This is a genomic window from Fictibacillus gelatini DSM 15865 (assembly GCF_000430745.1).
Classification (GTDB): Bacteria; Bacillota; Bacilli; order Bacillales; family Fictibacillaceae; genus Fictibacillus_A; species Fictibacillus_A gelatini.
In genome coordinates this window covers 146,302-373,648 of sequence record NZ_AUMP01000003.1, presented here as the reverse complement: position 1 = coordinate 373,648, position 227,347 = coordinate 146,302, and the positions used below count along the sequence as shown (strand labels likewise).

Here is a 227,347-nt window from a genome sequence, read left to right as displayed (position 1 = left end):
TCCGTATTTTTGACGGTTATTTCTCCCCAGTCGACCTGAGCCTGTTGACCCATTGGCAGTTCCTCCACAGCTTCGTGATCACGGACCCTTACTGCTTTTGGGATATGATAGAGTTCCCTCAGCTCTTTTACGAACAGCCTGACTGTGCTCCCTCCAATATTGATACCAGAATGGTTTTCCTTCAACCAGTCCTCAATCTGGGAAGAAGAGAGGTCAGGGTGTTCCTTTAGCCAACTCAAGATCTGATCCTGGTAGGGATCAAGTTTCTTTGTCCTGTTGCTTAGAGTGTTAACCCAATTAGTCGCCTCCTCGAATGTCATGTCCAGATACTTGTAAACTGTATTCCTCGAAATCTCTAATTTTTTTGCGATAGCTGCCACCTTGAATCCTTGTTCTTTCAGTTGATGAACCTGCAAATACACTATTAATTTTTCCACCTTTCAAATCCCCCAAATAAGCCATGTTGAAAAGACTATCATAACTTATCTGGATTATAATTGGGGAAAAAGTGTTCATTTCTATTTAGCAGAAACTGTTGATTTTAGTTTAGCAGTTACAGCAAGCCAGCTTTTTCCAAAGTTTCTTTAAATATTTTATGTAGACCTCGTGGGTTCAACTGGTCGCCATTCTTATTAATAAATACAGGTTGTGAAGGATGTAACAGGTACTCAGGTAAGCTATTCTTATAGTCCACAATAAGAGGGACTATCATCGGGTGAAGAGGGAGTAGGCGTTCTTTTTTGCCTTTACCATGGATACGAATAGTGTTGTTAAATAGGTCAAGCTGCTCCCATGTTATGTCAACTAATTCAGATCTGCGCATACCAGTCGTTGCAAGTAATTTAAACATCAAATGGTTCCTAATGGCAAACCGACCTGTATCATTTTCAAGATATCGAAAGAGTTTTTGCAACTCCTGCAAGGTCATATATACAGGTAGTTTATTATCAATCTTCGGGGTTTCGATACCAACCATGAAATCATTCATCAACAGGTTTTCGCGTGTACAGTACTTCGTAAACGATTTTAAACAAGAGATTTTTCGGTGAATCGTTCTAGGTTTCATATTTTCTTTTGTAATTTGTTCTTGGATAAAACGTCGCACGAGAGTCTTATGAATGTCATTCAATTCAAGGGAACGATGATGCTTTAACAAAAAATCTTCAAATGTCCTAAGATCAAAAGAATAACCAGCAACAGTGTTTTTCGAATAGTTTTTTTCGATTTCTAGATACAGTAAAAATTCATCAATAGCTTCTTGCAGCAACATCTAAAATAACACCTCCAGTGATAATAAACGATTATTGATAACAAGTTCAAAAGATGATGATTATCGTCTAAAAAATAGATAATTCGTTTAACAAAAAACTGGCGAAAAATTATGAGGAACTTAGAAGAGGAAGTGCCTAATAATTGATCTTATAGGAACTTGAAGGGAAGAACCCCTAACATTACGAAAAAATAATTTAGTTTACATAATATATATTCTCGGAAGCAATGTGGGAACAAGCACGATCAGTCTCATAATATAAGAATACTTAAGATAGTGAGACAGAATTGAAATTTTTAAAAGCAATCTGAAACCTAATAAGTATTTTAGTATGTAGTTAAAAAATAGCTACATCTCAATTTGAAATGTAGCTATCGTTTCAATATTAATCTTAACTGCTGATTTTATCTTTCAATGTTTCGAGGATCGGATAAAGCTGCTCTAAATGGCTGATTTCATAGTCTGGGATTACTTCATTTCGCTCTTTATCATGGCGGTTGATCCAAACGGATTTGATGCCTGTCCTGGATGCTCCGAGAATGTCAGTCATTAAGTTATCGCCAACCATAATGACTTCATCCGCCTTGAGTGACATGAGTGTTAATGCATGTTCAAATATAGACGGATCAGGCTTCCCTCTTCCAAAGTCTCCGGAAATAACGATGTGATCAAAGTATGGGACAAGTTCTGGAGTTAACTCAAGCTTCGTATTTTGCAAATCCGGAGAACCGTTCGTTAACAGCAGGAGACTGTACTTCCCTTTTAATTCATCGAGCACTCTGAGCGTTTCCTCATAGACAAATGGATGATTTCGACGTTCTAATGGAAAACGTTCGGCTAATTCGTGTCCAAATTCAGGATCATCAACTCCTAGTGCCCTAAGCCCTCTTGTCCATGCTTCTTTCCGATAAGATGGAGCAATATCTTTCATTTTGCGGAAATTATCTTCATCATCCAAAAAGTTTCCCCAAAGTCCTTCAAATGGGTTGATTCCAATCAGTTGAGTGAATTCATACGTTTCATAAGATGAGTAAAGATCCCGAGCTTCTTTTCGTACTGCTTCTTCAAGCTTTTCCGGATCAATATCATTATATTTATCCCACGCCGCTTTACATGTTGCTCTAAAGGCTTCCTTCACGCTTTTCTGATCCCAGAGCAGCGTGTCATCAAGATCAAAAAAAATAGCTTTAATCATCGTGTACCCTCATCTCTTTCTAGTTGTTTACTAGAATGTTACTATATTTACGCCACTTAAGGAAGTTCATTTTTGAAAATTTTCCGTTCAATCTGAAAATGATGATTTATTAAGCGAGAACATGATAAAATTCCCTTTCTAAAAATAGTTAAGTGGATCGTGATATTTGAATTTCGGGCGATTCTTAATCTTACTCCTTTATTTTCCGTGTTTTCACGATAAACATGAGTACAAATGTTTGGAGAATCAACATGCCGATCAATGCTGCCCGGATGATGCTATTGTTAATGTAAACGATTGAGACGCCGACTGATACGTAAAGAAACAACAATATCTTAATTTTGTTTTTCATTGTAATCGAACGAGTTTCTTTAAACTCTTTTACATATTTTTCATAAAGAGTCGTAGACTTTAACCAACTATGAAACCTATCCGAGCTTTTCGAAAAGCAAAAAAGGGCCAGTAGCACTAAAGGTGTCGTTGGTAATAACGGTACATAAATGCCGATTACTCCAATCCCTAATGAAGTAAAGCCTATTAGTAATAGAACAGTTTTTTTAAACATAAATCTCTCCGTCTACCTTCCCTGAGACTATAAAAAACAGCGAACAGTATCTGACGCTGTTCGCTTAATTATAAGGCTCTATTTTTATGAAAACAATATGTTTTTGGAATGACTCCCGCTATTGTGATGTCATAAGGATCGCTTAAAACCTCATAGCGACAGCTAAACGTGACAGAACCACCAAGAGACATACCAGGAACAGATAACAGTTATGCTTTCTTCCCTTGCTCTATACTTTTTGCCATAATATAGAGTACAGTTAGTCCAGGTATGATAACCATGTAATTTAAATTAAAAGGAGTGAAATCAATTGTATCAAAGCGACATCCGAAAGAAAAATGAAGACCGCAAAAATGTGAATACGACGCTGAGTCAGCAGCTTTATGAAGAAATTAAACTATTGGCCAAACGCCTGAATCGTCCAGCCAATGACTTAATTGAAGAAGGCATGAGGCATGTTCTAGCGAAATATAAGGGAAAGAGGATGAAAGACTCCTGATTGTACATTTTTGCAAGGGAGGAAAAAAATCATTTAACGTACCTTGTTGTCCAATTGACCAAAGACTAAGTCATTTTTCCATGGTTTTCTCCTATGTCGGATTTATTATTTAGTGCTAAAGTTACCTCATTATTAAGTTCCTCTAAGTTTTTCCCTTTTGTTTCAGGAGCTAATATGATCGAAATCACCAGGCCTGCTAATCCGGCGATGACAAAAAGCCATAACGCTTTGCTGTTTCCCCAGGCCGCAACAAGCTGCGGAAAAACGAGTATTCCTAAAATTGACCCAATGCGGCTCACTGCGGTTGCCAACCCTGAAGCGCTTGCCCGTATACTCGTAGGGAATAATTCTGTCGGATAAACAAAGTTAAGAATTCCCCCGCCCATGTTCGCGAATAGCACAGCGAGGCTAAATAAAATAACTAAAAATGCCATCGTTGGACTCGGGTTAAGCGCTAAAATAATTAATGCCACTGATAATCCTGTAAATGACGTAATAATTAGTGGTCTTCTCCCTATCTTTTCTACAATATTCATGCCTATAATTGCTCCCAATAGCCCTAACACACTAACCGTTCCAGAGCCGATATACGCCATCATTTGCGATCCATGCGTTAACGGCTTCAAAATTGTTGGGGTGTACATCGAAATCCCATAATATGCTACCGCATAACAAAACCAGAATCCGCAAACAAAGAACGTTCGGCGAAATAAAGTTTTCGAAAACACATTACTTAATTTTTGCTTTTTATCCGTATTGGGGTTAATGATTACTTTTTGGCCGGTAATTTTCAGCATGATCGCTTCTGCTTCCTTCTCGCGGCCCCTGGATGCCAGCCATCTTGGAGATTCCGGAAGTGTCACCCTGAAATAGAAAACAATAAGAGCGAAAATAGCGCCTACTAAAAGCATGTATCTCCATGCGCTCGGTCCAAGCGGCGATAATAGTATTCCGCAAATATAAGCCACCACGGCTCCCACGAACCACATCGCCCCTAACGAAGTACTATGCTTCCCGCGGCTTTTCGTTGCGCTAAATTCGGAAACGAGTGTGGCTGAAATAGGATAATCAGCGCCAATGCCAATTCCCAGTAAGAATCGAAATAAAATAAGTTGCCATGGCGCCTGTGCAAATGCAGATAAAGCAGCAAACACGACAAAAGCTAATAAGTCAATCGCATACATGGCTTTCCGGCCAAATTTATCGGTCAAGCTTCCAAGCCATAAAGCCCCAATAAAGGAACCAATCACAGCAGATGCTGTAATAAGTCCTTGAACTCCAGGTCCAATATCCCACTGATTTAAAATTAAGGGCATCGCAACGGCAATTACTGTTAGATCAAATCCATCAAGAAAAGTGCCCGCAGCCGATAAAAGCGTAATCTTTCTTTGAAAGCGCTTTAAGTCTGGTGAATCTAAATGCTCAAAACTCATTAAAATCTCCCCTTTCCCTTTTTAACTGAGTGTGTGAATGTACAACAAAAGCCATAGCCAAAAAACATGAATCATGTTTTTAATGACTATGGCATCTCTTCATCTCCAGCCATGCAACTAGAAAGAATATGATATTTTGGTAATTTATTTATACACTATTCACACTAGTCTGTCAACCTTTGATACGGTTCTAATTGGACTACAATTTTGTTCTTTAAAGCGAAAGCACTTTTTCGCGGATACAATAGTACGTAACGACATTTTCAATGATCCTCATCCCGACATTGTCACGCGAGGTTAATATCGACTCAGGGTGAAATTGGACAGCGACTATAGGTAAATGTTTATGTTCCGCCGCCATGATCACATTGTCGTCTGACATAGCCGTTACTCTCATACTTTCCGGTAGTTGTTTTGCATATAATGAATGGTAGCGGCTAACCGCAAATGACTCAGGTAGCCCCTTCCACAAAAGACTGTCGTGCTTCACTTTTACATTGGATGATTTCCCGTGTTGTGGTTCCGTCAATAAGCCTAATTCCCCGCCAAAATATTCGACGATCCCTTGAAGTCCCAAACATACTCCAAAAATCGGCAATTGTCTGCTCAAACATAAATGAATCGTTTCATTCATATGAAAATCACCTGGACGACCCGGTCCTGGAGAAATGACCACTAGGTCAAACGTTTGCGAAGAATTTAACACTTCCCTTGCCCGGGGGGCGCGCAATGTTAATACTTCCGCTCCAGTCTGCTTAAGATAATTCCCGAGCGTATGGACGAAGGAATCTTCATGATCAATTAGTAAAATCCTTTTCCCCTGACCCGGATGTTTCGTTTCTTGTGCCGATTCACTCGGTTTCGTTTTGGGCGCCCGGATCGCTTTAATTAACGCCGCTGCTTTTGTCAGTGTTTCTTCTTCTTCAGCTTCTGGAATAGAATCGTATAACAATGTCGCGCCGACCCTGATCTCGGCCATCCCGTCTTTCATTTTAATGGTCCGCAATGTCAGCCCTGTATTCAAATCTCCGTTAAAATTATAGTAGCCGACCGCACCGCCATACCATTCCCTTGGCGAGCATTCATGGTCTTCAATCCAGCATATCGCCGCCCGTTTTGGAGCGCCGGTTATCGTAACGGCCCACATATGCGTCATAAAGGCATCTAGAGCATCATATTGCGGACTCAAGTAGCCTTCGACATGGTCAACCGTATGAATCAAGTGCGAATACATTTCGATTTGCCTTCTTCCGATCACTTTCACTGAACCCGGAACGCATATTCTCGATTTATCATTTCGGTCGACATCCGTACACATTGTCAATTCAGCTTCGTCTTTATAGGAGTTTAATAAATTACGGATATAATCCGCGTCTTCAATCGGATTATTGCCTCGTTTTGTCGTCCCTGAAATTGGGCATGTTTCCACTCTGTTTCCTTCTACTCGTACATACATTTCTGGCGATGAGCCGACAAGATGCTCATTGCCAAGGTTGATGATAAAACCATATGGACTCGGGTTTAATTCGGTTAATTCATTAAATACTTGAGAAGGCGTAGCATCATATTGTTCGTATAAAATTTGTGAAGGCACGACTTCAAATAAATTTCCTTTGCGAAATTCATCAAGCGCCTCTCTAACTAAGTTTGCATATTTTCCTGACTGGTATGTTAATCCGATTGAGGGCTTAATAGACCCCTTTTGTTCAACATAGACGCCATCTCTCAGTAGGCCTTCGGTCGAATCCTTGCCGAACTTAAATTCGTAAGAAAGCTGGTAAGCACATGATAATTGATGATCCACGATAATAAGTTCATCTGGAAGATATAAAACGAGATCATGTTTTTGGCTGTTTCTTTTATGCTTATATTGCAAAGACTCAAATTGAAATACGAGGTCATATCCAAATGCTCCATATAAGCCGAGAAAAGAGTCTTTAGTTGATGCAAATCGTTCCTTGATCGCTCTTAATGCAGTAAAAATAGAAGGCTGCAACGTTCGGCTTTCCTCGTTAAATATTTCGCCGGATGTCTCAATTGTGCCCGAAATTGCAAAACCGTCTTTAGTGACACTGATTGAAGCAATCGTTTGTAACTTTTCGAAAATAGAAGGGATTAGCAGTTCACCGCGGCTGTTTAACGCTATTATTTGAAATTGTCTGCCGGTAGCGCGGATTTCAAGCGGCGGGTTAATAAATCCAATGTCCCAGCGTGAATAACGCCCCGGATATTCATAACTGCTGGAAAACAACGCACCTTTTCGAAAATCGATTTCACGCAGGATGATGTCTGTAGCGCCTGCTTTGTCCAATCGCTTCGTGGTTCGGGTTATTTCGATGTTTTCTTCAGTTACATAAACTAACTTTTCCTCGGGATTTAATACTAGATGGGATAAAATGCTGCTCATTTTCTTTCCTCCTCTTTTTTCCAGAGGAGAACAGGAGCTCGATTGGGAGCAAATAAGGGGAACCACATATATAATTAACTTCAAATTCTCTACTAACCTAAGCTCTCCACTAAACTATCCTGTCTCTTCTCTGCTAAACTCTAATAATGACATTGTACTATCAATTATGAAGGCAAGCAATTAAAAAAATTCTAATTCAAAATATTTATCTCCGCCATTAGTTAACATAATATGTTTATTGTAATAAAAAAAGAGCGGCAATTTGCTGCTACTCTTTTTCATCTACAACTTGAATATCTTTCCAAACTTCTACGACTTCTCCCCAGTCATCGACATCGATGGCAAACGAACCGTTATTGTACCGATCCGCCGGCTTATAATCTCCGGAATTAATTTTGCCCCTCTGCCCTTTCGCCGTTTTTATGAAGTATTCCTCATTGTCAGTTGTAATCAGTTTTAGATCAACGACTTTATGCGGATTTTTCTTTAACTCGCGAAGCATGACCAGTCCTCGCTTAGCACGGGAAGTTTTATCAAATTCGGACAGCTTCATTTTTTTCACGGCGCCACGATGAGTCACTAATAAAAGTTCAACGTTTTCTTCTTCCGCAAGCGCAAAGCCGCTGACGACTACATCGCCATCTTTCAGATTAATGCCTTTAACTCCTGCCGCCCCTTTTCCGACAATGCTGATTTCATTTTCATTAAACCAGAGGCCATAGCCACTATGTGTTGCGATAAACACATCCTGTTTCCCATCTGTTAAGCTGACACCGACGACTTCATCATCACCTTTTAGTTTTAATGCCATAAGCGTTTTATTATATCGTTGTGCTTTATATTGAGTGATTTCGGTTTTCTTCACCATTCCATGTTTCGTAAAGAAAATAAGGTATAGGTCTTCTTTAAACTCTTTTACAGGTATGGCTTGAATCAACGTTTCATCTTTTTCGATGCCAACCATATTGGCGACATGCTGCCCCATGTCCTTCCAGCGAATATCGGGCATTTCGTAGATCGGCAAATAAATGTAATTCCCTTTGTTAGTGAATATCAAGAGCGTTTCCGTAGTATTTAACTGCCCGGAAGCTAAAAGACGATCTGTTTCTTTCATGCCCGGTGGTTCACCATTTGATGCAGAATAAGAACGAAGACTCGTCCGTTTCACATATCCGTCTTTTGTCACTGTAACCATGACATCTTCGGATGGAATCATCACTTCCATATCAATTTTTAGTTCTTGAATTTCATGTTCGATCGCCGTACGTCGTTCATCTGCATACCGTTTTTTTACATCGGCTAAATCTTTTTTGATTACATTCAAAAGCTTTTTCTCGCTGTTTAAAATGCTTGTAAGGTAGGTAATTTTCTTTTCAAGCTCTTTTGCTTCATTTTGCAAAGTGGTAATGTCCGTATTCGTCAACCGATAAAGCTGCAATGTGACGATCGCTTCTGCTTGCGGTTCGGTAAACTTGAACTTATTCATTAAATTATCTTTTGCATCGCGCTTATCTTTCGACGCCCGGATCGTCTCAATTACTTCATCCAAAATTGAAATGGCCTTAATCAGCCCTTCCACGACATGCTGGCGTTCTTTTGCCTTCGCAAGTTCATAATTGGAGCGGTTTGTAACGACTTCTTTTTGGTGCTCGATATAGGCCGATAGAATATGCTTTAATCCCATCAACTTTGGTGTCTTATTATGAATGGCCACCATGTTGTAATTGTACGAAATTTGCAAGTCTGTATTTTTAAACAGGTATGTCAAAACTCCTTCAGCATTACCGTCTTTTTTCAACTCGATAACAATGCGGAGGCCGGTACGATCCGTCTCATCACGAACTTCGGCAATCCCTTCGACTTTTTTATCAAGACGAAGCTCATCAATTCGTTTGACGAGGTTTGCTTTATTTACTTCATACGGAATTTCACTAATAACGATTTGCTGCCTTCCGCCTTTAATTTCCTCTATTTCGGTCTTCGCTCGTACAATAACACGTCCCTTGCCTGTTTCAAATGCTTTCTTAATCCCTTCAATCCCCTGGACAATCCCGCCTGTCGGGAAATCCGGCCCTTTAACGGCCGTCATTAATTCGTCAAGGCTCACATCAGGATTATCAATTTGCATAATGACGGCATCGATAACCTCACCTAGATTATGTGGAGGGATGTCTGTTGCGTACCCTGCTGAAATCCCGGTTGATCCATTTACGAGCAAGTTAGGATACATCGCCGGGAGAACGACCGGCTCTTCAATCGTATCGTCAAAATTCGGAACAAATTCTACCGTATGTTTATCGATATCACGCAAAAGTTCAGAAGCGATCGGGGAAAGCCGGGCCTCCGTATAACGCATGGCAGCAGCGGGATCGCCGTCAATGCTCCCATTGTTTCCGTGCATCTGAATGAGAACATTTCTTACTTTCCAATCCTGGCTCATCCGCACCATTGCTTCATAGACTGAAGAATCTCCATGCGGATGATAGTTTCCGATTACATTACCGACTGTTTTTGCCGATTTCCGAAACGGTTTATCTGCCGTATTCCCTTCTTGATGCATCGCATAAAGAATCCGGCGCTGAACGGGCTTTAACCCGTCACGGGCATCAGGGAGTGCCCGTTCCTGAATGATATATTTACTGTATCTGCCGAAGCGGTCCCCGATCACTTCTTCCAGCGGCAGATCCATAAAGCGTTCAAGTAATGACAATAGTGCACCCTCCTAAACTAAAACAGTGACAAATTTTCATTTTCAAGAATGTTCGGATCTTCATCAAGCCCAAAAGCAACATGCTCTTCAATCCATTTCCGGCGGGGCTCTACTTTATCGCCCATCAAAACGGACACCCGTTTTTCCGCACGGGCCGCATCATCAATTTTCACGCGAATCAACGTTCTCGTGTCAGGGTTCATTGTCGTTTCCCATAATTGGTCGGCATTCATTTCACCTAGACCTTTATAGCGTTGAATAACATAACCTCGCCCGACTTTTTTGATCGCTAGCTGCAATTCATTTTCATCCCACGCATATTCTATGACCTCTTTTTTCCCCACCCCTTTGCTTACTTTGTAAAGTGGAGGCAAGGCGATATAAACTTTCCCCGCTTCAATGAGCGGTTTCATATAGCGGTAGAAAAAGGTCAATAAAAGCACTTGAATGTGTGCGCCATCCGTATCAGCATCCGTCATGATGATAACCTTATCATAATTGGTATCTTCGACTGAAAAATCAGACCCGACCCCGGCCCCGATCGCATGAATAATCGTATTGATTTCCTCGTTTTTAAAAATGTCGGCAAGCTTCGCTTTTTCGGTATTGATGACTTTTCCGCGTAATGGAAGAATCGCTTGAAATCGTCGGTCCCGCCCTTGTTTCGCTGAACCTCCGGCTGAATCCCCTTCAACCAGATATAATTCATTTTTTGCCGGGTTTCGTGATGTCGCGGGAGTCAATTTCCCGCTTAAGATCGTTTCTTTCCGTTTATTCTTTTTGCCGTTTCGCGCATCTTCACGCGCTTTTCTAGCCGCTTCACGCGCCTGGGCCGCCTTTATTGCTTTTTTAATAAGCATTTCACTTGTTGACGGATTTTCTTCTAAAAAATAAGAAAGCTGGCCGCTAACCACGCTGTCTACACTGGAACGTGCATCGCTTGTCCCTAATTTGCTTTTCGTTTGGCCTTCAAATTGCAATTTTTCTTCTGGGATGCGTACGGAAACAATCGCTGTAAGCCCTTCGCGAATATCCGATCCATCAAGATTTTTATCTTTTTCCTTCAGCAGGGACACTTTCCGCGCGTAATCGTTCATCACACGGGTAATGGCTGTTTTCGCCCCGGATTCATGTGTCCCTCCGTCTTTCGTCCTGACATTGTTGACAAACGAGAGAACATTTTCCGCGTACCCATCATTATATTGAAAGGCAAATTCGACTTCAATATCATTATGCGTTCCTTCAAAACTAACCACTGAATGAAGTGTGTCTTTATCTTCATTTAAATACTCAACAAACGCCTCGATCCCCGATTCATAACAAAAGGATTCGCTTTGTCCGGTACGCTCATCCTTCAGCTCAATCGTCATTCCTTTTAACAAAAAAGCGGCTTCTCTCAAGCGCTCGCATAACGTTTCATAATTAAAGTTCGTCGTGCTAAACATTGTCCGATCCGGTTTAAAATGAATCGTCGTCCCTGTTTTTCTCGTTGTTCCTATTTTTTCAAGCGTCGTGACCGGTTTTCCGCCATCTTCAAATCGTTGTCGATACATCGTGCCATCTCGATGAATGGTTACTTCAAGCCACTCAGAAAGCGCATTGACGACCGATGCGCCAACACCATGAAGGCCACCGGATGTTTTATACCCTCCTTGCCCGAATTTACCCCCGGCATGAAGCACTGTAAAAATGACTTCCGGGGTTGGCTTTCCTAACTTATGGATTCCTGTCGGCATGCCCCGGCCTTCGTCTTTTACACTAATACTATTATCCTTATGTATTGTTACATTGATATGTTTACCGAAACCTGCAAGTGCTTCGTCTACGGCATTATCAACAATTTCATAAACAAGATGATGCAATCCGCGGGCGTCTGTGCTGCCGATATACATACCAGGACGTTTCCGTACAGCTTCAAGCCCTTCCAACACTTGAATGGCGTCATCGTTGTACTCTAAATGTTGTTTTTTAGCCAAACTCGTTTGCTCCTTTCAAAAAAACCTTCTAACTATTTATCATATCAGAACATTTGTTTCTAATCCAGTCTTCGAAAAATACAAGCCAGATTCTATTGTATCTTTTCTCCCCAAAAGGTGCAAAAACATTTAAAACAATTGCTAAAGCAATTTTGTTTAGAAAATAAACCATCCTTAAAGGATGGTTTATTTTCCTAGCAATGTATAATACTCAACTTTAATACATTTATCCATAATCGAAGTTACACCGTGCTCTTTTAAATATTTATAAGCTTCTTCGTTACTAAGACCAAGCTGTGCCCAGAAAACATCCGCGCCAATTTCAACTGTTTCTTTTGCTACCTCCAGAAGAAACTCGCTTCTGCGAAACACGTTGACAATATCAACATGCCCTTCAATATCCTTTAACGACTTCACCGCTTTTGCACCTAATATTTCGTCCGCATTAGGGTTGACCGGAATGATCTCATATCCAGCATCTTGCATGACAGAAGCTACCTGATACGAAGTACGGGCAGGATTATCCGAAAGGCCAACGACGGCAATACGTTTTTTCGTTTCCAAAATCTCTTTAATTTCTTCATTTGTCGGATTAATCAAGCGAATCTCTCCTTTTAGATATTCAATCGATAAATATCGGCATATTTTTCTTCAAAATAGCGGACTAAATGATCTGGATTTAAGCCCTCTCCCGTCACATCTTGCAAAATTTCAATCGGTTTTTTCATTTTGCCGAAACGATGGATTTTGTCCGTCAGCCATTGTCTGATTGGAGTTAAGTTTCCGCTTGCTATAAGTTCATCAAATTCTGGAAGATCTTTTTGCATCGCATGTTTGAATTGAGCTGCGTATAAGTAGCCGAGCGCATAAGATGGAAAATATCCAAAACTTCCACCTGACCAGTGAACATCCTGGAGGACGCCCTTGCTGTCATTCGGAGGGGTTACGCCAAGATACTCTTGCATCTTTTCATTCCAAATCCGCGGAAGATCCTTCACTTCAATCTCATCGTTAAAAAGACCTTTCTCAATTTCATAACGCACGATAACATGAAGCGGGTATGTCATTTCATCCGCTTCAATGCGAATGAGAGAAGGTTCAACAACATTGATGGCCCGGTAAAAATCATCGAGTTCGACTTCGTTAAATTGACCCCCGCTATACTCTTTCAATGCTTCATAATACTTTTTCCAAAACCCTTTATGATGTCCAATTATATTTTCCCAAAATAATGATTGCGATTCGTGAATTCCCATTGACGTTCCGGAGCATAACGGCGTTCCGATCAAATCTTTTGCTATATTTTGTTCGTATAACGCATGGCCGCCTTCGTGAATGGTGCCAAAAATCGCGGTTCTAAAATCATTTTCCGCATATCTGGTTGTGATCCGTACATCGTCCCGGTTGATCGTGATTTCAAACGGATGCACTGTCTCATCAAGCCGTCCGCCGTTAAAGTCATAACCCATTTCTTTAAGTACATGTATGCTGAATTCCCTCTGCTTTTCTTTCAGAAAATGATGGAATAAAAAGCCGGTCTCGGGCTTATCTTTAGATTCGGTCACTTTTTGAAGTAACGGAACGATTTTTTCTCTAAGCTTGCCGAAGACGTCATCCAGGATTGCGACTGTCATACCGGGCTCATACATATCAAGAAGGGTGTTATATTTGTTTCCTTCATAACCCCAGTAATCAATAAACCGTTTGTTAAACTCGACGAGTTTTTCTAAATATGGCTGGAACATGGCGAAATCTGATTTTTCCTTCGCTTCCTCCCAGACACTTTCGGCCTTTGATTGTAAAATGACATACTCTTTATACTCCTGGGGTGGAATCTTTGTATTCCGTTCATACTCTTTTTTGACTTCTTCTAGCGTCTTCTTCGTTATTTCCGATAAAGTGGCATAAACGTCACTTTTGGATAATTCATTAATAAATTCTTTCATTTCTGTTGAAGTCGACATCGCAAACACATCTGAGGAAAGCGTGCCAATGACTTCTGAACGCTGTTCAACACCATTTTTGGGTGCACCTGTCCGTAAATCCCAATACATTAAGCTAATCGCTTCATTCATATGCATCATTTTTTTAACATAGTTTAAAAAATCTTGCTCAATCGATTGTAACGTTTGTGTCATTATAATCTTCCTTTCATCGCAATTAATAAAAGCGCATACACATTGTTAAATTCGATTCTTAAACTAAAATTCCTGCGGCAAACTAAAAAACAGCTACGATCAGCTGTTTTTTAAAATATTGGTCGATGATTCTTTCAATGGTCTACCTTCTTTATAGTAAAGAGAAGGAGAAAGTAAAACAAAGAAGATATGAACATTCCCATACCCTCTATTCTTTAATAGATGATGAATAATGGAAGCCAAATCGTCATGTACTTCCTGATCTCTCGGAAACATGAAAATTTCAACAGAAGGGGGTGTATCCGTTATTCGTTCGACATTTAGCAATTCAATTTTCACTTTTTCTTTTGAAACATTTGCCGTATAAGAAAATTCTTCGACGAGCAAAGGAGAGATTTCTTTTAAAATGTCTCTTTCAATTCCTTTAAAACGTAAAAATGGCATTGTGCATTTCCTTTCTATCTATGCAACTTGTTTATCAACCATTATACACCTATATTTCTTATTCAGTAACTCATCCGCCTTCTTTCGCTAGTAAAGCAAACTATAATTTACTTAAGCATTTGTATAACAAAAGAAATACTACATACACTACTAAAGCAAAAATCTTGCAAATACTACATAGGAGTTGAAATTAGCATGCCGCAACAACAAAGTAGCAGACAGAATAATAGCAATGAAATTCTCATTCCTTATGCAGAAGCTGCCATTGAGCAAATGAAGCACGAAATTGCCCGTGAATTCGGCGTACAACTTGGACCTGATACAACGAGCCGGGCAAACGGATCTGTCGGTGGAGAAATCACAAAACGCCTTGTAGCAATGGCCGAGCAACAACTTGGCGGTGGAATGATTCATTAAGAGCAAAATTGTCGTTTTGTTGAATTTATTGGAATCGCGAAACGCCAATTCCACTTTATAGCAAAAAGAGGAGTTATTAAACTCCTCTTTTTGCGTGATTTATTTTTTAGGTGGCCGTTTTCCAAAGTATTGATAGTAATCACATTTAATATGGCCGTTATACAGTTTTCGTTTTTTTGTCGCCTGTTTTCCATATAATTTCTCAAAATTTTCATTGGATGTAATGACGTAAACCGACCATGTATCATGGGGAATGAAAACTTGTCCCATCTCTTTGTATAACTGTGCGACTTCTTCCCGCTCTCCTAACCGCTCGCCATACGGAGGATTTGTTACGACATAGCCATACTCCTTTTTTGTCGTAAAATCTTTTACTTGCATTTGCTTAAAATGTACCAGCCCCTCAAATCCGGCTTCCATTGCATTATTTTTCGAAAGCTCAATCATTTTATGATCAATGTCTGTTCCTAAAATATCAAGAGGCACATCATACTTTGCGAGATCATTTGCTTCTTCCACCGCCCGGTACCACGTTTTTTTATCGATCCAGGACCATCCTTCAGAAGCAAATTCCCGATTTAATCCTGGTGCAATATTCTGGCCGATCATCGCAGCCTCTATCGGAATCGTCCCTGAACCGCAAAACGGATCAACAAAAGGTTTATCCGGTGTCCAATTGGTCAGCATAATTAACGCGGACGCCATCGTTTCTTTTAAAGGTGCTTCACTATGTAACGCCCGGTATCCTCTTTTATGAAGCCCCGTGCCGCTTGTATCGATGGAGATGGTCGCAACATCCTTTAATAAAGCGACTTCAATGCGATATAATGCTCCGTTTTCAGGGAACCATGTTTCTCGTTTATAGGCATTTTTCATGCTTTCAACGACCGCTTTTTTCACAATGGCCTGGCAGTCCGATACACTAAAGAGCTTGGATTTAACCGATTTGCCGATAACGGGAAACTCTCCGTCTTCAGGAATGAAATCCGCCCATGGAAGTGCTTTCGTTTTTTCAAACAATTCATCAAACGACTCCGCTTTAAATTCACCAATCACAAGTTTCACGCGATCAGCTGTCCGAAGCCAGAGGTTTGCCTTGCAAACGGAAAGTTCATCTCCTTCAAAATATACTTTCCCGTTGTCAACAATTACATTTTCAAACCCCAGGTCACGAACCTCTTTGGCAACAAGCGCTTCAAGTCCCATAGCCGCCGTTGCAATTAACTTTAATTTTCTCATTCAAAGGGATCTCCTTTATTCGCTACATTTCATTCGCTTCTCTAAGTTATTATGTATAAATAAAAAAGCCCACATACGGGGCCCCTTGTGTTTTCGTTCACCAATAACGTTTTGTAAGCCATGTTCTGTTCCTCCGTACTGCAATCGGTTGAAACCTCGTACAAAGGTGGTAATCATCTATCTACAGACCGCATAAGGCGACCTGTTTTCCTTTGCGTTCATTTCCGCAAGAGGAAATTCCCCTACCATAATTTGGGTTTCTCACTCGTGGGGTTTACCGCGTTCCACTCTTTCTGTTTCCAGAAAGACTACGTCACTGTGGCACTTTAAAGGTAATATCACCATATCCAGAAGACTTAGGTGAGTTCCCTGCCGTTAGACCAGTCGAAACCAGTCTACCCTGGCTTATTTTTTCGCCAGGCACGAACACTACGGTCATCTCAGATCCGTGTGAGCATGGACTTTCCTCTACATCTGAAAAGATGCAGCGATTACCCAAACGTTATTAGTATTAAAATCGAAAAGCATTGTCCATTATAACAGGTATAAGAACAAAAAGCAAACAGGTATTTTTTAGGTTTTATTCATACAGTTTGCTTCCGAAAACATGCTTTTCCAAGTTCGATAGACGTTGAAGAATATCGGAGTTTAAATTCATCGATGCAGTTGGAACTCTTCTTGTCTGTTCGGAAGCGTTTTGCAGTTCTTTACGCAATCGATTATTTTCCTGCATGAGCTGCTCATACTCTTTTTGGAATTGCTCATAGTCTTTAATGATTAAATCTAAAAATTTATCCACTTCATCCTGGTCGTACCCGCGAAAACCTTGTTTAAAGTCTTTTTCAAGTATTTCTTTAGCCGTTAAATTTAATTTTTTATCGATCATTCACATTCACCTCAATGTTATACACTAAGATTTTATACTATATTGTTTCAAATGTCATTGTAAAAGTCAATAATTACTGCCTTGTTTTACCAATATTCACCTTTTGATTCCATCACTTCTTGATAAATGACTTCTAAATCATAAGGAGTAATCAAATGAATTTCATACGACGGATCGACTGATTGCTTTCGCTTCGCTTGTTCGATGTAAAAGTCAGGTGAACCTTGTTTTTCCTCATCATATAAAGCGAGAATGGCGTCCGTTTTTTCAACGAGATAACGATTTTTCATGCTTAACTGCTTCGGACTTTCATAAGGCTTTTTCGAAATCGCATCAACAAAATCGGCATTGGAAAGGAGTTCATAATATTGATTTTTGCGTTCCTCTTTCCAGTTCGCTTCTTGTTCTAAAAAAGGCAGCAAAACCGCTAATTGCAAATCGGGATAATCTTTTTTCAAGTCAATGACAACTTCACCGGCCCAGCATTCTACACCGAGTTGCCCGCTAATAACCACCCACTTAAGCCCTTCATCAATGAAGGATAAAAGCCGTTTTTCCACGGCTTTCTTAATATATACAATTCCTTCATGATTCTCTTTGAAAATTCCTAATTCATGCGATTTATAGCCTGTTACAAGAAGGTTTTTAATCATTTTTAAAATTCCCATCCGCAATTCATTACATTTATAAAAAAGAACCAATCTAAAACGATTAGTTCTCCATTTAAATTCCGTGGCTAAATTCATTAGCAACTAGCAATGTCAAACCTACAACAACAAAAAACATAAAAAGAATCCATTGCCGCATGACTTACCTCTCCACATCATTAATAAGATGAAAAAACATTTCCCTATTCTGCAATACAAAAGTTACAGAAAATTAGTTTATTCCACAAAAAACGACAACCATTTCAGATGTGTTATGACGATATAAGTCAATTTAAAGCTGATTTTGCGCTTGCCTGGGGAATAAATAGGGGAAATGAGGGACAACTTTATTTTCCTATCCCATCATACACAATAATCAGCAAAAAATAAATAGGACTTCCTTTATTTTTTCTTTAAAATCGGCACTTTTTTTCGATCCGCTCAATTCTTTTTTCAAATTCTCTCTGTTCCCTATTTGCTTTATGTTTTAAAAGTCTTTTTTTGCTTTTCCATACTGAAAAGCCTTCTTTTGCATAGTAAAGCGCTTTTTCATAATCTTTTTTATGATGTTCATACAGTTTCGCCAGTTCAATCCAGGGCCCTTCGTCTTTCAACCCGGGTTCACAAAGCTCTTCTAAAAGCTTCAAGGCTCGGTCATATTTTTTCATTTTTTTGTACAAAAAAGCTGCAGCCTTTTTGGCGCGTATGCTTTCCGTTGAATCATGCTGAATGATTTCTTCATATTTCGTTAACGCCATCTCTGTTTCTCCTAATGCCTCCAGCCAACGAGCCAGCTCAAAACATTCAGCAGTTGTTACAGGGAGATCATTTTGAATGATCTTAGACATATGGATATAAAGCGTAATAAGAGATAGAACATCCCATTCGTTATGCTTCATAACACCCTGGATAAGCTGTGGGTCTCCTTCGTTCAAAAATTGAAAATAGAGCATCGGAGCTAAATACCCCGGAACATCATTTTCACGGAAGACTCCAAGTATTTCTTTCTCGACGATCGATAATCGAACAGACGGGAGTACATGTTTCCATAATCGCCGTGCCCCGTGGAGCAAATCATAATGGCCAAACGCGGGAAGTGACGGCACATAATCACGGATGAGCGTATGCCTTGTCTTCACCTGAGGCCAATCAAACGATTTACCGTTATACGTTACCAGGTTTTTTAGCTCGTTTACCTGGGTTAAAAAATAATGGTATAAGGCAATTTCCGACCCTGGCTGAGGAAGAAAATATTGCTTTACTTTAACTTCGTCATTGTCAATTTTACTGCTTCCTAATAAAAAAATCGTATTGCCGGACCCGCCGCTCAAACCGGTTGTTTCTGTATCGAAAAAAAGCAAATCACCGGGATTTAACCCTTCTGACGCAAGAGGATGGTGAACCTTCATTTGTTGCCACCGCTCCATTACCTCATAAAGTTCCGAAAACCGATACTTTCCCCATAATTCGTCCAATGGATAAGCGACTTCTCGGATTAAGCAATAATCTTCCTCGAAATAATAAGGAGTCGTCTGAAAATCTTCCCAAATCTTCAGCTGAGGAACATGAACCCGGTGTGACGGTTTATCGATTGGCAGAGAAGCGGCATTTTTTTCCGGCACTAAATGTTTTTTAAACCGATTGAGCTTTGATTGGATAGACATCGTTATTTCTCCTTAAGCTATTCAATAAATAGAGTGCCTTTTTCTTTCCGTCCTTCCCTTCAGCGGCCATCTCCGTACAGGATGGGCACCCGCTTTCGCACGGACATCGCTCGATGAGAGCGGCCGCTTCATGAAGAATCGTATCCCATTCTTTGTAAACCGTTTCGCTTAAACCGACCCCTCCCGGATAACGATCATATAAAAAGATCGTTGGTTTTCCCGAATGAACGGCTTTCATTTGCGGAACGACATGAAGGTCTCCTTTATCACACATGACAAAAAGAGGAGCGATATGGCGCAAGACATTTGCAATGCCAATCAAACTTTGTTCAAGTTCGTTTGTAGAAAAATCGTTTGTGATCGGATCATTAAAAGAAATCCATGTTGCGGATGTATGGAGCTCTTCTTCCGGCAAATGAATGGGACCGGAGCCTATGTTTTGATGGGATTCAAATTGGATTTTCTTAAAAATCGTTGCCATAGCATTGACAGTCACTTCACCAAATGCCCGTTCATGTGAATGAAATGATGTCGATTGGTCGACTTCAAGCACTTTTAGTGAAACGGCCAGGTTCGCATCTGTAAAATAATCGACGTTCACTTCGCGGACATATGCCTTTTTCTCCTCATAATCAAGCTTTTCAACTTGATACTGAACGCCCTGATGAAGGTAAATCGCTTCTTCATGAAGCAGCGTCAATGAGCTGAACCGATCCATTTCTCCAATAACCTTTACATTTGCGATATTCGTTTGATCAATAATTACTACATTTTCCTGGGAGGCTGAGCGCAAACTAATGTTATGCGCCGGAAATGAGTCATTCATCCAAAAATATTGGTCGCCTTGATGATGCAACACTTGTTCGTCAGTCAAAAATTCCAAAATCTCTTCAATCTCAACGCCATCAAAACTTTCGCCTTTCTTAAAAGGCAATTCATAAGCCGCACATTTTAAATGGTCGACAAGAATGATTAAATTGTCTGGATTGATTCTTGCAGATTCAGGCGAGCGGTTAAAAAAGTACTCCGGATGCTGGATGATGTATTGGTCGAGCGGACTTGAACTTGCCACCATTATGACAACCGATTCATCCTGTCTTCGTCCCGCGCGTCCTGCCTGCTGCCAGCTGCTTGCGATCGAACCCGGATAACCAGTAAGGATGCATGCATGCAATTGGCCGATATCGACTCCAAGCTCAAGCGCGTTTGTACTGACGACACCCATAACCTCCCCGCTCCGCAGGCCACGCTCGATTTCACGCCTTTGTTTGGGCAAATAACCCCCACGATATCCCTGGATCGATTTAAACCCGAATTCTTGTTTCGCAAGTTCCTGTAAATATGTTAATAAAATTTCAACACGCACCCTGCTTCTGGCAAATACGATCGTTTGAATTTTATTTTGCAAAAATAATTTCGCTAAATTTCTTGCTTCTAGTGTGGCGCTTTTTCGAATATTAAGCGGTCTGTTGACGACGGGCGGATTGTAGAATAGAAAATGCTTTTTTCCCGACGGCGCCCCATTGTTATCAATTAATTCCACCTTGGCTCCGGTCAATTTTTCTGCCAATTCTTTTGGGTTGGCAATCGTTGCGGATGTGCAAATAAATAAAGGATCGCTGCCATAAAACCGGCAAATGCGTTTCAACCGGCGGATGACATTTGCCACATGGCTTCCAAAAACACCGCGGTATGTATGAAGTTCGTCAATTACAACAAACTTTAAGTTTTCAAATAAAGACACCCATTTCGTATGGTGAGGCAAAATTGCAGAATGCAGCATATCGGGATTTGTCAATACAACATTCCCCGCCTTGCGGACAACCTGGCGTATATTCGCTGCTGTATCTCCATCATACGTATAACTTTTCATGTCAAGGCCAATCGCTTCAATAAGCTCATTGATTTCCGCTTTTTGATCATGTGCCAGCGCTTTTGTCGGAAAAAGGTACAACGCACGTGTTCCAGGATTATTCGCAATTTCCTGTAATACCGGCAAGTTGTAGCAAAGCGTTTTCCCCGAAGCGGTCGGTGTGACAGCGACAAAACTTCTTCCTGAGTTGGCCGCCTTAAATGCCGATAGCTGGTGGGTATACAAAGCATCGATTCCGCGTTGTTGCAACGCTTTTACAATTGCTGGATGCAAGTCTGCCGGAAACGGTATCGTTTTAGCCTGTTTTTCTTCAATCGTTTTCCAATAGACGATATTTTCATTGATTTCGGTGTTCTTCTTTAAAAAATCAAGAAGTTCCCCCATTGATTTTTTTCCGTTCACATCTCTCACCTCGTTACCTTTATTGTAACGAATGAACGTTCGGAAATAAACAAAAAAGCAGCGAAAAATTCTGCTTTTTAATCAGAAATTTCCCGTTGACACAGATAATGATAATCATTATCATTAAGTGTCTATACATAACGATTGAATTGGGGGAAATAAATTGATATGAAACCACGCATTTTTATCCAAAAAATACATTTATGGCTCAGCATTGCCGGCGGTGTATTCATCTCTCTTATTGGGCTGACAGGAAGCTTGCTTGTCTTTGAGCCCGAACTGAACCAACTTTTGCACCCTCAATTGTACAAAGTAACTGAAGGGCAGCCTGTTTCTTATCAAAAAGCCTTGAATCATGTTCTGGCCGCACATCCGAACGGCATTGTGCAGCGCGTATACACACCTCGCGAGCCGAGTGCCCGGGGCGTATACTTGTTCAGGCTTCAAGAAGATGGCGAACAGCAAGAAGTGTTTGTAGATCCTGGAACCGGGCATATCAATGGGGAGCTTGGGAGCCATTCATTCTTTAATTTCGTAAAAGAGTTCCATGAACAATTATTGCTGAAAGATTTTAATGGTGAAAAAATTGTAGGCATCATTGGATTCATCTTCTTTTTCATCTCTTTATCCGGTCTCTATTTATGGTGGCCTGGAATTAAAAAATGGGCACGTGGATTCACGATGCGAAAAAGCAAAAATCAGTACGTCAGAAACTACGATTTACATAAAATGATCGGAGGTATTTTCGTTCCGTTTTTGCTGGTGGTGTCATTGACAGGCGCTCTTTTTGTTTTTGACGAGAATATTTTCCATTTGTTTGGAGCGGAAGCGAAAGTCATGCCTGCAAAAGAAAAAATAATGGTAGATCCCGTTCATAATGAACCAACTTCAATTGACAGCTGGATCAGCGCGGCTCAAAAAACGGTACAAGGTGGATCCGTTATGCAAGTCAGATTTCCTGCCCAGCCAAAACAAGGAACATTCAAAGAACCTATAGAAATCCGAGTAAGTCGTCCTTATGATCCGGGTTACGGAAACGTGAAGGTCTGGGTTGACCCTTATCATGGAAAAACACTTGCAAAGTTGGACCCAAAAATTAACCGCAGAATGACTTATCAAACTTGGCACTTCCCATTGCATACAGGACAGTTCGGAGGATGGCTTACCAAAATCTTATATGCTATAGGCGGGTGCACGCCTTCTGTACTGATGTTTACCGGGATATATATGTGGAGGTATAAGAAAAATAAACAGAAGCGGAAACTGCCATTAGTTGCTTAAAATTTTCACAGGCAGCTCATTATAGAGAGATTTCCAATTTGTGTTTTTGTTTATTATCATAAATTCGGTGCCTAAATTTAAACCAATTCTATAAATTAGAGCCTGTTTTTTGAAAAATCACTCATAAACAGGCTCTTTTATATGTGCATCATCAGATCAAACCTTTTTATTATGGTAAGCTTTTATCATTTTTGCACTGGCATTCCCTCTTCAATTTTGATATAATCCCGATAAATCTTTTCTCATTTATTTCTTAATGATTAAATATCTTACCAACTAAGATGTTTTCGTTATAAGAAAGGTGTGCTTAAATTGTCAACCCATTTTTCAAAACGCGATGAATTAATCCATGCTCTTACGGATCAGATGAGAATTTCAAGTACGGTAACTATTTTCTTTCATCAGGCGATCGCTGAACATTTAGGACTAAACCAAACAGATCACAAATGTTTGGAATTATTGCAACGAAAAGGAGCGATGACTGCAGGAGAGCTTGCCGAGGAAAGCAAGCTGACTACTGGAGCGATTACCGGAGTCATAGACAGATTGGAGAAAGCTGGATTCGCCCGTCGTGTTAAAGATCCGAATGATCGAAGGCGTTGGATTATCGAGATCGTGCAAGAAAACATAAAAATAATTGAAGATCTTTTCAAAACGTTCGCGCAGCAGACGATGCAGCTTTACGACAAATATACTGATGAAGAACTGGCTGTCATTCTTGATTATGTCTCCGAAAGTACGAATCTGACAGTAGAATGGACGAAAAAACTGAGGGAAAAACGTTGAATGGTTTTTATGAAAATCATCATTTTCCTGTTCTATATGTATAAAAGGAGCAATTCCCGCCGGAGAAATGCTCCTTTCCTTAAAATAGTTCATAAATCTTTAAAAATAGAATTGATACCCGTAATAAGCAATCAACAACGTTAAAACAGCAAGAAAACCATGTTCCAGCATTCCGCCTGTTTTTATATGGAAAGGGGCTCGCACGCGAATATGCAGCGGCCATAATAATTGAATGCCTTCTTTAGTTAATGCATCCAACAATAAATGGCTGAAAACCCCGACTAAAATCCCCCACTCCATATCTCCGGGGAATGATGTGTACATAAACAACAATGTTAACATTAACATAAAGATTAGACTATGCGTAAATGTCCGATGTCCAAACGTTTTATTTACTAGAAATGACAGAAACGATAATTTCCTGCCTATTATAGAATTTGGATGGCATATATCAGGCAACAAAGCACCCGCTATGCAGCTTGCAAAAAACAATCCTTCATGAGCGACATCGCCAGCTGCTGTAATATAAATTATCCCTGCCGCCAGGCCACCTACAATATGTGTTTTCCCTTCCAATTAAATTCCCCTCATCCTCTATTTTGAACCTTATAAAGCTTGTATTTCATTATATAATAAATAGCAGCCTTGTTCATTACTGGACTATTAGTATCAATCGGCATTTCTTCTGCCGACGTGCTCTTTTTAAGCATCATAAATTTAGTTTTGGCGTTTATTTATGTATTGATAGTACGGTAAATGAAATTTTAGTTGAAAAACATAGCCTTGAAACAGGTTCAAGGGCCACCCCTTCAAGACATCGCCCATTTTTAATGTATCATCCCCTTCTTGCCGCTTCGGTAATAATAACAATTTGTCTCTCGCTAAAAATGAGTTTTCCATCCGAGTCCTCCCCATATCGTTTCAGGACTAAAAAGCCCGTTACACCATTTGTTCCTTTTCTTTCAGAGTAATTACTCACTTCTACATAACAATATACTTCTTCACCGACGAGCAAAGGCCGTTTAAAATGGAACGTCTGCTCCCCATGGATTAAACCTTTGTCCGGAAGATTCATCCCATCAATCTCCCCATAATCAAAAACTCTCGGGAAGGTAGGAGGGGCAATATTCGTTTTGTATCTTGACCGTCTTCCCGCCTCTTCGTCGATAAAAATCGGACTGGCATCGCCGATGGCCTCGGCAAATTTTTTTACCGCGCCTCGTTCAACGATATTTTTCACCTTATTGGATCGCTTTCCAACAAACTCTTGTAACATCAGTCATCACCTCACAGTTACATAATAGTGCTAAAATAATGGAAAAACCAGTCAAAGGACTGGTTTTTCCTAATTTTATTTATTTTCTTTTTCATCTACAGGGATTTGAATGAGTGAATTTGTTCCCGTTGCTTTCGGCATTTTCCCGTCCCATTTTTGAATCCACATGTATTTGATCACTTCGGGCGACATTGACTTTCGAATTGTTTCATTATATTCAGCAATCGCCTTTGCTTCAATTTGTTTTTTCTGTGCCTCTGCTTTTGCGATTTTTAATTCCGTCTGTTTTCTTTCAAGTTCCTGCGCGGCTTCTACCCTTTTGTCGATTGCAGCCTGAGTCGATTTATCCGGTTTAGGCACGCCGAGCGTTAAATTATCGATGACGAATCCTAAGTCTTTCACATCATCCGCAAACAATTTTTGGACATTGACGGCAGCGTCTGACGACTTTTCGCCGTATGTATCAATAACAGAATATTTCGCAATTGCTTTACGGCTTGCATCCCAAAATCTCGTTTTCAAATACGTATTCTCGATTTCTTCAACGTCCACTGGGCCAAACTTATTGAAGACATCCACCACTTTATCCGGCTGGATGCTATAGTTATAAGCAAAATCCATCGTGATGTTTTTACCGTCGGAAGTTGCGACCTGAATATTGTTGTAGTTAACCGTTTGCATCCGGATCGGGTAAATTGTCACTTTATCGAATAGGCCAACTAAATGCCACCCCTGGCCAAGCGTTTTTTCTTGCACACCGCCGTTAGGACTGTATACCACGCCCACATAGCCGTTTGGAATTTTTTCAATAAAAAGCGAAACAATAAAAACTCCAAGTAAGAGTGCCGCTCCAACGATAATCCCGCCAACCAATCTACGGCCTTTTCCCCTTGTTTTCTTTTCCACGATCTTCATCATCCCCTAGAAAATTTTTTATTTTTTCAGCGGCGCCGCCGATTTTTTTGAAAGATGGAAAAAGAATGAGCCAGACTCCGAAACCGATTAATCCTACAACTAGTAAAGAACCTATGAATACTTTCATCTTATCCACCTCCAAAAGTCAATTTTTACATTATTTGCAGAAAAAGTCACCCCTTTTTGGAAAAATTGCAGAAAAACTTCTTACTACATAACATATTTATTTTTCCAAAAAATAAAAATCCCGCTTTTGCAGGATTTTTAAAGGTCGTCTTCAAGAATCGCAAACATAATATGGTCTTCCCATTTACCGTTTATTTTTACATTTTTTCTGGCAAGGCCTTCCCTTTGAAAACCCGCCTTTTCCAGTACTCTGGCCGACCCGGGATTCCTTGGGCTAACCCCGGCTGTAATCCGGTGCAATTTCAATTTTTCAAATGCAAATTTCACGACGAGGCGAACAGCTTCGGTCATCAACCCTTTGCCATTATATTGTTGATCTAAAGCATAACCGAGAATGCTGCTCTGGACGTGTTTCCTGACTACTTGTGCAAGCGTAATATCGCCGATTAACCGATCATTTTCCTTTAAGAAAATGCCGAACGTGTATCTCTTGTCTTCTTCCATTTCTTTTAGCTGCTCTTTAATTTTATTTTCCTGAAATTCCGAAGTATAAAAGGAATCCTCATACTGCATAGAAAATTGTTGGAAAAATTCTTTGTTCCGGATGTTCAGATCCACCAGTTCTTTCGCATCTTCAGGTGTATAATACCGAAGATAAATGCGTTCCCCTTCTAATCGCATCTTAATCGCCTCATTTTTCTTAATATTATACCCGATAGTATTCGACATTGATGAACAAAAACCTTTTCTGCTTTTGAAAAAGGGTTTTGTACGGTTAAACATTGAAAGAAATGTTTACCATTTGTTGTTCATTTTGAAGAAATGAATGAATTCGGCCGGCTGCTTGTTCAAGCCGTTCCGGTGGTTGAACGAGAGCAATTCGCACATATCCTTCGCCCCGACTTCCAAAAGCATCACCGGGAACGACGACTACACCCGTATTTTCAATTAATTCAAAAGCAAATTGCCTCGACGTCCAGCCCTCCGGTATTTTAGCCCAAATAAACATCGTAGCGGCGGATTTCTGAACATTCCAGCCGCTTTTGGCAAGACCGCTAATTAACGCATTACGGCGTGTTTCATACTCCTTCACTTGTTCAGAAAGGACAGAGAAATCTGAAGTAAGTGCGGCTATGGCTGCTTTTTGAATCGGATAAAAAATACCATAATCGATATGGGACTTTAAGGCAGCCAGTATGTTAATAGCTTGAGCGTTTCCTACAACATACCCGATTCGGCAGCCGGCCATATTGAAGGTTTTAGAAAGCGAATTGAATTCAATAGCCACTTCTTTTGCGCCAGGCACTGACATAAAACTAATCTGAGGATGATTATCGAAAATCAATTCGGAGTACGCGAAATCATGTACGATTAATATATTGTGGCGTTTGGCAAATTGAACGACTTCTTCAAAAAAAGTCCGGTCAGCCAGCGCAGTTACCGGATTTCCCGGATAGCTGAGCATCATCATTTTTGTTTTATTCACAATTTCAAGCGGAATCTCATCAAGTTTCGGCAAAAATTGATTTTCGGCAAGCAAAGGCATCGGGTGAATGGTTCCGCCAGCTAAAGTGACACTCGCTTCATAGATTGGATATCCCGGGTCAGGGACAAGTACATAGTCGCCAGGATTAATTAAGGCAGTCGCTAAATGAGCAAGTCCATCCTGAGAGCCCATAAGTTGAAGTACCTCCGTGTCAGCCTCAAGCTCCACTCCATAACGATTCTTATAAAAATAACAAACAGCGTCGTGAAATTCTGAAATTCCTCGCAGTGTATAACCGTAGTTGGTAGTGTCTTTTACATGTTTTACAAGCGCATCAACGACAAAAGAAGCTGGCGGCATATCCGGGCTCCCGACACTCAAATCAATCACGTCTATCCCTTTTTGATTGCTTCTTGTTTTCGATTGGCTAACTCTGTGAAAATACTTGTAGTCAATTTCTCCATTTTATCAGATCGTGCGAGATTCATAGGTCCTCTCCTTTTAATCTATAAAATTGTTTATGAACATTGCATAATATCAAACCATTTTGATTATTTTAACATAAATGAAGGGATTTTATTTGGGAAATCTCAGCTTGCAAAAGAAATAGCACACCACGATTGGGATGCGCTATGTCTGATGAAATTACTTTTTCAAAACCGGAATCCAAATTTCACTTTTGAAAGATGCCGAGGTTACATCTTTACTCTCATTCCACAAAATTTCCGGGCCCTCAATTTGTTCATAGTTTGAAGATGGAAACCATTCAGAATAAATGCGCCCCCATACTTCTTGAAGCGTATCAGGAAATGGTCCGATCGCTTCGAAAACAGCCCATGTCAAGGCGGGAACTTCAAGTGCTGAAAGTTGATCGGGGCATTCATTCGTTGTGGCCACGCCAATATAATGGTCAAGCTCCCCCTTCTCCTCCATTCTACCTTCTGAAAAGTTTGTTGATGCGCTAATAAGTCCAAGCGGAGCGACATTGGAAAGCGTTTTTAATTGAAGGATTAGCTCATCATCTAAACTTTTCCACATAGCGTCAATCTCCGGGTTAACTCCTTTAAAAATCAATGGAACCTTTTTCTTAATGCCTACGATCCGAAATTCCTTTTTTTCTTCAATACGATAGTTCATTTCATTTCCTCCCATAATGGATAATTGGAAGATCATCCGTGGAAAAGCTTTAAGTGAATGGCCATTTTTTCTCGCTTCTGACGGTGTTATGCCATGTAGCTTTTGAAAAGCTCTAGTAAAAGAATCGGGTGATTCATACCCATATTTCATCGCAATGTCAATAACTTTGACGTTTCTATCCTTAAGTTCAAATGCGGCTAGCGTAAGGCGTCTACGGCGGATGTATTCGGAAAGCGAAATGCCTGCAAGAAAGGAAAACATCCTTTTAAAATGATATTCAGAGCAGAAAGCAAGCCTTGCCACTTCTTTAAAGTCAATGTCATTTGCAAGGTTTTCTTCGATGTATGTTATCGCACCATTCATGTTCTTAAGCAAATCCATAATTTATGACCTCCTTCATCCATAGAATAACGGGATTTGAATGGATCCATCCGACATTTCGTGCACAATTAAGCAGGGTCTATTCTCATTCATAAGTTTAGTACGTAAACAGGCAACATAACAAATTCAGCGGCTCTTCACCGAAATTGGAGGTTTAAAAAAATATAGCTAATGAGGGGTACCACCAGCAAAACGCGAAAAAACCACACAAAGATTTGGATTATTCATAAAAGTCATTTCAAAAAGTACTTAAAAGAAATGATGTATGTAAAATTTCGCATATAATTTTAAGAAATAAAATAGCCAAATTCCCTTTTGTTTCTGGCAGTGAGAATTTGGCTATTGATGTTCTTAATCGCAAACAACATGGCTTGAATTTCTTTAGTTGAGGGTTAGAACAAACTCTTCAACATCTTTACCGCGCGCATTTGAATACCCGATGTCTTCGCCCGAAATTGTGAAGCCACATTTTTTTAAAACCTTAAGGGATCCAGCATTGTCTTTCGCGGCACGAGCATATAGTGGACGAATTGTAACCTGTTTTAGAAATTCTCGTAATGCATTGGTTGCGATTCCCCTACCCCAATATTCCTTTCCGATCCAATAGGTGACTTCTGGTTCTCCAAACTGCTCGAAATGTGCAATATGTCCAACTACAATGTTTTCAACAATAATCGTTTGGCTAATAATATCCCTATTTGTAAGTATTTTGTTCCAGTGTTCAACGAAGCCATTCCAATCATTAGGATCCTTGCTTGTAAAGGCAGCCATTTGATTTGCTTCACTATCCTGCTGATGCTTAAAAAAATAGGAAGGTCATCCTCAATCACATTCCGAAGCACTAAATTGCTCATTAAACTCCCCCTCTGTCGTTTATTTCATTTTAGCAAACATGTGTTCCTGTCACAACATATTTTTATCGTGTTTAACTACCTTGATATGCTACTATCATATATTAAAATTGACGAAAGTTTGCCAGGTTTCTATACTAATGAGAGTCAAAGAAATGAAGCCAGGGTGAATGAAATGGATTTTACAATTACGTATTTGTCATTTTTCGTCGTGCATGTAGAAGGAAAAGGCGAACAGGCGAATAAACATTATAAGCATTTTCAAACATTGAATAGTGAAACCTATGAATCTAGCGCATTAAAAGACTTTTTGGACGGTGAACTGACGAAAATTGTTAAGCGGAAAGTGGAACGGCATCCAAAAACTGAACAAGTGCCGACGAAGATTGGCCGGTTTATCGTCGAGCCCGGGCACGCACTCGATTCGAACCCGAATTATAATCTCTTTCACCGGGCTCGTTTTGCCGCGACAGAGGAAGATTTCAGGAAAATCAGTGAGCAGTTTGTTTCCTCCTATCTCGATACGAGCGCAGTGCGCGGCGGTGTATTCCTTGTCGCATCCGCAAAGCTACGGAAGTATTTCGACGATCCATTCGTCTTCATTATGAAATGTGACTTCGAGCCAAAAGTCGCTTCCATTGCAGATGAAACGTCCCTTATCCGCAATGTCGAAATGGCAATTACAACGAAAAACATGAAATCGATTCAATATCCGTACATGCCGGAAGAAGGAATGATCGAGGAAGGCGAACTAAAGATCCATCAAGCTTCTCATGCCCGCTATTTCGAGGACTTTTTAAAGTTCGTAGAGTACGAACAGTCGATGCCGGAAATCGTGAAAACACAGGTGATCGGCATGGTTCGCGAGCATATCGAGGAAACGTATGAAGAGAACAGTGAAGAGCGGGAACAGATGGAAGAAGCGATGGAAACGTGGGCGGCCAGTCCGAAGCGGGAAATACGCGAGCATTTTACAACAGAGCAGGTCGTCGAAGCGGCATCCCAAATTGTTGAGCATACACCGGAACTGGAATTAAAAATGAAAGCCGACCATATTTCCATTAAAGGGCTGTTGGCTGATTTCGGTGATCAAATCCACCTCGCCAAAGTGAACGGCCGTTATGTGACCATCATCGAATCGGATTCCATTTTGTTTGAAAAAGGATTTTCGCCAATTGAGTTTTTGAAGCCGGATGAGCTGGATGCAGTGATGGAGAGGATTAAAAGAAAAAGCGGACATTGAAGCCGGGTTTTATTGAACCCGGCTTTTATTCCCAATCTTTTTAAAGTTCGCCACGTACGGGTTGTCTTAACTTACATCATATTTAGATTCATTGATGATTATTTCAAACGTTAATTTCCAGTAAATAGATTGAGAGGAAAATAGGACTATTAGCCTATTTCAAAGTTGCAGGACATTATTTTGCGCTGCTAAAAAGCTAATATTTTTCTTCTTTTTCGATCTCTTTCCAAGTATTTCAGAATGGAAGGAACTAAAATGGAAACTACTAAATCTTTGGACAGCCAAAGAGTAGAACTAGAACCTGTTGCTTTTTTTGAGAAAATAGAACAGATGTCCGTAGAGTTAAAGTACCCTTTTTACGACAATTTTCCCAATTTCTTTTTATTCTTCTTTATGATACTATCAAATTAGCATTAAGGAAAAATAAGGAATAGGAGGGGATTTAATGGCTGTCCAGGCGATTAGCAAAGAACAGATGATGCAATTGTTGAATGAGTGGTATCAGGAAATTCGGTCACAAAATCTTATTAAATCAAGACAACTGAAAAATCAGATAGAGCAAAAGCTTCAGAGCATGGAACATGATCCAACCCAAACCCTATTTGTCTATTACTCTTTACTAGATTCCCGGTATCTAATGCTCATCAATGATTTAACTAGTGCGGAAAAAACATTGCAAAACATTGATTTGCCCCTAGCACAAACTGACGATTTTATCACTTATTACTATTACTTTTTTAAAGCGATTTTAACTACAAAAACAGGAAATTATAGTGATGCGCGTCAATATTACATAAAAGCTGAAAACTATTTAAAATATGTTGATGATGAGATAGAGAATGCGGAATTCAATTATAAAGTCGCAATTTTTTACTACCATATTGAGCAACCATTATTGGCAACTCATTATGCATCAAAAGCAAAGTCATTATTTGAGGAAAAGCCCGGATATGAGATCAGCGCTGCTGACTGTGAAAATATTTTAGGATTGGCATGTATCTCGTTAAAACAATTCGAGGAAGCTGAAGAACATTTTATTGCAGCATTGAGCATCGCAGAGGAAAAGAAGCATGAAAAATTATCATTAACCGTTCGATACAATCTTGGTCTCTTATATGCCGATCAAAATCTTTCTGCAGCAGCCATCAATCGCTTAAAATTTGTTTATGAAAAAGGAGTTAAGCTAGATAAAACAACATTTCTCTTAGCCCGTGAATACTACAAAATCGGAGAACCGGAAACAGCAGTAGCCTTTGTCGAGGAAGGATTAAAACATTGCGAAGAAGCCAATAACGAAGAATATCGTATCCATTTAAATATTCTTCACAAAATGAATCATTCGGTAGAAGATACTGAGTTAGAATCGGCTGTAAAAGAAGGAATTGACTACTTCAATAAAGAAGAATTATGGATATATGTTCAAGATTATGCCGAAAAGTTGGCCGTTCGTTTTTATAATAAAAATAAAGCAGAGAAAAGTAATTATTACTTTTATATTGCCTATGAGGCGAAACAAAAACTACTTGAAAGAGGGGCGTTGAAATGAAGAAATTCCTTTTTGTTTTAGGTTGTCTTGCCCTGGCATTTACCGTTTCAATTACTGAGTTAAGCTTAAAAAAGGAGGCAGGACACGGAGAAACGCTTTCAACCCACTATGTTGCTGCAAAATTTGTCCAAGAAGGGCACGGAGAAACACTCTAAGACCACTTAGTAATACGTGGTCTTTTTTTTATGTGAACTACTCAGCACCTTCGCTGAGAGGTGGGAGCTTCTCAGTTCCACGACGTCGGAACGTTCAATTGTCCTTTCTTATTTTTTGCCAAATTTCTCATCCTCTAAATATTAAATGTGTAGAATGATTAGGGTTCAACTTTATGTCAGTTTTTATGATAATTAAGTTTTAATTATTCTGTTGTTCTCATATACTGATTTAAAAAGTAGGGGGATCAAAGATGCCTAAAAATGAAGTTGAATTATTGATTGAGGCTTTTTTTGGTGATGAGATCAACAGTAACAGCAGCAAACAAGAAGAACACGCCAAAAATGATACTTGATTTAAGCATCGTATTTGGCGTACTTCCATTGCAATAAATCCCTTTAATCATTGCAATGCCCATGTTCTTGACTTCTAGGGCGTCAAAAATACCGTCCAGAAAAAAGTGCTTCATAGTGGTTATAGTGTCTTGTCAAGAATGGTTTCTGCCCTCTCTGGCATACTAATCAATACAGAAAAAAAGAAAGGAAGCGTATGAAATGCCAAAAAATGAAGTTCCGAAACTGATCAACGCCATTTTTGATGATTCCGAAATGAAAAACAAACAAGATACTGGACGTGCTAAAGAATTTGATACAAAAAATAAAAAAAGAAGCAAAACCACTGAAGGTGAGACGACATAAGCATGAAACTTTTCTGGAGATTTTCAACAAAGGACAGCAACCCCACTGGTTGCTGTCCTTTGTATTACGATTATTATTCTTTTTTTAAATTGGCTTGATCATCAACCGTTTTGTTTCTTGACGTCGTATTTCGCATGACATCAGCATTGGTATTATCAAGCGCTTCTTCTACATCACCTGTAAAGTTCATTTTATGCTCTGGCACTCGCTCATTTTTCATCCGTCGTCCCTCCCTTCTTTCGTCATTATTTCCTTTGCCATCTGGTCAATACATGAAATCGAACTCTTTCACGAAACTAAAGGAGACTATGATTACAACATAGTCTCCCCATTGTTACAACGATGCCCGGTAGATGGCCAGAACATCTTCTTTATTCAATTGTTTAAAGTGGCCGAATTCACCGTTGGCCATCGCTTTTTCAGCCATGACGTCCAACTTTTCCTCTCCAATTCCGTAGTCGGCGAGTCTTGATGGAGCGCCGATAGACGTCCAGAAACGTCTTAGCGCTTCTATTCCTTCCAGCGCAACTTCCCGGTCTGTTTTTCCTTCCGCATTGATAGAGAACACACGCTCCGCCATTTGCTTGAAGCGGGCGACATTTTCATCGAGCACATGCTTCATCCAGTTTGGAAAAAGAATAGCCAACCCACCGCCGTGAGGGATATCGTAAACGGCAGAAACAGCATGTTCGATGTTATGAGTTGCCCAGTCGCCGCGAACACCCATTGCGAGGGTTCCGTTTAACGCCATCGTTCCCGCATATAAAATCGTTTCTCTGTACTTATAGTTCTCAAGGTCATTAACAAGTTTCGGTGCCGTTTCAATGACTGTCCGTAAAATCGATTCACAATAACGGTCCTGGATCGGCGTGTTTGTACCATGATGGAAATATTGTTCGAATACGTGAGACATGATGTCAACCATGCCGTAAACGGTTTGATCCCGCGGCACTGTAAATGTATGGCGAGGATCCAATATGGAGAATTTCGGGAACGTGACCGGGCTTCCCCAGCCATACTTTTCGTTTGTTTCCCAATTCGTAATCACTGATCCGCTATTCATTTCAGACCCGGTCGCCGCCAATGTAAGAACCGTTCCAAACGGCAGGGCTTCCTGCGCAATCGCTTTCTTCGTAACCAGGTCCCAGACATCTCCTTCATACTTCGTCCCGGCGGCGATTGCTTTCGTGCAGTCAATGACACTTCCTCCACCAACCGCAAGAATGAAGTCAACACCGTTTTCCCGGCAAATGTTAATCCCTTTCCTTACAGTTGATACTCGCGGATTCGGCTCAACCCCGCTCAATTCTACAAATTCAACACCGATTTCATCCAATATTGATGTAATTTGATCGTAGATTCCATTTCGCTTAATGCTCCCTCCCCCATAGACGATCAACACTTTCTTACCGTACTGGGGAACTTCTATTTTTAATTGCTCTAACTGGCCCTGTCCAAAAATGAGTTTTGTTGGATTTTGAAATACAAAGTTTTGCATCTTTCCAATCCTTTCTAACTAGTATAGTAATGCGTTAATACCATACCATAAACTTCTTGATTTAAAAAACGTAATGCTTATTGTTTGCCCTCTGCAAACGAAAAAACGATCTTCTCTTCCTTTTCATTATAGATGAGAAATGCATCAAAGCTTTTATCTCCTTTTTTAAATCCTTTAATGAGACCGGATTTTCCGTCTTTTAGTACTTTTTTCACGTTCGCCTGCGAAATCGTCTTTCCTAATATTTTTTTTGAAACGGTAAACGTGCAGTTTTTCGTTTTGTAATTAGTACAACCATAAAATGTTCCCTTATTGATGATATCGCCATCGCATTTTTTGCATTTGCCCATTTTCGTGCCGATCCCCGTTCGTTTTTTCGATGGACTTTTCGTTTTGAATGCTTCTAGAGAATAACCTTCAAAATTCCATGTGACGCTCTTCTCTTTTGCTTCTTCAATCAAGCTGACGGCGAGCCTTTTCGCCTGTTCCATAAAAGCTTGCGCCTCCGCCTTCCCTTCCCCGATTTCATGAAGCCTTTTTTCCCATTTTGCCGTCATTTCGGGAGAAGCAAGAATGCTCGCTCCAACCGCTTCAATTAATAGCTTCCCTTTATCTGTCGCAAACACCTGGTTTTTCTTGATTTCAATATACTTTCGGTCTTTTAAGACGCCAATGATTCCTGCCCGTGTTGCTTCTGTCCCGAGGCCTTCCGTGCTGTTCAACACTTTGACGAGCTCTTTATCTTCTAAATGTTTTCCACATGTCTTCATCAATGTGATCAGCTGGCCTTCTGTATACCGTTTCGGCGGCTGCGTCTTCCCTTCTTTTACGTTTGCCTCTTCAACGTTTCCTTTCTCTTTTTCTTCTAAAGGAGGCAAATCTTGTTCCTCATCCCCTGCCTTTTCACTTTTATCATAAATGACTTTTCGCCATCCTTCCTGGATTTGTTCTTTTCCTTTAGAAATGAAGGAGGCTCTTTCATCCACTAATGTATGGACCGTCGTATAGTCAAAGATGGCATTGTCATAGTGGGCGGCAATGAGACGAAGAACGATCAAATTGTATATTTTTTGTTCTTCCGCTGACAGTTTCTCTGGATTGACGACTTGCTCAGTCGGTATAATCGCATAGTGATCGGTAACCTTTTTTTCATTTACATACCGTTTATTATTCGCAATCGATTGGAAGGGCAGCGGGAAGTACGATTGATATTGCTCGAAGTTGCTTAGTTTTTGAAGCGTTTCAGGAAATAGCGCTGCTTCTTCTTTTGTCACAAAACTGGAATCGCTTCGGGGATAAGAAATGATCCCTTTTACATATAATTTTTGTGCAATGTCGAGCGTCTTTTGTGGGGAAAATTTATACATTTTATTCGCTGTCGCTTGCAGGGAAGATAAATTGAACAGATAAGGCGGCTGCAGTTCCTTTCGTTCTTTTTCTACCGATTGGACCCTGGCCTCTTTTCCTCGGCAGAACTCAGCGATTTTATTAGCTAACTTTTGATCGGATAAGCGGGTTTCGCCTTCTTTATGCCATTTTCCTTCGTACCGCTTGCCGTTCATGTTAAAAATGGCATTCACTTCCCAAAAAGGCTCTGAGCGGAAGTTTTCAATTTCTTTTTCCCGTTTAACAATTAACGCTAGCGTCGGGGTCTGGACGCGTCCCGCTGAGAAAACGTCCGAAATGCCTTTTTGCCGGAGCAAAAGCGTATATGCGCGTGAAATATTGATGCCAACGAGCCAATCCGCACAGGCGCGGCTCAGCGCTTCATAGTAAATGTTTCTCGTCTCTTTTTCGTCAAGCAACTGTTGAAATCCTTTTACTACTGATTTCGGGGTTAACGAAGAAATCCATAACCGCTTCATTTTTTTGTTCGTTTTGCATAATTGCAAAATGATGCGGATAATCGCTTCTCCTTCCCGTTCTGCATCGCCTGCCATGATGATTTCCTCTATTTCTCTTTTATGCACCAATTCTTTGATGATTTGAAACTGCTTCCATTTTGATTTCATCACCCGATGCTTAAATTGCGAAGGAATGATTGGCAGTGTTGAAAGCGACCACTTTTTCCACCTTGCATCATATTCTTCCGGCGCGACCAATTCGCATAAATGGCCAATCGCCCATGTTAAGAGGGCGCCTTTGGGAAACAATTCATTTGGCGCGATTTCAATAAAGCCCGACTTTTTCTTATGGGGAAACGGAGCGGCAAGCTTTGCTCCCTGGTCTGGCTTTTCCGCAATAATAAGTTTCATTTCAAACTCCTTTAACCGTCTAAAATTTATCTCTAAACCTATTCTATCACGAGTTTATTCATCGATCTCTATGAATCTTAAAACTTATACCACGGTCGAAATTTTGATATAGTAAAAGGGAAGAAATAAGAAAGGAGAATAATAATGAGCGACTTGATCTTTAAGCAATTTGAAACGACAAGAGGCAATTTTTTAAAAAATGTTGAAGCAATTTCAAAGGAAACAGCCAATGTTCAACCTGAAGGGTTTAATAACACGATCCATTGGCATATCGGCCATGTATTGACAGTGACAGAACAATTTATGTTCGGCTTTCCGAAGAAATCAGCACATCTCCCGGAAAAATATATCGAACAATTCGGAAACGGGACTAAACCGGCAGATTGGAAAGATGATGTTCCACAAGTAAGTGAACTCATTTCACAATTGAAGGAACAATTAGAACGCATCAAGCAAATTCCTGCAGAACGATTTAATGAAAAACTTGAAAAGCCATTTTTAGGACAAGAAACATTCGGGGAATTAGCTGGTTTCAGCCTGATGCATGAGGCGATGCATTTAGGGCAAATTCAGGCAATGAAGCGTATCATTGAACAAGCGGGTATAAAAAGCTAATAAAAAAATCAGGAGTTATTCTTTAATGAATAGCTCCTCTTACATCAGCGCTCTTCAAAATACGAATTCACCAATTGTTCAATTTGTTCGGGATCAGGCTGGTTGCCTGAAAATGTGAACTCCAATTCTTTTAAAAATTCTCCATCCTTATAGACGTGGACACCGCCTTTTTGAAGAAGAATGCTGTACTCCACTTCAAACATATGGCCGTTTCTTTCAATGGCTCCCATATCGATACCTCCAAATATCACATGTCATAGCTCGGCGTAAAAAGATATAACGTTCCATCTAATGCAAAAGATGTTCTCCCGGTTTCTTCAGATACGACTAATATTAATGCATCGCTCATTTCGGATAGCCCGAGAGCCGCCCGGTGGCGCGTTCCAAGTTTTCGCTCGCCGTAAAACGATTGGGATAGAGGAAGAACATTAGCTGCTGAGACGATTTGGTTGCCCTGTACTAATACGGCTCCGTCATGAAGAGGGCTGCCAGGATAAAAAATCGACTCGATTAAGGAAAAGGATAATGCTCCCCCGATTGGCGTGCCGGGATGAATCAACGGATTTACCGGGTCGTTTCGTTCAACAACGATTAACGCCCCGTGCCTCTTACTGGATAGATGCTGAATAGCTGTTGTAATGACGATGTATGAATCCGTAAATGGGGATAAATAAGCTTTTAAATAATAAGAAGCCGCCGTTGATTGAATTTCAAATAACTTCTTTTGAATTTCCTCAAATTTACATAATGTGCATTCATCTCTTTGATCGAGCGACTCTAAAATATCATCCATCTTCCCCTTAATATGAATAATGTTTTCTTTCAATTGCTCTTTCATAGTGGAGGAAAATTCAAACTCGAACTGTCCCATCCTCATCACCCTGTTCGCTTTTACTATTCATGTTTTCCAAACATCGGCAAACTATGTATTTTTATGAGATAGATCTGGTCGAAAGATTTCCCCTAATTTTAAGATGTTTAATTGTTCGTTTGGAAGACGAAGCCGTTCCCACTCGGATTTCACCCGCTCTAAAGCTTCTTTGGGCGTATCGTCGGCTAATCGAAAGGCGCCATAATGCATCGGGATAAAGCATTTCGCCTTTACATCCAAAAATGCTCGCACCGCTTCTTCGGGATTGACATGTTGAGGAGACATAAACCATTCCGGTTCATACGCCCCGATCGGCATTAATGCATAATCAATCGAAAATCGTTTCCCGATTTCTTTAAATCCGCGAAAATACCCGCTGTCTCCGGCAAAATAAATCGTCTTTCCACCCTTTTGTTCAATGATCCAGCCGCCCCAGTGGGACGTGTTCGTATCCCAGAGCGTTCTTCTCGTCCAATGCTGGGCCGGAACAAACGTAAACGTTAGATTTTGGATAGTAAAGGAATCCCACCATGAAAATTCACGGACCTTCTTATAGCCTTTTCTTTTCATTAAACCGAGCAATCCATCAGGGACAAAGAATTGCGGCTCGCCGGAAATTCTTCTTAACGTATAAAAATCCAAATGATCGTAATGGCCATGTGAAATAAGAACCAGATCGATTGGGGGAAGATCAATGATCGGAATCCCGGGCCGGCTTAGCCTTTTATCAAATCCCATCCGATTCGCCCAGACCGGATCGGTTAAAATATTAAGACCATTCATTTGCAAAAGAAATGTTGAATGACCGATCCATGTAATCGTCATTTCTGTCCTATTATTTTGCAAAAAAGCGATGTCAATGTCTTCATCATGGGGAACGACGAATGACAGGTCCTTCGTTTTCCCTCTCCGCTCTTTCCGCCAGCGCAAAAGTTCTTTCGCTGATCGAATCGTATTGATTTGATCGAGATTTTCATAACGTTTTTGTGCCAAGATGATTCACCTTCTTACTTTTCATAAACGGGCAGAGTTATTTTTAACATCTTTTGAAATTTGCATTACCAGTTTAAAGTCTTTTAACAAAAGACATTAATCTAAAAACCGCTCTATAATTGAAGAATCGGGAACCATGCACGATTCTTTTTGGCCAAACCATTTGTAACGATTTTTCGCAATCCAATCATAAACCTTATCCCGAACCGACCGTGGGATAATGATCAATGGATAAAGCAACTTCCAACAACCTCCAAGATCTTTCACTACATGAAGCGCGGCTGTCGATTTTACATAATGTTCATTCTTTTTGACGTACACAAAACTATCGATTGGATGATCCTGTAAGTTAAACTTTTCAAGTAATACTTTTCCGACCTTCGATTGTAAAGGGGCAAATAAAAACTTCCCATCAGGATCTCGCTTAATAATGAATTGAACGATGCCGCTGCATAAGTTGCAAACCCCATCAAACAAAATAATCGGTTTAGTGTGCAGTTCATTCATCAAACATTCATCTCCCTTCAACATAGGGATTTATTTGCTCACCATTTCACATTATAGTTTACCATACAAATCTACTAAAATATAGTAATTATTTTCCCAACATTTTTATATTTGCACACAATAAAAAGGCCCATTAAATTGGACCTTTTGCACAACATTATTGAATGTGCTCTCGAACCTCTTCTCCCTTTTCTTTTCCCTTTTGTTTTTTCAAGTACCCAACCAATACAACAGCAGCTACTACTACAATTTCAAACCCGTATTTAATAAAAGGATTGTCAAAAAGATTTTTCATGAATTCAAATTGTTCTTTCACGATCATTTTTGAAGCCGTCCACGCCAGGATTCCGGCTCCAATTGTAATGATAATCGGAAAACGCTCCATCCATTTTAAAATGATTGTGCTTCCCCAGACGACAATCGGAACGGAAATCGCCAGTCCGATAATAACGAGAAGAAAGTTTCCGTGCGCCGCACCCGCAACAGCAAGAACATTGTCAAGCCCCATAACCGCATCGGCAATAATGATCGTGCGGATCGCAGCCCACGTATTTTTCCCGGCTTTAACCTCGTGATCTTTTTCTTCGGTTAATAGTTTATAGGCAATCCAGATTAAAATCAGTCCGCCTGCAAGAAGCAGCCCGGGGATTTCCAATAGCCATACGACAGCAATTGTTGCCGCAGCCCGAATGATGATGGCCCCAATCGTACCCCATATGATAACTTTTTTCTGCTGGTGTTTCGGTAAATTTCTTGCGGCTAATCCAATGACAATCGCATTGTCTCCGGCCAAAACTAAATCAATCATCACAATCGAAAGTAAAGCGATCAAAAATTCCATTTTCATTATCCCCTTCTCTCTTTAATTTTTCCCTTATTGGTCTAAAACCAATAAAAAACGCCTTTACCATATGTATTGGTAAAGGCGCAAAAAAAACCTTCACCAAACACTGGCAAAGGTCTCGCTAACAATCAACATTGCCAATAAAGCCGAGGACCCAAGTCCCGTAATGACGACTTTATTGCAAGAGCTACTCCCCTTTGGGAATCACTATTCATTTAATTATCTTGATCATAACGTAATCTTCCAAAATTGTCAATCGAATTTTCTTATGTATCAGCTATGAGATTGATCATTCTTTGACTGTGCTTCCTTTATTTTAGCCTCAAGTTCGCCTAATTTCGTCAATTCCTTTTGATGGTGCCATTTAAAAAAACGCCAGACAACCACCGCGAGAATAATGAAAACGATAAGAATGCCCACCGCCGGAATATATTCCGTTTTATCTTCTGGAAAGTAAAGTTCAAACAAAAGAAACACTTCCTTAAACGATGTTTTTTACCATTATAACAAAAATTACTGACAAACTTAATGTTTTGCATTTTGTACATCGTGCATGGTTGAATAGAGCGATTATTGTCCACAGTAAACAATGACTCGACCTCCCATATCTACTAAAATAAGCATAAAAAAGTAGATCGGTTAAAGATCAATCCACCTCTCAAAAAAGGAGAGGGTTTTATTTATTATAAGACAGATAAATAGGATAAGGAGAGGAATTGAGCATGTATAGAGATTTAAGTACTTCTTTGCGAACGATTATGACGCCCGGTCCTGTTGAAGCAGAGCCACGTGTCCTCAGGGCATTGTCTACTCCGATATTAGGGCAGTTTGATCCGGAGTTTACAAATATGATGAATGAAACGATGGAAATGCTCAGGAAATTGTTTCAAACGAATAATTATTGGGCCTTTCCTATCGACGGCACATCAAGAGCAGGAATCGAGGCTGTTTTATGTAGCATTATTGAACCCGGTGATCGAGTGCTTGTGCCAATCTATGGACGGTTCGGCCATCTCCTTACCGAAATCGCCGAGCGGTATGATGCCGAAGTCGTTACAATGGAAACGGAATGGGGAGAAGTTTTTCAGCCTCATGATGTAATTGAAGAAATTAAAAAGGTGAAACCAAAGATTGTAGCGATGGTACACGGTGAAACATCAACTGGACGCATGCAGCCTTTAAAAGAAATCGGGGAAGCTTGTAGAGATATGGACGTTCTTTTTGTTGTTGATGCAGTTGCCTCAATTGGCGGCACTGATGTAAAAGTAGATGAATGGAAAATCGATGCCTGCATAGGCGGCACGCAAAAATGTTTATCCGTCCCCTCTGGAATGGCTCCGATTACGTTTAATTCAAGAATTGAATCCATTTTATTGGAACGAAAGAAAATTGAAAGAGGCCTTGCTGACCGAGAAGAAGACAAAAAACGTCGGCGTCCCGTCATTCGCAGCAACTATTTTGACTTAAGCCAACTGATGGATTATTGGAGTCCGATCCGTTTAAACCACCATACCGAAGCGACTTCAATGTTATACGCTTTACGCGAAGGATTGCGCATTGTATTAGAAGAAGGACTTGAAGAAAGATTCTTAAGACATCAATTGCATGAAAAAGCACTCATCAAGGGAATTAAAGCGATGGGGCTAGAACTGTTCGGCAATGCCAAATATAAATTGCCCGTTGTTACATGCATAACGATTCCTGAAGGGATTGACGGAGAAGCCGTCCTTTCGATGCTGCTTGAAGACTTCGATATCGAAATCGCCAGCTCATTTGGTCCGCTCAAAGGAAAAATATGGAGAATAGGAACAATGGGCTTTAGCTGCAGGAAGAAAAACATTCTTCACGTTTTAGGCGCTCTAGAAGCAGTGCTGATTCGACATGGCCTGAAACTTCATGCCGGCCGTGCCGTCCAGGCTGCGTTAGATGTGTATGATAACGAGAAATGCGCGGTTGAAACGATATAAAAAACAACATTTTTATTGGGGGAGAAGAATTTGAAAAAAATCAAGATCAAAGTCAATGACTATCAATTAAATGGAGTACTCCATGACACTCCAGCGGGAGAAAAGATTTGGAACAGCCTCCCAATTTCATCACGCGGTAGCCTCTGGGGCGATGAAATTTATTTTTCGATCAATGCTGATGTTAAGCTTGAAAATGAACAAGAGGTGGTCAACGAAGGGGATCTTGCCTATTGGCCACCCGGATCCGCCTTTTGCATATTTTACGGCCCCACTCCAGTAAGCGCAAATGGCGAAATTCGACCAGCAAGCTCTGTCGAAGTATTTGGGAAAATTACAGACGATGCGAAAGTATTGAAGAAAATTAACCGCCTGCCAGATGTCTTAATTGAACGCGCGGATGCTTAAACTAAAAAGCAAAAGATGGAATTCCACAGTAGAATTCCATCTTTTTTTATCTCGTTAATTGATAACAGGCTCTCTATTTGTAATAATTTCCTGTTTTATTTCTGCGCACCGGCTCGGACTTGGAAATATTTTTCCCGGATTTAACAGATTATGAGGATTAAAAACGCTTCGTATATTCGTCTGTGCTTCGATTTCATCATCTGTAAAAATAAACCGCATCTCTTCCTTTTTCTCGATGCCGACGCCATGTTCCCCGGTGATCGATCCGCCGCTTTCGGCACATGCTCTCAAACATTCCGATCCGGCAGCGAGCGCCCGCTCCGTCTCACCTTCCTTTTTTGCATCAAACAAAATAAGCGGATGAAGATTGCCGTCCCCTGCGTGGAAAATGTTCGCGATCCTGAGACCCGATTTCTTGCTGATGTCGTTAATTTTTGCAAGGACTTCCGGGAGTTTTGTTCTTGGAATAACCCCGTCTTGGACGAGATAGTCAGGCGAGATGGCCCCCATTGCGCCGAAGCCTGTTTTTCTGTTCGCCCACCATTTCGCTCTTTCCGCCTCATCTTTAGCGACCTTGACTTCTCTTACGTTACGTCTTCGGCAAACCTCAACAATTTCATTAATCTCGTCTTCAATTCCAACCGTGATTCCATCTACTTCAATAAGGAGAAGCGCCGCAAGATCTTTCGGGTGGCCGACAGGAAAATTCGCCGCTTCCACCCCTTCAATTGCGGTTTTATCCATCATTTCCAGTGCGGCTGGAACAATCCCGACCGAAATAATGTCGGAGACGGCATAGCTGGCATCTTCTATGCGATCAAAATAAGCGAGCACCGTCTTCTTCCCTTCCGGATTTTTCAAAATTCTGACGGTAATCTTCGTAACGATCCCCATCGTCCCTTCCGAACCTGTTAGCAGTCCTAACAAGTCATATCCCGGGCGATCGGCAATCCCTTCCTCGCCAATTTCTACAATATCTCCGTTTGGCAGCACGACTTCCAGTCCAAGAACGTGATTCGTCGTTACACCATACTTCAAACAATGCGCCCCGCCAGCATTTTCTGCCACATTTCCGCCGATCGTGCAGGCATATTGGCTCGAAGGATCAGGTGCATAATAGTACCCTTTATGGGCGATCGAGTTCGTTAATTTTAAATTGACAAATCCCGGCTGGATAACAGCCTGCCGATTTTCATAGTCAATACGTAAAAGCTTTTTCATTCGAACAAGGCTAATAATGACTTCTCCTCCAAACGGAATCGCTCCCCCGCTTAAGCCCGTCCCCGCACCACGGGCGATAAATGGGATGTTACAATTGGATAAATAGTTCACTATTTGTGACACTTCTTCAGTAGTTTTCGGAAAAACAACGGCTTTTGGCATTCCTTTATAAAGCGTTAATCCATCACATTCATACGCAATTAAGTCCTCTTTCCGATAAAGGATATAATCGTCCCCGACAATGCGGGCTAATGATAAAATGGTCTCATCACCTTGCACTTTTCGTTTTTTCCTGAACATGGCCTTCACCTCCCTTTTCCCCATCTTCTTTTTGATAAGCCCAATCTAACAGTTGCATCGTATGGACTATCTTTTCGCTTCTTCCATGCCGCAGGACGCCCATTGCCATCTGAAGCATGCAGCCCGGGTTTCCCATTGAAATCATTTCAACATTTTCGGGCACATCGTTCATTTTTCGCTCCAACAGAACGCCCGCCATTTCCGGGTTCGTTAAATTGTAAATACCGGCACTGCCACAGCATCGGTCCGCATCCGGCAATTCAACCATTTCGATTCCTGGAATGCTCTTCAAAAGCTCGCGCGGTTCAAAGCGAATTCCCTGTCCGTGGGCAAGGTGGCACGCATCATGGTACGTAATCCTTGTCTTTAGTTCACCTTTCGGGTGTTCATAGCCCTCGGTATACAAAAACGTGGAGACGTCTTCTACTTTACGAGCAAATTCTTCTGCTTCTTTCTTCCATTCCGGTTCATTTCGGAACAGCTCAGGATATTCTTTTAACGCGCAACCGCATCCCGCCGCATTAACGACCACTTTTTCAACATTTTTAAACGCCTCGATATTTTGCTTCGCCAGCTTTTTGCCAGTTTCACGGTCGCCCGCATGAACATGCAGTGCGCCGCAACAGCGCTGTTCTTTCGGAAGCATTACTTCATATCCGTTTCTAGTCAGCACACGAATCGTCGCTTCGTTAATGTCGCTGAACATTACATCCATCACACACCCTGTTAGCATGGCCACTCGTTTCTTCGTTTTTCCTTTAGCAGGCACAACTTCATTAAATTTTTTTAAAGTTGGTTCATGGTCCAAAGTCGGTAAAACAGCTTCCATATCTTTCAAATGACCTGGCAATATATTTAACAGTCCTGTTTTTCTTATAGTGGTTTGCAAACCGCTTTTCTGATAAAATTTCATCAGGCTTCCTAACGCGTGCAACCTGTTGGGATGCGGGAATACCCCTTTTAAAAAGAATTTATTCACCGCCCCTTTAAAACCGGATAACGGCATCGCCTGGCGAATTTGCCCTCTTGCTTCTTCGATTAGGCCACCGACCTGAACATTGGCCGGACACGCCGTTTCACATGCCCGGCAGTCAAGGCATGTGAAAATCGGATGCGCAAATTGTTCATTTACTTCGATTTTCTGTTCAGCAACCGCTTTAATTAAATACACTCGTCCTCTTGGCGATTGATGCTCTTCACCCGTTTGTTGATAGGTTGGACATGCTTCAAGACACATACCGCAATGGACACAGTCAGTCCATTTGTTCTCATCCGGCGGATCATTCCATAGATAGTTTCCAAGACTCATTGACATGCAGGCAGGTGATTTCCCACTTGCACTAATACGTTCTTTTTCTTCTATACTCATTTTTACAAACCTCCGACGAATCGCTGCGTGTTCAGGACGTTATTTGGATCGATGGCTTTTTTAATCCCTTCAAGCAATGAAAAATAAGAAGGTGGATCTCCCCAAACATTAACGTGTTTTCTCAGTATATAAGGCGCATGCTCGACAATAGCGTACCCTCCTTTATTACACCCGGCAGACCTGATGTCCCTTACATACGATAATACAGCCTCTGTATTCCCTTTGACATACGCTTTCGTAATCCCATGCCCAATCCCACCATGAACCCGCACGTCGACATGTTTATTTAAGCTCATGAGATGGCACGCTTCTACTAGTTCAATGACATCGATATTTTTACTTCCAATTTTAATTCCTATTTCCAGATTACTTTCATCAATTTCTTTTATTCGTAGCGGATTCGGAGCTAATTTGGCAAATGTAGACCAGATCTTTTTTGCTTCATGTTGCTGCAAGATAATTAATTCCGTTTCTTTCGGTTGATGTTCCTTTATCCACATTTCTTGATAAAGGACCGATTTTTCAATACCTTCTAACCCGATGAATAGCGTGTAACCTTCTAACCCGGTCAGCTGATTGGATAACGTTGGATTGACCAGTTCAAGAGAAACCGGTTCCATCATCGAGTCTAGAAGTTGAATAACAAATGAACGGATTTCATGTAAATTTTTTTCAGAAAAAGATAGAAGGACGAGACTTTCATATTTAGGCAATGGCCTGAGCTTTACTGTTACTTCACTAATGACTCCGAGCGTTCCCATTGAACCAACAAATAGCTTGTTCATATCATAGCCGGCAACGTTTTTCACAACTTTACCGCCAGTGCGAATCACCTTGCCGTCCGGGTAAACGACCCTTAAACCGATGACAAAGTCCCGGGCTGAACCGTATTTCAGCCGCTTTGGTCCGCTGGAATTGGCAGCAATCACACCGCCAATCGTCGCAAATTCCGGCCACGCAGGATCAACGGAGAGACACTGACCAAACGGAGCCAGATATTCCCCAATTTCTTTTATCGTTGTTCCTGGACGAACAGTTATAGTAAGATCGCCTGCCGAATATTCGACAACACCTTTACAATGGCTCAAGGAAAGTAAAATATCGGCTTTTTCCAAAAGGCCGCCAAACCCTTTTTTCGTGCCGGAGCCTTCAACAAATACTTTCCTGCCATTTTTGGATGCGTAAGTTAAAATGGCCGAAATTTCTTCTTCTGTTTGCGGATAAACTGTACACTTTCCGAGGTTGCCGAACGGATCTTCATCTCCTGACTTTACGATTCGCTTTTCATCAACGATCTTCTCTAACTCAGTAACCACTATTTTAGACACCCCCCAGTTTGTTGCGTTATAAACAACAAAGTTCCCAAACAGTCGTAAAATATGGAGCTGATTTCAGACATAGCTTTGTTAAGATGAAGCTATTTTTCCTTTTGCTGATATAATAACCCAATTACACAATCACTTCAATTGCGAATTTTTTATAAATTCAAACAAAAAAGAAAACCATCCCTCCTATAAAAGGATGGTTTGCCTTTTTTAACAAACTGCCTGCTTTTCATTTGAAAACAGACGCACAAATCGCTGCATAGCTTTCTCCATTTTTTGCTGCATTACCCGGTTAATATTAGATAAATGAGGCATCGGATCATCTTTAAACTCATCATCAAATGCGGATTTCAAAAATGTTACAGCAGCCACTGAAATCTCTGTGTTTACGTTAATTTTGCAAATTCCATGATTGATCGTCTCCACTATTTTTTCATCAGGCGTTCCGGAACCGCCGTGCAATACTAATGGAATGTTGACAAGTTCATGAATTTGTTGAAGGCGTTCAAGATCAATGTTCGGCTCGCCTTGATACATTCCATGAACAGTCCCGATCGCTGCAGCCAAAAAATCAATATTCGTCGCTTTAACAAATTCGTTTGCTAATAATGGATCAGTTAACGTTCCATCTCCTTCTTCTTCATCCGAATAAGCCCCCTTCGCCATCGAGCCAATTTCTGCTTCAACGGATACACCCTCCATATGGGCAATATCTACAATTTCTTTCGTCCGCTTTATATTTTCTTTTAGCGGGTATTTTGATCCGTCATACATAACAGATGTAAATCCGTTTTTGATCGCACGAATGATCGAGTCCTTCTCATAGGCGTGATCCAGATGGAGAGCCACCGGAATTGCCGCCTTGTGCGCCATCGCTTTCACCATTGCTGCAAAGCCTTCAACATCAACCGTCGGGAAATACCGTTCGCCAAGCGCGATGATGACAGGCTGCTCTTCCTTTTCAGCGGAAGAAATTGCTGCTTGCACTGTCTCCAGGCTATACGTATTAAAGGCTGCAACTGCGCGTGTTTCTTCTTGCGCTTTCTTTAACATTTCTTTCGTACTGATTAGCATTTCAATCTCTCCTTTATTAGAAGAAAAGAATGTAATAAGCAGGAACCTGCTTATTACATTCTTTTCTATTTCACCAATTCCACGTTGCTTTTCTCTTTAAAAAACAAATAGTGTGCCGACATGTCATCATTTTGATAATCCGATTCTTTTGCGCTTTCAAGCATCTTGTTCACGAGTTCTCCTGCTGGCAATTTAATATTATTGTTTTCGGCCATTTGTTGCACTAATGACATATCTTTGTATAACAAATTAAGAGCAAAGCCCGGTTCATACTCGTTTTTGGAAATGTACTTAAAATGCCGTTCGAAAATGCGGCTCTGGGCATAGCTATTATTCAATATTTCAAACAAGTTTTCTAACTCGATCCCCATTTTTTCAGCTAAAAACAACGCTTCACTGACAGCCTGAGTATGAACGCTGACCATGTATTGATTAATGAGTTTAAAAATTGTCCCATTACCGACTTTCCCCGTATGGTAAATGTTTTTCCCGAGCACTTCGAAAATCGGGTAAACTTTATTAAAGACTTCCCTGTCACCGCCGACCATAATGCTTAACGTTCCTAATCTTGCCCCTTCATTTCCGCCGCTGATCGGCGCATCTAAAAAGCCGATTCCTTTTTTCTTTGCCGCTTCATATATTTTTTCATTTAAATCCGGAGAAACCGTGCTAAAATCGATTAACGTCAATCCTTCTTTACCATTTGGTAGAATACCGTCTTTGCTGAAATAGATGTTCTCTACATCATCAGGTAACGGAAGGCATGTCATGATGACATCCGCCTCTTTGGCAAGCTCGGCAACCGACTTGCCAATTTTTCCGCCATTTTCAGCGAAAGTCATTTCTTTTCCTTTGCTCCGGTTAATTCCAAATGTTTCATAGTTTGCTTTTACTAGATTGATCGCCATCGGAAGGCCCATGTTTCCTAATCCTATAAACCCCAGTTTCATCGCTTGTCCAACTCCTTAAGTTAAAGGACTTTATTGCAATAAATCATAAAGCGCTAAAGCAACGATTTTCGTTGATTTGAGCAAATCGTCAATTTTTACATGTTCGTCAGCACGGTGTCCGTTCGCTTCTAACAATGTTCGCGGACCGGCGCCAAACAAGACGATAGGTACACCTGCTTCGGCAAAAAGGCGGGCATCCGTATACAATGGCGAACCTTTAATTTCTAGTTCTTCATCCGTCTCCATCACTTCTTTCCAATTGGAAGCGACCGCTTTCACTAATGGAGAGTTAACAGGTGTTGGGCCAAAGCTGTTTGCTAATAGAATACGAGTGACTTCCGCTTGAATGCCTTCGTACTTCTCCACGGCAGTATCAATGATATTGCGAAGCTCTTTTTCAACCATTTCACCATCTTCTTCCGGAATCAATCGCCGGTCCATACGAATCACACACTCATCAGGGACGACATTTGTATTAATCCCGCCGGAAATTAATCCTACCGTAATATTCGGCGTATCAATGCCCGGAATTTTCGAATGGATCGAAGAGAGCGAATCCCGATAGTTATAAATCGCATTCAACACACCTGTCATCGCTTCTAACGCATCATGTCCGTGCTGAGGCTCAGCTGCATGAGCAGATTTCCCTTTTAATTTCACTTCAAGGTGAAGGCAACCGTTGTGAGCATTTACGAGAGAATAGGTGAAGCCCGGATAAATCGCCATATCAGGATTGACCAGCTTTCGATCCAGCAGCCATTTCGGTCCTACTAAGCCGCCTGTTTCTTCATCAAATGTAAATGCAAAGGAGATTTTCCCTTTCAATTTATCTTTAAATTGCCGTAAAGCTAATGCCGCAAACGTGTAAGAAGCAATGTCCGATTTAGAGACGGCTGCACCACGGCCGTATAATTTTCCGTCGACAATATTTCCGCCATACGGATCCTGTGTCCATCCAAGGCCCGGGGGTACGACATCCCCGTGAGAAGTTAACGTAATTTCTGGGCCTTCCCCGTTGCCAAACGTTTGAAAACCAACAACATTCGATACGCGAATCATCCCATGGGCTTTTACAAGTTCCTCTTCCACCTCATGAAGCTTTACGTTTTCAAATTCAAATTCATTTAAGCGTTTGCCAATATGTTCAGCAATCTCTTGCAAATCTCCAGGAGGATTATCCGATGGGATCGAAACAAGTTCCTGCAGGAAACCGATCAATTCATCTTTATGATCCTCAATATATTGGATAAGTTGTTGTTTCTCAGCACTTAACGTTTTTGTACTCAATTCAATTCGCTCCTTTGTTATGATTTGTATGAAAAACCAGAAAGCACAAAGTATTAGGAAAATTGATATTATGGAATCGTTTCATATTGCCCGGATGAAATGATTTGTCCATTTTCAAACACAATCTTCCCTTTGACAATCGTCGCCACATTTTTTCCTCTGAACGTTTTCCCGACATATGGCGAATGTGGATGACGGTAAAAAAGATCATTCTCGTTCAAACGGTAAAACTGAGTAAGATTCACGATCGCTAAGTCTGCATCGCTGCCGACAGCAATCGTCCCTTTTTGAGGGTATAGTCCGAACCTTTTTGCGGGGTTTGTTGACGTCGTTTCTACAATTCTTTCTAATGGGATATTCCGTTTCCAATACCCTTCTTCCAGCAGTACCGAAAGTGTCGATTGTGCACCCGAAATGCCTCCCCACGCTTTAAACATGTCACCATCTTCCGCTTGCTTCATCATTGGCGGAGCTGGCGAATGGTCAGAACCGATAATGTCAATTTCTCCATCGGCGAATGATTTCCATAACGCCTCCACTTCATCTTTACCTCTTAACGGCGGGGCGCATTTTGCAACAGGGCCGATTCTTGAAAAATCTTCTGTTGTTAAAGAAAGGTAATGCGGGCACGTTTCAACAGTAACATCAATACCTATTTGTTTTGCCCGTGTCACTAATGATACGACTTGACTGCTGCTTGCATGGACGATATGTAGCTTACAACCAGTTACTTGAGCGTACGATAAAATTCTTGCCACTGCTTCAATTTCAGATAAAATCGGCCGTGATTCACAAAAATCGATTGCTGCCGTTTTTCCTGCCTTGCGCTTTTCTTCAGCTAATTGATTCGTTATATCTGTGCTTTCCGCATGAACGGCTAAAACAGAATTCAATTGAGCAATTTTTTCCATCCCTTTATAAAGGATTTGATCATTTGCATTTTGAAATTCATTAATACCACTAGGAGACATAAAAGCTTTAAAACCGATGACGCCGCATTCATGCAATTCTTCTAAATACTCCAGATTTGAAGGAACCAATCCTCCCCACAGCCTGTAGTCAACAATCGCTTTCTGTTTTGCCAGTTTATCTTTCAATTCGAACGCGTGTTTCGTAATCGTTGGAGGATGGCTGTTTAACTGCATATCGAAAAAGGTCGTTGCTCCTCCTGCCGCCAGACTTCTGCTACCTGTTTGAAATCCTTCCCATTCCGTTCTTCCAGGTTCATTAAAATGAACGTGTGAATCAATTAATCCCGGAAATATATATAGATCGGTAGCATCAATCTCTCGAAGGCCTTCGCCTTCAAACGATTCATTCTCGACGATTTTTTCGATTTTTCCATCGTTAATAACGATATCGCCCCGTAAGACTGAATCAGACGTTACCATCGTCCCATTTCGTATAATAAGATCAAATGCGGACATGATTTTGTCACTTCCTCATTATTCAATTAACTGACCAAATTAAAAGTTGTTTCTGGCTTCTTTACATTCCGGACAAATGCCATGAATTTCAAAAAGATGGCAGGAAATTTGAAACCCGGAAAGTTTTTCAGCATACTCCTCAATTTCCTTTAGTTCGGGATAATTAAAATCGCGCATTTTCCCGCAACATCTACAAACGACATGATAATGGAAATTCTTTGCCCACTCGTAGCGGCTTGAAGCTTCTCCATATGTCCATTCTTTAATGAGCCCATATTTTTTAAAGCATTTTAAATTGTTATAAATCGTCGCATTTGTAATGTTTAACAGTCTGTTGGTTAAATATTTGTAAATCTCATCAGCGGTAGGATGGGAATCCGTAGTGGCTAAATATTCCAGAATGGCCATACGTTGTACGGTCATTCTTACCCCATTATTTTTTAATAGAGCAACCCCTTCCTTTAAACGATGTTGATTCATTTCAACACCTCTTTATTCGGTTTTTGCACTCCGTAGTAGAAAAGATCATCAAGTTGATGATCTTTTCTACTACTAATTAGAGTGTTAATTTGTCACAATTAAATGAGAATAATTTGAGAATAAATGAGATTGGAACGAATTTAAAACTTCTTTCTAAAAATATGAATCTCTTAAACTTCTTGCGGCACGGATAAGTCTAATTTGAGATCAAAACGGTCAGCGTTCATGACCTTAACCCATGCAGCTACGAAGTCACGTACAAACTTCTCTTTGTTATCGTCTTGAGCATAAACTTCTGCAATTGCGCGTAGAACTGAATTTGAACCGAACACCAGGTCAACTCTAGTTGCCGTACGCACTACTTCGCCTGTCTTCCGATCACGTCCTTCATATATACCACCGTCTACAGGCTTCCACTCAACTCCCATGTCAAGCAAATTAACAAAGAAGTCGTTAGTAAGTGTACCTACACGATCAGTGAATACGCCGTGCCCAGTATCACCGTAGTTCGTACCGAGAACACGCAAACCACCAATAAGTACAGTCATTTCTGGTGCTGTAAGGTTTAGGAGTTGTGCCTTATCTACTAAAAGCTCTTCTGGACTTACACTATATTGTTTCTTCTGATAGTTGCGGAAACCGTCAGCGATAGGTTCCAGAACTGCAAAGCTTTCACTATCCGTTTGCTCTTGTGTGGCATCGCCACGTCCAGGGGCAAAAGGTACAGTTACATCAAAGCCTGCATCTTTTGCAGCTTTTTCTACTGCAGCACAACCACCAAGAACAATCAAATCAGCAATGCTCACATTCTTATCCAGTTCGCTTTGAATCTCTTCATAAACAGAAAGCACTTTGGCAAGGTGCTCTGGCTCGTTTACTTCCCAATCCTTTTGAGGAGCAAGACGGATGCGAGCACCATTTGCACCGCCGCGATGATCTGAACCTCGATAAGTGCTGGCAGAAGCCCAGGCAGTTTTAACAAGTTCACTAACTGACAGTCCAGAGTCAAGGATTTTCGCTTTCAATTCTGCTATTTCAGCATCTGTTAAATCATAATTGCCAGCGGGTACAGGATCTTGCCAGATGAAATCTTCTTCTGGAACTTCCGGACCAAGGTATCTTGCTTTTGGACCCATGTCACGGTGTAAAAGTTTAAACCACGCGCGGGCAAATGCATCTGCAAACTCATCTGGATTTGCATGGAAACGACGTGAAATCTTCTCGTATATTGGATCATGACGCAATGCTAAATCAGTGGTAAACATAACTGTCGGAACTTTAACAGATGGATCTTCCGCATCTGGTGCAAGATGTTCCTCATCAGCATCTACTGCATGCCACTGCCATGCGCCCGCAGGACTCTTAGTGAGCCACCATTCATATCCAAATAACATATCAAAATAACCATTATCCCATTGGGTTGGATTAGGTGTCCACGCCCCTTCAAGACCACTCGTAATCGTGTCACGGCCTTTACCGGAACCATGTGAGCTTATCCAGCCTAATCCCTGTGCTTCAATAGGTGCTGCTTCAGGCTCTGGACCCACATGAGAGGCATCTCCTGCGCCGTGCGCCTTACCGAAAGTATGGCCGCCAGCAATTAGTGCAACAGTTTCTTCATCGTTCATACCCATACGTGCAAAGGTTTCACGAATATCGCGAGCCGCAGCAATCGGATCTGGTTTACCGTTTGGACCTTCCGGGTTAACATAAATAAGGCCCATTTGAACAGCAGCAAGAGGATTCTCAAGCTCACGATCGCCTGTATAACGATTATCGCCCAGCCATTCCGTTTCCTTACCCCAATAGATGTCTTCTTCCGGATGCCAAATGTCTTCACGGCCTGCTCCAAAACCTATTGTCGGTCCTCCCATCGATTCAATGGCAACATTTCCTGCCAAAACGAGCAAGTCGGCCCATGAGATCTTGTTGCCATACTTTTTCTTAATCGGCCATAGGAGCCGGCGCGCTTTATCAAGGCTAACGTTATCAGGCCAACTGTTCAGTGGCGCAAAACGCTGGTTGCCAGTGCCCCCGCCTCCCCGGCCATCACCATTCCGGTATGTACCGGCTGCGTGCCAGGACATACGGATAAAGAGAGGACCATAATGTCCATAGTCAGCAGGCCACCAATCTTGACTGGTTGTCATCAAATCGCGAAGATCCTGCTTAAGAGCATTGTAGTCCAACTTTTTAAACTCTTCCGCATAATTAAAGTCTTCTCCCATAGGATTCGATTTTCTGTCATGCTGACGGAGAATATTCAAGTTTAACGCGTTTGGCCACCAGTCCTGATTTGTCGTGCCACTAGATTTTAGACTCGTCATGGCGCCGTGGTTGAAAGGGCATTTTCCCCCGTTCGGAATTTCTTTATTGTCCATTTTTCATTCTCCTTTCTGTATACGTGAAAATGGCTTTTTTATTAAATTTATCACTTACAATGATAACACTTATCATAAAAAAATCAATACTAAATTATATTAATTTTAATTAAATAAAAATTGAAATAATAGTCTCTGGTTCTATCATGAATGGATCAAGATAACCTTTTCGTTTTCAAGTGTTCTCGCTTTTTTTGCAACAACGGACGCAAGTCCTTCAATAAAGATCGGATTCGTATTCGGCATCTTAGGCCGGTAATAGCGAACGCCTAATTCTTCTGTTACAGCTTTGCATTCAAAATCGTTGTCATATAAAACTTCAAGATGGTCAGCAACAAAGCCGACAGGACAATATATAAAAGAAGTGTATCCGTTTCGTTCATATAATTGGCGCGTAAGGTCTTGTACATCCGGACCAAGCCACGCTTCCCCTGTGTTACCCGCGCTCTGCCAGCCAACCGCATAATGTTTCACATTAGCTTTTTGTGCGATCATTTCAGCTGTTCGGATAAGCTGCTCCGGATACGGATCTTTATTTAAAATTATTTTTTCCGGAAGGCTATGTGCGGAAAAAATAACTACAACTTTCGACAAATCCTCAACCGATACCATCGTTTTTTTAATTTGTTTTGCCCAGAATGAAATAAACTTTGGCTCGTCATACCAGGAGTCAATCGGATAAATGATCGGACCGTTTATTTTTTCGGTGAAGATTTTCACCCGGTCATTGTAGGCCTTTAAGCTATAAATCGAGTAATGCGGCGCTAAAATAATGCTAATCGCTTCCTCTATTCCATCATCCTTCATCTGCTTGACTGCATCTTCAATAAATGGAGAAGCATGTTTAAAGCCGAGATACGAAACAAATTGTATGTCTTCAAACCATGAATTGAGTTTCAGCTCTAATTGTTTAGCCTGGCTTCTCGTAATTTTTGTTAATGGAGAAATGCCTCCTATCGCTTTATATCTTCTTTTTAAATCATCTAAAAGCTCTTCGGGCGGTTTTCTTCCATGCCGAATATGTGTGTAATAGGATTCTACTTCATCCATACTATTTGGTGTCCCATATGCCATGACAAGTAAGCCTAATTTTCTCTTCATAGACACCTCCCACCCGCTTACGAATAAACGGGGACTTTTTTCATCTTTGACTGCCTGCGGCTGGCCTCATACACATCTAAATAATTTTGCTTCGCCATTTCTTCTTCTAACGCAAACATTTTGATAAATAGGTTAAGAACCTCATCGCGATTACGATCACCAACCATTTCTTTCATTTTAATAACGGGGTGGTGCAGCATCTGATTCACAATCATTTTTGAATATTTGCGAATGATTTTTAGCTCTCTTTCCGTCAAATCAGGTAGTTTATTTTCAATATGGCGAACGGCCTCTTCCTGGATAAGAAAGGACTTTTCACGCAATGCGGAAATGACCGGAATGACCCCTAACGTGTTTAGCCACGATTGGAAAGCGTCAAGTTCGCGAGAGACCATTTCTTCGATTTTTTCCGCTTCTTGAGCGCGTGCCTGGAGATTTGTTTCAACAATGTCAACTAAATCGTCAATATCATAAAGGAATACATGGTCTAACTCATTAATGGCAGGATCGAGGTTTCTCGGAACGGCGATATCAATCATGAATAAAGGGCGATGATTTCTTTTCCTGGAAAGATGCTCAATCTCCTGTTTTGTTACAACATAACCTTCTTTTCCAATAGAGCTGATGATAATATCCGCCTCCATTAACGATTGTGAAAGTTGATCCATTGTCAACGCTTCGCCGTTAAATTTTTCGGCAATTGCTTTTGCCCGTTCAAATGTTCGATTAACGACGATAATTTTGTCGGCTCCATTTGTATAAAGATGCTTCGCCGTCAGTTCCCCCATTTCACCGGCACCAAGAATAACAACCGTCTTTTTTCGAAAAGCGCCAAAAATTTTCTTCCCTAGTTCAATAGCCGCATAACTGACGGAAACCGCATGTTTCCCAATTGCTGTTTCAGAATGGGCACGTTTTGCCAGAGTAATGGCTTGTTTAAACAGCCTGTTAAAAAGAGTGCCGGTCGATTTAAGATGTTGGGCTTGTAAAAAGGATTTTTTCACCTGTCCTAATATTTGTGTTTCTCCAAGAACCATTGAGTCAAGCCCACAGGCTACCCGCAACAAATGGCGAGCAGCTTCAAAATCTTCCTTAATATATAGACACACCTGAAAATCGGATAAATCGATTTCGAACCACTCTGAAAGGAACCCTTTAATATAGTGCCTTCCTGTATGAAGTTGATCGACAACGGCGTAAATTTCCGTTCGATTACATGTGCCAATAATGACGCTTTCTTGCACACTCTTTGTCCGCTTCAATCGTTCAATGGCTTTCGCTTTCGATTCATCCGTAAACGTAAAGCGCTCCCTAATTTCAACAGAGGCTGTATTATAATTTAAGCCAATTACTAAGATGTGCACATTTACCACCCCATTATTTCATATTCATCACCTGCTTATGTTTAAAGTAGCAGTCATTAAGATTGAAAATAAAACTAGCGTGCAGCTTTTGCCGCTTCTATTGCTGCTTCATAATTCGGATGTTGTGTTACTTCGGGAACGTATTCCGCATATGTTACGACATTATTTGAATCAACAACAAACAAAGCGCGGCATTCTAACCGATGTTCCTTCATATATGTTCCGTAAGCCTTTCCGAAAGACATATTGAAATGGTCGGAAAGCGTTTGTACGTTTTCGATACCGGCTGCACCGCACCATCTGCTTTGAGCAAATGGAAGGTCGGCGCTAATGGTCAAAACTACAATATTGTCCCCAAGCCGTGCTGCTTCTTCATTAAATCGTCTCGTTTGCTGGTCGCATACTGCAGTGTCTAACGACGGTACAACACTGATTAAACGTACTTTACCGTTTGTATCGCTAAGTGTTACCTTCGAACGGTCATTCGCCAAAACCTCAAAGTCAGGGGCATCATCACCTGCTTTAATTTCCGGTCCAATTAGCGTAACGGCGTTCCCCGCTAAAGTCGCAACACCTGTTCTTTCTTGCGTCATTAACGTCACCTCCTTATAATGGTTATATGGATTGGCAGTCCCGCCAATCTAGCTTTTATACTTTTGCTAAGAAAAACGCTTTAGCGTTTTTCTTAGCTCCCTCGATATGTGCTATAGCCGCCAGGGGCAACTAATAATGGAACGTGATAGTGAGCCTCTGGATCCGATATGCCAAAGCGGAGCGGAACTTTATTTAAAAATGGCGGATTAGACAGCTGAACGCCTTGCCTTTCAAAATAGTCCCCGACGTAAAATACAAGTTCATATTCACCGGTCTCTAGTTCATCACCGGAGAGCAATGGTGAATCGACCCGGCCGTCGCTATTCGTATGTGTTGTTCGGATTAATGTGCGAATATCCTTTTCTTTTAATTGCCAGAGTTCCACCTTCAGTTCTTTGGCAGGGATTCCATTCATTAAATCAAGAACATGAGTCGTTAAACGTCCGTTCATGCTTTTGTTGCATATGCAGCATTGCCAGCTGCTTTCCCTGATTTTTCAAGGTCCTCTTGAGTCACTACGAATCGTTGGAATCCATATGGCGGACGAGGCTCAGTGTATACTTGACCTTTGGATTCTGGAATTGAATCAACAACCGTTTCCCACGTACGGTTATTGGATTCAAATTCTACTTCTGCAAGCTGAGGGAACCGTTCGAGAACACGAAGTCCGATTTCCCAAATAAGGTGTTGAATGGAGCGGTTTTCAAGCTCATGGAATACCGATTGGGCGATATCGCGAACTTGTTCAGCCGCAACATAACGGGCAGGGTCGTTGCCCATTGCATCTTCTACATCGTTATATCTCCAGCTAATATTGAGATAGATGAATAGCGGACGGTCTTTTGCTTCAGGAAGTGTCGTATATTCGTCATGAATGTAGCCATAGAATGAGCTTCCGCTAACTTTAATAAGATGCAATTCAGAAACGCCGCTCGATTGTTTTACGATTTCCTTTCCTTTTTCCGTCCGGGCAACCTCTACAGTCGTCGTTGCAAACTCGTTTCGTGAAGAACGGTAAACAAGGTCGCTGTTAGCCAGCGCAGATCCATTTGGCACTTTGACACTGTCGAATGGAATTTCATCAGCTGAGATTTCAACAGCATCAAGGTGAGCGTAAGTATCTAGAAAGCGCTCACAAACGAAAGTGAGAAAACCTTCTAACGTTGCTCCTTCATATTGGGCTGCATGGCGAAGCATGAAGTTTTTCATTGAATCCGTTGCGATAACGAGGCTGTTGTCACCTTCAGTAAATGAAGTTAAGAAAGCCTGACCTTTAAGAGAAATTTTCGCATTCATTCCGAAAATCACGTTTTCTTTTTCAGAAAAATCAGATTCGGGAATTTGCTTTACTCCTTGCAGTGGCTTTGCATACGTACGGAAAACAAAAACATCACCTTTACCGTAATACATTGTTCTATCTTTAGCGCTCATCATCATTTCCTCCTATTCGATTATTAAATCTTCTAAGCGAAAGCGTGCAATTTTATAAATTTGCTGCAGGGCTTCCTCAAGCTCTTTCTCGGGTGATAATTGAAGTCGTTCCCTCATGGCCGCTCGAATGGTATCCTTGTTTTGCCCCTTCACTGCCATAATAAATGGAAACTGAAATTTGTCGAAGTAAGCTTGATTTAATTGTTGAAAATCTTCAAACTCCTCTTTTGAAAGTTGGTTTAAGCCTGCGCCGGACTGCTCCTCTACCGAAGCTTCAGCCATTCTTTGACGTGTGGCCAGGACAGGGTGGGCACGAACTAAAGCAAGCTTTTCTTCTGTTGTGCTTTCATTCACGATGTGTTTCATCACTTGATGAAGATCGGAAATGGAAGCAAACGGTTTCTTGCTCCATGTTCGTTCTGCAACCCACGGTGAATGTTCAAAGATCCAGCCGAGTGTCTCCGTAAAAGAATTTTTGTCCATCTGATTAATCGTTTCAATCTTTAGCTTTGTTGAAATCAATCGAATCCTTCCTTCCTTTCATTACTCACCTTCAATGTTCTAGACGATCAACCCCTTCCTAGAGGATGAAGATTGATTTAATTCTAATTCGAAATGCGAAATCGGTCATTAGACATCCGGGCCAATTCTGAAAGGAGCTCATTGTGCAGTTTGACTAATCTGAAAATTCGACATTTTTCACAGAAACGTATGGCTTATCTCACATGAAAGGTGTTCCGTTCGATCGTTTCAGCTATTTTTCTATCTTTTTTCCTCCAAACTTTTTCAAGGAGAATAACGATGATTGTTCCCACAAGCAGACCATTTCCAAAAACATATTGAACCACTGAAGGCATCCCCTGAAAAATCGAAGCTGGCAAAAACATCGCTCCAACTCCAAATAGAAGGGTTATTCCTAAAATTGTCAAACGGCGTTCGTCAAGTGTTTCTTTTGCGATGGACTGAAAAGCGACACCGACTGATTGGACAAATGTCGCTAGCATTGCCGCATTCGCGACAGCCGAAGGGAGCAATGATAGAAAATCGATCAGTGCCGGAATAAGAGAAATCACTGCTAAAAGAAGCGAGGCGATTAACAACGGGCGCATTTTGCTTTCTCCAGTCATCCGAACAAAACCAACTGAACTGTTTAATGGCACAATGCCAACAATCGAAAACAGTGAACAAACAATTTGTGATACTCCCCCAATAATCCCGCCACGGCTAAAGGCGTTTTGCCCGAACTCCTGGTTGGAAGTTGCATGGGCCATCGCAGATATATTCGCAACAAGATTCGAAACCATCATAAAGGCAAGAAGAATCGAAGATATTGTCATCCCCGCGTCAAAATAAGGCGTTCCCCAGGCAAAGACATGAGGTATGCTGATCAAAGCATGAGGAAGCGTGGGCATTATTCCTTTGCCAGCGAGATAAAAAACGATCCAGCCAATCGTAATCCCAATCAACAAGGCATAATTTCGCATCCAGCCACGACCCCATATCGATAAACCAATAATGAGAAGAAATACGATAAATGAAATGAAGAATGAGCTTTGATCAAGAGACGCCACTCACATTCATCATCCCTTTAATAAATACGCCGCTCAGCTGCAAAGACAGCAAAAGGAGAAAACAGCCTGTCACTAAAGGGGTAAAAAAAGAAAGAATATGTTTAATAACCCCGGCTATTCCTAAAACAATGAGCAACAATCCGGCGACAAACATTCCTCCCTCTAAAACCATTAACGTATCATCTAAACGCAGCCCTTTCTGGACAGCCATATCCGCCATAATAACGAAGACGCCGAGCCATGTGCCCGCCGGACCATCAATGATCGGCATGCGATGGCCAAAATACCCTTGCAAAAATGTAGAAATGCCTACGACAAAAAAAGTTCGTTGCATCAAGCTTGTAATATCATTCATTGGTAAATGAAAGATTTTTCCCACAACAATAGGAATCGCCACACCATTTGCCAATAAAAAAATAAGCCATTGAAAAACCTTTAATCCATCTCTTCCATAATTTTTAATGTTTTGCATTGACTACAACTCCCGCTTTTCTTTTAACATAGAATTCTTTGTAAACCAAAGTTGATAGGTTAATAAACTAAGAAGCATGCTCGTGATAGCTGGCGATGTTGCAAATAAAAACATGATTAATATTTGATAACGAACCGCTTCGAGCGGATTGGCACCGGCCACAATCATTCCCGTCATCACACCGGGAAGCATCACCAAGCCGACCGTTTTCATATTATCGATATTTGGTATCATACTCGCTTTTACCGCTCTAGCAATTACGTCCTGGATAGATTGCCTATTTGTCGCGCCTAACGATAATAACGTTTCAATTTCAGCTCTAGAAGCCTCTACTTCCCGTTTCATCTGGGCAAGAAACAAACTGCTTGCGATCATCGAATTGCCCGCAACCATGCCGCACATTGGAATGATCGATTGAGAAGCTGGCTCAATGATTTTAAACCCGAGCAACAAGGAAATAGTAACCAGTTCTGTAAACGCAATCGTAATTGCCGCTCTCCACCAGATGCCTTTTAATCCCTTTCCTCTTTGCGCCACATTCCAGGAGGCGACACTTACCATCATCATAACCATTAATAGAATGAGGAAAGGTTGTTCGGCGCGGAAAATATATTGCAGTACATAACCAATTAAAAACAATTGAACAGCCGATCTTGCCGTATTGACAGCTAGATCTTTTTCCAGGCCCAACTTTTGCCAAAAGGAGACTGCTATTGTTATAACAATGAAAACGAGTGTCGAAAACAGGGCTAAATTTGACATTAGACGAACACCCCTTCATTACCGTTTTTTTGGCTTGTCCGGCAACTAATAAATGACTTTGCTTCTTCTGTTTTCGGATGATGAAAAAAAGAGGGTGTGCATATATTTTCAAGCAGTCTCCCGTTCGCGAAAAACCAGACCCGATGCCCGATGTCTTTTGCCTGTTCGAGATCATGTGTCACCCAGATGACCGTTCCTCCTTCTTCTTGATGAAATCGTTTTATAAAGTTCTTGACCATCTGGCAAGAATTAATATCTAAAGAAGACGTTACTTCATCAACTAATAGAATCTCCGGTCGCATTAAAATGGTTCGTACTAACGCCACTCGTTGTTTTTCGCCTCCTGATAAAGCAAATGCAGGTTTATTCCAATCAAGATAAGAAAGTCCGACAAGCTCCAATAAATGTTTCACTTCATTGGGATCAAATGAAAGATGATGAAGGCGGCTGACAATACGGAGATTATCCTCAACTGTTCCAGGAAGCATGACCGGCAGTTGAGCACAATAAGCTACATGTCTCCTCCATTCGGCCGCCAGCCACTCCTTCGCTTGTTTTCCTCGATAATAGATTTGCCCTCTATCAGGATGGTCAAGCAATCCAAGAATGCGCAAAAAGGTGCTCTTTCCTGCACCTGAACCTCCTAAAATATGAATAATAGAAGGCTCTTCAACCGATACCGTGACATCTGAAATAATCGATTCATTTGCTGATGCACATTTTGAAAGCCGTTCTACATGAAGAATCTTCACTTTAGTATCCTCCTCTTACATAAAAGATTCTTTTAATCTTGCCTTTTTTACCGTAAAATAAAGGCAGCAAATTATTTATTTTCAGACTATAGCAATTTGATCTATCGGTCATTGTGCCTACCGACTAATTGTGTAAATGTTCCGTTGTGCACTTAGCCTAATTCTTATCTGAATAATCACCCGCTAATGTGTTCGAAAGGATTGTGATCTTGATTGAAAATAACTTTAGCCGAAGCGCTTGAAATTACGACGTTAAACCAATGCAATGTCGTTGCCGGAAAACAAAGTCTTGATCGGCCCATCCATTCTGTTAATAGCTTTGATGCTCCCGATGTACTCCCATGGCTAAAATCCGGAGAGCTAGTATTAACAACCGGGTATGTGTTCAAAAGTGACGAAATCGCCCAGGTAGAGTTAATCCACGAATTGGCAAAACGTCGGTGCGCAGGCCTTGGCATCCAAATGAAACATTTTATGCATGGATTGCCGGCCGCAATGTTGAAGGCTGCAGATGATTCGAACTTACCATTATTCGAAATTCCAAACCATCTCTCGATTTCCGATTTAATGCTATCGCTTTTACGAGAACTGCTCTCATATGAGAACAAGCAAAATGAACAAGAAAGGAAAAAAGTGTTTTTTTCCCGATTGCTTCAAGGACATTTACATGGAAAGGATGCCATTTTTGCAGAGGGGCGGGAATTTGGGCTTTTGCAAGGAGCCGGATATATTTGTTTGTCTATTTTAGAAAAATCATTAACTGGCGCAAGTAGCTTTAAAAACACTCCCGAAAGGCTTTCGCAAATTATTAGTACTACTACGAATATCAGCTTTTTATCCGCTAATCTTGAAGATACGGTGATCATCTTACAATCGGTAGATAAGGAAGAAATAAGCCGGTTGCATTCTGCCGCTTTTGAATTGGCCAACCATCTTGCGAATGAATTCCCGGGTGTCACAATCGGGATCGGAACATGCATAAATGACGTTCTCGAAATTAGCAAAAGCTACAAGCAGGCGAAACAAGCAATTACTCTTGGCACCCGTATTAAATCATTATCGAAGCAAAGTATTTATGATTATACCGATCTACAATCATATGACATTCTTCAACATGTTCCGGATAACTTTTTATCAGATTATATGTCTGAAGTGCTTGATCCTTTGCTTCAATATGATCGTGAAAACCAGGCGGATTTGCTCGAAACTCTGGAAGTTTACTTATCGTGCTGTGGGCGGTCGCTTGAAGCCGCACGGAATTTAGGTGTACACCGTAATACGATCAACTTTCGGATCACAAAGATAAAAGAGTTGTTAGGCGCTAACCTTGATGAAGGAGAAACGGTTTTCAGACTACAAATGGCTCTACGGATTTTACATTTATTACAACCAACAATTTACCCGATTTGAAACGGCAATAAAGGGTCCGGAATATCCGGACCCTTTATGGTTATACAGTTTGTTCAAGCGTATGGTTAGTTTGATCCATTTCTGGACGTTCTTCAGAGGCTGCCTTATTTACACCATTTAAAACGATGTTTAAAATAAAGGCCGCGAACGTACCGATAATAACTCCATTTTTAACTAACATCCCAACGGTTTTTGGCAATTCATCAAATGCATGTTCAACCGCATGTGTGCCGATTGCAAGACCAACGCCTACTGCTACAATCATTTGATTGGATGGCTTTGTAAAATCTACTTTAGCCATCATCCGCAATGCAGTAGAAATAAGCATCCCAAACATTGGAACCATTGCCCCGCCAAGTACCGCTTTCGGAATGATCACAGCTATTGCTGCAACTTTCGGAAACAACCGTAATACGATTAGTATAATACCGGCATTCATGATGACAAATCGATTGGTTATTCCAGTGATTGCAACAAGCCCGACGTTTTGCGCAAATGTCGAATGGTTAAAATTGTTAAAAACGCCACTAATCACTGCACCGATCCCTTCAGCCCTTAAACCTTTTTTAATATCATGGTCAGTTAATTTCCGATTCGACACTTCCCCAAGCGCAAAGAATGATCCCGTACTTTCAACCATGATGATGATCGCAACGATCGTCATTGTAATAATGGATGACCATTGGAAAGTCGGCATCCCGAAAAAGAAAGGTTGAACCATGTGAAACCATGACGCTTCTTTTACTTGAGTAAAGTCAACGACACCGAAAAAAGCTGCTACAACCGTTCCGACAATCATCGAAACCAATATAGAAATCGCTTTCAAATAACCTCTGGCGAGCGTATTTAAAATGATAAAGAAAACTAATGTAAACAAAGCCAAAGATAAATTGGTGATCGAGCCGAAGTCTTTCGAACCCGCTCCACCGGCAGCATTATTAATCGCAACAGGCATTAAGGATACTCCGATAATGAGAACGACGGATGCCGTGATGACAGGCGGAAAATATTTTAAAATTTTACTAAAGAATTGGGCCGCAATTGTAACGACAATACCAGAAACAAGGACTGCACCAATAACCCCCTGGATGCTGTAAATCGACCCGATCGCAATAACTGGCTGAACGACAACAAATGATACGCCCATGAGAGCTGGCAGCTTAATTCCAATATGTTTGCCCCCGGCAACTTGAAGTAAAGATGCTACCCCGCACGTAAACAAATCAAACGAGATAAGATAAACTAATTGCTGCTGGCTTAAGCCGATCGCAGAAGCGACGATTAATGGTACAGCAACCGCTCCGCCGTACATGACGCATACATGCTGAAACCCGAGCAAAAACATTTTCCATGCACTGATTTTTTCACTTTTCAAGGGAACCCCTCCTTGATTCATCATAAAGTTTTTTTTCAAAATCTCACATTATGATTCATCTTGCTCTAGTTGCAGTTTTCTAGCACGTATTTACTTGCAGCTAATTCTTTAGCCGTACCCCCTGTTACGTCACCCCCTTTGCGATCCTTGTCCAATCAAACTTAACCCTGGGTCCGTCTTTCTTGTTAATAAACCTAGTAATCTCGCTGCGCAAAGTCCGAGTTGAAGACGAAACGCAACCTCTCCATCATTCAAGTCCATCCCTAAGAGCTCTTCAATTCGGCTAATACGGAATTTGACGGTATTCCTGTGTACATAAAGAATACGTGCGGCTTCCCCGAGCTTTGCGCCACAATTTAAGTAAACTTCTAATGTATTGAGAAGATCCGAATTGTTTTGTTCGTCATATTTCACAAGAGTTCCCATCGTTGCAGTAAAATAACGTTTCAGAACGTGATCCGGTAAATGTTGCAGCAAGGCTTCGGGTTCGAGGGCCGTATATTCATAAATTGCGCATGTTCCCGAAGTCACCCGATGGCCTAAATAAATTGCCTCCTTCGCTTCCTGAAAACTTGAGTGAATTTCCCCGGCTATTGTCTTTTTTGTGCCAATTCCAACGGCGATCATCTCTTTTGAAACATGCTCAGTTAAATTACTTAAAATCCGTTCAGCTGCTTTTCTCGCAACCCTCTCAAACGGCTCTTTTAATCTACGGGCCTGTATAATAGCAACAAAATCCTCAAATTGGACACCAAGTAGATTTACGTTTACTGTCGCAGATACCCGATTAATCACCTGCTGAAAGGTTGTTACACTTATTAAAGGAGAATTATCTTGCTCTTTAATCGAAAAATATAAAACACCATACTCACATCCAGGCAATAAACCATATTCCTGACCCTGTGACAGGATCGAATCGCTTGTAGGAAATTCTCCCCCAAAAAGGGTTGAAAAGAAATGTTTTTTTCTAGTTTCTTCATTATAAAGACTTTCCCTGGCCAAAATTTCACGCGTCAATGCGATGAGCATATCTGATAGAACCAATTCATATGGAATTTCTAAAACCGGCAAGCCTAAACGATTTGCTTCCTGAAGCATAGGTTCGGGAATAGATGGAAGAAAACGTTTCACTTTAATGGCTAAACCTGCACACTCTCGCTCAGCTAAATCTTTAATTAACTTTATCTGGGCCTCTTGATCATCCTTAAAGACATAACCGGTAGTTAATAATAAATCTCCTCTCTTTAACCAGGACGTATCCGGACAATCCATGATGCTGACAGAACGGATACTGCGATTGAGTCCGCGGCTTCCTGCCACAACTTTGCATTGTTTGAGTGATTGAATCTTTAAAGCTTTTTCTACGGTGAATTTCATGGTAAGACCTCCCAAAAATTCTCTATCCCGAATCTTTCATGCTCAAGAATAAAAATCCCTAATAATCAGTCAATTATAAGCGGAACTTTTCCTTTTTTCCTTAAACCTCGGTTTTAGCCGCTACCTTACTATGGATGACTTGAAGAACAGTATCCAACAGAACTCTTGCGCCGATTTCCATATCTTCTAGGCTAGCATGTTCATCTGGATGATGACTAATCCCGTCCCGACAACGGACAAAAATCATGCCAACTTTCGTTAAATCAGCCATTGCCATCGCATCATGGCCCGCTCCACTAATAAGACGGACTGGATCCATCCCATTTTCACGAATCGATGATTCAATAATCGGGATGAGTTCTTCAGAACAAAGGACCGGACTGACTTCCATAACTTTTTCAAAATGAATTTTAAGCCCGCGGTGGCTTGCAATTTCTTCGCCACTTTGAAAAATGGCCTCAAGCACCTTCCTTTTACGTCTTTCATCCGTATCGCGAATGTCAATCGTTCCGGCAACTTCTCCCGCTATAACATTGCTACTTCCAGGTTTCACAGATAATTTTCCTACGGTCGCTACAATCGGAGCATTTTCTTTAGCTAAACGTTCAATTTCCAATACCAATTCAGCGCTACCCGCTAAAGCATCTTTACGTAGTGTATGAGGGACTGTGCCAGCGTGGCCAGCAAAACCTTCGATAGTAAATGAATATCTAGATGCACCCGCAATGCCTGTTACGACTCCACATGGAATTTCTTCTGCTTGCAGCACAGGCCCCTGCTCAATATGAAGTTCAATGTAAGCGAGCACTTCTTCAGGAACTCTTGCTGCTTCTTTATAGTTTAGTGGATCCAACCCGAGTTCTTTAATGGCATTGGCGAGTGTTATGCCTTCATCGTCCTTTACCTCTAACTCTTCTCGTTTTAGCGTTCCGGCGATCGCTTTACTGCCGAGAAAAGTAGAATGGAACCTCACTCCCTCTTCATCGCAAAATGCAATGACTTCAATCGGATTTTCAAGGATGATTCCTGTTTCAAATAGAACGGCCACTATTTCAATTCCCGTCACAATGCCGAGCATTCCATCGAACTTTCCGCCTTCAATAACCGTATCTAAATGTGAGCCAATCATTAAAACAGGAGCATTCGGATTGCTGCCCTCATACCGGCCAATAAGATTATTAAGGCTGTCTTTTCGCACCGTCATCCCGGCTTCAAGCATCCATTGTTCAACCATATTTTGCGCACATTGAAATTCTTTCGTAAATGATAATCTTGTGACTCCGATCGCAGGCTCGGAACAACGCGACAATTGATCGATTCTTTCCGCTATTCTCGCGCCATTTACTTTTTCTGTTAGTTTCTTCACGTTCTTCTTCCCCCTTCAATCTAGTAGCGAAAATAGTTTTAACTAAAAACTATTTTTCAAATAAGAATAAAACGTTTTCAATTAAAATGGTAATTCGAACAGTACTATGTATAGAGAATGACACCTAGCATGAATATTTCTAATTTAACAAAAATGGTTAAAAGATAAAAGAATTTTATCGATTGATTCCTTGCCCACAAAAGTGGACAAGGAACTTTTACTAGAATTTAAAGTTGGGGAGTTGCGATCTTAACGCGATTCCATGCTTCAATAAGTGTACGTTTTGATTGGGCAATAACGACATCAGAGCATTCATTGCCAACAGGCTTGACTTCAAATGCGACAACATTTTGAATGCCTTCACCGATATAGCCGATGTCAAGTAACACTCTTAAGTATTCGGCCAATTCTTCAACATCGTTTTCGCTTCCAGGATAGCCAAATCTTGGATGCTGGTCGCCGTAAGCGGGATCTTTCGGATCTTTAATGTAGCAGTTTCCAATGTGGGCATGATTAATGTAGTCTCGTGCTACCGTTAAGGCGTCTTTTGATGTTTCTCTTTGCATTGGCAGGTGGCTTAAATCAAGCATTAATCCGAATGTTGGATCGACTTTTCGCACTTCCTTTGCAACTTCAACCGCTAATCGATTAGAACCGATCAAACATTTTTTATCCGTTTCGTCATCAAATGTTTCTAATGAGAGGACGAGATCTCCTTTACTTTTCGCATATTGACATAGCTCTTTAATAGAGTCCGCCAGAAGCTGGAGGGCCTGGTCCTCATCTTTTTCCGGTTTTGGCCCGCTTAAAAAGCCCAGTTTACCGGCATTCACTTCATACGCCTGATCGATCGCGCCTTTTACGAGGTTGATCGCAGCCTGGCGTTCTTCGGGATTAAATGAGTTTAAATTCCCTTTATTGCCGAGCAAAATCGGTTGGGCTCCAAAGCCGACCGTCATCCGGCCAGATTCTACTATGTTTTTAACTTCCTGGCGTTCTTTTGGATCATTTACTCTCGTAATTTCGATCGCAGAAAAGAAGTCATCCGTTACGATTTTCTTTACCGACTCGGCGATTGCGCCTTCGCCTGAACTTGCCGCTGGATAAGCCATAAAATGTACAATTCCTACTTGCATATACTTATGAAGATCTGTCATAGTTTTCCGGATAAATCCGGTTCGCCTCCTTTTCATCGTTCAGAATGTCCATTTAATGTTGAAGAGGGGGCAGGCATGACGCGGTTCGCCATGACCTGCTTTACTTGATTAGTTTTGGGAATAATCGAATCCTGTTAATGTACCGTTGTTAGAGAATCCACAAACGGCAGCCGGATCGACAACAACTTCAATTAAATACGGTTTGCCGCTGTCAACAGCACGTTTTAACGCCGGCTTAATTTGGTTGTAATGGGTTACAAGCTCCCCGCGCACACCCATTCCTTCAGCCGTTTTGACAAAGTCAATGCCGCGTTCTTCATTGTCACAAAGTTCGTTTTTATAAATAAGGTCTGTATCAATGGCGCGCTCGCCATAGAACCAGTTTTGCTGCTGGCGAATCAAGCCTAAGAGTGAGTTATTCATACAGAACACGATGATCGGGATATTGTGCTTTGCAGCAGTCGCAAGATCTTGCAACGACATTCCTAACGAACCATCACCGAGAATGTTGACACATTGGCGCTCAGGGAAGGCTAGCTTCGACGCCATTGCTGCACCTAATCCCCATCCCATCGTTCCAGCACCGCCGGTAATTAAGAATGTTCGAGGTTCATACGTTTCAAATAATTGGTTTGACCAGATTTGACTAATTCCACAATCATGTGTTACAATAGCATCTCTATCTAAAAATTCTCTCAATTCTTTTAAGGCACGTTGCGGTTTGATTGGCAGATCTTCGAAATCTGTTTTCCGCGCGTGCTTCTTTCTTTCTTCTGTAAGGTCAATTTTTGCCGTGGCTTCCGCTGTAGCCGCCACATCAGCTCCAAGCTTTTTATAGCTTTCTGTTAATTTCACCATAAATGTCTTAACATCAGATACGACACCAAGTTCTGTCGGTACGACTTTGCCGATTTCTTTGTTATCGATATTTACGTGAATGATTTTTGCGTCACGTTTAAAGATTTTCACATCGCCGGTACTTCTGTCTGCGAAACGTCCGCCAAGGTTAATGATTAAGTCAGACTCCAGGATCGTTTTGTTTCCATATGGTGTATCAAGCATTGTTCCCATACGTCCGGCAAAAAGCGGATGGTCGTTAGGGAATGTATCGATCCCCATGCAAGTAGTTACAACAGGAATTTGCAAGGTTTCAGCCAATTCTTTCAATTCTTTTGTAGAATTTGAAAGAATTACACCACCACCGGAGACGAGAACCGGTTTTTTTGAATCTTTTAAAAACTCGAGCGCTTTTTCGATATCTTCATCTGTTGCTTGAGGCAATTGTTCTGGCTCGCTAGACGCAATCAATTCATCTAAATCTACCTCAATTTCGACTTTTTGCTGGTCTAAAGGAAGATCGATTAAAACTGGACCTTTTCTTCCTTTCGTTGCTGTTTCCCATGCTTCATGGATAAGTTCAGCAGCTTTTGCTCCATCAGTTAGCTGGTAGGCGGCTTTCGTTACCGGTTTTGCCATTTCAACGATAGGAGCTTCCTGGAATTGCATCGTTCCAATAAGCGTTGATTTTTGTTGGCCGGTTAAAGCGATCATCGGTACGGAATCCATCCATGCACCGTAAAGCCCAGTCAAGAAGTTCGTTCCCCCAGGACCAGAAGTCGCCGCACATACCCCAACTTCCCCGGTTGCCCTGGAATAACCATCTGCCATAAATGCACCGGTTTGTTCATGGCGAACGACATACGATTGAATCTTGCTTTTTTCACGGATTGCATCATAAACAGGTAAAATTGCGGCTCCCGGCACTCCGTAAATTTGTTTAACCCCTCTTTTTTCAAGATAGAACACAATTGCTTCTGCTGCGGTCATCTTTTGTTTTGCCACTCTTTATCTCCCCTTCAACTGATGTATTTTTCTAATAATCGATGTGATCGTATTTTCATCCCCGACATTTCCGGGAAAGACAATGTACGGGACATGTTTTAACCTCGCTTCTTCACCGGTTAAGAGTACAGGTACTCCTGCAGCCGCCTGGCCCAAAATCCTGGCCTTTTTAATTTCCAATCCTTGTGTCGCAACATCGCTTGACGTGATTCCACCTTTTGCCATAATGAAATTTGGCGTTACTTTTAATGAGCGGACGACTTCGACGAGCGTGGCGGAAATCGTCTGGCTGTACTTTAAATTTTCTTCCTTGCTTTTAGCCTTTATGACTTTACGGCTTGTATAAATGACCGTATCTTCTCCAGCCAGTATCGATTCTTCTAACAGATTGCAAACTCGTGCAAGCTCATCGTTTTTCTTAGTGGAATCCAGGATATGTTCAACTTTAATTTCAATCGGCCGGACATGAATTTCTTTAATTAAATCCGTAAATTGATCTGTCGTTTTCTTTGTATGCGAACCGACAACGAGCAATCCCCCGTATCTGTGATCACTAGTCTTTGCAATCATTTCACCTGCGTCTAAATATGGCTTTTGCCCGATTCCACCGATTGATTTGACAAATGATGCTGCCGTCCGAAATAAAAATCGCTTACCTTTGTCAATCGCTTTTAATACGGCAAAAGAAACGATATCTAAATCATTGTAGTTGGCTGCATTGACAACGATTGGAGCGTTTTTTTCTGCAGAAAGCAATCGTTCTAACACTTTATCGACACCGCCTTGCCTGATGTCAGTGATTGAAATCGTCAAAACGTCGTCAGCAGCTTTTTTCCCTTCTGTTTTTTCCGCCACCCATTTAGGGAGATGGGCTGTGGAAAATCCAAAAACGGAGTCATTCGCAAATTCGGTTTCATGAACTGGTACGAGCATTTTTCCATCGACAATATAGTGAGTATCATCGAACGTATATCGCTTCCCTTCAAAAAAAGCCGGGATGATAAGATGTCCCGCGATTTCCCACCCTGATCTTTCAGCTAATACTTCTTCAATAACGGAAATTTCTAACGGGTAATGGCCCCTTAATGTTGAGTCGCTTCTGCTAATAACGGAAAAGTCAACACCCAGTTCACCCGTCACATCGATTAAATTACAGATGATTTCTTGATTGATTTGTTTTGTCACTTCAGGAGTATAGCTTCTTGTATTCGTTAAAATGTAAAGAACATTTTTATCGTCTGAAAGCCCTTCCCTGAGCCATTCTTTTTCCCAGCTTGTAATGACATCTACATCATGAACCGTTTGCACACCGGTTGGATCATCGTCTAATATGATCAACTTATGGTTCGTTTGCTTGAGTTTCTCTGAAATCTTTTTGCGCAGCGGTGAATCTACATTTTCATTTGATATATTTTCCATGATTTCTTCGTACATGGATTGAAATGTAATGCTCATTCTTTCTACCCCCTTTCAAGTTGATTGCCTATTCGAACTTTCCTTATTTGACTAATGCGATATCGATTAATTCTTCTGCAGTTTTGGCGATTCTTGCCGCTCTTAATTCGAAGAAATCCAATAGTTCTGGCATTTTTCCCGAAACACCGAAACGGTCGTTTGTTCCAACGCGTTTAAGTGGAGTTGGTTGTTGCTCTGCTAAAACTTCGGCGACAGCGCTACCCAGCCCGCCAATAATCGAATGTTCTTCTACCGTAACTACCCGTTTCGTTTTCGCTGCGGATGTTGTAATCGCCTCTACATCGATTGGCTTGATGGTGTGTACATGAAGTACCTCGGCTTGAATGCCTTTTTGCTCAAGCTGTTCGGCCGCCTTGAACGTTTCATCTAACATAATGCCAGTACTTATAAGCGTGACATCGGATCCTTTGCGGTATTTAATTGCCTTTCCAATTTCAAAAGGATCGTCTTCATTTGTCACAATTGGAACAGGAAGTTTACCCACCCTTAAATAGACTGGACCTTCAAAGTGATAGGCTGCTTCGACCGCTTTTTCCATTTCTAATGAATCTGCTGGAACGATGACGGTCATTCTTGGCAAGGAACGCATAAGCGAGATATCTTCAAGCGGCAAGTGTGTCGCTCCTTCTTGCGCAGCAGATGTTCCTGCGTTATGTCCGACGATTTTCACATTATTGTTGGAGTAGCAAACCGAGATTCGCATCTGGTCAAATGCGCGTCCGGTCAGGAAGTTTGCGTACGCATTCGCAAAAGGTACTTTTCCTGCAATGGCAAGTCCTGCCGCTGTCCCAACTAAATCACATTCTGAAATTCCTATGTTAAAAAAGCGGTTTGGAAAATTGTCTTTATAGAAATTTGTCATATTGGATTTCGCACAATCGGCATCAAGTACGACTAAATCGTCATATTGTTTTCCTAAGCGAATAAGCGCTTCACTAAATCCTTCACGAGGTGCTTTTTGCACTGTCATTTAAACCAACTCCTTTAAAGCCAATTCTAATTCCTCATCATTTGGTGCCAATCCGTGCCACTTATGTGTATCCTCCATGAACGAAATGCCTTTGCCTTTTACGGTATGGGCGAGAATCGCTGTTGGCTTTCCTTTGATCCGCTTTGCTTCCCGAAATGCTTCATCAACTTCATCAAGGTCGTGCCCGTTAATTTCTACAACATGCCAGCCAAATGCCCTCCATTTTGCGGCAAAATCTTTCATTCCTTTTACGTTTTCAACGAAATCATCCAGCTGAATCTTGTTCCAATCGATGATGGCGCACACATTGTCTAAATTATAGTGGGCCGTTGTCATGGCGGCTTCCCAAACTTGCCCTTCTTGAGATTCGCCATCTCCGATCATGACATATGAGCGTCTTTCTTTTCCGTCAAGCTTCGCTGCCAGTGCGACACCATTTGCCACTGATAACCCCTGTCCGAGTGAACCCGAGGAAATGTCGACACCAGGAATATGCTCTGCACAAGGATGGCCATGCAATCGCCCGTCAACATCACGGAACGTCATAAGTTCTTCTACTGGAAAGAACCCTTTTTCTGCTAATACGGAATAATAAACCGGCGTGCAATGCCCTTTTGAAAGGAAGAAGCAATCGCGATCTTCCCAATCCGGGTTTTGCGGATCAACATTGATGTGATCAAAAAATAGAACCGTCATTAATTCGGTTGCAGATAATGAACCTCCCGGGTGTCCACTGCCTGCATGATGTGTCATTTTCACAATGTGCCGGCGAATTTGTTTTGTTAATTTCGTCAATTCTTCTTTTCTTTCTGAAGTTAACGCCATTTCATACTTCCTCCTTTGTTGCTTATTACAAAACGCCGTTTCTGTTATTTGCTTAAAAAAAGGAGCAACATATTCGTTAATTTTTCACAAATTATTTCTTGTTGCTTATTACAAAACAGCGTTTCTTATTAATCTTTAAAAAAATAATACCATTTGAAAATGATACTTTCAAGGGGTTTTTAAAAATTTTCTAATAATTAAAATCAAAAAGGCATGGATCCATGCCTTTTTGATTTTAATTATTGGTCTTATAGCCTAATCGCTCAGATACTTTTCTGCAAACATTCATGACTTGATCTTTTAAAGTATCAATGCGCTCTTCTGTCATTCTCATTGATGTTCCGGAAATACTGATTGCTCCAACAACAGTTCCCCGATGATTAAAGATGGGGGCAGCAATGCATGTTATGCCCAATTCGTTTTCTTCCCTTTCAATTCCGTAGCCGTTTCTTCTAATTTCATCGAGATTTTTAAACAGTTCATCAGGATTCGTTATCGTATTTTCCGTATGCCTTGGAAGACCTTTTTGTTCAATGATTTCCATCACTTCATTTTTAGGGAGATAGGCAAGAATCGTTTTCCCTGCACTTGTACAATGCATCGGAGCCCGTTTTCCAACTTGCGAGTGCATTCTTAACGTTTCACTGCCTTCCAATTTCTCAATATAGACTGCTTCTTTTTGCGAATAGATGACCAGATGAATGACTTCGTTTGAGATTTCTTCTAATTGCCTTAAATAAGGAGTTGCTTCCTTGCGAATATCAATGGAATCTAATAATTTCGCGCTCAATTCTAAATATTGATAGCCCAATCGGTATTTTTTCGTCTCTGCATCTTGCTCAATGAACCCGTGCGCGACTAACGTTGCCAAAATACGAAAAATCGAACTTTTATTTAATTCCAGCTGCTCAGCCAACTCGGTTACACCATAGCCGTCTTTTCTCGAACTTACTAATTTTATGATTGTTAATGCTCTGTCAATTGATTTAACCATACAAATCCCCTCGCTAACCCATCCAATCTATTTCTTTAATTACATCCATTATAGCTCATCCACCTTTATTAAACTAGAATAGTCTCGATATTCTTGAAAAATAAGGGATATGCCTTCAAAGCACATCCCTTTAAGCGATTACTTTCCTTCTTTTATTAATAGTTCGTAGCCGGAAATGGTTAAAAAGTCTTCAAATTCTTCATTTCTCGTCAACTCTTCAAACCATTGTCTCGCCTGATCAAATTTGCCTTGCTCAAACGTTTCAACTCCAATGGACTGTTTAATTTTTTCCAGTTCCTCATCGACATATTGGGAAAAGAGCTCAAATGTAATCTTTTGACCGTTTTCTAATACCCCTTTTGGATGCCGAATCCACTGCCACACCTGGGCTCTCGATATTTCAGCAGTCGCAGCATCTTCCATTAAATGATGAATAGGCACTGCTCCACTTCCTCTTAACCACGCTTCCATATACTGTATTCCGACATTAATATTTGTTCTTAATCCCTCTTCTGTGATTGGACCAGTTGGAATTTCCAATAAATCTTCTCTTGTAATTTCAATATCCGCCAATTGTTTGTCCACTTGATTTTGACCAGGCATAAATTCATCAAATACACTTTTTGCAACCGGAACAAGTGCCGGGTGGGCGACCCATGTTCCGTCATGGCCGTTCGTCGCTTCCCGTTTTTTATCTTCATACACCTTTTCAATCGCCTTTTGATTTGCTTCCTCATCATTTTTCACGGGAATTTGCGCCGCCATTCCGCCCATCGCATGAGCACCCCGCCTGTGGCACGTTTTTATCGTCAATAACGAATACGCCTTCATAAATGGACTTGTCATAGTCACGACCGAACGATCCGGCAGAATATAGTCTGGAAGATTGCGGAATTTTTTCAAATAGCTAAAAATATAATCCCATCTGCCACAGTTAAGGCCAACAATATGATCTCGCAATTCATAAAGAATTTCATCCATTTCAAAAGCAGCAAATATCGTTTCAATTAAAACGGTAGCTTTAATGGTCCCTATCGGGATTCCTAATTCCTCCTGCGCTTTGACAAATATTTCATTCCATAATCTTGCCTCTAAGTGGCTCTCTAGTTTCGGCAAATAAAAATAAGGACCGGATCCATTCTCAATCAATGTTTTTGCATTGTGGAAGAAATAAATGGCAAAGTCAAACAATCCTCCAGATACAGGCTCACCGTTGATAAGGAGATGTTTTTCCATCAAGTGCCAACCGCGTGGACGAACGATAAGAGTGGCCGTTTTATCATTTAATTCATATTTCTTTCCTTTTGCCGGATTGATGTAGCTGATCGTTTTATTCACAGCGTCCCGTAAATTGATCTGCCCCTGTACAATGTTTTCCCATGTTGGCGAAGTTGCATCCTCAAAATCGGCCATAAAGCCATTTGCTCCAGAGTTTAGGGCGTTAATGATCATTTTTCGATCTACAGGGCCGGTAATTTCTACTCTTCTGTCTTGAAGGTCTTTCGGTACCGAACTAATTTTCCAATTCCCTTTGCGAATGTGTTCTGTTTCCGGCAGAAATTCTGGTAGCTTTCCGCGGTTAGCTTCCGCCTGTCTTTCATCCCGAAGCTTCATTAGCTGCTGTCTTTCTTCTTCAAATTCAATCGCTAATTTCTTAACAAACTCCAGCGCTTCCACCGTTAATATTTCAGCAAAGCCCTGATCCATTTTCCCTTTAATTTCTACTCCCTGCAAACGATCAACATTGCTCGTTGTCATAAAAAAACTCCCTTCACTATTCTATCTTGAATTTCGTTGCTTATTATAGAACGTCGTTTCCTTTTATGATTGTACCAATATTTTTTAAAAAATTCAATTATTTCAGCCAAAAACACCTCATCTCTAAAGATGAGGTGTTTTCCGATCAATTAGACAACTGCTTTTTCTTTTACACGTGTAAACATTTGTTCATTTGTTATCTGGACCGGATAAACGGAAAATTCATGTCCAATACAAATTGATTCTAGATTTCCTTTCACTAAGACAAACGCGTTGCCATTTTCAATTTCGCCACTTGCATGTAGAAGGTCAACTGAAGATTCGATCTTTTTAACAATATCGCTAAATTCTTTCTCGTTTAAGACATTCTTAATAAAAAGGGCAAAGACGTTGCTTTCTTTAGATTCTTTTCGCTTCTCTTCCCTTTTTCCTGTCTTCACTTTTTCTTTATTTGTTGTTTTGTACACCGAAATTAAATCTTCAAGGATGGCACTTGCAGTTGGAAAAGCTCCGGCACCGGCTCCTTGCAACGTTAAATATCCGAGTAGATCCGTTTTTATTCGAACGGCATTGTCGACTCCTTCTACACCATAAAGCGGATGTTCTTGATCGACAAAGATCGGTGTTACTTGAACGTCAAGCGTTTCATTTATTGTAACGAGCTGTTTTAACCGCAATCCAGATTGTTCAGCAAGCAGCAGCTCTTCCGTTTGGACATCTTTAATTCCTTTTACCTGCACATGATCCCAATCTGGTTGCTCACCAAATACCCAATCACATAACACCATTGCTTTATAAAAAGCGTCGATTCCTTCAATATCATTCGTTGGATCCGCTTCAGCGTATCCTTGTTGCCTGGCAATTTCCAGTGCTTCATAAAAAGATGAACGATGATTTCTCATATAGCTTAAAATAAAATTCGTCGTTCCATTAAGAATCGCTTCAACCCTCTCGATTCGATTAACCTGGAGCAACTCTTTAATCGTTCGCAAAACAGGAATTCCACCGCCGACACTTGCTTCATACACAAAGCGGACACCATTTGACTGAGCGATTTGCAAAAGTTCTTTTCCAGAGCGAGCAATTAAGTCTTTGTTCGCCGATATGACATGACACCCTGACTCAAGAGATTGTCTGATAAAAGTAAATGCCGGTTCCTTTCCCCCGATGGCTTCAACAACAACATCCGGCTTGTCTTTTTGAAGGAGTTCCTGAAAATTTGTCGTTACAAAAACATCTTTCGGCAGTTCCCTATTCTTAGTTGGATCTTGAATGAGGATCCCGGTAATTTCAACTGCTTTCCCTAATAAAGAGCTAAAATGGCCTTTTTTCTCAACAAGCCCTGTAAATACCCCATATCCTACCGTTCCTAATCCCAGAAGCGCCACTTTAATGATTTGTTTTTCAATTCCCTTATTTTCTCCGTTTTTTTCATTCATTTTTATCCCTCCAGATAAGTATCAAGGTATAAAAAAACCCCTCTTCATAAGAAGAGGGGTTTTCGCTCGCCTCCTCTTATCAATCAGGAAATTTTTCCTGCAGGTATTAGCACCTTTTCAAACATTGTTTGAAGGTTGCCGGGCGTCATCGGGCCAGTCCCTCAGCCTCTCTGGATAAGAGTCCAATATATGTTATTTTTACTAGCATCTTAAATTAGTTAATAATGTAACACGGAGAATTTGAAAAAGTCAATGCCTTTTTCAGATTTTTAGTAAAAATCTTTTTTTAAATGGCATGTTCTTTTACATAACGATTCCACTTATGTTCGGCGCATTCTTTGCTGCAAGAGCGTTTATGCTCACGCTCGCATTCTTCGCACATAAGCAAATGTTTATTGCATTCAGGATTTCCGCACTTGACATAACGTTCTTCGGGCCTTCCGCAATGGTAGCATTTCCCGACTATCCTTTCTTCACCCGTGCGGTTAACAGGAACGGAGATTCTTTCATCAAAAACATAACATTTTCCATCCCAAAGGGCTCCTTTCACCTCTGGATCATATCCGTAAGTGATAATGCCCCCTTCTAACTGGGAAACATCCTTAAATCCTTCTTTGATTAAAAAGCCGGAAAACTTTTCACAGCGAATGCCGCCAGTACAATACGTTAAAACTTTTTTATCTTTAAATTGCTCGAAGTTTTCCCGAACCCATTTCGGCAGGTCACGGAAAGTTTCAATATCCGGACGAATCGCTCCGCGAAAATGGCCGAGATCGTACTCGTACGTATTTCTCGCATCTAAAATGACGACATCTTCTTGCTGCATCGCTTCATAAAACTCTTTAGGTGATAAATGTTTTCCCGTCAGTTCATTCGGGTTAATGTCTTCTTCAAGGCTTAAATTCACAATCTCTTTTTTCACTTTCACTTTCATCTTTTTAAAGGCATGCTGGTCAGCCTCTTCGATTTTAAAAACGATATCAGAAAAGCGCGGGTCTTTTCGGAGGTCAGCCATATAGCGATCGGTTTGCTCCACCGTCCCTGAAACCGTTCCGTTCAGCCCTTCGCTCGCCACAAGAATGCGTCCTTTTAATCCTAATTCTTTACAGTAATTCAAATGTTCATCCGCAAAGCTTTGAGGATCATCAATTGGTACATATTTATAATATAGCAATACTCTAAAATTCATGTTTCATTCCACCACCTGCTAAAATATCCTTCCCTATCATAACAAAAAACATCAAAAAAGAAAGCGTTCAAATGAGGAAACGTTTGAAAATGGAAAAAAATTTGTTGCAATCTCAAATCATCTGTTGTAAAGTTAAGAAAATTAAATGAAAACAACTCATTTCTTATCAAGAGAGGTAGAGGGACTGGCCCGATGACACCTCAGCAACCTTCAAGCCGCCGGCAAAACGCTTGAAAAGGTGCTAATTCCAACAAGTTCAGCTCTTATGGACTTGGAAGATAAGAAGAACGACTGTTATCGGTTTTAAAGTCTTCTTCTTATAGAAGGCTTTTTTTATTTTTCGTTACTACTTTAGAGGAGATGGGGAAATGTATAAAATCGAAACAAAACTCGCACAAATTGGAAACCGAAGTGAAAACGCTACTGGAACTGTAAATCCTCCAGTCTATTTTTCTACCGCTTACCGCCACGATGGGATCGGCCTATCAACAGGCTATGATTATTCACGCACGGGCAACCCTACACGTTGTCTTCTTGAAAAAACGATCGCCGACCTTGAAGGCGGGGAAGCAGGCTTTGCTTGCAGTTCAGGAATGGGTGCAATCCTTACCGTGCTCGCACTCTTTCAATCTGGTGACGAATTCATCGTTTCTAAAGATTTATACGGGGGCACGTACCGTTTATTTGAAGAAGGATTCCGTAAATGGGGATTAAATTGTATTTATGTCGATACTTCCTGTTGTGACGAAATCGAAGCAGCTATCTCAGAAAATACGAAAGCGGTTTTTCTTGAAACACCGACGAATCCATTAATGGAACAGGCCGATATTCGAAAAGTTGCGGAAATAACAAAGAGACACCAAATACTGCTCATAGTTGACAACACCTTTTACACACCGCTTCTCCAGCAACCGATTAAAGATGGAGCGGATATCGTCATTCATAGTGCAACGAAATATCTGGGAGGGCACAATGATGTACTAGCGGGTTTAATCGTTTCGAAAGGAAACGAGTTAAGTGAATTGCTCGCTAAGCATCATAATGCATCCGGAGCCGTTCTCGGTCCGTTCGATTCATGGCTTCTCATGAGAGGCATGAAAACATTGGCATTGCGCATGAAACAGCATGAAAAAAACGCGAAAACGATTGTCCAGTTTTTAGCGAATCACGAAGCGGTTACTGATGTTCTTTATCCCGGAAAAGGCGGAATGCTTTCATTCCGTTTGGTGAACGAGTCCTGGGTCGACCCGTTTTTGCGAGAATTGAAACTGATCACATTTGCTGAAAGTTTAGGAGGTACGGAAAGCTTTATTACGTATCCTGCGACACAGACACATGCCGATATTCCTGAAGAAATTCGGATAAAAACTGGCGTATGCAACAGACTGTTGCGCTTCTCTGTAGGTATTGAAGATGTAAATGATTTAATTAAAGATCTTGCACACAGTTTAAGCAAAGTAAGTCAGGGGGTATTACAATGAGCGATAGTCTAGACTATACCTTTCAAACCCGGTTGCTCCATAATTCCAATAAATATGATCCGGCAACAGGTGCGGTAAGTGTTCCTATTCAACATGCATCGACCTTTCATCAATCGGATGTTGACCATTTCGGCAAATACGACTACGCCCGTTCTTTAAACCCAACACGTGAAGTGTTGGAAGAGACAATCGCTCAATTGGAAGAAGGTACAAGAGGGTTCGCTTTTTCTTCAGGAATGGCCGCCATCTCAACGGCCTTTCTTCTATTATCACAAGGAGATCATGCCATATTGCCGGATGACGTCTATGGCGGAACATTCCGAATGGTCACGGAAGTTCTCTCGCGATTCGGAATTGATCACACTTTTGTTGACATGACGGATATCAATGCGGTAAGACAAGCGATTCGTCCAAATACAAAGCTTATTTATATTGAAACACCATCCAATCCGCTCTTAAAGGTTGCAGATATTCGGGCTCTGTCTTCCCTGGCAAAAAACATCGGGGCATTTACCTTTGTTGATAATACGTTTTTGACTCCTGCTTTGCAAAAACCACTTTCACTTGGCGCGGATGTCGTTTTGCATAGCGCGACAAAATTTTTGTCAGGACATAGCGACGTCGTTGCCGGTCTTGCGGTAACAAATGATGAAGAACTCGGGAATAGACTCGGCTTTTTGCAAAATTCGTTTGGCGCCATCCTTGGCGTTCAAGATGCCTGGCTTATTCTTAGAGGGCTAAAAACTCTCCATGTACGGCTGGAACAATCGGTAAAATCAGCAAAGCAGATCGCAAATTTTTTACAGGAGCATTCATTGATTAAACACGTTTATTATCCGGGACTTTCTTCCCACCCGGGATATGAAATTCAAAGCAGCCAGGCGAATAGTCCGGGCGCCGTCCTCTCTTTTGAGCTAGGGAACGAAGTTGATCTCCGTTCATTTTTAGAACAACTTCAATTGCCGGTATTCGCTGTTAGTTTAGGTGCCGTTGAGTCGATTCTGTCTTATCCGGCAAAAATGTCACATGCGGCCATGCCGAAACATGAACGTGAAAAAAGAGGAATATCCGACTCTCTATTAAGATTGTCGGTTGGACTTGAAAACCCTGAAGACCTTATGAAAGACCTCGATAAGGCACTTTTTGCATCTAAGAAAGTTTTTGCATGAAAGGAGAATAAGGATGGGACTACTGGATGAATTAAAAACGAACATATTAATAGGCGACGGAGCGATGGGCACCCTTCTTTATTCTTATGGAACGGATTGTTGCTTTGAAGAATTAAATCTATCTGAGCCGGATCAAATTGTAAATATTCATCGTGCCTATATTGAAGCTGGAGCGAATATCATTCAGACGAACACGTATGCCGCCAATTATTTTAAGCTCGAACGTTACGGGCTTGAGGATCAAGTAAAAGATATTAATAGTGCCGCCGTTCGCTTAGCGAAAAAAGCGGCAAGAGACAACGCGTATGTGCTCGGTACGATTGGCGGAATTCGTTCGATCAAGCCAAACTCGGTCACGGTGGAAGAAATTAAACGAAGCTTTCGCGAACAATTGTATTGTCTATTAATGGAAGAAGTAGATGGAGTTATTCTAGAAACCTATTATGATATCGAAGAACTAGAAACCGTCTTGCAAATCGCGCGAAAAGAAACGGATTTGCCGATCATTGCCCAGATTGCGCTTCAGGAAGTCGGCATCTTGCAAGATCGCACCCCTATACAAGAAGCATTATCAACACTAGAAGATCTTGGAGCAAATATTGTAGGGCTAAACTGCCGGTTAGGACCTTATCATATGCTGCAAACATTAGAAGAAGTATCGATTCCAAAACATGCTTATTTATCCGCTTATCCGAATGCAAGCCTCCCATCCTACAATGATGGCAAATTTCAGTACGAAGGGGACGCCGACTATTTTAATGAATGCGCAACGAAATTCCGCAACCAGGGAGTTCGTTTGCTTGGAGGATGTTGCGGCACGACACCTGAACATATCCGTGCCTTTTCAAACGTATTGAAAGGTGCTCGGCCGGTCACGGAAAAAACCGTTAAACAGAAGAAACAAAGAATCGTAGTGAGGGAAACGCCTGGCCAGAATATCACTCCACTTCACGATATTGTAAAAGAAAGACAATCGATTATCGTAGAATTAGACCCGCCAAGAAAACTGGATACGGCCCGTTTTTTCGAAGGGGCTAGAGCATTAAAGGAATCTGGGATTGACGCAATTACAATGGCTGATAATTCGCTTGCTTCCCCAAGAATCAGCAATAGCGCACTTGGTTCATTAGTAAAAACGGATATCGGTCTTCGTCCCCTTATTCACATTACGTGCCGGGATCATAATTTAATTGGATTGCAGTCTCACCTGATGGGACTTCATACACTCGGTTTGACCGATATTTTAGCCGTAACGGGAGACCCGACGAAGGTTGGCGATTTGCCGGGAGCGTCTTCCGTATATGATGTCACTTCATTTGAACTCATTCAAATGATCAAACAGTTCAATCAAGGGATCTCTCTCTCCGGAAAAGACCTCGGGCAAAAGGCTTCTTTTTCGGTCGCAGGAGCGTTTAATCCGAATGTTCGTTCGTTGGAAAAAGCGGTCAAGCGGCTTGAAAAGAAAATCGAGTGCGGTGCCGATTATTTCATTAGCCAGCCGGTTTTCTCTGAAGAGCGACTCCTGGAAGTCCATGATGCGGTCAAACATTTAGATAAACCTGTTTACATTGGCATTATGCCGCTTACTAGCAGTCAAAATGCCGATTTCTTACATCATGAAGTACCGGGAATTAAACTGTCGGATAGCGTCCGTGAGCGCATGTCGCGTTATAAGGATAATCCAGCCAAAGCGAGCCAGGAAGGACTCGCAATCGCAAAATCGCTATTAGATGCGGCAATGGAACTTTTCAACGGCATCTATTTGATTACACCGTTTCTGCGTTACGAATTAACGGTTGAACTCACAGACTATGCTAAGAGCAGAAGCTTTGCCCTAACAGCCAGGAGGTAAGAAAAATGTCTAAACCATCAGTAACAGAACAACTTAGAAAAAAAATACTCATTATGGACGGTGCGATGGGCACGATGCTTCAAGAAGCACAATTGACCGCAGATGATTTCGGCGGCGAGGAGTTCGAAGGCTGCAACGAATATTTAAATATTACTAAGCCTTCCGTTATCGAATCTATTCACATTAAATATTTACAAGCAGGTGCCGACATTATTGAAACAAATACGTTTGGCGGAACGAGCATTGTGCTTGATGAATACCATCTCGGTTCCAAAGCCTATGAAATTAATAAAATAGCGGCGGAAATTGCGAAAGAAGCGGCAGATCAAATTTCAACGAAGTCATGGCCGAGATTTGTCGCCGGTTCAATGGGACCAACGACGAAAACATTAAGCGTAACCGGTGGAACGACATTTGAAGCACTTGCTGGCGCATATGAAGAGCAAGCAAGAGGTCTTATTGACGGTGGCGTCGATCTTTTATTGCTTGAAACGAGCCAGGATATGCTCAATGTGAAAGCCGGCTTTATTGGCATACAAAACGCGTTCCGAAAAACAGGGAAAGAACTGCCACTCATCGTTTCCGGAACCATTGAACCGATGGGTACGACACTGGCCGGTCAATCGATAGAAGCCTTCTACATTTCCCTTGAGCATATGAATCCGATCGCTGTCGGATTAAACTGTGCAACAGGACCAGAATTTATGCAAGACCATATTCGGTCATTATCGGAACTCGCGACGACGGCGGTTAGCTGTTATCCAAATGCCGGTCTGCCTGATGAAGAAGGGCAATATCATGAAACGCCTGAATCGTTAGCGCTGAAACTTTCCGGCTTTGCAGAAAAAGGCTGGCTGAATATCGTTGGCGGATGCTGCGGAACGACTCCTGCCCACATTCAAGCGATTTCGGAAGCGATGAAAAAATATCAACCGAGATACATTCAAGAAAAACAAGTCCACACGGTTTCGGGTATCGAACCCTTCATTTACGATGATCCGACTTTACGCCCCATCATGGTGGGAGAACGGACTAATGTGATCGGTTCACGTAAGTTCAAACGATTGATAGCCGAAGGAAAATTCGAAGAAGCCGCTGAAGTCGCACGCGCTCAAGTGAAAAACGGCGCCCATGTCATCGATATTTGTTTGGCTGATCCGGATCGCGATGAGCTTAAGGACATGGAAAACTTCATTAAAGAAGCGGTCAAAAAAGTAAAAGTCCCGCTCGTCATCGATTCAACTGATGATCATGTCATCGAAAAAGCGTTGCAATATTCACAGGGAAAAGCGATCATCAACTCGATTAACCTGGAAGACGGTGAAGAACGATTCCAAAAGGTTGTTCCCCTCCTCCACCGCTATGGCGGTGCGGTTGTCGTTGGAACAATTGATGAAGAGGGTATGGGAGTATCAGCAGACCGAAAACTTGAAATTGCGAAACGATCCTACGATCTACTTGTTAACAAATACAATGTTTCTCCTACCGACATTATTTTTGACCCGCTCGTATTCCCTGTTGGTACGGGCGATGAACAATATATCGGTTCAGCGAAAGCAACCGTTGACGGCATTCGCTTAATTAAGGAACATTTTCCGGAATGTTTGACAATACTCGGAATTAGCAACGTCTCTTTCGGTCTCCCGCCTGTTGGACGAGAAATTTTAAATGCCGTGTTTCTATATCACTGCACGCAAGCGGGGCTCGATTATGCGATTGTCAATACAGAAAAATTAGAACGATTTGCGTCAATATCGCATGAAGAAGTAAAAATGGCAGAAACATTGCTTTTCGAAACAACGGAAGAAGCGTTAGCCGAATTTACGGCATTTTATCGGGGGAAAAAGAAAGAAGCGAAATCCACACTTCCTAATATGACGTTACAGGAACGGCTTGCTTACTACGTCGTTGAAGGAACAAAAGAAGGTCTGATCCCAGACCTCGAGCTGGCGCTAGATGAGTATAGTGCGCCTCTTGATATTATAAACGGGCCGCTAATGGACGGGATGGCGGAAGTCGGCCGCTTGTTTAATGACAATCAATTAATCGTGGCAGAAGTGCTCCAGAGCGCGGAAGTGATGAAAACGGCCGTAGCCTTTCTGGAACCATATATGGAAAAGAACGCTTCATCTTCTTCAAAAGGAAAAGTATTGCTCGCAACGGTTAAAGGAGACGTGCATGACATTGGTAAAAACCTGGTCGATATTATTTTAAGCAATAACGGCTACAACGTAATTGACCTTGGCATTAAAGTAACACCAGCCGAATTAATCGAAGCCGTCAAAAGGGAGAAGCCGAATATTGTCGGGCTCTCCGGACTTCTGGTGAAATCGGCCCAACAAATGGTTCTTACCGCCCAGGATATGCGGGAAGCCGGCATTTCTATTCCTATTTTAGTTGGAGGGGCCGCTCTCTCGCGCAAATTCACCGACACGAAAATTGCGAAAGAGTATGATGGGGTTGTACTGTACGCAAAAGATGCGATGAATGGATTGTCGCTGGCTAATCAGCTTCAATCGACTGAAGAATATGAACGTCTGCTGACAGAAACTGTGGAAAAGAAAGCGAAACTCGAGCCCGTAGCAAATGAAGAGTCTTCCGCTGTAGCTACTGCTGTTAAAGTTCGTTCTTCTGTATCAGCGGAGGCGCCTGTTTATATCCCGAAAGATACAAAGCGGCATTTGTTGAAAAGCTATTCGGTTTCTCATATTGAGCCGTATATTAATATGCAAATGCTCCTTGGCCATCATTTAGGTGTCAAAGGGAAAATTTCAAGATTGCTAGAAGAAAAAGATGAACGAACCTTAAAAGTAAAAGAAGTTGTCGACCAATTAATATACGAGGCGAAAGTAAATGATTGGATCAAACCTGCCGCTCTATATCAATTTTTCCCTGCCCAGTCAGATGGTGAAAAAATTTATATTTACGATCCAGAAGATCAAACGACCATTATTGAACAGTTTGAATTCCCAAGACAACCTGCAGCACCATATCTCTGCCTTGCGGATTACTTGAAATCGGTTGACAGTGGAATTATGGATTATGTCGGCTTTTTCTCAGTAACGGCTGGACGCGGCATACGTGAACGCGCCATGAAATTAAAAGATGAAGGCCGGTATTTGGAAAGCCATGCTCTTCAGGCACTGGCACTCGAAACAGCGGAAGGATTTGCGGAGCTTATCCATCAACAAATGCGCGACCGCTGGGGCTTCCCTGATCCTGTTGACTTCACGATGCGGGAACGTTTCTCAGCCCGTTACCAGGGGCAACGCTTCTCTTTTGGTTATCCGGCATGCCCTGAGCTGGAAGATCAAAAGAAATTGTTTAACCTCATACGTCCTGAGGACATTGGCATTGAATTAACAGACGGATGCATGATGGAGCCGGAAGCCTCTGTAACAGCAATTGTGTTTGCCCATCCTGAAGCCCGGTATTTTAATGTTTTAAATGGATAAAAAAGATGAGCCGAAACTTTCGGCTCATCTTTTTTTGTTATTTTTCCTTACAGGAGAATTACTTCTATTTTCTTTTATCAAGCTGCCCTTATATAAATAGGCTTTTTGCACGGTGATTTCAAGCTGTTTTGCCCATTTTAGAAGAATCCTCTCTTCTTTTTCCGTTACAAGTGAAATGACCGTTCCCTTCGCTCCCATTCTTCCCGTCCGGCCGGAACGATGGACAAACTGCTTATTTGACTCGGGTAAATCAAAGTGAATGACATGCGTAATTCCCTGAACGTCCAATCCTCTTGCCGCGATATCCGTTGATAGCAATATCGCGTGCTTACTTGCCCGGAATTCCCGAAGCACTTTCTCCCGTTCTTGTTTTGATGAACGGCCTGCCAGAATACCCAACGATATTCCTCTATACTCAAGCTTTGCTGCAAACTCATCCAATCGCATATTTTCGCTAATAAAGACGAGGGCCTTCATTTCATTATGATGCCTTATCAGTCTGCGGAGATTTTCAATCTTATCCCGTCTTTCACTGACCATGTACAAATGTTCAACATTCGTCTCGCCCGTTTTTTTGTTTTCGACTCGAACGAAAATCGGTTCTTTCATCCACTCGTTCGCGAGCTCTTTTGTTTTACTTGAAATGGTAGCGGAGACAAAAACAAGCTGCCGGTCTTTCGTTGTTGCCTTAATAATGGACTGAACACTGTCCATTAACCCCATATCGATCATAATATCCGCTTCATCAATTACAATTGTTTTCACTTCATGCATTTTTAATTTTTTCGCATTGATGAGCTCCAAAACTCTTCCTGGCGTCCCCACAATATAGTGCGGCTTTTTCTTTAATTTTTCTATTTGCCGCGAAATCGCCGCCCCTCCGATTAGTGCAGCGCCCGTGATCCCGCTGCCTTCGGAAAAGTTTTGCAACACGGCATGTATTTGCATGGCAAGCTCCCTTGTCGGCGCAAGAAGTATGGCCTGGGCATTTGCAATTGACGTATCCATTCGTTGTAAAGCAGGCAGTGCATACCCAAGCGTTTTCCCCGTTCCTGTTGCCGACTCAATCATAGCATCTTGATGTTCTAATAAAAAAGGAATCGCTTTTTCCTGAACCGAAGTAAATTGTTTAAACCCTGCTTTTTCCCAGGCTTTTTGAATAAATGGTTGAAAATGTTTTATATCCATTACTTGACTCCTTTTATCTTCTTGAAAAATTTTCAAACGTTATTATGACACGCTCGACGAGTGATGTGATTTTCTCGCTATTTTCCTCATTTATTTTATCAAAAATTTCTAAAGTGATCTCATTATCATAGCTTCCATGCGGCATTCCGTATGTATATGCAAGTCTTTGCGTAACGTTTAATGGCATGGCCCAGATCCGTTTAATCATTTTTTCGATCACCGGACATTCACTTTCAATATTTTGTACAGATAAATAAAACTTTACCGTAAAATGACAGCCAATGCTACTTATATGTTGCTGTTCCAAAATTTCTCCTGCAAGGTCTTGTAATTCTGTATGCAAGACAACTTCTGCTTCTAATGGGCGAAAACGGTTTTTCGTATCCCGCACGCGAATCGAATACATCCTTGACATTCTTGCAAGATCAACGAGATCCCTTCGGTTTGTTATCTCCAGCTTCCCGCTCAAGTCAAGGTCATAAACAATGCCTTCTAAAATGACTTTTAAATTTTCGTAAATGGTTGGATCAAACATGTTTTCCCTACTTCCTTTTTTTCAACCCGTTATCATAAAATTTCAACCTATTATACTTCATTTATTTTTAAATTACTAATACGGTACGTGAAATTTTATGATGATTCAACAAAAAAGACGGCTAATATGCCATCTTTTTTTCCAGGGATGCCCTTAAGTTATCGAGAACATAATCAATTGACTTGATCATCTCATTCAACCTTTTTTCTTTCGTATCGCTTTGAAAGGCAAGAACGGAAACAAGATTAATGTTGTCAAATGTCGTTTGAATTTGCAATGGGTATAAATATTTCGGCCTGTTGTCCATGACCCACTTTTCAGCAAGCTCAGCCCATTGTTTTGAAACATGAAGCACCCCATCGGCAAACGGTTTTACTTCCTTATAAAAATCTGCGGTATACCCTTCTTTAGTTTTGTTCACATATTGGGAAAAAGCTGTTCTGTTGAGCCTTTGCATTTCATTCGTTAATTCGAGTAATTGCCCCTCCATCGTTTCACTCCTTACAAATTTTAGCCTACCAAAAGTAAGGCTAAAATGCACGGAGTAAATGGATTAAAATGTGAACAAGCTGACTAGCCAATTCCGTTTCGGTTTCGCCGCCAGTTCCATTTCTCGTTCAGGAAGCTTCAGTAATTGGACTTCAAGATCCTCGATTTTTTCTTCAATTTTTACAAGTCGTTTCATCATTTCGTCCATTTCTGAGGCGTGCTGAAGAACCTGGTAAGATAACACATCGTCCGCTTTTTGCTCAATTTTCTTTTCCAGCCGATCCAATTGGTCAAGCAGATGATTAAACCGCTGGTCAAACGGTTTTTCCTCCTCTTTGTATCTCGCCTCCTGCGCCGTTCTAAGTTGAATATCATTCATTAGCAATCCGGCGTCCAGTTGTTCTTTAATTTGTTTTAATTGATGAACGTCGTGTTCAGTAAACAAATAATGGCCATGTTCATTTTTTTGACAGTCGATTTTGAAATGCTTGACCCAACGCTGTACTGTTGTCGGATTGACTCCCAATTGTTCCGAAACTGTTTTTGTTTTCATTACCATTTCCATCATTCGTTCCCCTCCCGTATTTCTTGTACTACACTTATTCTTTCTTTCCTTTCCTCTCCCTTCCCGCCTGACAAAACTAGTACTTATTCGGCAAAGAAAGTGGAATTCGTTTCAAACTCTTTCTTTTCGACAACAGCTTACGATCTTTGAATAAAACCACTTGTACATCTCACACTATCATAAGGAGGTGAACGAATAATGAATCCGAAAAATAAACAACAAAATCAGCCAAAAGAGCAAAAGCACGGAGCAAGAGAAGAGAGAAAAGACGGGTACGGCGACAAAAAATTAGAAGGTCCTAATTTCCCTGCAACTTAAAAATGATTGGCCGGCAAGACCAGCCGGCTCTTTACATAAATAATTCCTCAAGCAAAATCCCAACTTGCATTTGCTTTTGCTTTTTTTCATACCAATCCGTAAGTAAGACCTGTTCAGGAAGGGAGATCGGTTTGTAAAATTGCCCTAATTTCTTTTTCTTAAGGCTCCAATCCGGCAGCTTGCCACGTCCATGTTTGATGATGGGATAGGCCATTCTTAAAAAAGGGGTATCCTTCCTCTTCCATGGATAAATGTATTTTTCATAATCGAAACGAGAACCTGTATGATCGGTATGTGAAGCGAAATCCAAAAAATCATCCTTCCATTTCGATTGAAAAAGAAGCCAGCCAAGCCTTCTGCCAAGCAAAATCCTGTTCTCGACACTTCGAAACCCGTTTACCGATAACCCGTAAATCTCTCCATTTCTTGTCGGGAACAAAACGGTGCTGAAATGAAACCACTCTTGCATTTTAAATGGCAAAGATCGAAATACTTTCCGTTTTAAAAAAGGATGTTCAATAACCGGTTTTTGAATGACATGTTGTTCATTAATGATTAATGACGTCCAGAGCCGTTCCTCGTCTTTTACCATCCAAAAGACTTCCCACTCCCGCTTCATGAAACGTGACACATTTAAATATGGAAGCAAATGAAATAAAGGTTTTCCCGTACTTTTACTTTGCTCATAAAGCAAAAGCTGTGGATAAGCATCAGAAAAGATAAGCCAATTTGCGCGTTCATATGTATAAAAAAGCCAACTGCGTGTCTTCTCAGAAAGGACTCTTCCAACCCACTCTCCTTTTAAATCGCACATATTGTAACCGGCGTTCCGGGAAACCATGGCGGCTAGTAAGGACCATTTTATTTCTCGATGCCGCTTGTAAAATTTCTCATAAAATACGGTACGTGAAATATTATCCACGTTTCCTTTATCCGTTTCTTCCATGATCCATTGAAGCAAACATCGTTCTTCATTCGTCAACTCTTTCATATAGTAAACACTCCTTCATACCTCTTGTCCTTATAAAAATTATTTGTCACTTCACAAAAAAAGATGTAAACTTATTGAGGATAGAAATTACATTTTTTAAGGAGGCATTGCGGATGAAAAAAGTGATTATTTATACCCAGGAAACGTGTCCTCCCTGTTTTGCTGAAAAAGAATGGTTAAAAGCGAATCATATTCCTTATGAAGAACGTGACATCCGTAAAAATCCTGCCTATTTAAACGAGGTAATCGAACTTGGCGCCAGCTCTACTCCTGTAACCGTAATATTTGACGGGCGCTCTAAGGATGTTGTAATGGGATTTAACCAGGAATCGCTAAAAAAACACTTAAATATCTAATCGGCTATGCCCAATCCGCATAGCCTTTCTTTATTCTTAAGTAAGGAAGTGATTGCTATGGCGACGATCAATTATCCGAACGGAAAAAAACGGAGCGGCCTTCTACAGCCGTCAAAAAGTGATTCCCGTACGATTGAATATGGAAACCGTGGAATGACGCTCGAGGAAGATATTAACAAGAGCAATGAATATTATTTACTTCATAATAAGGCGGTCATCCACAAAAAGCCGACACCGGTGCAAATCGTATCCGTTGAATATCCGAGAAGATCCGCCGCCGTCATAAAAGAAGCTTATTTTAAACTCGCTTCAACAACGGACTACAATGGAATTTACAGAGGAAAATATATCGATTTTGAAGCAAAGGAAACAAAAAATAAACAATCGTTTCCGCTCCGTAATTTTCACGATCATCAAATTCAGCATATGATAGCGGTCGCTGAACACGGCGGAATCAGCTTTGTTTTGCTACGCTTTTCCCTGACAGACGAACTCTATATTCTTGATTCATCACATCTGGTCTCATTTTGGGAAGATCAGCAAAATGGCAGAAAATCCATCCCAAAACCATATATAGAAAAGCATGGTTATTCCCTACAGATCGGCTATAACCCGAGAATTGACTATTTGCAAATTATTGATAAAATGTACTTCGATGGGGAATAAATCAAATAAGCATTTCCAATTAAAGGGGTGTACTCAAAAAGAATGGTTGTATTTCGAATAATCATGTTGTAATAGAGAGGTTGAAAGGTTGGTATACAATGTCGAACCAATACAATAGCAGGCAAGAACGGCGCAAGGCAAATCATGCCGGTAAGCCACAAAAAAAGAAACGAAAGAAATTGGGCTTTCTTAAAATTATCGTATTAACGGTTATTACTTTGTTTGTAATCGGAGTTGCAACAGTCGGAGTTATTATTGCAAAAGCTCCTGACCTGGATCCAAAAAAATTGGAAACTCCGCAGTCTTCCCAACTGTTGGATAAAAATAATAAGCAAGTTTCCATGTTTTTCAGTGAGCAAAAACGAATAAAAACATCGATCAACGATGTCCCTGAAATCGTTCAAAATGCGTTCATCGCAACAGAAGATATCCGGTTCAGGAAACATCACGGAATTGACGTCCGAAGAATTTTCGGCGCGGCTTTGGCCAATGTGAAGGAAGGCTTCGGTTCTGAAGGAGCAAGTACGATTACCCAGCAAGTGATTAAACGGTCGTATTTAACCCCTCAGAAAACATTTACTCGCAAAATCCAGGAAGCTTATTTAGCGATTAAATTAGAACAGAAATATTCCAAAGACCAAATTTTAGAAATGTATTTAAACAAAGTATGGTTTGGTAACAATTCATCAGGTCTCGCTACTGCTGCCAAAACGTATTTTAATAAGGATGTGAAAGATTTAAATTTATCGGAAGGTGCCATTCTCGCCGCTCTTCCGAAAGCGCCGAGCTACTATGACCCTTTTAAACACCCTGAAGCGGCAGAGCAACGGCGAAATGTCGTTTTAAACCAGATGGCCAAATACCACTTCATTTCGAAAGAACAAGCGGAAAAAGCAAAAGCGATTCCGATCAAAAAAGAACTGCATCGCGGAAAAACGACCAATTCGATGCAGTATGCAGCTTACCAGGCACAAGTGCTTCAAGATTTAAAAAAGGTTGTCGGCGATGACGTTGATCCGTTTACTTCCGGGCTTAAAATTTACACGAATTTAGATACGAAAGCTCAAGAAATAACGGAAAAAGTACTCGAATCAAATGACCCTAACATTTGGACAGCGAATTCAAAAAATATTGAAGCGGGTGTTGCGATCATTGATCCGAAGACTGGTGCGATAAGAGCGATTGGAAGCGGACGGGAAGAAAATCAATTAAGCGCCCACTATGCTTCCGGCATCGAGCGCCAGCCCGGTTCAACGATTAAACCGATCCTTGACTATGGACCTGCGATTGACAACTTCCAATGGAGTACGGGGCATATTTTAAGCGATACGCCATTAACCGTAAATGGCCATGAATTCCGTAATGCCAATCGAAGCTATAGCGGGGATGTTTCGATGCGTTATGCTCTGGAATGGTCAAAAAACTTGCCAGCGATCCGGGCATACCAGGAAGTTGGACCTGAAAAAGCAAAAGACTTTGCAAGCAAATTAGGCATTAAATTAGATGAGATTTCACCTGCTTACGCCATTGGCGGCTTTAAAACAGGACTTTCTCCATTACAAATGGCCGGTGCCTATTCGGCATTTGCCAATAGTGGCGTCTATAATGAGCCGACAACGATTCGTAAAGTGGTTTTTCCTGATGGAAATGTCGTAACACCGGATAATAAACCGGTAGCGGCCATGCATGATTATACAGCTTATATGATTACCGACATGTTGAAAGACGTTGTTCAAAAAGGAACAGGAACGCTTGCAAATGTCCCTGACATTCATCTTGCCGGAAAAACCGGAACAACGAACTTCAGCGATGATTTCTTGCAAAAATACGGGCTTGGTGATGGCAGCTATGCTAACAAAGATTCGTGGATGGTTGGCTATTCCCCTTCCTATTCGACGGCCGTATGGGCAGGATATGATAATGATGTCAATAAAGGGCAGGCACAATTTTTAGACTCGCGTTCTGGACAGGATGGCATCCCGAAACGAATTTTCAAAGAAATAATGAGCCAGCTTGATCATTCGAGCGAAGACTTTAAGAAACCGAATTCGGTTGTTGAAGTTCCGCTTGAAAAAGGAACGGAAAAACGCGCAAGCGAATATACGCCTGAAGACAAAAAAACGTATGAATTATTCGTTCGCGGTCATGAACCGACAGAAGTTTCTACTAAATACGAAAAACCAGCCGGAATTGAAGGTCTAACGGCGACTTATAATAAAGACAAGAAACAAATTGAAGTAAAATGGAACTATAATGGAAAAGCTTCCTATAAATTGAGTGGAGGCATTGACGGCGCACCATTAACGGATCAAGGTACGATCAAAGACAAGCAATTCATCGTAAAAAATCCAACACCGGGCGCCAAATATACATTCCAGGTAGTAGCCGTTGATGAAAAAACCGGAAAAGAAAGCGAACCGGCACAAACATCAATAACCATACCGAAAGATGAGGACACACAGCCTGACGACAATAAAAATAATAATAATAATGGCGATAAGCAGCCTGGCCAGGGTGATCAAAACGGCCAAAATCCTCCTGATCAAGGCGGTGATAATGGCCAAACCCCACCAGATCAAGGCGACCAGGGCGGTGATCACGGGGGCGATAACGGTGATCAAGGAGGAGATCAGGGCGGCGGCAATGACCAAAATCCTGATCAGCCACCAGGAAATGGCGATCAAAATGGAGGCGATAACGGTGGAGCTTCACAACCTCCAGCAAAAGGTGATCACAGTGGCGACAAAACTAAGCCTGGTAAAGGAAATGGAGTCGATCAATTACTTCCTTAGAATAAACCCGAAGCGTTTGCTTCGGGTTTTTCTGCTTATAATAATTTCTACATCACATTTGTTTCAACATTTACTTCAATTTCCTCTTTTTTATTCGGATTGAATTCGTTTTCACTTTTTGCAATGACTATGGTTGCAATGCCATTTCCAATCATATTAATGATGGCACGTGCTTCCGACATAAACCTGTCCACTCCGAGAAGAAGCGCGAGACCTTCCATCGGGATGATCTTCATCGCACTTAAAGTTGAGGCGAGAACGATAAATCCCCCTCCAGTAACTGTTGCGGCTCCTTTTGAAGTAAGCATTAAAATGAATAGAATCGTTATTTCTTGCGTAAGGCTGAGGTCAACTCCGCTTACCTGGGCTAGAAAGACGACGGCCATTGTTAAATAGATGGAAGTTCCGTCTAAATTAAACGAATAGCCGGTCGGGAGAACTAGCCCTACTACTGACTTTGAACACCCGTACTTCTCCATTTTGTCCATCATACGAGGCAGGACAGATTCGGATGATGAAGTTCCAAGAACGATCAGCAACTCTTCTTTAATAAATTTTAAATAATTCCAGAGGCTGAACCCGTATAATTTACAAATTACATTTAACACGATAAAAACAAACAAGATCATCGTTATATAAACGGATATCATCAATTTTCCAAGCGGCAACATAGAAGATAAACCATAATTTCCGATGGTAAATGCAATCGCTCCGAAAGCCCCAACTGGCGCTACACGCATAATGATGCTGACGATCTTAAAAAACACTTTTGATATCCGATCAAACAGGTCTATAACTGGTTTTCCGAAGCTGCCAAGGGAAGCTAAAGCAAATCCGAATAAAATGGCAATAAACACGACTTGAAGAATTTCTCCCTTTGCAAAAGCATCTACCATGTTAGATGGAACGATATGGGTGACGAAATCGACGAAATTCATTTTTTCGCCTTCACTTGCAAATTGTGCGACCTGCTCTTTTCCTTTCGAAGTATCTAAATGGACACCTTCTCCAGGATTCATCAAATTTGCGATAATAAGTCCGATGGCAAGGGCAAAAGTAGTTACAATTTCAAAATAAAGAAGCGCTTTTCCTCCTACTCTTCCTACTTTTTTCATATCGCCCATTTTTCCGATCCCAAGAACGATCGTAAAAAAGATGATCGGCGCAATGATCATTTTTACCATGTTAATAAAGAGATCGCCGAGAGGCTTCATTGCTTTAGCTGCATCAGGCGCCAATAAGCCTAAAATGATTCCGACCGCAATCGCCGTCAAAACTTGAAACGTTAGATTTTTACATAGTTTTTTCAATTTGTTCTTCCTCCCTTACTGAATAAGAAATCGCTTTCAAATTCATTCCCCTTTCTGTTTTATTTATTACGTTAACTTATTTCGAATATTCCGTTAATTTTTTGTAAGTAAAAAAAGAGTTTTGTAACTAAAGTAAGCAAAAGGCGCCTTATTCAGGCACCTTTATATATCGTTCGAGCCTTTCCATATTCACTTCAATTAAACGATAGGTGGTGACTGGCCGCCCAATCGTTCCATAAGATACTTCAATCGCAACAAGTTCAATTTCTGTTAAAAATTTTAAATATTTACGGACCGATACCCGCGAAATTCCCACTTCATTGGCCAATTGTTCGGCAGAAAATCCCTTTGAGTTCATTTTCAAAATGTTGTTCACGACGAGGTGAAGCGTTTCTTTCGTCAAGCCTTTTGGCAGATTAAAAGAAATGGGTTCTTTATTTTTTTGGTAGATAAGCAGATTATCCAATTCTTCTTGACTTAATTGCTCCCGCTTGTTCATTGCTTCATATTCCTTTTGATAGATCGTCAAAGCCGATTCTAAACGTCGAAATTCAAATGGTTTAATTAAATAGTCAACCGCTCCAAGCCTCAATGCTTTTTTGACATTTTCAATATCGTTGGCAGCGGTAATGACGATGACATCGATTCCTTTTCCTTCCTTACGAATTTCTCTCAAAAGGTCCAGCCCGCTTTTTCCAGGCATAAAAACGTCCAACAATACGAGATCGATTGGATTCTGTTCGATAAATGTCCACGCCTCTGTTACATTCGATACAATCCCAGCGCAGGAAAATCCGGGTATCGCGGTTAAATATTTTTTATTTACTTCTGCTACCATCGGGTCATCTTCCACAATCAATACTTGAATCACCATGAATCATCCCTGTCTATATACGGCAAATGAACTGTAAAAATTGTCTCATTTTCCCGAGAGTTGAACATGAAAGTGCCACCTAATTTCTCAACGCTACTTTGAACTAAATACAAACCAAAGCCGCGGTCACTTCCCTTTGTTGAAAATCCTTTTTTAAAAATGTTTTCCTTTATCGTTTCATGTATCCCTTCGCCATAATCTTTGACTGAGAAAGATAATGTATCCCCATCAAAAGCAATGTCAACATTCACTTCTTTATTGGGCTGACCCTCTGCTGCCTCGATGGCATTGTCAATTAAATTTCCGAGAATCGTGATTAGTTCATTAATGATGTTTTCGTTTTTGATTTCCGGCAAAACGTTCTTTCCGGAAATTAGAAGTGTGATCGCCTGCTCGCGAGCGTAACTTATTTTGCTTAGCAAAAACCCTGCCAAAACAGGATCCTTCACAATGCGCGAAACAGCACCTATTTCCATTTGATAATGATTTGTAATTGAATGAATGTATGCTGATAATTTCTCATATTCTCCAATATGGACCATCCCCAACATGACATGCAATTTGTTCATAAATTCGTGGGTATTGACCCTTAAAGCCTCTACATATGCTTTCACGCCCGTTAATTGTTCCGCCAATTTCTTTAATTCCGTTTTATCTCTGAATGTGGCAATGCCTCCGACTACCTGGCCTTCTACTTTGATCGGCATTCGATTCACGACAAGTGATATTCCATTCAACTCATATTCTTTATCAAACTCCGAACTGCCGCTTTCTAAAAGTGCGCCGAAACGGGTTTCAGGCAAGTATTCTTCCACATTTTTATGAAGTGGGTTTTCATTGAACCCCGCTAGCTTAAACATTCGAATAGCTGCAGCATTTGCCAAAATGATTTTTCCTTCTTTATTTACTGCTAAAATACCTTCTTTAACGGATTCCAACATGGCATTTCGTTCCTGCAAAAATTTTGCAATCTCATATGGCTCCAGCCCAAACAGCACTTTTTTGATTTTTCTGGCTAACAAGAGTGCCCCGAAAATTCCAACTAAAATGCCGGTTCCTATTCCGATATCAAACATTTTCGTACTTTTTGCAATGCTTTCTTTTACATGAGTTAACATAATTCCAACCGCAACTACTCCGATTTCTTTACCCTTGGCATTATAAATAGGTTCAAAAGCCCTCATTGACTTTCCTAAGCTTCCTCTTGCCGTGGACGTGTATTCTTTACCGCGAAAGGCTCTTTCCTCATCATTGCCGACAAAATGCTTTCCAATTTTGCTTTTGTCCGGATGTGATTTTCTAATATGATCCTTGTCCATTACGACAATATAGCGAACATGCGTCAGTCGCCGGACTTCCTCGGCATATTGCTGAATCACTGATTCGTTCCGTTTCTCTTCAAGCGCCTCGATCACTAACGGAGAATGTGCGACTACCCGTGCAATATCCATCGCTTTTTCGGAAATGCTTTTTTCCGTCTTATTTGCTATATCTATTGCAGTTAATATGCCTGTTACCGTTAATGCTAAGACGACAACGGTACAGACAAAAAGCGCAATAGTCGTATTAAGGCTTATAATCGTTTTCTTTACTTTCATCAGTACCCCCTAATTTGGCCACGATGGGAGCAGTAAAAACAGGTTTGTCCATTTAAAGGGCAATCAGAAGGATCGCCTATATGATCGGCGATCCTTCATTCATGGAAACGAATCGTATACCTCTGATCAAGATAGATCCACAACACGGGATAATTAAAGGCCAAATTCCAGAAACTCGCACCTGCCAGACGATACTCATCGATAAGGTTAAATTTAGCCTCCATGCTTCTTAAATCTTCAAACCAGACGATGTGCTCTTTTTTTGACTTATCCCAGTAATGGTAAAATGGAGATTCATCCTCTTTCCTGTATTGGATGGCGGCTTTACGTCTTGTTGCAAGCCTTGTCGCCTGCATCGGGCTTAACGCTTTTGCATATGGCCCTCCGGCTACATATGGCAATGTCCAGTCATAACCGTACAGGTTAATGCCCATCAAGATTTTGTCTCTAGGAATTTCAGTAACTGCATAGTCTATTACCTTTTTAATCTCGTCTATCGGGCTCACTGCCATCGGCGGTCCACCGCTATATCCCCATTCATACGTCATTAAAATAACGTAATCAACAATTTCTCCGTGCGCTTTATAATCATGCCCTTCATACCATATTCCCTTTTGCGTGGCGGATTGTTTCGGAGCAAGGGCTGTTGAGACGATAAAGTTTTCCCGGTGCATTCGCTCTGTGATTTTTCTTAAAAAGCGGTTATAAGCTTCACGATTTTCGCCGCCGATAAATTCAAAATCAACATTCACACCCGAATAGTCTTTTTCTTTCATTATTTTTACCGTATTACTAATCACACGATTGCTAAGATCTTCATTATTTAAAATGGCGCTGGCAAGTTCCTGGCTGAATTTTCCGTTTTCAATATTGGTAATCGAAACAAGCGGCTTAACCGACGTTCTCTTTATATCTTTTAAAAAGGCGGTATCATTTAGCAGCTTTAATTCACCTTTTCGATTGACTTCATAACTAAATAGCGAAATGTAGCTTAAGGCTTTAGCGGCATTCTCGAAATTTTGGATAGAAAGTGGCGATGGCTCTGCAAACGCATTCGTTACTAAGGTTCGTTTTTCACGTTCCGGTACACGGATCACCCGGCCGACATAAAGTGCGCTATCGGTGAGTCCCGGGTTTGCCTGTCTCAATTGTTCAACAGTTACTCCAAGTTTTCCGGCAATTTTGGCGAGCGTATCCCCTTGTTGTACCCTATAGGACAGAGGCGTCAAAATGAGAATTGTTTGTCCAACCGCCAATACATCCTCTTTCTTCAGACCATTGACAGCCGCTATTTCCTGCCACGGCACTTCATAAAATTGAGACAGCTTCCATAAGGAATCACCTTTTTGAACGACATGAATTTGCATGATTCCCCCTCCTAGGTAACATCATGCTAATACTTTATGATTCAGCAACTTGTATATATGTCTATTTCAATTTCTTTCGTACCGTAGATTTCTTTTCTAGCTCAATAAAAAGTTCTGATAGTTGAATAAATGAGTGATAGTGATCGGGTTGTTCGAAAATGAACGATAGCCGTTCCTTAAGGTTCACCGGTTGAATTGGAAGCGGTTCGATCTCCTTTTCCCAACGACACAAGTTGCCCGTTAGTCTGCCATTTGCCCAGAATAACGCTTGAAGGAAAACGCTCAATTGATAAATCATCGGTTCCCTTGCCTTTTTTCGATTTCTCACCTGAAAATATTGTTTAATTATTTCAAACTCTTTGCGCCAGATTTCAAACCGGCTCTTCAATAATAGTGGGCCTCCGCCTGCTTCGACATCTTTCAGTGAGGCTGAATGGGTATGTCCGTTGGCAAGCAACAACTCTTCCAGGAATGGGATTTTTTCGCTATGCCCTTCAGCTAATTCGATGCTATTTTGCGCAAAAAAGAGTGGATGTTGATATTCGTCTGGAATAGAGAGTAGCGCCACGACTATTTCCCTTCCTTTCTCGCAATCACTTTCTTTCTTTTTTGCCCTTCTCTGCAAATCGTAAGAAGAGGACATTCAAGACATTGTGGATTTTGTGCTTTGCAATGATAGCGGCCAAAGAATATTAATCGATGATGGGTCACTCCCCACTCTGCCTCCGGCACTTTTTTCATCAACGTATGTTCGACTTCCAATACAGAATCTTTCCAGCGGCAAATGCCGAGGCGCTTTGATACCCTTTCCACATGTGTATCGACGGCGATTGCAGGGATGCCAAAGGCGACAGAAACGACGACGTTTGCCGTTTTTCTTCCAACTCCGGGAAGCTTCATTAATTCATCTCTGTCTTGCGGGATCTGTCCATCATATTCTTTGATCACCATCTCACAAAGCTTTTGGATATTCTTCGCTTTATTCCGGTATAAACCAATCGAGCGAATATCCTCTTGCAATTCTTCCAATGATACATTTAAATAATCCTGTGGAGTTTTATATTTCGCGAATAACTTCGGAGTCACTTTATTGACAAGCGCATCCGTACATTGTGCGGATAATAGGACGGCAATAGTTAATTCAAACGGATTGCTATGATGAAGTTCACAATGAGCATCCGGGAACATTTTGCCGATTTCCTCCAGGCAATATGAAATTTGCGATCGGTTTAACATTGTTACCTCCATGTTGATAAATATAAGTAAAAGGCGAGAAAGAGTCTCGCCTTTTTTACTGCTCAAGCCAGTTATACAGCGGTATCGAAATCTCGTGTTCGCTTTTTGTTACAGCTTGCTTGCTTTTATACGTGCGGTTTTGCTTTGCTCTGAATCTCTCACCATACGTCCTTGCTTCTTCAGGTGTCCGGACATTATTTTTCTTCCACTCAAACAAAATGCGGTCGATATAGCGGAAATTTAGCTTGCCGGATAAAACCGCCTCTTTTAATGCTGTCAAAATCATATCGGCATCATGCCCATCCTGGTCGATCCATATTTTCAATGTTTCGCATTCCATCGGTGAAAGCGGTCTTCCAAATTCCCGCTCAAAAGACGTATATACACTTTCTTCAAGCACCTGGCGATTTTTCATCTCATGTTTAGCTTCTTCACTCATAAGAACGTGGGACAATTTATTCCATAGGGGCAGAAGCGAGTACGATTCGCTTCTTATGCCTTTATCCTCTACTTCATGAATTTCCAAAAAACCTTTTTGAATGAACCCTCTTAAATAACGGATACATGCCTCGCTTGATAGGCTCATGCGGTTTGAGAGTTCTTCAGGTGTAGGAAAAGGCGTTCCAGATTCGATAAACGTATAAACATGGAGAAGGAGCATGCATTCTTCATCCTTTAAACCGAGGGTGCGGTAATAACGCAATAATACTTTCGGGATGGATATGGTCCCTTCTAACATCCATTTTTCAAACCATTCATTCTTCATTTTTCGACACCCCCTCCTTCTATTATTATAACATGAAAAAGCATAAAAACCTCCAGAAGAGTGGAGGTTTTTATGATCATGGATACAATCGATTTAATAGGCGAGGGAATGGGATCGTTTCCCGAACGTGCTCGACCCCTGAAATCCAGGCGACCGTTCTTTCCAGTCCCAGGCCAAATCCGGAGTGCGGCACACTGCCATATTTGCGAAGATCAAGATACCAATTATAGGCATCTGCCGTTAAACCGTGTTCTTCATACCGTTTTTCCATTAAGTCAAGATCGTCGATGCGCTGGCTTCCACCGATAATTTCGCCATAGCCTTCAGGGGCAATTAAATCGGCACATAAGACGACATCTTCTCTCGTCGGATCTGGCTTCATGTAAAACGCTTTAATGTCTTTCGGATAATGCGTAATGAATACTGGTTTATCAAAGCTTTCGGCAATGGCTGTTTCATGAGGGGCCCCAAAGTCTTCGCCCCATTCAATATCGTCAAAGCCTTTTTCCTTTAGCATTTCGATCGCCTGATCATACGTAATGCGCGGGAATGGTGCTTTTACGTTTTCAAGTTTGCTTATATCACGTCCAAGTACCTCAAGCTCTATCTGGCAACGTTTTAAAACAGATTGAACAACATGGCTTACGAATTGCTCTTGAATTTCAAGTGATTCCTCATGTTCAACAAATGCCATCTCAGGCTCAATCATCCAAAATTCAATTAAATGACGGCGTGTTTTCGATTTTTCCGCACGGAATGTCGGTCCGAATGAAAATACCTTTCCGAGCGCCATTGCGGCCGCTTCCATATAAAGCTGTCCGCTTTGTGATAAGTAGGCATCTTCATCAAAATATTTTGTATGGAAAAGCGTTGTCGTTCCTTCTGCTGAACTTCCAGTTAAAATTGGCGGATCCACCTTAACAAATCCGTTTTCATAAAAAAATTCATAGATGGCATGAATGATTTCATTACGTATTTTCATGATGGCATGCTGACGCTTGGAACGGAGCCATAAATGGCGGTGATCCATTAAAAATTCCGTCCCATGCTCTTTCGGTGTAATCGGATAGTCAACAGATTCGTGGATGACTTCTAAATCTGTAATTAGTAGTTCTACACCAAGTTTTGAACGGTTGTCTTCCTGGACCGTTCCTGTCACCCATAAGCTCGTTTCCTGTGTTAACCCTTTCGCCTGTGACCATAATTCTTCAGGAACATCGTTTTTTAAGACAACGCCCTGGACGAATCCCGTTCCGTCCCTTAATTGAAGAAAAGCAATTTTACCGCTGGACCGTTTGTTATGAAGCCAGGCGCCGATCGTAACAGTTTCGCCAATATGTTTTTGCAATTGAGATATTGTTGTTTTCACTTAAATGCCCTCCTACCTCGTTTTTGCTGCAGCTAAATGTGCTAATATGCTTTAAATGTCCTGTTTAATGCTATATTTTTTATAACGGCTTCCGTTTTCAAAGTAACCGTCATAAAACGTATATCGATTGTTTGAATCAATATAGACAACTTCCCAGATCGGGTGATCATTATCCATCCCTAAACGAATATCGATAATCTTTTTAGGGTTTAAATTCCGCCTTGTATAGGCTAACATTTCTTTCTTTGAAAGACCTGAAGATTTAGTTTCCGAATACGTATTACCTTTTTCATCAACCCATACAATGATGCTTTTGTGAGCTTTATTTTTGCCTTCTACGACAAAGTAAGCTTTATTTCCATAATAGGGTTCACCGCTCTGAACTTTAACAAGATTATACCTTTCTTTCGCGATTTTAACTGCTTTATTTCTCGATCCGTTTTTTCCCGCTTGAATCGTTTCATATAAAGAGATCGATTGCCATATTACAAGAACAACTACCATAAAGAAAACGATCAACAACCATTTTTTCATTTAAAACCACCATTATGTCCGGTAAATTGTAAATACCACTTTATTATGATCTTCCTCATCAAGAGCTAAGCCAAACATTAAGTCCTCATGCTTTAACGTTTTGTTTAATACAGTGACTAGCTTGTACAGATCGTCCGATTTATTGATTTTAACTGTGGAAAGAATTTGTATTTTACTTTCCATGTCCTTCCCCCTAAACTATGTATGCAACTTCGCCAAACCATTTAAATAACGGGAACCGGCTATTCCGCCGATTCCTGTTATCTTCTATTTCTAACCCTACTATACCTATTGTAACCAGTCTTTTAGTTCTGTCAATAATTCATGCATCGGTGCTTGATGAACGGGCAACGGCGGTAAAGACGTAATAAATAACCTGCCGTAGCGCGTCTCTGTAATTCTTCGATCAAAGACAAAAACGGCGCCCGAATCACGTTCAGTACGAACAAGCCTGCCGAAACCTTGCTTAAACCGGATAATGGCTTGAGGGAGAGATAGCTCCATAAATGGATTTCCGCCTTCTTTTCGTAGCCGTTCACTTCTTGCAGCGATGACCGGATTGTCCGGCGGGGTGAAAGGTAATCGGATAATGACGAGGCATGATAGATCATCGCCCGGAATATCGATTCCTTCCCAAAAACTTGACGTCCCAAATAAAATGGATTGCTCAAATCGCTTAAAGTTTTTCGTTAACCGCGCCCGGCTTCCACCATCGATTCCTTGTGCAATGAGCATAAACTCTTCATGTTGGATCAAGTCTTTAAAAACAGCATGAGTTTCTTTCAACATTTCATACGATGTAAATAATACGAGCATACGCCCTTTCGTAATGGTTGCGATACTTTTCAGCCGATGGGCAATAGTAGTAACGAACGTTTTTTGGCTAACATCGTTGATCATTGGAATATCGGTCGGAATAAGAAATTTAACCTGGCTGTCATAGGCAAATGGTGATGGCAAGCTGGCAGTAATCGGGCTGAAATCCGAAAGCCCCAGCCGGTTTACCATATATTGAAATGAGTTTTTCACAGACAAGGTCGCTGATGTTAAAATGACGCTATTTTTCTTTTTGAAAAACTCATCTGCTAAAATATCGTTTACTTCAATCGGTTTCGAGAAAAGATAGGCCGCATTTTTTGCCCCTTTTGCATCTGCTTCGAGCCAGAAGACTTCATTTTCATTCATGCCGGTTAAAAGATGAATAAGCTTGTTCGTTTCATCTTCAAGCGCGCTCTTCAAACCGTCAAAATCAACAAGAATCCCTTTTTGTGAGAACGTTAAATGCTCTTCCTTATCATTGATCTTTTTACTCGTTTGTTTAAGAACTTTTAAAAGTCCGCTTAAACCTGAATGAACCCGATTGACTACTTCTAACAGGGTTTCCCATGCCTTTTCTTTTAATACCGATTGATCATACCGATAGCTTGCTCTCCCGAAGTCATTCGCTTTATCTTTTCGCTTTTCCAGCACAAACGTACGAATAAGCCGGAATAATTCATCAAGCTCAAACTGCAAGTCATTCACACGATCGCCAATCTCAGAAAGCGCCCGTTCCACTTCCGGTAATTCAACCGTTTCCGTCATTATTTTTAACTTTTTCATCGTCCCGCTCTCCACGTCAGATCCGATTCGCTCCAAAAGACGATGAAAGGCAAAATAGTCGGTGTTAAGGCCAAAATGGTCGCTGACAACTTCTTCGACATGATGGGCTTCATCAATAATCGCTTCTTTATATGACGGAAGGAGCTGGGACTCCGCTCGCAAATCCGTAAAAAGAAGGGCGTGATTCGTGATGACAATGTCGGATTCAAGTGCTTTTCTTTTTTTTCGGTGATAAAAGCACTTTGTAAACCACGGACATCGGTGATTTAAACATGATCCGGCATCGCTTTTTACTTGTTGCCAGAATAGCTTTCCGCCTGATGCTAAATTTAACTCCTCGATATCCCCGTCTTCACTTTCCGTCAACCATACGAGAAGCTGGGCTTTCGTTAAATTCGTGTCATAATTATCTTCATATGAATCATCTAAGCTTTGTTCGAACTTCCGTAAACAAAGATAGTTGTTTCTTCCCTTTAATACAGTCGCCTCAAACGAAAATGGCATGATTTTTTTTAAAATCGGGATGTCCCTCTCCATTAATTGTTGCTGCAATTGAATGGTATGTGTGCTAACGACGATGGGACGGTCCTCTCGTTTTCCAAAAAGGAGAGAAGGGATTAAATAGCCGAGTGATTTGCCGACACCCGTACCTGCTTCAATCATTGCGTGCTCCCGGTTATTAAGTGAATGCTCAATCAAATCCATCATTTTCAACTGACTGTCCCGTGCCTCATAATGTTCCATTTGAGATGACAGTTTTTCCACGAGCGCCCCTGCTGTTGTATCAACATGTGCAATCGAATCATCTTCTTGCTCGGTCTCATAGGATTTTTTTAAGACAAGCTGCCGGTAAAAGTCGAGATCATTTTCATCATCTTCTAAGTTCCGAGATTTCTCTTTGATCAGTTCACCGACAATTTCTTCTAACCCGCTCTGCATTTTTTTTAAGAAAGGTTCAATCCGCTGCAGTGTCAGTAGCGGCAACTTTTCTAACTTTTTTAGCAAATAGCAAAGAAGGCCTGCCGTTACTTCCGCATCGCTATCCGCCTGATGCGGATTATCATGTTCTAAGCCAAGATGTTCTGCAAGCTGGCCCAATTGGTACCCGTCGACATTTAACATGAGCAGTCTTGATAGCTCTACCGTATCTAGCAAAGGTCCATTAAATGTTTGATAGCCGCTATTTGTTAACTCTTCTTGCAAAAAGGACAAATCGAATAAAACATTATGAGCAACAAAATAGGCTCCTTCAAGCATCGTTAACAATTTTGGAGCAACTTCCTCAAAAGAAGGGGCGTCTTTTACCATTTTGTCATCAATGCCCGTTAATTGTTCAATAAATGGAGGAATGGGCACTTTCGGATTAATAAATGTGGAAAAACGTTCAATGATTGTATGTTGCTCAACAACAACCGCACCGATTTGAATAATGCGATCTCCTTTACTCGGCGAGTTCCCCGTTGTTTCAACATCAATTACAACATAGCGGTTGTTCATTTCATCACCTCTTTTCTTAAACGGAAATAGATTCGTCAAAAAAGGGGGTTAGGCAATTACAAAAGAAAAACCCCTTTTAAAGGAGGGGTTAAAGAATCGTAGAAGCCGGTTCATAACCTAACATGTCGACAATTTTATTATTTTCATCCATAATGGCAACTTTCGGTTGATGTGTTTTAACTTCCTTTTCATCATACATGCCATACGAAATAATAATAACGACATCCCCTTCCTGCACAAGACGGGCTGCGGCACCATTTAAGCAAATGACCCCGCTTCCTCTTTGCCCGGGAATGATATACGTTTCAAAACGCGCTCCATTATTATTATTTACAATTTGGACTTTTTCATTAGGGAGCATATCAACCGCATCAAGTATATCTTCATCGATAGTGATGCTGCCAACATAATTTAAATTCGCTTCAGTTACACGGGCACGATGAATTTTGCCTTTCATTAATGTTCGATACATCGTTGTCACCTCATATTTAAATGGAAAATGTAATATTATCAATTAACCGGGCCTTTGAAAATTTAACGGCAAGTGCGATAATTATCGATCCTTCCACTCGATCCAGTTCTTTCAATTCCGGAAAAGATAGAATTTCGTAATAGTCTACTTCCCCGCTTGTATGTTCCTGTATATACTCTACCATTTTTTCTTTTACATATGAAATGTTTTTTTCAGAGACTACCATCTCTTTACCTAATAGTAATGATCGATATAGGTGAGGTGCTTCTTTCCGCTCATCTTCCGTTAAATAAACATTGCGCGAACTTTTAGCGAGTCCATCATCTTCTCTCACGGTAGGTACAGGGATCATTTCTATTGGAAAATTAAAGTCTTGAATAAGACCGTCCACTACAGCCACTTGCTGTGCATCTTTCATTCCAAAGTAAACTTTTGTAGGTTGAATAATATGAAACAATTTGACAAGAACAGTCGCGACGCCATCAAAATGACCCTCTCTTGATTTTCCACATAAAACATTCACTCGCTTCTTTACCGTTACTACGGCAGAAGGAGGAGTCGGATACATTTCTTCAACTCCCGGGTAAAACAAGACATCTACTTTTTTTTCTTTTGCAAGCAATTCATCCCGCTCAATATCGCGTGGATAGCGGTCAAAGTCTTCATTCGGACCAAATTGAAGAGGATTGACAAAAATGCTTAACACAACGATATCATTTTCCCGACGGGCGGCTTCAATTAGCGACAAATGGCCTTCATGCAAAAATCCCATCGTCGGAACAAACCCGATCGATTTCCCTCTTTGGCGGCATTCGGTTACGTAATCTTTCATATGTTGAATCGACTGTATAATTTTCAAGTTACTTTCCTCCGTAAACCGCTTCAATTTCTTCTTGTTTCATCGTAAACGAATGCTCATCCGCCGGAAATTGCCCCGCCTTCACTTCTTTACAATACGACTTGATTGCACTCGTCATCTGGACTCCGACGCTTGCATATTTTTTGGCGAATTTTGGAATATGATGGAATCCATAACCCAATAAGTCATGGTAAACGAGTACTTGTCCGTCCGTCTTATTTCCCGCACCAATGCCGATGACCGGAATCGTCAAACGTTCCGAAATCAGTTCAGCCAATTGTTTCGGAACACATTCGAGGACGAGCATAAACGCGCCGGCCGCTTCTACAGCTTTTGCTTCCTCTACTAACTGCGCAGCCGCCTCCGCTTCTCTTCCCTGCACTTTATAACCACCCAATACTAAGGCTGATTGCGGTGTCAAGCCAAGGTGGCCGACGACAGGGACTCCGGCATCTGTAAGAGCGCGGATCATTGGAACAACGTCTTTCGCTCCTTCAAGCTTTAACGCATGACATCCACCCTTTTGCATTAAAGCCCTTGCATTTCTAACGGTTTCTTCTTTTGATGCATGGTACGTCATAAATGGCATGTCGGTTACAATAAAGGTGTTCGGCGCCCCTCGCTTAACCGCTTTTGTATGGTGAATCATATCATCGAGCGTTACCGAAATGGTCGATTCCAATCCGAGGACAACCATGCCGAGTGAATCACCGACAAGTATGATGTCCACTTCCGCCCGCTCGCACAAATGGGCGGAAGGATAATCATAAGCTGTCACCATTGCGATTTTTTCACCATTTCGCTTCATTTTTAGAAAGCTCTGTGTGTTTTTCATCATCTTTTTTCCTCCTTTTTTCTGTAGGAGGAACAGAGGAGTCAAAAAAATCCTTCTCGCAAAGGAAGAAGGACTGAATCGTTATAAACATCCCTCTGTCCCGGTCCAGTTTGGATCTAGGCAGAACTTGCTTTTAAAAATGATTTCCGCAAAAAAGTGCAGTTCTTAAAAATTAAGATACCGCCTTTATTTACACTATTACTTTATCATAAATTTCACGACCGGGGTATCTCTATATCCGCTGAATAAATTTGATGGATTTGATTTTCGTCATCTTCTAACAGGAGGACACCTTCATCGGTTATCCCTTTCGCAAATCCTTCAAATTCCCCACTGATCGTCCGGACTTTAATTCGTTTGCCTAAACTTAGCGCATAACTTTCCCATAAAAGTTTAATGAGATGAAATCCTTCTTGTAAATATTGCTTGTACAATAACTCCATCTCTTTCATGACAGCCGCAATCAAATCCGCCCTCCGAATAGCTTGACCCGTTTCGATTTGTAAGCTAGTGGCGATTCCCCTGATTTCATCTGGAAGTTCGTCTGATGAAAGATTGACATTCATTCCAATCCCAATGATGACCGAATTAATTCGATCGGCCTCCGCTTGCAATTCGGTTAAAATGCCAACGACCTTTTTTCCATTGATTAAAATATCATTTGGCCACTTGATTTCCGCGTTAAGACCGGTTACTTTATGGATCGCTTTTACAACGGCGACTGCGGTTAGTAACGTTAATTGCGGGGCTCTTTGCAGCGGAATCTCCGGTCGAAGAATGAGGCTCATCCATATTCCGCTCCCTTTTGGCGATTGCCACGGCCTTCCCATTCTTCCTCTTGCACCCGTCTGTTCATCAGCCACGACGAGCGTGCCTTCCTCGCATTTTTCATGAGAAAGCTTATGGGCAATTTCCTGAGTGCTTGACACTGATTCTTTAGAGACAATCTGCCGGCCAAACTTTTCCGTTTTCAGGCGAATGGAGATTTCATCCGCTGTGACAGCATCTGGTGATGAAAGAATTCGATACCCTTTTTTAGGCGCAGCCTCAACTTGATATCCTTGTTTTCTAAGTTCGGCAATATGTTTCCAAATCGCCGTCCGTGAACAATTCAATTGGTCGCTAATTTGTTGCCCTGATAAAAATTCGCCTTGATGATTCATTAACATTTCAAGAAGTTGTTGTCTCATTTTCTTTCCACCTCCTCACCCATTCCATGAGTTCCTTTTCATTATTTTTAAGCCTTTTCTCTACGATCGCTTTTTGCATTTCGGAAAGAAGGGTGTTGATCCATGGCCCCCTTTTTTTCGCTATAACGTTTACTATTGCGTTCGTTTCTAATGCGATATCTTTTCTTGATTTGATAGCCAGAGAATCATATTGTTCCTTGATTTTCTTAAAATCATGATAAGGCGTCCTGCCATTCAATAGATTGCTCATCCTCTGGCATGACAGACTGTCTTTCAGACCTAACCTATAAATATCCCAGAGAGAAAGCGGTTTATCAATAAACGAAATGAGTTTTACCGCTTTTTTAATGAGCGAATTCGGTAATTTCCACTTTCTTAAGAATGACGGAATATCATCGACGCCCAGCAAAAACAAGAGAAGCGTCCACCGTTCTTCATTGGATTCCAGCCTGTCCCAATCGATCGGAAACAGTGCTTTAAATGATTGATCATACTCACTCAAAGCCGGCAAAAAGCGGTAGATGTGGTATTCATCAATCATTTTAAGCGCGCCAGAGCAATGGCTGCCCGCGAGCAATTTAATAAATTCGACGGCCATTCGTTCGACGGAAATCGCCTTTAATTCATGTGATAACTGAATACAAGCTTGTTTTGTTTTTTCTTCAAGAGAAAAACCGTACACGCTCATAAATCTTAGCGCCCGCATTATTCTAAGGGGATCCTCTTGAAACCGGTGGGAAGCATCTCCGACCGTTTCAATTTGTTTTAGCTGGATCGCCTTCCTGCCATTATATGGATCGTATATTTCACCATTTTCGTCCATCGCCATCGCATTCATCGTAAAGTCTCTTCTCGCTAAATCTTCATAAAGGGAGTCGATAAAGACGACGGACGAAGGATGCCGCTTATCTTCATAGTTTGATTCTTTTCGAAATGTCGTCACTTCATATGACTCGTGCCTGTGGCGAACAATGACCGTTCCATGTTTTAGCCCTACAGGAATGGTTTTAGAAAAGAGTGACATGACTTCTTCAGGTGTTGCATTCGTTGCAATGTCAATATCACCAATCTCTCTTTCCATTAAATAATCCCGGACAGAGCCGCCGACAAAATAAGCTTTGTACCCCGCTTCTTTTAGTTTGTTTAATACTTCACTTGCCTCAACAAAAGACGACTGCATAGCACCACTATCCTTTTAAAACTTCATAATAGATCGATTCATACTCGCTGACGATTTTTTCAGAATGAAATGTTTTGCGCACATGGCGAATAGCATTTTCCGAAAAACTCCTGTGTTTCTCCGGATCTTGCAATAATTGTATGGCTTGATTTGCTGTCTCTTCAATATTTCCTACTTCGACTAAATATCCCGTTTCCTTATCGACAATCACTTCAGGGATGCCACCAATTTTTGTCCCAATGACAGGAACACCACATGACATTGCCTCAAGTGCGACAAGGCCAAAACTTTCTTTTTCCGATAACAGCAATTTTAAATCGCTGATCGAATACAACTCAGCAATATTATCCTGTTTTCCTAAGAACAGGACATCCCCTTCAAGTCCAAGCTCTCGAACTAACCCGCAACAAACGGAAAGCTCAGGACCATTTCCGATCAGTAATAATTTCGAAGGAAGCGTGCTGTTAATGATTTTGAAAGAACGAATCACATCGGGCACCCGTTTGACGGCTCGGAAATTCGAAATATGTACGATCACCTTTTCATCCGGGGATATGCCATAAACTTCCCTTAGCGACGATTGTTTTCGCCTATAGTAAACCCGTTCGTCAATAAAGTTGTAAACCGGAAGAATGTCTTTATCGGTTGATAATAAACTTCTCGTCTCTTCTTTTAAACTATTGGATACAGATGTGACGACATCCGAGTTTTCAATACCGAATCGGATCATTCCGCTTAATGATGGATCATAGCCTAAAACCGTTATATCCGTTCCATGAAGAGTCGTCACGATTTTTAATGAATCGCCGACCATTTGTTTCGCTAAGTAAGCACATACGGCGTGTGGGATGGCATAGTGGACGTGAATCAAATCGAGCTTCTCTCTTTTGGCGACTTCCGCCATTCTGCTTGCCAGCGTCAAATCATATGGAGGATATTGAAAAACGGAATATTGATTCACCTTCACCTCATGATAAAAAATATTTTCGTAAAGCCGCCCGAGTCGAAACGGCAGGCCTGACGTGATAAAATGAACCTCATGACCTCTTTCCGCCAACATCTTCCCTAATTCCGTCGCGACGACACCGGATCCTCCTACTGATGGATAACAGGTTATACCAATTTTTAATTTCATAGTAACTCCTTTAAAACAATTGGTCTTTTGCACATAAAACCTTCAGCAAAACAAATGCCTGCCTCTTTGCCAAACAAAAGCTCCCTTGCCTTCACCGATTCAATATAACCATTTACTAGAGGAGTATTGAAGCTATCGGCGGTTTTTATAAACTGGCTTTTGTACGCATTTAAAGCAGCAATCTTGTGCTCATAATCCTCTGAAACATCCACTAAACAATCCGGTTTATGGAACCCATTGATAAAATAATAATAGACGCTTCCGGTGCGGTGGGGTTCAAGATTCTCCGGATCGGTCACCTTTTTCACGCCGCTAGAGAAGACCGCTTCGTCTACAAGCCTTGCACAATTGCCATGGTCAGGATGCCGATCCTCCCAGAAAGGCGCGAAAATAACATCTGGCTTCACTTTACGAATAACGGAAACGATTTTTAATATATAATCATCATTTATGTACAATCCACGATCAGGAAGCTGTAAATTCAACCGCTCAGCTACACCTAAGAGACGGGCCGCTTCATTTGCTTCCGTTTTGCGAAGTTCAACTGTGCCGTTAGAAGAGAGCTCAGCTTCTGTTAGATCACAGATAATTACACGTCCGCCGTTTTTCGTATGTTTGTAAATGCTCGCCCCCATTCCAATTTCGACATCATCGCTATGGGCGCCAAATGCTAGCCACGTTTTGTTTTTCATTCTTTATTTTCCCTCTCATGAATAATCGTTCTCCAGTTAAATTCTCCCCGCTCCATTGCGCGGATAAATAGCTCTCCGCTCGCCACATTTGTTGCAAGGGGAATTTGATAGACGTCACAAAGCCTCATTAAGGCATTAACATCAGGCTCGTGAGGTTGGGCCGTTAACGGATCTCGAAAAAAGATGACTAAATCCATTTCATTTTCTGCAATTAGGGCACCGATTTGCTGATCTCCGCCAAGCGGTCCTGACTGGAACCGATGGACCGATAAGCCTGTCGCCTCCATAATTTTTGTGCCAGTCGTTCCGGTGGCAAAGAGTGTGTGTTTTTTTAAAATATGCGTATAGGCAAGCGTAAAATGAATCATTTCCTGTTTTTTCTTATCATGTGCGATAAGCGCGATTTTCACAACCATTCCCCCTCTTAAAAAGCAGCCGAATTTTATTCAATGATATTTTCTAGACCATATACAAGATGATCTAACTGCATTACCGTCTCAACTGCAAGTTTTATGCCTGGCATAAAAGAAGACCTTGCGATTGAGTCATGACGAATTTTCAATGTCTGACCGACTCCGCCAAATATCACTTCTTGATGGGCTACTAACCCCGGAAGCCGTACGCTATGTATCCGAATGCCGTCCATTTCCGCGCCGCGCGCACCCTTTAACTCCTCTTTTTCATCAGGATGTCCTTGCTTTTTCGATTTCCTTACTTGCTCGATTAATTGTGCCGTCTTGATCGCTGTGCCTGATGGAGCGTCGAGCTTCTGGTCATGGTGCTGTTCAATAATTTCAACATCAGGAAGATAACGGGAAGCCATCTGGGCAAATTTCATCATTAAAATGGCTCCTATTGCAAAGTTCGGCGCAATAATCGCCCCCAATTCTTTTTCGGCTGCAAGGTTTTCAATCCGATTAAGATCTTCATCTGTAAACCCTGTTGTTCCGATGACAGGACGGACATTCATCTCAAGCGCGATTTCCAGATGTTTTTTCCCGACTTCAGGCTTTGTAAGATCAACCAATACATCTGCACGAATATCACTTAAGCATTTTCTCAGGTCATCGTATACCGGTATATTTAATGGCGGCATCCCCTCTAAATCTTTCAACATCAAACCATCATTTCGTGAATCAACGACGGCAACAAGATTAAAATGGCCGGTTCCTTGCACCATTTGAACGGCTTCCTTGCCCATTTTCCCTCTTGGTCCTGCTATTACAATATTTATCGTCTTACTCATTCTTCAATCTCTCCTTTTTCCATATGAAGTTTTACCTCTTATCCTCTCTTAGTTCATGTTAGCGAATGATGACAAGTTTGACAAATTAAATGAAAAATTGAATAGGCTATTTTTTTCGACTATAATGGAATCCGAGTATCAATTAGGGGGAATTACATGAATTATCCAATCCGTATTAAAAATATTTTGCTTATTTTATTTGGAACCGCCGTTTTTTCATTTGGACTCGTACATTTTAATATGGCCAATAACCTTGCAGAAGGCGGATTTACCGGAATTACGCTCATTTTATATTTTCTGTTCAATATCGATCCGTCGTACACGAACCTTATCTTGAATATACCGTTATTTTTCATCGGGTGGAAACTACTTGGCAGAACAACGTTTATGTATACGATTATCGGAACAGTAGGCGTTTCGGTTTTTTTATATTTATTCCAACGCTATTCTACATTGAATATCAATTTAAAAAGTGATATGACACTTGCCGCTCTTTTTGCCGGTGTCTTTATCGGGATCGGCTTAGGCATCATTTTTCGGTTTGGCGGGACAACCGGAGGGGTCGACATTATCGCCCGGCTTGTACATAAATATTTCGGATGGAGCATAGGAAAAACAATGTTCATGTTCGATGCGGTTGTCATTACGTCTTCACTTATTTATTTAAATTATAAAGAAGCGATGTATACACTAGTTGCTGTATTTATCGGAGCAAGAGTGATCGACTTTATGCAGGAAGGCGCCTATTCTGGTAAAGCAGTGATGATTATCTCGGATAAAAATGCGGAAATTGCGGCATTAATTATGAAGGAATTGGAAAGAGGGGCAACTCTTCTTACTGGAAAAGGAAGCTTCACAGGCAATTATCGGGAAGTCCTTTATTGCGTCATTGCCCGCAACGAGATCGTCCGTTTAAAACAGGTAATTGAACGGGTTGATCCACACGCCTTTGTCACCGTCAATGACGTCCATGAAGTTCTCGGCGAAGGATTTACCCTTGATGAAAACAAGAATCCAATTGGACGATAAAAAAACGAAGCGGAGTGCGCTTCGTTTTTTTAATCTTCATCACTATTCATTCCAACAAACATTAAGATAAATCGAACGAGTTCCAGGACAGCGATTAAAGCTGCAGCAACATACGTCAGCGCAGCGGCATTTAACACTTTCCTTGCTTCGCGCTCTTCATTGTTGCGGATAAGCCCGAGTTCGACAATTTGGTCCATCGCACGGCTGGATGCATTAAATTCGACCGGTAATGTGACAAGCTGGAACAAAACAGCTGCACCCATGAAAAGAATGCCAAGCAGATATAATTGAGCAAGATGAAGAAGGGCGCCGCCAATAATTAATAAAAAAGATAAATTTGATCCAATATTCGCTACAGGGACTAACGCATGCCGGAAACGGAGCGGAGCATACCCTTTGCTATCCTGGATCGCGTGGCCAACTTCGTGTGCAGCAACAGCGGCACCTGCAATTGATTGACCGTAATAGTTCTCTTCTGACAGGCGCACGACTTTGTCTCTTGGGTCATAATGGTCGGATAAGCGACCGTGTACCGGTTCGATCGAAACATGTGTAAGTCCATTCCGGTCCAATATTTCGCGGGCAACTTCAGCACCCGTTAAACCATATGAATTCGGAACTTCTGAATATTTCGCATATGTTTTTTGAACTTTCATCTGTGCCCAAATAGGAATTATCATGATCAGTATGAAATAAATGAGAAACATGTTACCGTCAATCCTCCAAAACGTTCTTTACAACTTATCTTAAGTTTCAAGCGACAAGCTGTCAAATTAAACATCTTTATGTTTATTAGTCACCCTTACATTTTCTTTTTCTGCTTTATATTTTCTCCATCCGACATATGTTAATGTGACAAAGATGACTCCTCCGATGGAAAAAATTAGCCAGAATAATGATGGTTCGGATGTGTCGCGATCCGCATGATATAATGCTTCAAAATCAGCCTGAATCACCTCTAATTCCTCTTTCGTCTCTTTAGAGCCTACAAAGTGATCTCTGTTTTTATCAATAAAGTCAATGTCTTGATCTAATTTTTGAAGTTCAACGTCACTTAAATCGATCATTAAAGCCGGACGAATTACTTCATAATGTGATAAAAACTGATTGGCTGCAAATTGAAAGCGCTGCATATTTTTATCTTGAATGGCTTTTTTCATATCCATTAATGGATTCATCAATTGATATTCTGTTTGTTTCCAGAGTGGCTGATGGTCTGAATTGACCGCATCGATCACAAGCCGAAAGCCGGTTAATTTATTTAACTTTTCTTCACTCGTTTCATTTGGCCTCGCAAGCGTCTCTCGTGCCAGCTCCATTGTGCTATCAATAATTTGCGCTTTTTCAGGTGTGAGTTCCGTTTGTCTGCTTCCCTTTTCGAATTGATTAGATAAATATTGAAGCACTTCGCTTGCTTCGTCAAAACGCTCTTCTTTTCCGAGCTCTAACACTTTATCTGAAAGTTCATTAAAAACGGACCAGTCTTTTGTGGCCGTCTGCGCATGAACATTAAACGGAAAGATGGCAAAACTAAGTATGGCCGCACATAGCATTTTTTTCATTGACTTGTCCCTCCCCTACGATATATGAAATCATATGAAAGAAGGGACAAGATTAGACCTATTTTAGCCGTACGGTCATTCGGCTTTTTTATGTATATGTTTTTTGCGCGTGAACAAGTAAACAATTGCAACTGATAAGATGCTGAGCCAAAACGTAATGTAACCGATGATCGGCATATATTTCTCAAGCATGTAATAATGCGGCATCATTTTAAAGACATAATCAATCATTTCATTATGGAGTACCCATATACTTGCAATTACAAGATGAATTGGCTGGATTTTATAAAAAGGCGCATAAAGTAAACCTTCGGCAGCCATTCCTAAATGTGAAAAGATTAACATATAATTCATCCAATTCAGCGGTGGCCCGACGATGCTCCCGGCTATATTCATTCCGACCGCCCAAATGCCGTATTTAAAAAGGCTGACGGCAGCTAACGCTTCAAATAATGGAACATTCCGTCCGAATAAAAAGGCGATTAATACAAAACAGAAAAAAAGGCTTGCAGTAGGACTGTCCGGTACAAATAAAAGAAATGGAGCCGGTGTTTCAGCAAGCTGGCTTTTGTACCAGTAGTATCCATAAATCGTGCCAAGAATATTAATAACAAGCAAACACCAGATAACCCATTTCTCTTTGAGCAGCGCAAATACCCAATACATCTTTTTAGCTTCTCCTTCTGTGTAAAAAAAGCTGACTTTATAAAAGCCAGCTTTATCTTGATTATTTTAATTTTGAAATAAATTCCGCCATTTTTTTCAAATCGGCGTCGCTTCCTTTATATTGATTAGGCGGCATTTTTGGCGGCTTTCCGTGCTTGGCAATTTTCGCGATTTCTTCCGGCTTTAATCCAGTACCAATCAATGAAGGTCCGGCACCACCAGTAAGATCTTTTCCGTGACATTGCACACAAGTTTGTTTCGTGTATACTTGATAGCCCGGATCATTTTTGTCAAATTTCGCTTCTTTCACGATTTTCCCCTGTTCCTTCGCTTTATTCCAATCGTGTGTGACAACAGATTCCCAGGTTAAATATGTAATGGAAGCTAAAGCGAGCAACATTAATCCAGTCGCAATCGGACGCCTCGACGGACGACGCTCAGGTCCTCGATCGAGCCATGGCGCCAAGAGCAGGGCACCGAAAGCAAGTGCAGGTATAACAATCGTACCAATTAATGCATAGTCTCCTGATGCATACTTATATTTTAACAATTGATACAAGAATAAGAAGTACCAGTCAGGAAGGGGGATATACCCGCTATCCGTAGGATCCGCTTTTTTCTCAAGCGGTGATTCGTGTGCAATGGTCAAAATTAAATATCCAATTAAAAAGACGGCACCTACCATCCATTCTTTCAAAAGGAAGTTAGGCCAAAACGCCTCCGTTTTTCCCGGATATTCCGAATAATCTTTCGGAATGTTTTTCATCTTTTTGATTGCCGGTACACGTGAGTCGCCAACGAATTTCATTCCTTTACCTCGATGCATACTTCTCCCTCCTTTTCGTTGAAAATATAGCGTTTCATCTCTTCTTCATTGGCACTTTATTTTACAGCGGGCCGGAAATACCTTGTTTTCGGATCATTAAAAAGTGTACGCCCATTAGCCCTAGTAATGCTGCAGGCAAGAAGAATACATGAATGGCAAAGAATCGTGTAAGCGTTTGCGCCCCGATGATTTCACCGCCGGCAAGGAATGTTTTAATGAGCGGTCCAAGAATCGGAACCATTTCAGCAATCTGAATCCCTACTTTCGTCGCAAACAATGCCTTCATATCCCATGGCAGGAGATATCCCGTAAAGCCAAGGCCAAGCATGACAAAGAAAATAAGTACACCTACAACCCAGTTTAATTCACGGGGCTTCTTGTATGCTCCCTGGAAAAATACGCGCAATGTATGTAAAAACATCATTACGATTACTAAACTCGCACCCCAATGGTGCATCCCGCGTACAATTTGTCCATTTACAACACTGTTTTGCAAATAGTTAACAGATTCCCAGGCATTTACGATATCCGGTACATAGTACATGGTTAAAAACATTCCGGATAAAATTTGAATGACAGTAATAAAAAAGGTTAATCCTCCAAAACAGTATACGAACGCAGAAAAATGGTGAGCAGGGTTGACGTGCTCAGGCACTTCGTGATCTGCTACGTCCCGCCAGAGCGGCGTAATGTCAAGGCGCTCGTCTACCCAATCGTATATTTTTTGCAACATGTATTACGCCCCCCCTCGTGGTACTGCCTTTCCTAAGTATAGTTTTCCATTTTTCACTTTGCTTTCATAGAGATCAAGCCCTGAAAGCGGCGGTGTTCCTGGTACGTTTTTACCATTTTTGTAATAACGTCCCCCGTGACACGGGCAGTAAAACTCGTTCGGATATGCCGGATTATTGTTCCAGCCTACCGTACAACCGAGATGCTTACAAATTGGTGACATCGCAACAATTTTTCCGGACGAGTCTTTATACACAAATGCGGATTGTGTAACTTCAGACTCGTACCAACCGTCTTTTTGTTTAATCTTCCAATTCACCGTCTTCGGTTCAGATGTAATTTTGCTTACGTCTGTAACCGCAACCATATCTTGATCCGAGCCTTTTTCCAGGATCGGATCAATCGCAAAGCGCACCATTGGCATCAACATCCCGGCAGCCATAAAGCCTCCGACACCAGTTAACGTATAATTCAGAAACTGACGTCTGGAGATATCTTCCTTTGACATTCATTTCCCCCCCTTGTGCCGCAAATTTGGTCCATCCGGACAGAAAATTTACACACTTATTACTAGGACATTCCCATGATAGCGTATGATGTCTTTTAATGTCAATAGAACCATCATACAAATGCCTGTCCAACTCCTTTAAACTGAACGTTTTTGCCACTCGTTAAAAATGACCGTCATCAATTGTTTAACCTGTTCTCTTATCATTTCTTCTTTATATGACTCATCCATCGACTCCAATGGAATGGCAGGCAACCATAGCAATGTTTGTTTCATAGTATGCTCAATTTTTTTCCAATCTACATCACTCGTTAAAAAAAAGATGTGCTTAAAAGCTGCTTCATCCTCAAGAGCCGTTGACCATTCCCCTAACAACTCGACGCTTACTTCCGATTCTTTACTTTTTAAATATGTAAACGGTGGCAGCAAAAGCACCCTGCCGTGAAGCTGCCGCTCAATTTCTTTGCTTAAAAGGTCTACATATTCTCCCATTCCGACAGCGTTTTTCATCTTATCATTAAAACTGACGGGTAAAAGTGGCACGAGCGCAGTATCAACATATTCTTTTGATTGATCATAAACTTCAAAGTCACGAGACTCCCATTTCATCCTCTCATTCTCCCCCTAATAGTATTCATTCTTTACTATAGTACCATGCGGTTTTACTTTTTCAAAAAAGTAACCAAAATTAAAACCCTCTTGAAAGAGGGCTTTAATTTTGCAGATTGTTTAATTCCTCAGACAATTTTTGAAACGATGCTTCATCTTTTTCATCTAAGGCTTTGTCGATTTGCATTAAAATCGTTTGCCGCTTAAACTCATTGATCGATTGATCGAGAATGAGCTCCGCCCATAAACCATATTTCTTATCTGTGACCATGTTCGGCGGCAAGTGCGGATTCTCTTCTAAAACTGAAGCATATTCCGGAGTCAGCCTGGAAGAATTAAAATTTAATTCAATATAAATATCTTCGTCCTGGTTTAGACGGATATCATGGAATGATTTCTCAGCATCTGTTGTAAGTACATTTTGTTTATAAAAGCGAAACGGAACCCCGTCCGTACACTGCGCAGACATAATAATGGCTTTCGGGCAATATTCGGCTTTTTCGACAAAATGTACTTTTTCCATTAACTGATCGTCACTGACAAGGTAATTTAACAACCAGACGCACTCTCTTTTTTTCAATTGATAATGATTTAAAAACCATTTAATAAAATCTTTTTTCTCAAGAACTGAAACAGTGCTACTCATTGCAATCCCCCCCATCATTCATTCCAATAACTATATTTACTATAGTATATTCTTGCCCGCCTTCATAAATCCTTCTAAACATGACGATTGTTTTCTAAAATTCGCTCATTCTCTCGATGATCTCTTCTAAATGATACGCTTCGGGATTAATCGTTAGCGCTTTTTTCAGAACGGTTTTTGCTTTGTCAGTCAGCCCTTCTTCAAGTAAGAAAAAGCCATACTCTTCAAGGAACTCTTCGTCGTTCACATAATGAAGAAATGCCGTATCATACGCTTTCATCGCTTCGTTATATTGTTCAAGTTCTCTATAGCCTGTAGCCAGATACCAATGAATTTCGGGGGCTTCTTCCCCGAGCTTCAACATCTCGTTCATCAATTCGACTAATTCATCAAAGCGCTCTTCTTTCTTTAAGATGGAAGCAAAATGAAATGCGGCTTCCAAATTGGAAGGATTTAATGCCATAATTTGACGTAAATACGCTTCCCCTTCTTCATTGTTATTCAATTTGTAGGCGAGTTTAGCCGCTTGAAGAAACATTTCTTCGTTATATTCATCTTTCTTCATTCCTTCTTTTAAAACTTCCATCGCCTCAACAAGCCCACCTTCTTCTTCATACGCACTTGAAAGAATGGGGTATAATGTAGTATAGTCCGGATCGAGATTTTTCAACTCGTTAAAAGCGTGGATCGCTTGCTTAAACTCGCCAACTTTGTAAGCGGTAAGTCCATACCCGAACAAGCTATGCAATTCTTTTTTCTTCTTTAAACCTTTCTTATAATAATCAAGAGAGGCTTCAAATTGCCCTGAACGGCTCAATGACTCTGCAAGCCGTAAATAAAGATCTTCTTTCGGAATATCTGATGGATACTTTTCCGCTTCTTGAAAAAATGCAGCACTTTTAATAAAATCACCGCGATCGAGATAAAACTCTCCAAGGGCATACGATAAAACCGGTTCCTCTGGTGCGCGCTTTTTCGCTTCCTGCAGCTTTCTTTCCGCTACTTCATACAACCCCTGGCTCTGGTATAAATCTGCTTGAAGCAAAAGTGCAGGCAAATAAGATGGATCATCCGGGGAAATTTGCGCCAGCACCGAAAGCGCCTCTTCTTCTCTGTCCATTTCGATATATAGTTCCGCCATTAAAATTTGCAAGTCCCCATCGTCCGGGTAATAAGCGGCTAATTCTTGAATCACATTTTCAGCATCTTGCAGAAGTCCCCAATTCATATATTGCTCTGCAATTTCGTAAAGTGTTTCATGGTCCGAGTTCTTTCTCATTTCACGAATAAGCGTAAGCCCCTCTTCAACGTGGCCCATTTCGACTAATTGAACTGCTTCATTTAGTTTATTCAACATGATTAAACTCCCTTTACTATAGTCAATTTCATTATACATGAGCCATAGGGTCTATTCCAAAACCGAGCATTGATCATGTATTTTGTAAGTTCTCCCCGCCTTTCTACTTCTTCTTACAGACAAGCTATGAATAATGCGGGCGCAATATTCATAAAATTCGAGGAGAAAAAGAAAAAGCCCTGACTTTGAAAGCGTTGTCAGGGAAATTTACAATATGGATAGGAGTGGAGAGAAACCATATTAGTTATATTATAACAAGATTTTCGAAAAAATCAACAATATTTTTCGAAAATTTAGAATATGACTCTCTCCTTATTTTTACTATCGTTCACTCAAAAACCGTTCCAGAAGGTGAATGATTCCATCATTTTGTTCCTTGGTTCCAACCGTTATCCGGACACAGGTTGGGAAACCAAGCGGGGTTCCCGAGCGGATGATATAACCTCTTTCCAGTAAATATTGAAACACGGCATCACCAGAGACGCCCATGTCGATCAAAATAAAGTTCGTTTCTGAAGGGTAATATGTTAATCCATTTTTCGAACAAAAATCATAATATTGCTGCAATCCTTTGCGATTTTTCCGGAAGCACTCTTCGATAAACACCTGATCGCCGATCGCCGCCATTGCTGCCTTCTGTGCGATTCTCGAAGTGTTAAACGGTTCTCTTGCCGGTTCCATCGCTGAAATGATCGATTCGTTTGCAATCCCATAACCAATCCTTAGAGCTGCCAGGCCGTATGCTTTTGAAAATGTGCGCAAGATGACAAGGTTAGGATATTCATTTAAGTAAGAAATCGTTTGAGGGTAGTCTTCGGCCTGGACATACTCATGATAAGCTTCATCACAAACAACGATTACATTTGACGGCACACTGGCCATCAACTTTTCAAAATCTTGCTCACGAATATAAGTGCCAGATGGGTTATTCGGATTACAAAGCCAGATGATCCTTGTCCGGTCATCGATAGCCCCGGCCATTCCTACAAGATCGTGATATCCGTTCATGAGAGGGACTTCCCTGATTTCGGCACCTTCAATCGTTGCATTATGGCGATATTGCGAGAAGGTCGGCGTCGCCATTACCGTGTTTGTATCCTTCGTTAAATAAGTTCGGCAAAGAAGCTGGATGACTTCATCTGAACCGTTCCCAAAAATAAGCTGCTCTTTTCTCACGTTTAAAAATGATGAAAGTTTTTCGCGAACCTCTAGGGCATATCCGTCCGGATAAAGGGGAAGACGGTTCATTTCTGACATCATTGCTTCCTTAACAAACGGTGAGCATCCGTATGGATTTTCATTTGATGCCAATTTCACAATTGATGTCAGGCCATATTCCCGTTTCACTTCCTCGATCGGTTTGCCAGGTTGATAAGGTTTTAATGTTCGTAATTGTTTCTTTGCTTGCATTATTGAAAACTCCTTTACCTGTAGACAAAGGAAGGGACTAGCGAAGAGACAAACTCTTCGAAACTCTCCAGCGCCTCCTTCCTTTTTTCTAATTGGATAAGTTCACGACCTAATTCTTCTATTTTTGATACAATCCGACTGCCTATGATGAATCCATCGCATAGATCGTTAAAGGACTGCATTTGTTCTTTGTTCGACAGGCCAAAGCCAATGAGAACCGGGACGTTGCTATACTCCTTTGCTTTTTTGAGAAATACGTCCAAATCACTTGAAAGCTCGCGCCTGACACCGGTTACCCCGAGAGAGGAAATACAATATAAAAAGCCTTTAGCAGAATGGCCGATTTGCTTTAGCCGCTCTTTAGAAGTTGTCGGTGCAACGAGAGAAATAAATGAAATCCCTTTGTTTTGGCACTGTTGGCGTAATTCGCCGCTTTCTTCAAAAGGAAGATCTGGAACGAGCAGTCCATCAATATCATTTTCACTTGCTAAAGCAAAAAAGCGTTCCTCTCCTAATTGTAACAAAAGATTGTAATAAGTAAAGATAATAACCGGAATCTTTAACCCTTTTTCTCTCATAGAAGAGACGAGTTTCATCGCCTTCTCCAGCGTCATTCCAGCTTGAAGTGCCCGAGAGGATGCCCTTTGAATGACAGGGCCGTCCGCTAATGGATCAGAGTATGGAATGCCAAGTTCAATCGCATCTGCCCCGACCTTCTCAAGGCTTAAAGCAAGTTCAACTGTTATTTCACTCGTAGGGTCACCTGCGGTAATAAATGGAACAAATAATGGCTTTTCGCCTTTTTCAAACCGTTCGAATCTACTTGCTCCCATCATGAAACTCCTCTCTTTCAAACAATGTATGGACATCTTTATCCCCTCTGCCTGACAGGCAAACGAGGATGCTTTGATCAACTGACATTGCTTTTGCTTCTTTGATTGCCTGCGCTATAGCATGTGCGCTTTCAATGGCACAAATGATACCTTCATCCGTACATAAAATGGACAACGCTTCTAGAGCTTCATCATCCGTAATGCTAACATATTCCGCTCTCCCCGAATGTTTTAAATAAGCGTGTTCAGGTCCGACACCTGGATAGTCAAGCCCCGCTGAAATCGAGTATGGTTCTTGAATTTGTCCATCTTCGGTCTGTAAAAGATACGTGATGGAACCGTGGATGACCCCGAGCGTTCCTTTCGCCATTGTAGCTGCATGCTCTTCGGTGTCCAATCCTTTACCCGCTGCTTCCACACCGATTAGCTTCACCTTGTCTTCTTCAATAAAAGGAGAGAACATTCCAATTGCGTTACTTCCGCCTCCGACACAGGCAATGATCGCATCTGGCAACTTTCCATGATTCAATTGTTTAAATTGCTGTTTTGCTTCTTTTCCAATGATACTTTGAAACTCCCTTACAATGTACGGATATGGATGAGGGCCGACTACAGACCCGATTAAATAAAAAGTGTCATCTACAGATCCTACCCACTGCCTGATCGCTTCATTTGTCGCATCTTTCAGCGTTCCAGTTCCGCTTGTCACCGGAATGACTTCGGCTCCTAGTAGCTTCATGCGGAAAACATTTAATGCCTGGCGTTTAATATCCTCCTCACCCATGAATACTTTGCACTTAAGGCCATAACGCGCCGCAGCCGTAGCAGCCGCAACACCATGCTGGCCGGCGCCTGTTTCGGCGATGATTTTCTTTTTCCCCATTCTTTTTGCGAGGAGCGCCTGTCCGATGGCGTTATTAATTTTGTGCGCCCCTGTATGGTTTAAATCTTCCCTTTTCAAATAAATTTTTGCGCCGCCAAGCCTTTCGGTTAAATGAGACGCAAATGTAATCGGTGTCGGTCTGCCGGAATAGTCAATCAATTCATTTGAGACGTTTTCGATAAAAAGAGGATCTTCCATCGCATCATGAAATCCTCTTTCTAGTTCTTCTAATGCAAACATCACTGTTTCCGGCACAAATTTTCCGCCGAACATTCCGTAGCGGCCGCGGGTGTCAGGATATACGTTGATCATGTAAAACGACCTGCCTTTCCAATTGAAGTATGATCTCTTTATTTTTTTCACCATTTTTCTCTATTCCGCTGGATACATCGATTCCGTGCGGTTCATATTTGAGCAGCTGGCTTATATTTCTTTCCGTGATTCCTCCGGCGATAAAGCATGGGACTTTTTGCCTTTCAGCTTCTTTCATATAAACAGGAATACTTTCCCAGTTAAATGTCATTCCTGTTCCACCGTACTTGCCATCCGCTTTCGTGTCGATAATAAACCCATCTGCCATTCCTTCTAGTGCTTTCATTTTGCTTAGCGCATCCTCTTGATGGTGGATCGCTTTCCAAACCGTTTTGCCGGTTACTTTTTTCAGCCATGCTAGTTGTTCAACTGGCTCATCGCCATGGCATTGAATGACATCTAAATTAACGATCGATAAAAGATGCTTGATATTCTCGGGTTCTTCGTTTACGAAGACACCGACTGTTTTTTGCTGTAACGGAGAAACGTTCTCCAGCCATTTGGAAACTTCGCTGGCCTCCACTTTTCTTTTGCTTTTAGCAAAGACAAAACCAATAAAATCAGCTTTTGTCTTTGCGATTGTCTGTAAATCAGCAAGCGACCTGCACCCGCAATATTTAATAAGCCTTCTAATTTTCTCCATATAGCGCTTTTATCCCTTCTTGTGGTGAACGTGCCCTCATTAATGCCTCTCCGACTAGAATGCCATGTGCTCTACAATCACTGATAAATTGAATATCTTCGGGCTTATGAATGCCGCTTTCACTAATGCAGAGACAGCCTTCAGGGACATGTTGTATAATCGTTTCAGTGGTCTTAATCGATGTTTGAAATGTCGTTAAATCCCGGTTATTGATGCCAATCAATTTTGGCGTAAATTCATGCAAACAATCGTACAGTTCTTTTGCGGAATGGATTTCAACTAAACATTCCAATCCAAGCTCCTGTGCCATTTTATATAAAGCGTGAAGTTTTTTGGGCGAAAGAGCTGCGGCGATAAGCAGAATCGCGTCGGCTCCGATGCTGCTTGATTCCTCCACCTGACGTTCATCAATAATAAAATCTTTACGCAATATCGGCAAAGCCACTGCCTTTTTGATTTCTGTCAAATAATGATTGGACCCTTGAAAAAAGCGTTCGTCTGTTAACACCGATATTGCATCCGCGCCCGCCTTTTCATAGCTGACTGCAATATCAACAGGCACGAAGTTTTCTTTTATGATACCTTTAGAGGGTGACGCTTTTTTCACTTCTGCGATTAAGGCGGGTTTTCTATTCCCGTTTTGAATAGCTTGAATAAGGGATCGTTTTTTTCCTGGCACGCGCTTGAACTGACGTGGAAGTTCGTCAATTTCTCGTTTTTTCTGTTCAAGAATTTGTTGCAGCATATTGTTCACCTCTTATCGATTCATAATGCCCAAAAGCAGTTCCTGATCGAAGGATTTCCTTCACCATTTTTACACCTTCTTGAATAGTTGAAACATAATCGGACGCATAAAGAGCGACCCCCGCATTATACGCGACGATATTGTTTGCAACCTCCGCCCCGTTCCCGGCGAGCACGGATAAAATGACCTTCGCGCTTTCCGATATGGACGAAACCGTTATGTCTTCCAATTTACCTACTGTCAAGCCGACGTCTTCTGGAGTAAGGGTATATGTCCGCACCCTTCCATCATTCACTTCATAAAAGCGAGTTGGAGCAGAAATAGAACATTCATCCAGACCATCAAGGCCGCTTACAACGACAACCTTATTTAATCCAAGATTTAAAGCGGCCTCAGAAATCGTTTTTGCCGCCCTCTCGTTAAATGCCCCGATTAGCTGATGGGTTGGGAAAGCCGGGTTGCACAATGGGCCAAGTAAATTAAACGCCGTGCGAAATGAAAGTTTTTTTCTCGTCGGACCGGCAAATTTTAATGATGGGTGAAAAATAGGCGCAAATAAAAAGCACAATGAATGCTGTTCAAGTTGACGGGAAGCTTCATCTGGAGTTTCTGGAACAGATATACGAAGTTCGCGGAGGACATCTGCACTTCCACTTTTCGACGTCACAGCAGAATTTCCGTGTTTTGCAACTTTAATACCTAAGGAAGACAAAATGATGGCAGAGACTGTCGATATATTAAAGGTTGATGAGCCATCTCCGCCTGTTCCACACGTATCAATGACCCGGGTTTGGCGATGCGTGATTTTGGTTGCCCTCTCTCGTACGCATTCCGCAAATCCCGTTAGTTCATCAACCGTTTCCCCGCGAAAACGAAGAACGGTTAGTAAGCTGGACAACTCCGCCTCTGTAACATGACCGTCCAGTATTAAACTCATCATGGAATACGCTTCTTCCCTGGAAAACGTCTCACCTGCTACCCCTTTTTGCAACATTTCTCTAAACATAAACATCCACCTTTCTTTTGTATTTTTCATCTAAAGAAAGGGGAGTCTAACCGGAATTCAGAAAGGAAGAGGGTCTTTTTATCATGGGCCAATTCACCTCCGCTAAGGAGAATGAATGGAGAAGGTAATGAGGAAATTAAAAAAACCGTACGCCAAAGACGCACGGATACTATGTAGCTCTAATCCTCGTCTATGCTCCACTCTTCATTCTCATCTAAACTAATCTCTAAACTCTCTCAGGCTATCCTTATAAGAAAGATAGTACAGATTGAATCGTTTGTCAATTCAAAAATTGATTTTTTTTATAAAAAAAGGGCTCTGCCGCTTCCAGTCCATATGTGGAAGGATTGAAGATTTGCTCGGTGCTTCCGACAAATAAAAACCCTCCTGGACGCAGCGCTCTACTAAATTTTTGATACAGCTCATTCTTCGCTTCCTCTGTAAAATAAATCATCACATTTCTACAAATGATGAGGTCATAATTACCGTCGAACGAATCGGCCAACAAATTATGTTTTTTAAACTGGATCGGTTTTTTCACATCGTCTCGAATAACATAGCCCATCTCATTTTTCATAAAATAGGATCGTAAAATTTCTTTTGGGACGTCAGACAGCGATCGTTCGAAATAAAAGCCTTTCTCCGCCTGTTTTAAAGCCTGGTCATCAAGATCTGTTGCAAGTATGGAAAAAGACTGCTGTTTCAGAGAACGTGAAAGGATGATGGAAATCGTATACGGTTCTTCTCCTGTTGAACAGGCCGCACTCCAAATTTTCAGCCTTGACCTCCCTTTTGCTAATTGGGGCAAGATCTTTTGTTCCAGCACTTCCCAACGCTTTGGATTTCTGTAAAATTCCGATACATTTATCGTTACTCGATCAAAGAATTCTTCAAGCAGTGATTCGTCTTTCGTAAGCGCATCGAAAAATGCCGTAAAGTTTTTGTAATTTTTTTTATCCCTAAATGAAGTCAGCCTCCGTTTCATTTGCGCTTCTTTATAAAGGGATAAGTCAATTCCCGTTTTCTTTTTTATTTTCTCTATAAATGTTGCATAATCTCGATCTACTTCCATTATTCATCCCCCATAAAAAAACCGGAGTGAAAACTCCACTCCGGTTAAATGGACAGTTTAAGCCCAGGCTGAAATCGTTTTTTCATAGTCAACTAATTCTTCTTCTTTGAAAAAGAGAGCGATTTCTCTCTTCGCACTTTCCGGAGAATCTGATCCATGAATCACATTGTTGCTTACACGTACCGCAAAATCTCCACGAATCGTTCCAGGTGCCGCTTCTGCCGGATTGGTTTTACCCATCATATTGCGGGCCGTAGCAATCACTCCTTCTCCTTGCCAAACCATCGCAAAAACCGGACCGGATGTGATAAAATCAACAAGCTCTCCGAAAAACGGACGTTCCTTATGTTCACCGTAATGCTGTTCAGCCAATTCACGGGAAATGCTCATTAATTTAGCGCCAACAAGTTGAAATCCTTTTTTCTCAAATCTGGAAACGATTTCACCAATTAAATTGCGTTGCACGCCGTCTGGTTTTACCATTAAAAATGTTTTTTCCATCTGTTAGTCTCTCCTTCTTTATGTACTTTTCGTTGGATCTTATGAAAGATTGTAATCCACAAAAAATACTATCAAAAATTGCATCAATGCGCAATGTGTTAAAATTTACGTTTTCCAATATATTTCGCAATTTTGATTAAACTAGTTTTTGCCTGTCCGCCAGGAAGCTTATTCACCGCAAGAAAAGCCCTGTCAAGATACACATTTGCGATGTTCGAAGCATATTCAACCGAACCGTTTTCCTTAATTTCTTGAATGAGGCGCTGCAACGTACGATCATCAAACGTTTTATAGTATTGTTTGATTTCATCGACAATTTCTGGACGGTTTTTCATCGTATGCAAAACCGGCAGCGTAATATTTCCTTGCTTTAAGTCCCCTCCAGCCGGTTTTCCAAGTTGCTTTTCAGTTCCTGTAAAATCCAAAATATCGTCGGTGATTTGATAAGCCATACCTACTGAATAACCGAAATTGAACAATTCTCGCTGATAATTGAGAGGCGCATTTGTTGAAATCGCACCAAGTTGGCAGCTCATGGCTATAAGCAAAGCTGTTTTACGTTTAATTCTACGCAAATAATGCCTGAAATGTTGATTTAAATCGTACTGTTCTTTAATTTGTTGAATTTCACCAATGCACATTTCTTTAAAACAATGGGCTAAAATTTGATGAGCCCTTGGAATTTGAATATGTGTAATTTGTTCAAGTGCCCTGGCAAACATAAAATCACCGGTATACATGGCCACTTTATTATCGTACATTGATTTAACCGTTTTCTCTCCTCGTCGTAAATCAGCATCATCGATTACATCATCATGGACAAGAGAAGCCATATGTATTAACTCGAGTGCAACAGCAACACGTTTGACGATTTCAATATTATAATCGCCAAAATGTGCGGATAATAGCACAAAAACAGGGCGAATCCGTTTCCCGCCTGCTTTCAACAGCTGCCGGCCTGCATCTTCTAAAATAGGATGTTCGGCGCTTACGCTTAACTCAAGTTCATTTTCAATCAATTGGAGATCTTTTTTAATATGTCGATATAAGTCCGTTAGTTTCATCATTTTTTCACCTAAATACCTTGTAAGGAGTAATCGATAAATTTAATTTGGGGCTTCTTGTTCAGCAGCTTGCTTTTTTGAGCAAGCTCGTAATAATATTGCAATCCCTTTCGATGTTCTTCATTAAAATCATAATTTAATCCTTTAAAATAGCTGGACCAATAATGAAAGTCGCCTCCATGCTGTTGAATAATAAGGGGGATCATTTCTGAATATTGATTTTGCCGGTTCAGTTCTTTGCTTTCTTGCATTTCAGAAAGCAGCTCAAGAAGCAGCGCTTTTTGCCTTTCGATCACTTCATTTCGAACCGCCATAACCGCAAACGTCATCGGAAGGCCTGTGAATTTATACCATTCAGCTCCAAGATCGTACGTGTAAACCGAACTTTTCTTTTCATTCCAAGCTGCTTTAATTGCATCATCACCAATAAGTAAGCATGCATTATAGTTTTCCATCATCCATCCATAGTTCGGCTTCATCATATGGTAGTCTACATCAATTTTATAAAAGTCAGCCAATATAATCTTCAATAAATTTACGGAAGTTGCAGAACTCGATGTTAAAGCGATCGTATCGCCGGCGAGCATGTCAATCGGTTTTTTTGAAAATAAAAAGATAGAACGTACTCTTCCGAAAGAAGACACGGATAAGTTCGGCAAGAGTGAATAACGGTCACTATTTTCTCCGTATGAAAAGGAAGATATCCCTCCTAAATCGATTAACCCCTGTTCCATTTTCCGATTAAGCTCTGTCGGAATTTGTGGAACAAATGACACATTATTCGCAGCCAGGCGCTCGCGATTCAGGTAAAAAAAAAGCGGAAGTATGTTAGTATAGCTTATTTCGCCGATCCTTAATCCCATTAGTCTCCCCACCTTGTAAATAGATCATGGTGTACACCGAGGGTATCCATTACTTTTCCTACAAGAAAATTAACGATATCATCAAGTGTTTTCGGTAAATGATAAAAACCAGGCATGGCAGGTACGATCTTGCCGCCCGCATCCGTCACTTTCAACATATTTTCAAGGTGAATTCGGTTAAGCGGGGTTTCTCTCGGAACAAGCAGTAATTTACGTCCTTCTTTTAACATAACGTCAGCCGTGCGTTCCAATAAATTACCGGAAGCACCATTTGCAATTCCCGATAACGTTCCCATTGAACACGGCATGATGACCATCCCTTTATTCTGGTAGGATCCTGAAGCGATGGGCGCATTAAAATCTCTCAGCGTATGATAATGGAGTTCGCCATTTTCCGATTGAAAATGAGTATTAATAATCGTTGTGCGGTCTTCGGTATTCCAACCGAGCTCCTCCCGAAATACTTGCCATCCTGCTTCTGTCACAATTAAATGGATACGGCAACCGGCTTTTAGCAATTCCTGAACGAGACGGACTCCATAAATCGCCCCGCTTGCACCCGTAATTCCTACTGTGAAAATTTCCATAGCAATAAATCTCCTAGTGAAAAGATGAACATAGCGACACTCAAAATTCCATTCATATTAAAGAATGCGACATTGACTTTTGATAAATTGTTTGGTGAAATGATGGAATGTTCATAAATCATGAGCCCGCCCGAAACAATAACGCCAATAAAATAAATCCAGCCTAACTCAGGTGTTATCCATCCTAATGACAAGTAGGCTATAAACGTAATGACATGAAAACATCTTGAAATCATTAGCGCCCGCGGGATTCCGAAATAGGAAGGGATTGAATATAAGCCTCTTTTTTTGTCAAATTCTGCATCTTGCGTCGCATAAATGACATCAAATCCGGCAATCCAAAATGTCACTCCGATAAAAAGGATAAAAGCTGGCCACGATAAAGTACCTGTTGCTCCAACCCATCCTCCGAGCGGTGCAATTCCGTCTGTAATTCCGAGCACGATATGACACAAAAATGTAAACCGTTTTGTAAACGAATAAATAATAAGAAAAAGAGCTGCAATCGGCAATAATTGAACACAAAGCCAATTGAGCATATAACAGCTTACAAGTAATAAAATAAATGAAAGCGCAATAAATATATAGACTTCCGTTTTACTAATAAGCTTTGCCGGAATGGCGCGCATGGAAGTCCGCGGATTCTTTTGATCAATCTTTTCATCAATGACCCGGTTTAAAGACATTGCGATATTTCTTGCCCCGACCATCGCAAGCGTAATCCATACCCATTCCGATAGAGTCGGGAACGTCCCCTCTTCCACAACGCTGCCAAGTATTGCTCCTATATAAGCAAAAGGCAAAGCAAATAACGTATGTTCAAATTTAATCATCTCAAGGATGATCTTCAGTTTCTTAACCACATAAATCTCTCTTTCTATTTTTGTTTTATTCCCATATGCATGGCTGCCGCCCCGAACGAATATGGCTTTACCACAACGGATACAAAGCCCGCTTTTTCAAATAATTCCTTCAACTCTTCCCTGTTAAGAAATTCCCCGGCGGATTCTTGCAGCCATGAATATTCGTTATAGCTCCTTGCAAACAATTTCCCGATGAACGGCATCACTACCGAAAAATAAAAGTTAAAACATTGTTTAATGACAGGGGTTGTTATTTGCGAAGTTTCAAGACAAACAACTTTCCCTCCAGGTTTTACAACCCGATGCATTTCTTTTACTGCCTGGAAATAGTCTGGCACATTTCTCAGGCCAAAACCGATCGTAACGACATCAAACGAATTGTCTTCAAACGGCAATTCCATGGCATTTCCGTAACGAAGCTCTACATTTTTCAGTTGCAGTTTGTCGATTTTTTCCTGTCCAACTTTAAGCATATTGCGGCTAAAGTCAAGGCCGACAACCTTCCCCGTCTCCCCTACTGCCTGGCTTAGCGCGATGCTCCAATCACCGGTACCGCAGCAAACGTCAAGCGCTTTATCCCCTTCCTTCACATTCATGCGCCGCATCGTATCTTTGCGCCATCTTGTATGCTGGTTAAAGCTAATAATATTATTCATAAAATCATATTGTTTTGATATTTTTTCAAATACGGAATGTACACGTTCTTCTTTCGGTTGTGTCATTTTTTACCCTTCTCCAAGCTGCGCATGTTTTTTCCCAAGTAAGGAATTCATTCGATTTTGCACTACAGATTGTAGCATCACTGGTACTTCTATCGATTGAAGGCGCTTAATAGATGAATCGATCTCTTGTTGAATTAATTTACCGGCCCGTACATGTTCCTTCCAATCGGAAGCGCAGGAAATAAATAAAAAATGAGAGATAAAGGAGGTGAATTTTCCCATCCCAAGATGTTCTGCCACTTCCATCAATAAGGAAATTTCAATCCCTTTTTTAGCAGCCAGCCATTCGTCCGGAAGAAGTTCCTCGGCATGATGGACTTTCATTTTATATTCATTGATTTTCCGAATTCCTTCGGCAAGAGCACGGATAAACGCGATGTCTTCAATCTCTGCAAGTAAATCATAGTAGAGACTGCTATAATAATCTCCCGCAAGAACGAGAAGTTGCCGCATTTTTTTATTTTCGCCCGATATATTCAAAATTTCTTCGTGCGTATCAAGGGCAAGCTGTACAAGCATAATCGAACAATAATACTCTCCGAGAAGCTCTTCTTGAAAACCTTTTTCCCTGAGCAGCCAGTATGCAAGGATAGCCTTGTCGCTATTGATAAGGGGAACGTTGACATATTCCTTTAAATACGAATGTTCCAATTTCTCCATTACGAGCTGGTTTAATTTATTCACTTCTTCATGGTTGAATTTCATGTCTTTTCCCCCACATTTAACTATCAAAAAACCTATATGTATTATACCATTTATAAACTAATTTTTTTCAATAAAATAAAAGCAGGAATCCTGCTTTTAAGCTTCTGTATCGACAACACCATGCCGAGTATAGATGACAGCTTTTCCTCTAACTTTAACAGCTGAGGTATGATCGGTAAATTGAGCGATCATCACTTCACCTTTATCCAGCTTTTCAGAATGATGAAATCTTGTTTCTGTTCCTCTTGTTAAACCAATGACGTTTACACCATTTTCTTTTGCTTTAATCACAAAAAAGTCATTGTCCATCTCTTTCACCCTTTTTCACTCCATTTCACTATGCCCGAATTAAGCCAAGCACTTCTGCTCTTGCAGCCGCATCACTCGCAAAAACACCCCGTACAGCTGAAGTAATCGTTTTTGAACCTGGTTTCTTCACGCCTCGCATTGTCATGCACATATGCTCAGCTTCAACAACGACCATTACTCCATAAGGTGACAATGTTTCGAGAATAGCGTTCGCAACATCTGTCGTTATTCTTTCCTGCAGCTGCGGCCGACGTGTTACCGCTTCAACGGCTCTTGCCAATTTGCTTAAGCCTGTCACTTTACCACCCTTTGGAATATAGGCAACATGAGCTTTCCCAAAAAAAGGCACAAGATGGTGTTCGCACATCGAATAAAACGGTATATCTTTTACAAGAACAAGTTCTTCATGTTCTTCTCCAAATATGGTTGCGAAGTATTCTTTCGGATCTTGATTCAATCCTTGAAAAACTTCTTCATACATTTTTGCAACACGTTTCGGTGTATCAAGCAGCCCTTCACGGGTCGGATCCTCCCCGATTGCTTCTAAAATCATTCGCACTGCCTGTTCTATTTTTTCACGATCAAATTCCGTCAAGGTTTTTTCCTCCATTCAAATCAGACCACGTCAAGTCGATTCTAGCATATGTATCAGGAAATCGCAAAGTTAGAAAAACGCTATAGTGTTTTCAGGCTGGCCGAGAATCTTGCCAGCCCTTAGGAAACTATCGATTCCTTAAATATAAAAAAACCGCAAAATTTGCGGTTTTTAATGCCCTATGTATAAGCTTATTTTACAGCATCCTTAAGGGCTTTTCCAGGTTTGAAAGCAGGCACCTTGCTTGCTGCAATTTCGATTTCTTCACCAGTTTGTGGGTTGCGTCCCTTACGAGCGGCACGCTCACGAACTTCGAAGTTACCAAAACCGATAAGTTGAACTTTATTACCTTCCTTTAATGTTTCAGTAATTGCTTCAAATACAGCATCAACTGCTTTTGATGCATCTTTTTTGGAAAGTTCAGTTTGCTCAGCTACTGCATTTACGAGATCAGTCTTGTTCATTCCATTCACCTCCTCTCAAGTACCATTCGATATTCATTCATTTATATATATCGGAATTTGCGGAACTACTTTAAGAGGTCTATGCAATTTTTATTTTGCATGTAACAAGCCTTATATTAACCGATAAACCGCAAGAATTCAATCGTTTTTGTCGATTATTAACGAAATTCCGGTTTTTTATACAAAAAAACGAAGTGGAAATGATCCACTCCGCACTTTTATAAAATAATGGCGATTAAACCTCCAGAACCTTCATTGATGATTCGTTCCAGCGTTTCTTTTAATTTATACCTTGCGTTTTCAGGCATTAAAGCAATTTTTCCTTGAATTCCTTCGCGAACAATCGAGTTAAGCGATCTGCCAAATATATCGGAGTTCCAAATGGAAAGCGGGTCTTCCTCAAAATCTTGCATTAAATAACGCAGCATTTCTTCACTTTGTTTCTCCGTTCCTATGATTGGAGCAAATTCGGACTCTACATCTACTTTAATCATATGAATGGAAGGTGCAATGGCTTTAAGCCTTACCCCGAACCTCGAGCCCTGGCGGATGATTTCCGGTTCATCCAAACTCATATCTGATAAAGCAGGTGCCGCAATTCCGTAACCGGTTTGTTTTACCATTCTCAAGGCGTCGGCCACCTGATCGTATTCCGCTTTCGCATAGGCAAATTCCTGCATGAGCTGCAATAGATGGTCTTTTCCTCTTATTTCAACGCCAACCACTTCTTTTAAAATTTGATCATACAGATCATCCGGGGCAAACAAATCAATTTCAGCAATCCCTTGCCCCATTTCAATCCCTGCTAATCTTGCATCATCGATAAATTCAAATTCACTAAAGCTGCCTACGACCCTGTCTACGTCCCGAAGCCGCTTAATATCTTTTACCGTTTCACGAACTGCTTCTTCATAACTTTCCCTTAACCAATGCTCTTCCCGGAGAACCATTACCCAGCTCGGCAAGTTGACATTCACTTCAAGTACCGGGAATTCATAGAGAACTTCACGTAATACATTGTTTATATCATGCTCTGTCATTCCTTCTACACTGATGGCGAGCACCGGAATGTCATACTTTTCGGCTAAATCTCTGCGAAGTTGTTCCGTGTCGGGATGATGCGGCTGTACCGAATTGATGATTAAAATAAATGGCTTGCCGACTTCTTTTAATTCTTCAACCACACGCTCTTCAGCTTCAATATAATCGTGCCTTGGGATTTCTCCAATCGTTCCATCTGTTGTGACAACAACGCCAAGAGTGGAATGCTCTTGAATGACTTTGCGTGTGCCGATTTCTGCTGCCTCATGGAAAGGTATAGGCTCGTCATACCATGGAGTGTGAATCATTCTCGGACCGTTTTCATCTTCGTATCCTTTTGCGCTTGGAACCGCATAGCCGACGCTGTCGACAAGTCTTATATTGACATCCAGCCCTTCGGCGACATGAATTCTAACGGCATTGTTCGGGACAAATTTTGGTTCGGTTGTCATAATCGTTTTTCCTGCTGCGCTTTGCGGCAATTCGTCCTGAGCGCGCTGGCGGTCTGCTTCATTTTGAATATTCGGTAATACTACTAATTCCATAAACCGTTTAATAAAGGTGGATTTCCCGGTACGTACTGCACCGACTACACCGAGATAAATGTCGCCTCCGGTTCTTTCAGCGATATCTTTAAAAATATCGATTTTTTCCATTTGTTTCCCTCCCGATCCAAATAAATTCCGGATGCTATCTTGGACAATACATATTTATGATGTTGTCCTAAAAATATGATAGGAGGCGAAAGATTTTTTAAATCACCTTCACATTGCATTTAGACCGGGAGAGAAGCACATGACGTGATCTTCCAGGATAATCGGTCTCTTCTTATACGCAAGATGGGGTATAAAAAAATCTCTCCTCCTTTTCTATGAATGTATTAGAAAAGAGGAGAGTTCATGACTACTTTGTTAAAAATACCGGTTCATTCTTTTTCACCGTATATGGAACGGAAAATGCAGGGACAAAATTCGAATGATCTACTAAAATATCGCGAATATCCTGGCCTGTTTTATAGTGGTGTTTATACTTATGCAATGCTTCGTACAAGTCCATTGAATAATCGACATAAACGTTATATTTGCTATCGATAATCAGCGGAAGATGTTTGCCGGAAAATGGACTGACGACAAAAGGTTCAGACTTTAGCCCTAATTCTTTATAATTTAAAGTAAAGTACCCATTTCCTAACACGTGTTCGAACGGTGGATACTTATTCCTTCGTATGTAATCTTTTAAGCGCATGTCAAACTCCTGTACCCTGTTTACTGTAACTAGATCAATGAGTTTGACTTTCGGTTTTGTTTCAGCATCCACTAACACATACTGAAACGTCCCCCCATTTTCATAGGAATTCCCGGGTGGCTTTTGCATATATTTAGGAATCAATCTACCAAAATCAATTCGGTATTTTTCATAAATACCTGTAGATTGATCACTATTTTTAATCGGCAGGATTGAAGTATCTTTATGATAATCTTCTACAGCCGATTGAACTGATTGAATTTGATCTTTATACGGAATTCGATTTTCGGCCCTCTGGTCATTTGGATAAAGACAACCGGATAAAGTAAAAACGAGACCGATCATACATAACGCCATTAATTTTTTCATTCGTGTTAATTCTCCTTTTACCCTGTTGAAGCACCGCTCATGACGACAAGTAAAATTAAAAAGCCCGCGGTAAATAAACACAAATAAGCAATGGTTGCGACAATGTATTTAAATAGCCCTTTTAACTTTGAACGACTGACCAAAATCGAAATGACCGCTATAAACATTAAGCCAATAGCCGACAGCGCAACCCACATTTTCATCAAGCCTTCACTCATATGGAACCTCCTTTACGACTACAGCGTCAATTATAGCATAAACATAACGATTTGATGTAACGTTGGCAAAAGAAAAACCAGAGCCGATCGTTTCATGCTCCGGTTCTTGGTTTCTAGCAGGATCATTTAGTGTCAAACATTTTCGACAATGTTTCCAGGTCAAGCGGGATTTGATTGCCCGTGACCGCTTTAATAATTTGATCCTCTTTCTGCTTAGTCACTGGCACCCCTGCCAAATTCGCTACTTGAGAGATTAACTGCCTTAATGTACGTTCATCACGAAGGTTTTTCGTGCTGACCGATTGGGCTAATTTAAAAATGTCCTCTTTTTTCACGTTCGTTTTTTGTTCAACTTTATCAAAAAACTGATTTTGATTCTCTTTATCCATAACCGTCCTCCTCCAACTTCCTTTTCACCATATCGTATGCGGTAGCCCGGGCTATTGTGAAAAAGAAATCTACGGAAGAGGAATTCCCCTGATAAGATTTTACAACTCTTCAACCTCATGCGTCCTTGAGCGCTGCATTAATTCGTCAACCGCTTCTTTCGGGTTCATTCCGCTAAAAAGGATAGCGTGCAGCGCATTCGTAATCGGCATCTCAACATCTTCGATTTTTGCAAGATGGTACGCCGCCTCTGTTGTACGGACACCTTCAACAACCATTCCCATTTTAGCAAGGACGTCATCAAGCTTTTCCCCTTTTCCAAGGAGATTCCCTGCCCGCCAGTTCCGGCTGTGGACACTCGTACATGTCACAATCAAATCACCGATTCCAGTTAATCCAGAAAAGGTTAGTGGATTCGCGCCCATTTTCACTCCTAATCTCGTGATTTCAGCAAGCCCTCTCGTAATTAAAGCGGCTTTTGCATTGTCTCCATAGCCTAACCCATCTGAGATCCCGGCACCTAATGCAATAATGTTTTTCAGGGCGCCTCCGATTTCTACTCCGATAATATCCGGATTCGTATACACTCTGAAATATTGGTTAATAAACAAATCCTGGACATGTTCTGCGAATTCTACATTGGTTGATGATACCGTTACAGTAGTCGGCTGTCTAAGGCAAACTTCTTCTGCATGGCTTGGACCTGACAAAACGACAATTGCATTTCTCTGTTCAGCAGGGATCTCTTCTTCGATGATTTCTGAAATACGCTTGTAAGTGTTCGGCTCGATTCCTTTGGACGCATGAACAATCGTCACCGGTTTATCCAGTGCACTTTTCAATTCGCCAAGAACATCTCTCATCGCTTTTGTCGGCGTAACTAGAACAACATATTCCGCATTTTCCACTGCTTTTTTCATGCTTGTTGTACCTTCTATATTAGAAGGTAGGACAATATCCCGTAAGTATTTTTCATTTGTATGATTTTCATTGATTTCGTCAATTTGTTCTTTTCTTCTTCCCCATAGACGAACTTCATGGTCATTATCTGCCAATACTACGGCCAGTGCTGTTCCCCAGCTTCCTGCCCCGATTACTGCAACTTTTGTCATTCTCTCTAGCTCCTTCTTCATACATTGATTGGTGTTTACTACTCATTTTTTTTGCGGGCCACAATTCGTATAGGCGTTCCAATAAAGCCGAATGTTTCACGAATTTTATTTTCTAAAAAGCGTCGATACGAAAAATGAAGAAGTTCTGGATCGTTCACGAATAAAGCAATGGTAGGCGGTTTGATCGCCACTTGAGTAACGTAATTAATCTTTAGCCGTTTGCCGTTATCAGTCGGGGTAGGATTCATCGCAACCGCATCCATAACCACATCGTTTAAAACATTCGTTTGAATTCGGAGTGAATGATTTTCCGCCACCTGGGCAATTAGCGGGTAAAGTGTGTGCAGCCTTTGTTTTGTTTTAGCAGAAACAAAAATAATCGGCGCATAATTTAAATACAAAAAGTGATCACGCACTTTTTGTTCGAATTCTTTCATCGTTTTATCGTCTTTTTCGATCGCATCCCACTTGTTGACGATAATAATAACACCTTTGCCGGCTTCATGGGCATATCCTGCAACTTTTTTATCTTGTTCAATGATCCCTTCTTCGGCATTTAAAACGACACAAACGACGTCAGAACGTTCTATTGCCCGGAGAGCCCGGAGAACACTGTACTTTTCCGTGCTTTCATAAACTTTTCCTTTTTTTCTCATTCCCGCCGTATCAATGATGACGAACTTTTGCCCATCTTTTATAAATTCCGTATCAATGGCATCGCGTGTTGTTCCGGCGATATTGCTTACAATCACCCGTTCTTTTCCTAAAATGCTATTGACAAGCGATGACTTCCCGACATTTGGCCTTCCGATAAGTGAAAAACGAATCGTATCGTCATCTTCTTCATCCGTTTTACGATCAGGGAAGTGCCGGACAACCGCATCAAGCAAATCGCCTAACCCTAAGCCGTGAGCACCTGAAATGGCAATCGGCTCCCCGATCCCAAGTGAGTAAAACTCGTAAATAAGTTCCTGGCGTTCCGGGTTATCAATTTTATTTACGCCTAACACAACAGGCTTGTTTGAACGAAATAGCAATTTAGCCACTTCTTCATCGGCTGCGGTAATCCCTTCCCTGCCGTCGACGATAAAAACAATAACATCCGCTTCGTCAATGGAAATTTCCGCCTGCTGCCTCATTTGTACCAGCAACGGTTCATCCCCAATTTCGATTCCGCCCGTATCGATCACGTTAAACTCATGGTTTAACCATTCGGCAGAACTATAAATTCGATCTCTCGTTACACCTGGCATATCTTCAACAATCGACACACGATCGCCGACAATCCGATTAAATATCGTTGATTTACCAACATTCGGCCGTCCAACAATGGCCATTACCGGTTTTGACATATAGACACATCCCTTTTCACATTACATACTTCGAATAGCAATTTAATTTATGTACAAAAAAGATAACCCTACATTAGAAAAAGGGTTATCTAATGATTTGAATAGCTAATCTATTTTAGCAAATTAAGCTTGAAATTTTCAACCACTTATAATTTTCGGTGAAGCCATGTCAATTGAATCCCCTCTTTAAAAAGCTGGCTAAAATAATACACTAGCGATACTAGCCCGTAAAGAAAGCAACAGATAGAAACGGTATCAAAAAAAGCGCTACTTCCGAATATGGTCGTTTTTGTTAACTTTTGAATGAGAAAACGATAAAGACATTCTCCCTGGCAACATCCTGTCAAAAGGACATGCAACCTTGCTTTCTTCGTTTGAACAATAATAATTGAGAGTAAAAGTATGAATGTTGAAAGAACCCATTTCACATCAATATAAAACCAAACCGGATCATACATCGAAAAAAGAAGCAAACAAACATAAGAGAACATGATAATGAAACTGGCAAAAACAAAATAAATCATGTTTCTAAATGGGTACCTGGTAAATGCAAAGAAACACATAGCAGCGAGAATAATAAAAGATAGATTGAGTACATATCGGCCATATTGAATGAATGTATTTGAACATAAAAGTAAAATGAGTATGAACATCGCCGCTTTTGTTCGTTTCGACGATTTTGGCATTAAAAACGTGCAATATGTCCAGAAGAGCCACGAAATCCAGTAAAAATAAATGCCTTCCATTTTTCTACACCTCATCACTCATTATGACTCGGAAGAATAAAAGTTAATCACGTATGTCAAAATAAAACCAATGATGGAAGGAGTGAGAAATGTGGGCAAAGATCGTCAAGAAAAAAAGTTACGCGAGTCAAGAAGAGTCGAATCTGATCGCGATCAAAGTTTAAAATACCCTGGATCATCAACATTAGAAGGTCCGGAAGAAGCGAGAAAACGGAATAAAGGCTAAAGAAAAAGAACTCCTATTTCACGGGAGTTCTTCTTTGCGCATACCGCGCAGTATCAATACCTCTTTGTTCAAGCCAATGATAAACAGCACCCGAAATGACGACTGGATGATGATGAAGTTCTTTCACCGTAGTAACGCCAAGGGCTGTCATGATCATCACCATTTCATTGTGCAGATTTTCAATCGTTTGAAAAAGTTCATCTCTTCCTTTTTTAATTAAAACGGAGATCAAATGCCCCGCCATTCCGACGGCGTTCGAACCGAGTGAAAGAGCCTTTACAATCTCAAGGCTGTTTTGTAAACCACCAGAAGCAATGATACTTCCATGAAACACTTCGTTCGTTTCAATAATGGCTATCGCAGTTGGGATACCCCAATGATTAAAAAATGACAACTCATCCATTCGCCGTTTATTTTCTATAAGAGAAAAATTGGTTCCCCCGTATCCTCCGACATCGATGATCTTTACACCAATATCCTTAAGCAGCAAAGCAGCTTCCTTTCCGATCCCAAAGCCGACTTCTTTAACAATGACCGGAACGTTGACGCGATTTACGATTGCTTCAATTCGATTAAGCCTGCCTGAAAAATCGCGGTCACCCTCAGGCATAACGAGTTCTTGAACAGTATTTAAATGAATCTGAAGGGCATCCGCTGCAATCATCTCGATTGCAGCTTCCGCCTGATCGACTGTCGCCTCACTGCCTAAATTCGCAATAATGACGCCATTCGGGTTAGATTTTCGAACAATCTCGAATGTTGCCCGTTCATTTTTATCTTTTAAGGCGGCCATTTGCGAACCGACGCTAACCGCCATATTAAAATAAGATGCTATCTCAGCAAGCGCCCGGTTAATTTCTAATGTTTTTAAACCACCGCCACCTGTCATTGCATTAATAAAAATAGGTGAACGTAAATCGAGTTCACCTATTTTCGTTTTAAGATCAATCGAAGAAACTGAAACATTAGATAAGCTATTGTGAACAAGCGTTATATCATCAAATCCGTTTGTTCCTATTTTTTCACTTTCAACCGCATGCTTAATATGTTCCAATTTCCTCAAAGATCGCATATCGTTTTCACCTGTTTGCATACTAGTTTAAAACATTCTCTTGCGGCAATGTTATTGATATTTTTTTAGTTGATCGCCAATCATATCCGCAAGGGAAAATCCTTTTTCTTCTTTTGGCAAGTTGTCTTTCATGTTTTGCTCTTCTTTTTCTTCTAAAGCAGCACGAATGCTTAAAGAAATCCGCTTTTCGCCGCGGTCAACATCCAACACTTTTACAGTAACAGTTTCCCCTTCTTTTAACACTTCATTCGGATTTCCAATATGTCGATTGCTAATTTCCGAAATATGAACAAGCCCTTCGACTCCTTCTCCCACTTCAACAAATGCTCCGAATGAAACGAGACGCTTGACGACTCCTTGAATAACCTCACCAGGTTGTATATTGTTTATTACTTGCTCCCATGGGCTTGGAAGTGTTTCTTTAATGGATAAAGAAATGCGTTCACTATCGCGGTCTACATTTAATACTTTTACCGTAACGGTATCTCCTTCTTGAACGACTTCTGAAGGATGATCTACACGTTTATGGGACAATTGAGAAATATGTACGAGCCCATCAACCCCGCCAATGTCTACAAATGCTCCAAAGTTTGTCAATCTTTGCACTTTTCCTTCAAGAACTTGTCCTTGCGACAATGAATTTAATAAGTTTTCTTTTTTCTTGTTTTCGATCTCTTCTAAAACGGCACGGTGGGATAAAATTAAACGATTTTTTTCTTGATCGCATTCAACAATTTTAACGTCTAATTCTTTTCCTTTATAGTCGCTGAAATCTTCTACAAAATGCTTTTCGACCATTGATGCGGGGATAAATCCTCTTACACCAAGGTCGACAACAAGTCCGCCTTTAACGACATCATGAATGGTCACCGTAAATGTTTCGTTATTTTCAAATTTCTTTTCCAACTCTTCCCATGATTTTTCAGAATCTACAGCTTTTTTTGAAACGAGAAGCTTGTCTTCTGAAAGCGAAATGACTTTTACAGTAATCACATCTCCTGTGTTTAATACATCACTTGCTTTTTCAACAAACAGGTTGGAAATTTCATTGACAGCCAGCAAAGCATCTTGCTTATAACCAATATCAATTAGCGCATACTTATCTTCCACTTTAATAACCGTACCTTGAACAACGTCTCCGGTTTCAACCACTTTTGTGTCCGTCAAACTTGTATTCATTTCTTCTGTCATACGTTTGCCCTCCTCAAATTTAGCTGAAAGATTAAGAATCACCATCCAAAACAGTCTTTATTGATTCTCATTTATCAATCGCCTTATATGTTCCATTATAAGGTCTGTTGCCTCTTTTGCGGAAACTTTTTGCTCCTTTAGTTCTTTAAAATCGATCGGTTCGCCATAAACGACCTTTAATTTTTTTCTGAATTTGTACTTTCCGATAATCGCACACGGAATAACAGCAGCATCTGTTTTCAATGCAAAAAAACCCGCTCCTGCAAGACCTTCTCCTAATTCACCGGTCTTGCTGCGGTGCCCTTCGGGGAAAAGCCCGAGCACTTTTCCTTCTTTTAAAAGCTTTAGACCGTTTTTCAGCGCCTGTTTGTCACTCATTCCCCGGCGGACCGGAAAAGCATGGATCCGTTTAATAATATGTTTTAACACGGGAACGTTGAAAAGTTCAGCTTTTGCCATAAAATGAACGACTCTTGGCGTAGCAACGCCGACTAACGGCGGATCAAAATTGTGAATATGATTGGCACAAAGTAAAACTCCACCGTCCTGTGGGATTTTTTCCGTACCTTTCACCTCCATGCCATACATCAAAGCAAAAAAAGTTTGACAAACTTTTTTCCCAATAAAGTATAAATCCACCCTATTCAGCCCTTTCGTTGACTAAATGCAAAATTGCGTTAACTACATCCTGTATGGTCATAGATGTCGTATCAAGTTCGATTGCGCCTTCTGCTTTTTTTAATGGTGCATATTCTCGTTCTGAATCCCGTTTATCACGAAGTGCAATTTCTTCCTTTAATTGTTCAAAGTCGGCTTCAAACCCTTTTAATTTATTTTCTTCAAATCTTCTTCGTGCTCTTTCCTCTACGGATGCGACTAGAAAAACCTTCACCTCGGCATCAGGCATCACATGTGTCCCGATATCGCGGCCGTCCATTACGACTCCGCCGCCTCTGGCAAGGAGTTGTTGCCGTTTAACCATTTCTTCTCTGACCGTCTGGCATTTCGCAACAAACGAAACATTGTTCGTTACGTCAGCTGTACGAATTTCATCGGTTACATCCTTGCCGTCTAAAATAACGGCCTGTCTTGAATTTTGGACTTTTAATTCAATCATAGAATTCTTTAATAAATGAGCTAGTTCTTCTTCATTATGCACATCAACGCGCGTTAAAAGCGCTTTATAGGTTAACGCACGATACATGGCACCCGTATCAATATAAATGTATGACAATTGATCAGCCACCAATTTGGCAACTGTACTTTTTCCAGCTCCGGCGGGGCCATCGATTGCTATTTTTAATTTTTGTTTCATTATTTTTCCTCCCAAAAACACCATCTCTACATACTAAAAAGCAGGTATTTCCCCTGCTTTTTTAGGCTACTAAAAAAAATAATAACGAATTTACTATATCATATTCTCTGGTTAGCGGTCTAATGTTTCAAGTAGATTCGTTTTGTTTTCCTTTAAGACGCCTTCGTAATACACGCTTTTATTAAACCGTTCGTGCCATGTCTCATGTTGAATGGCCCATTGTGCAAGAAAAAGAAATACAATGTGAATGAAGACAAGCTTGATTAATAGATGATCCAATTTTTCCATCCGGCTTCTTCCTTTACATTCTATATTCATCCACGAAGTATTCCACATTCACTAAAATGCTATTCATTCATGGCCTCTTTTTTCTTATGCAGGAGTTGTTGTTCAAAACAATAGCGAATAATTTGCTGACGTTCAAATTCCTGAATTTCTTTAAATTGGATGGAAGCCCTCACCTTTTCGCTATCAGCGGATATTCTTAATACGTTGCATTCAAGATCAAGGTAAACTTTCTCTCCTGATGTCATTGGAAGTACGATTAAACATTGAATGATATTGTTTTCCAACAGAGAATGGCGCCGGGGCAAGACGAGTTGCATTCCGCCTGCACTAATATCAACAGCAACTGTAACAAACGGTGGAAACAGCTGTTCGTTATGGCTAACGGCAACATCAAGCATTGTATCGACCCGAACATATTGCCTTCGTTGAATACGCTGAAGTGCTTCACTTCCGGGGTAACTTATAAGTAAAACGGGGATTTTGTCCATTTTGCGCCCCTGAAGCTCTGTTTTAAACATAAATACCGATTGGTCCTTTTTATTGACAAATGTTGCTTTAAATGGCGTTCCTTCTAAAAAGAATTCTGTTCGCTTTGTCTTTTCATTGATGGGATAGTCTACCCATAACTGATTTTCCTTGATTTCAACGATTTTACATTTGTAACGGTCTTGCTTCTCTGAATGTAATGGTTCCAAATAAACGGTTTCTCCTATCGTAATCAAAAAAGTTCACCCAACTTTTAGCATTTTTTCTTATGACTTATTATGCCAGAGAACAAATAAAAGGAAAAGCGAAAATTCGCTTTTCCTTAAATGGATTCATAAGAAGGTTCTGCCTCTTTCAGCTTTTTAACGCCTTCTTCTTTTCCGTTTTCTGCATTAATGAAAATTTGATACGTTTCATCGCCAAGTACCCCTAAAAACTCGTAGCAAAGAACTTCCTTGCCCACATCGTTTCGAATAAGAGCCATATGCTTTTCCATCATTTTAAACTTCGGATTGACTTTTGTTTTTGCAGCTGCCTCCGAAAGTTTAACAGCCGGAATGGTTCGTTTATGATGGGAAAGTAAGTACTCTGTTCCTTCATAGCCCATAATATCGCCATTATCTAATGCAACCTTTACGGAAACGGTATCCGGATAAATGCGCACACCGTTTTGCACAGCAGCGAATGTAAATACCCCAACATTATCATATTGATCACTTGATACAGCTTCCATTTTCGTATTTAAATGACGGTTTAAAAACTGATCCGCTTTATTTTGTGCTTCATTTAAACTAATTGTCGGCTTCCCAACTTTCCGGTCTTGCAATACCCATAACGGATGGCCGCCTTTTTTGGAAAGATCCATATACGTGTTCGCTTTCGTATCCGGGTTATAAATGGTTAAGGAGTAAGTATCATATTGCGCTCCTTTTCCTGATTCTTCTACTTTTATTTTTACATTGCGGCGAAGATTTAAAAACTTGAAGGCTAGCTGTTTCGCTTCTTGTTTTGAGATCTTCCTTCCTGATAAATGCGACAAATTACGATTTTTCAACTTGTCCATTTCTTTCGCTTCAGGACCAAAATCTAATTCTGTATAGCCTTGCGCCGATTTATCAACCGTTTTAAATCCGTCAATGATTGTATTATCCTGAGGCTGCTTATTTGTCGCTAAGGCAAGTTCAACATCCATCCAGCGTAAATTTTTTTTCTGTGCCATCGCTTCTGTTTTTCTTAATTGATTTTGAATGTTCGTTGAGTTCGCATAAAGCGTTTTTAAGGTGTTATACTCTTCTTTCGTTAAAGGCTTTTTATCAAGATCGCGAACAGCGACCCGATAGCTAAAGTCCCCCATCTTCGCAAGAAATTCTTCCGTTTTGTTAAATGGCAATAGTGCAAGCGGAAGTTGTCCGACATTGTTATGTGCCTCAGAAGTCAACCGCCAGACTTGAGCAAGCGCCGGGGACAGTTGTTTTTGTGAATTCATGGCAAGTGTTTCCCCGATTTTATCATGCAAAGAATCAATATGAAAATTCAACTCATGAAATGCCCGTTGATAATTGTTTTCAGCCTGCAGAAGCACAGCGTTTTTTTCTTGATGTTCACTGTATCCCCAGTAGCCTGTTCCGACGATACCAAGTGCAAGTATGACAATAAGAACCGTTCTTATCAAGTTAGTCACCTCAATTATTTACAGAAAATATGCTTCCCTATCTTTTTAATTTGCGGTCTTGTCCATATCCAACCTGATGTTGCTGTATCCGGGTTAAAATAATATAACGCTTCTCCCGTAGGATCCCATCCATTAATCGCATCCATGACAGCTTTTTTTGCCGTTTTATTAGGTGTTAAATAAATCTGGCCGTCTGCAACCGCCGTAAATGCTCGTGGTTCAAATATTACCCCTGCCACCGTATTTGGAAAAGCAGGACTATGGAGGCGATTTAAAATAACGGCAGCAATCGCTACCTGCCCGATATATGGTTCGCCCCTTGCCTCACCGTATACCGCGTTTGCAAGTAAATTAATATCATTTTGCGAGAATCCTGCGGGTGTATTTTTGCCAGGTTGTGCTTTAGCCTGTTTTCTTTCCGGTTGTTTCGTTTCTTTTTTCCTACCTTTAATCACAACATTGCCAGTTTGTTTTTTCTCCGAAACCCCGCCATACGTCGTAAATTTTCTTCCCTGGCGAATAAGTTTCATCACACGGGCACGATTAAATTTCGTCACACTGGCAAGCTTTATTTTTGTTTTATATCCTGCCAGCCCGTCAACAGGAAGTTTAAATTCATATTGAAAGTTTCGCAGTGCCCAATACGTACGCCATCCGAAAACGCCGTCGATTGGGCCGTTATAATATCCAATGTATTGAAGCCTTGCTTGAAGTTCGATGACATCTTCTCCAACCGCTCCTTTTTGAATAACTTGAGGGGTGAAGGCATGTGCCGCCTGGTTGGGAAAATCCGCAAGTACCAAAAAACAGAAAGTAACTAGTATAAGTAGCCTTTTTATGTAATGCCTGATTCCCTTCATAAATAGATTGCCTCCTGTGAATTTTTCTCAACATTGTATGATATACGTAGCTTTTGTAATGAAAGCTTATTTATACATCAAACTGAAGATGAGAAATGAGACGTTAGATTTGTTCGAATCGGCCAATAGCCGATTCCGCTATCTGCATGTTTTAGGTTTCTAAAACATAAAAAAAACGAAACGGCGACTGCCATTTCGTTTTTTTATAGCCATTCAGACTTTTGCGCATTTGCCATTCTCACTCTCTTTAAGCCAATCCACCATAAGTAGAGCATAAATGGGATCATTAATAGCAAAAAGTCTTTTTTGCTATCAAAAGTCAATAATATCCAATTGTATATGCCATGTAATCCGGCAGGAATAATTATCGCTAATACTAAATATAGCAACTTCCGGCTAGAAAATTTCGCCTTTCCTAAATAGTAGCCGCTAATCACACCGAATAAAGCATGGCTGCTTACCGGCAATAACGCCCTTCCAATCGCATCATGCAAACCGTGAACATATAAATAAAAAATATTTTCCATGGAAGCAAAACCCAATGAAGCGGAAACCGCATAAACGATGCCGTCATATGGTTCATTAAATTCGGCATGTTGATACGCGAAATAAATGACGATAAACCATTTTAAAAATTCTTCTAAAAAGCCGGATAATAAAAAGGCATGGACGAGCCTGGAAATTGTAAATTCTTCCTGCAATCCATATTGAATAAGCATAACCGGAAAAACGAGCAATGCACCGAAAATATATACTTTTATAACCATTGAAATGGGTTCTGTTTCATACTTATCTTTTAAATAAAAAAAAGAAAGTAGGGCGATGGCAGGTGCAATAGCCGCCGAAATAATTCCAAACATGTAAGCCCTCATTTCTACTGTTTTTTTCTATCGTAACATGATAGGCTATTATTGAAAACAATAAAATCAAAAAACGTTTTTAAATCAACCTGCTCTTAATACAGGTTGATTTTTTTGCTTAACGCTTTTGCAATAAGCTCTCCATGAAATCTCCCGTTCTCAATAAAGATTTCATTTGCATTATTCCCTGCGGCAATCACGCCGCAAATGAAAATATTTTCCACGTTCGTTTCCATCGTGTCTGGATGATGAACAGGCCTTCCCGTTTCTTCATCAATGGCAACACCCATTTTTCTTAAAAATGAATGATCGGGATGATAGCCGGTCATGGCGAATACGAAATCAGCCTTTATTTTTTCCGTTTTCCCATCCTTTTCGTAAAACAAAAAGTCTTCCGTAATTTCTTTCACAACGGCATTAAACTCCATCCTTATGTTGTTTTGAGAAACTTGAGCCGTAAATTCTGGCAGCACCCACGGTTTAATGCTTTTCGAATAATCTTTACCGCGATAAAGAACGGTCACACGCGCCCCGGATTTTTGAAGCTCGAGCGCTGTATCGATCGCTGAATTTTTCCCGCCAATGACAACGATGTCCTCATTGAAAAAAGGGTGCCCTTCTTTAAAATAATGAAAAACGTGCGGCAGCTCTTCCCCCTTTACTCCCATCATATTCGGGTGGTCATAGTAACCTGTAGCAATAATGGCGGCACGAGAATAATAAACTTTCTCTTGTCCTTTTTGAGTTTTTGTTATTATGCAAAAGAGTTGATCCGATTCTTTTGCAACAGAAATCACTTTTTCATATGTGTTCACTTGAAGTTCCTTACGCTTTACAACTTCTCGATAATACGTTAACGCATGAATTCTTTTTGGCTTTCTTTCCTCATTCACAAAAGGCACACCGCCAATTTCCAGTTTTTCGCTCGTGCTAAAAAACGTCTGGTGGGTTGGATACCGGGAAATCGTATCAACGACATTTCCTTTTTCAAGAACAACATATGAAAAACCTTTTTCTTTTATCGCAATTGCCGCAGAAAGCCCGCACGGACCTCCCCCAACAATACAAACATCATAAATCACGATCACCACTCCCTAAACATAAAAATCCCCTATCAACAAATGATAGGGGATTTTTCCTTTCATTGCAAAGATTAAATCCAGCCGCGGAAGCGAGAAGCTTCAGCCATTTTGCGCACACCGACCATGTAAGCGGCCAGACGCATGTTCACTTTGCGGTTGACCGAAGTTGTATAAACAGAGTTGAAGGATTTGACCATAACTTTTTCAAGTTTTTCTTCCACTTCTTCTTCTGTCCAATAATAGCCCTGGTTGTTTTGTACCCATTCGAAATAAGATACCGTTACCCCACCAGCACTTGCAAGAACATCCGGAACAAGAAGGATGCCTCTTTCAGTTAAAATCTTCGTTGCTTCAAGAGTTGTCGGACCGTTTGCCGCTTCGACAACGATGGAAGCCTTAATGTTATGGGCATTTTCTTCCGTAATTTGATTTTCAATTGCCGCAGGAACGAGAATATCACAATCTAGTTCAAGCAATTCTTTATTTGAAATCGTGTCTTTAAACAATTTCGTTACTGTACCAAAGCTGTCCCGTCTTTCAAGGAGATAATCGATATCCAATCCTTCAGGATCATAAAGACCGCCGTATGCATCGGAAATACCAATTACTTTCGCTCCAGCATCATGCATAAATTTCGCAAGGAAGCTGCCGGCATTACCAAACCCTTGAACAACAACACGTGCACCTTCTAAAGTAATGCCACGTTTTGCAGCCGCTTCACGAATACAAATCGTAACACCTTTTGCCGTAGCTGTTTCACGTCCGTGAGAACCACCGAGCACTAACGGCTTACCTGTAATAAAACCTGGAGAGTCGAATTCACGAATTCGGCTATATTCATCCATCATCCACGCCATGATTTGAGAGTTGGTCATGACATCTGGAGCTGGAATATCTTTCGTAGGCCCTACAAGCTGGCTGATGGCGCGAACGTATCCACGGCTTAATGCTTCAAGCTCTCTGAAAGACATCGTACGCGGGTCACAAATAATACCGCCTTTACCTCCGCCATATGGAAGGTCAACAATTCCTGCTTTTAAGCTCATCCAAATGGAAAGCGCTTTTACCTCATTTTCCGTTACGTTTGGATGGAAACGTACGCCACCTTTTGTCGGTCCAACGGAGTCATTATGTTGTGCACGGTAACCCGTGAAAATTTTCGTCGTACCATCATCCATTTTGATTGGGATACGAACTGTTAACAATCGAATCGGTTCTTTTAACAATTCATATACTTCTGATGGGTAGCCTAATTTATCCAGTGCTTCATGTATCACTGTTTGTGTCGATGCTAGCACATCGTTATTTTCATGTTTTTCTTGATTTTGATCTGCATTGTTTTGGGCAGTCATTTGATTACCTCCCATTATTGTCACCTCTAAAGTTTAGTCAATGTTCAGTGCAAGTATACACCTTTGGACTCATTATGAGAAGGGAAAAATCACATTTTCTCATAAAAAAAAGAAAGCGCTTCCTTTTTCGGAATATTCATAAATGTAATCTAATCTTTCACAGTATTTTGATAAGGTTCTAAAAATAAAAATCCCCCTTATTTTACAAGGGGGCAGGGTCGTTATTTATGAATAGAAAGCTTAATAAGCTGCTCGATCATATCAGGATAGCTCAGCCCAATTTCTTTAGCAGCATCAGGGAAAAGGCTTGTCGGTGTCATTCCGGGCAATGTATTTACTTCTAGTATAACCGGTTCGCTGCCGTCATGTGGAACGATAAAGTCGACACGTGAATAGACTTCGCATCCTAGTGCTTCATGGGCCAAAACGGCATTTTTTTGCAAAAGGGCCGTAATTTCATCGCTTACCCTCGCCGGAACATAGTGCACACTTCCGCCTTCAGCATATTTTGATTCATAATCGTAATAGCTATTTTTTGGGACGATTTCAACAACTGGCAATGCTTTTACATTTCCTTTTTCGCCCATTACAGCTACTGTTACTTCTTTACCAGAAATAAATTGTTCAATCATGACCGTATGATCATGCGTAAACGCAGTTTGAATTCCCTGTAATAATTCTTCTTTATTTTGAGCAATTGTAAGACCGATTGTTGAGCCTTCGTGATTCGGCTTTACTACGACAGGAAACGGAAATGGGATTTCCAGTTCGTCTTCCCGATATAATTTTTTCTCGAGAACGATTTCTTTTGCGGTACGAATTCCTTGCTCTTGAAAAAACTTCTTCGACTTTGATTTATCCATTGCTAAAGCAGAAGCAAGTACCCCTGAACCGACATATGGGATATTGAGCATATCAAGCATGCCTTGCAGCCTGCCATCTTCGCCAAATTTACCGTGCAAACCAATGAAAACTGCATCGACTTCTAAATGAAGAAGTTCATTCAAACGATCGATTTGAAAATCGATGCCAATCACTTCGTGTCCTTTTTCTTTAAGAGCAGCCATAATTTGTTTCCCGGATGACAATGACACTTCTCTCTCTGCAGAAACGCCGCCATATAAAACAGCAATTTTCATCTCCTCATTCACTCCTAACCGTCTTATCTATGTAACATTTTATTTCCGAAAATGTGATTCGGGTACAATAAAATATTTTCTATCATACCATTTTTTCGAATGACATCATATAAAAACCTCCCTGATCACCGGGAGGTTTATTTAAAAAAGGTATTTAATTGCAATATCGCTTCTTTAGGCATTAAACATTTACCGTATTCCATTACACGGTAACTGGTAATTGTGGAAGGGCTGCCGAATTCCGCCAGGAGTGCTATCAACATATCAAGTTCAATCGATTGAATGTCGTTTTCCTCAAACTTTAAATAAAATTGATCGTTAAAGGAATACAATACTCCGCCCTCAATTTGAAACGAATGTAATCGATGGGCAAGCGAAATGACATCTTCAAATGACGAAAACTCATAGAATATTTCATCACTTTCATCAAGAGTGACTTGCATTTCGATATAGTCTTCATCATATTCATCTTCCAGGTCATATTCATTGCTGCCTTTTGTAACGATGACTACCATGCCTTGAGCAGGTAAAGCAAATACTTCTACGGCAATCGGTCCATCTGCTTTAAACCCTACTTCATCATCGGCTTCATTCATCATATCGCGAAATAATTGATGAACCTTTGGGATATCCTGCCATATTTCATCTTTCGATATGCCTCGCTCTTTTAAATCATCCAACGTGAGGAAGATTTTTATCTTATTATAGGTTAATCGCTCTACCCGCATCTTTTGGTCCCCCTTACGCTACTGCATCTCTTTGATACAATATATGAGTGATAATAAAGATGGTGATTAGATTTCTTCCTCTTATCTAATCATTCCTTCCTATTACTAGAATACCAAAAACGATCATTTTTCAATCATCTTGACTTTAATATTAAAAACATTGTAAAACTTGTCCTTCAATGTTGCAACTAAAAACATTTTTTAACCAATTTATTTCTTTATTCCGCTGTTTTTCTAAAAATCCTGCCCGCAGGACGAAAAATTATGTGAATATTTCAAAATCAATTGTTGAAAAAATTGTCAGTTTCGCTTATCATTAAAGTAAGTTAATAAAAATTAAAGAAATGGAGAGGAAGCAGCATGACGATAACCAAACTTAAAACAAAATCTCTCGTCTTAAATACGGAGCTTGATTATAATAAAAGGCTTGGGCTTCCCGTTGAAGTTTACTCCACAATTACACATGAGACCATCGCATTTGGACGCATCGACACAATCGATGACCGATTTGTAGTCATTAATAATAAAAAACATTCCAGAGAAACGAACATGTTTTTCGGCTGTCCCTGTTTATCTTAATTTTATTTATGATAAATATTGATGTTATACTCCGATTTCATAAAGGCTAATATATGATGCCGATTTTTCCACTGTTCCGGTTCCGACCATAATTCATCTCCACGTTCAATCACATCATTTCTCACTAATTCAAATTCTTCGTCCGCTTTCTTATGTTTTTTCTTGTAAAAGCTGAATTGGAATAGCGATAAGCCGTAGAGAAAGATAGCCCCCATGATCACTTTATCGCTCATTAACATATAGACAAGATTCACATGCTGTACCAGTACTTTCGGCCATATAACCAAAAAAAGGTACAAAAATGTTCCGAGGCCAACTAAAAACATGGCAAAAGACCATTTTTGCGCTAAGCGCTCAAACCTATCTTTCTCTTCTTTTTTTCTTACGAGATTCTTGAGCACCACTTTGCTTACTTCCGTCATATACGGATCGATCTTCCAATTTGACGCATTCATATGTATAACCCCCTGTTTATACGTATGCACATCATTTATGATTCATTCCGCACTTTCATCGCCGTATTTGTAAGCGGTTAGCCGCAAAATCAGTCGTTTTTAATCTGGTTCAATATTCACTTCCTCAATTTCCGTATCATTATTCCCTCCTGCCGGGTTTAATAAATGAGGGGACCAATATTGATACGTTAATGTTAAAAGGACGAGAACGAGGAAGCAAAACAAAAGAATTCGCGAAAGCGGCATCTTTTGTTTTTTTTCCCCGCTTTCCGATTGATCCAATTTTTTACGCCGTTTTTTCCTCAATTGGCTATGGTATTCTTTTCGAGAAGGCAATTTCGATTCCCCTGCTACTTTATTTTCGCTCATTTTGGAACGTAGCAAGTCCGCCTGGTCATGTTGTTTCCCCACTAAAATCCGCCTCCCGTTACATCTACGTTACACGAGAAAAAATATAATGCAATTCTTTTTCCCATTGAAAAAAAGAATCGGGTTCTCGTTTTTTATGGTTTAAAAAGGGTTGAATGGTTGCCTCACAGATCGTGCAGCAATTTTTATTTTTATATGTCAAATGTTCGCCAAACGCTTTTAAAATTCCTCTTCGCTTACACTCTTTTTTCACTATCCAATGGAACATTTCATCCAGTTTGTTCAATTTATACTGTTTTCGTTTTTGGATATGGTTAAGGATCGTCTGAAATACAATGGCTAACTGTTCTTTCGTTTTTTCTTCCCGATTGAACATTTTTTCTTGTTCAAATTGAAATTCGATAAACCTTTTTGCCGTCGAACTTATGCCATAACCTTCCAACCACTGTAAAAAGCGCTCTTTATCCATTAAAGAAGCTGCTTGGATTAATTCAATTAATTGGTTTTCATCAGGAAATTCATGTTCAATGAGAAGAGAAGGAATCTCTTTATCTCCTTCATTATAAAGCAAAATAGCAACACTCGGGCATTGATCCCGGCCTGCACGTCCAATTTCCTGGACATAGGCTTCCATGTTGGCCGGTGGATGAAAATGAATAACATAACGTATATTTGGCTTATTAATTCCCATCCCAAACGCATTTGTTGCGCATATACAGTCAAGTTGGCCGTTTAAAAATTGCTTTTGAATGAGCAATCGATCATGAGTTTCCATGCCCCCATGATAGGCAGCAACTTTCAATTGATTGGATTCCATCAAAAATGCCGACAGATTCTCAGCCCAGGCTCTTGTTGACGTATAGATGATACCCGGTCCTTTTAAGATTTTCGCCAGCTCTTTAACCCGCTCCATTTTTTCATCGCAAGTGAAGAACGGCTCAACGATAAACGTAATATTTTCTCTATCCACACTATGTATATGACAAACCACGTTTTTCATTTCTAATTGTTTCTTAATATCTTCCCTGACCTCCTCAGTCGCTGTTGCCGTTAAAGCAAGACAGGGAGGGGAGCCGAGTTTTCTTCTCGCTTCGCTCAAGCTTAAATAATGTGGTCTAAATTCATGCCCCCATTGTGATATACAATGCGCTTCATCAACGACGAACAATGAAATTTTCATATGAATGAGCTTGTTCATAAGAAAGGGGGATTGCAAAATTTCCGGCGAAACATAAATGAACTTAAATTTCGATAATTGATGGAGCACCCGGCTTCTTTCACCCGGATCCATAAAGCTATTAATAGCAACGACCCGCTTCTCTCCCGCTTTTTTTAGTTGCTCAACCTGATCTTCCATGAGTGACAATAATGGGGAAACGATTAAAATCGAGCCGTCGAAAATGTATCCGGGCAACAAATATAAGAGTGACTTTCCTGCTCCTGTCGGGAGCATAGCAAGAACATCTTTTTTTTCGAGGACATCTTCGATTATTTCTCGTTGCCCTTTTCGGAACGAATTAAATCCGAAATGGCTTTTCAGAAGCCTCTCCAACTGCATCTTTCTCAACACCGACCCTTCCAATGACCATCCGTATTTTAAAGTATGATATCGTTTCAAGCTCGTCCTTGATCCGTTTTAATCTTCTTGTTTTGAGCCGCTCGTATACATGTAAAATAGCCTTTTGTTCTTCAACCGACACATATTCTTCAATCGGAAAATGAGGGTCATGCATCGCAATTTCGACGATATGATCCTCGATTGTACTTCTTTTTAAATTCCTGATTTTCATAATCTCTTCTAGCGGCTTTCCGCGATTTAACCACTCTAACGTCTTTTTTGCCGATAATGTCAGAGACTCTTTCAATGCCACACCGTTTAATAAACGAAACAGAACCGGATACCGATCGGGCCACTCAAAACAGGAGAACATGATATGATGCAAAACAGCCTTAAACCGCAATAATGTTTCATCTTCTTCCAGCTTCATAAAATGGGCAACTTGTCTAATTGTCAACCCGATTCGTTTATAACGGCTTAACCGGAGAACAAAAATCCCGGCACTTTTTTCATGTACCCCGGTAAGCAGTTCGCTTAATTCTTTCAATAATTGGTTAGCCGTCCATACTCTCTCATTATATGTAACAGGAAACTGCTTTTTGACAAGGGAGAAGATAGCCGGATCACTAGAAACCGGCAAAAACTGATTTTCTTTTCTTACCATATTTGAAATGCATTGGACATATAGCATTACGAGTTGCCAGAACTTGTTCTCCATTGGGGAATACTTTAAACCGTTTAATTGTTTTATATAATCCGCTTCCTTCAAAAAACTTGCAAGTTTCTCTTCGCCACAAGCCGTTAGCCTATAACTGTTGTTTGATATTTCTTCAATAGAACGATCATTGCTCAAGTTATCTATCATTTGCTGAAATGTAGAATCAGTGATGAAATTGCACGCTCCAAAAACATGGCTCACGTCAAACAGCTTTGCATCCGCCAATGTTTGTGCATTTTTCTTCCCTTTTAAAAGGTGAAAAGCCCCTCGGGCACTTCTTTCACCATTGAATTGTTTCAATACATATAAGGTTAAAAAACAGGTAACATTCATACAATCACCTTCTATAGAAACTATTGTAGCAAACAAGAAGAGGAACGTATATATAAGAGGTTATTATCTCCAGGCGAGTGGAATAAATATAAGTGTGAAAATCGCCGGATTTCCTATTGAAAAGTAAGGGGAGAAAATTTACAATATAATTGTATAATTGATTTTTGCAGTTATGAAAATGGATTTTTCTGTTGTTTCCAACTTTATAAGGAGGTAAGCATTATGCCAAAGTACACAATTGTAGACAAAGAAACATGTATTGCTTGTGGGGCCTGTGGGGCCGCAGCGCCGGATATTTATGATTATGATGATGAAGGAATTGCTTATGTAACGCTAGATGATAACCAGGGAATTGTAGAAATTCCTGATGTATTATTAGATGATATGCAGGATGCTTTTGAAGGCTGTCCTACAGATTCCATCAAAGTAGCTGATGAACCATTTGACGGTGATCCTTTGAAATTTGAATAAGCTTTTAAAAAAACCCTTCATCATCGAAGGGTTTTTTCTTTACTCTACTCTTTTATTTTAGTAACTATGATAATCATTGTCAATTCCATTCAAGCTAAAAGGGTGGTAGCCGGCTACTTCTATCACACAATATGTAGCGCCTCCGGTTGATTCACCATTAGTTTTGTAAATTGCGGAGGCGGAGCGGGCAATTCCTGTTTATTTAGTTTGCCGGCAAAGCCTCCTCTTCCGCCGATAAATAATATACCAATGCAAAGTGTGATCATGATTACGACAAAAAATCGTTTGACGTACTCCATAACATCCTCCCATACGGTAAATTGCAATAACTTTACTATTGTATGAAAAGGATGGATGAAAAATGACCGGATTCTTTCACTTTTGTTTCGTATGGAACAAGAAAAAACGGGAAAATAACAGTTATTCTTCTATGTTTCGAGGCAAAAAGAAAGAAAATGTCGTACCTTCCGTCCATTTGCTGTGAACGGTAATTTGCCCTCCATGTGCTTCAACGATATTTTTAGCAATCGCCAGGCCTAAACCGGTTCCGCCTTTTTTTCCACGTGTTCGCGCCTTATCCGCCTTATAAAAACGTTCAAATACAAATGGGAGGTCTTCACCCGGGATTCCTGAACCGTTATCTTGTACATCGATTTTAACGCCGTTTTCCTCAGATCGAACAAAAACTTTTACAAACCCATTGTTTGGAGTATGCCGAATGGCATTATCGATTAAGTTCGTCAAAACTTGTTCAATTCGATCCGGATCGATCATAATTTGATCTTCAAACTCGCTAATCTCATAAGATAAAGCAATTTCCTTGTCCTTAGCCAGCCCGTAAAATTTGCGGACGACACGTTCAATAAAGGTCCCGATCGATACATGATCGAGATGCAATTTCATTTGTCCGGATTCTAATCTTGCCAAATCAAGAAGCTCATTCACAAGACGTCCCATTCTCAGGGATTCATCATAAATGATTTGTGCGATCTCCTTTTTTTCCTCCTCTGATTCTGCAATATCATCTACGATCGCTTCACTGTAACCCTGGAGCATCGCAATGGGTGTTCGTAATTCGTGTGAAACATTGGCGATAAAATCATCTCTTAGTTTATCCATTTGTCGTTCTTTTGTCATATCACGCAAAACGGCGACGGCTCCGCGGACAAATTGCTTATTGTAAAGAGGTGTCATGACGACAACCCAATACCTTCCCTGTATGGCAATTTCGAGAAACTGCTCTTTTTCAAGGGTAACGACTCGTTCAAATAACTCATTCATTTCCGCAGGTAAACCGTCCGAACCTTCTATTTCCGCTCCATGTTCATATTTCCACGTTTGTAAAAACTGTTGTGCAGGTGGATTCGTCACGAGAATGTCCATTTTCCTGTCGATTGTTATGACACCGTCAGCCATTGAGCTTAATATTCCAGATAGCTGCTCTTTTTCTTGATTCAGTGCGGTAATAAACGTTTTCAACTGTCTTCCCATCCGATTAAACGCCATCGCCAGCTCCCCGATCTCATCATGAGTAAGCATCGGAACTTTCATATCAAATTCACCTTTTGCAATATGAAAAGCCGCTTCCCTCATTTTACGGAGAGGGGCTGTAACCCTTGTTGAAAGGAAAAAGGCAAAGATCGTAGTTAAAATAATGGCAATACCTGCAGCCAGAAAAATAAATAGTGTTGTATGGGTTGTGCTTTCCTTAATGTTTTGCAATGATTGGTAGACATATACGGCACCTGTTTCCCCATTGGACTGTTTGATAGGTAGGCCAACAATTAAAACGTGGTTATGGATTTCCTTCCCATTTTGGATCACCGGGAAGTCACCCTGTTCAATCACTTTTTTCCCTTTTTTATAAACGGAAGCCAATGTTTTGTTTTTTAAAAATACCGATTTTGGCAAATTAGGTTCATTTTTTTTGCTGGAAGGAGGTGAATAAAAGTTCCCATTATCCATCACTACCATCGCATTTAAGGATGAAGCGTCAACTATTTCCCATGTGATCCTGAGCGCTTCGTCGCGGTTGCCATAGTTTTTAATCATATCATTAATTTTTTCGGTAATATGCGTTAATTGATCCCTGGCCTGCTTTTCATAAAAGTTGCTGAAAAACTGCGTTAAAAGAATGGATAACATGAACAGGACGACGGCTACGAGAAGAATGATGGTCGCCCATAATTTCCCTACTACACTTCTCCAAAGCATTATTCTTCTGCCGCCTCAAACTTATACCCCACTCCCCAGACCGTTGCGATCATGGAAGCCGCCTCCGGCGACACTTTATTTAATTTTTCACGGAGCCGTTTTACATGCGTATCGACTGTTCGTAAATCACCAAAAAACTCATAATTCCAAACGTCTTTCAGCAATTGTTCACGGGCATATACTTTATCAGGTGTTTTTGCTAAATAGTAAAGAAGCTCATATTCCTTCGGTGTAAGATTCACTTCTTTTCCACTGGCCAATACGCGGTGGGCATCATGGTCAATCGTTAAATGCGGGAATACAATAACATTTTTTGTCACTGTTTCCGTTTGCAAAAACTTTGTAGAGGAAGACCGCCTCAATAAAGCTTTTACTCGAAGGACCACTTCCCTCGGGCTGAATGGCTTGACGATATAATCATCCGTTCCAGCCTCAAACCCTTGAATTCGGTTCATTTCTTCCCCTTTTGCCGTTAACATAATAACAGGAGTGGCTTTTTTCTTTCGTAATTGTTCACAAACCTCAATTCCGTCCATTCCCGGCATCATGAGATCAAGCAAGATAAGGTCATAATTGATTGAAAGTGCCAGTTCCAGAGCATCTTCGCCGTTTTCAGCTTCATGGACCTCATAATGTTCCCGCTCTAAATACATTTTTAATAGCTTGCGAATTCGTTCCTCGTCATCAACCACGAGAATTTTTGCTTCTTTTTCCACAACGATTCCCCCATTATTGACTATTTTCCAATTTTATTTTACATGAAGTTAGTAGATACTACAAAACCCTTCACCTCTGTGAAGGGTTTTGTAAGCTTACGCATAGGAGTGCAGTCCGGCAAGAACGAGATTGACCGCGATTAAGTTAAAGGCAATGATTAGAAACCCGATTACGGATAGCCAGGCCGATTTTTCCCCGTGCCATCCTTTGTTTAAACGCAAGTGAATGTAGGCTGCATAGAATAAAAAGGTGATAAGTGCCCAGACTTCTTTCGGATCCCAGCCCCAAAAACGAGTCCATGCCTTTTGCGCCCAAATCATTGCAAATATTAACGCTCCGAGCGTAAAAACAGGGAACCCAATCGCAACCGCACGATAGCTGATTTCATCTACGAGGTCATCATTCATATTCGCCAGCTTCGGTTGAATAGCTGCCGCAATGCGCTTCCGAAGAATCAAACGCAATAGGCCATAAAGCACTGCCCCCGAGAGCAATGACCAAATAAATGTATTTAGCTTTTTCGGGGCCTCTTCTCCTTTCATCCAGGATGGGGCATGAACGAACGGCTCATAGCCGCCTTTTGTCAGCAGCTTTCCGTCAGGCGGGCCAATCAGTACCGGAAGTTCGTATGTGATTGTTTGTTCTACTCTTTGTCCGTCCTTCCATGCTTTCCACGAAAATTCTTCTTTCGTCCCTATGCTTTGAGAAATGATTGTCACAATAATAAAGCCAACAATACAAAGAAGACAGTACATAATGAATTCCAACCATTTCGTCTTCGCTGTTGAAACTTTTTGGTCAACGGTTAAGATTAAGTAAATAAGTCCTGCAACAAAACTGATAGATAAAATCCCTTCACCAAGTGCCGCCGTCGTCACATGAATTTTCAGCCAATCACTTTGCAGTGCCGGAATCAGCGGAGAAATGTCACGCGGGAACATGCTTGCATAGGCAATGACTAAAAGCGCAATTGCCATTGCAAATACCCCGAGTACATTTGTTTTATAAATTGCATAAATAATGATAAAGGCAAATACCATCATCATTCCAAAAAATGTTGTAAATTCAAACAAATTGCTTACAGGAGCATGTCCGCTCGCAATCCAGCGAGTAATAAAATAGCCGAGTTGACAAATAAATCCGATGATGGCTATTGTATATCCTATTCTCCCCCATCGTTTAATGTACGCCGCTCCTTTTTCACGCCCTTTTTTGTCTGAGATCGACATCGCAAAAACAAAGGTTGCAATTAAATAAATGATAAATGCACAGTAAAGTAATGTACTACTAATCCCAGCCATAATACCCTCCTATTGGCTTATGAACGTTTTGGTTCAACCTTATCTACAGGCATTATTAATCCCGTTTCATCAGAAATCTTTTGAATTTCCTTTTTGAAGCCAAACCAGTTTTTATTTGTATGAGCCGCCAGCCATGTTTCATTGTCTTTCTGACGTATCCAAATTCGCCGATGGTTCCAATACAGTCCCTGGACGACTCCAAGCATAAAGATGGCAGCGCCTACAATGATGATCGGCAACGTTAAATCTTTTTTCACAGTAAGCCCTGAAACATCTTTCATTTCTACACCGGCAAACTTCATTTTATATTTGTTTGCTTGCTGTTTATTCGCTTCAATGGTTTGCTGAATAGCGACCAATGAACGTTCTCCGTCAGGTGTTTCCGGTGTTTTAAAGTCAAACACAAAGGCTGGATTTTCCGGCGACTTGTTTCTCGAAGCAGGGAGTCCCTTCTCATCAAAATAAAAATTTGGATAATATCTCGATAATTTCACTTCCACACCATGACCTAAATCATACTCAGTTTTTGGATTATTTAAATCAACCGTCATTGGACCGTACGCTTTTCCCGTTTTTTTATTGACGAGGTTAAATTTCATTTTATCCAATTCGCCTTGCCTGTAATAAGACTGATAGATTCCGTAATGACTGAATTTAAAAGGATGATTGACCTTCGCTTGTCCATCTTTTATTTTTTCGAGCTTCGGCAGTTCGCCAATGACTGGCTTGCTTTTCGCCCGATAGAGTGTGATTTTGCTCTCGTAGTTTTTTGGAACTTCGCCGGCCTTTTGGAGCGCTGCCTTATACTGTTTGTCGTTTTTGCTATACGTTTGAAGAATAAAATTATTATTTTTCAAATAATATTCGTTATTGGTTCCGGGGATGGCTGCCGTTTCTCCTTCTTTGATCCATACAACTTTATCGATGTACATGCCCGGAAAAAAGCGCAGCATCGCACCGACAAGAAAAATGATAAGGCCGGTATGATTAACGTAGGCCCCCCATCTGGAAAATCGCCCTTTTTCCGCCAGTATATTTCCGTTTTCTTCTCGTACTTTATAACGATTTTTTATTAATGCACCTTTAATATGCTCAAACGGGATACTGCCAGGAGTGATGCTTACTAGCCGCTGTCCTTTGAGGAAATTTTCATGTCTTGTCACTCGCTGATTTTTCAATGACTTATAAAGAGGCACACCACGGTCGATACTTGCCACAATGATCGATAAACCGAGAGCCGCTAACAAAGTGATGAACCACCACGAACCATATAAGTTTTCAAACCCAAGTAAATAATAAATTTTTCCGAATATCCCGTATCTGTCCTCATAATATGTAGCAGGGTCCGCGTTTGACGGTATGTACTCTTGTTGCGGAAAAATCGATCCGATTGCCGCAGCGACAAGAATGATAAAAATAATTGTGACACCGACTTTTACAGAGGAAAAAAAGTTCCATATTTTATCAATGATTGTTTTGTTGTATGTTTTCGATCGAATGGCACTACCTTCATAGCGCATATTGATCAACTGGTCTGAATCTCCGCCCTTAAAAGGCTTGCCGCATGCGGCACAAAATTCAGTTCCGTACGGATTTTCATGACCACATTCACACTTGATTGCCTTCATATGAACACCCCGTTACGGTTTTATCATTTCCATAAATTGCTTGATCGTATCATACGGCAGAGACGCACTTGTCTTTTTAATAATTTTACCGTTTTTATCTACTAAAACAGTTGTCGGAAGAGGATCAATACCGTAAGCTTCCACAACATCCCCTGTTTTATCATTCACTATCGGAAAAGTTAACTTATATTCTGACTTAAAATCTTTCACCGCAACGTTCGATTCCCCGACATTAACGGCCAATATTTCGACACCTTTTTTCTTATATTCAGAATATAGCTTCTCCATATCCGGCATTTCTTGTTTGCATGGTTCACACCATGTCCCCCAGAAATTTAAAAAAACGCCCTTCCCTTTAAAATCTGAAAGTTTTACCTTGTGCCCATTTAAATCGGTCAATACGAAATTCGGTGCCTGATCCCCGACAGTAGCAACATCATCTTTCGTCAAACTTTTATAAATTGTATAACTGACTGCACAAACGATTATTAAAAGAATGAGTGAGCGAAATAGCAACCGCGTTTTTTTATTCATGTCAATCACCCTGTCCCTATTGTTCCAATTTTACTATAACGTTAAATTATCTCTTCGAAACATCTTTTTTTGACGGTTGTGTGACAGCTTGATTTCGAAGTTGTTTTACTTCATGCGCCGTCAGTACACGAAACTCACCGGGGTTTAATCCTTTAACGTCCAAAAAGGCGTACCGTTCGCGTTTTAATTTGATTACAGGGTGGCCGACATGCTCAAGCATTCGGCGAACCTGCCTGTTTTTTCCTTCGTGAATGACAAGTTCAATGATAGCCGTCTGTTTTTTTCGATCTGCTGAACGCAGTTTTGCTTTTGCCGGTGCCGTTTTTCCATCATCTAAAACGACTCCTTTTTCCAATTTTTTTAATGTTTCCTTCAAAGGAATTCCTTCTACTTTCGCTATGTATGTTTTGTCCACTTTATATTTCGGGTGCATGAGAAGATTAGCGAATTCACCATCATTCGTCATAATGAGTACACCCGATGTATCATAATCGAGCCGCCCGACCGGAAAGATGCGCTGATTGACGATGTCTTTGAAAAAATCCGTCACGACCGGCCTTCCTTTATCATCAGAAACTGCTGTAATAACACCCTGGGGCTTGTACAACAAAAAATAAACGGGCTCCTCTCGCTCAATTTGGATCCCATTCACCTCGATACGATCTTTTCCGGAGACTTTTGTCCCGAGTTCTTTGACGACCTTCCCATTGACTTTCACTTTACCTTCCAATATTAAGTTTTCAGCTTTCCTTCTGGAAGTCACTCCACTTTGTGCAATTACTTTTTGTAAACGTTCCATGCTTTCACCTCTTTTACATGATACCTTCTCTATCTTCAATTCTCAAGAATTCAAGTTTTCATTTCTATTATCCATTGTTAACGTATTTGCAAACAAAAAAACGTTACCTGCGAAATTGGTAACGTTTTGAACTTATGAAAATAGGAGTGAAACAACGATACACGAGGAAATGAATCCAATTAAATCAGCGAAAAGCCCTACTTTAACCGCATATCCCATCTTGCGGATCCCAACCGCGCCAAAGTAAACCGTTAAGACATAAAACGTCGTATCTGTACTTCCTTGAATCGTAGAAGCAAGCCTTCCGATAAACGAATCCGGCCCGTATGTTGCAATTAAATCGGAAGTCATTCCAAGTGCCCCGCTCCCTGAAATGGTCCGCATTAAGGCGAGAGGAACAACTTCACCTGGAATGTGCAGCCGATCAAATAACGGCTTGCAAAAGTTTAACATTAAATCGAGTGCCCCCGACGCCCGGAAAACGGAAATGGAGACAAGCATGCCAACGAGAAATGGAATGATAGAAATGGCCATGGAAAACCCTTCTTTTCCACCTTCAACAAAAGCCTCATATGTCGGTACTTTTTTTATCGTTCCATAGAGAAGAATAAATCCGATTAGAAAAGGAACAAACCATATCGAAAATGAATTGATTAAACTCATGTTCTATTCCCTCCTCTTTTTCGAACGATAATAAAAAAACCGGTCAATCAAGAGTGCCCCCACTGTTGAGAAAGCTGTTGCTATTAACGTTGGCCCAACAATGTCTGTCGGGCTCTCTGAACCAAACTTCATCCGAATGGCAATAATAGTTGTAGGGATAAGTGTGATGCTCGACGTATTGATTGCCAGCAGCGTGATCATCGAACGGCTTGCTTCATTTTTATCACCGTTTAATTTTTTTAACTGTTCCATCGCTTTTATTCCCATCGGCGTTGCTGCATTTCCAAGCCCAAAAAGATTGGCGACCATATTTGACAAAATATAGCCTAATGCCGGGTGTTCCGGAGGAACGTCCGGAAAAATACGCTTTACAATCGGCCGGAACAAATTAGCAAGAACAACGAGTAGTCCGCCTTTTTCCGCAATTTTCATCAATCCGAGCCAGAATACTAAAATACTGATCATCGCAAAACTAATCGTAACCGCTTCTTCGGCCCCTTTGAAGACGGCTTCATTTACTTTATCCATCGTCCCGTTAAACATCGCTACTATAAAACCAATGACCATCATGGCAACCCATATGTAATTCACCATTTTCTTTAATCCCCTACTCGAATAACAAATAATTGATTTAAAAAATGTTTAATCGTGTTCCAAAGCCCCTTTTTCTCTTCTTTCACCTGGCCTTTTCCTTCATAGTATAACGGCAAATTTCCTATTTCGTCGGAATTAAGGGTAATTTGCATTCTCCCAATCGGTTTAGGTATGCCTCCCTGCCACTTTCCATCTTTAGGAGGACGGTACAATGTGATGGCGGTTTTCACAAGTTTCCGTTCATCCTTCATCAGTGGATATTGAAAGGTTCGGTTCGCTTCAATTTTATTTTCATATTGTTTTAATCGAATGCCGTCGATGACTCCTTTTTTTACAATTGTTGTAAGGTCATATGTTTGAAAGCCCCAATTAAATAAATTTTCATGATCTTCCCAATCATTTGGATCATCAAGGGTCACTGCGATTAACCCCATCCCGTCTTTTTTTGCTGTGGAAACAAGCGTTCGTTTCGCCCGTTTCGTAAATCCTGTTTTGCCTCCTGTTGAATAGCGGTACAACTTTAACATTTTATTTTTGTTTTTCCAAATTCTGTCCCATTTTTCTCCTTCTTGATGTGACCGATACACTTTCGTTGACGATATTTTTCTAAACTCCTTATTATTCATTGCATATCTTGTCAGAAGAGCCATATCATAAGCGCTTGAATAATGATCTTCATGATCATCCAACCCGTGCGGATTGCGGAAATTCGTATCTTCCATTCCGATCTCCCGCGCCTTTTGATTCATCAAAAGTTCAAATCCTTCGACGCTTCCCCCGACATGTTCAGCAATCGCCACGGCCGCATCATTTCCCGAACGTAGCATAAGGCCATAAACTAAGTCCCTCAATGGTACACGTTCCCCTGGCGTTAAATAAAGTGAGGAACCTTCCGTTCTTGTTGCTTTCTCGCTTATTTTTACCTTGTCCGACATTTTACCGGATTCAATTGCGATGATTGCTGTCATAATCTTTGTTATACTCGCAATCCGCATTGGACGGTGTTCTTCTTTTCCGAAAAGCACTCTTCCTGATTCTTGTTCCATTAATACGGCAGCCCGTGCAGATACACCAGGACCAACCGCTTTTGTCTTTGCGGGCACTAGCAGCACGAAAAGAAGAATTACAATCGACATTTTCACCTTTTTCGATTGAAAGAACATATTGTATCCCGTCCTTAAGCGTTTTGTACAAGTTTATGCAAAATAAGGATCGTTATGATAACGAATTCTATCTCCTATTCGCTTCCTGGAAGAAATCTTCTTTTTTTCGAAAATTGATATTTATAATTTGTCGCTTCTTCAAGCGCTCTTTCTTCTTCTGGAATGCGGATGGATAAGAGAGAGGCGTTGAACACCGTAAATAAAATAGCGGTGAAATAAGCTTGAAAGAGTAGCGGAATGACAATAATTTCGATACACACCACGAGGTAATTCGGATGGCGTAAATAGAGATATGGCCCCTTTGCGATAACGGATGCTCCCGGCAGAATAATAATCTTTGTATTCCAATAAGGACCGAGAGATGAAATGGTCCAGATTCTCAACATTTGTGCTATTATGTATAAAGTGAACGGAATCGGCCACCATCCCGGCGGCGTTCGGCGAAAAACGGTGACCTCAAACCATAACGATAGGAAAAAAGCGATATGCAACATAACGATCCATTTATAGTGGGCTCGCCCTACTTCGATCGCCCCTTTTGCTCGCATTTTCATTTCATTGCGTCTTGCAAGGAATAGCTCGGCAACACGTTGGATGATGACGAATAGGAAAAAAAGATTAAACCACATCGAATATTCCCTCCTATACCCACCTGACAAGTAACAATTCAGAAGAAAACCCGGGTCCTAATGCCCCGATCAAGCCCATTTGACCTTTTTCGCATACTTTATCCATAAATCGTTTAAGACAATAAAAGATTGTGGCTGACGACATATTTCCATGGTGTTTTAATACTTCCTTCGAAATGGACAGTTTTTCCTCATTGATTCCAATTGCGCCAACGTATGCATCAAGCACCTTTTTTCCCCCTGGATGAACGATAAAATGATCAATCATTTTTTCATCTAACTGATGTTTTTCTAATAATTGATCAACATTTGGTTTCAGCCACTTCGTTATTATCGAAGGAATATCCCGTGAAAAGACTACATATAAGCCGTTATTTTTAACGTTCCACCCCATCACATCTTCCGAATTCGGCATAAGGGTTGACATCGTATCAAAAATTGCAGGAATTGCCCCGAGCTTTGAGTGCTTGATTAAATCAGATTCGTCCCCACAGATTAATGCACATCCGACTCCATCTGCAAACAGGGATGTTCCGACAAGATTGCTTTTTGATTTATCATCATGTTGAAATGTCAGGCTGCAAAGCTCAACACTAAGGACGAGGGCATTACTCTTCGGATACGCTAAACAATATTCATACGCTCTTGAAAACCCGGAAGCTCCTCCGGCACATCCAAGTCCCCAGATCGGAATTCGCTTCGTATGGTTGGAAAAGGGTAATTTGTTCATAATCCGCGCTTCAATACTCGGAGTCGAAAAACCGGAACTTGAAATAAAGAAAATCGCATCAATTTCCTCAGGGGAAATCGCGGATTGCAAATGTCCTGATCGAAGCAAACATTTTTCTATTGCCCTGACGCCAAATTGGGTTGCGTTCTCTATATATAACTCGTTTTTCTCTTCCAGAGAATGTGCGGACTCAAACCACTCCAGCGGCATGGCAAAGTAACGGGATTCAATTTCTCCATTTTGAAAAATGGTCAAAAGCCTTTCAATATCTTTAAACTGATGTTGAAAAAGTGACCGTGCAAATTTTAAGGCCGTTTCTTGCGTTAATGAATAGGGTAAATTTTCTGTTTGAACAGAGAGAAATACAGGCATCGCTGACCCTCCAAATATTTCATCTTCTGTATAGTTTTCCACTAAAACAAAAAAATAAAAGGATTTCCCTTTATTTCAAGGGAAACCCCATTTTTTTCTTTCTCATTCAATTGTTTCCTTAAACTTCGAGAAAAATAAATCGGCTTCTTCAATCGATTGTTCGTTGACGTTTTCAGGAAGCGGCGGGAGTTCTTCAATTGATTTTAAGCCAAAATGATCGAGGAACGCTTTTGTCGTTCCGTATAAAATGGCTCTTCCTGTTCCTTCCGCCCTTCCAACTTCTTTAATTAATCCTTTAGCTGAAAGAGTGGAAAGTGGCTTTTCCGTTTTCACCCCGCGGACTTCTTCAATTTCTGTTCTCGTAATCGGTTGTTTATAAGCAATAATCGCCAATGTCTCAAGTGCAGCCTGTGATAATGTCGCATGCTGAGGCGTTGAAACGAGCCGTTCATAGAAACGGGCATGCTCTGGTTTAGTGACAAATTGAAATACTCCTGCCACTTCTATAATCTTAAAGCCTCGTTTCTTCGATTCGTACTCTTCTTTTAATTCACTTAGCAAATCATCAACGATATGTATATCTATTTCCAATACATCCGCGATTTGCTTCCGATCAATTCCTTCTTCTCCCGAAACAAACAGTAACCCTTCTATAATTGCTTTTGTCTCAACTGCATCGTTCAAACTCATTTCTCCCCTGTTACACTAATAAATATTTCACTAAAATTCCCATCCTGGTTACACGTTATTTCTTTTGTTTTCATTAATTCTAAGATTGCTAAAAAAGTAACAACCATATGTTCTTTATTATGATGATGAAAAAGCTCTGAAAATCGTTTTCTCCCATTTTCAAGCCGCAATTCGTTGATAATTTGACTCATACGAAGTTCAATCGGAATTTCTTGTCGTTCAATCGTTGTTCTCTTTGGCAAATTTTTCTCTTTTTTTGCGAATAGTTTTTGCATAGCTTCCAGCATGTCATAAATCGTTACATTTGAAACAGGATTAACCGTTTCTTCATTTTTTCCAAAAGCGGATAAGTCCGCCGGTTCTCTCGTATAGACTAAACTTCGTGCAGCTTCCTTTTCTTTAAGATGTAAAGCCGCTTGCTTAAATTTCCGATATTCAATAAGACGGTTCACTAAATCTTCCCTCGGGTCTTCTTCCACCTCAAAGCCCATTTGCTGATCGATTGGATCTGCTTCCTGTTTAGGCAAAAGCATTTTGCTTTTTATTGCAAGAAGTGTCGCGGCCATCACAAGGTATTCACTCGCAACATCAAGCTTTAATTCTTTCATTGTATGAATATAGTTCATATATTGCTCTGAGATGACCGCAACCGGTATATCATAAATATCAATTTCATACGTGTTAATTAAATGGAGGAGAAGATCAAGCGGACCTTCAAATGCGTCCAGTTTTACGTTATATGGCATCGTTATCCCCGGTTTCCTTCATTCTATTTTCCTGTACAAGATTATAACATATAAATTCAAACAGGCACCCTTTTATCAAAATAGGCATATATCTATAATTATATTGAATGGATTAGAGGTGGAATGAAATGAGTAAATCCAATTTATCGTACCACCAGCTATCGAATGAACGACTAAAACAGCTGAACGGTCTTTTGTCTAAAAAAGATGCAATGGATATTTTGAAATGGGCATATGAAGAGTTTAATGATGATCTTATTTATGCGTGCAGTTTTGGGGCGGAAGGCATCGTTCTGACCGATATGATCAGCAAAATTCGTCCCGATGCGAAAATTATATTCTTGGATACAAATGTTCATTTTAAAGAGACGTACGAATTAATTGAAAAAATGAAAGAAAAGTATCCTTCACTCCAAATCAAACGAATTGAACCACAGCTTTCTCTAGATGCACAACATCATCAATATGGAAAAGACCTATGGAAATCGAATCCTGATTTATGCTGCAAGCTCCGAAAGCTAGAGCCTCTTGCTAACGTCCTCTCCAACTTTAACGCCTGGATTTCCGGATTAAGGAGAGAGCAGTCTCCAGCACGCGCGGCCGTCCAATTTGTCAATAAAGATCATAAATTTTCTTCTATAAAAATATGTCCGCTTATCCATTGGACGTGGGTAGATGTTTGGAATTATATTTCGCTTTTTCAATTACCGTATAATGAGCTGCACGATCAAGGATATCCGAGCATTGGTTGTAAACATTGTACCGTTGCTGTAGATTCAAATAGTGATTTTCGTGCAGGTCGCTGGTCAGGATTTGCAAAGACGGAGTGTGGTTTGCATTTGCAAAAAAAACCCTAAAAGCTGCATGTAAGTGCGCCTTTTAGGGTTCGTTATTTATAACTTTCGAAAAAGATGGTGAAGTAATAAAAGAAGATCGATTACTTTTTTCACCTTATCTATATTCGATTTTTCTAAGTTATTGAAAGAGCTGCTGTTGTTGTCCGCCTCCAGCGGCCTGTCCCTGTTGGTTCCCCATTTGGCCCTGCTGAGCCCCCATTCCTTGCTGGCCTCCCATTTGACCCTGCTGAGCTCCCATTCCTTGCTGGCCGCTTAATTGATTAAATTGCTGATGCGCCTGAGAAATGGCCTGATTCATTTGAAAGAGCAATTGATTGGATTGTACATATTGCATTCCTTGATTTAAGGCTTGAATCGCCTGCTGGATACATTGTTGCAATTGTTGATCGGTTTGTTGCTGCTGCTGTTGTGCCTGGCTAGAGAATTGTTGGATTTGCTGCAAAAGCTGGTTCATTTGTTGCTGAGGCTGCCCTGCATTTTGACCCATTGGCTGCTGGGACTGTCCTGCACTTGGACTCATTTGTTGAGATTTTTGCTGTTGCATGCTGGATAGCGATTGTTGCAGTTGTTGGATTTGATTTTTCAAATGCCCGATTTCCTGAGCTAACTCAACGTTAACAGCTTGTTTGGCAACGGTTTCAATCTTTTTTTCAGTTTGCTTGTCCATTGGCTAAAGCCCTCCTTGAATAAAATAAATTGTTCATTTGTGTATGATGTGTAAAGCGTTTTTTTTTATCCATATCATGACATTTTATTCCTTCATTCCTTCAAGCCACTCGGCATAACAAACATCACAAAGCGGCTTTTCTTGTTCCATTCCATTTTTAAAAAAGGCAACAATGTGTTGTTTTCCTTCCTCAAGTTCATAATCACAATAAAAACAGTTTTTTTCCATTATTTAATTCCTTCTCCTAAAAAGTAATTTATAGCTTTCTTTTTAAAGGTTAATGTTTACCTTCCAAACTGCTTTTATTCCATGAATGGGAGCGAGAATTCCAGCCATCATAAGATGTGGAGATATTATTTTTGAAAGGAGATGTTGATTTGTTATTCTTTAAACCGGAATTTCGGAATCATGAGGGAGAAATTATTAATGTCGTCGATTTACAAAACAACGCAGTAGGTTTTCTTTCTTTTTTATACAAAGAGAATCAAGAACTATATATTTTCGGCCAATTAAATGACGAAGGAGAAAAGCAAAACTTCATCGATATTGTCTCCCACTATATAGATGGGCTTAAAATAGCCATTCTTGGCAATAGCGATAAAGAACCGAATATCTATCTTCATTCTGGCGGAAATCCGATTGAACTGGATAAAGAAAAAGAAAAGAGCCAATGAGGTCATGAACCCAGATTGATTTTCATGCATAGGATGGTTTCAGAGACACTTACCCATAAGGAGGATTATGGCTGTGACCCATCCACCATGCAATTGCCATCCCCGGCTTATTGATCCAACGGGAGAAAGAACAGGCAAATTAAACGATGTTGGCTTAACGATGTTAATTGACAAAGGCATTGGTCTTGTCGCTTTCGAAGAACTTCTGCAACTTGCCGGCTCTTATGTTGATTTTATTAAACTCGGTTTTGGTACAATGGCGCTCTATCCACCTGAATTGCTTCAAAAAAAATTGCTGCTCGCCAAAAAGCATGATGTCATTTTATACCCCGGTGGCACGCTTTTTGAACTCGCCTACCAACAGGATGTATTAATGGAGCATTTGCATCACTTAAAAGATATCGGATTTGAATATATCGAGATTTCCGACGGCACGATTGATTTGCCTTTTTCTGAACGATGCAAAATCATTAGAGAAGCTGCAAAGCTTGGCTTTAATGTTATTACGGAATGTGGCAAGAAAGCAGATGGAAGTTGCCTCGACATCGAAGATCTAAAAACAACCCTTTATTCTGATCTTGAATGCGGAGCTTGTTTCGTTATTGTAGAAGGAAGAGAATCCGGGGAAAATATTGGCATATATGATAAAAAAGGAGACATCGGCATAGAGTTCCTATCGGCCGTTGAAAAAAACATTCCTTCTAAAATAAGAAAACATTTAATTTGGGAAGCTCCGCAAAAAAATCAACAAATCGGTTTAATCCGATTTTGGGGAAGGAATGTCAATATCGGAAACATTCAAATGGACGATGCCATTAATTTAGAATGTTTGCGAAGAGGCCTTCGCTATGATACGTTTCCTAATAAAAGATCCGGGACGATTACTACAACTCTATAATCATTCTTGCCGCTAAACGCGGCTTTTCTGTGCTTACAGAATAAAAACTATATTAAAGGAGAGGGTAAAAGGGGGACATTAAATTATTGGAGGAAGTATGTGAAATGTCGGAAAAACAAGGAATCTCGGCAATGATTGCCATTAGCTTGATCCCATTAGTAATGGTTTTGGGAAATTCTATGTTAGTACCTGTTCTTCCCACAATGAAAGCGAAATTGCACTTAAGTCAATTTCAAGTAAGCCTGATCATAACTATGTTCTCTCTCGCTGCAGGCATTATTATTCCTGTTGTTGGCTACTTATCTGATCGATTTGGCCGAAAGCTCGTTATTGTTCCTTCTTTAATCGTTTACGGCATTGGCGGAATTATTTCAGGTTTAGCCGCATGGTTAATGGACAATTCTTATTCCGTCATTCTTCTTGGCAGAATAATTCAAGGATTAGGAGCGGCAGGCACGTCACCAATTGCAATGGCTCTCATCGGTGATCTATATTCCGGGGCACAGGAAAGCAAGGCGCTTGGCATTAACGAGTCATCAAACGGCTTTGGAAAAATTTTATCGCCAATCATCGGTTCTTCGATTGCTCTTATCACATGGTTTGCGGTATTTTTTACGTTTCCCGTATTATGCTTTCTGTTGGCCCTTTTTGTTTGGTTTGGAGTTAAAGAAAAGAAAAAAGCACAGGGAAAACCGCTGCCGGAATATTTAACCGCCTTGAAAAAAATTTTTAAACAAAAAGGGAAATGGCTTATTCCCGCCTTTTTTGTTGGTTCAACCGGTTTATTTATTTTATTTGGCATTCTATTTTATTTGTCGGATGTTCTTGAAGCAATCTTTAAAGTAGATGGCATTCTTAAGGGCAGCATTTTAGCTATTCCACTTATGGGCATGGTCGTTACATCGTACATTACTGGCGCAAAAATTAAACAAAACAAACCCCTTATTCGAAAAGTTATGATTTCTGGCCTTGTCCTTTTAACAGCTTCTATGTTCGCCGTTTCCTTTTTTAAACAAATTTACCTTATGATCGGCCTGATCACGATTGGAAGCATCGGTACGGGACTTCTGCTCCCCTGTTTAAATACACTAATTACAGGTGCTGTAGAAAAAGCGGAACGCGGGATGATTACTTCTTTATATGGAAGCGTTCGTTTTCTTGGCGTTGCTTTTGGTCCGCCTCTTTTTAGCTGGTTGATGAAAATTTCCCATAAGACCGTTTTTTTCAGTATGGCAGGCTTATGCATCTTGACGTTGATCCTTGCGTTTTTTATGATCAAGCCGGGAAAAACAAAAAAAGGAGCAGCCGGAGAGAAAGAGCGTTTAACTACTCTCTTTAAAAAAAGGGTGCCAACAAATTAATTAAAAAGTTTTGTTATAAGGTAGATCAATTTCATTAATAACGCAGTAATAGCCGCTGCCATAAGAGGGCCGACGGGAATTCCTCGTAAAAAAACAATGCCAATAATCGATCCCACGACAAGACCAACAATTAATTGAGGTTCAACCCTGAGCATTTCGAGCCCTTTTCCATTCATATATGTCGCAAGTGCCCCGCCAGCCAGTGCTACTACTCCTGAAAGTGTCGTAACAAGCGCAATAACATCCTTGCCACTAATTTTCTCGCTGGCGAAAGGCACTAAAACAGAAATTGTTAAAAATAGAAGACCGAGTTCCATTCCGCGCCGTTCAACTGCCGGAAAAAAACGCTCTAATGAAGTAAGTTTCAATACTAATAATAAACTTGCCGCGGTCGCAATAATCGGAGACCTGCCAATTAAACCTATAATGATTAAAAGAACGAGCGCAAATTCTCCTGACAATATATGCATTGATCACAACCCCTGTCCATATCCTCTCTTCACATTTATGAAGATACAGAAGGAAGTATTCTATTTTCTTTGACAAAGGGGACAATATTTAATCGATTTAATCTTCCTGCGAATTGGATATCGTCTATATAATTTTTTGAAACTAATCGTCTTCCGGTTGTTGTTGTTAATAAACGTTCAGGCAGCTGATTGGCTAACTGAAGATAAGAGGCTTCCAGCATTTCGGAAAAATCGCAAACGTGAACGGGATCCGTCCTTTTCTTTAGCAAGTAAATCATGTATCCCGCGGCAAGGCCATCTTCTAAAGCAAATTCACCTCGTGTCCCCGCACAGCAAATCGTAATATCACATGAAAAAGCAAGCGCTTTTTTAGCGCAACTGGATGCATTAAGAAAGGATCCGATCAACACATGATCAGCCAATTCAGCTTTTTTTATCGTTTTTGTTCCATTCGTCGTCATAAGAATTAAACTTTCTCCGTCATGCCTCTTTTTACATATCTCTGTAGGCGAATTGTTGTAATCAAAGCCTTTTCTTTTTTCACAATGCCTCTCTCCGGCTAAAATGGTATTTTCACTTTTTAACGATAAGGCCTCTTGCTCAGTTTCAACCGTGATAACAGTAGAAAAACCAGCATCGAACGCAGCAGCAATTGTCGTTGACGCTCTGAGTACATCAATGACAATGACCGTTTGACCGGCTAGCCGTCCGGACTCTATATCTTCGTGCGTTGGGATGGTCCGAATGATCAAATATCCCACTCCTTTGCTCAATTTAGTCTGTTATTATGTATACCGTTTCAACTGAAAAAAATGGCTTTCCTCTAATGTAAAAAAGAAAATCTTTAGCAAGTGTGCTCCGTTTTTGATAAACTGGGAAAGAAAGGGGAATGAACGTGTATCCAAAAGCACTCATTGATTACCTTACCTATTTTCATGGGAACAGAGACTATTTTGAATGCCATGAAGTACTTGAAGAACATTGGAAAAACGAAGGTGCACAAAATAGCGTTTGGGTCGGCCTTATTCAAATTGCGGTCTCTCTTTATCATCAGCGCCGCGGAAACAAAACCGGTGCTCTTCGCATGATAAAGAGCGCTATTCGTATTCTTTCCAATCAAAAGGAAGAGCTCTCCCGTTATGGCTTACATTACGAGGCCTTAATGGAATTGCTAACGAAAAGGGACATCGAAATTGAAAACGACGAGGTATATTCCGACATGAATTTACCCCTTTTAGATCTTGGTTTACGAAAAGAATGTGAAAGAATACTTCAACAAACCGGACTTCGATGGGGCTCTGAAAGTGATTTCAATAATAAATACATTATCCATAAACATAAGCTAAGAGACCGTACAGATGTGATTGAAGAAAGGCTAAAGCAGAAAAAACAAAAAGCAGACAGGAGAATACCCTAAAAAAGAGGATATCCTGATTTCAGGGTATCCTCTTCTCACTTTTACTCATCAAATACGACGACTTTCTCCATTGTATCGCCGTTTCTCATGTTTAGCACCGTGTCCATTCCTGAAGTCACCTGGCCAAAAACGGTATGAACGCCGTTTAAATGAGGTTGAGCTTCATGAACGATGAAAAATTGGCTTCCCCCGGTATCTTTTCCTGCATGAGCCATAGAAAGAGCGCCTGGAACATGTTTGTGCGGATTTCCTTCTGTTTCGCATTTAATTGTATAACCCGGTCCGCCAGTTCCTGTTCCGTGAGGGCAACCACCTTGACTTACAAAGCCCGGAATCACGCGGTGGAAAGTAAGACCATTGTAGAATCCTTCATTTGCTAATTTCTCAAAATTGGCGACCGTCCCCGGTGCTTCGTTAGGAAATAATTCGAATTCGATTTTATCTCCATCAAGCATTAGTATGTATCCTTTTTTAGCCATAATTACATCTCTCCTTTGTAATAGATCTTCTCTATCATACCATAAAATAGCCAAAGGCAAAAAAGAGACAACATCTATTGTCTCTTTTTTAACTTTAAACAAGCGCACCTTTTCTTAAAGGAACATCTTGCTGGATAATGTTTTCATATGTTTCTCGTTTGACGACGATCTGTTCTTCTCCGTTTTCTACAAAAACAACAGCCGGTCTTGGCAGTCGATTGTAATTGTTGGCCATCGAATAACCGTATGCGCCCGTGCAAAAAACAGCTAAAATATCATTTGCTTCCACTTCAGGCAATTTCAAATCCCAAATGAGCATATCACCTGATTCACAGCACTTTCCAGCGATTGAGACGGTCTTCGTGTATGGGGCAAACGCTTTATTTGCAACCATAGCTTCATAACGAGCCTGATATAACGCCGGACGAATATTGTCGCTCATTCCTCCATCGACTGAGACGTAATGGCGGACTTCCGGAATGTCCTTTTGCGAACCGATGGAATAAATTGTCGTTCCGGCGTCCCCGACAAGCGATCTTCCTGGTTCGATCCATATTTCCGGACATTCTGCCCCTAATTTTTTTGTATGCTTTTTCACTTCTTGAACCATCGCATCGATATACACACGCGGCTCAAGCGGTTGGTCTTCAGACGTATATCGTATGCCGAATCCGCCACCTAAATTAAGCACTTCCGGAAAGTAAGAGTGCTGACTATGCCAGCGGGCCAAATAGTCAAATAATTTTTCAATCGCTAAAACAAATCCTGTCGTTTCAAAGATTTGCGAGCCAATATGGCAATGAATTCCTGCCAGATGAAGGCGTTTTGAGTGTTTTAGAGCATATAGCATCGCTTCTTCTGCCTGTCCATTTTGCAAATCAAAGCCAAATTTCGAATCTTCCTGTCCAGTTAAAATATATTCATGGGTATGTGCTTCAATGCCCGGGGTCACTCTGAGCAAAATTTGCGTCTTCTTATCATATCTTTCACAAAGCTCATGGAGCATCGATAGTTCGTGAAAATTATCGACAACAAAACAGCCGATATTCTCTTTTAACGCAAACTCCAATTCTGCATAACTTTTATTGTTGCCATGAAAATGGATTTTTTCCGTCGGGAATCCCGCATGGATCGCTGTATAAAGTTCTCCACCGGATACAACGTCAAGGCTAAGCCCTTCTTCTTCCATTAGTTGAACCATCGCAATGCAAGAAAACGCTTTGCTTGCATACGCCACTTGCGCTGTAACGCCATGAACCTGGAAAGCTTCTTTAAACGCTCTTGCCCTCTGTCTTATTAGCGCAACATCATATATATATAAAGGCGTACCGTATTTTTTTGCCAATTCAATTGTATCTACTGACCCAATCGTTAAATGCCCTTTTTCATTAATCAAACTTGTTCCATGTAAAAACATTGACCAATCTCCTCTCCGAAAATATAGAGATTCAATCCGACGAAAAATGAAAAGACAGCTAATGCCAAAAAAGGTACATTAACTGTCTTGAACCCGTACCCTCATTGTCGGAATAGCTCTCCACTACGTAATTTGTAGTGACAGTCCGTTGCCTATTTGACAACGACCCAGCATAAAATGGCATGGACCCATTTTACACTTCGGCAAATTGACCTTTCCGATTACTTCATCGTGTCCATTCACTTCATAATCGTACTCATTCGCTTTGCGCCTCTACCCCATTGCGAAGAATGAGGCATATTTAATTATTATGAAAAACTTTAACATACATTCCCCTAATTGTGCAAGGCTTAATTTGATGTTCTTTTCGGATTTTGCGGATGTAAAATACTTGGCCTCATTTTTGTCATCGGTACGGCCACCCGCATAATAATTGTAAGCAGCGCCTTCGCGTTAAATGGCATAAACGGCCATAAATACGGTGTATTTAAATTTTTCATATTCGCAATAAAAATAATAAACAGCGTCAAGCCAATAACATAGCCCGGAACGTGGAAAATCGCGACAAGTAAAAGCAGCAATATCCGAAAAAGATCATTCGCCAATCCTAATTCCACACTTGGAGTGACAAACGTTCCGATGGCTGAAACAGAACTGTATAAAATGACTTCAGGAACGAAAACTCCGACACTGATGGCGATTTGTCCAATGAGCACTGCCGCAACTAATCCCATGGAAGTAGCAAGGGCATTTGGAGTATGGATGGCCGCAAGCCGCAATAAATGAATTCCGACTTCAGCTAATAATAACTGAAGAAAGATCGGCAAATGGCCGTGTTTGTTTGGACCGATAAATTCCAGGCCTTTTGGAAGCAAATGCGGATCCTGCACATATAAATACCAGAGTGGAACAAGCATGATGGCAGCAAGGATGCCGATAAAACGAAACCATCTTTCAAATGCCCCGGTCAGCGGAGTTTGACGGAACTCCTCCGCGTGCTGAACATGGTGAAAATATGTCGTCGGGGTGATTAAAACGCTTGGGGACGTATCAACCATCACAAGCACGTGCCCTTCTAAAAGGTGCTGAACGGCAACGTCGGGACGTTCAGTATAACGGGCCATTGGAAATGGATTGAATCCTTGCTTGACAAGATATTCTTCAATCGTCTTGTCCGCCATTGGAATACCGTCGATGCTAATTGTGCTTATTTCTTTTTTAATCAATTTTATTAATCCGGGATCTGCAACATCTTTTAAATAGGAAATACAAATATCCGTTTTTGACCGTTCCCCAACCTGTACAATTTCATTTCGAAGCCTTTCATCTCTTAGCCTTCTTCTCGTTAATGCTGTATTGATGATAATATTTTCGGTGTACCCGTCCCTTGACCCCCTGACAACTTTTTCTGTATCCGGTTCTTCAGGATTCCTACCAGGGTAACTACGGACATCAACAATAAATACTTCATCCTCGCCATCTACAAAAATAAGGATTAATCCGGAGAGCAATCGATCAACCGCTTCATCCATATTATCCGTCAGTTCTACTTGTTCATGAGTAATATGATTATGTATGACCTCTTTTACACTATGGGGACTTTTATGCTGGTTGTTCATTAGCATAAATTCCCTCATAATTTGAATGATATAAGTCGTATCGCAAAGCCCGTTGCAATAATAGAGCTGCACTTTTGTTTTCAGCAAAAGCAATTTGCGAACGCCGACATCAAAGGTTTCCCCTATTCCGAGCCGTTTTTTCAACAGTTCTTCATTTTCTTCAATTTTCTTGCTGATTGGTATTTTTGCTTTCTTTTGTGCCACTTACGCCACTCCTTTCTAATATCATTTGGATTGCCTGGGTCGTGATCGGTGCTCCTTTTTCTACTGAATCATACCCGGCCATTTTACCTATATCGCCAACACCGATGACAATAGGCAAATCTAATTCATCGAGAATATATACGGTGTCTCCGTTAATTCTTCCCATTTCTAAATCGGGCAAACCGCTTTTATCAATTCCGTATTCGGTTAAATTACCATAACGATCGATACTGAAATCTACCTTTGTCCATTCGGCATAATGGGTTTTCGAAGCCACGGCGACCGCACCGAGAACTTCTATTTGTGGGTGGCGGCAAATGTCACGCATCGCTCGCTCGCCTGGCCCCTCCCCTTTTTGTCCACAATCATCAAATAAGACAAGCACAGGGTCATACGGAGTCTCTTGAATAAAACGGATCAATTCTCCCCCCGTAATTCTGGTCGGATTGCCCATTGATGCTGATATGCATCGTCCTCCTATCTTCTTTGCAACGAGTTCCGCGGCCTTTAACGCATAAAGATCGCCATCGGTTATGAAAATAACGCGCTTCTTCTTCATGGCGCCTCCCTATTTAATGGTTTACATAATAGACCCAATGAAAAAGTGATCCAAATACTTTTCCGAATACGATGGCCATTAAAATAATAATCAGTTTCTCTTCAAATCCAATCCTTTTAGCCAAAATAGGCAAAACATTGAGCACTTCCGTCAAAGCAGCGGCCAGCATTCCAATAAAAACGCCAAAAAACAAGCCGATTGGAATAAGCAAGAGCGGGGACATGGAAAACGTCAAATGACGCAAATTCATCCAGCCGCCAATAATAGCGCCTAACGTAACACTCGCTTCATAACTGCGAATACGTGAATACGTTTTACTCAATTGCATAAGCCGGGGGACAATTCCTAGAACAGTTAAAAAGGCGACAAATCCCGATCCCACCGCAATCCCTCCGGCAAAGCCGATAAATATGGTAATAAGGATATTAAGTATCATGCAATTTCTTTTCCGTCTCCTTGTTTTCATGTACGATGACATATTGATCCAAATCTTGTTGATAATTAAACATTTCTACTTCGAGCGGGCTTGGTTCTTCATTAAATCGTTTTTTAAATAAATGGTTGAAAAAGAGAATCATCCCAATGCCAAGTCCAAACGAATAAGGGATTTGCAATAAAAGGGGGCGGTTATTTTGTTCCCCTGTTATCATGTAATAAATTTTTTTATGGACAATCCCCATACTGACATCTTCATGAAAATTCATAATTGCAAGTGATGAACCGAAAAACAGAAGCAGCCAGACAAGAAGGAAATAGACGGGGGCAAGCTTCTTTTTTTCATATTGGATTTCTAATATCGTTTGCGCCGGTCCAACCGTTTGCACATCGATCGACTCATAGACATTATGAATATGTTGAATTACTTTGATGACATCGATGACAATGAGATGCTTGTCTTCCGGTTTTACGTGGTGAATGATTAACGCCTTTACTTTTTTATGTATTTCGCCGGGAGCGACAATTTGAGCGATTTCGCTAAGTGTGACCTTCTGGTTTGGAACAACCTGGACGCGCTGTCTCATTCGGATATAAACCGTTAAATTTTCCATATCTATACTACCTACTTTCGCCCTCAAGCTATATGTTTAGTATGCTTTTCTCGATTTGAATTATTCAGCTTACGTTTGATTGAATATAGAAAAACCAGATGGAAACTATGTTTCCATCTGGTTTTTCATATAGAGCAATATCTTTTTTTCAAGACGCGACACTTGAACTTGTGATATGCCAAGCCGCTGTGCCACCTCTGATTGTGTTTGATCTTTATAATAGCGCAAATAAACAATGAGCTTTTCCCGCTCATCCAGCGCTTCAATCGCTTCCTGTAGCGCAATTTTATCAAACCATTTATTTTCCGAATGGTCCGCAATTTGATCAAGCAATGTAATCGGGTCGCCATCGTTTTCATAGACGGTTTCATGAATGGAGGTTGGGGCTCTAACCGCCTCCTGCGCCAGAACAACATCTTCTGCCGTAATTTCTAATTTTTCCGCAATCTCGTTAACAGTCGGGGTGCGTCCAAGCGTCTTTGAAAGTTCGTCCTTCACTTTACGTACTTTATTCCCCATCTCTTTAAGGGATCTTGACACTTTCACCGTTCCATCATCCCGGATAAATCGTTGAATTTCTCCAATGATCATCGGTACCGCATAAGTCGAGAAGCGAACATCATACGATAAATCAAATTTATCGACCGATTTTAACAATCCGATGCTGCCAATTTGGAATAGGTCATCCGGTTCATAGCCACGATTTAAAAAACGTTGAACGACAGACCATACGAGTCGCATGTTTTTTTCGACAATCATTTCTCTTGCCGATTGGTCGCCTTCCTGGCTTTTCTTTATAAGCTGTTTAATTTCTTCGTCTTTTAAATAAGGTTCGTTTTTGTTGCCTTTAACCTCAACATCCATAAGGCATACCCCTTAATTGCATAACGCTTTATTTTTTGCAAGGTATTTGGTTAAGTGAATCGTGGTGCCAAACGACGGTTCTGAAATAACTTCGACCTCGTCCATAAAGTTTTCCATTATGGTAAAGCCCATGCCTGACCGTTCTAATTCCGGCTTGGACGTGTATAAAGGCTGTCTTGCTTCATCCAAATTTTTGATTCCGACGCCTTCATCACGAATCGTTAACTTGACACGGTCTTCATCAAGTTCGACTGTAATGTACACTACGCCATTTGGGTTATTTTCGTATCCGTGAATTATGGCGTTAGTTACTGCCTCCGATACCACAGTTTTAATTTCAGTGAGTTCATCAACAGTTGGATCTAATTGGGCGATAAATGCTGCCACTGTCACGCGTGCAAACGATTCATTCTGGCTTAAACTTGAAAATTCGAGTTTCATTTCGTTTTTCATATTAAGCCACCCCCAATGTTTCGAGGGCATATTTTTCATTTTCTTCAAGCCGGACAATTTTAAAGAGACCCGACATTTCGAAAAGCCGCTTGACCGAAGGAGATATTGCACAAACGACCATTTCGCCATTTTGGCTTTTAATCTGTTTGTATCGGCCGAGGATGACACCAAGCCCTGAACTATCCATAAAATCCAATCCTTCTAAGTTGAGGACAATATGCCTGATGGCGCTTTCTTCTAATGTTTCATTGACCTTGTTTCGAAGTAAATCGGCTGTATGATGGTCCAGTTCACCTTCAAGCCGGATACATAATACGTTATCTTTAATTTCCATGTCGATGTGAAGACTCACATTCCTCTCCTCCTTATGCTTGGATATGTGAATCTTCTATAATGAGCCTCCAAATTCCTTCACAGTGACAAAACTAGTGTGAATTCGCTTCTTTCTGTCAAGTACCGTCACCTTTTACTTTGACAAAATCACCTAATGTACGTTTAAACAGTTTCCACCAGGAAGCGCTTTGAATATTATCCGAGGCCAGAAGGGGGCTTTTCGTCACTATTTTGCCGTTTTTATAGATTTTAAGCGTCCCGACTTCATCCCCTTTTTTAATTGGCAATGACAAGTTTTTATCCGTTTTTATTTCTTTTCTCACTTTGCTCGTCTCTTCACCTTTTTTCAATAGTAAAGAGATAGTTTCAGACGTCACTACAGGAAGTTTATGTTTATTTCCTTTTGAAATTTTAATTTCTTTCACAATTTGATGGCGGTCAAATAGTTTTTTTGTTGCATAATGACCGAATGCGTAATCAAACATTTCGGTAATCTCTTTATTTCTTTCTTTCGGAGTCGGCGCCCCCATCACGACGGCAATCACTCGCATTCCATTTTTCTTTGCGGTCGCTGTTAAACAATATTTTGCTTCATTTGTAAAGCCCGTTTTTAAGCCGTCAACCCCAGGGTAAAATTTCACGAGACGGTTCGTGTTGACAAGCCAGAACTTTTTATCACTGTTCTCACGCAAATAATCCTCATATTGGCTAGTAAATTGCGTAATTTCCTCATGTTTCAAAAGCTCTTTGCCCATAAGCGCCATATCATAAGCACTCGAATAATGGCCTGCTGCCGGTAAGCCGGTTGGATTTTTAAAGAACGTTTCTTTTAAACCAAGTTCTTTTGCTTTCCGGTTCATCATATCGACAAAGGCGGATTCCGATCCTGCAATATGCTCGGCCATGGCGACAGATGCATCGTTCGCGCTGCCGATCGCGATCCCTTTCAATAAATCTCTCACCGTCATTTTTTCACCGGGTTCAAGAAAGATTTGTGAGCCCCCCATTGAGGCGGCATGCTCACTTACCGCAACTTTGTCGTCCCACTTGATTTTTCCTTGATCAAGCGCCTCCATGATTAGCGTCATTGTCATGATTTTCGTCATGCTTGCAGGCGGCAGCTTTTTATGATCATTTTTTTCAAAAAGCACCTGTCCGGTATCCCTTTCGATGAGGACCGCGGAAATGGAGCTTTTTGCAAATCTCGTATCATCTTTTTTCTCAGCTGCATCCGTTTTTATTGAAAATAGCGAAAAGCATAAAACAGAAACTAGCATGCCTGATATGTACCGTTTCATAACCTCATTCCCTCCGTGATAATAATCTTGTAAACCTGCCTCCACTTGCTTTTTGCACATGTATAACATATTTTTTCCAAAAATAATTTATTTATACAAATAAAAAGACAAACACCAGGGTGAATTCACCCTGGTGTTTGTCTTTATTCTTTTATTTCTTTGTAAATCAAAGGCGGAGCTTCTACAGGTTGAGATGAGATTGAATACGCTTCGTAAAGTTTACCAACTACTTCTTGAACATCTTCTTTATTGCTGTAAATCGTAACGAGTGACTCTCCCTGTTGTACTTTATCGCCGACTTTCTTTCGAAGCACCAGGCCGACAGCTAAGTCTATTTCGGATTCTTTCGTCGCCCGTCCAGCGCCAAGCAACATCGCCGCTGTACCGATTTCGTTGGCAATAATACCAGAGACATAACCGCTTTCTTTTGCTTCAAGTTCAAACTTGAAACGAGCCTGCGGAAGTTTAGAAGGATCATCGACAACCGATGCATCCCCTCCCTGAGCCTTTAAAAATAGTTTTAATGTTTCAAGTGCCTTGCCATTTTCAATTGCTTCTTTTAGCTGTTTTCTCGCTTCTTCATGCGTCGGCGCTTTTTTAGCAAGGTAAACCATATGGCTGCCGAGTGCCAGGCATAACTCTTCCAAATCTTTCGGTCCATTTCCTTTTAACGTATCGATTGCTTCTTTTACTTCTAAGGCATTGCCGACCGCATATCCGAGCGGCTGGCTCATATCCGAAATGACAGCCATTGTTTGCCGACCTACTTGATTTCCGATTTCGACCATTGCCTTTGCCAGTTCTTCGGCTTCTTCCACCGTTTTCATAAAGGCGCCGGCGCCTGTTTTCACATCAAGAACGATCGCATCAGCACCTGCTGCAATCTTCTTACTCATGATCGAACTTGCTATTAAAGGGATTGAATCAACAGTAGCGGTAACATCACGAAGGCCATACAATTTTTTATCCGCAGGTGTTAAATTTCCGCTCTGGCCAATGACCGCCACTTTATTGGCATTGACTAAACGAATGAATTCCTCGTTATCAATCTCGACATGAAATCCCGGAACGGATTCCAGCTTATCGATCGTTCCTCCCGTGTGCCCCAATCCACGCCCGGACATTTTAGCTACCGGCACACCAACGGCGGCAACAAGTGGCGCGAGAACGAGTGTTGTCGTATCGCCGACGCCACCTGTTGAATGTTTATCAACCTTTATTCCGTCAATCGCAGAAAGATCGATTTGGTCGCCCGATTCGACCATCGCCATCGTTAAATGCGCGCGTTCGTTCGTTGTCATGTCCTGAAAATAAACGGCCATGGCAAAGGCAGACATTTGATAGTCTGGGATCACTCCGTTCGTATACTTTTCGATCATAAATTTAATTTCGTCTTTTGACAGCTCCCTGCCATTGCGCTTTTTTTCAATCAAATCAACCATTCTCATCTGAAAAGCACCCCTTTGTCGTTATCACATGCTTTTTACAATCTGTTTAACAAGCGATAAAAAGTTCGATTTTACTTTTTCTGTTGTTTCCATTACTTCATCATGGGTCAGTGGCTGATCCAAAATGCCTGCTGCCATGTTGGAAATGCAGGAGATGCCGAGTACTTTCATTCCTGCATGGCGGGCGACGATTACTTCGGGAACTGTTGACATCCCTACGCTATCCGCCCCGAGCGCCCTTAACATACGAATTTCTGCAGGTGTCTCATAACATGGTCCTGTGTTCGCTACATAGACTCCTTCTTTTAATGAAATGGATAACTCCTTTGCAGCCCGCCTCGCAATTTCACGCAATTCTTTCGAGTAGGCTTCAGACATATCCGGGAAACGAACACCAAGTCGATTGTCGTTCGGTCCAATAAGCGGATTTGTGCCAAGATTGTTAATATGATCAGTGATCAACATTAAATCTCCCGGTTCGAACGAAGTATTAACACCACCTGCAGCATTTGTAACAATAATGCTTGACACTCCGATTTCTTTCATTACACGTACAGGAAAGGTTACTTTTTCCATGGAGTATCCTTCATAATAGTGAAAGCGTCCTTGCATGGCAATTACTTGCTTGCCTTCAAGTTTTCCAATGACGAGTTGGCCGGCATGACCTTCAACAGTTGATACCGGAAATTCCGGAATTTCTCGGTAAGGAATTTTGATGGGATCTTTGATTTCATCTGCTAAAATGCCTAACCCGGAACCGAGTATTAATCCGATAGAAGGTTTTTCCTTTAATTTCTCTTCAATAAAACGAGCCGATTTTTCTATTTTTTCAAGTTGTGACATAATCGTTTACCCCCTAGTTTAATTGATTTAAAAAACTTACTCCGTTATCTGGCATTTTAATCCCGAAGTTATCAGCGATTGTTGCGCCGATATCGGCATAAGTCGAGCTTACTTGCAGTTTTTTTCCTTCATTTATCTCTTTGTAATAGACGATAAGCGGCACGTACTCTCTCGTATGGTCTGTTCCATGATGAACCGGGTCGTTACCGTGATCGGCGGTAATAATTAAAAGATCATCCTCATGAAGTTTATTAAGGACTTCCGGTAGACGGCTGTCAAACTCTTCTAGCGCCTTGCCATACCCTAGAGGATCGCGGCGATGACCGTAGACGGCATCAAAATCGACAAGGTTTAAAAAATTCAAGCCTGTAAACGCTTTATCCATTGACTTGACGAGTTGGTCCATTCCATCCATATTCGACTTTGTCCGAATGGTTTCAGTTACCCCTTCGCCATCGAATATATCGGAAATTTTCCCAAGTGCAATTGAATCATATCCACTGTCCTTTAATTCGTTCATAACCGTCCGCCCAAACGGTTTAAGCGCATAATCGTGGCGATTCGCCGTCCGCTCAAATTGTCCCGGCTTGCCGACAAATGGGCGTGCGATAATTCGTCCTACCATATATTTCTCATTTTTTGTCATTTCTCTTGCGATTTCACAAATATTATAAAGCTCATCAAGCGGCACAATTTCTTCGTGAGCAGCAATTTGCAAAACAGAGTCTGCTGATGTATAGACGATTAAAGCACCGGTTTTCATATGTTCTTCGCCCAGTTCCTTAATAATTTCCGTTCCGGAAGCGGGTTTATTGCCAATTACTTTTCTGCCTGTTTTTTCTTCTAATTCTTTAATCAGCTCTTCAGGGAACCCTTCAGGGAATGTTTGGAAAGGTGTATCAATTCGAAGACCCATAATCTCCCAATGCCCTGTCATTGTATCTTTCCCGTTCGAAGCTTCTTGTAACTTAGCATAGTGCGCGAGGGGATGTTTTACTTTTTCTATTCCTTTTATTGGTTCAATACAGCCCAAACCGAGCTTCTCCATATTTGGCATATGTAAACCATTCATTTTTTCTGCGATATGTCCAAGTGTATTTGCACCCAAATCATTAAATTTTGCCGCATCAGGCGCTTCCCCTATGCCGACTGAATCCATGACAATAACGAAAACTCGTTTAAACCGTTTATAACCCATACATTTTCCTCCTACGATAAAAATCACAATATAAACTACTATCTCCTAATGTCCAACAAAGAAAACTATTTACATATGAGGTCAGAAGTCAGACATCTTATAGGTGAACAACAGCTTTTGCAATTGCAAAAGCATGACTGATTCATTAAAGTTATACCTCTTTTATTTTCTCATATTTCAAAAAAGAGTACAAATAAAATTTGATGTTTATGCCCGTGGATGAAACGATGCGTATATTTCCCTTAAACGCGTTTTTGAAACATGTGTATATATTTGAGTCGTTGAAATATCCGCATGACCTAACATTTCTTGTACAGCCCGTAAATCAGCGCCATTTTCCAGCAGATGAGTAGCGAATGAATGCCGTAACGTATGGGGGGTTAGCTCTTTATTAATGTTCGCTTTTTGCGCAAGCTGCTTTAAAATTTTCCAAAAACCTTGTCTTGATAGACGATTGCCATGATGGTTCAGAAAGAGCGCTTCCGGTTGTTTCCCTCTCGCCAATACGGGGCGCCCTTTATTCAAATACAATTCGACTGCTTCATTGGCCATGCGACCGAGCGGTATAATCCGTTCTTTATTTCCTTTTCCAAGACAGCGAACAAAGCCCATCGATAAATGAACATCGGTTAAGTTAAGATTGACTAGCTCTGATACACGTATGCCTGTAGCATATAAAAGCTCCAGCATTGCTTTGTCCCGAATCCCAAATGCATCATTTCGTTCCGGTGTATCAAGCAAAGCCTCTACTTCTTTGGTGGAGAGTACTTTCGGCAGCCTCCGTTCGGTTTTCGGCGTTTCAATATGTACGGACGGGTCGGATTCCGCCGCTTTTTCCCTTAATAAAAATTGATGAAAGGCCCGAATAGAAGCAATATGTCTGGCAATCGTCGTGGAAGCCTTTCCATTATCTTTCAAATGAATTAAAAAACCCATTATGTTCCCTCTTTGTACATCATTGATTCTAGAGATTTGATCTACTTTTTGCAGGAACTCAATATAGTGGGTTAAGTCTCGCTTATAAGATTCAACTGTGTTTGTTGAAAGGCCGCGTTCCACTATCAAATAGTGTATAAAATCAGAGACATGATCCCGCATTTGTTTTCGCTCCTTATTCACCCGACTTGTAAAAATAGAGCAATCGCTCCATTCTATTTCCGCCTTCTTCAGAGAGATTAAGTTGAAAAACTTTAACCGCTTTTCCTTCTGGCTCGTCGTATCTATGATAGTCCTCATATTCTTGATTAAGCCATCTGAGTCCATAATAGAACATCGCTGTACAAATTGAAAACGCAATGAAAACCTTTACCGTGTTCCAGCATAGCTTTAACCATGATTTCATGCCTGGCTTCCTCCCGTACTTTTCGCTTAGACACCTAAACTTATTTATTAGTACAGGTTATGCCAATAAAAAGTATCATTATACTAAAATTTTCCCACTCTCTTTAACGTTAACGGATTCTTCCGGTTTTGTAAAACAAAAAGAAACCTTCATCACTAAAGGTTTCAGCTTTAAGATTCCGCCTTTTCGTGACAACGATGACATATTCCGTGAAACGTAAGACGGTGATCTTTTATTTTAAAGTTCCAACGTTCTTCCACAATTTTCTCTACATCGCCAAGTAAATCTTCTTGAATTTCATCTACTGCTCCACATTCTAAACAAACGAGGTGATGATGAAAATGTTCCGCACCTTCCGTACGCAAATCATAACGGGACACACCATCCCCGAAATTAATTTTATCTACTACCTTTAACTCAGTCAACAGTTCCAATGTTCGATAAACGGTAGCCAAACCAATTTCCGGTGACTTTTCTTTTACGAGAAGATAAACATCTTCAGCACTTAAATGATCTTCCTCATGCTCAAGGAGGACTCGGACCGTCGCCTCTCGTTGTGGAGTCAATTTATAACTTTGGGAATGCAACTGCTTTTTAATCCGGTCTAGTCTGCTTTCCATACCTTTATCCTCCCTTAATATAAACCACTTTCATTATAAGGGATGGAAAGAAAAACTGTCAATTTAAAGTAATTTTAAATTACATGTAGTATCCATTCTTTTTTAATAATAATTATTATCTGGTTAGACTAATGACACTTTTCATTAACCCCGGTGAAACGTACGCCTCAAATGCCGACACAATGATTAGAAAGATCCCCATTCCGATAATTAAACAAGAATACTTAAGGAAGGATGGGAAAAAAGGTTCGTTCGTTCGTTTCATAAACTGTTTTCTAATCATTTTAATAGAAAACGAAATGGAAGCGGCTGTTACAATAATAAAGCAAGGAACGAGAACTAAATTTTGCGGAAGAACAGAGACAAACGATAATAAAAATCCGTGCCAGCCCATTTGATTGACAAGAAAGCCAACCGTAAATCCTACGACGATCCCTTTCACAAATAGAAGAATTAAAATGATGGGCAGTCCGATAACAGAAAGACCAAGAAGCCACATAATGGCAACATATTTTAAGTAATAGCTATAGCTCTGATGGAACATATCTGCTGCCCGCGCAAAATTTCCGTCCGATACCTGGCCAAAAAAACGGGATACATACGTAAATAAATCATGCCGCTGCGCGTCGGTTAAACTATTGACAATTACGGCTCCGAAAATAATGCCCATTAAAAAAAGAACCGTCACAAACGCGTACAATGAATAATTTTCTTGAACGTGCAGTCGAATCGATCTTTTTATTTTATTGACATGCATTCTGATAGCCTCCCTTTTTCTCTTAATTCATTCTATGAGAAAAGCCGGGAGATATGATAGGTTTTAAAAGGAAGCAGAAGAATCCGCTTCCTTAAGAATTTTTTATTTTGCCATAAACTCCACCGCCTCCAGTTTGAATGAGGAGTTTACCGGCTCTAGCATTTAAAATCATTGTAGCTAGTTCTGGCTTTACGACTTGTTTCAACTGTGTCTCTGAAACTTCATGAAGAATCGCCATATCCGTTCCAAAATGGTCGCGAAGTTTTTCAAGCGTCTTCTTACCAAGTGAGGGGAGAAATTCAAGCGGCACCTGATGTACGTATGGCGGGCGGGCGCGCCGCTTTTGCTTTCCACTTTCGCTAAGCTCGAACAACCTGTCGCGCACCCCTTTGACAAATCGCCTGCTTCCGCAAAAGGGACATTCAAGCGTGGAAATATCGTTAAACCCAGCCCCACATTTTTCACAGGTCGTTTGATAATACTTGCCTAATTTAGGATTTAATCCAAAGTTTGCGATCACTTTACGGCCGTCTTTTTCTAAAAGCGCAAGTTCAAGTTCTTTGAATGTCGGTTTTGCCATCTGGACGATTTGATATTCTCTACCGATTTTTTCTAGAGAATGCGCATCTGAATTTGATAGAAACGTATACTTTTCTAATTCTTGAATCGTCTCGGCCATGTGGGTGTCGGAACTTAATCCAAGCTCAATTCCATCAATAAGGAAGGGATCGAGCACTTCAGTGAGGGTTGAACAGACTCCTTTGCCATACAAGCTTTTATGAGGCGTAAAGACATGAGCCGGAATAAATAATCCGCCCAGCTCTTTTACTTTCCGCTGCAGATTTTCCCCTGTTTCATAGATTCGCTGCGAGCTTAATGTAATATTTTTCATTCGTTCCGCTAAATAGTGGCTAAATTGTTTCATTTTCTCGAGTTTAGGCATAAAAGCAAGGACATGAATAGGCCCGCGGCAACTTTCGTCATATACTTCAATTTCTGATCCTAAAATTAAACAAATATGTTTAAACCAGACCCCGCCTTCTTCATGTTCAAAGACTTCACCTTCAGCGATCAGCCGTTCAAGTTCTGCAATTATTTCTGGAACATGACAATCGATGACTCCGATCATGTTCATTCCTTTAACATTTGCGGCCGTTTCTAAAATATTTTTTAACGTTAATGACCGTGCCCCTGTTATTTTAACCGGTTTACCCGAATCCGTGCGGCCAATATGAATGTGAAGATCTGCATAATAGCGATTAAGCATTTTTTCTCATCTCTTTTTTGAGTTGTACATATTGAACGGCAAATACTGTTTTCGCGTCACAAATTTGTCCATCCGCAACATACTTTAATGCTTTATCAAGCGAAACTTCGATTACTTCCACAAATTCATCATCATCCGTTTGTTGCTCAACGGCTTCCTTCAACGTGTCTGTATAGTAAATATGAATCAATTCATCCGAAAATCCGGGAGCTGTATAAAAGGAAGTAACGTGGGCAAGCGTCTGGCACTCATATCCAGTCTCCTCCAGCAACTCGCGCTTTGCGGATTCTTCTGGGTCTTCCCCTTTTTCAAGCTTCCCTGCTGGAATTTCAATGATCGTTTTTTCAAGCGGTTTTCGGAATTGGCGCACAAGCAACAATTTATCATGAGGAGTTAACGCAATGACTGCTACCGCTCCCGGGTGTTTAACAATTTCGCGCTTACCTTTCTTTCCATCCGGAAGCAGTACTTCATCTACCTGGACATCAATGATTCTACCTTTAAAGATTTCTTCTGTAGATAATGTTTTTTCTGTTAAATGGTCCATCTATATTCACTCCAGTTCTATTCTACTCATCCTGTACATAAAGTCTACCATAGAACAAATACTATTCCTAATCAACATCGAAAAGGAGCCAGGAGATGAAAATCTATCTTCAACCAAATTGTGTAACGATGGTCGGTAAAGCGTGGCAAATTAAATGGATGTTAAAACAATATATGAAACAATATCAGACTGTCCAGGAATGGATAACATCTGGTAAATAAAAGCCTTCCGAGCGGGAAGGTTTTTATTTTTCCTTAAAATCTGGTACCTTTTCTTATAAGAGGTGATCGAGATGAGAAAAAATCGACTGGGCCATTCCGACCTCGTCGTTAGTGAAATTGGATTTGGCTGTATGTCTCTCGTAAAAGGAAAAGAATCATTCAATCAAGAGATGATCCAAAAGGCGTATGAGGCCGGCGTCAATTTTTTTGATACAGCGGACCTCTATCAGTTTGGCTGGAATGAAGAGATGGTAGGGTCGGCTGTAAAAGACTTTCGCAAGTATATCATCTTAGCGACAAAAGTAGGCAACCGCTGGACAGAGGGAAAAGAGGGATGGGATTGGGATCCTTCGAAAACGCATATTAAACAGGCGGTGAAAGACAGCCTTCACCGCCTTCAAACCGACTACATTGACTTGTATCAGCTCCATGGGGGAACGATTGAAGATCGGATGGACGAGACGATAGCTGCTTTCGATGAACTGATGGATGAGGGAGTGATTCGCTATTATGGCATTTCTTCGATTCGCCCAAATGTCATCCGTTATTATGCCGAACATTCCAGAATCGTAAGCGTCATGATGCAATACAGTATTCTCGACAGGCGTCCGGAAGAAGAAATGCTTGATTATTTGCATGATAAAAACATAAGCGTCATCGCCCGTGGCCCTGTCGCAAAAGGATGGCTTTCTGAACGGGCGTTAACAAGGGACGATGAAGATTCTTATTTAAATTATTCTGGCAAGGAAATTAAAGACATCGTCAAACAATTGCAGGAACGTTTTAATAGTATTCCAGTTAACCAAATTGCTCTCAAGTATGCCCTTGCTCATCCTGCGGTCGCGGCCGTCATTCCCGGTGCAAGCTCGATTCGGCAATTAACAGCCAATATCGACGCTTCACACGTTTCTCCATTGACAAAAGAAGACGTTTTATGGATTCAAGAACGAACGAAAGCTGATGTGTATAACGCGCATCGAAGTTAATACGCTGAAAACCCGAAGTGAACGTTTCGCTTCGGGTTTTCCATTAGTCTCCCACGTTTTCAATTATCATTGCGATCCCCTGGCCGCCTCCGATACAAAGGCTTGCCAATCCGTATCGCGCTCCTTTATGGCGCAATTCGTACGCAAGGGAAAGGAGGATTCGCGCGCCGCTTGCTCCAACCGGGTGTCCGAGGCTAATCGCCCCGCCGTTTACATTCGTTTTTTCACGATTGAGCTTTAATTCTTTTTCAACGGCCAAATACTGTGAGGCAAAAGCTTCGTTCACCTCCACGTAATCAATATCGTTTATCGAAAGCCCTGCTTTTTCAAGTGCCCGCGTAGCAGCCGGTACAGGCCCGATCCCCATAATCGAAGGTTCGACTCCGCTTACCGCCCATGAAACGATTTTGGCAAGAGGCTTTATCTTTTTTTCTTTCATTTTTCTTTCCTCTGCGAGAATGATCGATACCGCGCCATCATTAATGCCGCTTGAGTTTCCGGCTGTTACCGTTCCGCCCTTTTCAAACGATGGTTTTAACGCGGCCAATTTTTCTAATGTCGTATCTTCTTTCACAAGTTCATCCCGGCTAAATTCCTGCCCTTCTTTCCCGATGACAACTGGAATGATTTCTTCACTTAACCTTCCGCTTTTGATGGCAGCTGCCGCCCGTTTGTGGCTTAATAAGGCGTATTCATCTTGTTCTTCTCTCGTAATTTCATATTTTCTTGCCAGGTTCTCCGCCGTAATTCCCATTCCGGATCCAAGGTATTCGTCCGTAAGCGTATTTAACAACATGTCTTCAAGTTGAAGACTTCCAAACTTTTGCGTATGAAAACGACTGTTAAACGTAACATGTGGACTCATCGACATATTTTCCACCCCGCCGCAAAGGGCAACCTGTGCATCTTCATGCTGCAGCGTGATCGCAGCAGATATAACCGCTTGAAGTCCCGAGCCACACAGCCGGTTCACGAGAAGTGCAGGGGTTTGGATCGGAACGCCGGATTTGAGTGCAATATGCCTGGCTACATAAGGGGCGTTTCGACTTGAATGAATCACATTTCCGTAGACGACCTCACCGATTTCTTGAGGATCCACTCCTGAACGTTTCATCGCTTCCTTTGCCGTTATTACCCCGAGTTCAGCAGTGGCTACATCTTTTAACGACTTTCCGAAACTGCCGAAAGCCGTCCGTGCCCCGTCAATCATATAAACTGCGCTCACCGTTCTTTCCTCCTTCCTTTTGCTCTGAAAAGTTAATAAGCATCCAGTTTCACACCTTCACCGACGAGCAATTTTGGCTCGGTACATCTTTGAATGTCTTCCACCGTATATCCGCAAGCGACTTCTACAAGTTTTAGCCCGGCGTCTGTTACATCCATGACCGCACGATCGGTAATGATCCGGTCAACAACCCCTTTGCCCGTTAATGGAAGCTTGCAAGAATGGAGGATTTTACTCTCGCCTTTTTTATTCACATGTTCCATGATGACGATAATTTTTTTGGCACCATGCACTAAATCCATAGCCCCCCCCATCCCCTTAATCATTTTTCCAGGGATCATCCAGTTGGCCAGGTCACCTGTTTCTGAGACTTCCATCCCTCCTAATATCGCCACATCAATATGCCCGCCACGGATCATTGCAAACGACTCAGAACTGTCAAAGTACGAAGCCCCTTTGATCGCCGTTACCGTTTCTTTGCCGGCATTAATCAAATCCGGATCTACTTCATCCTCCTTCGGGTAAGGTCCAATGCCAAGAAGCCCGTTTTCGGATTGAAGAACAACAGCCTTATCATCACTAATATAATTCGCCACTAGCGTAGGCATTCCGATTCCAAGATTCACGTAATTTCCGTTTTTGATTTCTTTTTCAGCTCTTCTTGCGATTTTTTCACGATTGTTCATCGGATTGTTCCCCTCTCTTTCTATCGGTCTATTGTTGAACGGTTAATCGTTCAATTCGTTTCTCCTGTCGGCCTATGATCAGTTTTTGCACATAGATCCCTGGCGTATGAATATGATCAGGGTTTAGCTCGCCAATCTCAACGAGTTCCTCCACTTCCGCAATGGTCACTTTTCCGGCAGCAGCAATCATCGGGTTAAAATTGCGGGCCGTTTTGTTATAAATCAAGTTTCCAGCCTTATCCCCTTTCAGAGCCCTAACGAGGCTGAAATCGGCGATGAGCGCCTCCTCCAGCAAATATTCTTTCCCGTTAAACGAACGGACTTCTTTCCCTTCAGCAATCGGCGTGCCAACGCCTGCCGGAGTGTAAAATGCGGGAATGCCCGCACCTCCTGCCCGAATTCGTTCAGCAAGCGTTCCTTGAGGATTGAGTTCAACCTCAAGTTCACCGGAAAGCACCTGTCTTTCAAATTCTTTGTTTTCACCGACATACGAACCGACCATTTTTTTGATTTGTTTATTTTTGAGGAGCAAACCAAGACCCCAATTATCAACTCCACAATTGTTAGAAATGACGGTTAAGTCTTTTACTCCGGTTTCAACAAGCGCTACTATTAAATTTTCAGGGATGCCGACCAGACCGAATCCTCCGACCATTAACGTTGAACCGTCTTTTATGTCCTTCACTGCTTCAATTGCGCTCGATAATATTTGTTTCATGAATATCCCCCTATTCGTTCACTTTTTCAACAATTGTTGCAACACCTTGCCCGCCGCCAATGCATAACGTAGCAAGCCCAAAGCGGACGTCCCTTCGCCTCATTTCATAAAGAAGCGTCACTAAAATTCGCGCACCGCTCGCGCCGATCGGGTGGCCTAGCGCGATCGCGCCGCCATTAACATTGACAATCTCCTTATTAAATTGAAGTTCTTTTGCAACAGCCAGGGATTGAGCGGCAAACGCTTCATTTGCTTCGATCAAGCCAATGTCTTCGAGGGAAAGCCCCGCTTTTTCAAGCACCTTTTTGGTTGCCTGGACCGGGCCAATGCCCATGATACTCGGGTCGACTCCCGCGGCTGCATTCGCTTTGACAACCGCCAAAGCTTTTAGCCCAAGCTCTTTTGCCTTCTCTTTCTCCATTACAACTAATGCCGCTGCACCGTCGTTTATTCCAGAAGCATTACCCGCTGTTACCATTCCATCCTTCTTAAACGCGGCTTTCAGCTTGCTTAATTTTTCAATCGACGTTCCGGCTTTCGGATATTCATCTTCTAAAAAAAGAACCGGGTCGCCCTTTCTTTGCGGGATCGGAACAGGAACAATTTCGTCTTTAAATTTCCCTTCCCTTATTGCTTGCCCGCATTTTTGCTGACTGAGGGCAGCAAATTCATCGAGCTCCTGACGGTTCAATCCGTATGTTTCACAAAGGTTTTCCGCGGTAATTCCCATATGATAATCGTTAAATGCACACCAGAGGCCATCATGAACCATTGAATCGACGATTTTTTGATCGCCCATACGAAGTCCTTCCCGTGCATGTTGCAGAAGGAAAGGCGCCTGGCTCATGTTCTCCATTCCTCCACAAACAACGACACTGCTATCGCCGGTAAAAATCGACTGGCAGGCAAGGTGCAACGCTTTTAAACCAGAACCGCATACTTTGTTGATCGTCATGCTTGGGACCTCAATTGGGAGGCCGGCATTGATACTGGCTTGCCTTGCCGGATTTTGCCCTAATCCTGCTTGTAGGACGTTGCCCATAATAACTTCATCAACTTCCTCTGGTTTAATTCCTGCCCTTTCTACTGCTTCTTTTATGACGATCGCGCCTAACTCAGGAGCTGACACATTTTTTAAACTTCCAAGAAAACTACCAATCGGCGTTCTGACAGCGCTTACAATGACAGCTTCTTTCATTTGTTTCTCCTCCTTGTGCGACTATGTATATATTTCGAATATTCATTTTTATCATATCATACTCTATACAGAAATTTGCATTAGATGGCCCGTTAATTGTAAAATATTTTTAAATAATTCTTTCATTTAATGCTGGCAATAAATCTCTTAAGAGGGGTGTCAAAATGGAATTGCCGAACAGAGTCACCATTATTGAAGTCGGCCCTCGTGATGGACTTCAAAATGAAAGGCTGCTGGTTGAAACGAGTAATAAAATTCAATTTATTCAAAAGTTAAAAGCAGCGGGAATCCAGGAAATGGAGCTTACCTCCTTTGTTTCGCCAAAATGGGTGCCGCAAATGAGCGATGCAAAAGAAGTCATTTCCCATTGTCTTGACGAAAGGAGAAATTTTGTCCTTACTCCCAATAGAAAGGGTGTTGAGCGGCTTTATGAATCCGCTTGCAAAAATGCTGCTGTCTTTGTTGCAGTAAGCGATTCTTTTAACAAAAAAAACATTAATAAAACAACCTCGGAAAGTTTATCGGAACTAGAACCGTTAATTGCTGATTTAAAGCGGAAAGGATATTTTGTCAGAGCTTGCATTTCTACCGCGTTTTATTGCCCATATGAAGGCAAAATGGATGAAAACAAGGTTCTGTCGCTATGCCGGACATTTGAAGATTTTGGCGTCGATGAACTAAGCGTTGCCGATACGATTGGAATGGCGAACCCGCATGAGGCATATGAATTATTTTCTTTATTAAAACATCATTTACGTTCAACAACTCTTCTCGCAGCACATTTTCATGATACGCGGGGAATGGCACTTGCAAATGTTTTTGCATGCCTTGAGGCGGGTGTTGACCGCTTTGACTCATCGGCGGGCGGACTCGGCGGTTGCCCGTTTGCCCCTGGAGCAACAGGCAATGTCGCTACTGAGGATGTTGTTTATATGCTACACCAAATGGGCATTCAAACTGGCATTCAGCTTGATCAATTGATCGAAGCGGTTGATGTGATTGCCCCGCACGTTTCAAGACCGATTGAAAGCAAGCAGTATCGACTGGCTAAAAAAACACAGACGCTAAACTCATAGCGTCCGTGTTTTTTATTGATATAGACGAATGTGTCTTCACGAAAAAATTCCGAAATATATCAGCCACTTTTTATCGAATAACGGCCACTTTTAATTACTTATCAGCTACTTTCCATAATTTATCAACCCATCCACCAAAAAAATGGCATCACATGTATAAAAAGAAGAGCATTTTCTTTTGTATTCCTTATATATCAAGCTCCTTTAGCTGCGACTGCAATATTTTCACCTTTGCCTCAAGTGGGTTGAGCACACTTTCGATCATATTTTTGTACAGTGCAAGAACGAGCTGTCCGTAATGTTCTCCGGGTATTGCCCACTTCCCATTTAGATCAATCCATGTCGGTGCTTCTCCGCGTTTCACATATTGGAATCGGGGATCTATTAATGGATGGCTTTTTGGAAGTTCTCTCGTTGAGGCATAGGCATATAAATGCTGGATATGAGCCAGAACCCCATCCCGGGGATTTTTAAAGCTTGCGGCGCGGTTTTTACCGGTTGCTCCTAAACCGGCAAAATTGTTTTGTTCCGGTTTAATAGCTCCTGTAAAACGGAAATAGTTTGTCTCGTGGATCGCCTGAGCGAAGGCTACATCTCCTCTAACTCCATAGTCTTTCCCGAAGTTAATGTAATCACCCGCTATAGACGGTGCTTCCGGATTGATTTTCTTTATAAAACGATCCATTTCTGCTGCAGTTAATACTGAATCACCTAATATTGTAAATTTTTTTGACGGATGATCTTTCGGTTTACGCGGAAGATCCATAGCGTCCGCAATACCATCTGCAATAGCAGCGGAAACCTCGTTTAGAAAGGTTGGATTCTTTAGAAGCTTTACATCTTTTTCACTATCAATAAATAAAACTTCAAGTAATACTGCCGGCATTTCCGTCTCTCTTAGGACATGAAAATTAGCCCGTTTTTTTCCGCGATTCATTACTCCATATTTGTCCATTACTTTTTTAATCGATGCATGAAGGACATCCCTCATTTTTACCGTTTGGCTGGATACGTTTCCATCAAAAATGTAGCTTTCAAAACCTTCTCCACCGCCTGCATTTTGATGGATGGAACAATAATAATCCGCCTTTATTTTGTTGGCCATATTTGTTCGTTCATCTAATGAAACCGTTTTTTCATCTTTTCTTGTCATATAAATTTCAACATTATAATTTGTTTCTAGCTCTTTTTTTACTTTTAGGCTAATAGCGAGGTTAATATCTTGTTCCTGTATTTCCTTATAACCGGAGCCCGGGTCCTTTCCTCCATGTCCAGGATCAATTACAAGTTTCTTCATTTTCAGATACCATCTCCCTTTCTTTTATTAAAAAATAGATCAAAAGAAAGAAAAAGAGGCATGCGACCATTTTCAAAAAAATGGACGCAAAAAAAGTAAACAAAAGAGGCACGCTCTTTTTGTTTACTTTAAATCATCAAGTATTTCTTTTGTCGTCCGGTTTCGTCCGATCCGCGAAAAAATATATTGGATCGAATGGTTGTGTTCCTCTTCGCTAAAAGCAGTCATTGCATCAGTCGCAAATACTTGCTGGTAGCCGTGCTGAAATGCTTCCCTTGCCGTTGTTTCCACACCGATATTCGTTGCAATCCCGCAAAGAACAATTGTATCTATTCCCCTTCTTCTCAGCTGCAGGTCAAGCTCCGTTCCAAAGAAAGCTCCCCATTGCCTTTTCGTAATGATAAGGTCACCGGGTTGAACGTCGAGTTCCGGTACAAGCTCCGCCCAATCTTTTGGGCGGTTCGCCTGTGCCATGTTTTGATCTGTAAGAGGCTTTAACGCATCCTTACCGTCAATGAAATCAACCCGGACATAGACAATTAACGCCCCTTTTTTTCGAAATCCTTCAATCAATTTTGTTGATTGCAGGATGACGGAATTGCCTGTGTACGGTCTTCCTTTCAAGTTGACGATTCCTTTTTGAAGATCAATCGCGATAACTGCTGTTGTTTCTGGATTAAAATGAATTGGATTCATCAAATTCTCTCCCGCCTTATTTCATTATGCTGCTTTTTTCGTCATATGATGGTGCCGTTGATAGTAGACCCAGCATGCGTTTAATAGGATCAGTATACTTGTCGTTAAAAACACATATGGAATTCCTTTAACGGCGGCAATTTGACCGCCAAGAACCGGACCGGCTAAATTCCCGAAGTATTGCGCGGATTGGTTATAGCCAAAAATTCTTCCTGCTAAATGATCCGGTATCATTTTTTTCAAATATGAATTAATCGATGGAAGTAGGCCAGCCATTGCAAACCCGAGTAAAAACCGGAGCGCAAACAGTTGCCATGTCCGTGTAACGAACGCCTGCAAAATAAATAAGATCGCAGCAACAATTAAGCAGACTTGCAACACATTTTGCGGACCCACTTTATCGCTTATTTTTCCTAGTCTTGAAGCAGTTAAAACATTGGATATTCCGGTAGCTGCAACAACAAATCCCGAAACGAGCGCGATATGTTCTGAATGATTCGAAAGTTGTTTGACATATACGGTAACGACTGGTTGAATCGACATAACGGCCAGCTGCAAAATAAACGTAGTAAAAAAGACGGCAATAACGGAACGCGGGTTTTCAATGGATTTCCAATCGACTTTCTTCGTTTCATTCTTTTTCGCTTTAAATCGCTGTTTATCTTCTTTTATAAAATTGGCGCTAAGGAAAGAAATAAACATAAATGCGCCTGTGACGAAAAACACATGACGCAGCCCTATTATATCCGCCAGATACCCGCCTAAAAGCGGTCCTAACAATGTGCCTCCAACGGTTCCTGTCGATAGGATTCCAAGCGCCCTGCCGCTAAATTCTTTCGGTGTTTGCGTCGCTACTAATGTAATCGCGGCAGCTATAAATCCGGAAACAGCTCCCATAATAAAGCGAAGCCCGGCCAACTCGTAAACATTTTGAACAAATCCCATTAACGTCATAACGATAGCCATTCCAAGACTTGCACGAAGAAGCATCGGCTTTCGCCCATATTTATCAGCGAGTTTTCCCCATATCGGCGAAACGATCGCTGCCATTAAAAAGGTTGCCCCGAAAGCAATCCCCGCCCAGCGCTCGATGGTCGCCTCATTGTGAACACCAAGCTTTTCAATATATAACGGCAAAAAAGGAATGACAAGACTCATCCCGGCCGTTGTACAAAAAGCGCCGAACCAACATATATACAAATTTCGTTTCCATAGTTCCATAGCAACACCTTCATATATCATTTTAGACATATCGCTTTTTCGCATTATAAGTTATAACACAAATAATTCACTTTGTTAACTATTTTGCTTACATAAAAAAAGACGCTTTTGGCGCCTTCTTAAGAATTTGATTTTAATAACCGTAATCCATTCAAAATAACTAGAATCGTACTGCCTTCATGTCCGATAACGCCTAGCGGAAGCGTTAAAAATTCAGCAAAATTGGAAGCAATGAGCAAAATGATGACAGAGAGGGAAAACACGATATTTTGTTTAATGATCCGGGCTGCCTTATGACCAAGTCGAATGGCTGAAGGGATTTTTTCAAGATCATCGTTCATTAAAACGAGATCAGCCGTTTCTAATGCTACATCGCTTCCAGCTGTTCCCATCGCAATTCCGACAGCAGCTGTTGCGAGTGCAGGGGCATCATTGACGCCATCACCAATCATGGCAACATTCCCATAAATTGTTCGCAGCTTTTTCACACATTCCACTTTCTCTTCGGGAAGCAGCTCAGCATAAACTTCATCAACTCCCGCTTGTGCTGCTATAGCCTCTGCGGTTGTCTTTTTATCTCCTGTTAACATCACAATTGTAATTCCAAGTTGCTTTAATCGCTTGATCGTTTTTTGAACTTCCGGCCGTAATGTATCTTGAACAGCGAGAAGACCTGCTACTCCTTCATTATTTTCGATAAAGATAACCGTTTTTCCTTCACTTTCTAATCGGGTAACAATCGCCCCGATCTCTTGATCATCATAAGCTGAATCAAGAAATGCTTCCTTCCCGATTTTCCATGTTTCACCTTCAAATTGAGCGACTACCCCAAAACCTGTTACCGCTTGAAGCTGATCCGGCCTTGATAAATAACAGTTCATTTGTTTCGCTTTTTCGACAACCGCTTTTGCAATCGGATGCTCGGATAAGCTTTCTATTGAGCCGGCAATTCGAAGCATTTCTTCTTCGGTATGCGATTGTAGTGGAACAATATCTGTTACTTGAGGATGCCCTTTTGTCAATGTCCCTGTTTTATCAAAAGCAATGGCTTTCACGTTTGCCAGATTCTCGAGATGGGCACCGCCTTTAAATAGCACTCCTTTTCTTGCACTGTTAGAAATCGCTGACAGCATCGCCGGCATGATGGATGCAACGAGCGCACATGGAGAAGCGACAACTAAAAACACCATTGCACGATAAAGCGTTTCTGACCAGCCCCATCCGAAAGCATAGTGGGGCACGATCATTAACAAGAGCGTTATTCCGACAACTAGCTTTGCGTACGTTCCTTCAAACCGTTCAATAAATTGTTGAGAAGGAGGCATTTCACTTTGAGCCTCTTGTACAAGACGGATAATTTTTGAAAACATGCTCGACTCACTTTCACTCTTTACCTCGATCAAAAGTGACCCCTGGCCATTCAGCGTTCCTGCAAATACCGTGTCCCCGATACTCTTTTCTTCAGGAATCGATTCACCGGTGATTGCTGCTTCATTAATGGCAGAAACTCCTTCACGGATGAGACCATCAGCGGGAATTCGCTCACCCGGCTTAACGATGACGAAATCATTTACCTTTAATTCTTCAATCGGTACTTCTGTTTCAATTCCGCTCTTATAAAGCCTCGCTGTTTCCGGCTTTAAATCCATTAATGATTTGATATCTTTATAACTTCGGGCCATTGTATAGCTTTCCAATGCCCCGCTTAAGGCAAAAATAAAAATTAAAACGGCGCCTTCAAACCAGTATCCAATGCTTCCTGCCCCTATTGCCGCTAAAAACATTAATAAATTGACATCTAGCTCATGTTCTTTGATTAACGTAATCAATCCTTCTTTTGTTTTAACAAATCCCCCGATGATATACGCCAAAATATAAAGAAAGATAGACCATGTTCCGTAATGATGATTTAATATCCACGCTGTAAATGTCAACACGCCACAGAAAATAGCGGCCATTCCTTCACCATGGCGCTTTAATAGCTCTGTCCATTGTAACGGTTGTGTTTCTCTTTTTGTAGTTATCACTGGTGCACATGTACTTCTCTCACTATTCATTGTCTTCACCTCTCAATATGTTTATTATTTTTTTGATGATAATCACTTTCAATTGCGCTATAGATAGCAAGATGGCTGCTATCACGAATGATAGCAGCACACCTCACCATAATTAAGAATGATTATCATTTTTTGTATAGATCTTATTTTTTTGCTTAAACGCAAATACTTTATAATTATTATAATCTAATACTTGTTATTTGGGAAGTAGTAAAATAAAAAAAGGGCTTATTTTTATTGACGTTATTCGTTACAATATTTATAATTGATTATAATAATTATTCTCAATTAGAAGGATGTGTTCCTAAATGGACATACATAGTGTTGAAGTGATTTTGTTTATCGTATTGCTTCTGTCCTCACCATTATTGCTTTTTTCTTTCAACGAAACTATATCGGGTCAGAATAAATAATGAAGCTCCTGTGAAATTGGAGCTTCTTTTTCTATTTAGTGTCTATTCTTTATTTTTAAGTTTTTTTATTTTAATCTCATTGACATCGCGCCAACTGTTTTATATAGTGTGAATAGTTGAATATATCTTCTGTTAGGTGAGGCTCCTGTATAGAGATACGCTGCTGCCCAAAAATGTCGAGAGACGCCAATGGGTCAACAGGAAAAATCGGAATAAGGTTTTTCTTAACGCAGCTGGTGTAAACCTATGCTGTACAGTGCTAAAGCTCGGGCGAGGGGAGATCGAGACGAAATAAACCTGATTATAGGTTTTATTTTGATGTGTATGTTAGTGCCCTTCTTTTTTACAAAAAAGAGGGGTTTTTTCGTTGGAGGTGAGGAAATGGACGCTGATGGGCCCAATCGGATAAGGAATCGTTTTCTGTTAAATACTAAAGAGGCAACGGGTGTCTTTTTCTCTCCCTTAAGTAGGTGTGACATCTAAGCCTCGAAAACAGCGAGGTGAATGGATTGATCAAAACATATCTTTACAACCATAATGACAAGAGCATGCAAAGTAATATTGACCTTTCACAAGTTTATGCGTACTTAGCTAATCCAGAAAATTTGTTGTGGATTGACTTATATGATGTGAAAAGCAACGAATTGTATAAAATCGCTGATATATTTGGCTTTCACCCATTGGCCATTGAAGATTGCCTTCATGACAGCCCGCGGGCGAAAATGGACGATTACGAAGACTACAAGTTTTTCGTTCTCCATGCCCTCAGGTACAATGAAGAAAGCGACAATGAAATTACGACATTGGAATTAAATGTGTTTGTTGGCCCGAATTATGTTGTTACTCTTCACAAACATAAATTAAAATGGCTTGGCCAAATGGATGCAATTTGTCATAAGCATACGAAATATATGGATAAAGGCGCTGATTTCCTTTTATATACATTAATCGACGGAATTACAGACGAATACTTTCCGATTCTCGACCGGATCAGCGCCCGTATTGATGAATTAGAAGATGAAATGTATGACGAAGAAGTAAAAGAAGTGACGGAAGAATTTCTTGCGTTAAAACGGACAATTATTTTAATTCGCCGCGTCATTATTCCACAGCGGAGAGTATTTTTAACGATCAACGGAAGATGGAAATTTAATATTCGTGAAGAGAACGTCCCCTTTTACACCGATTTGATTGACCATTTGGAACGGATCGCTGATGCTACAGAAACATACAGGGACCTTGTCAACAGTGCGCTCGATACGTATTATTCCATCATTAGCGCGAAATCATCTGAAAAGTTGAATGTTTTGACGATCATTTCGACGATTATGCTGCCGTTAACCTTTATAACCGGCTTTTTCGGAATGAATGTTCCTTTGCCTTTCCAAAGTTCCCATTATTCAACGATCTTCATTTTGGCATTAATGGTCGTATTAGTCTGGATTATGTGGAAATACTTTAAGAAAAATAAGTTGTTATAAAAAACGAAGCGGGCAATCCGCTTCGTTTTTCTTTGTATCATTTTTGCTGAGTCAATACATCTCTTTTTATCAAGTAGGCGCTTCCCTCAATCCTCTTACTTAGAAGAATAGCCTTTCCATGATCCATAGTGCAATAAGCATCCATAAGATGATAATCAGCCCTCCGGTAATCCAGTTCCTCGGTTTCGCTTGATTCATCAGGCGTTCCGCTTCTTTTCTGCATTCTTTCACAACATCACCTGGCATCATCTTAAAGGCAAAATAAATCCCCAACGGTACGAGAATTAAATCATCGAGGTAGCCTAAAATAGGTATGAAATCGGGTACGAGATCGACCGGACTGAAGGCATACGCAACGACGCATATCGAAAAAATTTTCGTATACCAGGGTACTTTCGGATGTTTATTGGCTAAATATAGCGTATATAGTTCGCCTTTTAGCTTTTTTGCATATACCTTCCACTTTCGTAAATTTATATTGCCCACTTTTCCTCACCTTTGTAATATAATGTTTACCGTATGCTGCACAACATGCTCTACCATTAATTTTTTCCATCGTTCAATGTAATCATAACCTTGTTGTTTTCTCATTTCTATTCCTCTCTTCATTTAAAGATAGATTTTTCAATATAAAAAGCTCTGACCAAAAAAGTTGTCAGAGCTTCTTCACTTAATTCGAAGTATTCATTTCTACGTTTTGTCTTTTAGATCGAACACTTACAAAAATGAAAGTAGCAACTAAGAAGATAAATAGAATGACTCCGACGATTTCGAAATCGAGTTCAGCCCATGGGTTAAAGTAGGTAAATGCCAGATAGAAGGAAACCCCGTATGCGAGGATGACAATTACCCAGCCCATTAGTCTTGATGCAGATTTTCCAAGTTGGCTTGACTGATTGACCATTTTATAAACGATAAGCGAATCAATGGTATCGGTAATCATCATGCCGAACATAAAAACGATCCCTAGCATTAAAGGGGTATATTCTCCCCTGTTGCCTGCCGCCAAAGACCAGACAGCCGTTTGACTCACGGTTTCAGCCGCTAAAGCAAATAACGCCCCGACTAAAACAATAAGAAGGGGGTTCGTAGTTCCCCGTGCGACTTTCGGAATAAATTTTCCCTTTAATCCACTTAGATGAAATTCTTCGTTACTCTTTCGGGTTCGCAATAGATTATACGTATTTAGCGTACCAATGAGAAATAAAGAAATAATCGATACCCACGATGCAAAATGATCAAAATACGACGGGAACGAAAAGTTCTTCATCACAATTCCTAAAATGCCGGCTGTAACAGCTACCATTCCCCCATGTCCGAGCGAAAATAATGTTCCGACCCAGCGCGCAAATGGGCTGCCCATTCGCCAATTGTATCGGGTTTGTCCATCAATAAACGCAAGATGATCCGCATCTAATCCATGCCTGAGACCTAACGTAAAAACTAGCAAAAAAAGTGATAGCGTTTCCATTAAAAATCCCTCCTCTTATAAAAACGTAAAAATCCTCAACCTGAGACAGATTGAGGATGAGTACTTAAGTTAAAACGACAAAAGGGCAGAATATGATTGTCGCTTACATCGAGTACACCTCTCCTTTCCGCGAAGGCCGTATTGGTGCTACAACACAGGTAGGTCTCCTGGCTTTTGAATCATGGCGCTCTACCGTCTTCCCTAACGTTGAAGTTAAGTGACATGAATGATAGAGCACTCCTCAATTACAGTGGCGGGACCGCTCGGGATTTCCACCCGATTCCCTGTTACCCCTTGTCTTACAAGGGCACCTGGTTGTCTTATATAATTTTCTATTTTTATAGTACCAAAAATTCTTCAATAACCCAATTCTTTTTTCTATCACAAGTTTATAATTCCACTGTTTCACTTACCTTTTGCCCTCTCATCGTAAGAGAGTCATGCATATATGTAGTAACAAAAGATAAAATCTATCTTTTTAAAATAAAGTTGTAAGGAGGGCTTTTTATGAATTGGGAAAGTCGTAAAAGCCTTTGCCAGGAATTTGCTAGAATTCTAGGTGGAATGGGCAGTTTAGATGAAAATGGAGTATGCCTTGTACAAAAATTCCGCACGTTAAATTTCACCATTCTTGGACGCCGTGCTAAATCTCCGTTAGTGATTCCTCAATTTTTTTCTTTCGAAGACGTTGACCGAAATGGCAGAGCGTTAAATTTAGGGGAAACTGTGCTTTTGCAAGCGGAAGCAAATCCATTAATGACCGAACTTCGCAAACGAAATATTATTGTTACTGCATTGCATAACCACTGGTTATTTGAAGAACCTCGGGCGATGTACATGCATTTCGAATCGGTTGAACCGCCATTAGAATTTGCTAGAAAAGTCAGGGACGCATTTAGAGTCTTAAGAGGCTAAATTTATATAAATTGAAAAGAACCATGCAAAAAATTTTTAATAAAATAAGCTCACCAAAGCAGGGTGAGCTTTTTAAATTCGTTTTCGTTTTGCCAATAATGTATGCCATTAAAGATTAACGTGACTCAACCAATTTCTCATCCGCTTCATTTATAGGTTCGGAATCTAAATAAATATGCTCTGGGTGCGGATGCGTAAGAAAATCATGATGCGAAATCGACCAGCCGTATGCTCCCGCGTAGCTGAATAAAAGAATATCTCCAACGCGCAATCGTGAAATGGGGACATTTCTTGCCAGTACATCATTCGGTGTACACAGTTCCCCCGCAACCGTAATCGTTGATTCATTTACTTCAGGACGCTTAAAAGGGTATGGCCACTCCTCTATCGGTACGATCGTAAACGGATGACTCTGTTTCCAGGCAGCTGGAAGTCTAAGATGATGGCTCCCTCCGCGGACGATACAAAAATAGCGGCCATGATTTTGTTTAATATCCAATACTTCTGCTGCATAGTAACCGCACGAAGACGCAATATAGCGGCCACATTCAAAAATCGTTTGCCAGTTGGCATCGCTATGCTTCTCCAGTATTTTTTCCAGCCGCAAAATAAAATTATCCCAATTAAATTGCTCTTCTACCATTTGATAGTTGATTCCGATTCCTCCGCCTACATTGATATAAGAAAGGTCTAAATCCCATTCTTTTCCCCATATTTTTGCCTTTTCAAAACAATGATCGATGAAGTGCACGTGGGCGGCTGGATCCAAGTTATTTGACATTGCGTGAAAATGAAAGCCGAAAAGCCTGACATTCGGCAAGCAGCGCACTAAGTCGATTGCTCCAGACACTTCTTCTTCATCCACTCCAAATTGGCTCGGAACTCCTGACATTTTTAACTGAGCGTTTGGAACGGAGTTGCGCAGGTTGACCCGCAGTAAAATGGATATGGATGTCCTTTTTTGAGCTGCTATATAGTTAACCAACTGTAATTCGTGCAGGCTCTCGACATGAAGGAAAGTGACCCCGTGATCAATTGCTCCTTCAATCTCTTCTTTCGTTTTTCCTGGCCCTCCAAACAAAATCGGAATGCTCTCATCGACGGCCCGCACTTTCTCGATCTCCCCTAGCGATGCTACTTCAAACCCGTGAACAATTGGTGCCAGCGCTTTTAATAGAGTCTCATCTGAGTTGGCTTTTATTGCATAAAATAATCGGCATGCTGAGGGGAGGCTTTCAATTAACTTGTTCACATGCCGACGCAATTTTGGCATGTCATAGATATAGGCGCAAAAAGGCTGCTCCCGCTCTTGCTTCAAAGATTTCACTATATTTTCTATCATTTTATTACCTCTTTCCTCTATTACATTTTCCAAATTTGCCGTCTGCTTACTGCAATCAAGAAAGTTGTTACAATACATCCTAATCCCATTACGATACCTGCCAGCAACGCTCCGGCCTGTGCAGCAATAGCGCCTATCATGATCGCTCCTAACGGAATAAACCCTCTATCCATTAAGGCGATGCTCAATATTCGTCCCCTCATCCCGTCCGGAACTTGCAACTGCAACGTAATCCGGCTCATCGTCCGATAAATTTGGCTTGATAATCCAACAAAGAACATCGCTACTCCCGCGATTGGAACATTTTGAATCCCTATAAACAAAAGTAAAGAAAGCCCAAAGGCCATTATGGAACCAATCAGCCACTTTCCCGGCCGTTTCACTTCTTTCCCAAAAGAAAGCCAGGTCGTTCCAACTATTGCCCCAATGGATGAAATCGTTAAAAGCATTCCAAATCCCTCTGGCCCTAGCTGTAAAAGATCCCTTGAAAATAACGGCATCAACGTAGTGTAAGGAAATCCGAATACCATTGGTACAATCGCCAATAAAAGCAAAGATTGGACCACCGGGTGGGATTTGATAAAGCCTGCAGCTTCCCGGAGCGTCGCTTTCTCTCCTTTCTTTTGATTCCGATTCGGGATTGGAGAATAACGTATGGCACATAAAGAAAACAGTACGCCAAAAGTGGCGACCGCATTCATATAAAATAAATGGGCAATGCCGATAACCGGAAGCAAGGCTCCGGCAATCGCCGGTCCAATCATGCGGGAAAGATTAATGACCGAAGTATTAATCGCGATTGCACTCGCTATCGAGCGCTCCGAGACAAGACTCGGCAAGAGTGCATTTCGGATCGGCGTGTCCATTGCCGCCAGACTGGATCTTACTGCTACAACCATGGCAAAAAGCCAAAAAGGCGGCTTTGCCCCGGCAAGATAACCAAGGCAAAACGTCAATAGTATTGTCCCTATTTGAATCGATATTAATAGTTTTCTTCTATCATATCGATCTGCCAATATGCCTGCCGGGACACTAAAGAAAAAAGTAGGGGCTAATCGGCATGCGTTCATCAGCCCTAAATGGAGCGGCGAATTCGTAAATTGCAATACTGCCCAATTTAACACAACTAAATCCAGCCAATCTCCTATCCGTGTAACGAAACTTCCGGCCATAAAAATGGTGAACGACTTTGAGTGAAGCGCAAGTCGTGATGATTTATGCTGAACTTCGATCCGTTCCATTGGCCTCATTTTTCCGTTTTCCAGAATTCGTGAAGCGGATTCGGAACAGTGGCGTAAGAATAATCTTTTCCAGCGGGGGCTAACCTCATTTTTACCAATGCTTTATGATCGACTTCCGGCCGGTACAATGCTTTTCTGTCAACACGGACGTTTTCTTTATATTCTGGCAAGGACTCTAAATCAGCAAACACGCGCTCGCAAATTCGATAAATCTCTTGCCATAAATCTCTTTCTGATAGCCCAAAATATTTGCAAGCCTGCATGACCAGTTCGCCGAAATGATTTTGAAACACCGTATAAAACACTTTATTGTGCATTTCGTTTAGAATGTTTGTCACCGTTACGGAACCGGGATAAAATTCCTTTTTAACATTAGCAACTGGGAGTCTGTCTGTAAAAATTCTTGCCCCTCCCCAATCACGGAAAAGCATCCGAACGGGGCGGCTGTCTTTAAATATGATGATACTATTTTGCAAATGTCCTTCTAAACCGATTCCATACTTGACCATAAGGGTGAGAAAGCCCGGCAACGCGATCGAAACATATTCACTGATGAACCGAAAAGCAGCCCTACGCAGGGAGGTTTCGTCTATTACTTTCGCATACGTTTCAATGAGTTCTGCGAAAATGATTTTTTCCGTAATCGGCGATTCAGAAAAAAGCGAGCTACCGACGATGGCCAGCTCGTCCTTAGCCGTAAATGATTCTACATTTTCACGCAATAACGCTGACAGATTTCTACTTTTTAGATGATTCATATCTGTTTTTTTTAGCTTGAAATTGAAGCCCGCACATTCACAAATTGGCACAAACTTCTCGGCCAACTCCGATTCTTGCTGCATAATGGAACGAATGATTCGGGTAAAGACAGGCCCGTTATTTGTCGTATTGGCAGATATGGAACGAACTGTAGACGTCATCTGGCTATTGACCGCCACTTTTATGGCGTGTTTAGGTACACCGCCATTTTTAAAAGGGACGACCGTTCGAAATGATGAGGTTGCACCGCCCGGAACTTGAAATCCGTCTATTGGAACGACAATCTCCTCTTCTATTTCTTGTTTGTAAATAACGGGGATCGCGTTTTTCAACTGCCACGGATGCACGGGAACGAATATAAAATCGTTCACACGAAGCCCTCGAGCTGTAAATTCTTGCTCTACCGCCTTTCGTAACGTCGGATACTCGGTAAATAGAAATTCATTTACATCCTTTGTATTTTCCTCAATAAAAGCGAACTCTGCATAATCTTTTCGAATACCTGCAAACTGAATTGCAGCTTCTCCATTAAATTCCGGTGCATAGCGCAACACATCTTTCGGTTCCATGCCGAGTTTCGTTTTTGCACCTGGATGAAGATTATGTCCCTCAACCGATAATTGCTCAAAAAACAGGCTCGCATCAAAATCAGGATCTAGTTTCTTTTGCAGCAATACCCAATCAAAAGTCGTTGCGATGTCTTGTTTTCTGGCGATTTCTCGCAGCTTTTTCTTCTTTTCTAACCAAAACGCATATGCTAATGCAAGATTGGCGCTTCCGTTCATCAATTCGAGCGCTAGCCGCGTCCAATCATATCCATTTCCCCCATTCGTATTTTCTTTGGACCTTATTAATTGTAAAAACTCAACGGCATGTTCCAATCTCCGGGCTCCCTTTTCTGAAACATGCAATATCTTCCCTGCCACTTCTAAACGGTTAAACGCATATGTTCGGCTTACCGGGATCACAATGCACGAACTTTCAGATAGAGAATATATTTTGTAACTTCTGCCGCTGTCTAAGCCATATGTATGGAGTGTCTGAATGATCTTCTGCCAGTGTTCATCAATGGATGGAACATTTAATGTATGAATGGCGCCAATGACGTAGAGATCATACGAATATGAAACAAGTCCCATAATATCCTCACGCAACATCGCACTTACAAGCCGATTCAAAATTCCCCTGCGGCCTCTTGCAAGCGATAATTGATAAGCCGGAACCATAGTTGGCTCATTTTCTTTTAAAAAAGTAAGAACGTTCAATTCATCCTCCATCATCTTTCCTTCCTTACTATCTCTGGCTGCTTTATCTAGTGAATCCATCTGTAAAAGTTGGTTCGGACTTACACCCATCACATCGTCTCTCCTTCCCGGTTGATCATTGGATTTGGAACTTTCATGTACGAGTACGCTGTCACATCCCCACAGAGGCGCATCGTCGCCAGTGCTTTTAAGTCAATCATTGGTTCAAAAAGAGCTTGCTCATCCGCTGCAGCCTGTTCTTTAATTTCGGGATCTTTTTTCAACGTTTCAAAAACGTCTTTACACACACTAACAATGGGCCGCCATAGCTTCTCTTCATTTACATCTAAAGCGCGGACAAGACAGGTGATCAATTCAGCGAAATGGTTTTGCATAACAGAATACGTGATAATCTTTCTCAGCTCATCGACGTTATGCGTAACCGTTGATGAACCGGGATGAAACTCTGCTTGAAATCCATTTTTTTTCAATCTTTCCGGTAAAATTCGCACACCGCCAAAGTCTCTTATAAGAATACGTACGGGCTCTCCATTACGAAAGACAGATACGCTATTTTGCATATGTGCTTCTAAACTAATTCCATACCGTACCATCAGTATGATTAAGCCTGGCAGCGAGATGTTAGCATACCTTTCGATAAAGAAGACCGCCGCATCTTCTACGTCAACCAATTGATAATGGTCGGCCAGTTTATCGATTAATTCAACCGCAATTGGTTTACCGCTAATCGGTGATTCTGCAAGAAGGGCCGCTGCCGGCATTGGAATCTCATCTTCGTTTTTCACATAATTCTCCGGGTTCTCTCTTAAAATGGATGCCAAATTGGCTTGTAATATCCAGCGGTTCTCTTCAGACAGTTCCAGATTTGTGGGTTGAAAATAAATGCCTGCTCGCTCTTGAAGTACAACAAGGGTTCCCGAAAATTGATTCTCCCTTTCTTGAATGCTGGCCAGGATTTTCGAAAGAATCGGCCCGTTTTCTACCGATTGAGGCGAAACCGTACGCACCGCACTCGTTGTTTGCACATTGACCGCTGTTTTAATATGATGCTTCTTCTCCCCGCGATCTTGGAGGGGAGCTAATGAGCGGAAAGAGACGAGTGCTTGTGCCGGAATCCGAAAATCCGGTATGGGAACGATTTGCTTCTTTTCAATTTCTTCTTTATAAAAATTGAATAACGTATGGTCAAATTGCCATGGATGAACTGGGACCAATTCAAATTGAGCATCATCCAGCCCTTGTGCCCGCAATGTTTTTTCAACAACGGGTTGCAAGCCTTCATACTCTTCATATAAACGGGTAGTCACATTCTGTTCATCGATAGATGTTGTCTGGCAGAAGCCTTTAGCAACTGCTATTAAAGCGACCTCAGGCAGAGCTCCCCATTCCGGTGAATAACGGATGACGTCTGCAGGGTCAAGACCGAATTTTGTCTTCGCCCCGGGATGAAGGGGATGCCCTTCAACGACCCACTGTTCATAAAATGCGAGCGGGCTAAAGTCTTTTTTAGTCTTGGCTTGTTGGAATACCCAGTCTAAGGACGTATGTATCTGTTTGTACTCCGCTAATGCGGCTAACTCCCGTTTTCTATGAGAAGCCCCTGCCAGTGCAAGCGTTAAATTCGCCACTCCGTTTTGAATTTCCAGCTTAAACCGTTGGTATTGTTTTTCCATTACCCCTTCTAACAACCCTTCTTGTCTAAACAATTCCAGAAGCTGGGCGGGATGTGCCAGTAGGATTGGAGACTCATACCCATAAACGATGGCATCGCCTGTGATATCAAACCTGCCGAGTGAATGAAGGCGCTTCACAGATATCTCCAATGTTTTTCGACCGGACAGCTGGATAGAGATTTTTCCTTTTTGCCAAATAACCCTTTCGTCTTCGATTACTCTTTCCCGTATCATTGCCTGAAACAGACGTTGAAGGATGCCCTGTCTCCCTTTATGGATATTCATTATGTACTCTTGTTCCAATTCAGGCTTGTGGTTCCGAATGTATTCGAGAGTTTTCCATTCTTCTTCATATAAATCCTCTTCTCGTACCGGGCTTATATTGTTTTCGGTATAGATCACGCTTATTTTCTCCCCTTTCTCCTTGCATGCTATGAGAATGATAACCATTCTCATAGCACGATTCGAATACTATAATAAATGATAATGATTCTCATCGTCAATTAAAAATAATATTACAAAAATATTTCAATTGTTATAAAATAATCTCATCATGTAAAAAAGGCGATTGCCGAAACGGTAATCGCCTTTTTTCAATAATTGCGGTTTTTATAGTCTTTGAATGGAATTACTTGTCCAATTTCCTTTTTTTCAATCTGCCAATGATCCTTAGATATACATCCGGAAAAGCAACTCATCTTTTCAAAAAATACAAAACATGAACTATTTTCCAGTACTAAACGAACATATTTTCGTATATACTATAAGCGAAAATATGTTCGTTTTTTTTAAAAGTTGTAAATCAATGAATAAATGAAGGTGAGGATTTAATGACACCGAACAAACTAACCCCAGGATATAATTTAATGTGGGAATCGAGCCGAATGATGCTGCCTGAACATCGGGAGCAGTTATTGGAAGAGCGGCGAAGGCAAAAGGAATTCCGCTCTCCTTTGCTTGATGAGGATCAACTTCAAAAGATCAACCGGGTCATTGCAGAATCTATTGAACAAGAACGGGCGGTTACCGTCACGTATGCCGAAAAGTATGGACCCGTCCAGTTTTGGGGATGGGTGAAACATGTGAAACCGCACGAAAAATGGCTTAAGCTCATCAATGATGAAGATACGCTAACCATCTCCTTTGACCGAATCCTCGATGTTGAAATGAGTTAGGGGCAAAAATGTGCATAATCCAGAAATTATGCACATTTTTGTATTAAAGAGACACAGAATTGATTGTATTAGAAACAGCATGGCCAATCCTTTATTCGAATCGTATATTGTACTTACTTAGTAAATCGCTTAAAGCAGGCCTTTCATTTCCATCGCGTCCAACGACATGAGTGGCTGTTACCAATGAATTTAATACGGCTTCCTCGGTCGCCTCACCAACCGCCCTGAAGGCGATGTCGATCTCTTCTTCATGAATCATAGGAATGGAAAGTAAATGGGAAGGATTCTCATGAGGTATTTTTGTAGCTGTCGAAAAGCCAATGGCCACCTCGCCGCTCCCGGTTGTAATAATAGAACCTGTACGCGCTAACCCTGTAACTGCCCGTTTTATGATCCGGTTGAGCTGTCTTGTTGAAACAGGAAGATCCGTTCCTACGATGATGATGACCGACCCTTTATCTTTTTCCTCATAAGATCCTCGAATGACTTCTTTTAATTCTTTGCCAACAGCCTTCCCGTTTATCTTTAGGTCATCTAAACTACCAAAGTTGGTCAGTACTAAAACACCCATTGTATACGAGCCATGCTCTAGCTTCATCAGCCTGGAGGAAGTGCCGATGCCGCCTTTTAATGAGTAACAAAGCATCCCGCATCCCGCACCGGCTGTCCCCTCTTTAAATTCGTTTGACGCATTCTTTATCGCCTGGAAAACATGTTCTTTCGTAATACATCTGGCGCGAATGTCATTAAGAAACATGTCGTTACATTCAGCGATGACCGGATTTACGGTACCTGTCGTCCGCCCGATCTCGGGGTTAGTTTCTAACATATATTCGATCAATGCGTCTGCAGCAGTTCCGACGCTTAACGTATTGGTCAAAATGATTGGGGTTTCCAATGTTCCTAATTCATTGATTTGAATCGTGCCTATCGTTTTTCCGAAGCCATTAATGACATGGCTTGCGGCTATCAGTTTTTCTTTAAAAAGATTCCCCTGATGAGGGATAATGGCCGTAACACCTGTTTGCCTGTTTTGGCCGCTAAGTGTTACATGGCCGACAGTCACTCCTTTTATATCAGTAATAGAATTGTAGTGCCCTGTCTCTAAATTCCCAATTTCAACTCCGAAATCTCTTATTCTTTTTTGACCTAGCATAGTAGCCACTTCCTTAAAATAAAAATTAGTTATCATAAAGCTTAAAATCCGTGCCTATTGTTTAAGTGTCCTACTTTGACTATAAAGTTTAGCATCGTTAGCATACTTCCTCAGATAAAAAGATTCTATTAATACCGGAAATATCCTTTGGGCATAATTTTTAAATCCGTTATTTAAAGATTGACACAAATTAGTACCTGGTACTAATATTAGACTATAAATGCAGGTGTTAAATTTGTAAAGGGGATGAAGAAATGCAGTCAAAAGCAAGAATTACAGCGATCGGGACCTATGTACCGGAGAAGAAGCTTACCAATAGCGATTTAGAAAAAATAGTGGATACAAATGATGCATGGATCATGCAAAGAACGGGCATGAAAGAAAGAAGAATTGCCGGGGACAGCGAATATGCCTCTACGATGGCTTTTAAAGCCATTGAAAACTTAACGGAACAATATGACAAGGAACTTGATGATGTCGATTGTATCCTTGTGTCAACGACGACGCCCGACTATGCATTTCCAAGTGTCGCCTGCCAGATACAGGAGCACTTTAACATTCCGCAAACCAGCGCACTGGATTTCAATGCAACTTGTGCCGGCTTTACTTATGGCCTGCACATGGCAAACGGTTTTATAACATCCGGACTCCATCGGAAAATATTAGTTATAGCAACAGAAACATTATCAAAGGTAACGGATTATACGGATCGAACAACTTGCATTTTATTTGGCGATGGGGCAGCTGCGGTTTTAGTAGAAAAAGATGAAGAAAACCCAAGCTTTATTGCTACACATACAGGAACAAACGGCGAAGGGGGCATGCATGTCTATCGTACAAATTTAGCTGGTGAGATGTTTGGGGAACCTTTAAAGGAGCATGGAAAGATCGTCCAAAACGGAAGAGAGGTTTATAAGTGGGCGGCCCGTACGCTTCCAGTAGGCATGGAAGAGCTTTTACGAAAGGCTCGTTTGCAAATGGATGAAATAGACTGGTTTGTTCCACATAGCGCAAATCTGCGCATGATAGAGTCCATCTGTGAAAGATCAGGCTTCCCGATGGATAAAACGCTGACCAGTGCGGAATTCATGGGTAATACCTCTTCAGTTTCGATTCCTTTAGCCTTGCAGCTCGGCATAAACGAAGGAAAGTTAACAAACGGGGACACCCTCATCCTCTACGGGTTTGGCGGTGGCCTCACACATGCGGGACATGTCGTTAAGTGGGACTTAGGAAAGGATTAAGAGATACACTAAGTAATGAATGAGAGTGTTGGGAACTCATCCCAACACTCCGCTATCCTTTTTTAAAAAATCATCTTAGCCATTTGAATATTCGTAGCCTCAAACCCGCATTTTTCGTACAATTTAATGGCCGTTTGATTGTGGCCAAAGACATGCAGCCTAATTGTTTTAATCCCCCGGTCCTTTGCTACTTCTTCCAGAGCTGCCAAGACCTGTTTGGCGTATCCCCTCCCGCGGTGTTTTTCATAGATTAAAAAGTCGTAAATAAACGCTGTTTTCTGGTCCTCTCCTCTTTCATGAAACCAGAGATAGCCGACCTTTTCATTACTAGTTTCGTCCACAATTTGATAAAGAAAATGATTTTTCGTATGTAATCCATCCGGCAAAAGCTGATCAAATTCCTGCTGCGCCAATTCGAGCGCCTTCTCTTTTGGCCAATTTCCCGCCTTTGCTTTTTCTTCCCCATAATTCTTAACCGAGTAGGATAAATAAACCGAAAACTCTTCATCATTCATTTTCCGAAGTACAACCATAAAAACCCTCCTTAACCAATCAGTTAACCATAATATTTTTATAGAAACTAAAAACAAAAAAACATTGACGCCCCTTATCGTGATCCACTACAGTCAAAGTAGAAAGGATGTGCCCGATGGACGATAAACTATTGGAAAAAATGATCAAAAAATCGTTACTTCAATATTTCGGCGAATTTGAGGAAATTCCTTTAAGCGACAAAGATTATCGCAATCTTGTGGAGAAAATTCAGGATGAATTACCGAGAAAAGAGGAAGAAATTCATATGATCATAGAAGACATCGTCTATGAATTTTTGACAAACTAGCCCCATATTAACATAGCTCTTCTATGTATCTAGTAATATTAAAAGCAATTTTTTAAATGGTCCGGAAGAAAAGTCCGGGCCATTTTGGCGAATCTTCTTTTTTAAAATAATGATTGAAATCGCCAGAATAGTTAAAGTTGAGCGATAAATGCTATAATTGAAAAAGGATTTCTATTTACTAGTAAATCACTACAGCAATCATACGAATAGTACTAATTAGAGGAGGAAATGATAATGAGCCAATCTACAGATCGGAAAGCATCACGGCGCATTACGGCGAATATTTTCAAGGGTTCGGTCGGAAATCTCATCGAATGGTACGACTGGTACGTTTATTCCGCTTTTGCCATCTATTTTTCGGCAGAGTTCTTCCCGGCAGGAAATCAGACCCTTCAGCTCCTTAATACCGCGGGAGTCTTTGCCATCGGCTTTCTCATGCGCCCGATCGGAAGCCTATTAATGGGCCGCTACGCCGACCGGTTTGGCCGCAGGGCCGCCTTGACGCTTTCGGTAACGATTATGGCCATCGGTTCGCTCGTCATTGCCTGCACACCAGGTTATGGAACAATTGGCGTGTTGTCACCGATCATTCTCGTCATCGCACGTCTATTCCAGGGGTTGTCGCTCGGCGGAGAATATGGAACGTCTGCTACATACTTGTCAGAGATGGCATCAAGCGGCCGGCGCGGATTCTACTCAAGTTTTCAGTACGTTACACTAGTTGCCGGACAGCTGGTCGCATTAGGCGTTCAAATTATCCTTCAGCAAATTCTTGACGAATCCGCTATGGTATCATGGGGCTGGCGCATTCCTTTTGTGATCGGGGCCATCGGGGCGTTAATCGTCCTGTGGATGCGCCGGACGATGGACGAGTCAGAACAGTTTGAGAAAATGGGCGAAAAGAAAAGAGAAGAAGCCGGAACTCTTCGAACGCTAATGAAGTACCCGAAAGCTGTATTGACCGTTATGGGGCTTTCCCTCGGTGGAAATGTCGCTTTCTATACGTATACGACGTATTTGCAAAAGTACATGGTTAATTCAGTGGGACTTAATAAGGAAATCGTGAGCATGATCAATTTTATTGCTTTATTGATCTTCATCGTGCTTCAGCCGCTTGCCGGAGCGTTATCCGATAAAATTGGAAGGCGTCCGCTATTGATGAGCTTCGGTATTTTCGGAACGTTACTGACCGTACCGATATTTTTATTTATGCGGCACGCGACAAGTCCAGTTATTGCCTTCTTGCTTATGATGGTTGCCCTCGTCATCATTACCGGTTACACGTCAATTAATGCCATCGTAAAAGCCGAGCTTTTCCCGACAGAAATCCGTGCCCTCGGTGTTGGATTTCCTTATTCCCTTACCGTCGCCATCTTCGGGGGAACGGCGGAATTTATCGCATTAGGGTTAAAAAACATCGGCTATGAATCGCTTTTCTACTATTATGTCGCTCTTTGTATTGCTATAAGCTTATTCACATACTGGCGTATGCCGGAGCCTTCTAAAGACTCACAAATAGAAGCCGAAGCTCGAAAAAAATAAGCATTTGATTTGAATCGGCGATTGTCAATTCCGGTAAATCGAAAACAGCCTGATCATCAACCTTATATGGTTGAGATGATCAGGCTTCTTTTTGAGTGTAGAAAATCGGCGTATACGTTTTTTCGTACGTCGTTTTTTTCTTCCATTTTTCTTTCACTTCAATATTTGGCGGCAATGCGTAAGTTGAAGAACCTTTATCATCGCCAAACATCTTTTTATAATAATACTCGCACATTTTCGCATGATACATATAGTTTTGATAGTAATAGTCGAGCGAAGTTTCCATCGTATGCGAATTTTGATGGTAGTGGTTATAGTTCCCCATAGGATACATTCAAGTCACCTCAAAGATTTGGTTGTCTATCCAGTATATGTTCTTCACTCTATTTTTGCACACGGTAAATCCCTAATTTCTCATGGTTAGCCAAAAATATAAACGGATGCAAATGGAAAGCCAAAGACAGGAAATCATTAAACCTCCAATCACATCGGTGGGGTAATGTGCACCTAGATACACCATGCTAAACCCGATAGCCAGGATTAAAAAGGTAACGAAAATGATTAAAGATTTATAAGAAAACCATTGATGGCGCAAGATTGTCCAAAGCAGAAAGCAGAAAAAGCCATACAGCGCCACCGAGACCATACAATGACGGCTCGGAAAACTAAATCCATCTTTCACAATGATATGCCAGCTCGGACGAGGACGATGAAAAAAGTGTTTCAGGAGAAAATTTAATACGAAAGCTCCCCCAACCGAAAAAACTAAAAACGAATATTCGACCGCCCTTTTCAACGGAATGAGAAAAACACCAATAACAGCAAGCATCGCAACAATATAGTCTTTATTGCCTAAATGCTCTAAAAACAGCATGATTTTCGTTACCTTTTCATGTTGAAAAGAAGATACGAAATGAAAGAGGCGATCATCGATAACATTATGCGGATTATTAATTGTATAAAATCCAAGTGCAAAAAATAAGACGAAAAGCAAAATTTCAATGTGAAATACGCGAACCATATGCCCTCTAAAGCGAAACAAAAACAAATACCTCCCTCCCGTTTTAAAAAATGAAACTTTCTATTTCAGCCTTTAGATAATTCTTTTGCCAGCTCAATGGTCGCTGGTAACGTGACCGGATGAAATTGCTTTAAAAACATATCTTTCGGCTGATCATGAATAATGATTCCGAGCAATTTAAAGTACGTTTCTTCAGGCTCCATCTCATACGACTTATCGAAATGACGATGCATCCAGCTATAGAGTCTCCGCGGAAAGGCTAAATATGAAAAGAAACATCTCCATTCATCAAGTGATAACGGTCTTGTAAGATTTTGTTGATACCCTCTAATAAAACGGTAAATAAATAGAGGATTCCACCCCTTATATGGGGCGAAATAATGGATGAAAGAAGCAAGGTCATATACACGCTCCGCGTAAGATAAAGATTCAATATCTATAAAATAAATATTGCGCTTTCCGTCGATTAAAATATTTCGTTGGTGCAGGCTCCCATGGCATAACACCGCACAGTCCGGGTTATCCTCCCATAATGTTGAGTACGATACATTTTCAATATATTGATAAGCAAGAGAGCAACGCGCTTCCAGAAAATCGAGAATATTTCGCTCATACAAAAACTCCGGAAGATCATAATGATTCTTTTTCCAGTCTTGAATTTTTTTATAAACTTTTCGCAGCTTCTTTCTTCGATTCCCCCATTCAAAACGAAAACTTTTTTTATCAGGGACAAGCCCTTTGGCGGCCGCGTGAAAGCGGGCAATCGCAGCCCCTATTTCCTCTCCTAAATAATCATCGGCAAAAAGAACATCTTCTGCATCCATCCACTCCTCTAAATAATAGATTTCATCTTCAAAGGAAAGAAGTACATCACCAGATAAAAGTGGAACAATACCCGGTATATACGGATAATGATTTTTTATTTGCTTGATCGAATGATGGATAAACGAAAGATCGGGCAGCTCTACTGCATTTTTAAAGCCAAACGTCCCCCTATCCGTTACGACTTTGGGAATATCAAGCACTCGATGGATTGAATGAACCGTTAAACCGTAATGATGGGCGAGCAGGCGTCGAATGACATGATCGGATAAGGAAACTTTTTGTCCTCTCTTCATCACTTTGCTTCCTTTCCTAAAGGATTGGCACAGTCTCTTTAGTTCATTGTATGGGCATGTTTAAAATTCATTCAAAAAGATTTAGAAACCGGAGCGAAAGAATTTCACTCCGGTTTCTACTCATTTGTTAACATAATCATATTATTGTTACTTTTTATTAAAAGCACTAGCCGCGACTTTTTCAATAAATCCTGGCATCATCCGGTAAATTTTACTGCCAATATTCATTAAAAAAGGTAAGTTGATTTCACGGACGGGTTTATCAATCGAAGTGATCACCTTTTTCGAAACGAGCTCCGGGGAAAGGAGCCACCGTTTCACACTTTCTACATAATTGCCCGATTTATCCGCGATAGAAAAGAAATTTGTTTCAATTGGGCCGGGATTTACAGTTGTCACATGAATATTCGTTTTGGAAAGCTCCATCCTGAGGCTGTTTGAAAATCCAAGAACCGCATGCTTTGTTGCTGTGTAACCGCTTGATTTAGGCGTAGCAATCTTCCCGGCCTGGGAGGCGATGTTGATGATATGCCCTTTATCCCGGATCATCATATGTGGCAAGACCGCTTTTGTACAGGCCATTAAGCCGATGACATTCGTTTGAAACATAGTTACAATATCGTTTATATCAGCTTGAATAAACTCTTCAAAAATACCAAATCCCGCATTGTTAATCAGGACATCGACATGGGAAACCTGTGTGAAAAGTTGCTCGAAAACGTTCTTTACTTGAACGAGATTTCCGACATCAAGTGAATAGATCCACGCATCAATCTGAAATTTGTTTTTAATTTCAGATTGAATGTTTTCAAGTTGATCCATCCGACGGGCCATTAAAACCGGTGTAGCCCCGCGTTCAGCTGCGTCAAGTGCGATCCTCGCCCCGAGTCCACCT

At 41.0% G+C, this 227,347-nt stretch carries 227 protein-coding genes, 1 other RNA gene, 4 pseudogenes and 5 riboswitches (1 of these 237 cut by a window edge); of the genes and pseudogenes, 37 read left to right on the top strand and 195 right to left on the bottom strand.

Annotated elements, in window-relative coordinates; genetic code table 11:
• The 4 genes from H538_RS0107365 to H538_RS0107350 all read right to left on the bottom strand — a co-directional run.
• The coding region (locus H538_RS0107365) for a helix-turn-helix domain-containing protein (protein WP_026677058.1) at positions 1–437 on the bottom strand (437 nt) is incomplete at its 3' end.
• A gap of 116 nt (positions 438–553) precedes the next feature.
• Entirely contained in the window at positions 554–1,270 is a 717-nt protein-coding gene (locus tag H538_RS25455; protein ID WP_081412599.1) for a tyrosine-type recombinase/integrase, read from the bottom strand.
• Positions 1,271–1,661: 391 nt separating this feature from the next.
• Complete coding sequence (locus H538_RS0107355; RefSeq protein WP_026677057.1) at positions 1,662–2,465, bottom strand: HAD family hydrolase; 804 nt, start codon at positions 2,463–2,465, stop codon at positions 1,662–1,664.
• 190 nt (positions 2,466–2,655) lie between these two features.
• Complete coding sequence (locus tag H538_RS0107350; protein WP_026677056.1) at positions 2,656–3,030, bottom strand: YbaN family protein; 375 nt, start codon at positions 3,028–3,030, stop codon at positions 2,656–2,658.
• 310 nt (positions 3,031–3,340) lie between these two features.
• On the opposite strand from H538_RS0107350, the gene H538_RS26440 reads away from it, so the two are divergent.
• Positions 3,341–3,529 (top strand): hypothetical protein, encoded by a 189-nt coding sequence (locus tag H538_RS26440; protein WP_035350274.1) that lies wholly within the window; start codon positions 3,341–3,343, stop codon positions 3,527–3,529.
• Between the two features lie 65 nt (positions 3,530–3,594).
• On the opposite strand, the gene H538_RS0107340 is transcribed toward H538_RS26440, so the two are convergent.
• The 7 genes from H538_RS0107340 to H538_RS0107310 all read right to left on the bottom strand — a co-directional run bounded on the left by H538_RS0107340 (position 3,595) and on the right by H538_RS0107310 (position 14,637).
• Positions 3,595–4,962, bottom strand: coding sequence for an MFS transporter (locus tag H538_RS0107340; RefSeq protein WP_026677055.1), 1,368 nt, complete (start codon positions 4,960–4,962; stop codon positions 3,595–3,597).
• Between the two features lie 214 nt (positions 4,963–5,176).
• The gene (locus H538_RS23335; RefSeq protein ID WP_035350272.1) at positions 5,177–7,369 is read right to left on the bottom strand and encodes an anthranilate synthase component I; all 2,193 of its coding nucleotides are present in this window, start codon (positions 7,367–7,369) and stop codon (positions 5,177–5,179) included.
• Between the two features lie 268 nt (positions 7,370–7,637).
• Entirely contained in the window at positions 7,638–10,079 is a 2,442-nt protein-coding gene (gene parC / locus H538_RS0107330; RefSeq protein ID WP_026677054.1) for a DNA topoisomerase IV subunit A, read from the bottom strand.
• 17 nt (positions 10,080–10,096) lie between these two features.
• Positions 10,097–12,055 carry a DNA topoisomerase IV subunit B gene (parE, locus tag H538_RS0107325; RefSeq protein ID WP_026677053.1) on the bottom strand — a complete coding sequence of 653 codons (1,959 nt, stop codon included), beginning with the start codon at positions 12,053–12,055 and terminating at the stop codon, positions 10,097–10,099.
• Between the two features lie 186 nt (positions 12,056–12,241).
• A complete protein-coding gene (locus H538_RS0107320; protein WP_026677052.1) occupies positions 12,242–12,661 on the bottom strand; it encodes a CoA-binding protein in 420 nt (139 codons plus the stop codon).
• A gap of 8 nt (positions 12,662–12,669) precedes the next feature.
• Positions 12,670–14,193, bottom strand: a complete 1,524-nt coding sequence (locus H538_RS0107315) for a carboxypeptidase M32 (protein WP_026677051.1) — start codon at positions 14,191–14,193, stop codon at positions 12,670–12,672.
• A 99-nt stretch (positions 14,194–14,292) separates the two neighbouring features.
• Positions 14,293–14,637 carry a DUF1904 family protein gene (locus H538_RS0107310; RefSeq protein ID WP_026677050.1) on the bottom strand — a complete coding sequence of 115 codons (345 nt, stop codon included), beginning with the start codon at positions 14,635–14,637 and terminating at the stop codon, positions 14,293–14,295.
• Between the two features lie 195 nt (positions 14,638–14,832).
• Between H538_RS0107310 and H538_RS0107305 the strand changes: the two genes are divergently transcribed.
• A complete protein-coding gene (locus tag H538_RS0107305) occupies positions 14,833–15,054 on the top strand; it encodes an alpha/beta-type small acid-soluble spore protein (RefSeq protein WP_026677049.1) in 222 nt (73 codons plus the stop codon).
• Positions 15,055–15,153: 99 nt separating this feature from the next.
• Here H538_RS0107305 and H538_RS0107300 read toward each other — a convergent pair whose 3' ends face one another.
• The 6 genes from H538_RS0107300 to H538_RS23330 all read right to left on the bottom strand — a co-directional run bounded on the left by H538_RS0107300 (position 15,154) and on the right by H538_RS23330 (position 21,765).
• Positions 15,154–16,293, bottom strand: a complete 1,140-nt coding sequence (locus H538_RS0107300; RefSeq protein ID WP_026677048.1) for a THUMP domain-containing class I SAM-dependent RNA methyltransferase — start codon at positions 16,291–16,293, stop codon at positions 15,154–15,156.
• A 109-nt stretch (positions 16,294–16,402) separates the two neighbouring features.
• Positions 16,403–16,796, bottom strand: an RNA gene (gene rnpB / locus H538_RS25450) — RNase P RNA component class B.
• 77 nt (positions 16,797–16,873) lie between these two features.
• Positions 16,874–17,179, bottom strand: coding sequence for a cell division regulator GpsB (gene gpsB, locus H538_RS0107295; RefSeq protein ID WP_026677047.1), 306 nt, complete (start codon positions 17,177–17,179; stop codon positions 16,874–16,876).
• 86 nt (positions 17,180–17,265) lie between these two features.
• Positions 17,266–17,829: an SLOG family protein gene (locus H538_RS0107290; protein ID WP_026677046.1), complete on the bottom strand. Its 564-nt coding sequence runs from the start codon at positions 17,827–17,829 to the stop codon at positions 17,266–17,268.
• 410 nt (positions 17,830–18,239) lie between these two features.
• Positions 18,240–19,490: a ribonuclease H-like domain-containing protein gene (locus H538_RS0107285; RefSeq protein WP_026677045.1), complete on the bottom strand. Its 1,251-nt coding sequence runs from the start codon at positions 19,488–19,490 to the stop codon at positions 18,240–18,242.
• The gene (locus H538_RS23330) at positions 19,459–21,765 is read right to left on the bottom strand and encodes a DEAD/DEAH box helicase (RefSeq protein ID WP_154657923.1); all 2,307 of its coding nucleotides are present in this window, start codon (positions 21,763–21,765) and stop codon (positions 19,459–19,461) included. The genes H538_RS0107285 and H538_RS23330 overlap by 32 nt, the downstream gene beginning before the upstream one ends.
• 168 nt (positions 21,766–21,933) lie before the next feature.
• Between H538_RS23330 and H538_RS0107275 the strand changes: the two genes are divergently transcribed.
• Both H538_RS0107275 and H538_RS0107270 read left to right on the top strand, forming a co-directional pair.
• The gene (locus H538_RS0107275) at positions 21,934–23,046 is read left to right on the top strand and encodes a PepSY-associated TM helix domain-containing protein (RefSeq protein WP_026677044.1); all 1,113 of its coding nucleotides are present in this window, start codon (positions 21,934–21,936) and stop codon (positions 23,044–23,046) included.
• 312 nt (positions 23,047–23,358) lie between these two features.
• Entirely contained in the window at positions 23,359–23,832 is a 474-nt protein-coding gene (locus H538_RS0107270) for a MarR family transcriptional regulator (RefSeq protein WP_026677043.1), read from the top strand.
• Between the two features lie 99 nt (positions 23,833–23,931).
• Here the strand turns inward: H538_RS0107270 and H538_RS0107265 are convergent, their stop codons facing one another.
• From H538_RS0107265 to H538_RS23320, 8 genes and pseudogenes are all read right to left on the bottom strand, one after another.
• The gene (locus tag H538_RS0107265; protein ID WP_026677042.1) at positions 23,932–24,408 is read right to left on the bottom strand and encodes a metal-dependent hydrolase; all 477 of its coding nucleotides are present in this window, start codon (positions 24,406–24,408) and stop codon (positions 23,932–23,934) included.
• A gap of 259 nt (positions 24,409–24,667) precedes the next feature.
• Entirely contained in the window at positions 24,668–25,108 is a 441-nt protein-coding gene (locus H538_RS0107260) for a MaoC family dehydratase N-terminal domain-containing protein (RefSeq protein WP_026677041.1), read from the bottom strand.
• A gap of 75 nt (positions 25,109–25,183) precedes the next feature.
• Positions 25,184–26,014: a prohibitin family protein gene (locus tag H538_RS0107255; protein ID WP_026677040.1), complete on the bottom strand. Its 831-nt coding sequence runs from the start codon at positions 26,012–26,014 to the stop codon at positions 25,184–25,186.
• Positions 25,983–26,150 carry a hypothetical protein gene (locus H538_RS26435; protein WP_169729200.1) on the bottom strand — a complete coding sequence of 56 codons (168 nt, stop codon included), beginning with the start codon at positions 26,148–26,150 and terminating at the stop codon, positions 25,983–25,985. The genes H538_RS0107255 and H538_RS26435 overlap by 32 nt, the downstream gene beginning before the upstream one ends.
• A gap of 137 nt (positions 26,151–26,287) precedes the next feature.
• The gene (locus H538_RS0107245) at positions 26,288–26,830 is read right to left on the bottom strand and encodes a GNAT family N-acetyltransferase (RefSeq protein WP_026677039.1); all 543 of its coding nucleotides are present in this window, start codon (positions 26,828–26,830) and stop codon (positions 26,288–26,290) included.
• 94 nt (positions 26,831–26,924) lie between these two features.
• Positions 26,925–28,123, bottom strand: a pseudogene (locus H538_RS23325) (LL-diaminopimelate aminotransferase).
• 157 nt (positions 28,124–28,280) lie between these two features.
• Positions 28,281–29,153 (bottom strand): AraC family transcriptional regulator, encoded by an 873-nt coding sequence (locus H538_RS0107235; RefSeq protein ID WP_026677038.1) that lies wholly within the window; start codon positions 29,151–29,153, stop codon positions 28,281–28,283.
• 381 nt (positions 29,154–29,534) lie between these two features.
• Positions 29,535–30,007: pseudogene (locus tag H538_RS23320) on the bottom strand (GNAT family N-acetyltransferase).
• A 172-nt stretch (positions 30,008–30,179) separates the two neighbouring features.
• Between H538_RS23320 and H538_RS0107225 the strand changes: the two are divergent.
• From H538_RS0107225 to H538_RS26030, 4 genes are all read left to right on the top strand, one after another.
• Positions 30,180–31,247 (top strand): DUF3900 domain-containing protein, encoded by a 1,068-nt coding sequence (locus H538_RS0107225; RefSeq protein ID WP_026677037.1) that lies wholly within the window; start codon positions 30,180–30,182, stop codon positions 31,245–31,247.
• A gap of 445 nt (positions 31,248–31,692) precedes the next feature.
• Positions 31,693–32,793 (top strand): response regulator aspartate phosphatase, encoded by a 1,101-nt coding sequence (locus tag H538_RS0107215; protein WP_026677036.1) that lies wholly within the window; start codon positions 31,693–31,695, stop codon positions 32,791–32,793.
• The gene (locus H538_RS26035; RefSeq protein ID WP_154657922.1) at positions 32,790–32,948 is read left to right on the top strand and encodes a hypothetical protein; all 159 of its coding nucleotides are present in this window, start codon (positions 32,790–32,792) and stop codon (positions 32,946–32,948) included. Before H538_RS0107215 ends, H538_RS26035 begins: the two co-directional genes overlap by 4 nt.
• 552 nt (positions 32,949–33,500) lie before the next feature.
• Entirely contained in the window at positions 33,501–33,644 is a 144-nt protein-coding gene (locus H538_RS26030) for a hypothetical protein (RefSeq protein ID WP_154657921.1), read from the top strand.
• 73 nt (positions 33,645–33,717) lie between these two features.
• Here the strand turns inward: H538_RS26030 and H538_RS26025 are convergent, their stop codons facing one another.
• The 3 genes from H538_RS26025 to H538_RS0107185 form a co-directional block, all read right to left on the bottom strand.
• Positions 33,718–33,864, bottom strand: coding sequence for a hypothetical protein (locus H538_RS26025; protein ID WP_154657920.1), 147 nt, complete (start codon positions 33,862–33,864; stop codon positions 33,718–33,720).
• A 114-nt stretch (positions 33,865–33,978) separates the two neighbouring features.
• Entirely contained in the window at positions 33,979–35,142 is a 1,164-nt protein-coding gene (locus tag H538_RS0107190) for an iron-containing alcohol dehydrogenase (protein ID WP_026677035.1), read from the bottom strand.
• Positions 35,143–35,219: 77 nt separating this feature from the next.
• Positions 35,220–37,397, bottom strand: coding sequence for a DNA topoisomerase III (locus H538_RS0107185; protein ID WP_026677034.1), 2,178 nt, complete (start codon positions 37,395–37,397; stop codon positions 35,220–35,222).
• A gap of 144 nt (positions 37,398–37,541) precedes the next feature.
• Between H538_RS0107185 and H538_RS0107180 the strand changes: the two genes are divergently transcribed.
• Complete coding sequence (locus H538_RS0107180) at positions 37,542–38,012, top strand: DinB family protein (RefSeq protein WP_026677033.1); 471 nt, start codon at positions 37,542–37,544, stop codon at positions 38,010–38,012.
• Positions 38,013–38,056: 44 nt separating this feature from the next.
• Here the strand turns inward: H538_RS0107180 and H538_RS0107175 are convergent, their stop codons facing one another.
• The 6 genes from H538_RS0107175 to H538_RS0107150 form a co-directional block, all read right to left on the bottom strand.
• Positions 38,057–38,242 (bottom strand): DUF5370 family protein, encoded by a 186-nt coding sequence (locus H538_RS0107175; RefSeq protein WP_026677032.1) that lies wholly within the window; start codon positions 38,240–38,242, stop codon positions 38,057–38,059.
• A gap of 17 nt (positions 38,243–38,259) precedes the next feature.
• Positions 38,260–38,883: a sporulation-specific diadenylate cyclase CdaS gene (gene cdaS / locus H538_RS0107170; RefSeq protein ID WP_026677031.1), complete on the bottom strand. Its 624-nt coding sequence runs from the start codon at positions 38,881–38,883 to the stop codon at positions 38,260–38,262.
• 51 nt (positions 38,884–38,934) lie between these two features.
• Complete coding sequence (locus tag H538_RS0107165; protein ID WP_154657918.1) at positions 38,935–39,879, bottom strand: MBL fold metallo-hydrolase; 945 nt, start codon at positions 39,877–39,879, stop codon at positions 38,935–38,937.
• Between the two features lie 93 nt (positions 39,880–39,972).
• On the bottom strand, positions 39,973–40,386 hold the full coding sequence (locus H538_RS0107160; protein WP_407636380.1) for a thiol-disulfide oxidoreductase DCC family protein: 414 nt from the start codon (positions 40,384–40,386) through the stop codon (positions 39,973–39,975).
• Between the two features lie 154 nt (positions 40,387–40,540).
• Positions 40,541–41,224: a TerC family protein gene (locus H538_RS0107155; RefSeq protein ID WP_026677028.1), complete on the bottom strand. Its 684-nt coding sequence runs from the start codon at positions 41,222–41,224 to the stop codon at positions 40,541–40,543.
• Between the two features lie 276 nt (positions 41,225–41,500).
• The gene (locus tag H538_RS0107150) at positions 41,501–41,704 is read right to left on the bottom strand and encodes a Vpu (RefSeq protein WP_026677027.1); all 204 of its coding nucleotides are present in this window, start codon (positions 41,702–41,704) and stop codon (positions 41,501–41,503) included.
• Positions 41,705–41,949: 245 nt separating this feature from the next.
• Between H538_RS0107150 and H538_RS0107145 the strand changes: the two genes are divergently transcribed.
• A complete protein-coding gene (locus tag H538_RS0107145) occupies positions 41,950–43,194 on the top strand; it encodes a pyridoxal-phosphate-dependent aminotransferase family protein (RefSeq protein ID WP_035350264.1) in 1,245 nt (414 codons plus the stop codon).
• Between the two features lie 30 nt (positions 43,195–43,224).
• Complete coding sequence (locus tag H538_RS0107140; RefSeq protein ID WP_035350262.1) at positions 43,225–43,599, top strand: cyclophilin-like fold protein; 375 nt, start codon at positions 43,225–43,227, stop codon at positions 43,597–43,599.
• Positions 43,600–43,653: 54 nt separating this feature from the next.
• Here the strand turns inward: H538_RS0107140 and H538_RS0107135 are convergent, their stop codons facing one another.
• From H538_RS0107135 to H538_RS23305, 17 genes and pseudogenes are all read right to left on the bottom strand, one after another.
• A complete protein-coding gene (locus H538_RS0107135) occupies positions 43,654–45,120 on the bottom strand; it encodes an FAD-linked oxidase C-terminal domain-containing protein (RefSeq protein ID WP_035350260.1) in 1,467 nt (488 codons plus the stop codon).
• Entirely contained in the window at positions 45,089–46,489 is a 1,401-nt protein-coding gene (locus H538_RS23315) for a (Fe-S)-binding protein (protein ID WP_051291357.1), read from the bottom strand. The genes H538_RS0107135 and H538_RS23315 overlap by 32 nt, the downstream gene beginning before the upstream one ends.
• A 2-nt stretch (positions 46,490–46,491) precedes the next feature.
• On the bottom strand, positions 46,492–47,808 hold the full coding sequence (locus H538_RS0107125; RefSeq protein WP_026677023.1) for an FAD-binding oxidoreductase: 1,317 nt from the start codon (positions 47,806–47,808) through the stop codon (positions 46,492–46,494).
• Between the two features lie 216 nt (positions 47,809–48,024).
• Entirely contained in the window at positions 48,025–48,888 is an 864-nt protein-coding gene (locus H538_RS0107120; RefSeq protein WP_026677022.1) for a class II fructose-bisphosphate aldolase, read from the bottom strand.
• Between the two features lie 65 nt (positions 48,889–48,953).
• Entirely contained in the window at positions 48,954–49,838 is an 885-nt protein-coding gene (locus H538_RS0107115; protein WP_026677021.1) for an NAD(P)-dependent oxidoreductase, read from the bottom strand.
• A 30-nt stretch (positions 49,839–49,868) separates the two neighbouring features.
• On the bottom strand, positions 49,869–51,125 hold the full coding sequence (locus H538_RS0107110) for an ArgE/DapE family deacylase (RefSeq protein WP_026677020.1): 1,257 nt from the start codon (positions 51,123–51,125) through the stop codon (positions 49,869–49,871).
• A 68-nt stretch (positions 51,126–51,193) separates the two neighbouring features.
• Positions 51,194–52,552: an allantoinase gene (locus H538_RS0107105; protein WP_026677019.1), complete on the bottom strand. Its 1,359-nt coding sequence runs from the start codon at positions 52,550–52,552 to the stop codon at positions 51,194–51,196.
• A 39-nt stretch (positions 52,553–52,591) separates the two neighbouring features.
• The gene (locus H538_RS0107100) at positions 52,592–53,032 is read right to left on the bottom strand and encodes a Fur family transcriptional regulator (protein WP_026677018.1); all 441 of its coding nucleotides are present in this window, start codon (positions 53,030–53,032) and stop codon (positions 52,592–52,594) included.
• 170 nt (positions 53,033–53,202) lie between these two features.
• Complete coding sequence (gene katG, locus H538_RS0107095) at positions 53,203–55,413, bottom strand: catalase/peroxidase HPI (protein ID WP_026677017.1); 2,211 nt, start codon at positions 55,411–55,413, stop codon at positions 53,203–53,205.
• 144 nt (positions 55,414–55,557) lie between these two features.
• Positions 55,558–56,514 carry a ferrochelatase gene (gene hemH, locus H538_RS0107090; protein WP_026677016.1) on the bottom strand — a complete coding sequence of 319 codons (957 nt, stop codon included), beginning with the start codon at positions 56,512–56,514 and terminating at the stop codon, positions 55,558–55,560.
• A gap of 17 nt (positions 56,515–56,531) precedes the next feature.
• Entirely contained in the window at positions 56,532–57,878 is a 1,347-nt protein-coding gene (hemA, locus tag H538_RS0107085) for a glutamyl-tRNA reductase (RefSeq protein ID WP_026677015.1), read from the bottom strand.
• A 74-nt stretch (positions 57,879–57,952) separates the two neighbouring features.
• Positions 57,953–58,471, bottom strand: a complete 519-nt coding sequence (gene tpx / locus H538_RS0107080) for a thiol peroxidase (protein ID WP_026677014.1) — start codon at positions 58,469–58,471, stop codon at positions 57,953–57,955.
• A gap of 92 nt (positions 58,472–58,563) precedes the next feature.
• Positions 58,564–58,923 (bottom strand): hydroxyisourate hydrolase, encoded by a 360-nt coding sequence (gene uraH / locus H538_RS0107075; protein ID WP_026677013.1) that lies wholly within the window; start codon positions 58,921–58,923, stop codon positions 58,564–58,566.
• A pseudogene (gene pucL, locus H538_RS0107070) lies at positions 58,920–60,386 on the bottom strand (factor-independent urate hydroxylase). Before pucL ends, uraH begins: the two are co-directional and overlap by 4 nt.
• 233 nt (positions 60,387–60,619) lie before the next feature.
• Positions 60,620–61,946: pseudogene (locus tag H538_RS23310) on the bottom strand (purine/pyrimidine permease).
• A gap of 3 nt (positions 61,947–61,949) precedes the next feature.
• Positions 61,950–62,708 (bottom strand): ABC transporter permease, encoded by a 759-nt coding sequence (locus tag H538_RS0107055; RefSeq protein ID WP_026677010.1) that lies wholly within the window; start codon positions 62,706–62,708, stop codon positions 61,950–61,952.
• Positions 62,708–63,460 carry an ABC transporter ATP-binding protein gene (locus H538_RS23305; protein ID WP_035350255.1) on the bottom strand — a complete coding sequence of 251 codons (753 nt, stop codon included), beginning with the start codon at positions 63,458–63,460 and terminating at the stop codon, positions 62,708–62,710. Before H538_RS23305 ends, H538_RS0107055 begins: the two co-directional genes overlap by 1 nt.
• Before the next feature lie 213 nt (positions 63,461–63,673).
• On the opposite strand from H538_RS23305, the gene H538_RS0107045 reads away from it, so the two are divergent.
• A complete protein-coding gene (locus H538_RS0107045) occupies positions 63,674–64,870 on the top strand; it encodes a PucR family transcriptional regulator (RefSeq protein WP_026677009.1) in 1,197 nt (398 codons plus the stop codon).
• Between the two features lie 40 nt (positions 64,871–64,910).
• On the opposite strand, the gene H538_RS0107040 is transcribed toward H538_RS0107045, so the two are convergent.
• The 12 genes from H538_RS0107040 to trhO form a co-directional block, all read right to left on the bottom strand.
• A complete protein-coding gene (locus H538_RS0107040) occupies positions 64,911–66,245 on the bottom strand; it encodes a nucleobase:cation symporter-2 family protein (RefSeq protein ID WP_281172176.1) in 1,335 nt (444 codons plus the stop codon).
• 129 nt (positions 66,246–66,374) lie between these two features.
• Entirely contained in the window at positions 66,375–67,622 is a 1,248-nt protein-coding gene (locus tag H538_RS0107035) for a PucR family transcriptional regulator (protein ID WP_026677007.1), read from the bottom strand.
• A 100-nt stretch (positions 67,623–67,722) separates the two neighbouring features.
• Complete coding sequence (locus tag H538_RS0107030; RefSeq protein WP_026677006.1) at positions 67,723–68,988, bottom strand: allantoate amidohydrolase; 1,266 nt, start codon at positions 68,986–68,988, stop codon at positions 67,723–67,725.
• Between the two features lie 227 nt (positions 68,989–69,215).
• Positions 69,216–70,100 (bottom strand): sugar phosphate isomerase/epimerase family protein, encoded by an 885-nt coding sequence (locus H538_RS0107025; RefSeq protein WP_245595196.1) that lies wholly within the window; start codon positions 70,098–70,100, stop codon positions 69,216–69,218.
• 153 nt (positions 70,101–70,253) lie between these two features.
• Positions 70,254–71,987, bottom strand: a complete 1,734-nt coding sequence (locus H538_RS0107020) for a thiamine pyrophosphate-binding protein (RefSeq protein ID WP_026677004.1) — start codon at positions 71,985–71,987, stop codon at positions 70,254–70,256.
• Between the two features lie 3 nt (positions 71,988–71,990).
• The gene (locus H538_RS23300; protein WP_035350252.1) at positions 71,991–73,442 is read right to left on the bottom strand and encodes a four-carbon acid sugar kinase family protein; all 1,452 of its coding nucleotides are present in this window, start codon (positions 73,440–73,442) and stop codon (positions 71,991–71,993) included.
• A gap of 43 nt (positions 73,443–73,485) precedes the next feature.
• The gene (locus tag H538_RS0107010; protein ID WP_026677003.1) at positions 73,486–74,433 is read right to left on the bottom strand and encodes a transketolase family protein; all 948 of its coding nucleotides are present in this window, start codon (positions 74,431–74,433) and stop codon (positions 73,486–73,488) included.
• Entirely contained in the window at positions 74,434–75,258 is an 825-nt protein-coding gene (locus tag H538_RS0107005) for a transketolase (protein WP_026677002.1), read from the bottom strand.
• A gap of 235 nt (positions 75,259–75,493) precedes the next feature.
• Complete coding sequence (locus H538_RS0107000; RefSeq protein WP_026677001.1) at positions 75,494–76,252, bottom strand: IclR family transcriptional regulator; 759 nt, start codon at positions 76,250–76,252, stop codon at positions 75,494–75,496.
• Positions 76,253–76,390: 138 nt separating this feature from the next.
• Entirely contained in the window at positions 76,391–78,010 is a 1,620-nt protein-coding gene (gene aceB / locus H538_RS0106995) for a malate synthase A (RefSeq protein WP_026677000.1), read from the bottom strand.
• 149 nt (positions 78,011–78,159) lie between these two features.
• Complete coding sequence (locus tag H538_RS23295; RefSeq protein WP_081412598.1) at positions 78,160–79,449, bottom strand: homoserine dehydrogenase; 1,290 nt, start codon at positions 79,447–79,449, stop codon at positions 78,160–78,162.
• 73 nt (positions 79,450–79,522) lie between these two features.
• Positions 79,523–79,630, bottom strand: a riboswitch (SAM riboswitch).
• A gap of 105 nt (positions 79,631–79,735) precedes the next feature.
• Positions 79,736–80,638: an oxygen-dependent tRNA uridine(34) hydroxylase TrhO gene (gene trhO, locus H538_RS0106985; protein ID WP_026676999.1), complete on the bottom strand. Its 903-nt coding sequence runs from the start codon at positions 80,636–80,638 to the stop codon at positions 79,736–79,738.
• A 160-nt stretch (positions 80,639–80,798) separates the two neighbouring features.
• Positions 80,799–80,923, top strand: a riboswitch (SAM riboswitch).
• An 83-nt stretch (positions 80,924–81,006) separates the two neighbouring features.
• On the opposite strand from trhO, the gene H538_RS0106980 reads away from it, so the two are divergent.
• The 4 genes from H538_RS0106980 to metH are packed head-to-tail and all read left to right on the top strand — an operon-like array spanning position 81,007 to position 88,595.
• Positions 81,007–82,119, top strand: coding sequence for a methionine biosynthesis PLP-dependent protein (locus H538_RS0106980; RefSeq protein WP_026676998.1), 1,113 nt, complete (start codon positions 81,007–81,009; stop codon positions 82,117–82,119).
• Positions 82,116–83,288, top strand: coding sequence for a cystathionine beta-lyase (metC, locus tag H538_RS0106975; protein ID WP_026676997.1), 1,173 nt, complete (start codon positions 82,116–82,118; stop codon positions 83,286–83,288). Before H538_RS0106980 ends, metC begins: the two co-directional genes overlap by 4 nt.
• A 13-nt stretch (positions 83,289–83,301) precedes the next feature.
• Positions 83,302–85,140: a bifunctional homocysteine S-methyltransferase/methylenetetrahydrofolate reductase gene (locus H538_RS0106970; RefSeq protein ID WP_026676996.1), complete on the top strand. Its 1,839-nt coding sequence runs from the start codon at positions 83,302–83,304 to the stop codon at positions 85,138–85,140.
• Positions 85,141–85,145: 5 nt separating this feature from the next.
• Entirely contained in the window at positions 85,146–88,595 is a 3,450-nt protein-coding gene (gene metH, locus H538_RS0106965; protein ID WP_026676995.1) for a methionine synthase, read from the top strand.
• Between the two features lie 24 nt (positions 88,596–88,619).
• Here the strand turns inward: metH and H538_RS0106960 are convergent, their stop codons facing one another.
• The 5 genes from H538_RS0106960 to H538_RS0106935 form a co-directional block, all read right to left on the bottom strand.
• Positions 88,620–89,783 (bottom strand): DEAD/DEAH box helicase, encoded by a 1,164-nt coding sequence (locus H538_RS0106960; protein WP_026676994.1) that lies wholly within the window; start codon positions 89,781–89,783, stop codon positions 88,620–88,622.
• Between the two features lie 13 nt (positions 89,784–89,796).
• Positions 89,797–90,318, bottom strand: a complete 522-nt coding sequence (locus tag H538_RS0106955; RefSeq protein ID WP_026676993.1) for a hypothetical protein — start codon at positions 90,316–90,318, stop codon at positions 89,797–89,799.
• 121 nt (positions 90,319–90,439) lie between these two features.
• Positions 90,440–90,808 carry a YppE family protein gene (locus H538_RS0106950; protein ID WP_026676992.1) on the bottom strand — a complete coding sequence of 123 codons (369 nt, stop codon included), beginning with the start codon at positions 90,806–90,808 and terminating at the stop codon, positions 90,440–90,442.
• A gap of 63 nt (positions 90,809–90,871) precedes the next feature.
• Positions 90,872–91,375 (bottom strand): chromosome-anchoring protein RacA, encoded by a 504-nt coding sequence (racA, locus tag H538_RS0106945; RefSeq protein WP_051291353.1) that lies wholly within the window; start codon positions 91,373–91,375, stop codon positions 90,872–90,874.
• A gap of 346 nt (positions 91,376–91,721) precedes the next feature.
• The gene (locus H538_RS0106935; RefSeq protein WP_026676990.1) at positions 91,722–92,681 is read right to left on the bottom strand and encodes a DUF2515 family protein; all 960 of its coding nucleotides are present in this window, start codon (positions 92,679–92,681) and stop codon (positions 91,722–91,724) included.
• A gap of 113 nt (positions 92,682–92,794) precedes the next feature.
• Here H538_RS0106935 and H538_RS0106930 point away from each other — a divergent pair, with 113 nt between their 5' ends.
• The 3 genes from H538_RS0106930 (at position 92,795) to H538_RS23290 (ending at position 96,495) form a co-directional block, all read left to right on the top strand.
• A complete protein-coding gene (locus tag H538_RS0106930) occupies positions 92,795–93,037 on the top strand; it encodes a glutaredoxin family protein (RefSeq protein WP_026676989.1) in 243 nt (80 codons plus the stop codon).
• A gap of 57 nt (positions 93,038–93,094) precedes the next feature.
• A complete protein-coding gene (recU, locus tag H538_RS0106925) occupies positions 93,095–93,703 on the top strand; it encodes a Holliday junction resolvase RecU (RefSeq protein ID WP_026676988.1) in 609 nt (202 codons plus the stop codon).
• Positions 93,704–93,801: 98 nt separating this feature from the next.
• Positions 93,802–96,495 (top strand): transglycosylase domain-containing protein, encoded by a 2,694-nt coding sequence (locus H538_RS23290; RefSeq protein ID WP_051291351.1) that lies wholly within the window; start codon positions 93,802–93,804, stop codon positions 96,493–96,495.
• 47 nt (positions 96,496–96,542) lie between these two features.
• Here the strand turns inward: H538_RS23290 and H538_RS0106915 are convergent, their stop codons facing one another.
• From H538_RS0106915 to dapB, 20 genes are all read right to left on the bottom strand, one after another.
• Positions 96,543–97,805 carry a dicarboxylate/amino acid:cation symporter gene (locus H538_RS0106915; RefSeq protein WP_026676987.1) on the bottom strand — a complete coding sequence of 421 codons (1,263 nt, stop codon included), beginning with the start codon at positions 97,803–97,805 and terminating at the stop codon, positions 96,543–96,545.
• A gap of 148 nt (positions 97,806–97,953) precedes the next feature.
• A complete protein-coding gene (locus tag H538_RS0106910) occupies positions 97,954–98,676 on the bottom strand; it encodes a response regulator (protein ID WP_026676986.1) in 723 nt (240 codons plus the stop codon).
• Positions 98,673–100,277, bottom strand: coding sequence for a DcuS/MalK family sensor histidine kinase (dcuS, locus tag H538_RS0106905; RefSeq protein ID WP_026676985.1), 1,605 nt, complete (start codon positions 100,275–100,277; stop codon positions 98,673–98,675). Before dcuS ends, H538_RS0106910 begins: the two co-directional genes overlap by 4 nt.
• 95 nt (positions 100,278–100,372) lie before the next feature.
• Positions 100,373–101,644 carry a glycosyl hydrolase family 18 protein gene (locus tag H538_RS0106900; protein ID WP_026676984.1) on the bottom strand — a complete coding sequence of 424 codons (1,272 nt, stop codon included), beginning with the start codon at positions 101,642–101,644 and terminating at the stop codon, positions 100,373–100,375.
• A gap of 61 nt (positions 101,645–101,705) precedes the next feature.
• A complete protein-coding gene (locus tag H538_RS25040) occupies positions 101,706–102,212 on the bottom strand; it encodes a YpoC family protein (RefSeq protein WP_051291349.1) in 507 nt (168 codons plus the stop codon).
• Positions 102,213–102,214: 2 nt separating this feature from the next.
• Positions 102,215–102,880 (bottom strand): endonuclease III, encoded by a 666-nt coding sequence (nth, locus tag H538_RS0106890; protein ID WP_026676983.1) that lies wholly within the window; start codon positions 102,878–102,880, stop codon positions 102,215–102,217.
• A 55-nt stretch (positions 102,881–102,935) separates the two neighbouring features.
• Positions 102,936–103,646: a DnaD domain-containing protein gene (locus H538_RS0106885; RefSeq protein WP_026676982.1), complete on the bottom strand. Its 711-nt coding sequence runs from the start codon at positions 103,644–103,646 to the stop codon at positions 102,936–102,938.
• A 76-nt stretch (positions 103,647–103,722) separates the two neighbouring features.
• Positions 103,723–105,015, bottom strand: coding sequence for an asparagine--tRNA ligase (gene asnS / locus H538_RS0106880; RefSeq protein WP_026676981.1), 1,293 nt, complete (start codon positions 105,013–105,015; stop codon positions 103,723–103,725).
• Between the two features lie 51 nt (positions 105,016–105,066).
• Positions 105,067–105,549, bottom strand: a complete 483-nt coding sequence (locus H538_RS0106875; RefSeq protein ID WP_026676980.1) for a cell wall elongation regulator TseB-like domain-containing protein — start codon at positions 105,547–105,549, stop codon at positions 105,067–105,069.
• A 12-nt stretch (positions 105,550–105,561) separates the two neighbouring features.
• On the bottom strand, positions 105,562–105,732 hold the full coding sequence (locus H538_RS25445; RefSeq protein WP_081412597.1) for a YpmA family protein: 171 nt from the start codon (positions 105,730–105,732) through the stop codon (positions 105,562–105,564).
• Between the two features lie 105 nt (positions 105,733–105,837).
• Positions 105,838–108,648, bottom strand: a complete 2,811-nt coding sequence (dinG, locus tag H538_RS0106865; protein WP_026676979.1) for an ATP-dependent DNA helicase DinG — start codon at positions 108,646–108,648, stop codon at positions 105,838–105,840.
• A gap of 88 nt (positions 108,649–108,736) precedes the next feature.
• On the bottom strand, positions 108,737–109,120 hold the full coding sequence (panD, locus tag H538_RS0106860) for an aspartate 1-decarboxylase (RefSeq protein WP_026676978.1): 384 nt from the start codon (positions 109,118–109,120) through the stop codon (positions 108,737–108,739).
• 16 nt (positions 109,121–109,136) lie between these two features.
• A complete protein-coding gene (gene panC, locus H538_RS0106855; RefSeq protein WP_026676977.1) occupies positions 109,137–109,979 on the bottom strand; it encodes a pantoate--beta-alanine ligase in 843 nt (280 codons plus the stop codon).
• A 1-nt stretch (position 109,980) separates the two neighbouring features.
• On the bottom strand, positions 109,981–110,814 hold the full coding sequence (panB, locus tag H538_RS0106850) for a 3-methyl-2-oxobutanoate hydroxymethyltransferase (protein ID WP_026676976.1): 834 nt from the start codon (positions 110,812–110,814) through the stop codon (positions 109,981–109,983).
• A gap of 215 nt (positions 110,815–111,029) precedes the next feature.
• Positions 111,030–112,004, bottom strand: a complete 975-nt coding sequence (locus H538_RS0106845) for a biotin--[acetyl-CoA-carboxylase] ligase (RefSeq protein WP_026676975.1) — start codon at positions 112,002–112,004, stop codon at positions 111,030–111,032.
• Entirely contained in the window at positions 111,985–113,184 is a 1,200-nt protein-coding gene (locus H538_RS0106840; RefSeq protein ID WP_026676974.1) for a CCA tRNA nucleotidyltransferase, read from the bottom strand. Before H538_RS0106840 ends, H538_RS0106845 begins: the two co-directional genes overlap by 20 nt.
• A 7-nt stretch (positions 113,185–113,191) precedes the next feature.
• Positions 113,192–114,319, bottom strand: a complete 1,128-nt coding sequence (gene bshA, locus H538_RS0106835; protein WP_026676973.1) for an N-acetyl-alpha-D-glucosaminyl L-malate synthase BshA — start codon at positions 114,317–114,319, stop codon at positions 113,192–113,194.
• The gene (gene bshB1, locus H538_RS0106830; RefSeq protein ID WP_026676972.1) at positions 114,316–115,011 is read right to left on the bottom strand and encodes a bacillithiol biosynthesis deacetylase BshB1; all 696 of its coding nucleotides are present in this window, start codon (positions 115,009–115,011) and stop codon (positions 114,316–114,318) included. The genes bshA and bshB1 overlap by 4 nt, the downstream gene beginning before the upstream one ends.
• A complete protein-coding gene (gene mgsA / locus H538_RS0106825; RefSeq protein ID WP_026676971.1) occupies positions 115,008–115,421 on the bottom strand; it encodes a methylglyoxal synthase in 414 nt (137 codons plus the stop codon). Before mgsA ends, bshB1 begins: the two co-directional genes overlap by 4 nt.
• 32 nt (positions 115,422–115,453) lie before the next feature.
• On the bottom strand, positions 115,454–116,257 hold the full coding sequence (gene dapB / locus H538_RS0106820; protein WP_026676970.1) for a 4-hydroxy-tetrahydrodipicolinate reductase: 804 nt from the start codon (positions 116,255–116,257) through the stop codon (positions 115,454–115,456).
• A 156-nt stretch (positions 116,258–116,413) separates the two neighbouring features.
• On the opposite strand from dapB, the gene H538_RS0106815 reads away from it, so the two are divergent.
• Positions 116,414–117,286, top strand: a complete 873-nt coding sequence (locus H538_RS0106815) for a YitT family protein (RefSeq protein WP_026676969.1) — start codon at positions 116,414–116,416, stop codon at positions 117,284–117,286.
• 29 nt (positions 117,287–117,315) lie between these two features.
• Here the strand turns inward: H538_RS0106815 and H538_RS0106810 are convergent, their stop codons facing one another.
• From H538_RS0106810 to H538_RS0106650, 33 genes are all read right to left on the bottom strand, one after another.
• The gene (locus H538_RS0106810) at positions 117,316–117,993 is read right to left on the bottom strand and encodes a zinc metallopeptidase (protein ID WP_026676968.1); all 678 of its coding nucleotides are present in this window, start codon (positions 117,991–117,993) and stop codon (positions 117,316–117,318) included.
• A gap of 66 nt (positions 117,994–118,059) precedes the next feature.
• Positions 118,060–118,848 (bottom strand): sporulation protein YpjB, encoded by a 789-nt coding sequence (gene ypjB / locus H538_RS0106805; RefSeq protein WP_026676967.1) that lies wholly within the window; start codon positions 118,846–118,848, stop codon positions 118,060–118,062.
• Positions 118,849–118,923: 75 nt separating this feature from the next.
• Positions 118,924–119,514 carry a lipoprotein heptaprenylglyceryl N-acetyltransferase LhaT gene (lhaT, locus tag H538_RS0106800; RefSeq protein ID WP_026676966.1) on the bottom strand — a complete coding sequence of 197 codons (591 nt, stop codon included), beginning with the start codon at positions 119,512–119,514 and terminating at the stop codon, positions 118,924–118,926.
• Between the two features lie 61 nt (positions 119,515–119,575).
• Positions 119,576–120,340, bottom strand: coding sequence for a menaquinol-cytochrome c reductase cytochrome b/c subunit (locus H538_RS0106795; protein ID WP_026676965.1), 765 nt, complete (start codon positions 120,338–120,340; stop codon positions 119,576–119,578).
• A 61-nt stretch (positions 120,341–120,401) separates the two neighbouring features.
• Positions 120,402–121,073, bottom strand: a complete 672-nt coding sequence (gene qcrB / locus H538_RS0106790) for a menaquinol-cytochrome c reductase cytochrome b subunit (protein WP_026676964.1) — start codon at positions 121,071–121,073, stop codon at positions 120,402–120,404.
• A 3-nt stretch (positions 121,074–121,076) separates the two neighbouring features.
• A complete protein-coding gene (locus H538_RS0106785; RefSeq protein WP_026676963.1) occupies positions 121,077–121,580 on the bottom strand; it encodes a QcrA and Rieske domain-containing protein in 504 nt (167 codons plus the stop codon).
• A gap of 138 nt (positions 121,581–121,718) precedes the next feature.
• The gene (locus H538_RS0106780; protein WP_026676962.1) at positions 121,719–122,189 is read right to left on the bottom strand and encodes a YpiF family protein; all 471 of its coding nucleotides are present in this window, start codon (positions 122,187–122,189) and stop codon (positions 121,719–121,721) included.
• Between the two features lie 103 nt (positions 122,190–122,292).
• Positions 122,293–122,835 (bottom strand): ReoY family proteolytic degradation factor, encoded by a 543-nt coding sequence (locus H538_RS0106775; RefSeq protein ID WP_026676961.1) that lies wholly within the window; start codon positions 122,833–122,835, stop codon positions 122,293–122,295.
• Positions 122,836–122,929: 94 nt separating this feature from the next.
• The gene (locus tag H538_RS0106770; RefSeq protein WP_026676960.1) at positions 122,930–124,192 is read right to left on the bottom strand and encodes a tetratricopeptide repeat protein; all 1,263 of its coding nucleotides are present in this window, start codon (positions 124,190–124,192) and stop codon (positions 122,930–122,932) included.
• A 321-nt stretch (positions 124,193–124,513) separates the two neighbouring features.
• Positions 124,514–125,602 (bottom strand): histidinol-phosphate transaminase, encoded by a 1,089-nt coding sequence (gene hisC, locus H538_RS0106765; RefSeq protein ID WP_026676959.1) that lies wholly within the window; start codon positions 125,600–125,602, stop codon positions 124,514–124,516.
• A 14-nt stretch (positions 125,603–125,616) separates the two neighbouring features.
• The gene (trpA, locus tag H538_RS0106760; protein ID WP_026676958.1) at positions 125,617–126,435 is read right to left on the bottom strand and encodes a tryptophan synthase subunit alpha; all 819 of its coding nucleotides are present in this window, start codon (positions 126,433–126,435) and stop codon (positions 125,617–125,619) included.
• Complete coding sequence (gene trpB, locus H538_RS0106755; RefSeq protein WP_026676957.1) at positions 126,422–127,630, bottom strand: tryptophan synthase subunit beta; 1,209 nt, start codon at positions 127,628–127,630, stop codon at positions 126,422–126,424. Before trpB ends, trpA begins: the two co-directional genes overlap by 14 nt.
• Entirely contained in the window at positions 127,611–128,273 is a 663-nt protein-coding gene (locus tag H538_RS0106750) for a phosphoribosylanthranilate isomerase (protein ID WP_035350248.1), read from the bottom strand. The genes trpB and H538_RS0106750 overlap by 20 nt, the downstream gene beginning before the upstream one ends.
• Positions 128,260–129,018 (bottom strand): indole-3-glycerol phosphate synthase TrpC, encoded by a 759-nt coding sequence (gene trpC, locus H538_RS0106745; protein ID WP_026676955.1) that lies wholly within the window; start codon positions 129,016–129,018, stop codon positions 128,260–128,262. Before trpC ends, H538_RS0106750 begins: the two co-directional genes overlap by 14 nt.
• Positions 128,999–130,024 (bottom strand): anthranilate phosphoribosyltransferase, encoded by a 1,026-nt coding sequence (gene trpD, locus H538_RS0106740; RefSeq protein ID WP_026676954.1) that lies wholly within the window; start codon positions 130,022–130,024, stop codon positions 128,999–129,001. The genes trpC and trpD overlap by 20 nt, the downstream gene beginning before the upstream one ends.
• A 280-nt stretch (positions 130,025–130,304) precedes the next feature.
• Positions 130,305–131,096 (bottom strand): CheR family methyltransferase, encoded by a 792-nt coding sequence (locus H538_RS0106735; protein ID WP_026676953.1) that lies wholly within the window; start codon positions 131,094–131,096, stop codon positions 130,305–130,307.
• A 57-nt stretch (positions 131,097–131,153) separates the two neighbouring features.
• On the bottom strand, positions 131,154–131,597 hold the full coding sequence (gene ndk / locus H538_RS0106730) for a nucleoside-diphosphate kinase (RefSeq protein WP_026676952.1): 444 nt from the start codon (positions 131,595–131,597) through the stop codon (positions 131,154–131,156).
• A 98-nt stretch (positions 131,598–131,695) separates the two neighbouring features.
• Positions 131,696–132,661: a heptaprenyl diphosphate synthase component II gene (gene hepT, locus H538_RS0106725; RefSeq protein ID WP_026676951.1), complete on the bottom strand. Its 966-nt coding sequence runs from the start codon at positions 132,659–132,661 to the stop codon at positions 131,696–131,698.
• Between the two features lie 11 nt (positions 132,662–132,672).
• Positions 132,673–133,524: a menaquinone biosynthetic enzyme MqnA/MqnD family protein gene (locus tag H538_RS0106720; RefSeq protein WP_026676950.1), complete on the bottom strand. Its 852-nt coding sequence runs from the start codon at positions 133,522–133,524 to the stop codon at positions 132,673–132,675.
• Positions 133,524–134,111 carry a UbiX family flavin prenyltransferase gene (locus tag H538_RS0106715; RefSeq protein WP_026676949.1) on the bottom strand — a complete coding sequence of 196 codons (588 nt, stop codon included), beginning with the start codon at positions 134,109–134,111 and terminating at the stop codon, positions 133,524–133,526. The genes H538_RS0106720 and H538_RS0106715 overlap by 1 nt, the downstream gene beginning before the upstream one ends.
• A complete protein-coding gene (locus tag H538_RS0106710) occupies positions 134,093–134,974 on the bottom strand; it encodes a UbiA-like polyprenyltransferase (RefSeq protein ID WP_026676948.1) in 882 nt (293 codons plus the stop codon). The genes H538_RS0106715 and H538_RS0106710 overlap by 19 nt, the downstream gene beginning before the upstream one ends.
• 14 nt (positions 134,975–134,988) lie before the next feature.
• Complete coding sequence (locus H538_RS0106705; protein WP_026676947.1) at positions 134,989–135,696, bottom strand: demethylmenaquinone methyltransferase; 708 nt, start codon at positions 135,694–135,696, stop codon at positions 134,989–134,991.
• 3 nt (positions 135,697–135,699) lie between these two features.
• The gene (locus H538_RS23280; RefSeq protein ID WP_051291346.1) at positions 135,700–136,401 is read right to left on the bottom strand and encodes a heptaprenyl diphosphate synthase component 1; all 702 of its coding nucleotides are present in this window, start codon (positions 136,399–136,401) and stop codon (positions 135,700–135,702) included.
• A gap of 96 nt (positions 136,402–136,497) precedes the next feature.
• Positions 136,498–136,710, bottom strand: a complete 213-nt coding sequence (gene mtrB, locus H538_RS0106695; RefSeq protein ID WP_035350342.1) for a trp RNA-binding attenuation protein MtrB — start codon at positions 136,708–136,710, stop codon at positions 136,498–136,500.
• A gap of 28 nt (positions 136,711–136,738) precedes the next feature.
• Positions 136,739–137,320 (bottom strand): GTP cyclohydrolase I FolE, encoded by a 582-nt coding sequence (gene folE, locus H538_RS0106690; RefSeq protein ID WP_407636379.1) that lies wholly within the window; start codon positions 137,318–137,320, stop codon positions 136,739–136,741.
• A 176-nt stretch (positions 137,321–137,496) separates the two neighbouring features.
• Positions 137,497–137,769: an HU family DNA-binding protein gene (locus tag H538_RS0106685; RefSeq protein ID WP_035350245.1), complete on the bottom strand. Its 273-nt coding sequence runs from the start codon at positions 137,767–137,769 to the stop codon at positions 137,497–137,499.
• Between the two features lie 218 nt (positions 137,770–137,987).
• On the bottom strand, positions 137,988–139,466 hold the full coding sequence (spoIVA, locus tag H538_RS0106680) for a stage IV sporulation protein A (protein ID WP_026676943.1): 1,479 nt from the start codon (positions 139,464–139,466) through the stop codon (positions 137,988–137,990).
• A 247-nt stretch (positions 139,467–139,713) separates the two neighbouring features.
• On the bottom strand, positions 139,714–140,424 hold the full coding sequence (locus H538_RS0106675; protein WP_026676942.1) for a hypothetical protein: 711 nt from the start codon (positions 140,422–140,424) through the stop codon (positions 139,714–139,716).
• Positions 140,425–140,441: 17 nt separating this feature from the next.
• Positions 140,442–140,642, bottom strand: coding sequence for a DUF2768 domain-containing protein (locus H538_RS0106670; RefSeq protein WP_026676941.1), 201 nt, complete (start codon positions 140,640–140,642; stop codon positions 140,442–140,444).
• A gap of 122 nt (positions 140,643–140,764) precedes the next feature.
• Positions 140,765–141,031, bottom strand: coding sequence for a stage VI sporulation protein F (locus tag H538_RS0106665; RefSeq protein ID WP_026676940.1), 267 nt, complete (start codon positions 141,029–141,031; stop codon positions 140,765–140,767).
• 99 nt (positions 141,032–141,130) lie between these two features.
• Entirely contained in the window at positions 141,131–142,141 is a 1,011-nt protein-coding gene (locus tag H538_RS0106660; RefSeq protein ID WP_026676939.1) for an NAD(P)H-dependent glycerol-3-phosphate dehydrogenase, read from the bottom strand.
• Between the two features lie 38 nt (positions 142,142–142,179).
• Positions 142,180–143,493 carry a ribosome biogenesis GTPase Der gene (gene der / locus H538_RS0106655; RefSeq protein WP_026676938.1) on the bottom strand — a complete coding sequence of 438 codons (1,314 nt, stop codon included), beginning with the start codon at positions 143,491–143,493 and terminating at the stop codon, positions 142,180–142,182.
• A 146-nt stretch (positions 143,494–143,639) separates the two neighbouring features.
• A complete protein-coding gene (locus H538_RS0106650) occupies positions 143,640–144,239 on the bottom strand; it encodes a YphA family membrane protein (protein WP_026676937.1) in 600 nt (199 codons plus the stop codon).
• 91 nt (positions 144,240–144,330) lie between these two features.
• On the opposite strand from H538_RS0106650, the gene H538_RS25440 reads away from it, so the two are divergent.
• Positions 144,331–144,465 carry a YpzI family protein gene (locus tag H538_RS25440; protein WP_081412595.1) on the top strand — a complete coding sequence of 45 codons (135 nt, stop codon included), beginning with the start codon at positions 144,331–144,333 and terminating at the stop codon, positions 144,463–144,465.
• Between the two features lie 13 nt (positions 144,466–144,478).
• Here the strand turns inward: H538_RS25440 and fni are convergent, their stop codons facing one another.
• From fni to H538_RS0106580, 13 genes are all read right to left on the bottom strand, one after another.
• A complete protein-coding gene (gene fni, locus H538_RS0106640; RefSeq protein ID WP_035350239.1) occupies positions 144,479–145,537 on the bottom strand; it encodes a type 2 isopentenyl-diphosphate Delta-isomerase in 1,059 nt (352 codons plus the stop codon).
• A 51-nt stretch (positions 145,538–145,588) separates the two neighbouring features.
• Positions 145,589–146,728, bottom strand: a complete 1,140-nt coding sequence (gene rpsA, locus H538_RS0106635) for a 30S ribosomal protein S1 (RefSeq protein WP_026676935.1) — start codon at positions 146,726–146,728, stop codon at positions 145,589–145,591.
• A 57-nt stretch (positions 146,729–146,785) separates the two neighbouring features.
• Entirely contained in the window at positions 146,786–147,307 is a 522-nt protein-coding gene (locus H538_RS0106630; RefSeq protein WP_407636378.1) for a lysophospholipid acyltransferase family protein, read from the bottom strand.
• Positions 147,308–147,368: 61 nt separating this feature from the next.
• A complete protein-coding gene (cmk, locus tag H538_RS0106625) occupies positions 147,369–148,043 on the bottom strand; it encodes a (d)CMP kinase (RefSeq protein ID WP_026676933.1) in 675 nt (224 codons plus the stop codon).
• 111 nt (positions 148,044–148,154) lie between these two features.
• Positions 148,155–148,331 (bottom strand): DUF5359 family protein, encoded by a 177-nt coding sequence (locus H538_RS26020; RefSeq protein ID WP_154657917.1) that lies wholly within the window; start codon positions 148,329–148,331, stop codon positions 148,155–148,157.
• 59 nt (positions 148,332–148,390) lie between these two features.
• Positions 148,391–149,053: a flagellar brake protein gene (locus H538_RS0106615; protein WP_026676932.1), complete on the bottom strand. Its 663-nt coding sequence runs from the start codon at positions 149,051–149,053 to the stop codon at positions 148,391–148,393.
• 86 nt (positions 149,054–149,139) lie between these two features.
• Complete coding sequence (ypeB, locus tag H538_RS0106610; protein ID WP_026676931.1) at positions 149,140–150,489, bottom strand: germination protein YpeB; 1,350 nt, start codon at positions 150,487–150,489, stop codon at positions 149,140–149,142.
• Between the two features lie 14 nt (positions 150,490–150,503).
• Positions 150,504–151,349 carry a spore cortex-lytic enzyme gene (sleB, locus tag H538_RS0106605; protein WP_026676930.1) on the bottom strand — a complete coding sequence of 282 codons (846 nt, stop codon included), beginning with the start codon at positions 151,347–151,349 and terminating at the stop codon, positions 150,504–150,506.
• A 203-nt stretch (positions 151,350–151,552) separates the two neighbouring features.
• Positions 151,553–152,209, bottom strand: coding sequence for a glutamic-type intramembrane protease PrsW (prsW, locus tag H538_RS0106600; RefSeq protein WP_026676929.1), 657 nt, complete (start codon positions 152,207–152,209; stop codon positions 151,553–151,555).
• Positions 152,210–152,304: 95 nt separating this feature from the next.
• Positions 152,305–153,291, bottom strand: coding sequence for a YpdA family putative bacillithiol disulfide reductase (locus H538_RS0106595; protein WP_035350236.1), 987 nt, complete (start codon positions 153,289–153,291; stop codon positions 152,305–152,307).
• A gap of 71 nt (positions 153,292–153,362) precedes the next feature.
• Entirely contained in the window at positions 153,363–154,643 is a 1,281-nt protein-coding gene (locus H538_RS0106590; RefSeq protein ID WP_026676927.1) for a Glu/Leu/Phe/Val family dehydrogenase, read from the bottom strand.
• A 221-nt stretch (positions 154,644–154,864) separates the two neighbouring features.
• A complete protein-coding gene (locus tag H538_RS0106585; RefSeq protein ID WP_026676926.1) occupies positions 154,865–155,782 on the bottom strand; it encodes a D-alanine--D-alanine ligase family protein in 918 nt (305 codons plus the stop codon).
• A 137-nt stretch (positions 155,783–155,919) separates the two neighbouring features.
• Complete coding sequence (locus H538_RS0106580; RefSeq protein ID WP_026676925.1) at positions 155,920–156,510, bottom strand: genetic competence negative regulator; 591 nt, start codon at positions 156,508–156,510, stop codon at positions 155,920–155,922.
• A gap of 360 nt (positions 156,511–156,870) precedes the next feature.
• On the opposite strand from H538_RS0106580, the gene H538_RS0106575 reads away from it, so the two are divergent.
• Positions 156,871–157,089 carry a hypothetical protein gene (locus tag H538_RS0106575; RefSeq protein WP_026676924.1) on the top strand — a complete coding sequence of 73 codons (219 nt, stop codon included), beginning with the start codon at positions 156,871–156,873 and terminating at the stop codon, positions 157,087–157,089.
• Between the two features lie 2 nt (positions 157,090–157,091).
• Here the strand turns inward: H538_RS0106575 and H538_RS0106570 are convergent, their stop codons facing one another.
• The 4 genes from H538_RS0106570 to H538_RS25035 form a co-directional block, all read right to left on the bottom strand.
• Positions 157,092–157,544 carry a DUF2663 family protein gene (locus H538_RS0106570; RefSeq protein ID WP_026676923.1) on the bottom strand — a complete coding sequence of 151 codons (453 nt, stop codon included), beginning with the start codon at positions 157,542–157,544 and terminating at the stop codon, positions 157,092–157,094.
• Positions 157,545–157,643: 99 nt separating this feature from the next.
• Entirely contained in the window at positions 157,644–157,955 is a 312-nt protein-coding gene (locus tag H538_RS0106565; protein ID WP_026676922.1) for a hypothetical protein, read from the bottom strand.
• A 22-nt stretch (positions 157,956–157,977) separates the two neighbouring features.
• Positions 157,978–159,471, bottom strand: a complete 1,494-nt coding sequence (locus H538_RS0106560; RefSeq protein WP_026676921.1) for a RecQ family ATP-dependent DNA helicase — start codon at positions 159,469–159,471, stop codon at positions 157,978–157,980.
• A complete protein-coding gene (locus H538_RS25035; protein WP_051291342.1) occupies positions 159,431–160,522 on the bottom strand; it encodes a YpbB family protein in 1,092 nt (363 codons plus the stop codon). The genes H538_RS0106560 and H538_RS25035 overlap by 41 nt, the downstream gene beginning before the upstream one ends.
• A 222-nt stretch (positions 160,523–160,744) precedes the next feature.
• On the opposite strand from H538_RS25035, the gene H538_RS0106550 reads away from it, so the two are divergent.
• Complete coding sequence (locus tag H538_RS0106550) at positions 160,745–160,993, top strand: ferredoxin (protein ID WP_026676920.1); 249 nt, start codon at positions 160,745–160,747, stop codon at positions 160,991–160,993.
• 122 nt (positions 160,994–161,115) lie between these two features.
• On the opposite strand, the gene H538_RS26015 is transcribed toward H538_RS0106550, so the two are convergent.
• From H538_RS26015 to H538_RS0106480, 14 genes are all read right to left on the bottom strand, one after another.
• Positions 161,116–161,292, bottom strand: coding sequence for a hypothetical protein (locus H538_RS26015; protein WP_154657916.1), 177 nt, complete (start codon positions 161,290–161,292; stop codon positions 161,116–161,118).
• Positions 161,293–161,413: 121 nt separating this feature from the next.
• Positions 161,414–163,210 (bottom strand): ATP-binding protein, encoded by a 1,797-nt coding sequence (locus H538_RS0106540; RefSeq protein WP_026676919.1) that lies wholly within the window; start codon positions 163,208–163,210, stop codon positions 161,414–161,416.
• A complete protein-coding gene (locus H538_RS0106535) occupies positions 163,207–163,923 on the bottom strand; it encodes a response regulator transcription factor (protein ID WP_026676918.1) in 717 nt (238 codons plus the stop codon). The genes H538_RS0106540 and H538_RS0106535 overlap by 4 nt, the downstream gene beginning before the upstream one ends.
• 96 nt (positions 163,924–164,019) lie before the next feature.
• A complete protein-coding gene (ccsB, locus tag H538_RS0106530; protein ID WP_026676917.1) occupies positions 164,020–165,225 on the bottom strand; it encodes a c-type cytochrome biogenesis protein CcsB in 1,206 nt (401 codons plus the stop codon).
• Positions 165,226–165,242: 17 nt separating this feature from the next.
• Complete coding sequence (gene resB / locus H538_RS0106525) at positions 165,243–166,853, bottom strand: cytochrome c biogenesis protein ResB (protein ID WP_026676916.1); 1,611 nt, start codon at positions 166,851–166,853, stop codon at positions 165,243–165,245.
• Positions 166,854–166,865: 12 nt separating this feature from the next.
• A complete protein-coding gene (gene resA, locus H538_RS0106520; RefSeq protein ID WP_026676915.1) occupies positions 166,866–167,387 on the bottom strand; it encodes a thiol-disulfide oxidoreductase ResA in 522 nt (173 codons plus the stop codon).
• Between the two features lie 46 nt (positions 167,388–167,433).
• Complete coding sequence (locus tag H538_RS0106515; protein WP_026676914.1) at positions 167,434–168,186, bottom strand: pseudouridine synthase; 753 nt, start codon at positions 168,184–168,186, stop codon at positions 167,434–167,436.
• Between the two features lie 132 nt (positions 168,187–168,318).
• Positions 168,319–168,849 (bottom strand): spore maturation protein, encoded by a 531-nt coding sequence (locus H538_RS0106510; RefSeq protein WP_026676913.1) that lies wholly within the window; start codon positions 168,847–168,849, stop codon positions 168,319–168,321.
• 3 nt (positions 168,850–168,852) lie between these two features.
• Positions 168,853–169,443: a nucleoside recognition domain-containing protein gene (locus H538_RS0106505; RefSeq protein ID WP_026676912.1), complete on the bottom strand. Its 591-nt coding sequence runs from the start codon at positions 169,441–169,443 to the stop codon at positions 168,853–168,855.
• A 5-nt stretch (positions 169,444–169,448) separates the two neighbouring features.
• Positions 169,449–170,606, bottom strand: coding sequence for a D-alanyl-D-alanine carboxypeptidase family protein (locus H538_RS0106500; protein WP_026676911.1), 1,158 nt, complete (start codon positions 170,604–170,606; stop codon positions 169,449–169,451).
• A 74-nt stretch (positions 170,607–170,680) separates the two neighbouring features.
• Positions 170,681–171,235 carry an isoprenylcysteine carboxyl methyltransferase family protein gene (locus tag H538_RS0106495; protein ID WP_026676910.1) on the bottom strand — a complete coding sequence of 185 codons (555 nt, stop codon included), beginning with the start codon at positions 171,233–171,235 and terminating at the stop codon, positions 170,681–170,683.
• Positions 171,236–171,248: 13 nt separating this feature from the next.
• The gene (locus H538_RS0106490; protein WP_026676909.1) at positions 171,249–172,337 is read right to left on the bottom strand and encodes a type III polyketide synthase; all 1,089 of its coding nucleotides are present in this window, start codon (positions 172,335–172,337) and stop codon (positions 171,249–171,251) included.
• Positions 172,338–172,439: 102 nt separating this feature from the next.
• A complete protein-coding gene (scpB, locus tag H538_RS0106485) occupies positions 172,440–173,021 on the bottom strand; it encodes an SMC-Scp complex subunit ScpB (protein ID WP_407636377.1) in 582 nt (193 codons plus the stop codon).
• 2 nt (positions 173,022–173,023) lie between these two features.
• Entirely contained in the window at positions 173,024–173,773 is a 750-nt protein-coding gene (locus H538_RS0106480; RefSeq protein WP_026676907.1) for a segregation/condensation protein A, read from the bottom strand.
• 128 nt (positions 173,774–173,901) lie between these two features.
• Here H538_RS0106480 and H538_RS0106475 point away from each other — a divergent pair, with 128 nt between their 5' ends.
• Positions 173,902–174,630 (top strand): phosphoadenylyl-sulfate reductase, encoded by a 729-nt coding sequence (locus H538_RS0106475; RefSeq protein ID WP_026676906.1) that lies wholly within the window; start codon positions 173,902–173,904, stop codon positions 174,628–174,630.
• Between the two features lie 118 nt (positions 174,631–174,748).
• Here the strand turns inward: H538_RS0106475 and H538_RS0106470 are convergent, their stop codons facing one another.
• The gene (locus H538_RS0106470) at positions 174,749–175,297 is read right to left on the bottom strand and encodes a hypothetical protein (RefSeq protein WP_026676905.1); all 549 of its coding nucleotides are present in this window, start codon (positions 175,295–175,297) and stop codon (positions 174,749–174,751) included.
• 84 nt (positions 175,298–175,381) lie between these two features.
• Positions 175,382–175,525 carry a hypothetical protein gene (locus H538_RS26430; RefSeq protein ID WP_169729198.1) on the bottom strand — a complete coding sequence of 48 codons (144 nt, stop codon included), beginning with the start codon at positions 175,523–175,525 and terminating at the stop codon, positions 175,382–175,384.
• A 131-nt stretch (positions 175,526–175,656) separates the two neighbouring features.
• On the opposite strand from H538_RS26430, the gene H538_RS23270 reads away from it, so the two are divergent.
• The 3 genes from H538_RS23270 (at position 175,657) to H538_RS0106450 (ending at position 178,230) form a co-directional block, all read left to right on the top strand.
• Positions 175,657–175,971 carry a hypothetical protein gene (locus H538_RS23270; RefSeq protein ID WP_035350233.1) on the top strand — a complete coding sequence of 105 codons (315 nt, stop codon included), beginning with the start codon at positions 175,657–175,659 and terminating at the stop codon, positions 175,969–175,971.
• 73 nt (positions 175,972–176,044) lie between these two features.
• On the top strand, positions 176,045–176,869 hold the full coding sequence (gene comA / locus H538_RS23265) for a phosphosulfolactate synthase (protein ID WP_051291340.1): 825 nt from the start codon (positions 176,045–176,047) through the stop codon (positions 176,867–176,869).
• 104 nt (positions 176,870–176,973) lie between these two features.
• Positions 176,974–178,230, top strand: a complete 1,257-nt coding sequence (locus H538_RS0106450) for an MFS transporter (RefSeq protein ID WP_026676904.1) — start codon at positions 176,974–176,976, stop codon at positions 178,228–178,230.
• Here H538_RS0106450 and H538_RS0106445 read toward each other — a convergent pair.
• Positions 178,227–178,694 carry a DUF441 domain-containing protein gene (locus tag H538_RS0106445; RefSeq protein ID WP_026676903.1) on the bottom strand — a complete coding sequence of 156 codons (468 nt, stop codon included), beginning with the start codon at positions 178,692–178,694 and terminating at the stop codon, positions 178,227–178,229. The two genes, H538_RS0106450 and H538_RS0106445, sit on opposite strands and share 4 nt — an antisense overlap.
• 41 nt (positions 178,695–178,735) lie before the next feature.
• Positions 178,736–179,461 (bottom strand): 2-phosphosulfolactate phosphatase, encoded by a 726-nt coding sequence (locus H538_RS0106440; RefSeq protein WP_245595195.1) that lies wholly within the window; start codon positions 179,459–179,461, stop codon positions 178,736–178,738.
• A 134-nt stretch (positions 179,462–179,595) separates the two neighbouring features.
• Between H538_RS0106440 and H538_RS0106435 the strand changes: the two genes are divergently transcribed.
• The gene (locus H538_RS0106435; RefSeq protein ID WP_026676901.1) at positions 179,596–180,117 is read left to right on the top strand and encodes a DUF309 domain-containing protein; all 522 of its coding nucleotides are present in this window, start codon (positions 179,596–179,598) and stop codon (positions 180,115–180,117) included.
• 41 nt (positions 180,118–180,158) lie between these two features.
• Here H538_RS0106435 and H538_RS0106430 read toward each other — a convergent pair whose 3' ends face one another.
• The 19 genes from H538_RS0106430 to H538_RS0106340 all read right to left on the bottom strand — a co-directional run bounded on the left by H538_RS0106430 (position 180,159) and on the right by H538_RS0106340 (position 196,414).
• Positions 180,159–180,596: a peptidylprolyl isomerase gene (locus tag H538_RS0106430; RefSeq protein WP_026676900.1), complete on the bottom strand. Its 438-nt coding sequence runs from the start codon at positions 180,594–180,596 to the stop codon at positions 180,159–180,161.
• Between the two features lie 94 nt (positions 180,597–180,690).
• Positions 180,691–182,013, bottom strand: a complete 1,323-nt coding sequence (lysA, locus tag H538_RS0106425; protein WP_026676899.1) for a diaminopimelate decarboxylase — start codon at positions 182,011–182,013, stop codon at positions 180,691–180,693.
• A 105-nt stretch (positions 182,014–182,118) separates the two neighbouring features.
• Positions 182,119–182,297, bottom strand: a riboswitch (Lysine riboswitch).
• Positions 182,298–182,363: 66 nt separating this feature from the next.
• A complete protein-coding gene (locus H538_RS0106420; RefSeq protein ID WP_026676898.1) occupies positions 182,364–183,836 on the bottom strand; it encodes a spore germination protein in 1,473 nt (490 codons plus the stop codon).
• Entirely contained in the window at positions 183,793–184,395 is a 603-nt protein-coding gene (spoVAEA, locus tag H538_RS23260) for a stage V sporulation protein SpoVABEA (protein ID WP_035350223.1), read from the bottom strand. The genes H538_RS0106420 and spoVAEA overlap by 44 nt, the downstream gene beginning before the upstream one ends.
• A 13-nt stretch (positions 184,396–184,408) precedes the next feature.
• Entirely contained in the window at positions 184,409–184,831 is a 423-nt protein-coding gene (locus H538_RS0106410) for a stage V sporulation protein AB (protein WP_026676897.1), read from the bottom strand.
• A complete protein-coding gene (locus tag H538_RS0106405) occupies positions 184,821–185,444 on the bottom strand; it encodes a stage V sporulation protein AA (RefSeq protein WP_026676896.1) in 624 nt (207 codons plus the stop codon). Before H538_RS0106405 ends, H538_RS0106410 begins: the two co-directional genes overlap by 11 nt.
• 105 nt (positions 185,445–185,549) lie before the next feature.
• Positions 185,550–186,308: an RNA polymerase sporulation sigma factor SigF gene (sigF, locus tag H538_RS0106400; protein WP_026676895.1), complete on the bottom strand. Its 759-nt coding sequence runs from the start codon at positions 186,306–186,308 to the stop codon at positions 185,550–185,552.
• 12 nt (positions 186,309–186,320) lie between these two features.
• A complete protein-coding gene (gene spoIIAB, locus H538_RS0106395) occupies positions 186,321–186,761 on the bottom strand; it encodes an anti-sigma F factor (RefSeq protein WP_026676894.1) in 441 nt (146 codons plus the stop codon).
• 1 nt (position 186,762) lies between these two features.
• Complete coding sequence (gene spoIIAA / locus H538_RS0106390; RefSeq protein ID WP_026676893.1) at positions 186,763–187,113, bottom strand: anti-sigma F factor antagonist; 351 nt, start codon at positions 187,111–187,113, stop codon at positions 186,763–186,765.
• 97 nt (positions 187,114–187,210) lie between these two features.
• Positions 187,211–188,392, bottom strand: coding sequence for a D-alanyl-D-alanine carboxypeptidase family protein (locus tag H538_RS0106385; protein ID WP_026676892.1), 1,182 nt, complete (start codon positions 188,390–188,392; stop codon positions 187,211–187,213).
• 143 nt (positions 188,393–188,535) lie between these two features.
• The gene (locus H538_RS0106380; protein ID WP_026676891.1) at positions 188,536–189,840 is read right to left on the bottom strand and encodes a pyrimidine-nucleoside phosphorylase; all 1,305 of its coding nucleotides are present in this window, start codon (positions 189,838–189,840) and stop codon (positions 188,536–188,538) included.
• A 24-nt stretch (positions 189,841–189,864) separates the two neighbouring features.
• On the bottom strand, positions 189,865–190,683 hold the full coding sequence (locus H538_RS0106375) for a purine-nucleoside phosphorylase (RefSeq protein ID WP_026676890.1): 819 nt from the start codon (positions 190,681–190,683) through the stop codon (positions 189,865–189,867).
• A 13-nt stretch (positions 190,684–190,696) separates the two neighbouring features.
• Positions 190,697–191,881, bottom strand: coding sequence for a phosphopentomutase (gene deoB, locus H538_RS0106370; RefSeq protein WP_026676889.1), 1,185 nt, complete (start codon positions 191,879–191,881; stop codon positions 190,697–190,699).
• Between the two features lie 207 nt (positions 191,882–192,088).
• Positions 192,089–192,979, bottom strand: coding sequence for a site-specific tyrosine recombinase XerD (gene xerD, locus H538_RS0106365; RefSeq protein ID WP_026676888.1), 891 nt, complete (start codon positions 192,977–192,979; stop codon positions 192,089–192,091).
• Positions 192,980–192,992: 13 nt separating this feature from the next.
• Positions 192,993–193,223: a YqzK family protein gene (locus H538_RS0106360; RefSeq protein ID WP_026676887.1), complete on the bottom strand. Its 231-nt coding sequence runs from the start codon at positions 193,221–193,223 to the stop codon at positions 192,993–192,995.
• Positions 193,224–193,393: 170 nt separating this feature from the next.
• Complete coding sequence (gene fur, locus H538_RS0106355) at positions 193,394–193,843, bottom strand: ferric iron uptake transcriptional regulator (RefSeq protein ID WP_026676886.1); 450 nt, start codon at positions 193,841–193,843, stop codon at positions 193,394–193,396.
• Positions 193,844–193,958: 115 nt separating this feature from the next.
• Positions 193,959–194,600, bottom strand: coding sequence for a stage II sporulation protein M (gene spoIIM / locus H538_RS0106350; RefSeq protein WP_026676885.1), 642 nt, complete (start codon positions 194,598–194,600; stop codon positions 193,959–193,961).
• Between the two features lie 91 nt (positions 194,601–194,691).
• The gene (locus H538_RS0106345) at positions 194,692–195,867 is read right to left on the bottom strand and encodes an endonuclease Q family protein (protein WP_026676884.1); all 1,176 of its coding nucleotides are present in this window, start codon (positions 195,865–195,867) and stop codon (positions 194,692–194,694) included.
• Positions 195,860–196,414 (bottom strand): NUDIX domain-containing protein, encoded by a 555-nt coding sequence (locus tag H538_RS0106340; protein ID WP_026676883.1) that lies wholly within the window; start codon positions 196,412–196,414, stop codon positions 195,860–195,862. The genes H538_RS0106345 and H538_RS0106340 overlap by 8 nt, the downstream gene beginning before the upstream one ends.
• A gap of 95 nt (positions 196,415–196,509) precedes the next feature.
• Here H538_RS0106340 and mciZ point away from each other — a divergent pair, with 95 nt between their 5' ends.
• Both mciZ and H538_RS0106330 read left to right on the top strand, forming a co-directional pair.
• Positions 196,510–196,635: a Z-ring formation inhibitor MciZ gene (gene mciZ, locus H538_RS0106335; RefSeq protein WP_026676882.1), complete on the top strand. Its 126-nt coding sequence runs from the start codon at positions 196,510–196,512 to the stop codon at positions 196,633–196,635.
• Positions 196,636–196,706: 71 nt separating this feature from the next.
• The gene (locus H538_RS0106330; RefSeq protein WP_026676881.1) at positions 196,707–197,621 is read left to right on the top strand and encodes an aldo/keto reductase; all 915 of its coding nucleotides are present in this window, start codon (positions 196,707–196,709) and stop codon (positions 197,619–197,621) included.
• A gap of 43 nt (positions 197,622–197,664) precedes the next feature.
• On the opposite strand, the gene H538_RS0106325 is transcribed toward H538_RS0106330, so the two are convergent.
• The 4 genes from H538_RS0106325 to H538_RS0106310 are packed head-to-tail and all read right to left on the bottom strand — an operon-like array spanning position 197,665 to position 201,448.
• Entirely contained in the window at positions 197,665–198,846 is a 1,182-nt protein-coding gene (locus H538_RS0106325) for a thiolase family protein (RefSeq protein WP_026676880.1), read from the bottom strand.
• A gap of 32 nt (positions 198,847–198,878) precedes the next feature.
• Complete coding sequence (locus tag H538_RS0106320; protein WP_035350220.1) at positions 198,879–199,532, bottom strand: CoA transferase subunit B; 654 nt, start codon at positions 199,530–199,532, stop codon at positions 198,879–198,881.
• Between the two features lie 28 nt (positions 199,533–199,560).
• Positions 199,561–200,250: a CoA transferase subunit A gene (locus H538_RS0106315; RefSeq protein ID WP_026676878.1), complete on the bottom strand. Its 690-nt coding sequence runs from the start codon at positions 200,248–200,250 to the stop codon at positions 199,561–199,563.
• A 10-nt stretch (positions 200,251–200,260) separates the two neighbouring features.
• Positions 200,261–201,448 (bottom strand): acetyl-CoA C-acetyltransferase, encoded by a 1,188-nt coding sequence (locus H538_RS0106310; RefSeq protein WP_026676877.1) that lies wholly within the window; start codon positions 201,446–201,448, stop codon positions 200,261–200,263.
• 164 nt (positions 201,449–201,612) lie between these two features.
• On the opposite strand from H538_RS0106310, the gene H538_RS0106305 reads away from it, so the two are divergent.
• Positions 201,613–202,524, top strand: a complete 912-nt coding sequence (locus H538_RS0106305) for a hydroxymethylglutaryl-CoA lyase (protein ID WP_026676876.1) — start codon at positions 201,613–201,615, stop codon at positions 202,522–202,524.
• A gap of 187 nt (positions 202,525–202,711) precedes the next feature.
• On the opposite strand, the gene H538_RS25435 is transcribed toward H538_RS0106305, so the two are convergent.
• From H538_RS25435 to H538_RS0106285, 4 genes are all read right to left on the bottom strand, one after another.
• Positions 202,712–203,821: an N-acetylmuramoyl-L-alanine amidase gene (locus tag H538_RS25435; RefSeq protein ID WP_035350218.1), complete on the bottom strand. Its 1,110-nt coding sequence runs from the start codon at positions 203,819–203,821 to the stop codon at positions 202,712–202,714.
• A gap of 123 nt (positions 203,822–203,944) precedes the next feature.
• On the bottom strand, positions 203,945–204,520 hold the full coding sequence (locus H538_RS0106295) for a hydrolase (protein WP_407636376.1): 576 nt from the start codon (positions 204,518–204,520) through the stop codon (positions 203,945–203,947).
• A 21-nt stretch (positions 204,521–204,541) separates the two neighbouring features.
• On the bottom strand, positions 204,542–205,738 hold the full coding sequence (locus H538_RS0106290) for a multidrug efflux MFS transporter (RefSeq protein ID WP_026676874.1): 1,197 nt from the start codon (positions 205,736–205,738) through the stop codon (positions 204,542–204,544).
• Between the two features lie 119 nt (positions 205,739–205,857).
• Positions 205,858–207,795, bottom strand: coding sequence for a heavy metal translocating P-type ATPase (locus tag H538_RS0106285; protein ID WP_051291338.1), 1,938 nt, complete (start codon positions 207,793–207,795; stop codon positions 205,858–205,860).
• A 534-nt stretch (positions 207,796–208,329) separates the two neighbouring features.
• A riboswitch (M-box (ykoK) riboswitch) is annotated at positions 208,330–208,493 on the top strand.
• 224 nt (positions 208,494–208,717) lie between these two features.
• Here H538_RS0106285 and corA point away from each other — a divergent pair.
• On the top strand, positions 208,718–209,689 hold the full coding sequence (gene corA, locus H538_RS0106275; RefSeq protein ID WP_026676871.1) for a magnesium/cobalt transporter CorA: 972 nt from the start codon (positions 208,718–208,720) through the stop codon (positions 209,687–209,689).
• A 99-nt stretch (positions 209,690–209,788) separates the two neighbouring features.
• Here corA and H538_RS0106270 read toward each other — a convergent pair whose 3' ends face one another.
• Both H538_RS0106270 and H538_RS0106260 read right to left on the bottom strand, forming a co-directional pair.
• Positions 209,789–210,175 carry a YkvA family protein gene (locus H538_RS0106270; RefSeq protein ID WP_026676870.1) on the bottom strand — a complete coding sequence of 129 codons (387 nt, stop codon included), beginning with the start codon at positions 210,173–210,175 and terminating at the stop codon, positions 209,789–209,791.
• Between the two features lie 184 nt (positions 210,176–210,359).
• Positions 210,360–211,160, bottom strand: a complete 801-nt coding sequence (locus H538_RS0106260; RefSeq protein ID WP_026676869.1) for a HoxN/HupN/NixA family nickel/cobalt transporter — start codon at positions 211,158–211,160, stop codon at positions 210,360–210,362.
• A gap of 140 nt (positions 211,161–211,300) precedes the next feature.
• Positions 211,301–211,490: riboswitch (cobalamin riboswitch) on the bottom strand.
• Between the two features lie 177 nt (positions 211,491–211,667).
• Between H538_RS0106260 and H538_RS0106255 the strand changes: the two genes are divergently transcribed.
• Complete coding sequence (locus H538_RS0106255) at positions 211,668–212,075, top strand: DUF1259 domain-containing protein (RefSeq protein WP_026676868.1); 408 nt, start codon at positions 211,668–211,670, stop codon at positions 212,073–212,075.
• 115 nt (positions 212,076–212,190) lie between these two features.
• Here H538_RS0106255 and H538_RS23250 read toward each other — a convergent pair whose 3' ends face one another.
• The 4 genes from H538_RS23250 to H538_RS0106230 are packed head-to-tail and all read right to left on the bottom strand — an operon-like array spanning position 212,191 to position 218,757.
• The gene (locus H538_RS23250; protein WP_035350216.1) at positions 212,191–213,417 is read right to left on the bottom strand and encodes a type III PLP-dependent enzyme; all 1,227 of its coding nucleotides are present in this window, start codon (positions 213,415–213,417) and stop codon (positions 212,191–212,193) included.
• A gap of 20 nt (positions 213,418–213,437) precedes the next feature.
• Complete coding sequence (locus H538_RS0106240; RefSeq protein WP_026676867.1) at positions 213,438–214,658, bottom strand: MFS transporter; 1,221 nt, start codon at positions 214,656–214,658, stop codon at positions 213,438–213,440.
• A 5-nt stretch (positions 214,659–214,663) separates the two neighbouring features.
• Positions 214,664–216,772 carry an IucA/IucC family protein gene (locus H538_RS0106235; RefSeq protein ID WP_026676866.1) on the bottom strand — a complete coding sequence of 703 codons (2,109 nt, stop codon included), beginning with the start codon at positions 216,770–216,772 and terminating at the stop codon, positions 214,664–214,666.
• Positions 216,772–218,757 (bottom strand): IucA/IucC family protein, encoded by a 1,986-nt coding sequence (locus H538_RS0106230; RefSeq protein ID WP_026676865.1) that lies wholly within the window; start codon positions 218,755–218,757, stop codon positions 216,772–216,774. Before H538_RS0106230 ends, H538_RS0106235 begins: the two co-directional genes overlap by 1 nt.
• Positions 218,758–219,185: 428 nt before the next feature.
• On the opposite strand from H538_RS0106230, the gene H538_RS0106225 reads away from it, so the two are divergent.
• Positions 219,186–219,530 (top strand): YolD-like family protein, encoded by a 345-nt coding sequence (locus H538_RS0106225; RefSeq protein ID WP_026676864.1) that lies wholly within the window; start codon positions 219,186–219,188, stop codon positions 219,528–219,530.
• 91 nt (positions 219,531–219,621) lie between these two features.
• Here H538_RS0106225 and H538_RS0106220 read toward each other — a convergent pair whose 3' ends face one another.
• Positions 219,622–220,686, bottom strand: a complete 1,065-nt coding sequence (locus H538_RS0106220; RefSeq protein WP_026676863.1) for a DmpA family aminopeptidase — start codon at positions 220,684–220,686, stop codon at positions 219,622–219,624.
• Positions 220,687–220,940: 254 nt separating this feature from the next.
• Here H538_RS0106220 and H538_RS0106215 point away from each other — a divergent pair, with 254 nt between their 5' ends.
• A complete protein-coding gene (locus tag H538_RS0106215; protein WP_026676862.1) occupies positions 220,941–221,930 on the top strand; it encodes a ketoacyl-ACP synthase III in 990 nt (329 codons plus the stop codon).
• Between the two features lie 62 nt (positions 221,931–221,992).
• Here the strand turns inward: H538_RS0106215 and H538_RS0106210 are convergent, their stop codons facing one another.
• Positions 221,993–222,463: a GNAT family N-acetyltransferase gene (locus tag H538_RS0106210; protein ID WP_026676861.1), complete on the bottom strand. Its 471-nt coding sequence runs from the start codon at positions 222,461–222,463 to the stop codon at positions 221,993–221,995.
• 116 nt (positions 222,464–222,579) lie between these two features.
• Here H538_RS0106210 and H538_RS0106205 point away from each other — a divergent pair, with 116 nt between their 5' ends.
• Both H538_RS0106205 and H538_RS0106200 read left to right on the top strand, forming a co-directional pair.
• Positions 222,580–222,771, top strand: a complete 192-nt coding sequence (locus H538_RS0106205; RefSeq protein WP_026676860.1) for a YqzH family protein — start codon at positions 222,580–222,582, stop codon at positions 222,769–222,771.
• A gap of 234 nt (positions 222,772–223,005) precedes the next feature.
• On the top strand, positions 223,006–224,313 hold the full coding sequence (locus H538_RS0106200) for an MFS transporter (RefSeq protein WP_026676859.1): 1,308 nt from the start codon (positions 223,006–223,008) through the stop codon (positions 224,311–224,313).
• A gap of 79 nt (positions 224,314–224,392) precedes the next feature.
• Here H538_RS0106200 and H538_RS0106195 read toward each other — a convergent pair whose 3' ends face one another.
• The 4 genes from H538_RS0106195 to H538_RS0106180 all read right to left on the bottom strand — a co-directional run.
• Positions 224,393–224,638, bottom strand: coding sequence for a hypothetical protein (locus H538_RS0106195; RefSeq protein ID WP_211235551.1), 246 nt, complete (start codon positions 224,636–224,638; stop codon positions 224,393–224,395).
• Positions 224,639–224,719: 81 nt separating this feature from the next.
• Positions 224,720–225,355: a phosphatase PAP2 family protein gene (locus H538_RS23245; RefSeq protein ID WP_154657915.1), complete on the bottom strand. Its 636-nt coding sequence runs from the start codon at positions 225,353–225,355 to the stop codon at positions 224,720–224,722.
• Positions 225,356–225,399: 44 nt separating this feature from the next.
• On the bottom strand, positions 225,400–226,452 hold the full coding sequence (locus H538_RS0106185) for a phosphotransferase (RefSeq protein WP_026676857.1): 1,053 nt from the start codon (positions 226,450–226,452) through the stop codon (positions 225,400–225,402).
• A 147-nt stretch (positions 226,453–226,599) separates the two neighbouring features.
• On the bottom strand, positions 226,600–227,347 hold the 3' portion of the coding sequence (locus tag H538_RS0106180) for an SDR family NAD(P)-dependent oxidoreductase (protein ID WP_026676856.1). It continues 44 nt past the right edge of the window; only the last 748 of its 792 coding nucleotides appear in the window; the start codon falls outside the window, past its right edge; its stop codon occupies positions 226,600–226,602.

Bases quoted from the DNA above. Each gene is read 5' to 3' on its own strand.
- H538_RS25455 (WP_081412599.1), bottom strand. From the start codon at position 1,270: ATGTTGCTGCAAGAAGCTATTGATGAATTTTTACTGTATCTAGAAATC.
- H538_RS0107355 (WP_026677057.1), bottom strand. From the start codon at position 2,465: ATGATTAAAGCTATTTTTTTTGATCTTGATGACACGCTGCTCTGGGAT.
- H538_RS0107350 (WP_026677056.1), bottom strand. From the start codon at position 3,030: ATGTTTAAAAAAACTGTTCTATTACTAATAGGCTTTACTTCATTAGGG.
- H538_RS0107340 (WP_026677055.1), bottom strand. From the start codon at position 4,962: ATGAGTTTTGAGCATTTAGATTCACCAGACTTAAAGCGCTTTCAAAGA.
- H538_RS23335 (WP_035350272.1), bottom strand. From the start codon at position 7,369: ATGAGCAGCATTTTATCCCATCTAGTATTAAATCCCGAGGAAAAGTTA.
- H538_RS0107315 (WP_026677051.1), bottom strand. From the start codon at position 14,193: ATGACACAAACGTTACAATCGATTGAGCAAGATTTTTTAAACTATGTT.
- H538_RS0107310 (WP_026677050.1), bottom strand. From the start codon at position 14,637: ATGCCATTTTTACGTTTTAAAGGAATTGAAAGAGACATTTTAAAAGAA.
- H538_RS0107305 (WP_026677049.1), top strand. From the start codon at position 14,833: ATGCCGCAACAACAAAGTAGCAGACAGAATAATAGCAATGAAATTCTC.
- H538_RS0107300 (WP_026677048.1), bottom strand. From the start codon at position 16,293: ATGAGAAAATTAAAGTTAATTGCAACGGCGGCTATGGGACTTGAAGCG.
- gpsB (WP_026677047.1), bottom strand. From the start codon at position 17,179: ATGATCGATAAAAAATTAAATTTAACGGCTAAAGAAATACTTGAAAAA.
- H538_RS0107285 (WP_026677045.1), bottom strand. From the start codon at position 19,490: ATGTCTATCCAATCAAAGCTCAATCGGTTTAAAAAACATTTAGTGCCG.
- H538_RS0107275 (WP_026677044.1), top strand. From the start codon at position 21,934: ATGAAACCACGCATTTTTATCCAAAAAATACATTTATGGCTCAGCATT.
- H538_RS0107260 (WP_026677041.1), bottom strand. From the start codon at position 25,108: ATGTTACAAGAGTTTGTTGGAAAGCGATCCAATAAGGTGAAAAATATC.
- H538_RS26435 (WP_169729200.1), bottom strand. From the start codon at position 26,150: ATGAAAGTATTCATAGGTTCTTTACTAGTTGTAGGATTAATCGGTTTC.
- H538_RS0107245 (WP_026677039.1), bottom strand. From the start codon at position 26,830: ATGCGATTAGAAGGGGAACGCATTTATCTTCGGTATTATACACCTGAA.
- H538_RS0107235 (WP_026677038.1), bottom strand. From the start codon at position 29,153: ATGGATTTGCTTAAGAACATGAATGGTGCGATAACATACATCGAAGAA.
- H538_RS0107225 (WP_026677037.1), top strand. From the start codon at position 30,180: ATGGATTTTACAATTACGTATTTGTCATTTTTCGTCGTGCATGTAGAA.
- H538_RS0107215 (WP_026677036.1), top strand. From the start codon at position 31,693: ATGGCTGTCCAGGCGATTAGCAAAGAACAGATGATGCAATTGTTGAAT.
- H538_RS26035 (WP_154657922.1), top strand. From the start codon at position 32,790: ATGAAGAAATTCCTTTTTGTTTTAGGTTGTCTTGCCCTGGCATTTACC.
- H538_RS26030 (WP_154657921.1), top strand. From the start codon at position 33,501: ATGCCAAAAAATGAAGTTCCGAAACTGATCAACGCCATTTTTGATGAT.
- H538_RS26025 (WP_154657920.1), bottom strand. From the start codon at position 33,864: ATGAAAAATGAGCGAGTGCCAGAGCATAAAATGAACTTTACAGGTGAT.
- H538_RS0107190 (WP_026677035.1), bottom strand. From the start codon at position 35,142: ATGCAAAACTTTGTATTTCAAAATCCAACAAAACTCATTTTTGGACAG.
- H538_RS0107185 (WP_026677034.1), bottom strand. From the start codon at position 37,397: ATGAAACTTATTATTGCGGAAAAGCCAGACCAGGGAGCAAAGCTTGCC.
- H538_RS0107180 (WP_026677033.1), top strand. From the start codon at position 37,542: ATGAGCGACTTGATCTTTAAGCAATTTGAAACGACAAGAGGCAATTTT.
- H538_RS0107175 (WP_026677032.1), bottom strand. From the start codon at position 38,242: ATGGGAGCCATTGAAAGAAACGGCCATATGTTTGAAGTGGAGTACAGC.
- cdaS (WP_026677031.1), bottom strand. From the start codon at position 38,883: ATGGGACAGTTCGAGTTTGAATTTTCCTCCACTATGAAAGAGCAATTG.
- H538_RS0107155 (WP_026677028.1), bottom strand. From the start codon at position 41,224: ATGGAATTTTTGATCGCTTTACTTTCGATTGTGATGATTGATTTAGTT.
- H538_RS0107145 (WP_035350264.1), top strand. From the start codon at position 41,950: ATGTATAGAGATTTAAGTACTTCTTTGCGAACGATTATGACGCCCGGT.
- H538_RS0107135 (WP_035350260.1), bottom strand. From the start codon at position 45,120: ATGTTCAGGAAAAAACGAAAAGTGCAAGGTGATGAGACCATTTTATCA.
- H538_RS23315 (WP_051291357.1), bottom strand. From the start codon at position 46,489: ATGAGTATAGAAGAAAAAGAACGTATTAGTGCAAGTGGGAAATCACCT.
- H538_RS0107120 (WP_026677022.1), bottom strand. From the start codon at position 48,888: ATGCTAATCAGTACGAAAGAAATGTTAAAGAAAGCGCAAGAAGAAACA.
- H538_RS0107115 (WP_026677021.1), bottom strand. From the start codon at position 49,838: ATGAAACTGGGGTTTATAGGATTAGGAAACATGGGCCTTCCGATGGCG.
- H538_RS0107105 (WP_026677019.1), bottom strand. From the start codon at position 52,552: ATGTCCGCATTTGATCTTATTATACGAAATGGGACGATGGTAACGTCT.
- H538_RS0107100 (WP_026677018.1), bottom strand. From the start codon at position 53,032: ATGAATCAACATCGTTTAAAGGAAGGGGTTGCTCTATTAAAAAATAAT.
- katG (WP_026677017.1), bottom strand. From the start codon at position 55,413: ATGGACAATAAAGAAATTCCGAACGGGGGAAAATGCCCTTTCAACCAC.
- hemH (WP_026677016.1), bottom strand. From the start codon at position 56,514: ATGAAGAGAAAATTAGGCTTACTTGTCATGGCATATGGGACACCAAAT.
- tpx (WP_026677014.1), bottom strand. From the start codon at position 58,471: ATGACGCAAGAAAGAACAGGTGTTGCGACTTTAGCGGGGAACGCCGTT.
- uraH (WP_026677013.1), bottom strand. From the start codon at position 58,923: ATGAACGGACGTTTAACGACTCATGTTCTTGATTTAATGAATGGAATC.
- H538_RS0107055 (WP_026677010.1), bottom strand. From the start codon at position 62,708: ATGTCAAATTTAGCCCTGTTTTCGACACTCGTTTTCATTGTTATAACA.
- H538_RS0107035 (WP_026677007.1), bottom strand. From the start codon at position 67,622: ATGAAATTCACCGTAGAAAAAGCTTTAAAGATTCAATCACTCAAACAA.
- H538_RS0107025 (WP_245595196.1), bottom strand. From the start codon at position 70,100: ATGGCTTATCCAGCGGCAAGTTCAGGCGAAGGCGCAATCGCCGAGTCG.
- H538_RS23300 (WP_035350252.1), bottom strand. From the start codon at position 73,442: ATGAGCATTACATTTCAATCCATGTACGAAGAAATCATGGAAAATATA.
- H538_RS0107010 (WP_026677003.1), bottom strand. From the start codon at position 74,433: ATGACAGTGCAAAAAGCACCTCGTGAAGGATTTAGTGAAGCGCTTATT.
- H538_RS0107005 (WP_026677002.1), bottom strand. From the start codon at position 75,258: ATGGCGTTAACTTCAGAAAGAAAAGAAGAATTGACGAAATTAACAAAA.
- H538_RS0107000 (WP_026677001.1), bottom strand. From the start codon at position 76,252: ATGGTTAAATCAATTGACAGAGCATTAACAATCATAAAATTAGTAAGT.
- aceB (WP_026677000.1), bottom strand. From the start codon at position 78,010: ATGACAACGAGCAATGTTGATCGTTTGCAGGGAGTAGAAATTAAAGGG.
- H538_RS23295 (WP_081412598.1), bottom strand. From the start codon at position 79,449: ATGAATGAAAAAAACGGAGAAAATAAGGGAATTGAAAAACAAATCATT.
- trhO (WP_026676999.1), bottom strand. From the start codon at position 80,638: ATGAATTTTAGAGTATTGCTATATTATAAATATGTACCAATTGATGAT.
- H538_RS0106980 (WP_026676998.1), top strand. From the start codon at position 81,007: ATGTATAAAATCGAAACAAAACTCGCACAAATTGGAAACCGAAGTGAA.
- metC (WP_026676997.1), top strand. From the start codon at position 82,116: ATGAGCGATAGTCTAGACTATACCTTTCAAACCCGGTTGCTCCATAAT.
- H538_RS0106970 (WP_026676996.1), top strand. From the start codon at position 83,302: ATGGGACTACTGGATGAATTAAAAACGAACATATTAATAGGCGACGGA.
- metH (WP_026676995.1), top strand. From the start codon at position 85,146: ATGTCTAAACCATCAGTAACAGAACAACTTAGAAAAAAAATACTCATT.
- H538_RS0106960 (WP_026676994.1), bottom strand. From the start codon at position 89,783: ATGGATATAAAACATTTTCAACCATTTATTCAAAAAGCCTGGGAAAAA.
- H538_RS0106955 (WP_026676993.1), bottom strand. From the start codon at position 90,318: ATGTTTGATCCAACCATTTACGAAAATTTAAAAGTCATTTTAGAAGGC.
- H538_RS0106950 (WP_026676992.1), bottom strand. From the start codon at position 90,808: ATGGAGGGGCAATTACTCGAATTAACGAATGAAATGCAAAGGCTCAAC.
- racA (WP_051291353.1), bottom strand. From the start codon at position 91,375: ATGATGGAAATGGTAATGAAAACAAAAACAGTTTCGGAACAATTGGGA.
- H538_RS0106935 (WP_026676990.1), bottom strand. From the start codon at position 92,681: ATGAAAGAGTTGACGAATGAAGAACGATGTTTGCTTCAATGGATCATG.
- H538_RS0106930 (WP_026676989.1), top strand. From the start codon at position 92,795: ATGAAAAAAGTGATTATTTATACCCAGGAAACGTGTCCTCCCTGTTTT.
- recU (WP_026676988.1), top strand. From the start codon at position 93,095: ATGGCGACGATCAATTATCCGAACGGAAAAAAACGGAGCGGCCTTCTA.
- H538_RS23290 (WP_051291351.1), top strand. From the start codon at position 93,802: ATGTCGAACCAATACAATAGCAGGCAAGAACGGCGCAAGGCAAATCAT.
- dcuS (WP_026676985.1), bottom strand. From the start codon at position 100,277: ATGAAAGTAAAGAAAACGATTATAAGCCTTAATACGACTATTGCGCTT.
- H538_RS0106900 (WP_026676984.1), bottom strand. From the start codon at position 101,644: ATGCAAATTCATGTCGTTCAAAAAGGTGATTCCTTATGGAAGCTGTCT.
- nth (WP_026676983.1), bottom strand. From the start codon at position 102,880: ATGTTAAACCGATCGCAAATTTCATATTGCCTGGAGGAAATCGGCAAA.
- H538_RS0106885 (WP_026676982.1), bottom strand. From the start codon at position 103,646: ATGAAGAATGAATGGTTTGAAAAATGGATGTTAGAAGGGACCATATCC.
- H538_RS0106875 (WP_026676980.1), bottom strand. From the start codon at position 105,549: ATGAAAAAATGGTTGTTGATCGTTTTCTTTATGGTAGTTGTTCTTGTA.
- H538_RS25445 (WP_081412597.1), bottom strand. From the start codon at position 105,732: ATGGAAAGTAAAATACAAATTCTTTCCACAGTTAAAATCAATAAATCG.
- dinG (WP_026676979.1), bottom strand. From the start codon at position 108,648: ATGAACAACCGCTATGTTGTAATTGATGTTGAAACAACGGGGAACTCG.
- panD (WP_026676978.1), bottom strand. From the start codon at position 109,120: ATGTATCGAACATTAATGAAAGGCAAAATTCATCGTGCCCGTGTAACT.
- panB (WP_026676976.1), bottom strand. From the start codon at position 110,814: ATGAAAAACACACAGAGCTTTCTAAAAATGAAGCGAAATGGTGAAAAA.
- H538_RS0106845 (WP_026676975.1), bottom strand. From the start codon at position 112,004: ATGAGACAACAACTTCTTGAAATGTTAATGAATCATCAAGGCGAATTT.
- H538_RS0106840 (WP_026676974.1), bottom strand. From the start codon at position 113,184: ATGCAGTCGTCTTTTGTTGAGGCAAGTGAAGTATTAAACAAACTAAAA.
- bshA (WP_026676973.1), bottom strand. From the start codon at position 114,319: ATGAAATTAAAAATTGGTATAACCTGTTATCCATCAGTAGGAGGATCC.
- bshB1 (WP_026676972.1), bottom strand. From the start codon at position 115,011: ATGAAAAACAAAACGTGGCTAGCATTTGGCGCCCATAGCGATGATGTC.
- dapB (WP_026676970.1), bottom strand. From the start codon at position 116,257: ATGAGTAAGACGATAAATATTGTAATAGCAGGACCAAGAGGGAAAATG.
- H538_RS0106815 (WP_026676969.1), top strand. From the start codon at position 116,414: ATGAATTATCCAATCCGTATTAAAAATATTTTGCTTATTTTATTTGGA.
- H538_RS0106810 (WP_026676968.1), bottom strand. From the start codon at position 117,993: ATGTTTCTCATTTATTTCATACTGATCATGATAATTCCTATTTGGGCA.
- ypjB (WP_026676967.1), bottom strand. From the start codon at position 118,848: ATGAAAAAAATGCTATGTGCGGCCATACTTAGTTTTGCCATCTTTCCG.
- lhaT (WP_026676966.1), bottom strand. From the start codon at position 119,514: ATGTATTGGGTATTTGCGCTGCTCAAAGAGAAATGGGTTATCTGGTGT.
- H538_RS0106795 (WP_026676965.1), bottom strand. From the start codon at position 120,340: ATGCATCGAGGTAAAGGAATGAAATTCGTTGGCGACTCACGTGTACCG.
- qcrB (WP_026676964.1), bottom strand. From the start codon at position 121,073: ATGTTGCAAAAAATATACGATTGGGTAGACGAGCGCCTTGACATTACG.
- H538_RS0106785 (WP_026676963.1), bottom strand. From the start codon at position 121,580: ATGTCAAAGGAAGATATCTCCAGACGTCAGTTTCTGAATTATACGTTA.
- H538_RS0106780 (WP_026676962.1), bottom strand. From the start codon at position 122,189: ATGAAATGGGAGTCTCGTGACTTTGAAGTTTATGATCAATCAAAAGAA.
- H538_RS0106775 (WP_026676961.1), bottom strand. From the start codon at position 122,835: ATGAGTAGCACTGTTTCAGTTCTTGAGAAAAAAGATTTTATTAAATGG.
- H538_RS0106770 (WP_026676960.1), bottom strand. From the start codon at position 124,192: ATGTTGAATAAACTAAATGAAGCAGTTCAATTAGTCGAAATGGGCCAC.
- hisC (WP_026676959.1), bottom strand. From the start codon at position 125,602: ATGCAAGCAAAGAAACAATTACGAACATTAAAACCTTATCAACCTGGC.
- trpA (WP_026676958.1), bottom strand. From the start codon at position 126,435: ATGGGAGCAAGTAGATTCGAACGGTTTGAAAAAGGCGAAAAGCCATTA.
- trpB (WP_026676957.1), bottom strand. From the start codon at position 127,630: ATGATCAACGTATATCCTGACACCCGCGGCCGCTACGGAATGTTCGGC.
- H538_RS0106750 (WP_035350248.1), bottom strand. From the start codon at position 128,273: ATGGAGAAAATTAGAAGGCTTATTAAATATTGCGGGTGCAGGTCGCTT.
- trpC (WP_026676955.1), bottom strand. From the start codon at position 129,018: ATGCTGCAACAAATTCTTGAACAGAAAAAACGAGAAATTGACGAACTT.
- trpD (WP_026676954.1), bottom strand. From the start codon at position 130,024: ATGTTTAGAGAAATGTTGCAAAAAGGGGTAGCAGGTGAGACGTTTTCC.
- H538_RS0106735 (WP_026676953.1), bottom strand. From the start codon at position 131,096: ATGGAAGTAGATCGAGATTATGCAACATTTATAGAGAAAATAAAAAAG.
- ndk (WP_026676952.1), bottom strand. From the start codon at position 131,597: ATGGAAAAAACATTTTTAATGGTAAAACCAGACGGCGTGCAACGCAAT.
- hepT (WP_026676951.1), bottom strand. From the start codon at position 132,661: ATGAAACTAACGGACTTATATCGACATATTAAAAAAGATCTCCAATTG.
- H538_RS0106720 (WP_026676950.1), bottom strand. From the start codon at position 133,524: ATGGGATTAAGGATCGGCGAAATAAGCTATACTAACATACTTCCGCTT.
- H538_RS0106715 (WP_026676949.1), bottom strand. From the start codon at position 134,111: ATGGAAATTTTCACAGTAGGAATTACGGGTGCAAGCGGGGCGATTTAT.
- H538_RS0106705 (WP_026676947.1), bottom strand. From the start codon at position 135,696: ATGACACAACCGAAAGAAGAACGTGTACATTCCGTATTTGAAAAAATA.
- H538_RS23280 (WP_051291346.1), bottom strand. From the start codon at position 136,401: ATGAAATTCAACCATGAAGAAGTGAATAAATTAAACCAGCTCGTAATG.
- mtrB (WP_035350342.1), bottom strand. From the start codon at position 136,710: ATGGACAATGACTTTTTTGTGATTAAAGCAAAAGAAAATGGTGTAAAC.
- folE (WP_407636379.1), bottom strand. From the start codon at position 137,320: ATGGAGGAAAAAACCTTGACGGAATTTGATCGTGAAAAAATAGAACAG.
- H538_RS0106685 (WP_035350245.1), bottom strand. From the start codon at position 137,769: ATGAACAAGACTGATCTCGTAAATGCAGTAGCTGAGCAAACTGAACTT.
- spoIVA (WP_026676943.1), bottom strand. From the start codon at position 139,466: ATGGAAAAAATCGATATTTTTAAAGATATCGCTGAAAGAACCGGAGGC.
- H538_RS0106675 (WP_026676942.1), bottom strand. From the start codon at position 140,424: ATGAAAAAATTAATGGCGTTATGTATGATCGGTCTCGTTTTTACTTTA.
- H538_RS0106670 (WP_026676941.1), bottom strand. From the start codon at position 140,642: ATGAGTGAAGGCTTGATGAAAATGTGGGTTGCGCTGTCGGCTATTGGC.
- H538_RS0106665 (WP_026676940.1), bottom strand. From the start codon at position 141,031: ATGGATAAAGAGAATCAAAATCAGTTTTTTGATAAAGTTGAACAAAAA.
- H538_RS0106660 (WP_026676939.1), bottom strand. From the start codon at position 142,141: ATGACAAAAGTTGCAGTAATCGGGGCAGGAAGCTGGGGAACAGCACTG.
- der (WP_026676938.1), bottom strand. From the start codon at position 143,493: ATGTCAAAACCGGTAATGGCCATTGTTGGACGGCCGAATGTTGGTAAA.
- H538_RS0106650 (WP_026676937.1), bottom strand. From the start codon at position 144,239: ATGGAAGGCATTTATTTTTACTGGATTTCGTGGCTCTTCTGGACATAT.
- fni (WP_035350239.1), bottom strand. From the start codon at position 145,537: ATGCGATCTTTGAGGAAATTGGAACATATTAAGCATGCGGTTGAAAGT.
- rpsA (WP_026676935.1), bottom strand. From the start codon at position 146,728: ATGACAGAAGAAATGAATACAAGTTTGACGGACACAAAAGTGGTTGAA.
- H538_RS0106630 (WP_407636378.1), bottom strand. From the start codon at position 147,307: ATGGAGGTGAAAGGTACGGAAAAAATCCCACAGGACGGTGGAGTTTTA.
- cmk (WP_026676933.1), bottom strand. From the start codon at position 148,043: ATGAAACAAAAATTAAAAATAGCAATCGATGGCCCCGCCGGAGCTGGA.
- H538_RS26020 (WP_154657917.1), bottom strand. From the start codon at position 148,331: ATGGAAAAATTGGATCATCTATTAATCAAGCTTGTCTTCATTCACATT.
- sleB (WP_026676930.1), bottom strand. From the start codon at position 151,349: ATGAAGGGAATCAGGCATTACATAAAAAGGCTACTTATACTAGTTACT.
- prsW (WP_026676929.1), bottom strand. From the start codon at position 152,209: ATGTTTGGAATTATTTCGGCGGCTATTGCACCTGCCATCGCCCTACTT.
- H538_RS0106590 (WP_026676927.1), bottom strand. From the start codon at position 154,643: ATGACTGCCCAAAACAATGCAGATCAAAATCAAGAAAAACATGAAAAT.
- H538_RS0106585 (WP_026676926.1), bottom strand. From the start codon at position 155,782: ATGAAAATTGCTGTTTTATATGGCGGCGTTTCTGCAGAGAGAGAAGTG.
- H538_RS0106580 (WP_026676925.1), bottom strand. From the start codon at position 156,510: ATGCGGGTAGAGCGATTAACCTATAATAAGATAAAAATCTTCCTCACG.
- H538_RS0106575 (WP_026676924.1), top strand. From the start codon at position 156,871: ATGACGATAACCAAACTTAAAACAAAATCTCTCGTCTTAAATACGGAG.
- H538_RS0106570 (WP_026676923.1), bottom strand. From the start codon at position 157,544: ATGAATGCGTCAAATTGGAAGATCGATCCGTATATGACGGAAGTAAGC.
- H538_RS0106560 (WP_026676921.1), bottom strand. From the start codon at position 159,471: ATGCAGTTGGAGAGGCTTCTGAAAAGCCATTTCGGATTTAATTCGTTC.
- H538_RS25035 (WP_051291342.1), bottom strand. From the start codon at position 160,522: ATGAATGTTACCTGTTTTTTAACCTTATATGTATTGAAACAATTCAAT.
- H538_RS0106550 (WP_026676920.1), top strand. From the start codon at position 160,745: ATGCCAAAGTACACAATTGTAGACAAAGAAACATGTATTGCTTGTGGG.
- H538_RS26015 (WP_154657916.1), bottom strand. From the start codon at position 161,292: ATGGAGTACGTCAAACGATTTTTTGTCGTAATCATGATCACACTTTGC.
- ccsB (WP_026676917.1), bottom strand. From the start codon at position 165,225: ATGGCTGGGATTAGTAGTACATTACTTTACTGTGCATTTATCATTTAT.
- resB (WP_026676916.1), bottom strand. From the start codon at position 166,853: ATGAAGGCAATCAAGTGTGAATGTGGTCATGAAAATCCGTACGGAACT.
- resA (WP_026676915.1), bottom strand. From the start codon at position 167,387: ATGAATAAAAAAACGCGGTTGCTATTTCGCTCACTCATTCTTTTAATA.
- H538_RS0106515 (WP_026676914.1), bottom strand. From the start codon at position 168,186: ATGGAACGTTTACAAAAAGTAATTGCACAAAGTGGAGTGACTTCCAGA.
- H538_RS0106510 (WP_026676913.1), bottom strand. From the start codon at position 168,849: ATGAGTTTAATCAATTCATTTTCGATATGGTTTGTTCCTTTTCTAATC.
- H538_RS0106505 (WP_026676912.1), bottom strand. From the start codon at position 169,443: ATGGTGAATTACATATGGGTTGCCATGATGGTCATTGGTTTTATAGTA.
- H538_RS0106500 (WP_026676911.1), bottom strand. From the start codon at position 170,606: ATGTTCTTTCAATCGAAAAAGGTGAAAATGTCGATTGTAATTCTTCTT.
- H538_RS0106495 (WP_026676910.1), bottom strand. From the start codon at position 171,235: ATGTGGTTTAATCTTTTTTTCCTATTCGTCATCATCCAACGTGTTGCC.
- H538_RS0106490 (WP_026676909.1), bottom strand. From the start codon at position 172,337: ATGCCTGTATTTCTCTCTGTTCAAACAGAAAATTTACCCTATTCATTA.
- H538_RS0106480 (WP_026676907.1), bottom strand. From the start codon at position 173,773: ATGCCATATAACGTAAAACTGGACGCATTTGAAGGTCCGCTTGATCTT.
- H538_RS0106475 (WP_026676906.1), top strand. From the start codon at position 173,902: ATGAGTAAATCCAATTTATCGTACCACCAGCTATCGAATGAACGACTA.
- H538_RS0106470 (WP_026676905.1), bottom strand. From the start codon at position 175,297: ATGGACAAGCAAACTGAAAAAAAGATTGAAACCGTTGCCAAACAAGCT.
- H538_RS26430 (WP_169729198.1), bottom strand. From the start codon at position 175,525: ATGGAAAAAAACTGTTTTTATTGTGATTATGAACTTGAGGAAGGAAAA.
- H538_RS0106450 (WP_026676904.1), top strand. From the start codon at position 176,974: ATGTCGGAAAAACAAGGAATCTCGGCAATGATTGCCATTAGCTTGATC.
- H538_RS0106430 (WP_026676900.1), bottom strand. From the start codon at position 180,596: ATGGCTAAAAAAGGATACATACTAATGCTTGATGGAGATAAAATCGAA.
- lysA (WP_026676899.1), bottom strand. From the start codon at position 182,013: ATGTTTTTACATGGAACAAGTTTGATTAATGAAAAAGGGCATTTAACG.
- spoVAEA (WP_035350223.1), bottom strand. From the start codon at position 184,395: ATGAAGAAGAAGCGCGTTATTTTCATAACCGATGGCGATCTTTATGCG.
- H538_RS0106410 (WP_026676897.1), bottom strand. From the start codon at position 184,831: ATGATACTTAATATCCTTATTACCATATTTATCGGCTTTGCCGGAGGG.
- H538_RS0106405 (WP_026676896.1), bottom strand. From the start codon at position 185,444: ATGGAAAATTTAACGGTTTATATCCGAATGAGACAGCGCGTCCAGGTT.
- sigF (WP_026676895.1), bottom strand. From the start codon at position 186,308: ATGGATGTTGAGGTTAAAGGCAACAAAAACGAACCTTATTTAAAAGAC.
- spoIIAB (WP_026676894.1), bottom strand. From the start codon at position 186,761: ATGAAAAACGAAATGAAACTCGAATTTTCAAGTTTAAGCCAGAATGAA.
- H538_RS0106385 (WP_026676892.1), bottom strand. From the start codon at position 188,392: ATGAAACGGTACATATCAGGCATGCTAGTTTCTGTTTTATGCTTTTCG.
- H538_RS0106380 (WP_026676891.1), bottom strand. From the start codon at position 189,840: ATGAGAATGGTTGATTTGATTGAAAAAAAGCGCAATGGCAGGGAGCTG.
- H538_RS0106375 (WP_026676890.1), bottom strand. From the start codon at position 190,683: ATGTCACAACTTGAAAAAATAGAAAAATCGGCTCGTTTTATTGAAGAG.
- deoB (WP_026676889.1), bottom strand. From the start codon at position 191,881: ATGGGTTATAAACGGTTTAAACGAGTTTTCGTTATTGTCATGGATTCA.
- xerD (WP_026676888.1), bottom strand. From the start codon at position 192,979: ATGCGGGATCATGTCTCTGATTTTATACACTATTTGATAGTGGAACGC.
- H538_RS0106360 (WP_026676887.1), bottom strand. From the start codon at position 193,223: ATGAAATCATGGTTAAAGCTATGCTGGAACACGGTAAAGGTTTTCATT.
- fur (WP_026676886.1), bottom strand. From the start codon at position 193,843: ATGGAAAGCAGACTAGACCGGATTAAAAAGCAGTTGCATTCCCAAAGT.
- spoIIM (WP_026676885.1), bottom strand. From the start codon at position 194,600: ATGCATGTCAATAAAATAAAAAGATCGATTCGACTGCACGTTCAAGAA.
- H538_RS0106345 (WP_026676884.1), bottom strand. From the start codon at position 195,867: ATGCTTAATCGCTATTATGCAGATCTTCACATTCATATTGGCCGCACG.
- H538_RS0106340 (WP_026676883.1), bottom strand. From the start codon at position 196,414: ATGGACCATTTAACAGAAAAAACATTATCTACAGAAGAAATCTTTAAA.
- mciZ (WP_026676882.1), top strand. From the start codon at position 196,510: ATGAAAATCTATCTTCAACCAAATTGTGTAACGATGGTCGGTAAAGCG.
- H538_RS0106330 (WP_026676881.1), top strand. From the start codon at position 196,707: ATGAGAAAAAATCGACTGGGCCATTCCGACCTCGTCGTTAGTGAAATT.
- H538_RS0106320 (WP_035350220.1), bottom strand. From the start codon at position 199,532: ATGAACAATCGTGAAAAAATCGCAAGAAGAGCTGAAAAAGAAATCAAA.
- H538_RS0106315 (WP_026676878.1), bottom strand. From the start codon at position 200,250: ATGAAACAAATATTATCGAGCGCAATTGAAGCAGTGAAGGACATAAAA.
- H538_RS0106310 (WP_026676877.1), bottom strand. From the start codon at position 201,448: ATGAAAGAAGCTGTCATTGTAAGCGCTGTCAGAACGCCGATTGGTAGT.
- H538_RS0106305 (WP_026676876.1), top strand. From the start codon at position 201,613: ATGGAATTGCCGAACAGAGTCACCATTATTGAAGTCGGCCCTCGTGAT.
- H538_RS25435 (WP_035350218.1), bottom strand. From the start codon at position 203,821: ATGAAGAAACTTGTAATTGATCCTGGACATGGAGGAAAGGACCCGGGC.
- H538_RS0106290 (WP_026676874.1), bottom strand. From the start codon at position 205,738: ATGGAACTATGGAAACGAAATTTGTATATATGTTGGTTCGGCGCTTTT.
- H538_RS0106285 (WP_051291338.1), bottom strand. From the start codon at position 207,795: ATGAATAGTGAGAGAAGTACATGTGCACCAGTGATAACTACAAAAAGA.
- H538_RS0106260 (WP_026676869.1), bottom strand. From the start codon at position 211,160: ATGGAAACGCTATCACTTTTTTTGCTAGTTTTTACGTTAGGTCTCAGG.
- H538_RS0106255 (WP_026676868.1), top strand. From the start codon at position 211,668: ATGAATTGGGAAAGTCGTAAAAGCCTTTGCCAGGAATTTGCTAGAATT.
- H538_RS23250 (WP_035350216.1), bottom strand. From the start codon at position 213,417: ATGATAGAAAATATAGTGAAATCTTTGAAGCAAGAGCGGGAGCAGCCT.
- H538_RS0106240 (WP_026676867.1), bottom strand. From the start codon at position 214,658: ATGGAACGGATCGAAGTTCAGCATAAATCATCACGACTTGCGCTTCAC.
- H538_RS0106235 (WP_026676866.1), bottom strand. From the start codon at position 216,772: ATGGGTGTAAGTCCGAACCAACTTTTACAGATGGATTCACTAGATAAA.
- H538_RS0106225 (WP_026676864.1), top strand. From the start codon at position 219,186: ATGACACCGAACAAACTAACCCCAGGATATAATTTAATGTGGGAATCG.
- H538_RS0106220 (WP_026676863.1), bottom strand. From the start codon at position 220,686: ATGCTAGGTCAAAAAAGAATAAGAGATTTCGGAGTTGAAATTGGGAAT.
- H538_RS0106215 (WP_026676862.1), top strand. From the start codon at position 220,941: ATGCAGTCAAAAGCAAGAATTACAGCGATCGGGACCTATGTACCGGAG.
- H538_RS0106210 (WP_026676861.1), bottom strand. From the start codon at position 222,463: ATGGTTGTACTTCGGAAAATGAATGATGAAGAGTTTTCGGTTTATTTA.
- H538_RS0106205 (WP_026676860.1), top strand. From the start codon at position 222,580: ATGGACGATAAACTATTGGAAAAAATGATCAAAAAATCGTTACTTCAA.
- H538_RS0106200 (WP_026676859.1), top strand. From the start codon at position 223,006: ATGAGCCAATCTACAGATCGGAAAGCATCACGGCGCATTACGGCGAAT.
- H538_RS0106195 (WP_211235551.1), bottom strand. From the start codon at position 224,638: ATGGGGAACTATAACCACTACCATCAAAATTCGCATACGATGGAAACT.
- H538_RS0106185 (WP_026676857.1), bottom strand. From the start codon at position 226,452: ATGAAGAGAGGACAAAAAGTTTCCTTATCCGATCATGTCATTCGACGC.